This is a genomic window from Bradyrhizobium sp. BRP20 (assembly GCF_020194215.1).
GTDB lineage: Bacteria > Pseudomonadota > Alphaproteobacteria > Rhizobiales > Xanthobacteraceae > Bradyrhizobium > Bradyrhizobium yuanmingense.
Genome location: NZ_JADYVY010000003.1, coordinates 1 through 230,686, shown reverse-complemented (window position 1 = coordinate 230,686; position 230,686 = coordinate 1). Strand labels below are relative to the sequence as shown.

The 230,686-nt window shown below is 64.5% G+C and carries 203 protein-coding genes, 1 tRNA gene and 1 pseudogene (1 of these 205 cut by a window edge); 71 read left to right on the top strand and 134 right to left on the bottom strand.

Features of this window, described 5'->3' with window-relative positions; all coding sequences use genetic code 11:
- Positions 1–158, bottom strand: the start of a protein-coding gene (locus I6F33_RS10050; protein WP_036028535.1) for a hypothetical protein. The gene continues 199 nt to the left of window position 1, outside the view; 158 of the gene's 357 nt are visible here — the first part of the coding sequence; its start codon is at positions 156–158; the stop codon falls past the left edge of the window.
- A 183-nt stretch (positions 159–341) separates the two neighbouring features.
- On the opposite strand from I6F33_RS10050, the gene I6F33_RS10045 reads away from it, so the two are divergent.
- Positions 342–566: a hypothetical protein gene (locus I6F33_RS10045; protein ID WP_036028537.1), complete on the top strand. Its 225-nt coding sequence runs from the start codon at positions 342–344 to the stop codon at positions 564–566.
- A 280-nt stretch (positions 567–846) separates the two neighbouring features.
- Here the strand turns inward: I6F33_RS10045 and I6F33_RS10040 are convergent, their stop codons facing one another.
- On the bottom strand, positions 847–1,503 hold the full coding sequence (locus tag I6F33_RS10040; RefSeq protein WP_225142270.1) for a glutathione S-transferase family protein: 657 nt from the start codon (positions 1,501–1,503) through the stop codon (positions 847–849).
- Positions 1,504–1,667: 164 nt separating this feature from the next.
- Between I6F33_RS10040 and I6F33_RS10035 the strand changes: the two genes are divergently transcribed.
- The gene (locus tag I6F33_RS10035; RefSeq protein WP_081492994.1) at positions 1,668–2,891 is read left to right on the top strand and encodes a polyhydroxyalkanoate depolymerase; all 1,224 of its coding nucleotides are present in this window, start codon (positions 1,668–1,670) and stop codon (positions 2,889–2,891) included.
- Between the two features lie 31 nt (positions 2,892–2,922).
- Here I6F33_RS10035 and I6F33_RS10030 read toward each other — a convergent pair whose 3' ends face one another.
- From I6F33_RS10030 to I6F33_RS09980, 11 genes are all read right to left on the bottom strand, one after another.
- Complete coding sequence (locus tag I6F33_RS10030; protein WP_225142269.1) at positions 2,923–4,827, bottom strand: diguanylate cyclase; 1,905 nt, start codon at positions 4,825–4,827, stop codon at positions 2,923–2,925.
- Positions 4,828–4,999: 172 nt separating this feature from the next.
- Positions 5,000–7,192: a glycosyltransferase gene (locus tag I6F33_RS10025; RefSeq protein ID WP_225142259.1), complete on the bottom strand. Its 2,193-nt coding sequence runs from the start codon at positions 7,190–7,192 to the stop codon at positions 5,000–5,002.
- Between the two features lie 12 nt (positions 7,193–7,204).
- A complete protein-coding gene (locus I6F33_RS10020; RefSeq protein WP_225112145.1) occupies positions 7,205–8,485 on the bottom strand; it encodes an HlyD family efflux transporter periplasmic adaptor subunit in 1,281 nt (426 codons plus the stop codon).
- A 316-nt stretch (positions 8,486–8,801) separates the two neighbouring features.
- Positions 8,802–12,131 carry an adenylate/guanylate cyclase domain-containing protein gene (locus tag I6F33_RS10015; RefSeq protein WP_225142257.1) on the bottom strand — a complete coding sequence of 1,110 codons (3,330 nt, stop codon included), beginning with the start codon at positions 12,129–12,131 and terminating at the stop codon, positions 8,802–8,804.
- A 302-nt stretch (positions 12,132–12,433) separates the two neighbouring features.
- Entirely contained in the window at positions 12,434–12,949 is a 516-nt protein-coding gene (locus tag I6F33_RS10010) for a hypothetical protein (RefSeq protein ID WP_225142255.1), read from the bottom strand.
- A gap of 442 nt (positions 12,950–13,391) precedes the next feature.
- The gene (locus I6F33_RS10005) at positions 13,392–15,260 is read right to left on the bottom strand and encodes an ABC transporter ATP-binding protein (protein WP_225142253.1); all 1,869 of its coding nucleotides are present in this window, start codon (positions 15,258–15,260) and stop codon (positions 13,392–13,394) included.
- Between the two features lie 9 nt (positions 15,261–15,269).
- Positions 15,270–16,196, bottom strand: coding sequence for a glyoxylate/hydroxypyruvate reductase A (locus I6F33_RS10000; protein ID WP_225142251.1), 927 nt, complete (start codon positions 16,194–16,196; stop codon positions 15,270–15,272).
- A 7-nt stretch (positions 16,197–16,203) separates the two neighbouring features.
- A complete protein-coding gene (locus I6F33_RS09995) occupies positions 16,204–17,532 on the bottom strand; it encodes an FAD-binding oxidoreductase (RefSeq protein ID WP_225112140.1) in 1,329 nt (442 codons plus the stop codon).
- Positions 17,533–17,584: 52 nt separating this feature from the next.
- The gene (locus I6F33_RS09990) at positions 17,585–18,460 is read right to left on the bottom strand and encodes an ABC transporter permease (RefSeq protein WP_225142249.1); all 876 of its coding nucleotides are present in this window, start codon (positions 18,458–18,460) and stop codon (positions 17,585–17,587) included.
- Between the two features lie 4 nt (positions 18,461–18,464).
- Complete coding sequence (locus I6F33_RS09985) at positions 18,465–19,415, bottom strand: ABC transporter permease (protein WP_036028549.1); 951 nt, start codon at positions 19,413–19,415, stop codon at positions 18,465–18,467.
- A gap of 27 nt (positions 19,416–19,442) precedes the next feature.
- Positions 19,443–21,134: a peptide ABC transporter substrate-binding protein gene (locus tag I6F33_RS09980; protein ID WP_225142247.1), complete on the bottom strand. Its 1,692-nt coding sequence runs from the start codon at positions 21,132–21,134 to the stop codon at positions 19,443–19,445.
- Positions 21,135–21,352: 218 nt separating this feature from the next.
- On the opposite strand from I6F33_RS09980, the gene I6F33_RS09975 reads away from it, so the two are divergent.
- Positions 21,353–21,985 (top strand): cupin domain-containing protein, encoded by a 633-nt coding sequence (locus tag I6F33_RS09975; RefSeq protein ID WP_225142245.1) that lies wholly within the window; start codon positions 21,353–21,355, stop codon positions 21,983–21,985.
- Positions 21,986–22,014: 29 nt separating this feature from the next.
- Here I6F33_RS09975 and I6F33_RS09970 read toward each other — a convergent pair whose 3' ends face one another.
- Positions 22,015–23,040 (bottom strand): AraC family transcriptional regulator, encoded by a 1,026-nt coding sequence (locus I6F33_RS09970; protein WP_109144736.1) that lies wholly within the window; start codon positions 23,038–23,040, stop codon positions 22,015–22,017.
- A 188-nt stretch (positions 23,041–23,228) separates the two neighbouring features.
- Between I6F33_RS09970 and I6F33_RS09965 the strand changes: the two genes are divergently transcribed.
- The 6 genes from I6F33_RS09965 (at position 23,229) to I6F33_RS09940 (ending at position 32,001) form a co-directional block, all read left to right on the top strand.
- Positions 23,229–23,678, top strand: coding sequence for a cupin domain-containing protein (locus tag I6F33_RS09965; protein WP_036027225.1), 450 nt, complete (start codon positions 23,229–23,231; stop codon positions 23,676–23,678).
- A gap of 99 nt (positions 23,679–23,777) precedes the next feature.
- On the top strand, positions 23,778–25,268 hold the full coding sequence (locus I6F33_RS09960; RefSeq protein WP_225142244.1) for an NAD(P)/FAD-dependent oxidoreductase: 1,491 nt from the start codon (positions 23,778–23,780) through the stop codon (positions 25,266–25,268).
- Between the two features lie 82 nt (positions 25,269–25,350).
- Positions 25,351–26,424 (top strand): hypothetical protein, encoded by a 1,074-nt coding sequence (locus I6F33_RS09955; RefSeq protein ID WP_225142243.1) that lies wholly within the window; start codon positions 25,351–25,353, stop codon positions 26,422–26,424.
- 67 nt (positions 26,425–26,491) lie between these two features.
- Positions 26,492–27,472, top strand: coding sequence for an NAD-dependent epimerase/dehydratase family protein (locus I6F33_RS09950; RefSeq protein WP_109144739.1), 981 nt, complete (start codon positions 26,492–26,494; stop codon positions 27,470–27,472).
- A gap of 167 nt (positions 27,473–27,639) precedes the next feature.
- Positions 27,640–28,836: an efflux RND transporter periplasmic adaptor subunit gene (locus I6F33_RS09945; protein ID WP_225142240.1), complete on the top strand. Its 1,197-nt coding sequence runs from the start codon at positions 27,640–27,642 to the stop codon at positions 28,834–28,836.
- Positions 28,837–28,848: 12 nt separating this feature from the next.
- Positions 28,849–32,001, top strand: coding sequence for an efflux RND transporter permease subunit (locus tag I6F33_RS09940; protein WP_225142238.1), 3,153 nt, complete (start codon positions 28,849–28,851; stop codon positions 31,999–32,001).
- Here I6F33_RS09940 and I6F33_RS09935 read toward each other — a convergent pair.
- Both I6F33_RS09935 and I6F33_RS09930 read right to left on the bottom strand, forming a co-directional pair.
- Positions 31,998–34,265, bottom strand: coding sequence for a cation:proton antiporter (locus tag I6F33_RS09935; RefSeq protein ID WP_225142236.1), 2,268 nt, complete (start codon positions 34,263–34,265; stop codon positions 31,998–32,000). The two genes, I6F33_RS09940 and I6F33_RS09935, sit on opposite strands and share 4 nt — an antisense overlap.
- Positions 34,266–34,655: 390 nt before the next feature.
- Complete coding sequence (locus I6F33_RS09930; RefSeq protein ID WP_036027240.1) at positions 34,656–35,828, bottom strand: MFS transporter; 1,173 nt, start codon at positions 35,826–35,828, stop codon at positions 34,656–34,658.
- Between the two features lie 53 nt (positions 35,829–35,881).
- Here I6F33_RS09930 and I6F33_RS09925 point away from each other — a divergent pair, with 53 nt between their 5' ends.
- Complete coding sequence (locus tag I6F33_RS09925; protein ID WP_225142234.1) at positions 35,882–36,772, top strand: helix-turn-helix transcriptional regulator; 891 nt, start codon at positions 35,882–35,884, stop codon at positions 36,770–36,772.
- Between the two features lie 223 nt (positions 36,773–36,995).
- Positions 36,996–38,348 carry a malonyl-CoA decarboxylase gene (locus I6F33_RS09920; RefSeq protein ID WP_109144743.1) on the top strand — a complete coding sequence of 451 codons (1,353 nt, stop codon included), beginning with the start codon at positions 36,996–36,998 and terminating at the stop codon, positions 38,346–38,348.
- Positions 38,349–38,656: 308 nt separating this feature from the next.
- On the opposite strand, the pseudogene I6F33_RS09915 reads toward I6F33_RS09920, so the two are convergent.
- The 6 genes and pseudogenes from I6F33_RS09915 to I6F33_RS09890 form a co-directional block, all read right to left on the bottom strand.
- Positions 38,657–38,939: pseudogene (locus I6F33_RS09915) on the bottom strand (GIY-YIG nuclease family protein).
- Positions 38,940–39,299: 360 nt separating this feature from the next.
- Complete coding sequence (tarD, locus tag I6F33_RS09910) at positions 39,300–40,469, bottom strand: D(-)-tartrate dehydratase (RefSeq protein WP_225142232.1); 1,170 nt, start codon at positions 40,467–40,469, stop codon at positions 39,300–39,302.
- Positions 40,470–40,638: 169 nt separating this feature from the next.
- The gene (locus I6F33_RS09905; RefSeq protein ID WP_036007363.1) at positions 40,639–40,881 is read right to left on the bottom strand and encodes a DUF3297 family protein; all 243 of its coding nucleotides are present in this window, start codon (positions 40,879–40,881) and stop codon (positions 40,639–40,641) included.
- A gap of 11 nt (positions 40,882–40,892) precedes the next feature.
- Positions 40,893–41,369, bottom strand: coding sequence for a glutathione peroxidase (locus I6F33_RS09900; protein WP_036007360.1), 477 nt, complete (start codon positions 41,367–41,369; stop codon positions 40,893–40,895).
- A gap of 2 nt (positions 41,370–41,371) precedes the next feature.
- A complete protein-coding gene (locus tag I6F33_RS09895; protein ID WP_036027256.1) occupies positions 41,372–42,772 on the bottom strand; it encodes an amidase family protein in 1,401 nt (466 codons plus the stop codon).
- A 232-nt stretch (positions 42,773–43,004) separates the two neighbouring features.
- Complete coding sequence (locus I6F33_RS09890; RefSeq protein WP_036007354.1) at positions 43,005–43,262, bottom strand: hypothetical protein; 258 nt, start codon at positions 43,260–43,262, stop codon at positions 43,005–43,007.
- 262 nt (positions 43,263–43,524) lie between these two features.
- On the opposite strand from I6F33_RS09890, the gene pqqA reads away from it, so the two are divergent.
- The 10 genes from pqqA to I6F33_RS09840 all read left to right on the top strand — a co-directional run bounded on the left by pqqA (position 43,525) and on the right by I6F33_RS09840 (position 53,518).
- Entirely contained in the window at positions 43,525–43,605 is an 81-nt protein-coding gene (pqqA, locus tag I6F33_RS09885) for a pyrroloquinoline quinone precursor peptide PqqA (RefSeq protein WP_007595659.1), read from the top strand.
- Between the two features lie 130 nt (positions 43,606–43,735).
- Positions 43,736–44,665, top strand: coding sequence for a pyrroloquinoline quinone biosynthesis protein PqqB (pqqB, locus tag I6F33_RS09880; RefSeq protein WP_225142230.1), 930 nt, complete (start codon positions 43,736–43,738; stop codon positions 44,663–44,665).
- Positions 44,662–45,441: a pyrroloquinoline-quinone synthase PqqC gene (pqqC, locus tag I6F33_RS09875; protein WP_036007348.1), complete on the top strand. Its 780-nt coding sequence runs from the start codon at positions 44,662–44,664 to the stop codon at positions 45,439–45,441. Before pqqB ends, pqqC begins: the two co-directional genes overlap by 4 nt.
- Positions 45,442–45,452: 11 nt before the next feature.
- Entirely contained in the window at positions 45,453–45,764 is a 312-nt protein-coding gene (gene pqqD, locus I6F33_RS09870) for a pyrroloquinoline quinone biosynthesis peptide chaperone PqqD (RefSeq protein WP_036027261.1), read from the top strand.
- A complete protein-coding gene (gene pqqE / locus I6F33_RS09865) occupies positions 45,761–46,942 on the top strand; it encodes a pyrroloquinoline quinone biosynthesis protein PqqE (RefSeq protein ID WP_225112124.1) in 1,182 nt (393 codons plus the stop codon). Before pqqD ends, pqqE begins: the two co-directional genes overlap by 4 nt.
- Positions 46,932–47,918 (top strand): prolyl aminopeptidase, encoded by a 987-nt coding sequence (gene pip / locus I6F33_RS09860; protein WP_225142228.1) that lies wholly within the window; start codon positions 46,932–46,934, stop codon positions 47,916–47,918. Before pqqE ends, pip begins: the two co-directional genes overlap by 11 nt.
- A gap of 13 nt (positions 47,919–47,931) precedes the next feature.
- On the top strand, positions 47,932–48,609 hold the full coding sequence (locus I6F33_RS09855) for a DUF4286 family protein (RefSeq protein ID WP_225142226.1): 678 nt from the start codon (positions 47,932–47,934) through the stop codon (positions 48,607–48,609).
- A gap of 240 nt (positions 48,610–48,849) precedes the next feature.
- Positions 48,850–50,649: an FAD-dependent oxidoreductase gene (locus I6F33_RS09850; RefSeq protein ID WP_036027274.1), complete on the top strand. Its 1,800-nt coding sequence runs from the start codon at positions 48,850–48,852 to the stop codon at positions 50,647–50,649.
- Positions 50,619–52,466 (top strand): 2-oxoacid:acceptor oxidoreductase subunit alpha, encoded by a 1,848-nt coding sequence (locus I6F33_RS09845; protein ID WP_225112121.1) that lies wholly within the window; start codon positions 50,619–50,621, stop codon positions 52,464–52,466. Before I6F33_RS09850 ends, I6F33_RS09845 begins: the two co-directional genes overlap by 31 nt.
- Positions 52,463–53,518, top strand: a complete 1,056-nt coding sequence (locus tag I6F33_RS09840) for a 2-oxoacid:ferredoxin oxidoreductase subunit beta (RefSeq protein WP_036027279.1) — start codon at positions 52,463–52,465, stop codon at positions 53,516–53,518. The genes I6F33_RS09845 and I6F33_RS09840 overlap by 4 nt, the downstream gene beginning before the upstream one ends.
- Here I6F33_RS09840 and I6F33_RS09835 read toward each other — a convergent pair whose 3' ends face one another.
- Entirely contained in the window at positions 53,519–53,965 is a 447-nt protein-coding gene (locus tag I6F33_RS09835) for a DUF4399 domain-containing protein (RefSeq protein WP_036007306.1), read from the bottom strand.
- A gap of 17 nt (positions 53,966–53,982) precedes the next feature.
- Complete coding sequence (locus I6F33_RS09830; protein ID WP_225112118.1) at positions 53,983–55,548, bottom strand: SUMF1/EgtB/PvdO family nonheme iron enzyme; 1,566 nt, start codon at positions 55,546–55,548, stop codon at positions 53,983–53,985.
- A gap of 321 nt (positions 55,549–55,869) precedes the next feature.
- Here I6F33_RS09830 and I6F33_RS09825 point away from each other — a divergent pair, with 321 nt between their 5' ends.
- The 6 genes from I6F33_RS09825 (at position 55,870) to I6F33_RS09800 (ending at position 58,651) form a co-directional block, all read left to right on the top strand.
- Positions 55,870–56,490 carry a hypothetical protein gene (locus I6F33_RS09825; protein WP_225142224.1) on the top strand — a complete coding sequence of 207 codons (621 nt, stop codon included), beginning with the start codon at positions 55,870–55,872 and terminating at the stop codon, positions 56,488–56,490.
- A gap of 39 nt (positions 56,491–56,529) precedes the next feature.
- Positions 56,530–56,979: a DsrE family protein gene (locus I6F33_RS09820; protein ID WP_225142222.1), complete on the top strand. Its 450-nt coding sequence runs from the start codon at positions 56,530–56,532 to the stop codon at positions 56,977–56,979.
- A gap of 228 nt (positions 56,980–57,207) precedes the next feature.
- The gene (locus I6F33_RS09815; RefSeq protein WP_157281764.1) at positions 57,208–57,531 is read left to right on the top strand and encodes a helix-turn-helix transcriptional regulator; all 324 of its coding nucleotides are present in this window, start codon (positions 57,208–57,210) and stop codon (positions 57,529–57,531) included.
- The gene (locus tag I6F33_RS09810) at positions 57,528–57,956 is read left to right on the top strand and encodes an SRPBCC domain-containing protein (protein WP_225142220.1); all 429 of its coding nucleotides are present in this window, start codon (positions 57,528–57,530) and stop codon (positions 57,954–57,956) included. Before I6F33_RS09815 ends, I6F33_RS09810 begins: the two co-directional genes overlap by 4 nt.
- A 39-nt stretch (positions 57,957–57,995) precedes the next feature.
- Positions 57,996–58,199 (top strand): hypothetical protein, encoded by a 204-nt coding sequence (locus tag I6F33_RS09805; RefSeq protein WP_225142217.1) that lies wholly within the window; start codon positions 57,996–57,998, stop codon positions 58,197–58,199.
- Between the two features lie 11 nt (positions 58,200–58,210).
- The gene (locus tag I6F33_RS09800; protein WP_109145916.1) at positions 58,211–58,651 is read left to right on the top strand and encodes a DUF1801 domain-containing protein; all 441 of its coding nucleotides are present in this window, start codon (positions 58,211–58,213) and stop codon (positions 58,649–58,651) included.
- Between the two features lie 212 nt (positions 58,652–58,863).
- Here the strand turns inward: I6F33_RS09800 and I6F33_RS09795 are convergent, their stop codons facing one another.
- Genes I6F33_RS09795 through I6F33_RS09785 form a run of 3 tightly spaced genes read right to left on the bottom strand, consistent with a single transcriptional unit; the run spans position 58,864 to position 63,650 of the window.
- A complete protein-coding gene (locus I6F33_RS09795) occupies positions 58,864–60,402 on the bottom strand; it encodes a SpoVR family protein (protein WP_225112114.1) in 1,539 nt (512 codons plus the stop codon).
- Positions 60,399–61,676: a YeaH/YhbH family protein gene (locus I6F33_RS09790; RefSeq protein WP_193374965.1), complete on the bottom strand. Its 1,278-nt coding sequence runs from the start codon at positions 61,674–61,676 to the stop codon at positions 60,399–60,401. Before I6F33_RS09790 ends, I6F33_RS09795 begins: the two co-directional genes overlap by 4 nt.
- 30 nt (positions 61,677–61,706) lie before the next feature.
- Complete coding sequence (locus I6F33_RS09785; protein ID WP_036007284.1) at positions 61,707–63,650, bottom strand: PrkA family serine protein kinase; 1,944 nt, start codon at positions 63,648–63,650, stop codon at positions 61,707–61,709.
- Between the two features lie 851 nt (positions 63,651–64,501).
- Between I6F33_RS09785 and I6F33_RS09780 the strand changes: the two genes are divergently transcribed.
- The 6 genes from I6F33_RS09780 to I6F33_RS09755 are packed head-to-tail and all read left to right on the top strand — an operon-like array spanning position 64,502 to position 71,991.
- Positions 64,502–67,351 (top strand): bifunctional transaldolase/phosoglucose isomerase, encoded by a 2,850-nt coding sequence (locus tag I6F33_RS09780; RefSeq protein ID WP_225142215.1) that lies wholly within the window; start codon positions 64,502–64,504, stop codon positions 67,349–67,351.
- Positions 67,352–67,364: 13 nt separating this feature from the next.
- Positions 67,365–68,363 carry a phosphogluconate dehydrogenase (NAD(+)-dependent, decarboxylating) gene (gene gnd / locus I6F33_RS09775; RefSeq protein WP_109145917.1) on the top strand — a complete coding sequence of 333 codons (999 nt, stop codon included), beginning with the start codon at positions 67,365–67,367 and terminating at the stop codon, positions 68,361–68,363.
- Between the two features lie 29 nt (positions 68,364–68,392).
- Complete coding sequence (gene zwf, locus I6F33_RS09770) at positions 68,393–69,904, top strand: glucose-6-phosphate dehydrogenase (protein WP_225142213.1); 1,512 nt, start codon at positions 68,393–68,395, stop codon at positions 69,902–69,904.
- Positions 69,904–70,653: a 6-phosphogluconolactonase gene (gene pgl / locus I6F33_RS09765; RefSeq protein ID WP_225142207.1), complete on the top strand. Its 750-nt coding sequence runs from the start codon at positions 69,904–69,906 to the stop codon at positions 70,651–70,653. Before zwf ends, pgl begins: the two co-directional genes overlap by 1 nt.
- On the top strand, positions 70,640–71,182 hold the full coding sequence (locus I6F33_RS09760) for a gluconokinase (protein WP_036007277.1): 543 nt from the start codon (positions 70,640–70,642) through the stop codon (positions 71,180–71,182). The genes pgl and I6F33_RS09760 overlap by 14 nt, the downstream gene beginning before the upstream one ends.
- A complete protein-coding gene (locus tag I6F33_RS09755; protein WP_225142206.1) occupies positions 71,179–71,991 on the top strand; it encodes an HAD family hydrolase in 813 nt (270 codons plus the stop codon). Before I6F33_RS09760 ends, I6F33_RS09755 begins: the two co-directional genes overlap by 4 nt.
- A gap of 209 nt (positions 71,992–72,200) precedes the next feature.
- Here the strand turns inward: I6F33_RS09755 and I6F33_RS09750 are convergent, their stop codons facing one another.
- Together I6F33_RS09750 and malQ are read right to left on the bottom strand one after the other, a co-directional pair.
- Positions 72,201–74,003: a glycoside hydrolase family 15 protein gene (locus tag I6F33_RS09750; RefSeq protein ID WP_225142205.1), complete on the bottom strand. Its 1,803-nt coding sequence runs from the start codon at positions 74,001–74,003 to the stop codon at positions 72,201–72,203.
- A 30-nt stretch (positions 74,004–74,033) separates the two neighbouring features.
- Complete coding sequence (gene malQ, locus I6F33_RS09745; RefSeq protein ID WP_225142204.1) at positions 74,034–75,995, bottom strand: 4-alpha-glucanotransferase; 1,962 nt, start codon at positions 75,993–75,995, stop codon at positions 74,034–74,036.
- 204 nt (positions 75,996–76,199) lie between these two features.
- Here malQ and I6F33_RS09740 point away from each other — a divergent pair, with 204 nt between their 5' ends.
- Genes I6F33_RS09740 through treY form a run of 6 tightly spaced genes read left to right on the top strand, consistent with a single transcriptional unit; the run spans position 76,200 to position 90,200 of the window.
- Positions 76,200–78,146, top strand: coding sequence for a maltotransferase domain-containing protein (locus I6F33_RS09740; protein ID WP_225142203.1), 1,947 nt, complete (start codon positions 76,200–76,202; stop codon positions 78,144–78,146).
- An 11-nt stretch (positions 78,147–78,157) separates the two neighbouring features.
- On the top strand, positions 78,158–81,451 hold the full coding sequence (gene treS / locus I6F33_RS09735; protein WP_225142202.1) for a maltose alpha-D-glucosyltransferase: 3,294 nt from the start codon (positions 78,158–78,160) through the stop codon (positions 81,449–81,451).
- Positions 81,444–83,582: a 1,4-alpha-glucan branching protein GlgB gene (glgB, locus tag I6F33_RS09730; RefSeq protein ID WP_036027305.1), complete on the top strand. Its 2,139-nt coding sequence runs from the start codon at positions 81,444–81,446 to the stop codon at positions 83,580–83,582. Before treS ends, glgB begins: the two co-directional genes overlap by 8 nt.
- A gap of 3 nt (positions 83,583–83,585) precedes the next feature.
- Positions 83,586–85,664 carry a glycogen debranching protein GlgX gene (gene glgX, locus I6F33_RS09725; protein WP_225142195.1) on the top strand — a complete coding sequence of 693 codons (2,079 nt, stop codon included), beginning with the start codon at positions 83,586–83,588 and terminating at the stop codon, positions 85,662–85,664.
- Positions 85,661–87,412, top strand: coding sequence for a malto-oligosyltrehalose trehalohydrolase (gene treZ / locus I6F33_RS09720; protein WP_225142193.1), 1,752 nt, complete (start codon positions 85,661–85,663; stop codon positions 87,410–87,412). The genes glgX and treZ overlap by 4 nt, the downstream gene beginning before the upstream one ends.
- Position 87,413: 1 nt before the next feature.
- Complete coding sequence (gene treY, locus I6F33_RS09715) at positions 87,414–90,200, top strand: malto-oligosyltrehalose synthase (protein WP_225142190.1); 2,787 nt, start codon at positions 87,414–87,416, stop codon at positions 90,198–90,200.
- Positions 90,201–90,202: 2 nt separating this feature from the next.
- Here the strand turns inward: treY and I6F33_RS09710 are convergent, their stop codons facing one another.
- On the bottom strand, positions 90,203–90,520 hold the full coding sequence (locus I6F33_RS09710; protein ID WP_036007246.1) for a polyhydroxyalkanoic acid system family protein: 318 nt from the start codon (positions 90,518–90,520) through the stop codon (positions 90,203–90,205).
- A 180-nt stretch (positions 90,521–90,700) separates the two neighbouring features.
- Between I6F33_RS09710 and I6F33_RS09705 the strand changes: the two genes are divergently transcribed.
- Positions 90,701–90,865, top strand: a complete 165-nt coding sequence (locus I6F33_RS09705) for a DUF3309 family protein (RefSeq protein ID WP_009798696.1) — start codon at positions 90,701–90,703, stop codon at positions 90,863–90,865.
- Positions 90,866–90,995: 130 nt separating this feature from the next.
- Here the strand turns inward: I6F33_RS09705 and ligD are convergent, their stop codons facing one another.
- Complete coding sequence (gene ligD, locus I6F33_RS09700; RefSeq protein ID WP_225142188.1) at positions 90,996–93,671, bottom strand: DNA ligase D; 2,676 nt, start codon at positions 93,669–93,671, stop codon at positions 90,996–90,998.
- A 118-nt stretch (positions 93,672–93,789) separates the two neighbouring features.
- Here ligD and I6F33_RS09695 point away from each other — a divergent pair, with 118 nt between their 5' ends.
- A complete protein-coding gene (locus tag I6F33_RS09695; RefSeq protein WP_225142186.1) occupies positions 93,790–94,674 on the top strand; it encodes a Ku protein in 885 nt (294 codons plus the stop codon).
- Positions 94,675–94,794: 120 nt separating this feature from the next.
- On the opposite strand, the gene I6F33_RS09690 is transcribed toward I6F33_RS09695, so the two are convergent.
- From I6F33_RS09690 to I6F33_RS09655, 8 genes are all read right to left on the bottom strand, one after another.
- On the bottom strand, positions 94,795–95,484 hold the full coding sequence (locus I6F33_RS09690; protein WP_109144771.1) for a response regulator transcription factor: 690 nt from the start codon (positions 95,482–95,484) through the stop codon (positions 94,795–94,797).
- The gene (locus I6F33_RS09685; RefSeq protein ID WP_225142184.1) at positions 95,481–98,204 is read right to left on the bottom strand and encodes a sensor histidine kinase KdpD; all 2,724 of its coding nucleotides are present in this window, start codon (positions 98,202–98,204) and stop codon (positions 95,481–95,483) included. Before I6F33_RS09685 ends, I6F33_RS09690 begins: the two co-directional genes overlap by 4 nt.
- A gap of 40 nt (positions 98,205–98,244) precedes the next feature.
- Positions 98,245–98,850, bottom strand: a complete 606-nt coding sequence (locus I6F33_RS09680; protein ID WP_225142182.1) for a K(+)-transporting ATPase subunit C — start codon at positions 98,848–98,850, stop codon at positions 98,245–98,247.
- A gap of 109 nt (positions 98,851–98,959) precedes the next feature.
- Positions 98,960–101,077 (bottom strand): potassium-transporting ATPase subunit KdpB, encoded by a 2,118-nt coding sequence (gene kdpB / locus I6F33_RS09675; RefSeq protein ID WP_225142180.1) that lies wholly within the window; start codon positions 101,075–101,077, stop codon positions 98,960–98,962.
- A gap of 24 nt (positions 101,078–101,101) precedes the next feature.
- On the bottom strand, positions 101,102–102,790 hold the full coding sequence (gene kdpA, locus I6F33_RS09670) for a potassium-transporting ATPase subunit KdpA (protein ID WP_225142177.1): 1,689 nt from the start codon (positions 102,788–102,790) through the stop codon (positions 101,102–101,104).
- A gap of 111 nt (positions 102,791–102,901) precedes the next feature.
- On the bottom strand, positions 102,902–102,991 hold the full coding sequence (locus I6F33_RS09665; RefSeq protein WP_035698142.1) for a K(+)-transporting ATPase subunit F: 90 nt from the start codon (positions 102,989–102,991) through the stop codon (positions 102,902–102,904).
- 11 nt (positions 102,992–103,002) lie between these two features.
- A complete protein-coding gene (locus I6F33_RS09660; protein WP_156446730.1) occupies positions 103,003–103,158 on the bottom strand; it encodes a hypothetical protein in 156 nt (51 codons plus the stop codon).
- A gap of 164 nt (positions 103,159–103,322) precedes the next feature.
- Positions 103,323–103,904 (bottom strand): TetR/AcrR family transcriptional regulator, encoded by a 582-nt coding sequence (locus I6F33_RS09655; protein ID WP_036007209.1) that lies wholly within the window; start codon positions 103,902–103,904, stop codon positions 103,323–103,325.
- 85 nt (positions 103,905–103,989) lie between these two features.
- Between I6F33_RS09655 and I6F33_RS09650 the strand changes: the two genes are divergently transcribed.
- The 3 genes from I6F33_RS09650 (at position 103,990) to I6F33_RS09640 (ending at position 107,058) form a co-directional block, all read left to right on the top strand.
- Positions 103,990–104,730, top strand: coding sequence for a crotonase/enoyl-CoA hydratase family protein (locus I6F33_RS09650; RefSeq protein WP_225112095.1), 741 nt, complete (start codon positions 103,990–103,992; stop codon positions 104,728–104,730).
- 84 nt (positions 104,731–104,814) lie between these two features.
- Positions 104,815–105,450 carry a uracil phosphoribosyltransferase gene (gene upp, locus I6F33_RS09645; RefSeq protein WP_036007202.1) on the top strand — a complete coding sequence of 212 codons (636 nt, stop codon included), beginning with the start codon at positions 104,815–104,817 and terminating at the stop codon, positions 105,448–105,450.
- 33 nt (positions 105,451–105,483) lie between these two features.
- Positions 105,484–107,058 carry an AMP-binding protein gene (locus I6F33_RS09640; protein ID WP_225142486.1) on the top strand — a complete coding sequence of 525 codons (1,575 nt, stop codon included), beginning with the start codon at positions 105,484–105,486 and terminating at the stop codon, positions 107,056–107,058.
- A gap of 20 nt (positions 107,059–107,078) precedes the next feature.
- Here I6F33_RS09640 and I6F33_RS09635 read toward each other — a convergent pair whose 3' ends face one another.
- A complete protein-coding gene (locus I6F33_RS09635) occupies positions 107,079–108,245 on the bottom strand; it encodes an acyl-CoA dehydrogenase family protein (RefSeq protein WP_036007218.1) in 1,167 nt (388 codons plus the stop codon).
- A gap of 96 nt (positions 108,246–108,341) precedes the next feature.
- On the opposite strand from I6F33_RS09635, the gene I6F33_RS09630 reads away from it, so the two are divergent.
- Together I6F33_RS09630 and I6F33_RS09625 are read left to right on the top strand one after the other, a co-directional pair.
- The gene (locus tag I6F33_RS09630; protein ID WP_338076419.1) at positions 108,342–108,845 is read left to right on the top strand and encodes a MaoC family dehydratase; all 504 of its coding nucleotides are present in this window, start codon (positions 108,342–108,344) and stop codon (positions 108,843–108,845) included.
- Positions 108,845–109,696 carry a CoA ester lyase gene (locus I6F33_RS09625; protein WP_225126117.1) on the top strand — a complete coding sequence of 284 codons (852 nt, stop codon included), beginning with the start codon at positions 108,845–108,847 and terminating at the stop codon, positions 109,694–109,696. Before I6F33_RS09630 ends, I6F33_RS09625 begins: the two co-directional genes overlap by 1 nt.
- A 31-nt stretch (positions 109,697–109,727) precedes the next feature.
- Here I6F33_RS09625 and I6F33_RS09620 read toward each other — a convergent pair whose 3' ends face one another.
- Positions 109,728–110,129 (bottom strand): hypothetical protein, encoded by a 402-nt coding sequence (locus I6F33_RS09620; RefSeq protein WP_192893299.1) that lies wholly within the window; start codon positions 110,127–110,129, stop codon positions 109,728–109,730.
- 265 nt (positions 110,130–110,394) lie between these two features.
- Between I6F33_RS09620 and I6F33_RS09615 the strand changes: the two genes are divergently transcribed.
- Positions 110,395–110,613 carry a hypothetical protein gene (locus I6F33_RS09615; protein WP_036007194.1) on the top strand — a complete coding sequence of 73 codons (219 nt, stop codon included), beginning with the start codon at positions 110,395–110,397 and terminating at the stop codon, positions 110,611–110,613.
- The gene (locus I6F33_RS09610) at positions 110,610–110,786 is read left to right on the top strand and encodes a hypothetical protein (RefSeq protein WP_225142175.1); all 177 of its coding nucleotides are present in this window, start codon (positions 110,610–110,612) and stop codon (positions 110,784–110,786) included. The genes I6F33_RS09615 and I6F33_RS09610 overlap by 4 nt, the downstream gene beginning before the upstream one ends.
- Before the next feature lie 293 nt (positions 110,787–111,079).
- Here I6F33_RS09610 and I6F33_RS09605 read toward each other — a convergent pair whose 3' ends face one another.
- The 4 genes from I6F33_RS09605 to I6F33_RS09590 form a co-directional block, all read right to left on the bottom strand.
- On the bottom strand, positions 111,080–112,186 hold the full coding sequence (locus tag I6F33_RS09605; protein WP_225142485.1) for a trypsin-like peptidase domain-containing protein: 1,107 nt from the start codon (positions 112,184–112,186) through the stop codon (positions 111,080–111,082).
- A 164-nt stretch (positions 112,187–112,350) separates the two neighbouring features.
- A complete protein-coding gene (locus tag I6F33_RS09600; RefSeq protein ID WP_225134479.1) occupies positions 112,351–112,686 on the bottom strand; it encodes a hypothetical protein in 336 nt (111 codons plus the stop codon).
- An 87-nt stretch (positions 112,687–112,773) separates the two neighbouring features.
- On the bottom strand, positions 112,774–113,265 hold the full coding sequence (locus I6F33_RS09595) for an Hsp20/alpha crystallin family protein (protein ID WP_036007189.1): 492 nt from the start codon (positions 113,263–113,265) through the stop codon (positions 112,774–112,776).
- Between the two features lie 77 nt (positions 113,266–113,342).
- Entirely contained in the window at positions 113,343–113,804 is a 462-nt protein-coding gene (locus tag I6F33_RS09590; RefSeq protein WP_225112090.1) for an Hsp20 family protein, read from the bottom strand.
- A gap of 310 nt (positions 113,805–114,114) precedes the next feature.
- On the opposite strand from I6F33_RS09590, the gene I6F33_RS09585 reads away from it, so the two are divergent.
- A complete protein-coding gene (locus I6F33_RS09585; RefSeq protein ID WP_225142173.1) occupies positions 114,115–115,677 on the top strand; it encodes a hypothetical protein in 1,563 nt (520 codons plus the stop codon).
- Here the strand turns inward: I6F33_RS09585 and I6F33_RS09580 are convergent.
- On the bottom strand, positions 115,666–116,967 hold the full coding sequence (locus I6F33_RS09580; protein WP_225142171.1) for an MFS transporter: 1,302 nt from the start codon (positions 116,965–116,967) through the stop codon (positions 115,666–115,668). The genes I6F33_RS09585 and I6F33_RS09580 overlap by 12 nt on opposite strands.
- A 350-nt stretch (positions 116,968–117,317) precedes the next feature.
- Between I6F33_RS09580 and I6F33_RS09575 the strand changes: the two genes are divergently transcribed.
- From I6F33_RS09575 to I6F33_RS09565, 3 genes are all read left to right on the top strand, one after another.
- Positions 117,318–118,532, top strand: a complete 1,215-nt coding sequence (locus I6F33_RS09575) for an ABC transporter substrate-binding protein (protein ID WP_225126122.1) — start codon at positions 117,318–117,320, stop codon at positions 118,530–118,532.
- Positions 118,533–118,540: 8 nt separating this feature from the next.
- Positions 118,541–120,274: an FAD-dependent oxidoreductase gene (locus I6F33_RS09570; protein ID WP_225142170.1), complete on the top strand. Its 1,734-nt coding sequence runs from the start codon at positions 118,541–118,543 to the stop codon at positions 120,272–120,274.
- Positions 120,275–120,351: 77 nt separating this feature from the next.
- Positions 120,352–121,146, top strand: a complete 795-nt coding sequence (locus tag I6F33_RS09565) for an IclR family transcriptional regulator (RefSeq protein ID WP_225142168.1) — start codon at positions 120,352–120,354, stop codon at positions 121,144–121,146.
- A gap of 152 nt (positions 121,147–121,298) precedes the next feature.
- Here the strand turns inward: I6F33_RS09565 and I6F33_RS09560 are convergent, their stop codons facing one another.
- The 4 genes from I6F33_RS09560 to I6F33_RS09545 are packed head-to-tail and all read right to left on the bottom strand — an operon-like array spanning position 121,299 to position 125,803.
- Entirely contained in the window at positions 121,299–122,078 is a 780-nt protein-coding gene (locus tag I6F33_RS09560) for an SDR family NAD(P)-dependent oxidoreductase (protein ID WP_036007160.1), read from the bottom strand.
- A 40-nt stretch (positions 122,079–122,118) separates the two neighbouring features.
- On the bottom strand, positions 122,119–122,862 hold the full coding sequence (locus I6F33_RS09555; RefSeq protein WP_036007157.1) for an aspartate/glutamate racemase family protein: 744 nt from the start codon (positions 122,860–122,862) through the stop codon (positions 122,119–122,121).
- 9 nt (positions 122,863–122,871) lie between these two features.
- The gene (locus I6F33_RS09550) at positions 122,872–124,137 is read right to left on the bottom strand and encodes an FAD-binding oxidoreductase (protein WP_225142165.1); all 1,266 of its coding nucleotides are present in this window, start codon (positions 124,135–124,137) and stop codon (positions 122,872–122,874) included.
- Between the two features lie 4 nt (positions 124,138–124,141).
- The gene (locus I6F33_RS09545; RefSeq protein WP_225142163.1) at positions 124,142–125,803 is read right to left on the bottom strand and encodes a thiamine pyrophosphate-binding protein; all 1,662 of its coding nucleotides are present in this window, start codon (positions 125,801–125,803) and stop codon (positions 124,142–124,144) included.
- A gap of 213 nt (positions 125,804–126,016) precedes the next feature.
- Between I6F33_RS09545 and I6F33_RS09540 the strand changes: the two genes are divergently transcribed.
- Positions 126,017–126,706: an aspartate/glutamate racemase family protein gene (locus I6F33_RS09540; protein ID WP_225142162.1), complete on the top strand. Its 690-nt coding sequence runs from the start codon at positions 126,017–126,019 to the stop codon at positions 126,704–126,706.
- Positions 126,707–126,737: 31 nt separating this feature from the next.
- Here the strand turns inward: I6F33_RS09540 and I6F33_RS09535 are convergent, their stop codons facing one another.
- The 6 genes from I6F33_RS09535 to I6F33_RS09510 form a co-directional block, all read right to left on the bottom strand.
- Positions 126,738–127,523, bottom strand: a complete 786-nt coding sequence (locus I6F33_RS09535) for an ABC transporter permease (protein WP_225134468.1) — start codon at positions 127,521–127,523, stop codon at positions 126,738–126,740.
- Positions 127,520–128,332: an ABC transporter permease gene (locus tag I6F33_RS09530; protein ID WP_225142160.1), complete on the bottom strand. Its 813-nt coding sequence runs from the start codon at positions 128,330–128,332 to the stop codon at positions 127,520–127,522. The genes I6F33_RS09535 and I6F33_RS09530 overlap by 4 nt, the downstream gene beginning before the upstream one ends.
- 68 nt (positions 128,333–128,400) lie before the next feature.
- The gene (locus I6F33_RS09525; protein WP_036027380.1) at positions 128,401–129,447 is read right to left on the bottom strand and encodes an ABC transporter substrate-binding protein; all 1,047 of its coding nucleotides are present in this window, start codon (positions 129,445–129,447) and stop codon (positions 128,401–128,403) included.
- Between the two features lie 21 nt (positions 129,448–129,468).
- A complete protein-coding gene (locus I6F33_RS09520) occupies positions 129,469–130,776 on the bottom strand; it encodes an FAD-binding oxidoreductase (protein WP_225142158.1) in 1,308 nt (435 codons plus the stop codon).
- Between the two features lie 14 nt (positions 130,777–130,790).
- A complete protein-coding gene (locus I6F33_RS09515; protein ID WP_225142156.1) occupies positions 130,791–131,507 on the bottom strand; it encodes an HAD family hydrolase in 717 nt (238 codons plus the stop codon).
- Positions 131,508–131,540: 33 nt separating this feature from the next.
- Positions 131,541–132,620: an ABC transporter ATP-binding protein gene (locus I6F33_RS09510; protein ID WP_225142145.1), complete on the bottom strand. Its 1,080-nt coding sequence runs from the start codon at positions 132,618–132,620 to the stop codon at positions 131,541–131,543.
- 210 nt (positions 132,621–132,830) lie between these two features.
- On the opposite strand from I6F33_RS09510, the gene I6F33_RS09505 reads away from it, so the two are divergent.
- A complete protein-coding gene (locus tag I6F33_RS09505; protein WP_036007129.1) occupies positions 132,831–133,769 on the top strand; it encodes a LysR family transcriptional regulator in 939 nt (312 codons plus the stop codon).
- A 247-nt stretch (positions 133,770–134,016) separates the two neighbouring features.
- On the opposite strand, the gene uxuA is transcribed toward I6F33_RS09505, so the two are convergent.
- From uxuA to I6F33_RS09475, 6 genes are all read right to left on the bottom strand, one after another.
- Entirely contained in the window at positions 134,017–135,207 is a 1,191-nt protein-coding gene (uxuA, locus tag I6F33_RS09500; RefSeq protein ID WP_225142142.1) for a mannonate dehydratase, read from the bottom strand.
- A gap of 72 nt (positions 135,208–135,279) precedes the next feature.
- Positions 135,280–136,329 (bottom strand): L-idonate 5-dehydrogenase, encoded by a 1,050-nt coding sequence (locus tag I6F33_RS09495; protein WP_225142140.1) that lies wholly within the window; start codon positions 136,327–136,329, stop codon positions 135,280–135,282.
- Positions 136,326–137,732: a TRAP transporter large permease gene (locus tag I6F33_RS09490; protein WP_036027397.1), complete on the bottom strand. Its 1,407-nt coding sequence runs from the start codon at positions 137,730–137,732 to the stop codon at positions 136,326–136,328. The genes I6F33_RS09495 and I6F33_RS09490 overlap by 4 nt, the downstream gene beginning before the upstream one ends.
- A 4-nt stretch (positions 137,733–137,736) precedes the next feature.
- Positions 137,737–138,315, bottom strand: coding sequence for a TRAP transporter small permease (locus I6F33_RS09485; protein WP_225142138.1), 579 nt, complete (start codon positions 138,313–138,315; stop codon positions 137,737–137,739).
- A gap of 112 nt (positions 138,316–138,427) precedes the next feature.
- Positions 138,428–139,405, bottom strand: coding sequence for a sialic acid TRAP transporter substrate-binding protein SiaP (locus I6F33_RS09480; RefSeq protein WP_225139182.1), 978 nt, complete (start codon positions 139,403–139,405; stop codon positions 138,428–138,430).
- A 67-nt stretch (positions 139,406–139,472) separates the two neighbouring features.
- Positions 139,473–140,285, bottom strand: a complete 813-nt coding sequence (locus I6F33_RS09475; protein ID WP_036007117.1) for a FadR/GntR family transcriptional regulator — start codon at positions 140,283–140,285, stop codon at positions 139,473–139,475.
- A gap of 143 nt (positions 140,286–140,428) precedes the next feature.
- On the opposite strand from I6F33_RS09475, the gene I6F33_RS09470 reads away from it, so the two are divergent.
- Together I6F33_RS09470 and I6F33_RS09465 are read left to right on the top strand one after the other, a co-directional pair.
- Positions 140,429–141,913, top strand: coding sequence for a mannitol dehydrogenase family protein (locus I6F33_RS09470; protein WP_225142136.1), 1,485 nt, complete (start codon positions 140,429–140,431; stop codon positions 141,911–141,913).
- A gap of 95 nt (positions 141,914–142,008) precedes the next feature.
- The gene (locus I6F33_RS09465; protein ID WP_036007097.1) at positions 142,009–142,416 is read left to right on the top strand and encodes a nuclear transport factor 2 family protein; all 408 of its coding nucleotides are present in this window, start codon (positions 142,009–142,011) and stop codon (positions 142,414–142,416) included.
- Positions 142,417–142,440: 24 nt separating this feature from the next.
- Here the strand turns inward: I6F33_RS09465 and I6F33_RS09460 are convergent, their stop codons facing one another.
- Positions 142,441–143,196 carry an HAD family hydrolase gene (locus I6F33_RS09460; protein ID WP_225126149.1) on the bottom strand — a complete coding sequence of 252 codons (756 nt, stop codon included), beginning with the start codon at positions 143,194–143,196 and terminating at the stop codon, positions 142,441–142,443.
- Positions 143,197–143,351: 155 nt separating this feature from the next.
- Between I6F33_RS09460 and I6F33_RS09455 the strand changes: the two genes are divergently transcribed.
- Together I6F33_RS09455 and I6F33_RS09450 are read left to right on the top strand one after the other, a co-directional pair.
- Positions 143,352–144,200: an SDR family oxidoreductase gene (locus tag I6F33_RS09455; RefSeq protein WP_225126151.1), complete on the top strand. Its 849-nt coding sequence runs from the start codon at positions 143,352–143,354 to the stop codon at positions 144,198–144,200.
- A 122-nt stretch (positions 144,201–144,322) separates the two neighbouring features.
- Positions 144,323–145,591 (top strand): serine hydrolase, encoded by a 1,269-nt coding sequence (locus tag I6F33_RS09450; protein WP_225126153.1) that lies wholly within the window; start codon positions 144,323–144,325, stop codon positions 145,589–145,591.
- Between the two features lie 55 nt (positions 145,592–145,646).
- On the opposite strand, the gene I6F33_RS09445 is transcribed toward I6F33_RS09450, so the two are convergent.
- A complete protein-coding gene (locus tag I6F33_RS09445) occupies positions 145,647–146,534 on the bottom strand; it encodes a dienelactone hydrolase family protein (protein WP_225126155.1) in 888 nt (295 codons plus the stop codon).
- A gap of 616 nt (positions 146,535–147,150) precedes the next feature.
- Here I6F33_RS09445 and I6F33_RS09440 point away from each other — a divergent pair.
- Positions 147,151–147,729 carry a MarR family winged helix-turn-helix transcriptional regulator gene (locus tag I6F33_RS09440; protein ID WP_036007089.1) on the top strand — a complete coding sequence of 193 codons (579 nt, stop codon included), beginning with the start codon at positions 147,151–147,153 and terminating at the stop codon, positions 147,727–147,729.
- A gap of 12 nt (positions 147,730–147,741) precedes the next feature.
- Here the strand turns inward: I6F33_RS09440 and I6F33_RS09435 are convergent, their stop codons facing one another.
- A complete protein-coding gene (locus I6F33_RS09435) occupies positions 147,742–148,698 on the bottom strand; it encodes a hypothetical protein (RefSeq protein ID WP_036027405.1) in 957 nt (318 codons plus the stop codon).
- Between the two features lie 819 nt (positions 148,699–149,517).
- On the opposite strand from I6F33_RS09435, the gene I6F33_RS09430 reads away from it, so the two are divergent.
- On the top strand, positions 149,518–150,288 hold the full coding sequence (locus tag I6F33_RS09430) for a response regulator transcription factor (RefSeq protein ID WP_036027407.1): 771 nt from the start codon (positions 149,518–149,520) through the stop codon (positions 150,286–150,288).
- Positions 150,289–150,521: 233 nt separating this feature from the next.
- Here I6F33_RS09430 and I6F33_RS09425 read toward each other — a convergent pair whose 3' ends face one another.
- From I6F33_RS09425 to motA, 37 genes are all read right to left on the bottom strand, one after another.
- Positions 150,522–150,980 (bottom strand): hypothetical protein, encoded by a 459-nt coding sequence (locus I6F33_RS09425; protein WP_036007081.1) that lies wholly within the window; start codon positions 150,978–150,980, stop codon positions 150,522–150,524.
- A complete protein-coding gene (locus I6F33_RS09420) occupies positions 150,977–151,489 on the bottom strand; it encodes a flagellar biosynthesis protein FlgN (protein WP_225142134.1) in 513 nt (170 codons plus the stop codon). The genes I6F33_RS09425 and I6F33_RS09420 overlap by 4 nt, the downstream gene beginning before the upstream one ends.
- A gap of 39 nt (positions 151,490–151,528) precedes the next feature.
- Positions 151,529–152,008, bottom strand: a complete 480-nt coding sequence (locus tag I6F33_RS09415; RefSeq protein ID WP_036027409.1) for a rod-binding protein — start codon at positions 152,006–152,008, stop codon at positions 151,529–151,531.
- The gene (locus I6F33_RS09410; protein ID WP_036007058.1) at positions 152,005–152,424 is read right to left on the bottom strand and encodes a hypothetical protein; all 420 of its coding nucleotides are present in this window, start codon (positions 152,422–152,424) and stop codon (positions 152,005–152,007) included. The genes I6F33_RS09415 and I6F33_RS09410 overlap by 4 nt, the downstream gene beginning before the upstream one ends.
- A gap of 7 nt (positions 152,425–152,431) precedes the next feature.
- Entirely contained in the window at positions 152,432–153,184 is a 753-nt protein-coding gene (fliR, locus tag I6F33_RS09405; RefSeq protein ID WP_036007054.1) for a flagellar biosynthesis protein FliR, read from the bottom strand.
- Entirely contained in the window at positions 153,181–155,262 is a 2,082-nt protein-coding gene (gene flhA, locus I6F33_RS09400) for a flagellar biosynthesis protein FlhA (RefSeq protein WP_036027411.1), read from the bottom strand. Before flhA ends, fliR begins: the two co-directional genes overlap by 4 nt.
- A gap of 75 nt (positions 155,263–155,337) precedes the next feature.
- Positions 155,338–155,604, bottom strand: a complete 267-nt coding sequence (fliQ, locus tag I6F33_RS09395) for a flagellar biosynthesis protein FliQ (protein ID WP_025034323.1) — start codon at positions 155,602–155,604, stop codon at positions 155,338–155,340.
- Positions 155,601–156,020, bottom strand: a complete 420-nt coding sequence (gene flgD, locus I6F33_RS09390; RefSeq protein WP_036007048.1) for a flagellar hook assembly protein FlgD — start codon at positions 156,018–156,020, stop codon at positions 155,601–155,603. The genes fliQ and flgD overlap by 4 nt, the downstream gene beginning before the upstream one ends.
- Before the next feature lie 15 nt (positions 156,021–156,035).
- Complete coding sequence (gene flbT, locus I6F33_RS09385) at positions 156,036–156,446, bottom strand: flagellar biosynthesis repressor FlbT (protein WP_036027412.1); 411 nt, start codon at positions 156,444–156,446, stop codon at positions 156,036–156,038.
- Entirely contained in the window at positions 156,446–156,790 is a 345-nt protein-coding gene (gene flaF, locus I6F33_RS09380; RefSeq protein WP_193760441.1) for a flagellar biosynthesis regulator FlaF, read from the bottom strand. The genes flbT and flaF overlap by 1 nt, the downstream gene beginning before the upstream one ends.
- A gap of 68 nt (positions 156,791–156,858) precedes the next feature.
- Positions 156,859–157,905 carry a flagellar hook-associated family protein gene (locus I6F33_RS09375; RefSeq protein ID WP_225142132.1) on the bottom strand — a complete coding sequence of 349 codons (1,047 nt, stop codon included), beginning with the start codon at positions 157,903–157,905 and terminating at the stop codon, positions 156,859–156,861.
- A 3-nt stretch (positions 157,906–157,908) separates the two neighbouring features.
- A complete protein-coding gene (gene flgK, locus I6F33_RS09370; protein WP_036007035.1) occupies positions 157,909–159,384 on the bottom strand; it encodes a flagellar hook-associated protein FlgK in 1,476 nt (491 codons plus the stop codon).
- A gap of 34 nt (positions 159,385–159,418) precedes the next feature.
- On the bottom strand, positions 159,419–160,651 hold the full coding sequence (locus I6F33_RS09365; protein ID WP_109144812.1) for a flagellar hook protein FlgE: 1,233 nt from the start codon (positions 160,649–160,651) through the stop codon (positions 159,419–159,421).
- Between the two features lie 106 nt (positions 160,652–160,757).
- Positions 160,758–161,339, bottom strand: a complete 582-nt coding sequence (locus I6F33_RS09360; RefSeq protein ID WP_057030130.1) for a transglycosylase SLT domain-containing protein — start codon at positions 161,337–161,339, stop codon at positions 160,758–160,760.
- Positions 161,290–162,633 (bottom strand): flagellar hook-length control protein FliK, encoded by a 1,344-nt coding sequence (locus I6F33_RS09355; RefSeq protein ID WP_225142130.1) that lies wholly within the window; start codon positions 162,631–162,633, stop codon positions 161,290–161,292. Before I6F33_RS09355 ends, I6F33_RS09360 begins: the two co-directional genes overlap by 50 nt.
- Positions 162,630–163,805, bottom strand: coding sequence for a chemotaxis protein (locus tag I6F33_RS09350; RefSeq protein WP_036007028.1), 1,176 nt, complete (start codon positions 163,803–163,805; stop codon positions 162,630–162,632). The genes I6F33_RS09355 and I6F33_RS09350 overlap by 4 nt, the downstream gene beginning before the upstream one ends.
- Complete coding sequence (locus I6F33_RS09345; RefSeq protein WP_225142128.1) at positions 163,802–165,115, bottom strand: MotB family protein; 1,314 nt, start codon at positions 165,113–165,115, stop codon at positions 163,802–163,804. Before I6F33_RS09345 ends, I6F33_RS09350 begins: the two co-directional genes overlap by 4 nt.
- Positions 165,116–165,121: 6 nt before the next feature.
- Complete coding sequence (locus I6F33_RS09340; protein WP_036027422.1) at positions 165,122–165,817, bottom strand: hypothetical protein; 696 nt, start codon at positions 165,815–165,817, stop codon at positions 165,122–165,124.
- On the bottom strand, positions 165,814–167,439 hold the full coding sequence (gene fliF / locus I6F33_RS09335; protein WP_036046274.1) for a flagellar basal-body MS-ring/collar protein FliF: 1,626 nt from the start codon (positions 167,437–167,439) through the stop codon (positions 165,814–165,816). Before fliF ends, I6F33_RS09340 begins: the two co-directional genes overlap by 4 nt.
- 294 nt (positions 167,440–167,733) lie before the next feature.
- Complete coding sequence (locus I6F33_RS09330) at positions 167,734–168,648, bottom strand: flagellin (RefSeq protein WP_057030126.1); 915 nt, start codon at positions 168,646–168,648, stop codon at positions 167,734–167,736.
- Between the two features lie 269 nt (positions 168,649–168,917).
- On the bottom strand, positions 168,918–169,826 hold the full coding sequence (locus I6F33_RS09325) for a flagellin (RefSeq protein ID WP_057030125.1): 909 nt from the start codon (positions 169,824–169,826) through the stop codon (positions 168,918–168,920).
- A 264-nt stretch (positions 169,827–170,090) separates the two neighbouring features.
- Positions 170,091–170,831 carry a flagellar type III secretion system pore protein FliP gene (fliP, locus tag I6F33_RS09320; protein WP_036007014.1) on the bottom strand — a complete coding sequence of 247 codons (741 nt, stop codon included), beginning with the start codon at positions 170,829–170,831 and terminating at the stop codon, positions 170,091–170,093.
- Positions 170,828–171,271: a flagellar basal body-associated FliL family protein gene (locus tag I6F33_RS09315; RefSeq protein WP_036037699.1), complete on the bottom strand. Its 444-nt coding sequence runs from the start codon at positions 171,269–171,271 to the stop codon at positions 170,828–170,830. The genes fliP and I6F33_RS09315 overlap by 4 nt, the downstream gene beginning before the upstream one ends.
- Before the next feature lie 42 nt (positions 171,272–171,313).
- Positions 171,314–172,021, bottom strand: a complete 708-nt coding sequence (flgH, locus tag I6F33_RS09310; protein WP_057030122.1) for a flagellar basal body L-ring protein FlgH — start codon at positions 172,019–172,021, stop codon at positions 171,314–171,316.
- Positions 172,022–172,768: a MotE family protein gene (locus I6F33_RS09305; protein ID WP_225142124.1), complete on the bottom strand. Its 747-nt coding sequence runs from the start codon at positions 172,766–172,768 to the stop codon at positions 172,022–172,024. It lies immediately after the preceding gene.
- Positions 172,769–172,835: 67 nt separating this feature from the next.
- Complete coding sequence (flgI, locus tag I6F33_RS09300; protein WP_225142123.1) at positions 172,836–173,966, bottom strand: flagellar basal body P-ring protein FlgI; 1,131 nt, start codon at positions 173,964–173,966, stop codon at positions 172,836–172,838.
- Complete coding sequence (gene flgA, locus I6F33_RS09295; RefSeq protein WP_225142121.1) at positions 173,963–174,439, bottom strand: flagellar basal body P-ring formation chaperone FlgA; 477 nt, start codon at positions 174,437–174,439, stop codon at positions 173,963–173,965. The genes flgI and flgA overlap by 4 nt, the downstream gene beginning before the upstream one ends.
- Before the next feature lie 13 nt (positions 174,440–174,452).
- Entirely contained in the window at positions 174,453–175,241 is a 789-nt protein-coding gene (gene flgG, locus I6F33_RS09290) for a flagellar basal-body rod protein FlgG (RefSeq protein WP_225142119.1), read from the bottom strand.
- An 18-nt stretch (positions 175,242–175,259) separates the two neighbouring features.
- Entirely contained in the window at positions 175,260–175,589 is a 330-nt protein-coding gene (locus I6F33_RS09285) for a flagellar hook-basal body complex protein FliE (protein ID WP_036006990.1), read from the bottom strand.
- Between the two features lie 2 nt (positions 175,590–175,591).
- Positions 175,592–176,008, bottom strand: a complete 417-nt coding sequence (gene flgC, locus I6F33_RS09280; protein ID WP_036006988.1) for a flagellar basal body rod protein FlgC — start codon at positions 176,006–176,008, stop codon at positions 175,592–175,594.
- An 11-nt stretch (positions 176,009–176,019) separates the two neighbouring features.
- Positions 176,020–176,421, bottom strand: a complete 402-nt coding sequence (gene flgB, locus I6F33_RS09275; RefSeq protein WP_225142117.1) for a flagellar basal body rod protein FlgB — start codon at positions 176,419–176,421, stop codon at positions 176,020–176,022.
- Positions 176,422–176,485: 64 nt separating this feature from the next.
- On the bottom strand, positions 176,486–177,571 hold the full coding sequence (gene flhB / locus I6F33_RS09270) for a flagellar biosynthesis protein FlhB (RefSeq protein WP_036006984.1): 1,086 nt from the start codon (positions 177,569–177,571) through the stop codon (positions 176,486–176,488).
- Positions 177,572–177,584: 13 nt separating this feature from the next.
- A complete protein-coding gene (locus I6F33_RS09265) occupies positions 177,585–178,625 on the bottom strand; it encodes a flagellar motor switch protein FliG (protein ID WP_036027431.1) in 1,041 nt (346 codons plus the stop codon).
- 2 nt (positions 178,626–178,627) lie between these two features.
- Positions 178,628–179,002: a flagellar motor switch protein FliN gene (gene fliN, locus I6F33_RS09260; RefSeq protein WP_036006979.1), complete on the bottom strand. Its 375-nt coding sequence runs from the start codon at positions 179,000–179,002 to the stop codon at positions 178,628–178,630.
- Positions 179,003–179,078: 76 nt separating this feature from the next.
- On the bottom strand, positions 179,079–179,393 hold the full coding sequence (locus I6F33_RS09255; RefSeq protein WP_036006976.1) for a hypothetical protein: 315 nt from the start codon (positions 179,391–179,393) through the stop codon (positions 179,079–179,081).
- The gene (locus tag I6F33_RS09250) at positions 179,374–180,315 is read right to left on the bottom strand and encodes a flagellar motor switch protein FliM (protein WP_036006973.1); all 942 of its coding nucleotides are present in this window, start codon (positions 180,313–180,315) and stop codon (positions 179,374–179,376) included. Before I6F33_RS09250 ends, I6F33_RS09255 begins: the two co-directional genes overlap by 20 nt.
- Positions 180,312–181,208: a flagellar motor stator protein MotA gene (gene motA / locus I6F33_RS09245; RefSeq protein WP_036006971.1), complete on the bottom strand. Its 897-nt coding sequence runs from the start codon at positions 181,206–181,208 to the stop codon at positions 180,312–180,314. Before motA ends, I6F33_RS09250 begins: the two co-directional genes overlap by 4 nt.
- Before the next feature lie 143 nt (positions 181,209–181,351).
- Between motA and I6F33_RS09240 the strand changes: the two genes are divergently transcribed.
- The 5 genes from I6F33_RS09240 (at position 181,352) to I6F33_RS09220 (ending at position 187,777) form a co-directional block, all read left to right on the top strand.
- Positions 181,352–182,140 (top strand): DUF1217 domain-containing protein, encoded by a 789-nt coding sequence (locus I6F33_RS09240; protein WP_225142116.1) that lies wholly within the window; start codon positions 181,352–181,354, stop codon positions 182,138–182,140.
- Positions 182,141–182,143: 3 nt separating this feature from the next.
- Positions 182,144–182,872 carry a flagellar basal-body rod protein FlgF gene (gene flgF / locus I6F33_RS09235; RefSeq protein WP_225134438.1) on the top strand — a complete coding sequence of 243 codons (729 nt, stop codon included), beginning with the start codon at positions 182,144–182,146 and terminating at the stop codon, positions 182,870–182,872.
- Between the two features lie 40 nt (positions 182,873–182,912).
- Positions 182,913–184,238, top strand: coding sequence for a flagellar protein export ATPase FliI (gene fliI, locus I6F33_RS09230; protein WP_225142115.1), 1,326 nt, complete (start codon positions 182,913–182,915; stop codon positions 184,236–184,238).
- 815 nt (positions 184,239–185,053) lie between these two features.
- Positions 185,054–185,689 (top strand): MarR family winged helix-turn-helix transcriptional regulator, encoded by a 636-nt coding sequence (locus I6F33_RS09225; RefSeq protein WP_036006959.1) that lies wholly within the window; start codon positions 185,054–185,056, stop codon positions 185,687–185,689.
- 1,023 nt (positions 185,690–186,712) lie between these two features.
- The gene (locus I6F33_RS09220) at positions 186,713–187,777 is read left to right on the top strand and encodes a ketopantoate reductase family protein (RefSeq protein ID WP_036006955.1); all 1,065 of its coding nucleotides are present in this window, start codon (positions 186,713–186,715) and stop codon (positions 187,775–187,777) included.
- A 22-nt stretch (positions 187,778–187,799) separates the two neighbouring features.
- Here the strand turns inward: I6F33_RS09220 and I6F33_RS09215 are convergent, their stop codons facing one another.
- Positions 187,800–188,384 carry a LysE family translocator gene (locus I6F33_RS09215; RefSeq protein ID WP_036027459.1) on the bottom strand — a complete coding sequence of 195 codons (585 nt, stop codon included), beginning with the start codon at positions 188,382–188,384 and terminating at the stop codon, positions 187,800–187,802.
- Between the two features lie 239 nt (positions 188,385–188,623).
- Here I6F33_RS09215 and I6F33_RS09210 point away from each other — a divergent pair, with 239 nt between their 5' ends.
- Positions 188,624–190,138 (top strand): ATP-binding protein, encoded by a 1,515-nt coding sequence (locus I6F33_RS09210; RefSeq protein ID WP_225123905.1) that lies wholly within the window; start codon positions 188,624–188,626, stop codon positions 190,136–190,138.
- 3 nt (positions 190,139–190,141) lie between these two features.
- Here the strand turns inward: I6F33_RS09210 and I6F33_RS09205 are convergent, their stop codons facing one another.
- From I6F33_RS09205 to I6F33_RS09170, 8 genes are all read right to left on the bottom strand, one after another.
- Positions 190,142–190,879: an ABC transporter ATP-binding protein gene (locus I6F33_RS09205; RefSeq protein ID WP_225142114.1), complete on the bottom strand. Its 738-nt coding sequence runs from the start codon at positions 190,877–190,879 to the stop codon at positions 190,142–190,144.
- On the bottom strand, positions 190,876–191,724 hold the full coding sequence (locus I6F33_RS09200; RefSeq protein WP_225112053.1) for an ABC transporter ATP-binding protein: 849 nt from the start codon (positions 191,722–191,724) through the stop codon (positions 190,876–190,878). Before I6F33_RS09200 ends, I6F33_RS09205 begins: the two co-directional genes overlap by 4 nt.
- On the bottom strand, positions 191,724–193,547 hold the full coding sequence (locus I6F33_RS09195; protein ID WP_225142113.1) for an ABC transporter permease: 1,824 nt from the start codon (positions 193,545–193,547) through the stop codon (positions 191,724–191,726). Before I6F33_RS09195 ends, I6F33_RS09200 begins: the two co-directional genes overlap by 1 nt.
- 54 nt (positions 193,548–193,601) lie before the next feature.
- Entirely contained in the window at positions 193,602–194,759 is a 1,158-nt protein-coding gene (locus tag I6F33_RS09190; protein WP_225142112.1) for an ABC transporter substrate-binding protein, read from the bottom strand.
- Between the two features lie 58 nt (positions 194,760–194,817).
- The gene (locus I6F33_RS09185) at positions 194,818–195,393 is read right to left on the bottom strand and encodes an alkylhydroperoxidase domain protein (protein ID WP_036027469.1); all 576 of its coding nucleotides are present in this window, start codon (positions 195,391–195,393) and stop codon (positions 194,818–194,820) included.
- Positions 195,394–195,404: 11 nt separating this feature from the next.
- A complete protein-coding gene (locus I6F33_RS09180; protein WP_225142484.1) occupies positions 195,405–196,004 on the bottom strand; it encodes a CMD domain protein in 600 nt (199 codons plus the stop codon).
- Between the two features lie 38 nt (positions 196,005–196,042).
- Positions 196,043–197,080: a putative FMN-dependent luciferase-like monooxygenase gene (locus tag I6F33_RS09175; protein ID WP_225142111.1), complete on the bottom strand. Its 1,038-nt coding sequence runs from the start codon at positions 197,078–197,080 to the stop codon at positions 196,043–196,045.
- A 161-nt stretch (positions 197,081–197,241) separates the two neighbouring features.
- Complete coding sequence (locus tag I6F33_RS09170) at positions 197,242–198,024, bottom strand: MetQ/NlpA family ABC transporter substrate-binding protein (RefSeq protein ID WP_036027487.1); 783 nt, start codon at positions 198,022–198,024, stop codon at positions 197,242–197,244.
- A gap of 333 nt (positions 198,025–198,357) precedes the next feature.
- On the opposite strand from I6F33_RS09170, the gene I6F33_RS09165 reads away from it, so the two are divergent.
- The gene (locus I6F33_RS09165) at positions 198,358–200,145 is read left to right on the top strand and encodes a peptide ABC transporter substrate-binding protein (protein ID WP_225142110.1); all 1,788 of its coding nucleotides are present in this window, start codon (positions 198,358–198,360) and stop codon (positions 200,143–200,145) included.
- A 284-nt stretch (positions 200,146–200,429) separates the two neighbouring features.
- On the opposite strand, the gene I6F33_RS38460 is transcribed toward I6F33_RS09165, so the two are convergent.
- The 11 genes from I6F33_RS38460 to I6F33_RS09110 all read right to left on the bottom strand — a co-directional run bounded on the left by I6F33_RS38460 (position 200,430) and on the right by I6F33_RS09110 (position 212,358).
- Positions 200,430–200,708, bottom strand: a complete 279-nt coding sequence (locus tag I6F33_RS38460; protein ID WP_036006918.1) for a DUF2934 domain-containing protein — start codon at positions 200,706–200,708, stop codon at positions 200,430–200,432.
- Between the two features lie 129 nt (positions 200,709–200,837).
- The gene (locus I6F33_RS09155) at positions 200,838–201,023 is read right to left on the bottom strand and encodes a hypothetical protein (RefSeq protein ID WP_074447556.1); all 186 of its coding nucleotides are present in this window, start codon (positions 201,021–201,023) and stop codon (positions 200,838–200,840) included.
- On the bottom strand, positions 201,020–201,181 hold the full coding sequence (locus I6F33_RS09150; RefSeq protein WP_074447557.1) for a DUF2934 domain-containing protein: 162 nt from the start codon (positions 201,179–201,181) through the stop codon (positions 201,020–201,022). Before I6F33_RS09150 ends, I6F33_RS09155 begins: the two co-directional genes overlap by 4 nt.
- 292 nt (positions 201,182–201,473) lie before the next feature.
- Complete coding sequence (locus I6F33_RS09145) at positions 201,474–203,498, bottom strand: S8 family serine peptidase (protein WP_225142109.1); 2,025 nt, start codon at positions 203,496–203,498, stop codon at positions 201,474–201,476.
- A gap of 47 nt (positions 203,499–203,545) precedes the next feature.
- Positions 203,546–203,776 carry a hypothetical protein gene (locus tag I6F33_RS09140; protein WP_225142108.1) on the bottom strand — a complete coding sequence of 77 codons (231 nt, stop codon included), beginning with the start codon at positions 203,774–203,776 and terminating at the stop codon, positions 203,546–203,548.
- A gap of 61 nt (positions 203,777–203,837) precedes the next feature.
- A complete protein-coding gene (locus I6F33_RS09135; RefSeq protein WP_225142107.1) occupies positions 203,838–204,986 on the bottom strand; it encodes a hypothetical protein in 1,149 nt (382 codons plus the stop codon).
- 97 nt (positions 204,987–205,083) lie between these two features.
- Positions 205,084–205,908 (bottom strand): BTAD domain-containing putative transcriptional regulator, encoded by an 825-nt coding sequence (locus I6F33_RS09130; protein WP_050996197.1) that lies wholly within the window; start codon positions 205,906–205,908, stop codon positions 205,084–205,086.
- A gap of 449 nt (positions 205,909–206,357) precedes the next feature.
- The gene (locus I6F33_RS09125) at positions 206,358–207,533 is read right to left on the bottom strand and encodes a Gfo/Idh/MocA family protein (protein WP_225142105.1); all 1,176 of its coding nucleotides are present in this window, start codon (positions 207,531–207,533) and stop codon (positions 206,358–206,360) included.
- Positions 207,534–207,548: 15 nt separating this feature from the next.
- On the bottom strand, positions 207,549–208,604 hold the full coding sequence (locus I6F33_RS09120; protein WP_225142103.1) for a sugar phosphate isomerase/epimerase: 1,056 nt from the start codon (positions 208,602–208,604) through the stop codon (positions 207,549–207,551).
- Positions 208,605–208,744: 140 nt separating this feature from the next.
- Entirely contained in the window at positions 208,745–210,865 is a 2,121-nt protein-coding gene (mdoH, locus tag I6F33_RS09115; protein WP_225142482.1) for a glucans biosynthesis glucosyltransferase MdoH, read from the bottom strand.
- Positions 210,853–212,358 (bottom strand): glucan biosynthesis protein G, encoded by a 1,506-nt coding sequence (locus I6F33_RS09110; protein WP_225142101.1) that lies wholly within the window; start codon positions 212,356–212,358, stop codon positions 210,853–210,855. The genes mdoH and I6F33_RS09110 overlap by 13 nt, the downstream gene beginning before the upstream one ends.
- A 214-nt stretch (positions 212,359–212,572) precedes the next feature.
- On the opposite strand from I6F33_RS09110, the gene I6F33_RS09105 reads away from it, so the two are divergent.
- Positions 212,573–213,397, top strand: a complete 825-nt coding sequence (locus tag I6F33_RS09105) for an SDR family NAD(P)-dependent oxidoreductase (RefSeq protein WP_225142099.1) — start codon at positions 212,573–212,575, stop codon at positions 213,395–213,397.
- Between the two features lie 245 nt (positions 213,398–213,642).
- On the opposite strand, the gene I6F33_RS09100 is transcribed toward I6F33_RS09105, so the two are convergent.
- Positions 213,643–215,355 (bottom strand): tetratricopeptide repeat protein, encoded by a 1,713-nt coding sequence (locus I6F33_RS09100; RefSeq protein ID WP_225142098.1) that lies wholly within the window; start codon positions 215,353–215,355, stop codon positions 213,643–213,645.
- Between the two features lie 1,124 nt (positions 215,356–216,479).
- Between I6F33_RS09100 and I6F33_RS09095 the strand changes: the two genes are divergently transcribed.
- Positions 216,480–217,478, top strand: a complete 999-nt coding sequence (locus I6F33_RS09095) for a DUF2806 domain-containing protein (protein ID WP_225142094.1) — start codon at positions 216,480–216,482, stop codon at positions 217,476–217,478.
- A gap of 447 nt (positions 217,479–217,925) precedes the next feature.
- Entirely contained in the window at positions 217,926–218,756 is an 831-nt protein-coding gene (locus I6F33_RS09090) for a hypothetical protein (protein ID WP_225142093.1), read from the top strand.
- Between the two features lie 245 nt (positions 218,757–219,001).
- Here I6F33_RS09090 and I6F33_RS09085 read toward each other — a convergent pair whose 3' ends face one another.
- The 10 genes from I6F33_RS09085 to I6F33_RS09040 all read right to left on the bottom strand — a co-directional run bounded on the left by I6F33_RS09085 (position 219,002) and on the right by I6F33_RS09040 (position 228,039).
- Complete coding sequence (locus tag I6F33_RS09085; RefSeq protein WP_225142091.1) at positions 219,002–219,625, bottom strand: hypothetical protein; 624 nt, start codon at positions 219,623–219,625, stop codon at positions 219,002–219,004.
- Positions 219,622–220,668, bottom strand: coding sequence for a hypothetical protein (locus tag I6F33_RS09080; RefSeq protein ID WP_225142089.1), 1,047 nt, complete (start codon positions 220,666–220,668; stop codon positions 219,622–219,624). Before I6F33_RS09080 ends, I6F33_RS09085 begins: the two co-directional genes overlap by 4 nt.
- Positions 220,669–221,568: 900 nt before the next feature.
- Positions 221,569–221,784 carry a hypothetical protein gene (locus I6F33_RS09075; protein ID WP_225142079.1) on the bottom strand — a complete coding sequence of 72 codons (216 nt, stop codon included), beginning with the start codon at positions 221,782–221,784 and terminating at the stop codon, positions 221,569–221,571.
- Positions 221,785–222,649: 865 nt separating this feature from the next.
- Positions 222,650–222,862: a hypothetical protein gene (locus tag I6F33_RS09070; protein ID WP_225142077.1), complete on the bottom strand. Its 213-nt coding sequence runs from the start codon at positions 222,860–222,862 to the stop codon at positions 222,650–222,652.
- A complete protein-coding gene (locus tag I6F33_RS09065; protein ID WP_225142074.1) occupies positions 222,859–223,086 on the bottom strand; it encodes a hypothetical protein in 228 nt (75 codons plus the stop codon). The genes I6F33_RS09070 and I6F33_RS09065 overlap by 4 nt, the downstream gene beginning before the upstream one ends.
- Positions 223,083–223,304: a hypothetical protein gene (locus I6F33_RS09060; protein WP_225142072.1), complete on the bottom strand. Its 222-nt coding sequence runs from the start codon at positions 223,302–223,304 to the stop codon at positions 223,083–223,085. The genes I6F33_RS09065 and I6F33_RS09060 overlap by 4 nt, the downstream gene beginning before the upstream one ends.
- Positions 223,305–223,315: 11 nt before the next feature.
- Positions 223,316–224,320 carry a phage major capsid protein gene (locus tag I6F33_RS09055; protein ID WP_225142480.1) on the bottom strand — a complete coding sequence of 335 codons (1,005 nt, stop codon included), beginning with the start codon at positions 224,318–224,320 and terminating at the stop codon, positions 223,316–223,318.
- Between the two features lie 138 nt (positions 224,321–224,458).
- Positions 224,459–224,950 (bottom strand): hypothetical protein, encoded by a 492-nt coding sequence (locus tag I6F33_RS09050; RefSeq protein WP_225142070.1) that lies wholly within the window; start codon positions 224,948–224,950, stop codon positions 224,459–224,461.
- Positions 224,951–225,014: 64 nt separating this feature from the next.
- On the bottom strand, positions 225,015–227,753 hold the full coding sequence (locus tag I6F33_RS09045; protein WP_225142068.1) for a hypothetical protein: 2,739 nt from the start codon (positions 227,751–227,753) through the stop codon (positions 225,015–225,017).
- Positions 227,754–227,814: 61 nt separating this feature from the next.
- Positions 227,815–228,039 carry an AlpA family transcriptional regulator gene (locus I6F33_RS09040; protein WP_225142066.1) on the bottom strand — a complete coding sequence of 75 codons (225 nt, stop codon included), beginning with the start codon at positions 228,037–228,039 and terminating at the stop codon, positions 227,815–227,817.
- Between the two features lie 563 nt (positions 228,040–228,602).
- Here I6F33_RS09040 and I6F33_RS09035 point away from each other — a divergent pair.
- Positions 228,603–230,261, top strand: coding sequence for a recombinase family protein (locus tag I6F33_RS09035; protein ID WP_225142478.1), 1,659 nt, complete (start codon positions 228,603–228,605; stop codon positions 230,259–230,261).
- Here I6F33_RS09035 and I6F33_RS09030 read toward each other — a convergent pair.
- Positions 230,218–230,294, bottom strand: a tRNA-Met gene (locus I6F33_RS09030). The two genes, I6F33_RS09035 and I6F33_RS09030, sit on opposite strands and share 44 nt — an antisense overlap.
- Positions 230,295–230,686 lie beyond the last annotated feature (392 nt).

Sequence of the window (230,686 nt, the reverse complement as noted above, 5' to 3'; positions counted from 1 at the left end):
AAGTCGACATTGCTCTGGAGGCAGCTGGTGCGGCGCTCCATGGTTTTCTCGACCGTGCAGATCTCGATGCCGGGCACGTCCTGCGCGAGCACCGGCAGAGGCGCCAGCGTGGCGAGCAGCAACATTGCGAAACAAATTCCGGCGTTTCGAAGCAGCATGAAAGTTCCTCGGCCAGTCGATCACATCAATGTGCGCTGTTTGCGCGCTGCAGCGTGAGGCTACCACACTCGCACCGCATTCTCGCGTTGAGCTTGGGCCCGTTCCCCTGGGACGGGGAGCAGTGAACCGCATGCGGGAGAAGTGGGCGCTCTCCGCGGCTTTGTTTAGGGGAGATTTTTGGAATGGCAACGCGCGATAGACGTTTGGCGGAATTCGACGGCGCCGGAGAACCACCGCCGGGCCTGCCACTCGAAGTGCTGTGCGAGGATCACAGCGGGACATATCAACTGCCGTTCGCCTGCCGCTATGTCGAGGGACGCTGGCAAAACCACGAGGCCGGGATTGCGGTGGAAGCAACCGTGATCGGCTGGCGCCTGCCGCGCCTGAAGCAGCGCGGGGCCGCCTGAAGGCGGTGTCTGTTTCAAAATGCGACGGGGCCGCGCTGCGCTTTAACCTTCGGAACGCGGCCCGAACGAATCACGTCCGAATCAGCCGAAGCGCCTTGTACGCACCTGTTCACGGCTAGATCTCGCTGCGGTTCGGCAGGCGCGCACAATATCTGCGCAGCCGGCCGGATCGCAGGCGCCTGTCGCCGGGTCCAAAGGTTAATTGTTGCAAGGGCATAGCGCCGCGGTCCGCAGCGGAGGGCCGCCGCCCTCGAAACAGGCACAGCCGTGCAACGCCTGCCTAATATTCGACCTCGAGCTCCTCGATCTCGGCCGGCTCCTCCTTCGCCGCCGCGACCCATTCCTGCATCTCGGGCATGGCCATGATGGTGTCGGCATAGGCCTTGAGCGGCGGTGCGAGCTTGACGTCATAGGTCACGAAGCGCGTTACGACGGGAGCGTACATCGCGTCCGCCATGGTGCGCTTCTCGCCAAACAGGAAGGGACCGCCCGATTTCTCCAGGCAGTCGCGCCAGATGAACCAGACCCGGTCGATATCGGCCTGCGCCCGCGACCAGATCTTGAAGCCGGGAAAGTGCCCCTTCAGGTTGACCGGCAGCGAGGCGCGCAGCGTGGTGAAGCCGGAATGGATTTCGCCCGAGATCGAGCGGCAATGGGCGCGCTGGATGCGGTCGGCCGGCAACAGGTCGGCGTCCGGCATGACCTCGTTGAGATATTCGGCAATCGCCAGCGTGTCCCAGACCACGGCGCTCTCGTGCCGCAGGCACGGCACCAGGATCGAGGACGACAGCAGCAGGATCTCCGCACGCGCCGACGGATCGTCCGGCTCGGTGACGATCTCCTCGAAATCGAGCCCGGAGAATTTCGTCAGCAGCCAGCCACGCAGCGACCAGGACGAGTAGTTCTTGCTGCTGATGGTCAGTGTCGCCTTCGCCATAGAGCCCTTCCCTCACGCCTGGGCAACGCACCGCCGCGCGTGCGTGCCCGTGATCTGTGCCTACCCGACGGGGCGCAGCAAGCGACGTGCCAATTTTCCGGGCGGTCCGGCTCCCGTCTGGCTTCGATATTGCATCACGACAGGAGGCAAGTGGGCGCTTCAGTATGATGTCGATGTATTATCAGGCTTTTCAGAACCACATGGACCTGACGGCGCCATGGCGCGCGGGGGCTTCGTCCGCACTCAAATTCCTCAATCTGGTGCCTCAGGGCTCATCGGACCAAGTGGTCGGCCGGCTTTCGGCCGCGCTGGAGCTGATCTCGCGCTCCACCCTCACCTATGACCGTCCCGCCTACGGCATCGACAGCGTCATGGTGGGCAACCGCGACGTCGCGGTCAGCGAGGAGATCGCCTACGCGACGCCGTTCGGCTCGCTGCTGCACTTCAGGAAACACGGCGTGGCCGAGCAGCCGCGCATGCTGCTGGTTGCGCCGATGTCCGGACACTTTGCCACGCTCCTGCGCGGCACCGTGAAGACGCTGCTGCAGGACCACGACGTCTACATCACCGACTGGCACAATCCGCGCGACATCCCGCGCAGCGAGGGCCGCTTCGGGCTCGACGACTACACCGAGCACCTGATCGACTTCCTCGGGCAGCTCGGGCCGCGCCCGCACATGGTGGCGATCTGCCAACCGTCCGTCTCCGCGCTCGCGGCCGCCGCGATCATGTGCGAGGACAACCATCCCTCGCGCCCGGCGACGCTGACGCTGATGGCCGGCCCGATCGACACGCGGATCCAGCCGACCAGGGTCAACGAGTTCGCCAAGAGCAAGCCGATCGAATGGTTCGAGCGCAATCTGATCAACTACGTGCCGGTGCAATGCCGCGGCGCCCTGCGCAAGGTCTATCCCGGCTTCGTGCAGCTCACCGCCTTCGTCTCGATGAATCTCGAGCGCCACATCAAGCAGCATCTCGACCTCGCCAACCACATCGCCAAGGGCGAGAAGGAGAAGGCCGCGACCATCAAGACCTTCTACGACGAATATTTCGCCGTGATGGATCTGCCGGCCGAATTCTACATCGAGACCGTGCGCGACGTGTTCCAGGAGCATCTCCTGCCGCAAGGCAAGCTGATGCATCGCGGCCGTCCCGTGAACACCAGGGCGGTCAGCCGCATGGGGCTGATGACGGTCGAGGGCGAGAAGGACGACATCTGCTCGATCGGCCAGACGCTCGCCGCCCAGGACCTCTGCACCGGCGTGCGCGCCTATCGCCGCGTCCACCACATGCAGGCCGGCGTCGGCCATTACGGCGTGTTCTCCGGGAAGCGCTGGAACAACGAGATCTATCCGCTGCTGCGGGATTTCGTGCACGTGAATTCGTGAGGCGCACGCCGCGGCGCACGAGAGCTACTCTTCAAGCTCGTATCGCGCTGGGCCACGCGATGACTTGCCCTGACATCACAAGGCGGTTGCGCCCGCTCTCCTTGGCGGCGTAGAGCGCCCTATCCGCGGCCGCTATCAACGACGTGAAATCAGCATTATCGCCGAACGACATATGTGTGGCGCCACCAATACTGAGGGTGACCTGCTTGGATGGCGGGTTGAGCGCGTGCAGGATGCCGAGGTCTTGAATCGCTTGCCGGATTCGCTCGCCGACCTGCTCGCACCCTCCTGTGTCCGTATTTGGTAGCAGCAAGGCGAATTCCTCACCACCATACCGAGCGGCCAAGTCTGCTGGTCGCCGGGCCTGTTCTGCCAGGACCCCGGCGACCGAGCGGAGACATGCATCGCCCGCCTGATGCCCGTACTGATCATTGAAACTCTTGAAATGATCGACATCCATCAGCAACAGTGACAGAGGCCTTCCTTCGCGCCTGGCGCGGTCCCATTCCGCCTCTAGCCGCTCGTCGAAGTGTCTGCGGTTTGCCAAGTCCGTCAGGCCATCCGAACTGGCGAGAGCCGCCAGCTTATCCTCCAGGTCCTTACGTTCGGTCATGTCGCGCGAGATCGCCACCACGCCGTTGATGTCTCCACTCTGCGCACTCCTGGCGACGCGCAGCGCGGTTTCGATCCAGACCTCGCCTTTCTCGCGATGCCGAGTGCGATAAGTGATTCTCGCCTCCTCGGCTTCGCCGTTCATCAACGCGGAGATCGTCTCCTCAACCCGCGCCAGATCCGCCGGATTTATGCCGGCGAGGGCCGACGTATCCACCAATTCGTTCGGAGCCCAGCCGAGGACTCGCGCGCTGGACGGCGACGTATAGAGAATCCGTCCATCGACCGCTATACGCATGACCATGTCTCCCGACTGCTCCGCGAGGAGACGAAAATCCGCCTCCTTGGCGATCAGAGCAGCGGCCATCTTCTGCCGCATGTGCAACTGGCGCACCAGCCAAACCCCTGCAACAGCGAGCCCTCCTATCAGTCCCAGCACCGCAACCACGCGCGTCAGCGCCGCTTTGCGCCAGGGGGCCAAGACGTCGTCTTCCGATTCCGTCGCAACCACGACAACAGGGTAGCGACTGCTGAGTTGATAAAAGCTCAGACGCCGAACGCCGTCGAGAGGCGACGTGAAGTAGTAGACGTCCGCACTTGGCCGCTCGCGGAAATTCCTAAAAAGCGGTGCATTCGACAGATCGCGACCCGTATATCCGTTGTCCGGGCTACGCGCGAGGACAACGCCCTTCGCGGTCGCCAGTGCAATTGAGCCGTTCTGGCCAACGTCGAATCCGCGATAGAATTGCAAAAAATAGTCGACATCGATCGTGGTAAGAGCCACTCCGGCAAAACTGCCGTCAGGATGATCGAAGCGCCTTGACGCAGTGATGATCCATTGCCCCCCCGATCTGCTCCTCACTGGCCCCCCAATGAAGGTTCCTCGCTCAGCCACGGCGCGATGATGCTGGAAATACTCGCGGTCGCTGTTGTTGAGGCCGGCGAAATCCACGGGCTCGCTGGTTGCGAGCCAGCGGCCGGTCTCGTCATAGACGAACACAGCTCGAATCCGGTTCGCGGCTTTGCGCCGGGAAAGAAAGGTCTGAATCTTCGCGATCGCCGCCGGGCTGGTCCCCTCGAGTTCGAGTTGGCCGACCAACACATTGAGAACGGTGTCCGCGAGTTCGAACGTATCGTCCGCGTGTTGCGTCACCGACCGGGCCAGATTGGCCACGTCTGTTTCGGAGCCCTTCAGCAGCGTCTGTCGCTGGGACCACTCCCGCCAGCCGCTGAGCGCGACAATCGCCAAGCAAGCGACCGCCGCGAATGCGGAGGCCCAGAGCGTCAGACGCCCCTTCCGAAGATCGCTGCGGTGATCGATCAAGAGATGCTCCCTGCACCCTCAACCCCGTAAACGCCTTGGGCTAAAGGATGGTTGCTCGTTCCGCTTGTGATTTTTTGGGAGAACACCGGAAGGAGATTGACGGCATCGATGAGCGGCTTGACCGTCGATCGATAGCGCATGGACTGGTCCGGCGAGAAGGACAACACAGCAATCAACTCGGCGCGACGGCTTCGATTACTGTGCCGGCCACTCGGCCAAAGCCAGGTTCAGTAAAACTCGTCGGATGCAGGCTTCGAGCTCCGGCAAGAAGTGCAAAATCGTCTGTCCGCGGTTGAGGCCGAATGACCATGCTCTCTGCCGGCAGACGCTCGGTCGGCGAGATCGACGCGGGCTTCGCGCCGCCTGCAACAATGTGGGGCAACGGTGCGGCCATCAACCAGATGTTCTTAAGCATCGCCCTATTCACCGAGCACGCGACGACACCTTTCCGCTTCAGACGGGCGACGGTAAAGAGCTTGCGGATCAGCAGGTCTCGTTCAAGCGACTGCGGCAGTTTGAACTGCACCCCGATGAGCCGGCCCCTTTGTTGCGCAATCACCGCATCGACCCATCCGACCTGCATGATGTGCACGCGCAGCGGTTCTCCGGCGCGAGGAAAGTCAATACCGGAGCCAAGCAGAACGCCGGCGCCAGAGAGGGAGATGTTGCTCACGCGTCCAGAAAGCTGCTCGCCGGTCACGGTCTGGATCAAGATAGTTTCGTCGATGTCGAAACGCTCCTCGGTACGTCCCATCCGCGCCTGCAGCGAGGTCATGCAGACGAAGAAAAGCACGACGATGTTCACGACCGACCAGAAGGCGACCATCGGTAGAGCGGCCGGATGATTGATGATGCGCCATTCCGGGATCGTGTTCAGAACCACACCGACAACTGTCAACGCCATCAAGACCGCCGACGGCCAGAATATCTCCGCAGCGTAACTTGCGCGCCGCGCGGCAGCCCCCTTCGGCGTCACCCTGAACGCATGTCCCGCCGGCTTGACGAGAGTCCCCAGCACCGTCGGCAATATCTTGAAGCTCTGGATCGTCGCCGACACCTGAGCGGCGAGCGGAAAATGCACGTGCGGCGCGAACCAGGAGATGCCGCCGTTGAGCGCCAGGATCGCGGGGAACAAGTAGTAGAACACCGATTCGGGGGTGACATCGACGACAGGCGCCAAGCCGGTCCACATGAACACGATCGGAACCACCACGACCATGAGCGCCCGCAAGCCCAATGAGAGCCAATGCGTCGGAAAGAAGAGGAGCCGATGCATCAAGCCCAGTCCGGGGCCGAGCGGACCGGCGGCGAGGTACAGCGTCTGAATCGCGCCACGCGCCCAGCGTTGCCGCTGCACGAAAAAGGCATCAAGGCTTTCCGGCGCCAGTCCAATCGCCAGCGGTTCGCAGAGATAACGGGTGACGTATCCCTTGCGCAGCAGGACGAGCGTCAGCAGGATGTCTTCCGTAATGGACTGGGTCGGCAAGGCATCGCCTACCGCGCGGAGGGCTGCGCGACGCGTGACGGAGTTGGAACCACAACAAAAGGCACCATCCCAGCCGTCGCGCGCGGGCATGATGGAATCGAAGAAGAACCGTTGCTCGTCCGGCAGTCCCCTGTGCAGGCCGAGATTCGCCTGCATCGGGTCCTCATTGTAGAAGGCGTGCGGGATCTGAACGATTCCGACCTTTGGATCAGCGAAGAAGCCCATCGTGCGCATCAGGAAATTGCGCTGCGGCACGAAATCCGCATCAAAGATCGCGAAGAACTCGCCGCTCGTCTTGGTCAGGGCATGATTGATATTGCCGGCCTTGGCATTCAAATTGTCGGCGCGCGTGAGATAGCCGGCGCCCTTTTGCATGCAGAGTGCCCTGAGCCAAGGCCTGCGACCATCATCCAAGACCCACACCTGGACGTTCGGATAGTCCAGGCACAGCGCGCCGGTGATCGTCTTTTCCAGCACCTCGAATGGCTCGTCGTAGGTCGGAATAAAGACGTCGACCGAGGGCAGCTCATCATCCGGCAGGCTGCGAAGCCGACGCTCGTGCTGATCTGCTTCGCTTCGGCGATCGGTCCTGCGAAGGAACGTCAGATAGAGAATGAACTGATCTGTGAAAGTCAGAAGCTCGACGAACAGACAGAACCAAATCCAGCCGACCTGATACCAGGTCCCGCTTGCCGGGAGCACGGTGGTGAAAATACGCCATTCGAGATAGTGGGCCACCACAAGCCAAACCACAACAAAGACGGCAAGACGCGCCCAAGGGCGCGCGACCGGAAAGGTCGGCGCCAACAGATACATCGCAGCAAAGATGCCCAGCATCGGCGCGAACAGCTGAGAGAGAGGCAGAGTCATGGCTTGCATGGAACATCTCGCTCACAGGAGCGATTGGTCGAGTTCCAGGCGAGCGGTCAGCCATTTCAACTTCGAGCTGACCAATCGTAGCAGGCCGTCGGCTCTGCGCTCGAAGCGCACCTCAGCCAATCGTCCGATATCGCAGGAGCCGTTGCGGTCGGCCGACGTCTCATTGGGCGGAAGCGATATCTCAATGGTAATGTTGCCCGGATCAGGCCGCGGCACCCGAGCCGCAAGCAGCCGATCATCGCCGTACGCGGCCGATCCGCGGACCTGCCGGATCTGGCCGCTCTTCCATTCGCGACTCCCAATCAGACGGACGGTAGCCGCATCTCCGGCCTTGATCTTCTCGAAATCGCGCTCGGGTAGTTCAACGACGATAAACCGGCGTTTGCAATCTGCGAAATCGAAGACCGACTGCCCTTCCGTGACCATCGAGCCGGGGCTGGCCGCGACCGACCAGACCACATGGGCTGCGGGCAAGGACAGATCGTAGTGATCGAGACGATCAAGTCGAGTGCGTTCCTCTGCAATTTCCGCGGCCAACTGCGCGGCACGTGAGCTGTTCTGCAACAGGTCTGTCTCGAGCTCCTGGCGGCGGAGGACAAGCCGCTCGCGCTGCTGCTGAGAATAGGGCACGTCGTTGGCATCGCCACGAAGATAAATGCCCTTGTCGGCCGCCCCCAATTCCGTCTTGAGGCGCCGCAGGCGTTCATCGGCCATCTGGCACCGCGTTGCGGTTGCCTCCTGCGAGGCCTGGGCCTCACCGGAGCGGATCTGCGAACTGATGCCGAGCTTCACGAGCCTCTCCATCCGGCCCGCGACATCGTTCCGCTGCCGCGCCTCAGCGAGACAGCCGCCTTTTTCAACTTCCGTTTCACCTATCTCGTGGCGCAGGCGCGCTACCATCCCCGAACGATAGTCCTCGCTTCGCTCGCGGAGCTTGCGATCGAGCTCGGCGATTTCCTCGAGTTGCCGGCGTGCGAGCTCGGCGCGTTTGGTGGACATGGCCAGCTGCTGATCAAGGTCCATGAGGTGCCGGCGATCCGGCGAACGCGCCTCGACCAGCGGCACCATCCGGGTGTGCTCGAAATATTCGCCCTTGCGTGGAAGATCTGACGAGAGCTGACCCGCCATCGGCGCAGTCACCCGCATGAGCTCGGCATTGACATAGGCGGAGGGCGCGATTCGGTAGGTCACATACGGCAACAGGGCCCATCCGCTGAGAGCGATGATCCCGAGCGCCAGGGACCGCCGAGCGATCCGGCTGCGAATGAAACGTTCGACATGCAGGCGAACCACGACTGGATCTCCAAATGGGCTTTGGTCGCTCCGCCTGCCCTTGCGAAGGCAAGCCTATCACCGCATGGCCCAGGTGTTGGCATGAAGCCTGCGCCTTGAGACAATGAGCAATCCGACAACAGCTGCTTGCCGAAATCAGGATTCGCCGCCGCAGCAGACTCCCCCTCGCAACCACGAGAAGCATATCTAGCTTTCACCACAGCAGGTTAAGACGTGTCAAAACCGGAGAACTACGGCTCGGGAATCGAGAACAAGATGCCGACCTATTCTGGCTTGAAGTCGGCGCGGCACTTGTACTGATCGAATGGCGGCGCGGCTAACGCCCATTCCTAAGCAGCTCTTTCGCTTCCGCAAATTCGGGAAGTCCATGCTCCGCCTCGAATTGAGCGACCACGGGCGCAAGCACTTCGGATAGCGTACGCGCTCGGCCATTTGTCTTGTACAGGCGTGCAAGTTCAAGAGCGCTGCGCAGCTCAAAGGTCTTGGTCTGCTGATGTTGTGCGATGTCCAGCGCCCGCTTGATGGCGTCTTCGGCACTGGATTCGTCCGAAGGATTATGGCGCGATAAGAGTTTACCGCGGACACGATGCAGCTCGGCATCAAGCCAATGCTGGCCGGATTGTCCCGTCCCGGCGATCAATTCGTCCAGGATTTCCAGCCCGGTCTCGACTTCACCTACATCTGCAATCGCGAGGGCGACATGCATCCCCCAGAACGGTTCGCAGAGATAGCAATCGTTCTCGTGCAGGAAGGTCCAGCCGTGACGCATGTCCGCCAGTCCGGCCATTCGGTCTCCTGCACGCCACTTGGCGAGGCCGTTCAGGTAGGTGCCGGCGGCCACGTACAGCGGCATCGTGTGGTCGCGCGCGAGACCGAGCGCCAGGATCGTCTCTGTCTGCTGCAACATGCCCCCGCATACTCCGTCGAACACCGCGCGATGAACCAGCGCATTGGCCTGGGACAGCGCCCGTTTTTCTCCTGGAGCACCCACCGCTTCCGCGGCGAGCTTGCGCGCACGAGCGATGTCGCCGAGCGGCCAGAGCACCAAAGCGAGAAATCGCATGATCACGAACGGGAGATCCAGCGCCGAAGCCCTGAAGGTCGCGGGATCCGGTTCGGCCCGATAGATCGCCAGCGCCTGCTCAAGATGCGTACGCGCGTTCAAATACTCGCCGGCGAACCAGCAGGTCACGCCCTCGGTCCAATGGGCCACGACGGCGGCCACCGGCGAGTCCGGCCGCAGCTCAGCGGCGCTCCTGATGGCATCCGCCAGCTCCCGCATCGGAGCAAGTTCGCCATGGGTCAGGCAGGCATTGAAGAGGCCGGAATGGACCGGCGCAAGTTCAACGGGATCATCGATACCGGCTGCGAATTGTCGCGCGCGCGTCCATGCCGCGACCGTTTCCGGAGCACTGTGGCCGAGGCTGCCCCGCAAGGCACGGCCATATGCGATTTGAAGATGCAGCCTGCTCATCATCCGGTGGGGCTCGCCAGGCAATTGATCGGCGATCGCGATGGCCTTGCCCAGATGCGCGATCGCCTCGGAATAGGCCGAGCGTTTCAACGCCTGCTGGCCCGCCTTGCGCCACCATTCGAGGGCGATCTCGCTCAGCCCCGCCTCGGTGAAGTGGTGCGCGAGAACTTCCGGCTCGGTCTCGGCGACGATTGGAAACTTGTCGCGCAGGACATCGCCAATCCGTGTGTGAAGCACCTGCCGTTTGCTCTTGAGCAGGCTCTCGTAGGCCGCTTCTTGAACAAGGGCATGCTTGAAACTGTAATTTGCTTCGGGCGGTGTCCCACGACGCAGCAGCAGTTCGGCCTCTTCAAGTTGTCCCAGCGCCGCGCCCAGCGTCAGATCGTCGCGTCCCGCCACGGTTTTCAGCAGCGCGTACGAGAAGTCGCGGCCAATGGCGGCTCCTATCTGGGCCACCTCCTTGACCGGAGCGAGCCGATCAAGCCGCGCCATCAGCGAATCCTGCAGCGTCGCAGGGATAGCAAGCGGCGGCAGCGGATTATTCAGGCGGTAGCGCCCGGCATCCTCAACGAGCAGCCCGGACTCCAGCACCATCTTGGTCAATTCCTCCACGAATAGCGGAATGCCATCGGTCTTGTCGATGATCTGCTCCATCATCTCGCGTGGCAGCTGGCGACCGATGACAATCTGCTCGACGAGCGCGCGCGTGTCCTGCCGATCGAGCCGGTCGAGCCGCAACAGACTGACGTTGGCAAGGCCCGACCAGGAGGGCTCGAACTCCGGCCGGGACGTCAAGAGCACAAGTATCGGCAGTCCCCTGATCCGATCGACCGCGAGATCGAACAGTTCAAGTGTCGTGGCGTCGGCCCAATGCATATCCTCGCAGATGATCAGCAGCGGCTGGCCTCGCGCCAGTCCCTCAAGCTGATCGAGAAGGGCGGCAAAAGTCTGCCGCCGCTGCTGCGCCGGGCTCAAGGCGAGGGGCGGGCAATGGTCGCCGGTGGGAATCGAAAGCAGAGCCGCAATGAGCGGTGTTGCCCGGGCGACCTGCTGGGTTCCTATTGCGAGCATTGCCTCGAGCTTGTCGAGTTTTTGATCCGCCGTGTCGTGCGAGCGAATTCCGGCGGCGCGCTCGAGCTGCGCGACGAAGGGATGAAGCGCACTATTGGTGTGGTAAGGCGAACACTGATATCGCACGCGACGGTGCAACCCCAACGAGGGGCTTTCCGACAGCGTTGCCACAATACGGGACTTGCCGATGCCCGCTTCGCCGGAAATCAATACGAACTGGCCCCGCCCCTGCCATGCCTCCCGCTGGCGCGAGAGGATGAACTCGATCTCGTTCTTGCGGCCGACAAAACCGATCGAGCGCGCGGCACGAACTGCCTCGAAGCGACTCTCGGATGCAGTCGCGCCTTCCACCGCCCAGACCGCGATGGGGTCTGCCATTCCCTTGACCTCCCGACGGCCGAGATTGCGCAGGGAGAACAGATCGCCAAGCAGCCGGCGCGTCGATGAAGCAACGACGACGACCCCCGGCTCCGCCAGACTCTGGAGCCGGGCGGCGAGGTTTGGTGTGTCGCCGATGGTTGCGTGCTCCTCCGACGCATCTCCGCTGATGAGGTCGCCGACCACCACAAGTCCGGTCGCAATTGCGATCCGCAGTTCAGCTCGTTCGTCGGTCCCTGTCTTGAGCTGGCGTATCGCGGAGATCATGTCGAGGCCGGCGCGCACCGCGCGCTCGGCATCATCTTCGTGGGCGCGCGGATAGCCGAAATAGACGAGTATTCCGTCGCCGACGAATCTGGCTATCCTGCCATCATAAGCAGCAATCACGCTCGCGCAGGCAGCGCGATAGGCCCGGATCACCTCCCACATATCCTCGGGATCGAGACGCGCCGAGAGCGCAGTCGAGCCGACCAGATCGCAAAACATGACCGTGAGATGACGCCGCTCGGCGTCCTGAGGAGGAGCGGGAGATGCGATCAACGCGGCCGGATCGAGGTCAGCGATAGCACGCAGCATCTTGCGGCGATGGCCGAGCAGGACTCCGAGCTTATCGAAGTCCTCATCCATCAGTTCGGGAAGGACGCCTATGTCGATCCCATTTTGGGCAAAGCGCTCCGCGTATTGCGCAAGCCCCAGCTTCTCGAGCCACTCCGCAATCTGCATTGGCTCCACCGATCGTGTGGTTAGCGGTTAGCAGAAGTTTTGGACCACGGCGCACGGGAACAATATACCAACACCACCATGATGGCACGTCTTGTTTGTTGCGCGATAACCTGGGTTTCTCAATGCCGATATCGCTTTCAAGCGGTGACACTGCTCGATGCGAACGGCTTTGCTACCAAACATCGTTAGCGCGCAGCATTGGACGGCGGAGGTTGCGAAGAGTCGTCGCGCTCGTTTCGAACCGGAACCGAACCAACACTGCGGCTTGTGCCGAGCGGATGTTATCCGCGACCGGAGCTCCTTCATTGCTCGCTGACAGGCGCTTCGTAGTTGCGAGCCATCGTGCCCGCCGCAACCTGAAGCGAAGAACCGACCACCCAGCAGCCCGCAACAAAGCCGATCAGGCCGTTCGGCAGATTTTGATCAAGGACAAGGATGCTGACGGACAGAGTCGCAGCGATTGCCGCACCGAACGTGCCAGCCGCACTCATAATCTCGACCGGCTCGGAACCGTTCCATTCTTCCGAGATGCTCGATGTCGACCTCTGTGCGCCATGGCCAGCCATATCAATTCCGACGTAATAGCCGACAGCTCCGTAGAGTATTGTTATCAGGACGATCCAGCCGCTTTCGAATAGTCCGGCTTTCTGACGTAACAGGGCCGCCCCAACATAGAGGCCGCCAGATGCACCAACGGCGGCCAGCCCGATTCTTTCAAGAAGATGAGCCGATTTGATCAGACTTGAACGGGCGATCCGAAGATTGCCGACGCGCCTTGTTGCAGAAAAGGCGCTGAAAATTGCGCTGCTTATCTTCATAGGAGCTCCTTCTGAGTAAGTAGCAGCCTACCGGCCGACCCCGAACAGAAGCTGCGTGAGTTGCGCGATGCCCTTTCATTCCAATTTCTGAAGAATCTTTGCTGAGTGATGGGACTGGCTTTGCTCGTGAGCGAGACGGAACCAATCCAAAGCTGCGAGCATGTGGCTGCGCAGGCATTGCATCTCACCCGTGTTTCAAATGATCCGGGTGCGGCAATTTTCGTTGCGAGAGTGGTAATTCAGAAAGAGAGCGAGCGCGTATGAAGCGGTTCACACACGGTCCTCCCTGTCGCTCTATTCGGTCACAATTTCCGAAGGACGCATCTCATTTCGCGATAACGGACGGCGAACATGCTGGATCTGCAACGCGCGGTTGGTCAGCACGCTGCCCGCGTCTGGCCGAAATCAAAGATACGCGCTTGGTTTCGTGAAGCTCGCAGCCTCAGGCCGACCATTCCTCGCCCCACATCTGCACGACGTGACCGGGCGACACTTCGCGATAGCGCCGCACGGGGGGCTGATAATCCGGCGCGCGGACCGGGCTTCTGATCTCGTCGTTGGAGGTTGGACGCGGCGTGCCGCGGCGTGACGGATCGGGCACCGGCACGGCGGCCATCAGCTTTTTGGTGTAGGGGTGCTGGGGGTTGCCGAACACCGACGCGCGCGGGCCGATCTCGACGATCTCGCCGAGATACATCACGGCGACGCGGTGGCTCATGCGCTCGACCACGGCGATGTCGTGGGAAATGAAGAGATAGGCAAGGCCCATGCTGGCCTGGAGGTCGAGCATCAGGTTGACGACCTGCGCCTTGACCGAGACGTCGAGCGCGGAGACTGCTTCGTCCGCGACGATCAGTTTCGGGCCGAGTGCGAGCGCGCGCGCGATGCAGATGCGCTGGCGCTGGCCACCGGAGAATTCGTGCGGGAAACGCGCCGCCATGTCGGCGGAAAGACCAACACGGACGAGCAGGTCGGCGACCTTGTCGCGCGCCTGCGACGCCGTCGCGAGCCCGTTGGCGAGCAGTGGCGCAGCGATCGCCGTTCCCACCGACATGCGCGGATTGAGGCTCGCGAACGGATCCTGAAACACGATTTGCATGTGCTTGCGGACATCGCGCAAAGCCCGGCCGTTCATGGCCAGCACATCCTGGCCATCGATCAGGACCGTACCGCTGTCCGGCTGCGTCAGCTTCAGGATGGAGCGTCCGGTGGTCGACTTGCCGCAGCCGGATTCGCCGACCAGCGCCAGTGTCTCGCCGGCGCGCAAGGTGAAGGAGACGTTCTCGACCGCATGGACGCGGCCCGAGACCTTGCCGAACAGGCCCGAGCGGATCGGAAAGCGCGTCGTGAGGTTTGAGACTTCCAGCAGAGGCCGCTCGGCGGGCGAGACGGTATCGGGCGTCTCGGCCGGCTCGTCCGACGTGCCCGTCACCTTGTCGACGATCGGAAACCGCATCGGCCGCATCCGCCCGTCCATCGAGCCGAGCCGCGGCACGGCCGCGAGCAGCGCGCGCGTATAGGGATGCGCGGGCGCGGCAAAAATGCGCGCGGTGGCGTCCGTCTCCACCGCCTGCCCGCCATACATCACCACGGTGCGGTCCGCGATCTCGGCGACCACGCCCATGTCGTGGGTGATGAAGAGGATCGACATGCCCTCCTCCTGCTGAAGTTCTTTGAGCAGTTCCAGGATCTGGGCCTGGATGGTGACGTCGAGCGCGGTGGTCGGCTCGTCCGCGATCAGAAGCTTCGGCTTGCAGGCCAGCGCCATCGCGATCATCACGCGCTGGCGCATGCCGCCGGAGAAGCGATGCGGGTGCTCGTGGAAGCGCGACGCCGCCGCAGGGATGCGGACGCGATCGAGCAGGCGGACGGTCTCCGCCTCCGCCGCCGCGCGCGACAGGCCGCGATGCTGGATCAGCGCCTCCGCGATCTGGAAGCCGATGGTGAGCACCGGATTGAGGCTCGTCATCGGCTCCTGGAAGATCATGGCGACGTCATTGCCGCGGATATCCTTCATATCAGCCTCGGGCAGCGCGAGCAGATCGCGCCCCGCCAGCATGACGCGGCCCTCGACCCGGCCGATCTCGCTCGGAATGAGCCGCATGATCGACAGCGCGGTGACGCTCTTGCCCGAACCGGACTCGCCGACGATCGCGACGGTTTCGCGGGCTGCGATGTCGAACGAGACCTTGCGAACGACGGGAATCCATTGCCGCTCGAGCATGAAGGAGGTGGTGAGGCCGGAGACCAAAAGCACGGAGGACTGTGCTTCGGCAACGGCCTGATCAGATCTTCTTCTGTCGATGCTCATGCGATTGCCCTAATAGCCCCGCCTGCGATCGACCAGCCCCGGCAGCTCCTCGCCGCTGCGGTGACGCGCGATGACGTCGAGCACGAAATCGACGGCCGTATCGGGCATGGTCATGCTGGCGTTGTGCGGCGTCAGCAGGATACGCGGATGGCTCCAGAACGGGTGGCCTGCCGGCAGCGGCTCGGGATCGGTGACGTCGAGCACCGCACCTGATAGCGCGCCGCTGTCGAGGGCTGCGAGGAGATCGGCCTCGACGAGATGCGGGCCGCGTCCGACATTGACGAGCCCTGCCCCGCGCGGCAGGCGCGCGAACAGCTCGGCATTGAGAATGCCGCGCGTTTGATCCGTCAGCGGCAGCAGGCAGACGAGAATGTCGGCCTGCGCCAGAAATTCTGGCAAGGCATCGGCCCCCGCGTAACAGGTGACGCCTTCGATCTCGCGCGGCGAACGATTCCACCCAAGAAGCGGAAAGCCGAACGTCTTGAGCCGTTCCAGCACGGCCTGGCCGAGCTGGCCGAGCCCCATCACGCCGACGTGCCGGCGCCTGGCCGGCGTGATCCGGATCTCGCGCCAGACCTGCTGCCTCTGCTGACTGACGAAATCGAGGAGATCACGGTGCAGGGCAAGCACGGCCATGGTGACGTATTCGACCATGGTCTCGGCAATGCCGGGCTCCAGCATGCGGACCAGCGGGATGTGCGCCGGGACTGTCGTGGTGTCGAACTGATCGACGCCCGCGCCCACCGAGAAGACCAGCTCGAGATTGGGAAAGGTCGTCGTGATGTCATCCGGCGGCACCCAGGCCACGAGATAACGCACCGCGGCGGGATCGCCGATGTCGGGCCAGAGCCGGAACGGCACATCAGGCGCGCGCTCCGCGAAGAAGCGCGCCCACTCGGCGCCGCGCACCATATTGGCCTTGTAGAGAACCGTCATGCCGCCCTCAGAACGGGCTGACTGGCGCCAGCCGGCGGCCGTCGATCATGCGCTTGTGGCTGTAGGCGGCCGGATCGACAAGCGGCGTCGCGCCGGTCACGAGGTCGGCGGCGAGCTTGCCGGCGGCGGGGCCGATGCCGAAACCGTGGCCGGAGAAGCCGGTCGCGAGGAAGAAACCCGGCAGCGCATCGACCGGTGAGATCACCGGTATCGTATCGGGCGTGCAGTCGATGGTGCCGCCCCAGGCTTCGGCGATCTCGATGTCCTTCAATTCCGGATTCGACTTGATCAGCGCCGCCAGCGCCGAGTTGACCAGCGACATGTCGGGCGCCGGATCGCGCACGCGCTCGGCCTCGAACGGCGATAGCTTGTCGAAACTCCAGCTGGTGCCGCGCATGAGCTGATCGAAGAACGACTTGCCGAACGAGAGCTTCAATCCGTTCTTGCGATGCTGATAGGTCGGCCAGAACGTGCGCGCGTAACGGAACAGGTCCGGCGACAGCTCGACCGTGCCGCGGTTGCGCAGCGCCAGCGTGAAGCCGCCGTCGAGGCGGCGGCGGATGCAGTAGAAATCGGTGCCGAGCGCGCCGGAGGTGATCTCCGGTCCCGGCGTGGTCCGGCACGCGGTGGCGTTGACGAGTCCGATCGGCAGCTCGATGCCGTGGCGGCGGCAGAACAGCGACGACCACGCGCCGCCCGCCAGCAGCACGGATTGCGTGCGGATGGTGCCCTTCTCGGTGACGACGGCGCTGACCCTCCCGCCCATCGTCTCCAGCCCGCGCGCGGCGCAGCCCTGGTGGATGGTGACGCCGTGCTTGCGTGCGGCGGTGGCGAGCGCAGGGACGGCCATCGACGGCTCGGCGCGGCCATCGCTCGGCGTGTGCAGGCCGCCGACCCATGTGTCGGCGTTGCCGGGCATGCGCTCGGCGACCTCGGCCGGCGTCAGCACGGTGGAGTGAACCTGCATCTCGCGCGCGACCGCGGCCCAGCGCTCCCAGCTGGCGAGTTCGTCCTTGCTCTTGGTCAGGAACAACACCCCGGTTCGCCGGAAGCCGGCATCGACGCCGGCATCGTTCTGCATGTCCTCCCACAGAAGCAGCGCCTCGCGCGCGAGCGGGATCTCCTCGCGTGCGCGGCCTTGCTGGCGGCACCAGCCCCAATTGCGGCTCGACTGCTCGCCGCCGACATGGCCCTTCTCGACCAGCGCGACGGAGTGCCCCTTCTTCGCCAGATGATAGGCGGCCGAGACGCCGATGACGCCGCCGCCGATGACGACGACATCTACCTGCGCCGGCAGGCGTTCGTCGCTGTTGATGCGGTTGAGCGGCGGGGACATGGGGCACTCCTGGAGTTCAGTTCGAGCTCTTGCGCGTCAGAGGTCTTGCGCGTCACGGGATGTTCATTCGCGGATCGAGCGCATCGCGCAGGCCGTCACCGAGAAAGTTGAAGCTGGTCACCGCGAGCGTGATGGCGACGCCCGGCGCGATCGCGAGCCAGGGCGCGCTGGTGAGATAGATCTGCGCATTGTTGAGCATGTTGCCCCAGCTCGCCGCCGGCGGCTGGATGCCGTAGCCGAGATAGCTGACATAGGATTCGAGCAGGATCGCCTTGGCGACGTTGAGCGTCGCGGCAACCACGATCGGCGCGATCGCGTTGGGCACGAGCTCGCGGAACATGATGCGCAGGTTCGAGGAGCCGAACGCGAGCGCGGCCACCGCGAATTCCCGCTCGCGCAACGAGCACACCTGGGCTTCGACGACGCGCGCGACCGCCATCCAGGCCGTGGCGGCGATCAATATGGTGGTGGTGACGAGACCGGGCTCGGTCAGCGCTGCGAGGGCCAGCAGCAGGAAGATGGTCGGAAAGCACAGCACGGCGTCGACGAGCCGCATCAACACCGCGCCGACCGCGCCGCCATAGAACCCGGCAAAGGCGCCGACGACAATGCCGACCGCCATCGCGATCACCATCGCGACGATGCCGATCGAGAGCGAGACCCGCCCGCCCATCATCAACCGTGCCAGCACGTCGCGGCCGAGCTCGTCGGTGCCGAGAATATGCGCGCCGGAGAGCGGCGGCGCGAACCGCTTCATGATGTCGATGTAGGTGTCGTCGAACGGCAGCAGGTAGGGGCCGAACGCCGAACCGAGCACGAGCACGAGGATGATCAAGGCGCCCGCGAGCGCCAACCGATGCCGGCGAAAGCGCCGCCACGCGGCCTGGCCGGGCGCGAGCTGAACGGTGGAGAGGGCTGCGGTCGCCATCGCTTCAGCCCACCCGGATGCGCGGATCGACGACGGCATAGAGGATGTCTGCCAGCAGCGAGCCGATCAGCACCATCGTCGCCGAGAACATCAGGATGCCCATCACAACGGGATAGTCGCGGTAACCAATCGAATCCAGGAACAGGCGGCCCATGCCCGGCCAGGTGAACACGGTCTCCGCCACCAGCGCACCGCCCAGCAGCGTCGGAAACTGCAGGCCGGCGACCGTGATCATCGGCAGCAGCGCGTTGCGAAGCGCGTGCACCGTGAGAATGCGCCATTCCGGCATGCCCTTGGCGCGTGCAGTGCGGATGTAGTCCTGGTTGATGACCTCGAGCATCGAGGAGCGCATGAAACGGCCCCACATCGCGGTCTCGACCAGCGCCAGCACCATGGCCGGCGCGATCAGATGATGCAGCAGGTCGAGGAAGGAGCCGTCGCCAATGGTATGCCGGTTGCCCGCCGGCAGCCAGCCGAGCTTGACCGAGAAGACGTAGATGGTGACGAGGCCGAACCAGAAGGTCGGGATCGACAGCGCGATCATGGCACCGACGGTGGCGAGCGTATCGAACAGCGAGTAGCGGCGTAGCGCGCCAAGGATGCCGATCCAGCAGCCGAGCAGCACCGCGATGATGGTCGCCGTCGCCATCAGCTCCAGCGTGGCGCCGAGATGCGAGGAGATCACCGACAGCACCGCCTCGCCGTCGCGATACGACTTGCCCCAATCACCCCGCACCATGCGGCCGAACCAGTCGAGATATTGGACCGGCAGTGGACGATCGAGGCCGAGCTGCCTGGTGACGCGGTCGAGATCCTCCTGCGTCATCTGGCTTGAGACGGCAAACTGCGACAGCGGCCCGCCGGGCGCCAGATGCAGGATGGCGAAGCCGATCCCCGAGACGATCACGAGCAGCATGATCGCCTGCGCCAGGCGATTGACGACGTAGCGGGCCATCTCAGGCGATCCGACCAGCCCGAGACATCAGGCCCAATACCATTCGCGCATGTTCCAGCTGTTGATCGACATGTTGATGTTGGGACGGAAGCCTTGCAGCCCCTCCTTGATGCCCTCGGCGATGAAGCCCTGGAACAGCGGCAGGATGGCGAGGTCGTTGCGGATCAGCTTTTGCAGCTCGCCATAGGTGGCCTTGCGTTGCGCCAGGTCGAATTGCTTGGCGCCTTCAGACAACAGCCGGTCGGCCTGCGCGCTTTGATATTGATAAGTGTTGAAGCCGCGGCCGCCCTTGGCGGGAATGGCGCCGGAGCCGAAGCGCGGCGTCACGTCGGGGTCGCTGCCCAGCATGAAGTTCACGCCGACGATCACTGAATTGAACTTCGATTGCTGCCAGAAGTCGCCCCAGATCACGGCCGCCGGCATGTTGCTGACGCGCATCGCCGCGCCAATGGCCCGCCAGTCCTGGATCAGGAGCTGCTGGCACTGTTCGCGCACGGCACTGCCCGCCGTCGTCGAGTTGGTGAATTCGAGCTTGACGCCGCCCTTCTCGCGAATGCCGCCGGAGCCGCGAACCCAGCCCGCGGCGTCGAGCAGCGCGTTGGCCTTGGCAGGATCGTATTTGTGCTGCGGCAGACCCTGCTGGAACGACCAGGCCTGCTGCGGCACGAAGCTCTCGGTCTGCGTCGGCAGACCGTAATAGAGCGCGTCGATGATCGCCTGCTTGTTGATGCCGAGATAGAGCGCCTCGCGCACGGCACGATCAGTGAAAGGGCCAAAATCCAGGTTCGGCGCGATATGCTCTACCGAGGAGGTCGAAGAGACGAAGATCTTGCGGCCCTTCAGCGTCTTTGCCTCCTGCACGAAGTTCGGCAGGATGCCTTGCAGGCCGGTGTAGTCGACCTGACCGGTGCGGAACTGGGTGTAGAGCACGGTGAGATCAGGGATGTATTTGAAGACCACGCGTTCGAGGTACGGCCCCTTGCCATGATAGCCGGTGTGGGCGTTCAGCTGGATATGGTCGCCGGGCACGCGCTCGCCCCAGCGAAACGGGCCGGTCCCGACAGGCGCATTGTGGAACGGTGAGGCATTCGGATCGGACACCTTCTCCAGGATGTGCTTGGGCACGATGAAGGTGAACGACGCCAGGATCGACATATAGGGCGAATAGGGCGCTTCCATTCGCCAGTGGATCTCGTCGGACGCCACGACGGTGATGTCCTTGACGAGGCTATGGCCGACCCGGCTGCGCGCACGGAATGCGGGATTGTTGATCAGCTCGATGGAGAATTTGACATCCTCCGCCGTGAACGGCGTGCCGTCGTGCCACTTCACGTTATTGCGCAGCTTGATCTTCCAGGTCAGGCCATCGGCGGAGAGGCCGCCATTCTCGATGGTCGGGACTTCGCGGGCGAGGTCGGGGACGAACTTGCCGTCGGGCTCGATGTACCAGAGCGGCGAGAACACCTGCCACCAGATGCCCTGATCGACCTCGATGCCCGGCATCAAGGGATGAAAGACGGTCGGCTCCTGCGACAGCGCCGCGATCACCTGGCCGCGCGGCTTGTCCGGGGGATTGGTAGGACGTTCGGTCTGTGCGAAGGCGTTCCCTGAAAGCGTCCAGCCTGCGGCTGCGCCCGCGCCAAGCTGGAAGAATTGACGGCGATTCGGAATGCCGAGATGCCCTGCCGCAACGCCGAACTTGCCGGTGTTGTCTACCATGACCCACTCTCCGTTCCGCACGCGGCACCGTCTCCCGCGCCCCCGAGACCCCGGCAAAGGGACAAGGAGTGGGCTTTAGTGCTTCTAAATTTTTCTGGCAAAAGTTCATCAGGACTAAATACAGCTGTCAATCGCATTGCTAGAATGCGCCAGCTTTTCACTCTGACTGAAGGCACGGGCTCGATACCCGACGCTGAGATGATGCATGGGAGAGCGACATGGATGGTCGCGGCGACACGAACAGTCTGAAGGACGCTCCGACGACCGAGGCCGAAGATGCGGTCGACCAGCGCTTGGGTGAAACCGTGCGGCTGCTGCGGCAGCGCGCCGGCCTCTCGATCCAGGACGTCGCCAACAAGACCGGCCTGTCGACCGGCATGATCAGCCAGCTCGAACGTGCGCGCGCCATGCCGTCGATCCGCACGCTGCGCCTGCTCTCAATCGCGCTCGACGTTCCCATCTCCTATTTCTTCGAGAGCAGCGATCCTGCCGAAGCGCCGCGCTACACCGTGCGCAAGAACGCCAGGCGGCTGCTGCGGCTCACCGCCAGCGGCGTCGTCAAGGAAGCGCTGACGCCGGAAGGCAATGGCCAGCTCGAGCTCTACGAGCTCACGCTCAATCCCGGCGCCTCCTCCGGCACCGACTTCCTGCAGCACACCGGCGAGAAGGCGGGCTACATCCTCTCGGGCAGCCTGCGGCTGTGGCTCGACAACCAGGCCCATGTGCTGGAAGCCGGCGACAGCTTTCGCTTTCCGAGCATCGTGCCGCACATGTTCGACAACCCGACCCAGCAGGTGGCGCGCGTGATCTGGGTGACGACGCTGCGCCAGACCGACTCGCCGGCGGGTTGAGTCCGGCATCAAGGTCTGGCGAGACGGATCTAGCTCATCCTTCGCCGCAGCGTGGCTGACGGCGTCTCGCCGAATTTCTCGCGGTAGGCGCCGGCCATGCGGCCGAGATGGGTGAAGCCGAGATCGAAGGCCATCTCGGTGATGGAAACATCGGGTGCGGCTTGCGCAAGGCGCGCATTGAGGCCGGCGAGGCGCATGTCGAGCAGCATCTGCGAGATCGACACGCCGAAGTGACGGCGGAAGCCGAGCTGCAGCGCGCGGATGCCGATGCCGGAGGCGCAGGCGAGCTGCGCGAGGTCGAGCGGCTCGCCGGCATGGTCGGCAAGGTGGTCGCGCGCGGCGCGAAGGGCACGCGGCAAACGCTCGGCCTGCCCTGAGAAAGTTTCAATCGCATCCGACAGGCCATGCCGCTGCCGGTTGAGCAGATGATCGAGCAGCGCTTCGCGCCAATCGGCCATTGCGGCCGGCGACAGCCGGCCTGATGGTCCGAGACGCTCGGCGAGTGTCATCAGCTCGGCGAGCCTCGTCTGCAGGGCCCGCCCGGACGGCGCATCCAGCTCGATCACCGGATCGAACTCGACCACCCCGGTCGCCCTGCCCGACAAGGCCGCGGCGCGCTGCTCGACCATGCGGCGATCGAGCAGCAGGATCGCCTGCGCACAATCGCTCCACATCATCCGGGTCGGAATTGTCGGCGACAGCAGCGACGCGATCCGGTCCGGGGCCGCATCGAGCTCACGACGACCGGCACGAATGCGGGCGCTGCCAGCAAGCGGGACCTGCACCAGGAAGAAGCGCTCGAGGCAGCCCGGATCGATGCTGACCGCTCCGCCATAGGCGACGTAGTTGATGGAGAAACCCTCGAACGCCGCGCAATTGTGCCGGGCCGAGAAGCCGGCCGCGCGCGCCTGTGTCGGCTTGAGATCATGCGGGCAGAAGATGCGCCCGATCTGCTCGGCCGCCTCGTCGACGTCATCAGTGGTGACGCGGGCGAAGGCCGCAAGCCGTTCGGCTGCAGAGGCTGTTGCGCTCATTTCCAGCTCGGCTGCGGACATCGTCGACCATGCTTCGCGCCCGGAATTCCTTTAAGCCTATAATAGTTCCGCGGGGGCGAAAAGGGCCAGAGCTCGCAAATTCGTCGTGCTGCATGGCAATAGGTTCATCCGGATTCGTTTAGCGGATAGACAGGCGGTCCGTCCTCGGACGATGCTCCGTCCCCGCCGGAATCCATGAGGAGCAAGCCATGACTGCACTCGAAAAAGGCATCACCGCGAACGGGAAAGGCTACGGCGGCAAGAGCTGGAACATCCTTGGCCAGGTCTATTTCCCCAAGGCCGTCACCGACTCCACTTTCGCGTTCGAGACCAACAGCGATCCCGGCCAGTTCGTGCCGGTGCATATCCATCCGACCCAGGACGAGTTCATCCTGGTGCAGGAAGGCACGCTCGATCTCAAGCTCGACGGTCAATGGGTCAAGGCCAATGCCGGCGACCTCGTGCGCATGCCACGCGGCATCCCGCACGGCTATTTCAACAAGTCCGACAAGCCGTGCCGCGCGCTGTTCTGGGTCTCGCCGATGCAGAAGCTGGAGGCGCTGTTCAACCAGCTGCACAATCTGACCGACCCGGCCGAGGTCGTGCGCATCTCGGCGCTGCATGAGGTCGACTTCCTGCCGCCCGAGGCCAACGACTAGCGGTCGCCGCTCCCTCCACTTGCATCTGCTTGCAGCCTGGCCGGCCGCACCGTGCGGCCGAACGCGGTCGCTTGCGCGCCAAACACATCGAGCAAACCCATGGTCAGCCCAAAACATGTCTGCGTGATCGGCGCCGGCGTCTCCGGCCTTGCCGCCGCGAAAGCATTCTCCACCCGAGGCCACCGCGTCACGATCGTCGAGCGCAGCTCAGATCTCGGCGGCGTCTGGGAGCCGGCGCGCTCCTACCCCGAGGTGCAGACCCAGAGCCCGAAGGAGCTCTACCGCTACACCGACCGCGCCATGCCGGATGCCTATCCGGAATGGCCGACCGGGCCGCAGGTCCACGCCTACCTCGCCGATTATGCCAAGAGTTTTGGCCTCGAGCGCATGCTGCGGCTCAACACCGAAGTCGCCGGCATGGCGCGCCGTGCCGACGGCAGGCCGGGATGGACGCTCGCCTTGAAGGACAAGAACGGCACGACCACGAGCGAGGATTTCGATTTCGTCGCGGTCTGCACCGGGCAGTTCAACGAGCCGCGCGAGCTGCATTGCCCCGGCGAGGACGGCTTTCTGGCGCAGGGCGGCCAGATCCTGCACTCGTCGACATATGGCGATCCGACACTGGCGAAGGGACGCCGCGTCGTCGTGCTCGGCGGCTCGAAGTCCGCAACCGACATCGCCGTGAATGCGGTGAAGTCAGGTGCGCGCGAGGTCACCATCGTGATGCGTGAGCCGGTCTGGCGCATTCCCTATTTCATCGGCGGTCTCGTGAACTTCAAGCGCATCCTCTACATCCGCGCGCAGGAGGAGATGTTTCCGGGTTGGGGCATCAGCGCGATGGGGCGGCTCGCGCACCGCATCGCCGCGCCGCTGGTCTGGGCGAACTGGCGCGGGCTGGAGAGTCTGCTCAAGGCGCAGCTCAAGCTCGGCCGTTGCAACATGGTGCCGAAGGAGCGCATCGAGGACGGCGTCAACTGCTCGGTGCCCATCGCAACGCCGGGCTTCTACCCGATGGTCGCCGACGGCCGCATCAAGGCCGTGTTCGGCACGTTCGACCATTATGAGGGCGACAGCATCGTGATGAGTGGTGGCGAGCGCGTGGGCGCCGACGTCGCCGTGCTCGCGATCGGCTACAAGCTCGGCGTGCCGTTCCTGCCCGAGGCCTACCGGCAGAAACTGGTCGATGCCGACGGGCAGTACCGGCTCTATCGCCTGATCGCCAATCCTGATCTGCCCGAGCTCGGCTTCGTCGGCTTCAACTCCTCGTTCTGCACCGTGCTCTGCGCCGACCTCGCGGCGAACTGGCTGGTGCGTTATGCCGACGGCCAGCTCGCGAACCAGCCGACGGCACAGGCGATGCGCGACAACATCGAGATGATGCTGCACTTCAAGCGCGTCGAGCGGCCGGCCGCGGGCGTCTATGGCGGCCTCTGCGTCGCCCCTTATCACTACCGCCATTTCGACGAGCTGATGGCCGATATCGGCGCGAAGAACCAGAAGACCGGCGGGCTCAAAGGACGCTTCCAACCTCCGGATGCGGATGCTTACGGCAAATTCCTCGCGACGGCGCCGGACTATCGGGCGGCGTGAGAGGAGAATTGCGGCAGCTCGCCTCCGGAGTCTACGATCTCGCTGGCCATCGAATCGACGGGAACCAGCCACAGGATCGGTCATGGGATCGAGACGACTTGCCGCCGCGGCGCTTGCGGCTGTTGCCATCTTCGGCGCGGTGCCCACCGTTGCGCAAAAGGCGGCGCCGACGCCACAGCAATCGGAGGCGCTCGCGGCTTACGAGCGCGCGCTCGGCGACTTCAAATCCATCCTCACTGAGCGGCGGCGCCAGATCGAGGCGAAGGAGCCGCTGCCGAACCTGCCGGGACAGGCGCTCTATCTCGCGCGCGTCGCTGTGATCAGCAGCTACAAGGACCTCACCGACGTCATGCCGTCGCGGATCGGCCGGCCGAACAAGTTCGAGATTCCTCCGGCCTATTTCGATGCCGAGATCGAGCCGCTGGTCGAGGAATACGGCAGGCTGTTCGACCTCATGGAGGCGCCGCCTGCCAACGCGCAGAGCTCGCCGACGCCGTTCGAGGACGTCGTCGATCTTGCGGTCGCGATTGCGCGCGCCAAGGGCCTCGCTCCCGAACACGCCGAAGCTGCCGGGCGGATCAGCCTCGGGCTGTTCTTTGCGGAGACCAACGGCAAGCAGAATGTCCGCAATGCACGCTCGAACACCTATATGGGCAGCTTCCAGACAGGCCCCTCCGAAGACCGCAACGGCCGGCGGAAATGGGAGAAGATCAAGGGCGACGTAGCTGCGATCGACCCGGGCTTGAGCGCGCGAGACGACAAGGAGGAGGCGCGTGCCCGCGGCACCGATCAGCGCTTCAACCACTGGACCAACGTCCGCAACGGGTTGATGAACGCGCACTCCGATCTGTTCCGCGAGATTCCGGGTATCGTCAAGACGCTGCCTGATACGATCGACCAGATGAAGCTTTTCCAGCTGATCCAGATCGTTCCAACCCCGACGCGGTCCGCGCTCAAATCGGGCGATCTCCTGAATTACCGGGTGTCAAGCCCCAGAATCATGGGATACCTGCGCAACAACAGCATCTTTGCCTTCGGACGGGCCGACCGGGCGAAAACCTCGGCAAGCTATCGCGAAATCTTCGCCGCGATGTGGCTGTTCAACCGGAAGTTCGAGAAAGCGATGGCGAAATACGCCGAGATCAGGACACGCTGAGAAAGCGGGTTGCAACTGCCAGCGCAGGTTGTAGTCTCGCGGTGGCATCGACCCCACGGACCATTTCATGCGCATTCTCGTTCTCGGCGGCAGCCAGTTTCTCGGCCGGGCGATCGCAAGCCATGCCTCCGCTGGCGGGCATGACGTGACCTGCGCGGCCCGCGGCCTTGCGGGGCCGATTGCCGCCGGCGCCCGCTTCCTGCGGATCGACCGCGACGTGGCCGACGGACTTGCGCCGCTCGCGGGTGAGACATTCGACGCCGTGGTCGATGTCTCGCGTCATCCCGGCCAGGTCCGTCGCGCAGTCGCCGCGCTGAAGCGGCCGGGCGTGCATTGGACCTTCGTCTCGACGATCAGCGTTTATGCGGACAACCGCATCCCGGGGCAACGCGCCGACACGGCGCCGCTGCGCGAGCCTGTTGCGGGAGAGATCGAGCACAGCACCGAGGCGATCTACGGCGCAGCCAAGGTCGCCTGCGAACAGGCGGTCGGCGATGATGCCTTCATCTGCCGCGCCGGACTGATCGCAGGCCCCGAGGACCCGACCGGACGGTTCGCCTATTGGCCGGCGCGGCTTGCGCGCGGCGGCGAGGTGCTGGCGCCGGGATCGCCGGAGGATGCGGTCCAGTTCATCGACGTGCGCGATCTCGCGCAATGGATCGTGCATGCGGCAGAGAGCGGTCTCGTCGGCATCTATGACGGGATTGGGCCGATCCGCACGCGCGGCGGATTCCTGAGCGAATGCGCTTCCGCGCTGAACGCGTCCTGCACCTTCACCTGGATCGATCGCGCCTTTCTGGAAGCGCATGACGTCAGGCGTTGGGCGGGCCCGCGGTCCTTACCGATGTGGCTGCCATTGCCGGACTACGCCGGCTTCCTGACGCGCGATACCTCGCCGGCACGCGCGGCCGGATTGACCTCGCGACCGCCGGGAGACACCGCGCGCGATACGCTTGATTGGCTCAACGCCGTCAACGGGCCCGTCGTCGGTCTCACTGCCGAAGACGAGAAGGATGTGCTCGCGGCGTGGCATGCGCGCCAGCTCTAGGTGCGGACGGGCCAATCGTTCGCAAAGCGCCTTGTCGTGACAAATCTGTCAAAGGCCACACTGCCGTTTTCGGTGCAAGACCCGTGACCGCCATGGCTATGGTGTTCCACGACTGCCCGTTTGTTGGTAGCCTGCCGCACCGACAGACAGCAATCGGGGACCACCGAATGAGCCGCGCAAATCCCGCATCTCCCGCACGACGCAATGGAGCAGCGAGGAAACATATCGGTCGGGCACTCGCCGCAACCGCGGCATTGGCTGTGCTCGCCGGCTGCGAGGACAAGAACACGTTCGTGGCGCCGCCGCCGCCCAAGGTCGACGTCGCGACGCCGGTGCAGCGTCCGGTGACGCGCTACATCGAGGCGACCGGCAACACGGCGCCGATCAAGAGCGTCGATCTCGTCGCGCGCGTGCAGGGCTTTCTGCAAACGATCGACTATCAGGACGGCACGTTCGTCAAGCAGGGCACCCAGCTGTTCACGATCGAGCCTGAGACCTACAAGCTCAAGCTCGAGCAGGCGCAGGCGGCCGAAGTCGGCGCGCAGGCTTCGCTCCGGCAGGCGGAGGCCGACTACAAGCGACAGGCCGAGCTGGTGCAGCGCCAGGCCGTCTCGCAAGCCACGCTCGATAATTCCACCTCCGCGCGCGACAACGCCCAGGCCAATCTGCAGCAGGCCCAGGCCAACACCAAGCTCGCCGAAGTCAATTACGGCTACACCAAGGTCACGGCACCGTTCGACGGCATCGTCAGCGCGCACATGGTCTCGATCGGCGAGCTCGTCGGCGTCTCCTCGCCGACCCAGCTCGCCACCATCGTGGCGATGGACCCGATCTATGTGAACTTCACCGTCAACGAGCAGGACGTGCTGCGCATCCGCGCCGAGGCGACCCGTCGCGGACTGACGCCCGCGGACATGAAGCACTTCCCGATTCAAGTGGGGCTGCAGACCGATACCGGCTACCCTCATGAGGGCAAGCTCGACTACGTCTCGCCGACCCTCAACCAGTCGACCGGCACGCTGGCCGTGCGCGGCCTCGTTCCCAACGACAAGCGGGTGCTGCTGCCTGGCTATTTCGTCCGGGTCCGCGTGCCCTTCGACCAGGAGAAGAGCGCCCTGCTCGTTCCCGACACCGCGCTCGGCAGCGACCAGGGCGGCCGCTATCTCCTCGTCGTCAACAGCGACAACGTCGTCGAGCAGCGCAAGGTACAGATCGGCCCGGTCGACAACGGCCTGCGCGTGATCGAGAGCGGCCTGAAGCCAGAGGATCGCGTCGTGACCGCGGGGCTCTTGCGCGTCATCCCGGGCCAGAAGATCGACCCGCAGGTGACGAAGATCGAGCAGACGCAGGCCTCGAGCAAGTAGGGGCTGCCAGCCATGATCTCAAAGTTCTTCATCGAGCGGCCGGTCCTCTCGAACGTCATCGCGCTGTTGATGATCCTGATCGGCGGCGTCGCGCTGTTCAATCTCGCCATCGCGCAATACCCCGACGTGGTGCCGCCGACCGTGCAGGTCACCACGCGCTATCCCGGCGCCAGCGCCAAGACCGTGATCGATACCGTGGCGCTGCCGATCGAACAGCAGGTCAACGGCGTCGAGGACATGCTCTACATGCAGTCCTACAGCGGCTCCGACGGCACCTACACGCTGACCGTGACCTTCAAGATCGGCACCGACCTCAACTTCGCGCAGGTGCTGGTGCAGAACCGCGTCTCCAGCGCATTGTCGCAATTGCCGCAAGCCGTGCAGAACCAGGGCGTCACCGTGCAGAAGCGGTCGACCTCGATCCTGTTGTTCGTGACGCTCACCTCGCCGGATGCGAGGTACGACAGCCTCTACTTGAGCAACTACGCCACCATCAACATCCGCGACGAGCTCTCGCGCCTGCCCGGCGTCGGCAACGTCACCGTATTCGGCGCCGGGCAATACTCGATGCGGATCTGGCTCGATCCCAACAAGCTGCAGGTCCGTGGCCTGGTGCCGCAGGACGTGATCCAGGCGATCCAGCAGCAGAGCCAGCAGGTCGCCGCCGGCCAGGTCGGCGCGCCGCCGACGCCGCCGGGACAAGCGTTCCAGTACACGCTGAACGTCAACGGACGGCTCGACGATTCCGGCCAGTTCGAGAACATCATCGTCAAGACGGGCACGAGCGGCGACGTCACGCGGGTGCGCGACGTCGGCTGGGTCGAACTCGGCGCGCAGACCTACAGCCAGATCTTCTCGCTCAACAAGCAGCCCGCGGTCGGCATCGGCGTGTTCCAGTCGCCGGGCGCCAACGCGCTGCAGGTCGAGCAGGCCGTCGAGAAGAAGATGGCGGAGCTCGCCAAGCGCTTCCCCGAAGGCATCAAGTACGACACGCCGTTCGACACCACCAAGTTCGTCGAGGCCTCGGTGCACGAGGTCTATATGACCCTGATCGAGGCCGGCCTGCTGGTGCTGGTCGTGATCCTCATCTTCCTGCAGGACTGGCGCGCGATGCTGGTGCCGGCGACGACCGTGCCTGTCACCATCATCGGCGCCTTCGCCGCGATGGCGGCACTCGGCTTCACCATCAACATGTCGACGCTGTTTGCGATCGTGCTCGCGATCGGCATCGTGGTCGACGACGCCATCGTCGTGGTCGAGGGCGCCGCCCACAACATCGAACAGGGCATGAACGGCCATGACGCCGCGATCCGCGCGATGGACCAGCTGTTCGCGCCGATCGTCGGCATCACGCTGGTGCTGATCTCGGTGTTCCTGCCCGCTTCGTTCCTCGCCGGACTGACCGGGCGCATCTACTCGCAATTCGCGCTGGTGATCGCCGCGACCGCCCTGCTCTCCGCCATCAACGCCGCGACCTTGAAGCCGACGCAATGCGCGCTGTGGCTGCGGCCGGCCGTGCCGCCGGAGCAGCGCAATTTCTTCTATCGGGGCTTCAATGCGGTCTACAACCGCGTCGAGCGCGGCTACACAAGGCTGATCACGTTCCTCGTGAAGCACGCCACCATCTCGGTCGCGTTCGCACTGCTGATCATCGCCGCCAGCGGCTATGGCCTGTCGCGGGTGCCGACCGGCTTCCTGCCGATCGAGGACCAGGGCTATCTGATCGCCGCGGTGCAGCTGCCCGACGGCGCCGCGCTGGAGCGGACGCAGGCCGTGCTCGACAAAGCGAGCGGGCTGATCAAGGACACGCCCGGCGTGGCGCAGGTCATCACCATCGCCGGCATCTCCGCGCTCGACAACAGCGCCAGCCTCGCCAATGCCGGTGTCGCCTACATCATCCTGAAGGATTGGGACGCGCGTAAAGGGCCCGGTGAGGATCTGCGCTCGCTGGTCTTTGGCCTGAACGACAAGCTCGCTGATATCATGGAGGCGCGCACCATCGTGTTGCCGCCGCCGCCGATCCAGGGCATCGGCAACGCCGCCGGCTTCTCGATGCAGGTCGAGCTGCGCGACGGCAACAGCGATTTCGCCAAGCTGCAGGCCATCACCGGCGCGATGGTCACCAACGCTCAAAGCCAGAGCGCGCTGCAGCGCGTGCAGTCCTCGTTCCGCTCCTCGGTGCCGCAATTCAACGTCGAGATCGACCGCGTCAAGACTCAGACGCTTCATGTCACCACGGATCAGGTGTTCTCGGCGCTGTCGACCTATCTCGGCTCTTCCTATGTCAACCAGTTCAACAAGTTCGGCCGCGTGTTCCAGGTCTACACCCAAGCTGATCCCGCGTTCCGCGTCACCGAGCGCGACATCGCCAACATGCAGGTGCGCAACTCGAACGGCGACATGATCCCGCTCGGCACCGTCGCCAAGATCACGCCGGCCACCGGCCCGTCGCTGATCAGCCTCTACAATCTCTATCCGTCCTCGACCGTGATCGGCCTGCCGGCGCAGGGATACTCCTCCGGCCAATCGCTGAAGCTGATGGAGGAGATCGCGGACAAGACGTTGCCGCCGGGCACCGGCTATGAATGGACCGCGATGTCGTATCAGGAGAAGGCGGTCTCGAACCAGATCTACTGGGTGTTCGGGCTCGCCATGCTGCTGGTCTATCTCGTGCTCGCCGGCCAGTACGAGAGCTGGTACGCGCCGATCTCAGTGATTCTCGCCGTGCCGCTGTCGCTGCTCGGGCCGATGCTGATCCTCTCCGCCCTCAAGATCGACAACAACCTCTATTGCCAGATCGGCCTGATCCTCCTGATCGCGCTGTCGGCCAAGAACGCCATCCTGATCGTCGAGGTGGGGCTCGAGCTGCACGGCCGCGACGGCAAGCCGATCATCGAATCCGCGATCGAGGCCGCGCGCGCCCGCTTCCGGCCGATCCTGATGACCTCGTTCGCCTTCATCCTCGGCGTCGTCCCGCTGGTGCTCGCCACCGGCGCCGGCGCCAGCGCGCGCAAGTCGATCGGCATCACCGTGTTCTCGGGCATGCTGGCCTCGACCTGCCTTGCGGTGCTGTTCGTGCCGGCCTTCTTCGTCGTGGTGCAGCGTTTCGAGAACTGGCGGTCGTCGAAGAAGAAGCCGCAGGCGGTGGCGGAGGTGAAGCCCTAACCCTGCTCCGCCGGCGCCTGCCGCGCCTCGCCGCTCGAGACCAGGAGCACCGAGACCTTCGACTGTCGCAGCACTGCATCGGCGACGCCGCCGAAGGAGAGATGGTCGGCCTGGATCCGGTCAACGCCCATAACGACGAGGTCGACGTCGGTGGTGTCGATCTCGCGCAGAATCGCCGCCTCCGGCGCGCGGTTCACGCGCAGGGTCGTGGTGATGTCGACGTCGTAGCGGGCGGCGAGATCGCTGGTGTCCTTGAGGATGCCTGTCTCCTGGCTCAACCCGCGCGAGCTACCGCGCTGCGCACCCTTGTCGCGCGTCGTCGCTACATAGACCACCCGAAGCGAACCTGAGCCGGCCTGCGCCAGCGCCACGGCGACCTCGGCACCGCGCTTGGAGACGGCGCTGCCGGACACGGGAACGAGGATGTTGAGCGCCTCGCGCATCGGCTGTTTCAGGTGCTTGCCCTTGGCGGCCACGATCGCAAGCGGTCCTTCGAACTTCGCGGCAATATCCTCGACCTTGCGATCGAAACGGTCCTTGGTGGCGGCGACCTTGGCGATGCCGACGACCAGGAGATCGAAGCCCTTGCGCGCCTCGTCGGCAATGGTCTCGCCAAGCTCCGCGCGCCTGGTGCGGCTGATGACATCGACGCTGCCGGCATCGTTGTCGCTGTTGGCGGAGACGGTTTCGGCCGCCTTCTTCACCACGGCTTCGTGGCTCACTTCCTCGCCGCGCCCCTTCTCTTGTTCCTCGGCGCGCTTGCCGATATGCAGCACCGTGATCGGCAGGCCGCGCATGCCGGCGATCAGTCCGGCGACATGCGCGGCGAAGGTGGCGTTGACGCTATCGTCCACGGCGAGCAAGGGACGTTCGAGATTGGCGACGAAGCCGCGCCTCTCGAACTCCTCGCGCTCCAACCGCTCCTTCTCCTCCGCGCTCATCGGCAGCCTGGCCAGCGCCGCGCGCAGCATCGGCGGCATCGCCATGGTGGTCACGATCGCCATCGTCACGATCATCGTGAACAGGTTCTGGCTGAGCACGCCGATCGACAGGCCAATGGTCGCGATGATGACCTCGGTCGAGCCGCGCGCGTTCATGCCGCTGGCGAGGGCGAGCGACTCCCTCCCGTTCAACCCGCCCACGGTGCCGCCGACGAACGCGCCACCGAACTTGCCGACGCTGGCGATCACGACGAGCAGGCCGGTGAGCATCAGGAGGTTGGGATCGCGCAGCACCGTGAGATCGGCGCTGAGCCCGGCGAGACCGAAGAACACCGGCATGAAGAAGCTTGAGATCAGCCCGCGCAGGCGCTCGTCGATCCGCCGCGTCAGGATCGGCGATTCCCCGACCAGGATGCCGGCGACGAAGGCACCTAATACGGTGTGGACGCCGATCAGATGCGTGATCATCGCCATGACGCTCATCAGCAGCAGGATCACGGAGATGACCGCGGCCGCGCTGACGAGATTGTCGTTGGCCCAGCGGATCAGCTGGAACACCAGGCGGCGGCCGATGGTGAAGCTGACCGCGAGGAAGGCGAGCGTTCCCAGCACCGACTTGGTCACGGAAGCGATGTCGAGCGAGCCTTGCGAAGCGAGGCTGAAAATGACGGCGATGATGATCCAGCCGATGGTGTCGTCGATCACGGCGGTCGCGACGATGATCTGCCCAACGTTGCGGCGCATGAAGTTCATCTCGCGCACGACGACCGCGACGATCTTCACCGAGGAGATCGACAGCGCCGTGCCCATGAACAGCGACGCCACCAGGCGCTCCTGCGGATTGGGCAGCAGCGCATCCGGCAGGAACTCGCCGAGTGCGAAGCCGCAGGCGAACGGCACGACGATGCCAGCGATCGAGATCGCGATCGCGGCCCTGCCCACCTTCCGGACCAGCTTGAGGTCGGTTTCCATGCCGGTCAGCAGCAAAAGCAGCAGGATGCCGAACTGGGCGATGCCGGCGATCATCGCCTTCTGCTCGGGCGCGTTGGGAAAGATCGCGGCTTGCGCCTCGGGCCAAATCCAGCCGAGCAATGACGGCCCCAGGATGATGCCGGCGAGCAGCTCGCCGATCACTGAGGGTTGGCCGACGCGCATCATGATCTCGCCGAGGCCGCGACCCACCGCGATCAGCAGGACGATCTGCGCCACCAGCAGGAATTCGGACGGGCCGGCCGATTTGCCCGCTTCGGCGCCGGCCGCAATGGTGGTGAGGATGAGCGCCGCGGGGACGAGGCCGACCGGCCGGAGCAAGGTCCACAGCATGCAGGCGTCATTTCCCCTTTACCCGGCCCCGCTGTCGGGGCCACGGGGATAGAACCCGCGGGAGGCGGCGGGAGTTCCTGCCGCGCACGACGGGACGGAGGGGGCAAAAGCGCCAAACGCGAAAACAACCCCATGCACAGTAGGGATGCCGTTGAAAACTTTCAAAAAGTTCGGCTTTGCCGAAACGGCTTGCTCCGCCGGGCAAAACACTGGCAGAATGGCATCGTGGGTGGCATGGCGAGGGTGCCTCCTCATTCTCCGTCATTCCGAGCGCAGCGACTTGTCCGCCGAAGCCTTGCGAAGGCGGAAGCAATCCAGAATTTTTCCGCGGCGGCAATTTGGATTGCTTCGTCGCAAGGGCTCCTCGCAAGGCGGTGGAGAGAGTCTCCCTCACACCACCTGCGGCGTGCGGATCTCGCGCGGCAGGATCAGCGCGGCGGCGATGGCGAGCAGGCAGAGGGCGGCGAAGGCGTGCAGCATGGTGACGAAGCCGCCCCGCTCATAGAGCCAGGCGACCAGACCGACGGAGGCGCCGGCCGCGGTGAAACCGACGAAATAGCGCACGGCATAGGCGCGCGAACGCCACTCTTCCGTGGTGTATTTGCCGACCATGGCGTCGTTGACCGTCACCTGCCCGAACGCACCCATGACGATGCCGATCGAAACGACGATCAGCGGCAGGTTGGACAGGCTCGCGGCCAGATACAGGAATGGCGCCAGCATGAAGGAAAGTGGCAGCGCCACCGTCTTCAGGGAGTAGCGGTCGAGCAGCCGGCCAATCGTGTACTGCGTCATCGCGCCGAACACGTAGACGCCGGCGGCGATGACACCTAACAGAGCCGGGCTCTTGGTCAGGTCCGCAAGGCGCTCGGCGAACAGCTTTGGCAGCGCCACGGTGACGGCGTTGAAGGTCGTGGAGATCGCGATCACCACGATCAGCAGCGCCAGGATCACGCGCCACATGTCCTGCCTGGCCACCCGCGCCTGCGCCGCGGCCTGCTTGCTGCCCTTGCGATCCTCGTGCACGACGCTCAGCGCGAAGGCGATGCCGATCAGGACCGTAACCGCGCCGGGAACGATGAACGCAAAACGCCAGCCGAGATATTGGCCGATCACGCCGGTGACCAGGGCCGACGACGCCACGCCGAGATTGCCCCAGACGCCATTGATGCCCATCTCGCGGCCGAGCCGGTCGGCGTAGGACACGATCATGGCGGTGCCGACGGGATGATAGATCGACGCAAAGATGCCGATCGCAAGCAGCGCCGCGCCGAGCTGCACGGGGGTCTGCACGAAGCCGACCGCGATCATCGAAAGGCCGATGCCGACGAAGAAGATCAGCATCATGTGGCGGCGGCTCCAGCGATCGCCCAGCCAGCCGGTGAGCAGCGAGCCGGCGCCGAAGGCAACGAAGCCCGGCGTCGCGTAGGGCAAGAGTTCCGAATAGGCCATGCCGAGCGCCGGGCCCATGATGATGACAGCGGCGGCGAAGATCAGCATCGAATAATGGTCGATGAAATGACCTGCGTTGACGAAACCGATGACCCGACTGGGGCTGTTCATTTACCGAATCCTCTCCTGCTCCGAAATGAGTTATATGTCCTCCCCATGACGGGATGCCGCCAATGACTGTCTTGAAAACGCCAATCTTGGAAACACCAAGCCTGGAAACGCCAATCCTGCGGGAGGTCCGGAGCAACCACCGCTCGCCCGCGGGCGTGCACCTGGTCGCCCGCGACTATCCCAAGGGGATGCGGATCGATCTGCACATGCACCGCGAGGCGCAGCTGATCTATGCGGCAAAGGGCACGATGCAGGTGACGACGCCCGCCGGACGCTGGCTGGTGCCGCCGGACCGCGCGGTCTGGGTGCCGGCCGGGCTCGAGCATGCCATCGACCTGCTGGCCGACATCGAGATGCGCACGCTGTATTTCGACCTGTCCTGGCTGAAGCGCGAGCAGCGCTATGACGGCCTGACCAGGGAATTCGTGGTGCGGGTGTCGCCGCTGCTCAATCAGGCGATTCTCGCGCTGTTCGACGGGCGCAACACCGAAGAGCGCACCGAGCTCCTGGTGCGCCTGGTGATGCTGGAATTGCACCAGGCCGAGGATTCCGCGACCTTCGTGCCGCTGCCGCGCGAAGCGCGCTGCCGCCGCGCCGCGATGATCGTGCTCGACGATCCCACCGGCCTGCACGACATCGACACGCTGGCGCGCGCGGTCGGAACCTCCGCGCGTACGCTGTCGCGGCTGTTTTCGAGCGAGACGCAGCTGAGCTTCAAGAGCTGGTGCCAGCGCGCGAGGATTGCGGCGGCGATCGAGCGGATATCGACGGATGCGAACGTGTCGGTGAAGCAGCTCGCGACCCAGCTCGGCTATGCCAGCGTGCCGGCATTCTCGGCCGCATTCCGCCAGGTGACGGGTCGGACGCCGACGGAGTTTGCAACACACGCGGTGTCGTCGCCCGGCTTGACCGGGCGACCCAGTACGCCGAGACGGCTCGGCTAGAATCGAGAAGCTGCGGCGTACTGGATGCCCCGGTCAAGCCGGGGCATGACAGCGCGTTGGAATGAGCACTGCCCGGCATATCATCGACCCGTTCCGGCATGCCCTCATCTCCAAACGCACGGCGGAGCGAAAGATGCCGCATTCGCCTGCTTGATTGTGATCGGCTTGCACCCAAATCCCGTGTAAGCTTGCCGCATCGCACAGACCTGATACGAAAGCCCCGATGGCCAACGCCTTCTTCTCCGACCTGCTTGCCACCATCTCCGAGCGCGGCCGCACGTTGCTTCGCCGGGGGGACGCCGCCGATACCAAGCATGATGCCGACGGACTGCTCGAGCTCTGCGATGCGCTGCTGTCGGGCCGGGGCGAAGCCTCGGGCACGGCGATGGCGCGCGAGGTGCTCGACATCTACCGGGAGCTGGACGCTGCGGGACGCCGCGCCTTCTTCGAGGGATTGGTGCGCGATTTCGGTCCCGACCGGGAGCGCCTGTCCAAGGCGATCGAGACATGGCGGGCCGCGCCCAGCGACGAGGACGCAAGCTCGCTGCACTTCGCTTCCGAGCCGCGCCGGCAGGAGCTGATCCGGCGGCTCAACCGCGCGCCCGGCGGTACCGGCGATCTCGTCAACATGCGCGCCGATCTGCTCGGCATGATGAACGGGCACACCGATCTCGCCGCGCTCGACCGCGACGTCTCGCATCTTCTTTCTTCGTGGTTCAATAGGGGGTTTCTCGTGCTGCGCAGGATCGACTGGTCGACGCCGGCCAACATCCTCGAAAAGATCATCCGTTATGAGGCCGTGCACGAGATCTCGGACTGGGATGATCTGCGCCGCCGCATCGATCCGGTCGACCGGCGCTGCTACGCCTTCTTCCATCCTGCGATGGTGGACGAGCCCTTGATCTTCGTCGAGGTGGCGCTGACCGAGACGATCCCCGGCGCGATCCAGCCCCTGCTCGCAGTCGACCGCCAGCACCTGCCGATCGAGCGCGCGCGCACCGCCGTGTTCTATTCGATCTCCAACACCCAGCGCGGCCTGGGCGGCATCTCCTTCGGCAGCTTCCTGATCAAGCAGGTGGTGGAAGAGCTGCGCCGCGAGTTGCCGAAGCTCGACACCTTCGTCACGCTGTCGCCGGTGCCGGGCTTCATGGCCTGGGTTAAGCAGGACAAGGATCTGCCGCTGTCGGACGAGGACCGCGAGGTGCTGAGGCGCCTCGACGATCCAAGATGGTTCGAGAGCCCGGAGACGGCGGCGCTGCTCCGCGCCGTGCTGGAGCCGCTCGCGGCGCACTATTTCCTCAAGGCGCGCACGCCGAAAGGCAAGCTGATCGATTCCGTCGCCCGCTTCCATCTCGGCAACGGCGCGCGGCTGGAGCGCATCAACTGGCTGGGCGACCTCTCGCCCAAGGGAATGCGCGAGTCCGCCGGCGTCATGGTCAACTACCTCTACCGCCTCGACGACATCGAGAAGAACCACGAGGCCTATGCCAATGACGGCGAGGTCGTGGCGTCCAGTGCAGTGAAGAAGCTGCTGAAGGGCGAGGGGCGAAGGCTGCTGGATATGCGGCTGTCGTAGGGGGCGGACGCTTACCACATCGTCATTGCGAGCACAGCGAAGCAATGCCGCCGTGGAAAGATTCTGGATTGCTTCGCTGCGCTCGCAATGACGGAGTGTGGGGCGACAGCTGGCGAAACCCAACGACCGCCCACCGCAGGCTCGGACAACCACGGATGACTTCGGCTCTCTCCACCGTCATTGCGAGGAGCCCTTGCGACGAAGCAATCCAGGCTGCTGCCGCGGAAAGATCCTGGATTGCTTCGCTACGCTCGCAATGACGGAGGACCTGGCAGCGGCTCGCCGAGTAGCCGCAGATCTCCTGCCGGTCAGATCAGCGTCGCGTACAAATCGTCCCAATTCGGATTGAGGCTCTCAATGAGCGCAAGCTTCTTCGCCCGGCTGCCACCTTTGATCTGCTTCTCGCGCACAATCGCGTCGGACATGGTCGCGTGCAGCTCGTACCAGACGAGGAGCTTGCAGCCGTACTTCGATGAAAAACCCTTTACCAGTCCTTCGCGATGCTCGAACGCGCGGCGGATTGGAGGTGACGCCCGTGTAGATCGTTCCGTTGCGACGATTGGCGAACATGTACACGCAGGGTTGCTTCATAATCGTACTCGGCTGAGGACAGCTTCTACAATAGCACAACCAGGAGATGACTACGAGGCTTTCGCCAGCGTCATTGCGAGGAGCCGTTGCGACGAAAGCAATCCAGACTGCCGAAGCGGAAAGACCCTGGATTGCTTCGCTGCGCTCGCAATGACGGAGTGTGTGGCGACAGCTCGCGCAATTCGGCACATTGGGCTGCGGGCCAGACGCCCGCGAGCGGCCAGTGGCCCCTCCACCGTCATTGCGAGGAGCTCTTGCGACGAAGCAATCCAGACTGCCTCCGCGGAAAGATTCTGGATTGCCTCGCTGCGCTCGCAATGACGGAGTGTGTGGCGCGGACGTCGCGCTCCAACGATACTCCTACTCCGCCAGCGCCTGCATCTCCTTGTAGAGATCGGACTTGCCTTCGAAGCCGATGCCTGCAAGCTCGGGCATGGTGATGTGGCCGTTCTCGACGCGGACGCCGTCGGGGAAGCCGCCATAGGGCTGGAACAGGTCGGGATAGCTTTCGTTGCCGCCTAAGCCGAGGCCGGCGGCGATGTTGAGCGACATCTGGTGGCCGCCGTGCGGGATGCAGCGGCTCGGCGACCAGCCGTGGGTCTTCAGCACCTCCAGCGTGCGCTGGTATTCGCACAGGCCATAGGACAAGGCGCAATCGAATTGCAGCCAGTCGCGGTCGGGGCGCATGCCGCCGTAGCGGATCAGATTGCGGGCGTCCTGATGGCTGAACAGGTTCTCGCCCGTCGCCATCGGGCCCGGATAGAATTCGGCGAGCGCGGCCTGCAGCGCGTAGTCGAGAGGATCGCCGGCTTCCTCGTACCAGAACAAGGGATAGTCACGCAGCATCTTGGCGTAGGCGATGGCGGTCTCCAGGTTGAAGCGGCCGTTAGCATCGACGGCGAGCTGCGCGTCCTTGCCGATTTCCTTCAGCACTGCCTCGATGCGCCTGCGGTCCTCGTCGATATCAGCGCCGCCGATCTTCATCTTGACGACATTGTAGCCACGATCGAGATAGCCGCGCATCTCGGCCCGCAGCATCGAGAGATCCTTGCCGGGATAATAGTAGCCGCCCGCGGCGTAGACGAAGACGCGCGGATTGGCTTTGACGCCGTGACGCTCGGCGAGCAAGCGGAACAGCGGCTTGCCGGCGATCTTCGCCACCGCGTCCCACACCGCCATGTCGATGGTGCCGACCGCGACCGAGCGCTCGCCGTGGCCGCCCGGCTTCTCGTTGGTCATCATCGCGGCCCAGACCTTGTCGGGGTCGAGATTGTCGCCGGCTGCGTCGAGCAGCGACTTCGGATCAGCTTCCGTGATGCGCGCGGCGAAGCGCTCGCGGATCAGGCCGCCCTGCCCGTAACGGCCGTTGGAGTTGAAGCCGTAGCCGACGACGCGCTTGCCGTCGCGGACCACGTCGGTCACGACGGCGACGAGGCTGGTCGTCATCTTCGTAAAGTCGATATAGGCGTTGCGGATCGGCGAGGAGATCGGTTTCGTAATTTCGCGGACGTCGACGATGCGGACGGACATGGGGTGGGCTTTCGGTGGTTATTATTGTGATTGCGAGGAGCGAAGCGACGAAGCAATCCAGACTGCTTCCGCGGAAAGATTCTGGATTGCTTCGCTTCGCTCGCAATGACGGGGAGAGAGTGTGTGCTCCTCGCAATGACGAGGAGCGAGCGGCGCGCTCAGTTCGAACCTATTTCTTATCCCGGAAATACGGCTCCACCGGACCGTGCACCTTGATGGTCAGCGGGTTGCCGTGGCGATCCTTGGCGTTCCCTGCGGTGACGCGGACCCAGCCTTCGCTGATGCAGTACTCCTCGACATTGGTCTTCTCGATGCCCTTGAAGCGGATGCCGACGTCGCGCGACAGGATCTCCGCGTTGTAATAGGGGCTGTTCGGGTCGACCGACAGGCGGTCCGGAAATTCGTCGCTCATGATTGTCTCGCTCACAACAGTGTTTCGATTTGATTGCGCAATCCTTCGGGCCGGGCGGTCGGCGCGTAGCGCGCGACCACGCGGCCCTCACGGTTCACCAGGAATTTGGTGAAATTCCATTTGATGGCGGCGCCGAGAAGCCCGGATTGCTGGCGTTTCAGGTACTCGTACAGAGGATGCGCCTTCGGCCCGTTGACGTCGATCTTCTCGAACAGGGGAAAGGTGACGTCGTAATGGGTCGAGCAGAATTCCTGGATCTCGCTCGCCTGCCCCGGTTCCTGCGCGCCGAACTGGTTGCAGGGAAAGCCGAGCACCGAGAAGCCGCGCGGAGAGAGGTCGCGATGGAGATCCTCGAGGCCGCGATATTGCGGCGTGAAACCGCATTTGCTCGCGGTGTTGACGATCAAGAGCACCTGCCCCTCGAAACGCCGCAGGGCGACCTCCTCGCCGGCCAGCGAGTTGGCCTTGAAGTCGTAGATGGCGGTCATCGCTAGCCCACGGGATCGATCGGCGATGGCGGCACGCCGCCGGCCTCGATCGCTTCGCCCGCGAGCAGGCACAGATCCTCGCGATAGCGGCCAGAGACGATGTGCACGCCGACCGGCGCCCTGCCGACGAGACCTGTGGAGACCACGAGGCCCGGCAATCCCATGAAGGGAATCGCGATCTGCGGCAGCTGCGCTTCCCAGACCCGCTTGAAGGAATCCTCGTCCTTGCGATCGAGATGGTCGGGGAACGGCAATTCGCCGGAGACCGGCGTCAGCAGCACGGCGTATTTTTCGAAGAACAGCATCCAGTCGCGGGTCAGCGTGGCTCGCCGGGTCAGCGCCTTGGCGTAATTGGCCTGATCCATCGGCGTGACCCTGGCGCGGTTGCCGCGCAGGCAGGCCAGTGCGCCGGGATCGCCCTCGCGCTCGGCCATTTCCAGCTGCGCCTCATAGCCGTCACCGAGCCAGAGCTTGATCTGCCATTCCACCGCTTCGCGCATCGGCGGCGTGTCCTCGATCACATCGACGGTCCAGCCGGCGCGCTCCAGCCGCTTGCCGGCATCGCTCACCGCGGCCTTCACCTCCGGTGCGGTGGCAAGCCCACCCGGATTGAGGCACAGCGCAGCGCGCTTGTCCCGTGCGGGTCCTTGCAGCGGCACCGGCGCGAACCAGGGATCGCGGATGTCGCGGGCCGACATCGCTTCAAGCGAGATGCGCAAATCGTTGACCGTGCGCGCCAGCGGGCCCGACACCGCCATGATCTGCGGCCCGATCGGGCGCTCCGGCAGCGCCGGGTTGAAGGCGGGAATGCGTCCGAGCGTCGGGCGCAGACCGTGCACGCCGCAGGCATAGGCGGGATAGCGGATCGAGCCGGCAATGTCGGTGCCGTGCGCGATGTGGCCGATGCCGGCCGCGACCGCCGAGCCGGCGCCGCCGGACGAGCCGCCCGGCGTCAGCGAAGCGTCGCGGGGGTTCTTGGTGTCGCCGTGGATGAGATTGGTGGTGAACCAGCGGTAGGAGAAGGCCGGGCAATTGGTGCGGCCGAGCAGGATGGCGCCCGATTTCCGGAAATTGGCGACCACCGGATTGTCCTCGCGCGCGATCAGGTCGCGCTGCAGCTTGAGGCCGTTGGTGGTGGCAAAGCCTTCCTGGTCGACATTGGCCTTGATGGTGACGGGCACGCCCGCGAGGACGCCGGGGTCCTCGCCCCGGCTAATTGCGGCATCGACGGCATCGGCCTGCTTGAGCACGTCATCCGGCCGGTGGTCGATCACCGCGTTGAGCTGGGGATTGACGGCATCGAGCCGCGCGAGACCGGCCTTGGCGGCCTCCCTGGCGGAGACTTTTTTGGACCTGACGAGGGTGGCGAGGTCGGCGGCCGACAGGCGCCAGAGATCTTGCATGGCTTGCTCCGTATGACAGGCGTCTTTTAGCGCCGGGAACGCGGCAAAGCCATGCGGATTTCGCGGGGGTGAAAGGCGGGTTTTGCGCCGGGCGTTGCCTCATTCTCCGTCATTGCGAGGAGCCCTTGCGACGAAGCAATCCAGGCTGCCTCCGGGGAGGGATTCTGGATTGCTTCGCTACGCTCGCAATGACGTGGAGAGAGCGGTGAGCCCGTTACCCTACCGCGTCCGGCTAATGCCTCGTCGCGGACTGGTCCGGCATGTCGAGCAGCGCTTCGGTGAAGGGAAACTCCAGCACGATCTCGCCGTCGGCGTCGGTGACCTCGATGACGGCCTCCAGCAGCGCCGGCTGGGTTCCTTCCGACTTCACGACCTCGAGGATCATCTGGCGCGCGACCTCCCAGGCGCGATCGGGGTTGCGCAGGTCCTCGCCGTCAGGATCCACGATCAGTTCGTCTCCGATGCGGGTGTTGAAGAAATATCTGGGCATGCCTGATCCAATGGGGTCGTCTGTCGCCGATGAGAAGCCGGTCCATACTCACAACTGGTTTATCCCGACAGGGATCACGACCTATCGGCAATTTTGCGTATCTGATCCGCTCATCTTTGCGGCCGCAATACGCCATCTTTGCAGTGCAACAATTCCCGCAGCCTACTACCTAGGTCGGGAAAATTTCACTGGCGAACTTTGCCGTCCGCACTAATTTGTCCAATGGGCGGATACGTCCGAATTCGCGAAAATGGAGAGCCAAATGGCCTGGAAAGCCCCTAAGATCGTCGAAGTGCCCTGCGGCATGGAAATCAATATGTATGTGAGCGCCACCCGCAAGTAAGCGGCTGGTGGAAACGCGTTCTGCGCAGGTGGTTCTTTCGGTCACGATACGTTTCCGGCAGAGAGAAACCTTGTCCGAAACTGTCTCGGCCTGAGATCCACCTCGCCAATTCGCCTCCAGGAGACGGATCATGCTTCGCGTCGTCGTCCTGGGCGCCGGGGCCGGCGGCGGAGTTCCGCAGTGGAATTGCGGCTGCGAAGGCTGCCGCGCGGCTCGTGCGAAGGGACAAGAGCTGTTTCGAACCCAGGCTTCGGTCGCCTTCAGTGGCGACGGCGACCACTGGTTCCTGATCAACGCCTCCCCCGATCTTCGCCAGCAATTGAACGCCACGCCGCAGCTGCACCCAAAGGTGGGCGCGCTGCGCCACACGCCGATCGCGGGCGTGATCTTGACCAACAGCGAAGTCGATGCGGTGGCCGGCCTGCTGTCGATGCGCGAAGGCTCGCCCTTCACGATCTATGCGCACGAGAAGGTGCTGGCGATCCTCAGCTCCAACAGCATCTTCAACGTGCTGAACGAGAAGAACGTGCGGCGCCAGCCGATCGCGATCCGCGAGCCGTTCGAGCCGCGGCTGCCCGACGGCACGCGCTCGGGGCTCGAGGTGCTGCCCTTTGCCGTGCCGGGCAAGTCGGCGTGGTATCTCGAAGGCAAGGCGCATCCGGGCGGCGAGAGCGGCGACGGCGACACGCTGGGCCTGAAGATCACCGACAAGGCCACGGGCAAGTTCTTCTACTTCATCGCGGCCTGCGCCGAGGTGACCGACGCGCTCAAGGCCGAGATCGACGGCGCTTCACTGGTGTTCTTCGACGGCACCGTCTGGCGCGACGACGAGATGATCAGGGCTGGCCTCGGCCACAAGACCGGCAAGAGCATGGGCCATGTCGCCATGTCCGGCGAGGACGGCGCCATCGCCCGGCTGGCCGATCTCAATATCGACAGGAAGCTGTTTCTGCATATCAATAACTCGAATCCGGCGCTGCTGCCCGGCTCGCCCGAGCGCAAGCTCACTGAGGAGGCGGGCTGGCAGATACCCGCGGATGGAACGGAGATCGTGCTGTGAACGCCGCATCACTGACTGGAATGACCGCACTCTCGATCGGCAAGGACTTGAAGCTCAACTCCGCCGAGGAGCTGGAGGCAACGCTGCGCCACATCGGCGCCACGCGTTATCACAGCCTGCACCCGTTCCATAAGCTGCTGCATGGCGGCAAGCTGAACAAGGGCCAGGTGCAGGCGTGGGCGCTCAACCGCTACTATTACCAGAGCACCATTCCGATCAAGGACGCGGTGGTGATCTCCCGCTTCCGCGACCGCGCCACGCGGCTGGAATGGCGCCATCGCATCGAAGACCATGACGGCGATGTCGACAGCGAGGGCGGCATCGAGCGCTGGATCAAGCTGACCGAAGGGCTCGGGCTCGACACCGCTTACGTCGAATCCACCGAAGGCATTTTGCCGGCGACGCGCTTCGCGGTGGAAGCCTATGTGCACTTCTGCCGCGAAAAAAGCCCGCTGGAGGCGATCGCCTCCTCACTGACCGAGCTGTTCGCGCCCAACCTGCATGAGGAGCGCATCGCCGGCATGTTGGAGCACTACGACTTCGTCAACCCGGATATCATGAGCTACTTCAAGCGCCGCCTGACCCAGGCGCCGCGCGACGCCAATTTCGCGCTCGATTATGTCAAGAGGCACGCCACGACGCCGGAGCAGCGCGCGCAGGTCTGCAACGCGCTGATCTTCAAGACCAACGTGCTGTGGGTGCAGCTGGATGCGCTCCAGCATGCCTATGTCGAGGGCCACATTCCGCCGGGCGCGTTCGTGCCCAAAGCGAGCTGAGGATTAAAGCAATGGCCGGGCCGCGAAACATCAGCGTCAGCGAGGCAAGCCGCCCCGTGCTGCCGCGGCATGCCAAGCTGAAATATGATGAGACCCGCAAGGTCTGGGTGATCCTGGCGCCGGAGCGGGTGCTAGCGCCGGACGAGATCGCGGTCGAGGTCTTGCAACTCTGCAACGGCGAGCGCAATGTCGGCGACGTCGCCGATCAGCTCGTCGCAAAGTACGCAGCGCCGCGCGAGGCGATCCTGGCCGACGTCATCGCCATGCTACAGGATCTCGCCGACAAGGGCTTTCTCACCGAGATCAGGGAGAAGACGTCATGAGCGACGTGACCATCCCGCCCAGCGACAGCCTCGCGGTGCTGGAGAAGCAGCGCTCGACGGCGGAGACGTTCGGCATTCCGCTCGCGGTGCTGCTCGAGATCACCCATCGCTGCCCGCTGCAATGTCCCTATTGCTCCAACCCGGTCGAGCTCGACCGCTCCGGCAAGGAGCTGACGACGGACGAGTGGAAAAAAGTGCTGAGCGAGCTCGCCGAGATCGGCGTGCTCCAGGTGCATTTCTCCGGTGGCGAGCCGACGGCGCGGAAAGATCTCGTCGAGCTGGTCAAGCATGCCAGCGACGCCGGGCTCTACACCAATCTCATCACCTCGGCCGTGCTGCTGACGCGCGAGAGGCTCAGCGATCTCGCAGATGCCGGGCTCTGCCATGTGCAGATCTCGTTCCAGGGCATCGAAGACGGCCTCGCCGATCGCGTCGCCGGCTACAAGGGCGGCCACCGCAAGAAGCTCGAGGTCGCGAAATGGACGCGCGAGCTCGACCTGCCGCTCACCGTGAACGCGGTGATGCACCGGCAGAACCTGCACCAGTTGCCCGACATCATCCAGATGGCGCTCGATCTCGACGCCGACCGGCTCGAGGTCGCCAATGTGCAATATTACGGCTGGGCGCTGAAGAACCGCGCCGCGCTGATGCCAACCGTGGCGCAGCTCGATGAGTGTACCCGCCTCGTTGAGGAGGCGCGCGAGCGGCTGAAGGGCCGACTGACCATCGACTACGTGGTGCCGGATTATTACGCGCTGCGGCCGAAGAAATGCATGGGCGGCTGGGGCCGGCAGTTCTTCAACATCTCGCCCGCCGGCAAGGTGCTGCCCTGCCATGCCGCCGAGAGCATCACCGGGCTCGATTTCGAATCGGTGCGCTCCAACCATTCGATCGCCTGGATCTGGCAGAACTCGGAGGCCTTCAACCGCTATCGCGGCACCGGCTGGATGAAGGAGCCGTGCAAGAGTTGCGAGTTCCGCGAGATCGATTTCGGCGGCTGCCGCTGCCAGGCCTTCGCGCTGACCGGGGACGCCGCCAACACCGACCCGGCCTGCGCGCTGTCGCCGCTGCACGAGACCATCTTCAAGCAGGCGGAAGCCGAGGCCGCAGGCGACACCAGCCGCTTCCTCTATCGCAACTTCGCCGGCGGCACCCTGGAATCCGAGAATGACGCCTGACGCCGACGCGGGCACAGCGGCCAAACGCACTGATCCCTTTGCGCCGCTGACCTCCGATATGCTCGACGTCGGCGACGGCCATGAGCTCTGTGTCGAGAGCGTCGGCCGCAGCGACGGCATCCCCGCGGTCTATCTGCATGGCGGGCCCGGCAGCGGCTGCCAGCCCGACCATCGCCGGCTGTTCGATCCCGACCGCTTCTGCGCCGTGCTGTTCGACCAGCGCGGCTGCGGCCGCAGCCGGCCCAAGGGATCGCGCGAGCACAACACCATTGCGCACCTGATCGCGGACATGGAAAAGATCCGCGAAAAATTCGGCTTCGAACGGTGGATGGTGGTCGGCGGCTCCTGGGGCGCGACGCTGGCGCTGGCTTATGCAGAGGCGCATCCCGAGCACGTCTCGGGCATTGCGCTGCGCGCGACGTTTCTCGGCACGCGAGCAGAAGTCGAGACGGCCTTCACCTCGCGCCTGTCGCAATTCCATCCGGCGCTGTACGAGGATTTCCTCAGCGTGCTGCCGCCAGAGGAGCGCGACCGGCCGGTGGATGCCTATTGGCGCCGCATCCTCGATAGCGACCCTGCCGTGCATGGCCCGGCGGCGAAGGCCTGGCACGACACCGAGCGCGTCTTGTCCGAGCACAAGCCGGCACGGACGCGGCTCGACCTCGCCGGGCTGAACGTCTGGCGCACATTGCCGGCGACGCCGTTCATGGAAGCGCATTATTTCATCAACGACAGCTTCATGAACGAGGACCAGCTGCTGCAGAATGCGGGGCGACTCGACGGCATTCCCGGCATGATCGTGCAGGGTCGTTATGATTTGCTGTGTCCTCCCGCGACAGCGCAGGCCCTTGCGAAAGTATGGCCCGGTTCCGAGCTTCGCATCGTGGAAGAAGCCGGGCATTCGCTCTATGATGGCGGCGTGAGGGACGCGGTCATGAAGTCGATCGCGGACCTTGCGTCGAAGATCGGGCGATGAGAGGACAAGAAGAATGCCGCTCGCCGGAAAGGGCATGCTGCTGACGTCGATGAACATCGACGCTTCGGACGAGGCCGATTTCAACCGCTGGTACGATCGCGAGCATCTGAAAGAGCGCGTCGCGATCGACGGATTTCTCGAAGCGCGGCGCTATGTCGCGCATGCCGCCAACCCCAAATATCTCTCGCTGTACTCGACCGAAACGCTCGGCGTGCTCGACAGCCCCGCCTACCGGGCGCGCCTCGCCGACCAGACCGAATGGTCGCGGCGATCCATGGCGCGCTTCAGGGACATGCTGCGCGTGGTCGTGCGCATCACAATCAGCAAGGGTACTGGCCGCGGCGCGTCGCTCGGCCTGGTGCGGCTGCGGCCGACGCCCGACAACGCCGGTGCGTGGCGTGATGCGCTGCAAGAAAAGCTGGCGCCGCAGGACCGCGACGGCATCATCTCGATGCACCTGCTCGAAAGCGAGCCGGAATTGTCGGGCGCAACGGCGGGAATTCCGGCGGTGCGCAACGAGGGCGCGCGCGACTGGTTCGTGCTGATCGACGGCACGCATGTCAATGCGGTCTCCGCCGTCATCGCCGAGCGCTTCACCGGCCCGGCTGCGGCGCCCTTCCCGCTCCCCATCTCCGTCGGCACCTACTGCCTGATGTGGGACCTCGCCAAGAGCGATGTCGCGCGCGGCTGAACGGCATCCGCATCGCAGCATATTGCACCGCACGCATCTCGTGCGCCGCGCGTTAATGCCGTGCACGCGTAGCTCCCATGAAAGCGGTGACGCGCGCAAATTTGCCGTTGTACTTCGGAACGGTTCTAATAAGCTAACCCAATGACGTCATTCAGAAACCAGATCAAAGCGCGTTAAGCGCTCGCCAAGCTCAAACAAAAAAGGCCGCGGGGTCTTCGGACCTGCGCGGACAGGGTAGGAATGAAACCGACCGACATCGCGGCCCCCGACTACTTTCACAAAGTGGTCGATTGCCAATGGGCCTGTCCTGCGCACACCCCGGTTCCCGAATACATCCGACTGATCGCCCAAGGCCGCTACAGCGATGCCTACATGATCAATTGGAAATCGAACGTGTTTCCCGGCATTCTGGGACGCACCTGCGATCGTCCCTGCGAGCCGGCGTGCCGGCGCGGACGCGTCGAGGAAAATCCTGTCGCGATCTGCCGCCTCAAGCGCGTTGCCGCCGATTTCAAGGACGACATCAGGCAGCGGTTGCCGAAGCCCGGCCCGAAGAACGGCAAGCGCGTCGCGCTGGTCGGCGGCGGTCCCGCTTCGCTGACGGTGGCGCGCGATCTCGCGCCGCTCGGCTATCACTGCACCGTGTTCGACGCCGACCCGGAAGCCGGCGGCATGATGCGCACGCAGATCCCGAAATTCCGCCTGCCCAATTCGGTGATCGACGAGGAGACCGGCTACATCCTCAACCTCGGCGTCGAGTTCAAAGGCGGCCACCGCATCGACAGCATGAAGGCGCTGCTCGCGGAGAAATACGACGCGATCTTCGTCGGCTCCGGCGCGCCCCGCGGCCGCGAGCTCGAGCTTCCCGGCCGGAAAGAGGCCGCCGCCAACATCCATATCGGCATCGAATGGCTGGCCAACGTGTCGTTCGGCCATGTCGACAAGATAGGCAAGCGCGTCATCGTGCTCGGCGGCGGCAACACCGCGATGGATTGCTGCCGCACCGCGCGCCGGCTCGGCGGCGAGAAAGTCACGGTGGTCGTGCGTTCCGGCTTCGACGAGATGAAGGCCTCGCCCTGGGAGAAGGAAGACGCGATCCACGAGGATATCCCGATCCTCAACTACATGGTCCCGGTGGCCTTCAAGCATGTCGCCGGCAAGCTGATCGGCGTCACCTTCCAGCACGTCAAAGCCGAATACGACGCCAAAGGCCGCCGCAATCTGGTGCCTTCGGGCGATCCCGATCAGACCATTCCCTGCGACGACGTGCTGGTCGCGGTCGGTCAGGAGAACGCCTTCCCCTGGATCGAGCAGGATTGCGGCATCGAGTTCGACAAATGGCACATGCCGAAGGTCGATCCGAAGACCTTCGCCTCGACCAATCCGAAAGTGTTCTTCGGCGGCGATGCCGCGTTCGGCCCGAAGAACATCATCTGGGCGGTCGCGCACGGCCATGACGCCGCGCTGTCGATCCACAAGATGCTCTCGGGCGAAGCGGTCGACGAACGGCCGCTGCCGGAGGTGCAGATCTCCTCGCAGAAGATGGGCATCCACGAATGGAGCTATGACAACGACATCTCGCCCGACAAGCGCTATAAGGTACCGCATCGCGACAAGGTCGTTGCGCTGAAGGACATCCGCGCCGAGGTCGAGCTCGGCTATGATGTCAAGCTGGCGCTCGGCGAAGCGCATCGCTGCCTGAACTGCGACGTGCAGACCGTGTTCTCGACCTCGCTCTGCATCGAGTGCGACGCCTGCGCCGACATCTGCCCGATGGATTGCATCACCTTCACCGCCAACGGCGAGGAAAGCGATCTGCGCCAGCGCCTGAAGGCGCCCTCCGCGCATCCGGACCAGGACCTCTACGTCTCCTCGGACCTGAAGACCGGGCGGGTGATGGTGAAGGACGAGGATGTCTGCCTGCATTGCGGGCTGTGCGCCGAGCGCTGTCCCACCGGCGCCTGGGACATGCAGAAATATTTCATCGAGATGACCCACGCAGGTTCGACATGTCCGACAAAAAGCCGATCAGCAGCGTAAACGACTTCGTCGTCCGCTTCGCCAACGTCAACGGCTCGGGCTCGGCCAGCGCCAACGAGATGTTCGCGCGCGCGATCCTGCGCCACGGCGTGCCTGTCAGCCCACGCAACATCTTCCCCTCCAACATCCAGGGCCTGCCGACCTGGTACGAGGTGCGCGTGACGGAAGCCGGCCATCTCGGCGCACGCGGCGGCGTCGACATGATGGTGGCGATGAATCCGCAGACCTGGGACAAGGACGTCGCCGGCATCGAGCCCGGCGGCTACCTGTTCTACGATTCCACCAAGCCGATGCCGTCGACCAAATTCCGCGACGACATCACAGTGATCGGCGTGCCGCTGACTGCGATCACCAACTCGACCTATACCGATCCGCGTCAGCGACAGCTGTTCAAGAACATCATCTATTTGGGCGCGCTCAGCGCGTTGCTCGACATGGACCCCAAGCTGATCGAGCAGCTGATCGGCGAGCAGTACAAAGGCAAGGAGAAGCTGCTCTCCTCCAACGTCCATGCGCTGCATCTCGGCCGCGACTGGGCGCTGCAGAACCTGAAATGTCCGATTGGGCTGCGCGTGAAGAAGTCCGACAAGGTCGGCGACCGCATCTTCATCGAGGGCAACAGCGCCGCCGCGCTCGGCGCGGTCTATGGTGGCGCCACCGTGTGTGCCTGGTATCCGATCACGCCGTCCTCGTCGGTGGCCGAGGCTTTCACCGCCCATTGCAAGAAGTACCGGCACGATCCTGAAACGGGCAAGGCGAAATACGCGATCGTGCAGGGCGAGGACGAGCTCGCGTCGATCGGCATCGTGATCGGCGCGTCCTGGAACGGCGCCCGCGCCTTCACGGCGACCTCCGGCCCCGGCATCTCACTGATGACGGAGTTCATCGGCCTCTCGTACTTTGCCGAGATTCCGGCCGTGATCATGAACATCCAGCGCGCCGGCCCCTCCACGGGCATGCCGACCCGCACCCAGCAATGCGACATCATCGCCTGCGCCTATGCCTCGCATGGCGACACCAAGCATGTGCTGCTGTTCCCCGAGGACCCGGCCGAGGCCTTCGAGTTCGCGGCCGCCGCCTTCGATCTCGCCGAGCGGCTGCAGACGACGATCTTCCTGATGCTCGATCTCGACATCGGCATGAACCACCGGCTCTGCCGCCCGCTGAAGTGGGACGATGCCAGGCAATATGACCGCGGCAAGGTGATGACGGCGGCGATGCTGGAGGAAGGCCGCGACTTCGGCCGCTATCTCGACGTCGACGGCGACGGCATTCCCTACCGCACCTATCCCGGCACGCATCCGACCAAGGGCTCCTACTTCACCCGCGGCACGTCGCGGGACCGCTATGCGCGCTACTCCGAGGAAGGCACGGTCTACGCCGACAACATGCAGCGCCTGATGCGCAAGTTCGAGACCGCGCAGGACCTGGTGCCGCGTCCGCTGCAGGCCAATGCGGAACGGCCGACCAAATATGGCGTGATCTATTTCGGCTCGACCTCGCCGGCGATGGACGAGGCGATCGGCCTGCTGGAAGCGCGCGGGCATCAGCTCGACCGTCTGCGCATCCGCGCCTTCCCGTTCCATTCCAGCGTGGCCAGCTTCCTCGCCGAGCACGATTTCGTATACGTCGTCGAGCAGAACCGCGACAGCCAGCTGCGCCAGCTCATCGTCAACGAGAACGGCATCGATCCCGTCCGGCTGGTGCCGATCGTGCATTACGACGGCACGCCGATCACTGCTCGCTTCATCGCCAAGGCCATTGGCGACCACCAGGACCACCTCAAGGTGACCCCGCTCCGCAAGGCCGTTTCATGACTTACATCGCAAAACCGAAATTCCATCATCCGGGTCTGAAGAAGAACGCGCTCGGCTACACGCATCGCGATTACGAGGGCAAGATCTCGACGCTGTGTGCCGGCTGCGGCCACGATTCGATCACCGCCTCGATCATCGAAGCCTGCTACGAGCTCTCGATCGAGCCGCACCGGGTGGCGAAGATCTCCGGCATCGGCTGTTCGTCGAAGACGCCGGACTATTTCCTCGGCAATTCGCACGGCTTCAACTCCGTGCACGGCCGCATGCCATCCGTGCTGACAGGCGCCAATCTCGCCAACCGCGATCTGATCTATCTCGGCGTCTCCGGCGACGGCGATTCCGCCTCGATCGGCTTCGGGCAGTTCGCGCATTCGATCCGGCGCGGCGTCAACATGACCTATATCGTCGAGAACAACGGCGTTTACGGCCTGACCAAGGGTCAGTTCTCGGCCACCGCCGACCGCGGCTCGAAGAGCAAGAAGGGCGTCACCAACACGGACAACGCCATCGACCTCGTCGCCATCGCGCTACAATTAGGGGCCACCTTCGTGGCGCGCTCGTTCTCCGGCGACAAGAGCCAGCTGGTGCCGCTGATCGCCGCCGCGATCGGCCACAAGGGCGCGTCCTTCATCGACGTGATCAGCCCCTGCATCGCCTTCAACAACCATGCCGGCTCGACCAAGAGCTTCGACTATGTCCGCGAGCACAATGACGCCGTGAACCGGCTCGACGTGCTGGTCGGCCGCGACCCGATTGCGGTGGACTACGCGCCCGGCACGGTGCAGGTGGTCGAGCAGCACGACGGCAGCAAGATCGCGCTGCGCAAGATCGATGCGGATTACGATCCGCACGACCGCCTGGGCGCCCAGACCTTCCTAGCAAGGCACGCCGCCAAGGGCCAGATCGTCACCGGTCTTCTGTACGTCGACCCTGAGGCCGAAGACCTGCACGAGCATCTCAACACGGTCGAGACGCCGCTCAACGCGCTGGAGGCGGACACGCTCTGCCCGGGCTCGGCGGTGCTGGACAAGATCAACGCCAGCCTGCGGTGATCATCTTCGCGCTGATGCCGCCGGCCTGACGCGTATCGTGATCTTCTCCGACACGACGGGTGGTTCGAACGGATAGTGCTTGGCGTCGCCAAGCACCAGTTGCAGCGTGTGCGTGCCCGGCGGAAGCTCGAGAAACGTTTCGGTTTGTCCGGCTCCGAAATGCAGATGGGACTTGTCCTGCGGAATCGGCTCCTTGGCATCAATGGGGTCTTTCACATCGATCAACAGATGATGGTGGCCGGCATTGTGGTAGTCGTCACCGGCATGCGTCACGCCCATGTTGCGCAGGCCGAACCGGACCCAAAACCCACCACGGATCTTCTGGCCGTCATACGGCGAGATGAAATAAAGCTTGGCGTCCTTTGGCGCAGTTTTGCCTTGCGGATAGGCCGCGCCGGGGAGCAATGCGATGGCGGCCGCGAGCGCGATACAGGAAACGATCTTCATCAAATTGACTCCAGTACCTACGGACTGAGCGCGATCCGGAATCCATGCGTGGGGTAACGGACGCCGGTGTCGTATCCACCGCGGTTTGACGGCCGCACATATCTCGAATCGTTCTTCCAGGAGCCTGAGCGCAGGACATGAGAGCCGCAGTCAGGGCTAGTCCACGCCGAGCCGTCGCTGGGCGCGCCCTGATACGTCCGGTGCCAGCAGTCTGCGACCCACTGATCGATGCCGCCGCCCATGTCGTAAAGCCCGAATGGATTGGGCTTGAAACTGCCGACCTTGGCCGGCTGCTCGGCCGCAAGTTCACCGCAATCCTTGCAGCCCGCCATGCCCGGCTGGAGCTTGTCGCCCCACCAATATTTGGTCTGTGTCCCGCCGCGTGCCGCATATTCCCATTCGGCTTCGCTGGGAAGCCGGTAGGGCTTCTTCGTCGCTTGCGCGAGCCAGGCGACATATTGCTGCGCATCGGTCCAGCTCACATTGCTGACCGGGGCATCGTCCTTGCCAGTGGCCGTGAATCCGCACGCCTTGGCAGCAGCGCATTCGTTCCACTCCTGCACCGTTACCGGATATTTTCCGATCGAGAACGGCTTGATCGTGACCTGATGGACGGGTCGTTCGGTCGGATCGTCATTGCTTCCCATCGCGAAGCTGCCGCCACGAATGGCGATCATTTCGGGTTCCCGGACCGGCGTCACCGATGGACTGGATGCCGGAGACGGTGAAGGCGATGCTGCGGGCGGTGGCACCGTTGTGGGCAACGGAGAAGCCGCGGGTGCGGCTTGTGGCGCCGGTGCTGCCGGGCTCGGTAACGACGGAACGGACTGCGGCGCCGGCGAAGCCAACGGCGCCGCGATCGGGGGAGCGGCAGCCTGTTGCCCCACCTGGCTGCGGTGCTGCACCAGCACGTACCAAAGCACGTAGCCGGCAATCACCAGCAATGCCGTGATCAGAAGAAAGAGCAGGACGTTCTCACGCCGGCTTCTTGTCTTGCCGACCGCATCAGCGTCCGGCAGCACACGATACACGCGCACCGGATCGGTGATGTTCTTGACCTTGCGGTCGCCGAGCGACTCATAGCCGCATACGATCTTGTGTTTGATCTGCTCGTAGATCGCGCCGGATATGAAGACCTGCCCCGGCTCCGCGATGCCCTCGATACGCGTGGCGATGTTGACGCCGTCACCATAGATGTCGTCCGGCTCCACGATGACGTCACCGAGATTGACTCCGATCCGATATTCGAGCCGGGAATGCTTGGGAATGGAGGCGTTGCGGCCGACGAGATTCTGCTGGATGACGATGCTGCATCGAACGGCTTCCACGGGACTGTCGAATATGGCGATGAAGCCGTCGCCGGTCGTCTTCACCAGACTTCCATGGTGCTCGATGATGCTGGGCTGGATGATGTCGCGCTCGATCCGCTTGACGCGGGCATGCGTGCCTTCCTCGTCGGCCTGCATCAACCGGCTGTAGGAGACGATATCGCCGACGATGATCGCGGCGAGACGGCGAGGCATTCCGCTGTGCGGCGGCGGCTCGTCGGGATTTCCGGGTCTGAAGTTGCGAATTTCGCCCATGCGGGGGACTCCACAAACTTACAAGGCAGCCCCAGCCTACGACCGCCAAAGGCGATCGTCTGTGAAGGCTATCACATTGACGAACCGAGACAATGTCGCAGCGATTGCAGGCTTCAAGTTCCGAAGAGCCGCCCGCTTCACCGCTTGAACCTTCTCGAGCCCATCAGTGACTAAGGCGGAGCGTGAAGCGAGTTGCGCGAATCCGCACCGCGACCACCGCTCGAGCGGCTTGCGACGGTTGAACGCGGGTCACCAATTCTGCGTCTAACAGACAGCAGCTCTGTCCTGCTGCGACGAAATTGTCGTGTGCACGAGGCCCTTATGAAGCTCGTCATCCTTGCTGCCCTCACTTTTGCTGCGCTGACCAGCGTCGGCCGCGCCGAGGAAGTCGACGATATCCGCGAGGCCGGTAAGGCCGAGGCCGAGACCTTCAATACGCGGATGTATGCGAAGCCTCCCGGCGACAAGGCCTATGCCTGCTTCGTCCGCCGCTACGATGCCGACCATCTGGCGCGGCATCCGAAGCAGAAGGTCGCCGCGATGAAGCTGCTGATCTCCGCGGAATTCGACAAGGAGGACAAGGAGCTTCACCATTCCTTCCGCCTTGGCTTCAGGTACCGTCACCGCAGCGGCGATTTCGACTCCAGCGGCTCGTGCAACCACGCCGTATTCACCAGGAGCGGCGACGAGGTCCGCCTCGGCTGCGGCGTCGACTGCGATGGCGGCGGCATCGGCGTTGCGCTCTCCAAGGACGACAAGTCCGCGATCGCCCGGCTCGAACGTGTCAGGGTCTGGCAGAACAACAAGCCGGACGATGACGCCGAGCATTCGCTGACCGCCGGCGCCGACGACAAGATTTTCCGGCTCGACCGGGCCGACAATCGCGAGTGCGCCTCGCTGGTGACCGACCGCAAGGAACTCGCGGCGCTGCGCCACAAGTGATATGCCTGCGGCAATGTCAGGCAATCCAGGGAGAATGCCATGAACCGCCGCAGCATCTTGTGGAGCGCCGTCTCGGCTTTGGGCGCAGCACTCGGCGCCTCCGGCGCCAGAGCCGCGACGGAAGTGAGCGCGAGTAGCAAGCTGAAAGTCGCCTACCATCTCAGCGACGCCGAGAAGGTCCATTTCGTGCTCGGAAACATCCAGAACCACATCGACGGGGTCGGCGGCCCAGAGCATGTGACGATCGCGCTGGTGATCCACGGCCCGGCGCTGAAGGCGTTTCACTCGGCGCAGGCCAACCCCGACGTCAGCAAGCGCGTCGGTGACTTCTCCCAGGGCGGCATCGAGCTCGCCGCCTGCGGCAACACGATGAAAGCGCAGAACGTGACGCTGAGCGAGCTGCTGCCGGGTTTCATCAACGCCGAGAAGGGCGGCGTGGTCCGGCTGGCCGAGCTGCAGTCGCAGGGGTATCTGTATTTGCGGCCGTAGGCGGGCACGGCGATGGCTGGCGCAGCCCTTTCCGCGTCATTGCGAGGAGCCCTTGCGACGGAGCAATCCAGACTGTCTCCGAGGAGGGATTCTGGATTGCTTCGCTGCGCTCGCAATGACGGCGGAGGACGTTGCGCGAGCGACAGCCATTTCCCTCCAAGTCCACTTGACTCACCCATAACTCTACAGTTATGAGTCTACCCATAACCTCCCGGTTATGGATTTTTCATGCCTCCCACCCCCGACCTTCTGTTCAGGACGCTCGCCGATCCCACCCGGCGAGCGATCTTCGAGCGGCTGTGCCGTGAGGGGGAGCAGACGGTCGGGGCGCTGACGGCACGATCCGGCGTGTCGCAGCCGGCGGTGTCGAAACATCTTGGCGCCCTGAAGCAGGCGGGCCTGGTTCGCGACCGGCACGAAGGACGGCAGACCCATTACAGCGCGCAGCCCGGTGCGCTCAATCCGCTGATCGACTGGACCGGCCAGATGGCCGGGTTCTGGCAGAAAAGGTTAGATGCCCTCGACGATCTCCTGAAGAGGATGGACCAATGAACGCCCCCGCCGAGACGCGCTCCGTCGTGATCGAGCGCGAATTTGCCTATCCCGCCGAGCGGCTCTGGCGCGCGCTGACGCAGCCGCATCTGATCGAGGAATGGCTGATGAAGAACGACTTCAGGCCGGTCGTCGGCCATCGCTTCAATCTGCGCGGCGAATGGGGCGGCGTGCTGGACTGCGAGGTGCTCACCATCGAGCCGCAGAGGACGCTGGCCTACACCTGGAATTTCTCGCATGAGGACGCCGCCTTCGACCTCAAGAGCATCGTCACCTTCACGCTGACGCCGACGAGCGCGGGCACGCATCTGCGCGTCGAGCAGGTGGGCTTCCGCCCGACGCAGAAACAGGCGTTCGGCGGCGCGCATGCCGGCTGGAAGCAGTTTTTGGCCAAGCTGGACGATTTGCTGGCGCGGGCGAGCTAGCTCCACCACCCATTCCGATCATTCTCAAAGGAGGTCCCAATGAGCACGCCTATGTGGATTCGGCAGATCCATCGCTGGCTGTCGATGGCTTTCACGCTTGCCGTCATCGCCAACATCATGGCGATGACGATGCAAGTCGAGGCCGTGTGGATCGGCTTCCTGGCGCTGGTGCCGCTGATTCCGCTGCTCGCGACCGGGCTCTATCTGTTCGCGCTACCTTATCGCGGCCGCAGCAACGCGTGAACGAGGCCATGATGAAGAAGCCCGTGGCGGCGAAGACGAGCAGCGCGAAGCAAGCAGGTACCGCCTCGCCATCCAAGCTGATCGACGGCCGGATCAAGGAGCTCGGCGACTGGCGCGGCGAGATGCTGGGGCGGGTTCGCGCGCTGATCAAGGAGGCCGACCCTGATGTCGTCGAAGAGTGGAAATGGCGCGGTGTTCCCGTCTGGGAGCACGACGGCATCATCTGCACCGGCGAGACCTACAAGGAGGTCGTGAAGCTGACCTTCGCCAAGGGCGCCGCGCTGGCGGATCCCGCAGGTCTCTTCAATTCCAGCCTCGACGGCAATGTGCGCCGCGCGATCGATATTCGCGAGGGCGAAACGATCAACGAGAATGCGTTGAAGGCGCTGATCCGCGCGGCGGTCGAGCTGAATGCGAGCAAGAAGAAGCCGGGGAAGCGATCAGCCTCGTAGGCGCGATGGGCCGCCACAAGTGCCTTCCTTCTCCCCTTGCGGGAGAAGGTGGCGCGAAGCGCCGGATGAGGGGTCTCCATCGGCACGGGAGAGTGCGGAGAGATACCCTCACCCCAGTGAGCTTATGTCTGCCGGCGTCGCTGCCCTCTCCCGCAAGGGGCGAGGGCACATCAATGCGCACCTCGCGTGGTGCCCCATGTAGGCAGCCCCCGTCACGCCACCGCCGCCGCGATCGGGCGCGGGCTGACGACGTATTCGCGCAGGACCTTGTCGTTGGCGTCGACCTCGATCAGTGCGACGTCGTAGGTCCAGAGATCGGCCAGGTGCTGGAGCACGCGCTTGGCGTCGGTCTCGTTGAGCTGCGAGCCCTTGATGACGTGGTGATGCAGGATCAGGCGGCGGTCGCCGGAGAGATCGACGTCGACCACCTCGATATTGGCGTCGATGAAGCCGACATCGTGCTGCCGCGCCAGCTCGCGGCGGACGCGGCGAAAGCCGCGCTCGTCGTGGATGGCGTCGACCCGGATGCCGGCGCGCTCCTCGGGATCGTCGTGCAGATGGAACATGCGGAAGTGCCGCATCAGCTTCGGGCTCAGGAACTGCCCGATGAAGCTTTCGTCGCGGTAATTGGCCCAGACGTCGCGCAGCACGCCCATGACGTCGCCCTTGCCGGCGATGTCGGGGAACCACTCGCGGTCCTCGTCTTCCGGATTGGCGACGATGCGCTCGATGTCCTGCATCACCGCGAAGCCGAGCGCGTAAGGATTGAAGCCCGAGAAGCGCGGGTCGTCGAATTCGGGCTGGAACACCACATTGGTGTGCGACCCCAGAAATTCGAGGAAGTTGCCGTCGCTGATGCGACCCTGCTCGTGCAGCTTGGTCATGATGCGATAATGGACGTAGGTCGCCGTCCCCTCGTTCATGACCTTGGTCTGGCTCTGCGGATAGAAATATTGCGCGATGTGGCGAACGATGCGGAGCAGCTCGCGCTGCCAGGGCGCCAGCCGCGGCGCGCTCTTCTCCAGGAAATAGAGCAAATTCTCCTGCGGCAGGCCGAGCAGCTTGCGGCGGCGCTCGATGCTGAGCGTGGAGCGGCTCTTGGCGGCGCCCTTCGGCACGGTGCGCCAGAGATCGTTGAAGACCTCCTCCTCGTGCTGACGGCGACGCCCTGCCCGCTTCTCCTCGGCGCGCAGATCGAGCTTCTTCTTGCCGGGATAACGGTCGATGCCGTGCGACATCAGCGCGTGCGCGGCGTCGAGCGTGCGCTCGACCTCGATGCGGCCGTAGCGATCCTCGCACTGCATGACGTAGTTCTTGGCGAAGTCGAGATAGTCCAGGATGCCGTCGGCATCGGTCCATTGCTTGAACAGATAATTGTTCTTGAAGAAATGGTTGTGGCCGAAGGCGGCGTGCGCGATCACCAGCGTCTGCATCGTCGCGGTGTTCTCCTCCATCAGATAGGAGATGCAGGGCGAGGAGTTGATGACGATCTCGTAGGCCAGCCCCATCAGGCCCTTGCGGTAGGACGCCTCATGGAACGCGAAGTGCTTGCCGAACGACCAGTGCTTGTAGAACAAGGGCATGCCGACCGACGAATAGGCGTCCAGCATCTGCTCGGCGGTGATGACCTCGATCTGGTTCGGATAGACGTCGAGGCCGAGATCCTTCAACGCCACCTCCTCGCAGGCATCGGTGATGCGCTGCAAGGTGTGGAAATCCCAATCGGCGCCTTCGAACAAACGTTCCTTCATGGAGCGGCCTTCTCCTGGGCAGTGTCGCGCCGCTGGAATAGATCGTGGAACACCGGGAAGATCTCGCTGCGCTCCGAGACCTTGCGCATCGAGAGCGGGGCGCCGCTGTTGCGCAGGCGTTCGTAGAGGCTCCAGAGCGAGGAGTCGGAGAGATCGAAGGCGCTGCCGCCGGCCTCGCCGACCTCGAGATAGGCGAAGAACTGGCAGACCGGCAGGATCTTCTCGGTCAAGAGGAGCCCCGTGAGCTCGCCGTCGGAATAGGAATTGTCGCCGTCGGAAGCCTGCGCGGCGTAGATGTTCCAATCCGACGGGTTGAAGCGCTCGCGCACGATCTCGTGCATCGCCTGCAGCGCACTGGAGACCAGCGTGCCGCCCGAGGCCGGACCATAGAAGAAGGTCTGCTCATCGACCTCCTCGGCGCGGTCGGTGTGGCGGATGAAGACGATCTCGACGTGCTTGTAGCGCCGCTTCAGGAACACGTAGAGCAGCATGTAGAAGCGTTTCGCCAGGTCCTTCATGTGCTCGGACATCGAGCCGGAGACGTCCATCAGGCAGAACATCACGGCCTGCGCGACGGGCTTGGGCACCGTCTCGAAGCGCCGGTAGCGGATGTCGAGCGGATCGATGAAGGGGATGCGCTTCGACTTCGCCTTCAATGTTTCGAGCCGGGCCACGAGAGCCGCACGCTCGTCCTCGTCGGTGCATGCTTCGATCGCGGCTTCCAGCTCTTCGATCTCGTCCTTGCGCGGACGCTTGAGCGCGATGCGGCGGGCGAGCGCGAGCTTCACCGTCCGGCTCACCGAGATGTTGGCGGGCGAGCCGGTCATTGTGTAGCCGGCGCGCTGGATGCCTTCGCTCTCGGTCTGCGCGATCTTGCGCTTGGCGAGATCCGGAAGCTCGAGGTCGTCGAGGAACAGATCGACGAACTCGTCACGGCTCAACACGAAACGGAAGGCATCCTCGCTGTCGCCTTCGCCGGGACCGGAATCCTTGGCGCTGCCCTGGCCGGAGCGCTGGAGATAGTCGCCTTCAATGAACTTCTTGTTGCCGGGCAGGACCATGTCGCGCGTCCCGCCTTCACGGCGGAAACGCGGCTCGTGCATGCCGTCGAGTGGAATCGTGACCTCACCACCCTCCAGGACGTCCTTGATGTCGCGTTCCTGCGAGGTCTTCTTGACGGCGCCCTGCACCAGGGATTTGGCCCGACGCAAGAACCGCTGGCGGTTCTCAAGACTCTTGCCGCCTGGATTCAGGCGCCTGTCAATAATGTGAATGGGCACTTTACCATTCGCCTCCCATCCGCCTCAACCGGCCTGCTTCACGCGCATGTACCATTCGACGAGCCGGCGAACCTGACGTTCGGTATAGCCGCGCTCCACCATGCGTGCGACGAACTCGCCGTGCTTCTTCTCCGTCTCGCCGTCCTTCTTCGACCCGAAGGAGATGACCGGAAGCAGGTCCTCGACCTGGGAGAATATCCGCTTTTCGATCACATCGCGAATCTTCTCGTAGGAGGTCCAGGTCGGGTTTTTGCCGCCGTTCTGGGCCCGGGAGCGTAACGAGAATTTGACGACCTCGTTGCGGAAATCCTTGGGGTTGGCGATGCCCGCCGGCTTCTCGATTTTCGTCAGCTCCTGGTTCAAAAGCTCGCGATCGAGCAACTGGCCGGTATCGGGATCCTTGAAGTCCTGGTCCTCGATCCAGGCGTCGGCATAGTCGACGTAGCGATCGAACAGGTTCTGCCCATAATCCGAGTAGGATTCGAGATAGGCCTTCTGGATCTCGTTGCCGATGAACTCGGCATAGCGCGGTGCGAGCTCGGCCTTGATGAACTCGAGATAGCGTTTCTCGGTCTCCTCAGGCAGCTGCTCGCGGCGGATCGCCTGTTCCAGCGCGTACATCAGATGCACGGCGTCGGCGGCCACCTCCTGCGGATCGTGGTTGAACGTCGCGGCCAGGATCTTGAAGGCGAATCGGGTCGAGGCGCCATCCATGCCCTCGTCGACGCCGGCGGCGTCGCGATACTCCTGGACGCTGCGCGCCTTCGGATCGGATTCCTTCAGGCTCTCGCCGTCGTAGACCCGCATCTTGGCGAACAGGGTGGAGTTCTCGTGCTTGCGCAGGCGCGACATCACCGAGAACCGCGCCAGCGTCTCCAGCGTCGACGGCGCGCAAGGCGCCGAGGCGAGCTCGGAGCCCTGGATCAGCTTCTCGTAGATCTTCTGCTCCTCGGTGACCCTGAGGCAGTAGGGCACCTTGATGACGCAGATGCGGTCGATGAAGGCTTCGTTGTTCTTGTTGGCCTTGAAGCTCGCCCACTCGGCTTCGTTCGAGTGCGCCAGGATGATGCCGGTGAACGGGATCGCGCCGATATTCTCGGTGCCGATATAATTGCCTTCCTGGGTTGCGGTCAGCAACGGGTGCAGCATCTTGATCGGCGCCTTGAACATCTCGACGAACTCGAGCACGCCCTGATTGGCGCGGTTGAGGCCGCCGGAATAGCTGTAGGCGTCCGGATCGTTCTGGGCGTAGGTCTCGAGCTTGCGGATGTCGACCTTGCCGACCAGCGAGGAGATGTCCTGGTTGTTCTCGTCACCGGGCTCGGTCTTGGCGATCGCGATCTGGCGCAGCCGCGACGGCTGGATCTTGGCGACCCGGAATTGCGAGATGTCGCCGCCGAAGGCTTCGAGCCGCTTGTAGCACCACGGGCTCATCAGGCCGGTGAGGCGACGGCGCGGAATGCCGTACTTCTCCTCCAGCATCGGACCGAGCTGATCGGGATCGAACAGGCTGAGCGGGCTCTCGAACACGGGCGAGAGCTCGTCGCCGGCCTTGAGCACGTAGATCGGCTGCACTTCCATCAGCGACTTGAGCCGCTCGGCGAGCGAGGACTTGCCGCCGCCGACCGGGCCGAGCAGGTAGAGGATCTGCTTGCGCTCTTCGAGACCTTGCGCCGCATGGCGGAAGAAACCGACGATGCGCTCGATGGTTTCCTCCATGCCGTAGAAGCCGGCGAAGGCTGGATAGGTGCGGATGGTGCGGTTCAAAAAAATACGGCCAAGGCGTGGGTCCTTGGCCGTGTCAATCGTCTGAGGCTCACCGATCGCCGCTAGCAGTCGTTCGGCCGCGTTCGCGTATTTCATGGGATCGCTTCGACACGATTCCAGATATTCCGCCATCGACATGTCGTGCTGGCTTCTCGCCTCGAACGACCGAGCGAAAGCGTTGAATAGAGAATCGTTGTACATGATCCCTCTCCGCGTGAGTTCCGCTACAAGCTGAAACGAAAGCAGTTACCGGACCGTTCCTCAGGCCGTTTCGAATCAGCGTGAGCACATGACAATCATTGGACACCCTGGTGCCGACTCGACGCAACGCACAACGTAGGCACTCCATGAGTTACGAACAGGCACCTGCCTGTAATTTGTGCGAATCTCCGTCTATTCTGGCTCATTTCCAGAAAATGTCACTCGGTCGCCACATCCGGGCGTTCCCGGGGATGGCCCCATCCGGCGGTGCAGCATAGCGATCGGGGAGCGGCGATCTTATGACGCTTGTACGGCGAAGCCTTGCGGTCCCCGTTCATCTTCCTGCTGCAATGCGGTGTGCTGGCGGCCTGTACGTCGCGGCAACGCGCAGCACCGTGTCACAGTCGCTGCCAGGCCAGGCCCACCCCGACGGATGACAACGCGATCGTTCTGTGCGTAACGGCCAGCTTGGGATGCTGCGGAGCTCTTCGCATGTCCGGCGTCGGCCTCAGCACGATCATTTCGTGACCGCGGCAATCTTCGAGCAAGATCTCCGCCATCGAACCCCGTGGCAGAAATTCATTGTCGGTACGGAGAGCGTGGATGCGTAGGAGTGGATGACGACGACATGCCCGCTGGGCAGCGAAGCGCTCAGATCGGCCGGATGGTGAACGACCTTTACGCAACAGCAAGCTGCCCGTCTGGATCGCCATGATCGCGACGGAGTTACACTGGAGGGTATGACTCCCGCACCCTTGATTGGTTCCCTCCCGGGTGCATGTAGGCTAGAGGATAGCGCGTCAGACCTTCGCGAAAACCCCTCGTCCGCAGGCTTGGAGATAATAAGCATCATGAATCCCGTCAAAGAACTGGAAAAGCACGGACAGGCGGTCTGGCTCGACTTCCTGGCCCGCGGCTTCATCGCCAAGGGCGACCTGAAGCGGCTGATCGACACCGACGGCGTCAAGGGCGTCACCTCCAACCCGTCTATCTTCGAGAAGGCGATCGGCAGCTCGGACGAATATGACGCCCCGATCGGCAAGGCGCTGAAGCGCGGCGACCGCAATGTGGCCGACTTGTTCGAGGCCGTCGCGATCGAGGACATCCAGAACGCCGCCGACGTGCTGCGCCCGGTCTACGACCGCCTCAAGGGCGGTGACGGCTATGTCAGCCTGGAGGTCTCGCCCTATCTCGCCATGGACACATCGGGCACGATCGCGGAGGCGCGGCGGCTCTGGAAGGACGTCGGTCGCAAGAACCTGATGGTGAAGGTGCCGGCGACGCCGGAGGGCCTGCCGGCGATCGAGCAGCTGATCAGCGAGGGCATCAGCATCAATATCACGCTGCTGTTCTCCAAGGCCGTCTATCTCGAGGTGGCCGAGGCCTACATCGCCGGTCTGGAGACCTACGTCGCCGGCGGCGGCGATCCGTCGCATGTGGCCAGCGTCGCCAGCTTCTTCGTCAGCCGGATCGATTCGGTGGTCGACAAGCAGCTGGACGAGAAGATCGCCCGCGCCAACGATCCGTCCGAGAAGGAACGTCTCGCCGCGCTCAAGGGCAAGGTGGCGATCGCCAACGCCAAGCTCGCCTATCAGGACTACAAGCGCCTGTTCGCGGGCCCGCGCTGGGAGAAGCTCGCCGGCAAGGGCGCCAAGCCGCAGCGCATGCTGTGGGCCTCCACCGGCACCAAGAACAAGGACTACAGCGACGTCCTCTATGTCGAGGAGCTGATCGGCCCCGACACCATCAACACCGTGCCGCCGGCAACGCTGGATGCGTTCCGCGATCACGGCAAGCCGCGCGACAGCCTGGAGGAGAACGTCGAGGACGCGAAGCGCGTGCTGGAGGAGCTGGAGCGCTCCGGCATCTCGCTCGATGCGATTGCCGAGGAGCTGGTCAAGGACGGCGTCAAGCTGTTTGCGGATGCCGCCGACAAGCTCTACGGCGCCGTCGCCCACAAGCGCGCCGTCGTGCTCGGGCCCGCACTCGACCGCCAGCAGCTCTCGCTGGGCGACGGGCTCGGCAAGGCGCTGGCCAAGACCACGGAGGAATGGCGGGCGTCGGCCAAGATCCGCAGGCTGTGGCAGCGCGACAAGTCGGTCTGGACCGGCGCGGACGAGGACAAATGGCTGGGCTGGCTCGACAGCCCGGCGAAGGCCGACATTGCCGATTACGAGGACTATGCGGGCCGCGTGAAGAGCCAGAAATTCTCCGACGCCGTCGTGCTCGGCATGGGCGGCTCCAGCCTCGGACCCGAGGTGCTGGCGGAGACCTTCGGCAAGAAGCCCGGCTTCCCCAAGCTGCACGTGCTCGACTCCACCGACCCGGCGCAGGTGCGGGCGATGGAGGCGAAGATCGACATCGCTAACACCGTGTTCATCGTCTCCAGCAAGTCCGGCGGCACCACCGAGCCGAACGCGATGAAGGACTATTTCCACGAGCAGGTTGCCAAGGCGGTGGGTGCAAAGGTGAAGACCGGCCATCGCTTCATCGCGGTGACCGACCCCGGCTCGTCGCTGGAGAAGGCGGCGAAGCAGCTGAACTACGCCCGCATCTTCCATGGCGAGCCCTCGATCGGCGGACGCTATTCGGTGCTCTCGCCCTTCGGCTTGGTGCCGGCGGCAACCGCGGGCATCGACGTCAAGAGCTTCGTCAAGCATGCGCTGGCGATGGCCCGCTCCTGTGGCCCCGATGTGCCGCCGTCCGAAAACCCGGGCGTGCAGCTCGGCCTTGCCATGGGTCTCGCCGGGCTCGAAGGCCGCGACAAGGTGACGATCCTGGCGTCGAAGAAGATCGCCGATTTCGGCGCCTGGGCCGAGCAGCTGATCGCGGAATCGACCGGCAAGGAGGGCAAGGGCCTGATCCCGATCGAGGGCGAGCCGCTGGGCGATCCCTCCGTCTACGGCAACGACCGCTTCTTCATCGACATCCGCGTTGAAGGCGAGGCGGATGCCGCACACGATTCCCAGCTTGCCGCGATCGAGGCGGCGGGCCACCCCGTGGTGCGCATCGTCATGAAGTCGATCGAGCATCTCGGCCAGGAGTTCTTCCGCTTCGAGATGGCAACCGCCGTGGCCGGCAGCATTCTCGGCATCAACCCGTTCGACCAGCCGGACGTCGAAGCGGCCAAGATCAAGACCCGCGAGCTCACCGCCGCGTTCGAGAAGACCGGCAAGCTGCCGGCGGAAGAGCCGGTGGTCAGCACCAAGGACGCCGATCTCTACACCGATGAAGCCAATGCCACGGCGCTGCGCGCTGCCGGCGCCAATGGCGATCTCGGCTCCTGGCTGAAGGCGCATCTGTCGCGATCCAGCGACGGAGACTACGTCGCCCTGCTCGGCTACATCGCGCGCGACAAGGCCACGATCGACGCGCTCCAGGCCATGCGCTTAGAGGTGCGCGAGAAGCGGCATGTCGCGACCTGCGCCGAGTTCGGCCCGCGCTTCCTGCATTCGACGGGACAGGCCTACAAGGGCGGGCCCGACAGCGGCGTCTTCCTCCAGATCACCGCCGATGACGCCAAGGACCTGCCTGTGCCGGGCCAGAAGGCGAGCTTCGGCGTGATCAAGGCGGCGCAGGCCCGCGGCGATTTCGACGTGCTGACGGAACGCGGCCGGCGTGCGCTGCGGGTGCACCTGAAGGGCGGGCTCAAGAAAGGCCTTGCCGCGCTCAATGCAGCGCTCAACGACGCGCTGAACTAAAGGAATAATGCAGATGCAACTCGGCATGATCGGCCTCGGCCGAATGGGCGGCAACATCGTTCGCCGCCTGATGCGGCACGGGCATTCGACCGTGGTCTACGACAAGGACGCCAAGGCCGTCGCGGGCCTTGCCGCCGACGGCGCGGTCGGCTCGGCGACGCTGGAAGAGTTCGTCGCCAAGCTGGAGCGGCCGCGCACGGCCTGGGTGATGCTGCCGGCAGGACGCATCACCGAGACCACGATCGAGACGATCGCCGCCGTGATGCAGGAAGGCGACGTCATCATCGACGGCGGCAACACCTTCTGGCAGGACGACGTCCGCCGCGGCAAGGCGCTGAAGGCGCGCGGCATCCATTATGTCGATGTCGGCACCTCAGGCGGCGTTTGGGGGCTCGACCGCGGTTACTGCATGATGATCGGCGGCGAGAAGCAGGTGGTCGACCGGCTCGATCCGATCTTCGCGGCGCTCGCGCCGGGCGCCGGCGACATTCCGCGCACGCCGGGGCGCGAGGGCCGCGATCCCCGCGTCGAACAAGGCTACATCCACGCCGGGCCCGTCGGCGCAGGCCATTTCGTCAAGATGATCCACAACGGCATCGAGTACGGCCTGATGCAGGCCTATGCCGAAGGTTTCGACATCCTCAGGAATGCCAATATCGAGGCTTTGCCGGCGGATCATCGCTACGATTTCGATCTCGCCGACATCGCCGAAGTGTGGCGGCGTGGCAGCGTGATTCCGTCCTGGCTGCTCGACCTCACCTCGACCGCCCTCGCCGACAGTCCGCAACTGTCGGAATATTCCGGCTTCGTGGAGGATTCCGGCGAAGGCCGCTGGACCGTGAATGCGGCGGTCGACGAGGCCGTGCCGGCCGAGGTTTTGACCGCGGCGCTCTACACACGTTTCCGGTCCCGCAAAGAACACACCTTCGCCGAAAAAATTCTTTCGGCGATGCGTGCAGGGTTCGGCGGGCACAAGGAGCCGACGCAGCCGGGCGCGGCGAAGCCGAAGTAACGCGTAAACCAAGCGAAGGCCGACCATTCGTGACAAAAGACCCGCAGCCAAAGCGCAAGCCGGACAATTGCGCCTTCGTCATCTTCGGCGTCACCGGCGATCTCACCCATCGCCTGGTGATGCCCTCGCTCTACAACCTGGCGGCGGAGCACCTGTTGCCGGAGAAATTCTGCGTCGTCGGCGTCGCCCGCAGGGGCCAGTCGGATGAGGAGCTGCGCGACAGCCTGCTGAAGGGCTTGCGGCAATTCGCGACGCGCCCGGTGGACGACGACATCGCGACGAGGCTTTTGGAATGCGTGACCTTCGTCGAGGCCGACGCAAAGGATCCGCCCTCCTTCGACCGCCTGCGCCAGCATCTGGATTCGCTGGAATGCGCGCAGGACACCGGCGGCAACCGGCTGTTCTATCTGGCAACGCCGCCCGCCGCGTTCGCGCCGACCGCGCGGGAGCTCGGCCGCACCGGCATGATGAGGGAGAACGGCGCCTGGCGGCGGCTCGTGATCGAAAAGCCGTTCGGCACCGATCTGGCCTCGGCCCGCGCGCTGAATGCCGAACTCTTGAAGATCATGGACGAGCACCAGATCTACCGGATCGATCATTATCTCGGCAAGGAAACGGTGCAGAACATCCTGGTGCTGCGCTTTGCCAACGGCATGTTCGAGCCGATCTGGAATCGCAACCACATCGACCACATCCAGATCACCGTGGAAGAGAAGCTCGGGGTCGGCCACCGCGGCGGCTTCTATGATGCCACCGGCGCGCTGCGCGACATGGTGCCGAACCACCTGTTCCAGCTGATGTCGCTGGTCGCGATGGAGCCTCCCGCCCGCTTCGACGCACATTCCGTACGCTCCGAGAAGGCGGAAGTGCTGACATCGATCCAGCTGCCCAGCCGGGAGGACGCACTGAAGAATTCGGTGCGCGCGCAATATCTCGCGGGCCGCAGCGGCGACGACGAGATCACGGACTATCGCAAGACCGCGGACGTCAAGCCCGACAGCACCACCGAGACCTTTGTCGCGCTCAAGCTGATGATCGACAATTGGCGCTGGGCCGGCGTGCCGTTCTACTTGCGCACCGGCAAGGCGCTCGGCCACAAGCGCACCGAAGTCGCGATCAAGTTCAAGCAGGCGCCGCTGTCGATGTTCTCAGGGACGGACGTCGACCGGCTGTCGCAGAACTTCCTCACCATCGGCATCGCGCCGACTGAGACCATCGAGCTGCAGTTCAACGCCAAGATCCCGGGGCCGAGCATCACCATCGACGGCGTCGAGATGAAGTTCCGCTATGGCGACTATTTCCGCGCCGATCCCTCGACCGGCTATGAGACGCTGATCTACGACTGCATGATCGGCGACAACATCCTGTTCCAGCGCGCCGACGGCATCGAGGCCGGCTGGCAGGCCGTGCAGCCGTTCCTGGACGCCTGGAAGAGCGCGGGCAGCAACGGCATCGAAACCTATGAAGCCGGCAGCGACGGCCCTGCCTGCGCCGACGAGCTGCTCCGGCGCGACGGGCGAAGCTGGCGGAAGTTCTCGTGATGGCTCAGGCCGAGCAGCCGAAGCTGATCGTCGAGGCCGATGCCGAAGCTCTCGCCCGCGCCGCGGCCGAACGCGTGCTGGCGCGGATCGCGGCCAATGCCGGCCGCATCGCGATCTGCCTCACCGGCGGCTCCAGCCCGAGGACGCTGTATCAGTTGCTCGGCAGCGAGGCCTGGCGCGGCAGGATTCCGTGGGAGCGCGTGCACTGGTTCATCGGCGACGAGCGTTTCGTGCCCGACAGCGATCCCCTCAACAACATGGCGGTCGCCCGCGCGACCTTTCTCGACCGCGACGCGCCCGCCGGCCATATCCACCCGATCCCGACCACAGCCGAAAATCCCGATGCCGCTGCGGAAGCCTATGCGCGTGAGCTGCAGGCCTTCTATGGCGGAGACCAGCTCGATCCCGCACGTCCGCTGTTCGATCTCGTCCTGATGGGCGCAGGACCGGACGGCCACACCGCCTCGCTGTTTCCCGGTTACCCCGAGATCGAGGAGACCCGACGCTGGGTCGTCGGCGTTCCCAAGGCGAACGTTGCGCCGTTCGTGCCGCGGGTCTCGCTCACCCTGCCCGCTTTGGCCTCCTGCCGCGAGATGCTGTTCGAGATTGCCGGGCACGACAAGCGGCCGATCTTGACGCGCCTCTGCAATGGCGAGAATCTGCCGGCCTTGCGCGCGCGCTCGAACGGCGAGACCGTCTGGCTGGTCGACAAGGCCGCGCTTCCGGAGGACATTCGTGGGCCGCGCTGAAGCACCCTGTGCATTGATCGTGATGGGCGTGTCGGGCTCGGGCAAGAGCACGGTCGCGAAGGCGCTCGGCGAGCGCCTCGGCTGGCGGTTCGAGGACGGCGACAGCTTCCATCCCGCCAGCAATGTCGAGAAGATGCGGGCCGGACATCCCCTCACCGACGAAGACCGCTGGCCCTGGCTGAATGCCATCGCCGACGAAATCGCGCGGGTCTGCGGCCGCGGCGAGCACGTCATCATCGCCTGCTCGGCGCTGAAGCACGCCTATCGAGACGTGCTGCTGCGCGGACGCGATGACGTCCGCTTCGTGTTCCTGAAGGGCACCAAGGAGCTGATCGCCGAGCGGCTGGCGCAGCGCAAAGGGCACTTCATGCCGCCCGGACTGCTCGCCAGCCAGTTCGAGACGCTGGAGCCGCCGGAGCCGGGCGAGCACGTCATCACCGTCTCGATCGACGAGACCGTCGAGGCGATCGTAGACGGCATCGTGCGGCAGCTCAAACTGGGCGGCGCAACACCCAAGGTTCTGCCATGACCCAAATCTCACTCGTGGTCTCCGACGTCGACGGCACGCTGCTGACCAAGGACAAGACGCTGACGGAGCGCGCGAAGAACGCCGTGCAGCGGCTGCACCAGGCTGGCATCGGTTTCACCATCACCTCCAGCCGTCCGGCGATCGGCATGCGCTTCTTGATCGAGCCGCTGGCGCTGTGGCTGCCGGTTGGGCCGTTCAACGGCTCCTCGATCGTCGATCCCGAGATGCGGCCGGTCGAGCAGCACCTGATTCCAGCGCGCGCGGCCGAGCGCACCTTGCAGATCCTCCGCGACTACGGCGCCGACGTCTGGCTGTTCACCACCGACAAATGGCTGATCGACAATCCCAGCGGCAGCTACGTCGCGCACGAGCGGCACACGATCCGCTCCGATCCGACGATCGTGACTGACTTCTCGCCCTATCTTGCCAGCGCCTGCAAGATCGTCGGCGCCAGCGCCGACGCCGCCCGGCTCGAGGCGTGCGAGAAGGTGATGCAGGAAGCCCTCGGCAGCGCAGCGACCGCGGTGCGCTCGCAGACCTATTATCTCGACATCACCCCGCCGGGCTTCAACAAGGGCACGTTCGTGCAAGCGATGGCCAGGCGCCTCGGCATCTCGACCGACGCGGTCGCCACCATCGGCGACATGCAGAACGACCTCGCGATGTTCCGCGTCAGCGGCACCTCGATCGCCATGGGCAACGCCGCCGACAACGTCAAGGACGCGGCGACGCACGTCACCGCGACCAATGAGCAGGACGGCTTTGCCGAGGCGATGGAGATGATCTTGACGCGGAATGGGGTGGGCTAAAGCGGAATGGCTTAGATTGACTCGATTGCCACGGGCTCGGTGCAACCTCTCCCGCTTGCGGGAGAGGTCGCGCCGAAGGCGCGGGTGAGGGCTTTCTCCTCTAGGGGGCTATCCCATTGCGGAGACACCCTCTCCCCAACCCTCTCCCGCAAGCGGGAGAGGGAGTGCACCGTGCTCGTGGAGGCAAAAGCGCCTGACGGCGCTTCCTACTACTTCGACCGCTGCACTGCCGGCTTCTCGCTGCCCTGCCTTGCCGCCGATAAATTGTGCGCCGTGTTGATCAGCGCGATGTGGGTCAGCGCCTGCGGGAAATTGCCGGTCTGGCGGCGGGCCACGGAATCGTATTCTTCGGCCAGCAGCCCGACGTCGTTGGCGATGCCGACCACGCGGTCAAGCAGAACTTGCGCCTTGTCGAGATCGCCCGACAGCACATAGGCATCGGCGAGCCATAGGGTACAGGCCAGGAAGGCGCCTTCGAGCGGCGGCTGGTCCGGGGGCAGCTCGCGCGGGTCGTGCCGCAGCACGAAGCCGTCGCGCATCAGGCATTTTTCGGCCGCCGCGATGGTGCCGCGGATGCGCGGGTCGTCCGCCGGCAGGAAGCCGACGGCGGGCAGCAGCAGCACGCTGGCGTCTAGCATCTTCGAGCCGTAGGACTCGACGAACGCATTTTCCTCCGCATCGAATCCCCTGTTGCAGACATCTCGATGAATGGCTTCGCGTAGCGCACGCCAGTGCAGCAGCGGCGCCTTGAAGCCGAAGGTCTCGGCGCTCTTGATGCCGCGGTCGAAGGCGACCCAGGTCATCACCTTGGAGAAGACGTAGTGCTTGGGCTGGCCGCGCCGCTCCCAGATGCCGTGGTCGGGCCGGTCCCAGACTTCGGCCAGATGATTGAGCACGGCGCATTCCAGCGCCCAGGTCGTCTCGTCGTCGAGCTTGAGCCTCGCCATGCGCGACTGGTGGAAGGCGTCGATCAATTCGCCGTAGACATCGAGCTGGAGCTGCGCGTGGGCGGCATTGCCGACGCGCACCGGCTGCGCGCCCTCATAACCGTTGAGCCAGCCCGCCTCCCATTCCAGGAGGCGCCGCTGGCCCCAGATGCCGTACATGATCTGCATGTTCGCCGGGGAGCCGGCGGCCGCGCGCAGCAGCCAATTGTGCCAGGCCAGGGCTTCCTCGGTGTAACCCGAGTTCATCAGCGCCAGCAGCGTGAAGGTGGCATCGCGCAGCCAGCAGAAGCGATAGTCCCAGTTCCTGCTGCCTCCGAGCTTCTCCGGCAAGGAGGTGGTGGGTGCCGCGACGATGCCGCCGGTCGGCGCGAAGGTCAGCGCCTTCAGCGTGATCAGCGAGCGCAGGACCAGCTCCTGATAGTCGCCGTCACGGGTGCAATGGCCGCACCAGTCCTCCCAGAATTTTTCGGTCTCCTGGAGCGCCAGCTCCGCATCGATCGGCGCAGGCGGGGCGAGATGCGAGGGACCGTAAGTCAGCACGAATGGCACGGTCTCGCCTTCCTTCACCTCGAAGTCCGAGACGGTGGTCAGATCCTCGCCGCGGGTCTCGACCGGCGTGCGCAGCACCGTCATGTCCTGGCCGGCGATGGCCATCAAGGAATGGTCGATCCGCCGCACCCAGGGAATATCCGCGCCGAAGCCGAAGCGGATGACGAGCTCCATCCGCATCTTCACGGTGCCACGGATGCCGCGGACCAGCCGCACGATGTCGGACGCCTTGCCGCGCAGCGGCATGAAATCGATCAGCGCGACGGTGCCGTTCTTCGTCTCGAACCGCGTTTCGAGGATGAGGGTGTTGCCGAGATAGCGCCGCGAGATGGAGGTTGCGCCCTCGCTCGGCGCGATCAGCCAGCGGCCGTTTTTGTGCGTACCGAGGATGGCGGCAAAGCATGCGTCGGAATCGAAGGCCGGCCAGCACAGCCAGTCGATCGAGCCGTTGCGCCCGACCAGCGCCGCGGTCTCGCAATCGCCGATCAGCGCATAGTCCTCGATCCTTTGAGCCAATGTCGTGCGAGCCTGGCAAGTCCCGGCGGCTCAATTCCCGCCGGGCAATGAACGTTCCCGTGTCGCAGCCTTCAAAGCTGCGAGATCGATCTTGGACGCGATCTTGTCGAGCGCGACCGGCAGGCGCTGGCGCCAGTTCGGATGCTCGTCGATCGTGCCGGGAATGTTGGGCTGGTCGATCACGCCGAGCAGATCCTCCATCGACACCGCGAGCAGCCGCGACGGCGTGCGCGACAGGAATGCCAGCACAGAGTAGAGATCGTTGGCGCTGATGCCGTTCTGGCGCAGGATCTCGTCGAGCCTGCCGAGCGCATCCCAGCGCGCCTGGTCGTTCTCGCCGGGATCGAGCCCGAGCGAGCGCTTCATCTTGAGATCGCTGAAGGAGCGCCAGCCGGCATAGGTCGACAGGTCATGCGTGTTCAGCGTCACCAGCGCATTGGGCCGGTAATGGTCGACATTGCGGAAATGGCCGGCATCGTCGCGCTCGAACATCATGACGAGATAGGACCAGATGCCGAAATCCTGCATCATCTCGCGGAAACCTTCCGGCACGGTGCCGAGGTCCTCGCCGATCACGATGCATTTGTGGGCTGCGCTCTCGCGCGCTACGGCGGCCAATAGCGCCTCGAACGGCATCTGCACATAGGCGCCGTTGTCGGGCTTGAAGCCGCGCGGCACGAGATAGAGCCGTTTCAGGCCGAGCACGTGATCGAGCCTGATGGCGCCGGCATGGCGCATCGACGCCGCGAGCATGTCGGCGAACGGGACGAAGGATTGCGCTTCCAGCCCACCGGCATTGAAGCCGGCAAGGCCCCAATCCTGGCCGATCGTGTTGAGCACGTCGGGCGGCGCACCGACCGCGAGATGACGCGAGATCGCCGTCTGCTCGTTCCAGGCATCGAAGCCGTTGGACTGCACGCCGACGGCGACATCGAGATAGAGCCCGACCCGCATGCCGAGCTGGCTGGCCAGCTCCTTGGCCGCATGCAGCTGGCTGTCGGCGGTCCATTGCACGAATTCGACGAACTCGACCTCGCGCTTGTCGGGGCCGTTGCGCAGCTCGGCGAATTTCGCCTCGTCCGGCTGCTGCCATTCTTGCGGCCATTCCCACCAGGGTCCGGTGAAACGATGCCGCAGCACCTCGAAACAGGCAAAGCGGGACAACAGCGGCGCGCGCTCCGCACGGAAGGCGTCAAACGCCTTGCGACGCGCCTCGCTCGCGCTTGTCACGAAGCTGTTAAAGGCGGCGCGCAGGCCCAGCCATTTCAGCGCCGCCATGTCGGTATAAGGGACGCGGTCGCCCTCGCGCAGACGGGCGGCCGTTGCGGCCGCGTCGGGCACGAGGTCGGCCGAAAATTCAGGGATCGCCTCGACGTCGATATAGAGCGGGTTGAGGAAAAGCCGGCTGTTCGGCGAATAGGGGCTGCAATCGGCCGGGTGATCGTCGAACAGGACATGCAGCGGATTGAGCCCGACGCCGTCGGCCCCGAGCTGCTTGGCGAGCCGGACCAGGCCGGCGAGATCGGTGAAATCGCCGATGCCCCAATTGCGGTCGGAGCGGACGCTGTAGAGCTGCACGGCGAGCAGCCAGCCGCGGTCGAAATCGCCGCCGAAACAGCGCTCGGGCGCCACGATCATCGGCACGTCTTCGCTCGCACCTTCGGCATCGGTCAGCGTCAGGCGGTGATACCCGAGCGCCAGGCCCGCGGGCCAGGCGATCACGGGCTCCCGCGTCTCGCCTGCCGCGATCACATTGCCGTTGCCGGCGATTTTCCATCGCAGCGGCGGCGCGCCAACCGACGCCAATTCCGTGCGCGGGCGTCCGAGCGCACGGACCACGACCGGCCCGCTGACGAAGCGATAGACCCGCTTCTCCGGCAGGGCATCGAGGATGGATTTGAGGGCCTCGGGCGCGGTGACCCGCAGCTTGCCGAGGGCATCGATGAATTCGGATTGAACGCCCTTGATCCGGGCTTGAGCTAAAAGATCCATTCGGCACGCAGCTTGCAGGCCATTGTTTGGCCAGGGGCATCGAGAATAACGAGATCGCGGAAGAGGTTAGTCAGGGGTAACTCGCAAACTGCGCTTGCCGTTCCCAAGGGAACCAATGACACACAAGCGGCTTTCTATCATGGTACCAAGCGTGGGTTCCCGACAAGGGAAACGGGCTCCTGCTTTCTTGTCAATGGCATCACCGTGAACAAGACAATTCAAACTGTCGAGAGTGCCGCGGCCGGCAGCGCTTTCCTGATCGAGGACGTCTATCCCGCGATCGACGGCGGCCGTTTCGCCGTGAAGCGGATCGCGGGCGAGCCGGTCGAGGTCTGGGCCGACATCTACCGCGATGGCGAGGCCGTGATCTCAGCCGCGCTGATCTGGCGAGGAGAGCAGGAGCGCGAATGGCGGAGCGAGCCGATGACCCATCACGGCAATGACCGCTGGTCCGGCGCGTTCACGCCCCCCGAGCCCGGCCAATATGTCTACGCGATCGAAGCCTGGACCGACGAGTTCGCTACATGGTCGCACGCCGCCGCGCGAAAGCGGCGCACCGGGGCCGATGTCAGCCTCGATGCGATCGAGGGCGCCGGCCTTTTGACCAAGGCGCATGGCGCGCGGCAGGACGCCGCAGCTATCATCATCAGGCAGTGCGAAGATTACCTGAGGAACGGCGACATCACCTCGCTGCTCGCGACCGAGCTCGGCGAAGCCATGGCCGAGAGCCAGTCGCGGCCGGACCTGACGCGTTCGCCATTCTTCCCGCTGACCGCCGACCGCGACAAGGCGCGCTTCAGCACCTGGTATCAGATGATGCCGCGCAGCCAGAGCGCATTGCCGGGCCGGCATGGCACCCTGCGCGACTGCATCGCGCGCGTGCCTGACATCGCCGCGATGGGCTTTGACGTGCTCTACTTCACGCCGATCCACCCGATCGGCAAGACCAGCCGCAAGGGCCGCAACAATGCGCCGGTGGCCCGTGAAGGTGATCCCGGCTCGCCCTATGCGATCGGCTCGGCCGAGGGCGGCCACGATGCGCTGCATCCGGAGCTCGGCACGATCGAGGACTTCCGCGCGTTGGTCGCCACATGTCTTGAATATGGGCTCGAGCTTGCGCTGGACTTCGCGGTGCAGTGCTCGCCGGATCATCCCTGGCTGACGCAGCATCCGGAATGGTTCAAATGGCGGCCCGACCGCTCGGTGAAGACGGCGGGCGGCCCCTATTCCGACATCGTTATCCCCGACTTCAATTCGGTCGATCGCGTCGGGCTGTGGAATGCGTTTCGCGACGCCATGCTGTTCTGGATCGACAAGGGTGTAACCATCTTCGCCATCGACAATCACGACACCGCGCCGCTCGCGTTCTGGGAGTGGCTGATCCGCGATATAAGCCGCCGTCATACCGACGTGATCCTGTTCTCCAAGACCTATGCACGGCCAAAGCTGATGAAGGGCCTCGCCAAGCTCGGCTTCGCGCAGTCCTTCACCTATTTCCCCTGGCGCACGGAAAAATGGGAGCTGGAGCAATATCTCGGCGAGCTGACGCGCTATCCCGAACGCGACTTCTACCGCCCGAACATGTTCGTCAACACGCCTGACCTGTTGCCCTTTCACCTGCAGAGCGGAGAGGCCTGGGCCTTCAAGTCGCGGATCGCACTGGCGGCAACGCTCTCAGGCAATTACGGCATCTACAGCGGATTCGAGCTGCTGGAGCATGAGGCCATTCCCGGCCGCGAAGAATATCTGGATTCCGAGAAGTACCAGATCAGGCAGCGCGACTGGGACAGACCGGGCAACATCAAACCCTACATCGCAGGGCTCAACCGCATCCGCAACGAGAACGCGGCGCTCCAGCAGACCGCGAATTTGCGCTTCCTGGCCATCGAGGACGGTGAGACGATCGCCTTCGCCAAGGAGACGGCCGATCCGGCCAACATTGTCGTCGTCGTGATCGCGCTGTCGCGCCACGTGCGGGAATGCTGGCTGCCGCTCGGCGATCTCACAGTTGACGCCGGAGGACGGCGTCACCATGTGACGACACTCGAAAACCTCCTCACCGGCGAACAGTCTCGCATCGAATGGGGCGGCATCAAGTTGCGTATCGATCCCGACCGCGATCCGGCACTTCTGTTCCGCTGCCTGGCGTAAGGGGTCACGCCATGAATGTTCTGTCTTCCGTCGATACCAAGAAGGCTGAGGCTGCCGAGATCGTGGATGAGCTCTGGTACAAGGACGCCATCATCTACCAGCTCCACGTCAAGGCCTTCGCCGACAGCAACAATGACGGCATCGGCGACTTCGCCGGGCTGACCGAGCGGCTGCCCTACCTGCAGGAGCTCGGCGTCACTGCGCTGTGGCTGCTGCCGTTCTACCCGTCGCCCGGCCGCGACGACGGCTACGACATCGCCGATTACGGCGCGGTCAATCCCGATTTCGGGACGATGAAGGACTTCAAGCGGTTCATCCAGGAAGCGCAGAAGCGGGGCTTGCGCGTCATCACCGAGCTCGTCGTCAACCACACCTCGGACCAGCACAAATGGTTCAAGCGCGCGCGGCGCAGCCATCCGGGCTCGAGCGCGCGCAACTGGTATGTCTGGAGCGACACGGACCAGAAGTACCAGGGCACGCGGATCATCTTCACCGACACCGAGAAGTCGAACTGGACCTGGGATCCGGAGGCCGGCGCGTTCTACTGGCACCGCTTCTTCTCGCACCAGCCCGATCTCAATTTCGACAATCCGCGCGTTGTCAGCGCCATCATCCAAGTGATGAAGCGCTGGCTCGATGCCGGTGTCGACGGCTTCCGCCTCGATGCCATTCCCTATCTGTGCGAGCGCGAGGGCACCTCGAACGAGAACCTGCCCGAGACGCATGCGATCATCAAGCGCCTGCGCCAGGAGCTGGACGCGTATTCCAAGGGCAAGCTGCTGCTGGCCGAGGCCAATCAATGGCCGGAGGACGTGCAGGAATATTTCGGCCGTGGCGACGAGTGCCACATGGCCTATCACTTCCCGCTGATGCCGCGCATCTACATGGCGATCGCCCAGGAAGACCGCTTCCCGATCACCGACATCCTGCGCCAGACGCCGGATATCCCGGCGAGCTGCCAATGGGCGCTGTTCCTGCGCAATCACGACGAGCTCACGCTGGAGATGGTCACCGACGTCGAGCGCGACTATCTCTGGACCACCTACGCCAACGATCCCCGCGCGCGCATCAATGTCGGCATCCGCCGGCGCCTTGCGCCGCTGATGGACAACGACCGGCGCAAGATCGAGCTGATGAACTCGCTCCTGCTGTCGTTCCCGGGCACGCCGATCATCTATTACGGCGACGAGATCGGGATGGGCGACAACATCTATCTCGGCGACCGCAACGGCGTCCGCACGCCGATGCAATGGAGCCCGGACCGCAACGGCGGCTTCTCGCGCTGCGACCCCGCCCGCCTCTACGCGCCGCTGATCATGGATCCCGTCTACGGCTATGAATCCGTGAACGTCGAGGCGCAGTCGCGCAGCCTGTCCTCGCTGCTCAGCGCCACCAAACGGCTGATCTCGGTGCGCAAATCGACGCTCGCCTTCGGCCGCGGCAGCATGACCTTCATCCGCCCGGCCAATCGCGCCGTGCTCGCCTATGTCCGCCAATACCGCGACGAGGTGATCCTCTGCGTCGCCAATCTGTCGCGCGCCGCGCAGGCGACCGAGCTCGACCTGTCGCCGTGGAAGGACCGCATCCCGCAGGAGATGCTCGGCCGCACGCGCTTTCCCGCGATCGGCGAATTGCCCTACATGATCACGCTGGGGCCCTACGGCTTCTACTGGTTCCAGCTTCAGGAGCGCGACAAGTCCGAGCCGGTTGTGCCGCGCGCGGTGCCGGAATTCGAGACGCTGGTCGTGCCGGTGAACTCGAACTGGGTCTCGCTCGCCCGCGAGCGCGGCGTGTTCGAGCGCGACGTGCTGCCGGGCTTCCTGTCACGGACGCGCTGGTATCCCGAGAACAATCCCAAGCACATCCGGACCACGCTGACCTCCGCGGTACCGTTCAGCGACATCGGCGACAACAGACCCTGGATCGCGTTCTTCGAGACGACGCGGGACGAGGTGACGACGCGGTACGTGATGCCCATGCAGATCGAATGGGTGCGTTTCGACCGCGAGCGCTTCAACCCGAAGGCGCTCGCCGCCGTCCGCCAGGGCGCACGCGAAGGCACGCTCCTCGACGTCGCGACCGAGCAGATCTTCATCGGTCTGTTCTTACGAGGGCTGTCGCAAAACCTGGTCGTGGACGAGAACAATCTGCGGCTCGAGTTCAAGGCGACCAGCCGTTTCGCCGACTACACCATCAAGGAGCCCGAACGCATCCGCGCCATCGAACAGTCGAACAGTACCGCGCTGGTCGACAACAAGTACGTTGCCAAGATTTATCGGCGGCTGGAAAGCGGCATCAGCCCTGAGATCGAGATCGGCTACTATCTCACCGAGGTCGCCCGCTTTGCCAATACGCCGGCGCTGCTCGGCAGCGTCGAGCTGGTCGACGGCAACCAGCGCAGCGCGCTCGGCGTGCTGCATGCCTATGTCGAGAACCAGGGCGACGGCTGGACCGTGACGACCGGATATCTCGACCGCTATATCGACGAGCAGCGCGTGGCGCCGGCCGATGAGATGCCGCGCGAGACCCAGGAGCAGGCGCCCTATCTGCATTTCATCGCGCAGATCGGCCGGCGGCTCGCCGAGCTGCATGTCGCTCTCACCGCGGCAGAGCCCGCCGATCTCGCCCCGGAGCCGATCGACTCCGCCCAGATCAAGGCTGCGCTCTCCGACCTCAAGGCGCGTGCCGAGCGGATTCTCGAGCTGCTTGCCGACAGCCGCGACGGGCTGCGGGAGATGGACCGGCCCCTGATCGACCGGCTCATCGCTGCACGCGCGGACCTGTTCGACCGCCTCAATGCGCTCTTGCCATCCGAGATCGGCGGGTTGAACATCCGTCATCATGGCGACTTCCGGCTCGGGCAAACTCTGATCGTGAAGGACGATATCTTCATCATCGACTTCGACGGCGATCCGCGTGTGCCGCTGGCCAACAAGCGCCGCAAGGCGCCGGCCGCGCGCGACGTCGCCGGCCTGATCCATTCCATCGACCTTTCTGTGAACGTGGCGCTGAGCCGCGCGCTCACGGGTGCTTCCGACGAGCAGGACCGGCTCGCGGCCGCCCTCGACGAATGGCGCGAGCGCGCCACCGCGACCTTCCTGTCCGCCTACCGCGAAGCCATGACCGATCGGAGGCTGTGGCCGGACGATCGGTCCTGCGCGGAAGGCCTGTTGAGATTTTTCCTGCTGGATCGAGCGTTCCACGACGTAGAGTACGAGCTGTCCCGCCGGCCTGAGGGACTCCATGCGCCGCTGACCGGACTGCTTCGCATTCTGTCAAGTGCCGAGAGCGAAGCCCATGCCTAAACTGCCTGCAGAAGCCTACGCGATCATCGAAGGCCGCCACTCCGACCCCTTCCACTATCTCGGGCTGCATCCTGAGGGCGGAAAGAGCGTTGTCCGCGCGTTTCTGCCCGAGGCCACCAATGTCGAGGCGGTCGGCGACCACGGCGAGGTCGCGCCGCTCGACCGCGTCCACGATTCCGGCCTGTTCATCGGCGCCCTGCCCAACGGTTCGAAGCACTACCAGCTGCGCGCGAAGTTCGGCAACGACGTGGTCGAGTTCGAGGATGCCTACCGTTTTCCGCCGATCCTGACCGATTTCGACCTCTATTTGCTCGGCGAAGGCACCCATCAGCGCCTCTATGACAAGCTCGGCGCGCATCCGATGCGGCTCGAGGGCGTCGATGGCATCGGCTTCGTCGTGCTGGCGCCGAACGCGCGGCGCGTCTCCGTGGTCGGCGACTTCAACTACTGGGACGGGCGGCGCCATCCGATGCGGGTGCGCGGCAATGGTTATTGGGAATTGTTCATCCCGCATGCGAAGGCCGGCGATCATTACAAGTTCGAAATCGTCGGACCCCATGGTCATCTGCTGCCGCTGAAATCCGATCCGATGGCATTTGCCAGCGAGCTGCGGCCGAAGACGGCCTCGATCGTGTTCGACGAGGCGCGCCTGCCGCGGCCGCGCCCGGCGCCTGAAGGCATCAACGCATTGTCGGCGCCGATGTCGATCTACGAGGTGCATCTCGGCTCGTGGCGGCGCAAGGACAACAATGAATGGCTGACCTATCGCGAGCTGGCCGAGCAGCTGCCGGCCTATGCCCGCGACATGGGCTTCACTCATCTCGAATTCCTGCCCGTGAACGAGCATCCGTTCGATGGCTCCTGGGGCTATCAGCCGACCGGCCTCTATGCGCCGACCAGCCGTTTCGGCGGCCCCGAGGATTTTGCCGCCCTGATCGATGCCTGCCACCGCGAAGGCATCGGCGTGCTGCTCGACTGGGTGCCGGGTCACTTCCCCGACGATCCCCACGGGCTCGGCCATTTCGACGGCACCGCGCTCTATGAGCACGCCAACCCGCTCCAGGGCCGCCACCTCGACTGGGGCACGCTGATCTACAATTACGGCCGCACCGAAGTGACGAACTTCCTGGTGTCGAATGCGCTGTTCTGGATGGAGCGTTACGCCATCGACGGTCTGCGCGTCGATGCGGTCGCCTCCATGCTCTATCTCGACTACAGCCGGCCGCCCGACGCCTGGATCCCGAACCAATATGGCGGGCGGGAGAACATCGAGGCGATCAACTTCCTGCGCCGCTTCAACACGGAAGTGTTCGCCCGCTTCCCGCAGGCAACCACCGCCGCCGAGGAGTCCACCGCCTGGCCCCAAGTCTCGCGCCCGGTCGAGTTCGGCGGGCTCGGCTTCGGCTACAAGTGGAACATGGGCTGGATGCACGACACGCTGAACTACATCAGCAAGGATCCGATCCACCGCAAGCATCACCACGGCGAGATCCTGTTCGGCCTGCACTATGCGTTCTCGGAGAACTTCATCCTGCCGCTGTCGCATGATGAGGTCGTGCACGGCAAGCGCTCGATCCTCGGCCGCATGCCCGGCGACGAGTGGCAGCGCTTTGCCAATTTGCGCGCCTATTACAGCTTCATGTTCGGCCATCCCGGCAAGAAGCTCTTGTTCATGGGCGCCGAGATCGCGCAGAGCCGCGAATGGAATCACGACCAGTCGCTCGACTGGCACCTGCTCGAATACAAGGTCCATTCCGGCGTCCAGGCCTTGATCCGCGACCTCAACCGGCTCTATCGCGCGGTTCCGGCGCTGCACCAGATGGATTGCGAGCAGGCCGGCTTCGAATGGCTGATCACCGATGATGCCAACCGCAACGTCTTCGCCTGGCTGCGCAAGGGATTCGACGAGCACGCGCGGTGTGTCGTCATCATCAACTTCTCGCCTAACGTCTACCAGAACTATCGCGTTCGCGTGCCCTTCGGCGGCAAGTGGAAGGAAGTTCTCAACTCCGATTCCGCCCATTACGGCGGCAGCAATGTCGGCAATGTCGGCGAGGTCCATGCCGAGGGCGGCGAGCTGCGCCTCACCATTCCGCCGCTGGCTGCGATCTTTCTTGTTCCGGAAAGCTGATCGATGCGCCTGACTGCCGGATCGCCCGCACGGCTCGGCGCAAGCTGGGACGGACGCGGCACCAATTTCGCGCTGTTCTCCGCCAACGCGCAGAAGGTCGAGCTCTGCCTGTTCGACACCCAAGGCCGCCGCGAGCTCGAGCGCATCGAGCTGCCCGAGAAGACCGAGGATGTCTGGCACGGCTATCTCAACGACGTCGCGCCGGGCCAGCTTTACGGCTATCGCGTGCACGGCCCCTACGAGCCCGAGCACGGCCATCGCTTCAACGCCAACAAGCTGCTGCTCGACCCCTACGCCAAGCGGCTTGCCGGGCGCCTGGTCTGGAGCGATGCGCATTTCGCCTACCGCACCGGAAGCCCGCGCGAGGACCTGTCGTTCGACCGGCGCGACAATGCGCGCGGCATGCCCAAGGCCGTCGTGGTCGACGAGACCTTCAACTGGGGCCGCCGCGAGATCCGGCCGAATATTCCCTGGGAAGACACGATCATCTACGAGGCCCACGTCAAGGGCCTGACCCAGAAGCGCGAGGACGTGCCGCCGAATCTGCGCGGCACCTATGGCGGCTTGTCTTCACCGGCAATGATCGATCACCTCAAGAAGCTCGGCGTCACCACGGTCGAGCTGCTGCCGGTGCACAGCTTCGTCGACGACCGCATCCTGGTGGAAAAGAAGCTCGCCAATTACTGGGGCTACAACACGCTGTCGTTCTTTGCGCCCGAGCCACGCTACGCCCAGGACAACGCGCTCGATTCCTTCCGCACTACGGTGGCGCGGCTGCACGATGCCGGCATCGAAGTGATGCTCGACGTCGTCTACAACCACACCGCCGAGGGAAATCATCTCGGTCCGACACTGTGCTATCGCGGCATCGACAACGCCTCCTATTATTGGCTGAACCGCGAGAACCCGCGCTATTACGACGACTTCACCGGCTGCGGCTCGTCGGTGAACCTCACCCATCCGCGCGTGCTGCAAATGGTGATGGATTCCTTGCGCTACTGGGTCGAGGTCTGCCATGTCGACGGCTTCCGCTTCGACCTTGCCACCACGCTGGCGCGCGGGCCGAACGGTTTCGATCGCGGCAGCTCGTTCCTGACCGCGGTGCGGCAGGACCCGGTGCTGGCCACCGTCAAGCTCGTCGCCGAGCCGTGGGACCTCGGCCTCGGCGGCTACCAGGTCGGAGCCTTTCCCTCGCAATGGTCAGAATGGAACGACCGCTATCGCAGCGCCATGCGCCGCTACTGGAGCGGTGAAGGTAGCCTGATCGGCGACATCTCCAGCCGCATGACCGCGTCCTCCGACTTGTTCAATCACGACGGACGGCGGCCGCGCGCCAGCATCAACCACATCACCGTCCACGACGGCTTCACGCTCGCCGACCTCTTCAGCTACAACGAGAAGCACAACGAGGCCAACGGCGAGGACAATCGCGACGGCTCCAACGACAATCACAGCAACAATTGCGGCGTCGAGGGCCCGACCGATGATCCTGGCATCATCAACCTGCGCCGCCAGCTGCGCAAGAACGTGCTGGCCTGCCTGATGCTCGCGCAGGGCGTTCCGCTGATCCTCGCCGGCGACGAGGTCGGCAACTCGCAATCCGGCAACAACAACGCCTATTGCCAGGATAACGAGGTCGGCTGGGTCGGCTGGGACAATCTCGGCAAGGACGGCGACGACATGATCGACTTCGTCGCCCAGCTCGCCGACATCCGCCGCCGTTTCTCACAGCTGCGCAGCCATCGCTGGCTCGACGGCCGCCCCAAGGACGGCGTCTCCTACGGCGCATTGTGGCTGACGCCCGCCGGCAACGAGATGACGGAGAGTGACTGGACATTCCCGGATGGGCGGTTTCTCTCCTATGTGATGGGCCCGATGGAACCGGGTGGGGCTGCGATCTTTATCGTACTGAACGCCGCTCCCGAAGAGATCGCATTCAAATTGCCCAAAATGACCGAATACAAGAGCTGGCAGCAGCTGCTGAACACGACCGATGCCAAGCTGAATACGATCGACTTCCTGCCCGGGAGCGACAGCAAGGCGCCGCCACGCTCCGTGCTCGCCTTCGCAGGCGCGCTATGAGGCCATCCTTCGGGGCGAGGCCGACCAAGGACGGCGTGTCGTTCCGGCTGTGGGCGCCGGCCGCGCGCCGCGTCGATCTCCTGCTCGACCGCAGGCACGCGATGCAGCGCCGGCAGGATGGCTGGTTCGTCGCCGAGATCGCCGGCTTGTCATCTGGCAGCAAGTACAAGTTCAGGATCGACGACGACATCGACGTGCCGGATCCCGCTTCGGCCTTCCAGCCCGACGACGTGTTCGGCCCGAGCGAGGTGATCGATCACGATGCCTTCGTCTGGCGCGCGCGCGATTGGCGCGGCCGTCCCTGGGAAGAGACGGTGCTGATCGAAACCCATGTCGGCACCTTCACGTCCGAAGGCAGCTATCGCGCCATGATCGACAAGCTCGATCACCTCGCCGCGACCGGCATCAATGCGCTGGAATTGATGCCGCTCGCCGATTTCGCAGGCCGCCGCGGCTGGGGCTATGACGGCGTGCTGTGGTATGCGCCGGACAGCGCCTATGGCCGGCCCGAAGACCTGAAGACGCTGATCGACGAGGCGCATCTGCGCGGGCTGATGGTGTTCCTCGACGTCGTCTACAATCATTTCGGCCCGGAAGGAAACTATCTCGGCCGTTACGCGCCGACCTTCTTCACCGATGCGCACACGCCGTGGGGCAGCGCGATCGATTATCGCGTGCCGCAGGTGCGAGCCTTCGCCGTCGAGAATGCGCTGTCCTGGCTCGGCGACTACCGCTTCGATGGCCTCAGACTCGACGCCGCCAACCACATCATGGCTGTCCCGGGCGAGCAGTCCATGCTGCAGGACCTCAGCGTTGCCACCGGCGAGCTCGCCAAGGCCACGCGACGCCACATCCATCTCGTGCTGGAGAACGGCGACAACCGCGCCAGCCTGCTCGATGCCGCGCAGGAGCCGCCGAACGGCAAATATCGCGGGCAGTGGAACGACGATTATCATCACGTCTGGCACGTGATGCTGACCGGCGAGCATGCCGGCTACTATGGCGATTACCAGACGCCGCGCCTGGATCTGGCACGCGCTCTCGCCTCCGGCTTCGTCTATCAGGGCGAGATCTCGGAATTCTGGGGCAAGAAGCCGCGCGGCGAGCCGAGCGGCCAGCTGCCGCCGGCGACCTTCGTCAATTTCCTGCAGAACCACGACCAGATCGGCAATCGCCCGCTGGGCGAGCGGCTGGAAAGCCTGGCATCGCCACAGCAGATCGAGGCCGCGCTCGCGGTCACCCTGCTCGCGCCGATGGTGCCGATGCTGTTTCAGGGCGAGGAATGGGGCTCGACGGTCCCCTTCCCGTTCTTCTGCGATTTCCAGGGCGAACTCGCCGATGCCGTGCGCAAGGGCCGCAAGCGCGAATATGCCTGGGCTTACGAGAAATACGGCGACGAGGTGCCCGACCCGCTCGATCCGCCAACGCTGCAATCGGCCGTGCTCGACTGGACCGGCCGCACGCCGCAACAGGAAGCGCGGCTCACGCTGGTGCGAGAGCTGCTCGGCGTCCGTCGCAAGCAGATCGTGCCGCGGCTGAAGGGCGCAAGCTTCGGTGATGCCGAAGCGGCCGACAACGGCCTCGTCACCGCACATTGGCGCATGGGCGACGGCACCACGTTGCGTCTTGTCGCCAACCTGTCGGATCATGAGATCACCTCCAGCGTCAGCGCGGGCACGCCGATCTGGGGCGGCGGAGCCGGCGAGCGGCTCACGCCCTGGTCGGTGGTTTGGCGCCTCGGAGGTTAGAATGCCTCCCGCCATTCCGCTCGCGACCTACCGGCTCCAGCTCACCGCGGATTTCGATTTCGACAAGGCCGCCGCGGTCGTTCCCTATCTCAAGGCGCTGGGCATTACGCATCTCTACGCCTCGCCGGTGATGAAGGCCCGCAAAGGCTCGACCCATGGCTACGACACCGTCGATCACGGCCAGTTCAATCCCGAGCTCGGCGGCGAGGCCGGCTTTGCGCGGCTGAGCCAGGTGCTTCAGCAGCACGATCTCGGGCTCATCATCGATTTCGTTCCCAACCATGTCGGCGTGCATTTTGCCGACAATCCGTGGTGGCTCGACGTGCTGGAATGGGGCCAGGCCTCGCCGCACGCGGCGTCCTTCGACATCGACTGGGACCAGCTGGCCTACCGCGCCCGCGGCGGCGTGCTGCTGCCGATCCTCGGCGCGTCCTACGGCGAGGCGCTGGAGCGCGGCGATATCGAGCTGCGCTACGACCCGGACGAAGGGACTTTTTCCGCCTGGTATTTCGAGCACCGCTTACCGATCGCGCCGGAGCGCTATGGCGAGATGCTGCGGATTGTCGTCAAGGAGGCGGACGCGGCGGAAACGGAGCCCGGCAAGCGCCTGCTCTCGCTCGCGACCCGCTACACGGGGCTGCGGCGCCCCAATCGCAAGGAAGCTCCCGGCTTCAAGGCCGAGCTCAAGGAGATCGCAGGCGCCGCCGACATCATCAAGCGCGGCCTTGCCGCCTATCGCGCCGGCAAGGACCGCCCGGCACAGACACTGACGCTGCATCACCTCCTGGAGCGCCAGCACTACAAGCTCGGGCACTGGCGGCTTGCTTCCAGCGACATCAATTATCGCCGCTTCTTTGACGTCAACGGCCTCGCCGGCCTGCGCGTCGAGGACGCGAGCACGTTTGCCGCCACGCACCGGCTGGTGAAGCAGCTCATCGCCGACGGCAAAATGCAGGGAATCCGGCTCGATCACATCGACGGCCTGCGTGACCCGGCCCAATATTGCCAGCGATTGCGCCGCCTGGTGCGCGACGCGCAGGGCAACGCAAAGCCCTTCTATACCGTGATCGAAAAAATCCTATGCGAGCACGAGCGCCTGCCGCATTTCGCCGGCGTCCAGGGCACCACCGGCTACGAGTGGATGAATGTCATCACCCACGTGCTGGTCGATCCCAGGGGACTGGAGGCGCTGGACGAGACCTGGCGGCAGATCAGCAACCGGCCGCCACGGCTTGTGCCTTACGTCAAGGACGCCAAGCGGCGCGTGCTGGAGACGCTGCTCACCAGCGAATTCACCGTGCTGACGCGCCTGCTTGCACGCATCGCCAACGGCCATTATTCGACGCGCGACTTCTCGGCCGACAGCCTGCGGCAGGCGCTCGAGCTCTATGTGTTGCATTTCCCGGTCTATCGCACCTACCTGACCCATAGCGGCCCGACCGCAGCGGACCGCAAGCTGATCGACGACACCATCGCGCGCGCCCGCCGCGACTGGTTCGCCGCCGACGAAGGCATCTTCGACTTCCTGCGCGATGCCTTGACCATGGACCTGCTCAAGCCGGGCCGCCCGCCGCACAGCGCTCCGCGCGTGCGCCGCTTCGCGCTGAAGGTGCAGCAATTCACCGGCCCGATGATGGCAAAGTCGCTGGAGGACACCGCGTTCTATCAATTCCACCGGCTGCTGGCGCTGAACGAGGTCGGCGGCGACCCCGCCAGCACCGGCCTCAGCATTCCCGCCTTCCATCAGGCCATGCTGGCCCGCGCCAGGGAATGGCCGCAAGGCATGACCGCAACCGCCACCCACGACACCAAGCGTGGTGAGGATGCGCGCACGCGCATCGCATCGCTCAGCGAGATTCCCGGTGAATGGACCAGCGCAGTGGCGCGCTGGAAGGTGCTGAACGCGCCGCACCTCACGCTGCACGGCAATTTCCGCGCGCCGTCGGCGACGTTCGAATACATGCTCTACCAGACCCTGCTCGGTGTCTGGCCGGTTCAAGCGCCGGCCGATGCTGGCTTCATCGAGCGCATCCAGGCCTATGCCCTCAAGGCCGCGCGCGAAGGCAAGGAGGAGACGAGCTGGCTCAACCCTCATGAAGCGTATGAGAACGGGATCCGCGATTTCATCGCGAAGATCCTCGACCCCGACCAGTCCGCGGAATTCCTTCAGGCCTTGCAGACGCTGGCGCGCCGCGTCGCGCTGCTCGGCACGCTGAACTCGCTGAGCCAGCTCACGCTCAAGGCGACGCTGCCGGGCGTGCCGGACTTCTATCAAGGCACCGAATTCTGGGACCTGTCGCTGGTCGATCCCGACAACCGCCGCCCGGTCGACTTCGCCGCACGCCACGCGGCGCTGACATCACTGGAAGCGCCGGACTGGAGCGGCCTGATCAAGAGCTGGCCGGACGGCAAGCTCAAGCTGGCCTGGACGCGGCATCTGCTCAAGCTGCGCAACGAGCTGGCCGACGTCTTCGCGCAGGGCGACTACCAGCCGCTTGAGGTACGGGGCGCCCATGCCGACCATGTCATCGCCTTCGCGCGTCGTCATGGCCGCGCCGCCGCGATCGTCGTCGTCGGCCGTCATTTCACGCCGTTCACCCAAGCCGGCCGGGAATGGCCCGCACCCGAAGCTATCGACGCCACCATCGACATCACGGGCTATGCCGTGCCCGGCCTTGCCGGCAACGACTTGCCGCTCGCGCAGGCCTTCCGTGACTGTCCTGCCTTGGTCATCGCGGCCCGAACGGCGAACGCCGTCAGGGCGCCGCGGCAACGCGTGCGCGCCTGAAGTTACTTCTCCCCGTCCTTGGTCAGCAGCAATTGGCCGCGCTTCCTGATCGTGGCCTGCGCCATCTCGGCGAACCGCTGCAGCAGCCAGGGCAGCACCACCTCGACCCGGACCTGATCGTCGCCGACATCGACCTGCCCCGTCGCGACCTGGCCGAGCGCGCGGATGCGGAAGGCCATAGTGTCGCCGCTCCAGCGTTCCTCCTCGACCTGCATCACCGGAATGCTCGCCGCGGCGCGGCCGAGCCCCGTCTTGAGCCGGCGCACCGCCTCCTCACGGCCGAGACGATGCGGAATCGAGACGACGAGCGGTGCTGACATGGTCCTGCCTCTTCTGACTGACGTCACATAATCATGCCGGGTCGACCAGCAAAGGTTCCATGCAAGTTGATCCCCCGGCCGTGTTTCAAGGCCGGAACTTTACAACCTGCGGCAAGTTGCTCCCGCACAACGGGACAGGTTTGCAATGACCCTTCTTACGAAGGGCTGGAGGAGATTCGTATGTCAATCGGCACGATCATTCTGATCATCTTGATCATCGCCCTGCTCGGCGGCTTCAGCGGCATCGGCGGCGGGCCGTTCTACGGCACCGGTTATTACGGCGGCGGCGGCCTCGGGCTTGTCATCGTCATTCTGCTGATCCTGATCCTGATGGGAAGGATCTAGTACTGGCTCCGTAGGGTGGGCTAAGGCGCAACGCGCCGAGCCCACCACTTCGCTCGAACGAAACAAGGTGGTGGGCACGCTCCGCTTTGCCCACCCTACGACACCCGCCTTCCCCGCAACAGCGGCAGACCTACTTCACCTTCCCCGCCAGCTTCTTCATCGCGGCCTTGATCGACACGGCTGCATCCTCATACCCCTCCCATGCCTTCGATCGCGCCAGCAGGGCCGGCACGGTGCGCAGCGTATAGCGCTTGGGATCGAGGTCGCTCTTCACCTGCGCCCAGGTCACCGGCATCGAGACCGTGGCCCCGGCGCGCGCTCGGGGCGACAACGGGGCCACCGCCGTCGACATGCGGTCGTTGCGCAGATAATCGAGGAAGATCTTTCCCTTGCGCAGCTTCTTCGACATGTTGAGCAGATAGCGCTCGGGATCGTCGTCCGCCATCCACTGGCAGACGCCTTGGGCAAACGCCTTGGCCTCCTTCCAGCTCACCTTGTCGCGCGCGCCATGGAGCAGCGGCACCACGACGTGAAGGCCCTTGCCGCCGGTGGTCTTGCAGAAGCTCTCCATGCCGATATCAGCGAGCCGCTGCCGCATCTCCTTGGCGGCCTCGACAACGTCGGGAAAGTCCACGTCAGGGGCGGGATCGAGATCGAACACCAGGCGGCCCGGGGTGTCATAGGCATAGGGCGCGCAATTCCAGGGATGCAGCTCGACGCCGCCGATCTGCGCCACCGCGGCGAGCCCTTCGATCCGGTCGATCTGAAGATACGGCTTGCGGTCACCGGAGACCCGCGCGAGCTCAAGAAGGTTCGACGTTCCCTGCATCGCATGGCGCTGAAAGAAGCATTCGCCCTTGATGCCGTCGGGCGCGCGGATCAGCGAGCACGGCCGGCCCTTGAGATGCACGATCAACCATTCGCCGACAGCTTCGAGGTAGCGGGCAAGGTCCAGCTTGGTGACGGCGCCACCATCGCCGTCATCCGGCCAGAGCGGCTTGTCCGGCTTGGAGATGACGACGCCCATGACCTCGGCATTTTGAGCGGTCTGCTTCGCTCGCCCGCCCGCCTTCGCGCGCGCCGACTTCCTGGTTTTGGGCTCGGCGAGCTCGGTGTCGACGGGCGTCTCGGCCTCGACCTCCTCGGCCGCCTTGTCCTGCCGCAAGCCCTTGAAGGCCGCCTGGCGAATATTGCCGTCGGCCGTGAAGCCCGCGAACTCGATTTCGGCGACGAGCTCCGGCTTCAGCCAATGCACGTCCCGCGTCTTCTTCGGCGCGTTCTTGCCGCCGAACGGGCTTTCCTTGCTCTCAATCGCCTTCAGCGCCGGCATGATGCGCTTGACTTTATCAGCGCCAAAGCCGGTGCCGACCATGCCGACGAAGGCGAGATGATCGCCGCGCTGCACGCCTGCCATCAGCGAACGGAATTTGCCGTTGGTGGTCTTGTAGCCGCCGATCACCACCTCGTGTCCGGCGCGGCATTTCGACTTGACCCAGCTCTCGGTGCGCCCCGAACGATACGGCGCGTTCAGCTTCTTCGACACCACCCCTTCGAGCTCGAGCTTGCAGGCCGATTGCAGCACCGCATCGCCGCCGCTCTCGAAATGCTCGACATAGCGGATCTGAGTCGATTTCCGCTTGCGCGATTCCAGCAGCTTCTTGAGCTGCGCCTTGCGCTCCCCAAGCGGCAGCCGACGGTAGTCCTGCCCTTCCGCGAAAAGCAGATCGAAGGCGAAGAAGATCAGGTCATCGGTCTTGCCGTCGGACAGCGCAGCTTGCAGCGAGGAGAAGTTCGGCGCACCGTTATGGTCGAGCGCGACGATCTCGCCGTCGATCATCACCTCCGGCAGCGCGGCGGCTTCCTCGGCGATGGAGGCGAACTTGCTGGTCCAGTCGAGTCCCTTGCGCGTCTTCAGCGTCGCCTCGCCGTCCTCGACCCGGAGCTGGACGCGATAGCCGTCGAATTTGATCTCGTGGCACCAGCCCTCGTCTCCGGGCGGCCGCTCGACCAGCGTGCAGAGCTGCGGCGCAACGAAATCCGGCATCTCAGACACCGTCTTAGCCCTCGTCGCGGTCGCGGCAGTTTTCTTCGCCGCTTTGCCGCCCTTCAACGCGGTGCGCGGCGACGGCTTCACCGTCCGCCCTTTCGTCTCTTCCGCGCGGTTGGACTGCCAGACCGCGTCGGCCTTGCCCTTGGTCCCCTTCGCCAGCATGAACGGCTTCGGCGCGCGGCCCTTTCCCTCCGCGATCTGTTCCATCGCCCGGCCCGAGGCGACGGACTTGTCCTGCTCGAGAATATCGTTGTCCGCGCCTTCGCGGACATACTCGTCACGATGCTTGATCAAGAGCCAGTTGGTCCGCTTCTCGCCGCCGCGGTTGCGCATCCGCACCAAGACCCAGCTTCCCTGCAGCTTGTCGCCATGGAGCGTGAACTTCAGGTCGCCTTTCTTGAAGCCGGCTTCCGGATCGTCCGATTCCCAGGTGCCGCGGTCCCACAACATCACGGTGCCGCCGCCGTACTGGCCTTCCGGAATCGTGCCTTCGAAATCGCCGTAATCGAGCGGATGGTCCTCGACTTCGACCGCAAGCCGCTTGTCGTGGGGATCAAGCGAAGGCCCCTTCGTCACCGCCCAGGACTTGAACACGCCGTCGAATTCGAGCCGGAGGTCGTAGTGCAGCCGGGTCGCATCATGCTTCTGGATGACGAAGCGCCGCTGTTTCGATGGCGCCACGGCGGTCTTGCCCGAAGGCTCCGGCGTCTTCTCGAAGTCCCGCTTCTGTCGGTAGGTGGAGAGTTTCTGCAGCACGTCCGGTCCCGCTTCTCGTTCGGCACTTGAAGCCTATCACGGCGAAAGTCCCGCCCGGAACCAAAACCCGATGGGACGGTTGGGGTTCCAAAACGCCTTGAAAACGCTGGAGAATGGAATGGCCCCGCGCGCCTACTGGAAGGGAACGTTGAAGCTGTCGCTGGTCAGTTGCCCGGTCGTGCTCTATCCGGCGACCACCGCGGCCGAGAAGACGCGGTTTCACCTGATCAACCGCGAGACCGGGAACCGGCTCAAGCAGCAGATGATCGATTCCGAGACCGGCGACGTCGTCGAGAGCGACCAGAAGGGCCGCGGCTACGAAGTGCGCAAGGGCAAGTACGTCGAGATCGAGCCGGAGGAGCTCGAGGCGGTCCAGATCGAGAGCAATCACACCATCGATATCGAGAGCTTCGTGCCGCGCGAGGAGATCGACCAGCGCTATCTCAACCATCCCTACTACATCGCGCCCGACGGCAAGGCGGCGGTCGATGCGTTCGCGGTGATCCGCGACGCGATGAAGGACCAGGAACGCGTGGCGCTCGCCAAGATCGTTCTGACGAATCGCGAGCACGTCATGGCGATCGAGCCGCGCGGCAAGGGCCTGCTCGGCACCACGCTGCGCTTCCCTTACGAGCTGCGCGAGGAGGACCAGTTCTTCGACGACATCAAGAGCCCGAAGATCACCAAGGACATGGTCGAGCTCGCCGGCCACATCCTGCAGACCAAGGCGGCGCATTTCGATCCCAGCAAGTTCAAGGACGAATACGAGGATGCGCTGAAGGCCCTGGTGAAGCGCAAGGCCAGCGGCAAGAAGATCGAGCTGCCCGAGCCCGAGGAGCGGCCGAGCAACGTCGTCAGCCTGATGGACGCACTGAAGCAGAGCCTGAAGGGACGCGGCGGGAAGAAGACGGCGGCGAAGTCGCACGCGCGCCGCGCGACCGGACGGCACCGCAGTGCGAAGAAGGCGCACCGGTCGACGGCAAGGCACAGGAAGGCGGGTTAGTTCGTCATTCCGGGGCGATGCGAAGCATCGAGCCCGGAATCCATCGTGCCAAGCGCGACGGGCAGAGAAATGGATTCCGGGCCCGCGCCAACGGGCGCGTCCCGGAATGACAGCCGGGGTCTATTCCCCCGCCTTCAGCCGATACCCGATCCCCGTCTCCGTCAGCACGTATTGCGGCCGCTCCGGATCGGCTTCGATCTTTTGGCGAAGCTGGCGGACATAGACGCGCAGATATTGCGCGTCGGTCAATTCGTCCCACAGCTCCTTCAGCAGGAAGCGGTGGGTGAGCACCTTGCCGGCGTGCTGCACCAGCACGCGCAACAGGTCATATTCCTTCGGCGAGAGCTTCACCTCGCGCTCCCCGACCTTGACGATGCGACGAACGAGATCGACCGAGAGATCGCCGGTGCGGAACACCGGACGCTCGCCCTTGACCTGAAGCTGGTGGCGCAGCGCGGCGCGCAGGCGCGCCAGCAGCTCCTCCATGCCGAACGGCTTGGTGAGATAATCGTCGGCGCCGAGATCGAGCGCCTGCACCTTGCCGGCTTCGTCGCCGCGGCTCGACAGCACCACGATCGGCACGCCGTCGTTGCGGGCGCGGATGGTGCGGAGCAGCTCATGGCCTTGAACGTCGGGCAGGCCGAGATCGAGAATGATCAGCGCCGGCTCCTCGCCAAGTTTCTCCAGCGCCGTCTTGCCGTTCGGCGCTTCCAGGATTTCGTAGCCCTGGGTCGTCAGCCCCATTCGCAGCAATTTGCGGATCGGCGGCTCGTCGTCGATGACCAGGACCTTGATCGGAGCAGCGCTCATGCGGCGGTATCCAATGCGTGGCTCTCTGCCGGAACCGGCAGGCGAATGGTGAGGACCGCGCCGCTCCGCTCGCTGCGATTGGCGGCGGAGATCGTGCCGCGCATCGCCTCGACGAAGCCGCGCGAGATGGCAAGCCCGAGCCCGGTGCCGGGACGGACGTGATCGCCCTTCTGCACGCGATAGAACTTGTCGAATACGCTCTCGAGCTCGTCCGGTGGAATGCCGGCGCCCTCGTCGGCGACCTCGAGCACGACATGAGCGCTGTCGCGCCGGCCGCGGATCGAGATCGTGGTTTCGGGGGGCGCGTATTTCGCGGCATTGTCAAGCAGGTTGAACAGCACCTGCTCGAACAGCACGGCGTCGAGCTGGAGCATCGGCAGATCGGCGGCCAGCACCAGCTCGACCTTGTGGCGGCTGAGGATCTTACTGGCGCGCCGGAGCGCGCTGCCGACGATCTCGCTGAGATCGTGCAGCGCTGTGTTGGGCACGATGGCGCCGGATTCGAGCTTGGTCATGTCGAGCAGATTGGCGATGAAGCGGTTGAGCCGCTCGGATTCGTCGATCACGGTGGCGAGCAAATCGCGCTTCTCGGTGTCCGAGAGCGCGCCGGCGAGATCGCGCATGGTGGAGGCCGCGCCGAGCACCGAGGCGAGCGGCGTCTTCAGATCGTGCGAGATCGAGGTCAACAGCGCCGAGCGCAGCCGCTCGGATTCGACGGTGCGCTTGACGCGGTCCATGTCCTCGACCAGCAGCACACGCTCGATCGCGAGCGCGCCCTGGTCGACCAGCGCATCGAGCAGCCGCCGCTGGTCCGGCGTCAGCAGCGGGCCGGTACGATCGTTGTCGATGCCGATCACACCGATCGGGCCCCGCCCGGTGCGCATCGGCAGAAACAGCCGCTTGGCGCCCGGCAAGGTATCCGAGCCGCGGCCGGCGGGACGATCGTTGCTCCAGGCCCAGTTGGCGGCGGCAAGGTCGGCCTGGTCGAGCTCGTCCTCGGGCGGATAGCCTGATTTCACCGTGAGCAGGCCTTCATCCGGCAACAGCAGCACCACGCGGACCTTCAGCATCAATGCGGTCTGGTAGGCACTGGCCCACAAGACGTCGTCCAGCGTGGCGGTGCCGGCGAGCTTGCGGCTGAAGGCATAGAGCTGCTCGGTCATCCTGATCCGGCCGATCGCGGTGTCGGCCTGGATGCGCACGCGCGCCGCGACATTGGAGACGATCATCGCCACCACCATGAACAGCACGAAAGCGGCGACATTGGTCGGGTCGGTGATCGTGAAGGTGTAGATCGGCGGGATGAAGAAGAAATTGTAGCAGAGCGAAGCCGCCACCGTGGCCAACAGCGAGGGCCACAGGCCGTAGCGCACGGCAACTGCGACGACCGAGGTCAGCAGCACGAGATCGACGTTCTCGATGCCGAAATAGGGCTGGATCAGCTTGGCAGCGCCGAGACCCACAAGCACGATCCCAAGCGCCTTGAGAAAAGGCAAGGGATCGAACGGCTCGGATCGTGCGGCGGTCTGCACCGCCATCTTGGGCGCGGCCTCTCCGGAAAGCTCGTTGCCGGGAATGACGTGAACGCTGATATTGCCCGCGCGGCGCACCAGATCGTGCACGACCGAGCCGCGTGTCATCTCGAACCAGCGCGAGCGCGTCGACTTGCCGATCACGATCTGCGTGACGTTGTTGCCGTGCGCGAAACCGATGAGATCGTCAGCGATGCGGCGGCCGACGGCGGGAATGGTCAAGGCTTCGCCGCCGAGCGATTCCGCGAGCCGCAGCGTATCGGCCAGCCGATCGCGCTCCTCGTCGGACAATTGCAGCGATCGCCGCGTCTCGATCGAAATCGCGGTGAACGGCGCATGCAGCCGGTCGGCCAATCGCTTGGTGTAGCGCACGAGGCCGGCCGCGCGCGGGTCCTCGCTGACGCAGACCAGGATGCGCTCACCCGCGGCCCAGGGCCCCGGAATCGCATTCGCCTGCATGTGGTTGAGCAGCTGCTCGTCGACCCGCTCGGCGGTGCGCCGCAGTGCGAGCTCGCGCAGCGCCGTGAGATTGCCTGGCGAGAAATAATGCTCCAGCGCCCGCTGGGCCTGCTTGGGCACATAGACCTTGCCCTCCTTCAGGCGCTGGATCAGGTCGTCGGGCGTGAGGTCGATCAGCTCGATCGCGTCGGCGCGGTCGAACACCGAATCCGGCACGGTCTCGCGCACCCGGACATGGGTGATCTGGGCAACGACGTCGTTCAGGCTCTCGATGTGCTGGATGTTGACGGCGGTATAGACGTCGATGCCGTGCGAGAGCAGCTCCTCGACGTCGAGATAGCGCTTGGGATGGCGGCTTCCGGACGCATTGGTGTGGGCGAGCTCGTCGACCAGCGCAATCTGCGGCCGCCGCGCGATCACCGCGTCGAGGTCCATCTCCTCGACGATCTGGCCGCGGTAGTCCAGCCTCTTGCGCGGGACCACTTCGAGGCCGCGCACCAGCGCCTCGGTCTCGGCGCGGCCATGAGTCTCGACGAAGCCGACCACGACATCGATGCCGGCCTTGCGCTTGGCCTGGGCGCTTTGCAGCATCTCGTAGGTCTTGCCGACGCCGGGAGCGGCGCCGACGAAGATCTTCAGCCTGCCGCTCGCACCCTCCTCCCGGCGCGCCGCTTCCAGCAGGGCCTCCGGTGACGGACGTTGTTCGGGATCGCGACGCTCTCGGACCATCTTGCCAGTATAATCACCCGTCCACTGCGAGCCTAGACGGCTACTTCGCGGCGATCCGATCGAGCGCGAGGTTCAGCGCCAGAACGTTGACCCTGGGCTCGCCGAGGAAGCCGAGCAGACGGCCTTCGGTGTTGGCGGCCACGAGCTGCCTGACCTGACCGTCCGGCAGATTGCGCGCCTTCGCGACGCGCGGCACCTGGAATTGCGCGGCTTCCGGCGAAATGTCGGGGTCGAGGCCGCTGGCCGACGTCGTCACCAGGTCGACCGGCACCGAGGCGTTCGGATTCTCGGTCCTGAGCTTGTCCACATCTTCCTTCAGCCGGTCGGCCAGCGCCTTGCTGGTCGGACCGAGATTGGAGCCGCCCGAATTGGCGGCGTTGTAGGGCGCGGGCAACGTCTTGGTCGAATCATTCGGGTCCGGCGCCAGTGTCGCCGAGGGGCGGCCGTGGAAGTACTTGTCGTCCTTGAACTCCTGCCCGATCAGGGCGGAGCCAATCACCTTGCCGTCTTTCTCGATCAGGCTGCCTTGCGCCTGCACGGGAAACAGCGCGCCGGCAATGCCGGTCATTGCGAGCGGATAGGCAAGGCCCGTGATGACGGTGAGCGCCAGCAAGAGGACGATGGCGGGGCGGATTTCTCTGAGCATGTTGGGTCTCCTATGTCTTCCGTCATTGCGAGCGAAGCGAAGCAATCCAGGGTCTTTCCACGGAGGCAGTCTGGATTGCTTCGTCGCAAGAGCTCCTCGCAATGACCGGTTATGCCAAATGCAAGGCGGTCACCGCGAGATCGATCGCTTTGATGCCGATGAAGGGAATGACGATGCCGCCGAGCCCGTAGATCAGGAGGTTGCGGCGGAGCAGCGCGCCGGCACCGACGGCGCGATAGGCGACGCCCTTCAGCGCGAGCGGAATCAGCGCGATGATGACGAGCGCGTTGAAGATGATCGCCGACAGGATGGCGCTTTGCGGGCTCGACAGGTTCATGACGTTGAGGATGTTGAGCTGAGGGTAGAACGCCAGGAACATCGCCGGGATGATCGCAAAATATTTGGCGACGTCGTTGGCGATCGAGAACGTCGTCAGCGCACCGCGCGTCATCAAGAGCTGCTTGCCGATCTCGACCACCTCGATCAGCTTGGTCGGGTTGGAATCGAGATCGACCATGTTGCCGGCCTCCCGGGCGGCTTGCGTGCCGGTGTTCATGGCGACGCCGACGTCGGCCTGGGCGAGCGCCGGCGCGTCGTTGGTGCCGTCGCCGCACATCGCCACCAGCTTGCCCTTGGCCTGCTCGTCACGGATCAGCTTCAGCTTGTCCTCGGGCGTTGCCTGCGCCAGGAAATCGTCGACGCCGGCTTCCGCGGCGATGGCGGCCGCCGTCATCGGGTTATCGCCGGTGATCATGATGGTGCGGATGCCCATGCGGCGCAGCTCGGCAAAACGCTCGCGGATGCCGCCCTTGACCATGTCCTTGAGCTGGACGATGCCGAGCAGCCTGCCGTCCCTGGCGACAGCCAGCGGCGTGCCGCCCGATTTGGCGACCTCGTCGGCAATGGCGCTGATCTCGCGGCCCGCCTCGGACAGTGCCGCAGGCTGCATCCCCCGTGCCGTATTGCCGGAGGCGATCCTGGTCGGCGCCCCGCCGCCGATATAGTTGAGGATGGCATCGACCGCGCCCTTTCGAACCGACGAGCCGCCGGCGTCGACGCCGCTCATGCGGGTCTGCGCCGTGAACGGAACGAAGGTCGCGCCAAGCTCGGCCATATCGCGGCCGCGGATGCCGTACTTCTCCTTGGCCAGCACGACAATGGAGCGGCCTTCCGGCGTCTCGTCCGCCAGCGAGGCGAGCTGGGCGGCATCCGCCAGGTCCTGCTCGGCGACGCCGCGCACGGGACGGAAGGCGGTCGCCTGCCGATTGCCGAGCGTGATGGTGCCGGTCTTGTCGAGCAGCAGCGTGTCGACGTCGCCGGCGGCCTCGACCGCGCGGCCCGACATCGCCAGCACATTGAAGCGCACCAGGCGGTCCATGCCGGCGATGCCGATCGCCGACAACAGCGCACCGATCGTGGTCGGGATCAGCGTCACGAACAGAGCGACCAGCACGACCACCGAGATCGAGCCGCCGGCATAAGCGGCGTAGCTCGGGATCGTCACCGTGGCGAACACGAAGATGATGGTGAGGCCGGCGAGCAGGATGTTGAGCGCGATCTCGTTCGGCGTCTTCTGCCGCTCGGCGCCCTCGACCAGCTTGATCATGCGGTCGATGAAGGTCGAGCCCTGCGCGGCGGTGATGCGCACCCGGATCCAGTCCGACAGCACCTGCGTGCCGCCCGTCACCGCCGAACGGTCGCCGCCGGATTCGCGGATCACGGGCGCGGACTCGCCGGTGATGGCGGCCTCGTTGACGGAGGCGACGCCCTCGACCACCTCGCCGTCGGAAGGAATGGTGTCGCCCGCCTCGACCAGCACGAGATCGCCGACCTTCAGGCTCGTGCCCGGCACGAGCTTGTAGTCACGGCCCGCGCCGCTCAGGAGCTTGGCCTGGCTCTCGGTGCGAGTCTTGCGCAGCGTCTCGGCCTGCGCCTTGCCACGGCCCTCGGCCACGGCTTCGGCGAGATTGGCGAACAGCACGGTGAACCACAGCCAGAGGATGATCTGGAAGGTGAAGCCGAGATTCTCCCCGCCGGTGACGAGATCGCGCAGGAAGATCACGGTGGTGAGCGCGGCCACAATCTCGACCACGAACATCACGGGGTTCTTGATCATGGCGCGTGGATCGAGCTTGGTGAAGGCAGCGCCGATCGCCGGCACGACGATTTTGGGATCCAGCATCGCCGAGACCGGCATGCGCTTGTGGGATTTGTGGACAGGTTCCATGGAGGTCACTCCGAAAAGCGAAAATCAGAAGATTGCGAGATGCTCGACGATGGGGCCGAGTGCGAGCGCCGGGAAGAAGGTCAGGCCGCCCATGATCAGGATGACGCCGACGACGAGGCCGACGAACAGGCCTCCGGTGGTCGGGAAAGTGCCCATCGACGGCGGGATCGATTTCTTGGCCGCGAGCGAGCCTGCGATCGCCATCGCCGGCACGATCATGAAGAAGCGGCCGACGAACATCGCGGATGCGCCCGTCAGGTTGTAGAACGGGGTGTTGCCGGTCAGGCCGGCGAAGGCGGAGCCGTTGTTGGCGGTCTGCGACGTATAGGCGTAGAGCACTTCCGAGAAGCCGTGCGGGCCCGCATTCGCCATCGAGGCAACGCCGGTGGGCAGCACGACCGCGACGGCCGACCAGCCCAGGATCATCAGCGGCAGGATCAGGATCGCGAGCATCGCCATCTTGACCTCGCGGGCCTCGATCTTCTTGCCGACATATTCCGGCGTACGGCCGACCATCAGGCCTGCGACGAAGATCGCGAGAACGACGAACAGCAGCATGCCGTATAGGCCGGCGCCGACGCCGCCGACGATGATCTCCCCTAACTCCATGTTGATCAGCGGGACCATGCCGCCGAGCGCGGTGAAGCTGTCGTGCATGGCGTTCACGGCACCGCAGGACGCGGCGGTGGTGATCACCGCGAACAGCGAGGACGCGACGATGCCGAAGCGGACTTCCTTGCCCTCCATGTTGCCGCCGGTCAGGCCGAGTGCATGCAGGGTCGTGGTGCCGCTGGCTTCAGCCCAATAGCAAACGGCGACGCCTGCGACGAACAGCACGCCCATCACGGCGAGGATCGCCCAGCCCTGGCGCTGGTTGCCGACCATGCGGCCGAACACGTTGGTGAGCGCCGCGCCGAGCACGAAGATCGACAGCATCTGCACGAAATTCGACAGCGCGGTCGGGTTCTCGAAGGGGTGAGCGGCATTGGCATTGAAGAAGCCGCCGCCATTGGTCCCTAACATCTTGATCGCGACCTGCGAGGCCACTGGGCCGACCGCGATGGTCTGCTTGGCGCCCTCGAGCGTGGTCGCTTCGACGTAGTCGCCAAGCGTTTGCGGGATGCCCTGCCAGACCAGAAACAGCGTGAACACGACACAGATCGGCAGCAGGATGTAGAGCGTGCAGCGGGTCACATCGACCCAGAAGTTACCGATTGTGCGCATGGACGCGCGGGCAAAGCCGCGGATCAGGGCAACCGCGAGCACGATGCCGGTCGCCGCCGACAGGAAATTCTGGTGCGTCAGGCCGACCATCTGGGTCAGATAGGACAGCGTGCTCTCGCCGCCGTAGTTCTGCCAGTTGGTATTGGTGATGAAGGAGATCGCGGTGTTGAAGGACAGATCCTCGGCGACCGCGGATTGGCCGGCTGGATTGAACGGCAGCACGGCCTGCAGCCGCATCAGGCCGTAGATGATGAGGAAGCCAGCGACATGGAACAGCAGCATCGCGACCGTGTAGGTCAGCCAGTGCTGCTCGCGCTTCTCGTCGACGCCGGAGATCCAGTAGATGCCGGCCTCGATCGGCCGCAGGACAGGCGACAGGAAGGTGCGCTCGCCGTTGAACACGCGCGTCATGTACCAGCCCAGCGGCTTGGTCAGCGCGACGATAGTCGCACAATAGAGAATGATCTGGAACCAGCCGATCATAGTCATGGCATTAACCCTTCAGGCTTTTGGTCCGGCGCAAAAGCGGCAGGAGCAGCGCGAGCAGGCCCGCGACGAGCAGCGTCGGCCAGCAGCAATTTTGCGAGCAGCAGCACGGCGTCAGAACCGCTCGGGCCGCAACAGTGCATAAGTGAGATAGATCAGGAGGCCGAACGAGACGGCGCCGGCGAGCGCATAATCGAAGATCATGGTCCGCTCCCTCACAGCCGTTCGCAGGCGTAGGTGTAGCCGATCGCGAGGGCAAAGAAGAAGAAGCCCAGCGCCAGCATCAAAAGGTCCATCATGGCGATACTCCTTGGTACGACACGATCGCCGGCCGAGTTCAATGCAAGCGCATCGCCAGCCGGAAACTTCACCGCTGACGTGCCACTGCGCGCATAGCTTTTCGAGGTGAGGGCTATGGTAACGTTATAGGAATCTCATAAAGGCCGGCGGGAGCCAGCGGCTATGCGCACCCGCAATGCGTCCCCCGCGGTCGCTCCGGACGGGGCGGAGGCCTGGTGGTGCCCGGCCTCGGCGTCTAGCTCCTCACCTCCGCCTCGATCAGTCGCGCCAGCTCCGACGCGGTGACCTCGATCGGCCGGCCGCTGCGCTCGACGCGGGCCTGGATCAGCGCGCCCTGGAGCGCCGACGTGCAGAGCACCGCCAGCGCCTCCGCCCGCGGCCTGGCAAACCCGTCGGCGACGAGCTTGTCACGCAGGATCGATAGCCGTGCCGCATAGGCCTTGCGACCGGCCTCCGACACGGCGCGCTCGCGCGGCGCCAGCTCGAGCAGCACGGTCGTGATCGGGCAGCCATTGCGGAAGCCGGAGCCCTGCATCCAGCCTGCCAGCAGTCTGGCGTGCGCGCGCAAGAGCTCGCCGGTCGAGCCGCACTCTGCCGCGAGCTCGGCGACCGTCGCCGCGACGCGGCGGCCCGCCTCCTCCACCGCTGCCACCGCGATCGAGGATTTTCCGTCCGGAAAGTAATGATAGAGCGACCCCTTCGGCGCGCCGCTGACGTCGACGATGTCGTTGAGGCCGGTGCGGGCAAATCCCTGGCGGCGGAATAGCGTCACCGCGGCATTGATGATGGGCTGACGGTGCTTCGGCACGGCCGGCATGGCACTCTCCTCCGCTCGGAAATTATATTGATTGGTCTACATCAGCCTCCGACAGTCAAGGCATGACAATGACGGAGAGAGGCAGATGCCTGAGAGAGTGACCTATGAACTGAACGACGGCGTGGCGCGGATCGGGCTCGACGACGGCAAGGTCAACGTGATGTCGGCCGCGATGCTGGGCGAGATCGGCGCCGCCTTCGACCGCGCCGAGACGGAGGCGGAGATCGTGGTGCTGCGCTCGGGCCGGCCAGGCATCTTTTCCGCGGGCTTCGATCTGAAAGTGTTCGCCTCGGGCGATGCTGCCAAGAGCCTGGAGATGGTCCGGGCCGGCGCCGAGCTTGCGCTGCGGCTGATGTCGTTTCCACATCCGACCATCGGCGTGATGGAGGGCCATGCTTACCCGATGGGAACGTTCCTGCTGCTCGCCTGCGACGTCAGGCTGGGCGCGCGCGGACCGCACCGCATGGGGCTGAACGAGGTGGCGATCGGCATCGCGCCTCCCAGCTTTGCCATCGAGCTCGCGCGCAGCCGGCTGCATCCGGCCTGGCTCAGCCGTACCGTCACGCTTGGCGAGATGTACGAACCCGGGGAGGCGCAGACGGCCGGCTTTCTCGATCGCGTGGTTACACCTGAGATGGTCGACGCCACGATCGAGACGATCATCACCGGCCTGCGCGCCATCCACAAGCCGTCGCATGCCACGGCAAAGCGGCGCCTGCGCCGGGGAGCCATGGACGCCATGCGCGCGGCGATCGATCGCGAGCTGACCATGGCTGCCTATGAGGCAAGCAACCGCGCGCGCAGCGCAGTCGCGCTGCCCGGTTGAGGTCGGCTATCCCGCGGAAAAGGCGTTGCCTAAAACTACCTGGCCGATCTGGCGCAGTTTCACGGAACCGTGTAGAGCGGTTTCATGAGCACAGGCAATGTCAACGTCGTCGCCCACCCCCTGGTCCAGCACAAGCTCTCCCTGATGCGGGAGAAGGACCGCTCGACCAAGAGCTTTCGCGAGATCCTGAACGAGATCGGGATGCTGCTGGCCTACGAGGTGACGCGCGACCTGCCGCTGGAGCTGGTGGACATCGAGACGCCGATCGCGCCGATGCAGGCACCCAAGATCGCCGGCAAGAAGCTCACGCTGGCGCCGATCCTGCGCGCCGGCGTCGGCTTTCTCGACGGCATGCTGGCGCTGATGCCTTCGGCGCGCATCGCCCATATCGGGCTCTACCGCGACCCCGAGACGTTGCAGGCCGTGGAATATTACTTCAAGGCGCCGCAGGACCTGTCCGACCGCACCGTGATCCTGATGGACCCGATGCTGGCGACCGGCAACTCGGCCTGCGCCGGCGCGTCCCTGCTCAAGGCGCGCGGCGCCCGCGACATCCGCTTCGTCTGCCTCCTGGCCGCGCCTGAAGGCATCGCCAAGTTCCAGAGCGAGCATCCCGATGTGCCGATCTGGACCGCCGCGATCGACGAGCGGCTCAACGACCACGGCTATATCGTGCCGGGCCTGGGCGACGCCGGCGACCGGATGTTCGGCACCAAGTAGACAGGCTTGCGCGACCGGGTTAGTCCGATGGCCATGAGTGCCAACGATTTTTCGCTGCAATCGCTGCTCCGGATCAAGACCGCCGCCGACCCTGCCCTGGTATTCGACGGCAAGGCCGTCGCTCGCGCGGAATTCTCGGCGAAGATCGAGCAGACCGCCGCCTGGCTAGCCGCGCAAGGCATCGGCAAGGGCGACGTCGTTGCGGTCTGGCTGGTCAACCGGGTCGAATGGCTGACACTGCTGTTCGCCGCCGCACGGCTCGGTGCGGTCGCCGCCGCCGTCAACACGCGCTACCGCAGCGCGGAAGTCGCGCACCTGCTCAAGCTGTCAGGCGCGAAGCTCATGGTGGTCGAGGCGGCATTCCGCGCGATCGACTTTGCCGCCATCCTCGCCGATGTCGCCGAGGCCGAGGTGCCCGCGCTGGAACGGCTGGCGGTGGTCGGCGCGGATGCGATCCCCGCACGCTGGCCCTGCGTGCGGTTCGATGCGTTCGAGACGACTTACCCTTCCCCTCCGCCGATCCAGGATGATGTCGACCTGCCCGTGCTGCTCTACACCACGTCGGGCACGACCAAGGGGCCGAAGCTCGTCGCGCATTCGCAAGCGACGCTGGCGACGCACGCCGCCTCCGTCGCCCACGCGCTCCAGCTCGATCACCACCGTCATTCGCTCCTGGCGATGCTGCCGTTCTGCGGCACCTTCGGCATGACGAGCCTGCTCGGCTTCCTCGCGGCCGGCGCGACCATTCATGTGCTCGATGCCTTCGAAGCAGCGCCGGCGCTGGAGATCCTCAGCACGGAGCGCATCACGCATTCCTTCGGTTCGGACGAGATGTTCCGGCGCATCCTCGCCCTCACCGATGCGCCACACCCGTTTCCGCATCTCGAAGTCTGCGGCTTCGCCGCGTTCCAGCCCGGCTGGCGCGAGCTGGCTGTGGAAGCCGAAGCGCGCGGCATGAAGCTGTATGGCCTCTACGGATCGAGCGAGGTGCAGGCGCTGTTCTCGATCGGCGGCCCCAGTGATGCCTTTGCCGATCGGATCGAGGGCGGCGGCTGGCCGATGTCGCCGGAGGCGAAAGTCCGCGTGCGCGATGTCGAGACCGGCGAGCTCGCCGGAAGCCGCGTCTCCGGCGAGATCGAGATCAGCGCGCCCTCGCGCTTCCTCGGCTACTTCAACAACCCGGAGGCGACACGCGAGGCGATCACCGCCGACGGCTTCTTCCGGACCGGCGACATCGGCCGGCTGCGCGGCGACGGGTCGTTCGTCTACGAGACCCGCGCCGGCGATGCGATGCGGCTCGGCGGCTTCCTGGTCGCGCCCGGTGAGATCGAGGACGAGCTCAAATCCTGCACCGGCGTCGCCGACGCCCAGGTCGTCGCCATCGATCTCAAGGGCCAGGCGCGCTGCGTCGCCTTCGTGATCCCGACAACGGAGCCGCCCATCCAGGAGACGCTGATCGCGCGTCTGCGCGAGCGGCTCGCCGGCTACAAGGTGCCGGCGCGGATCTATGTCGTGGATGCCTTTCCCGTCACCGACAGTGCCAACGGCGTGAAGATCCAGCGCGCCCGGCTTCGCGCCATGGCGATGGAGCGGATCGCCGCCGAATAGACCCGCTCAGTACGACTTGTTCAGTACGATTTGGCGAGCCCCAGCACCTTTTCCGCGATGAAGCTGAGCGCGAGCTGCGGGCTGACCGGCGCGATGCGCGGGATCAGCACCTCGCGCAAATAGCGCTCGACGTGGAATTCCTTGGCGTAGCCGAAGCCGCCATGGGTCATCACCGCCTGCTCGCAGGCCGAGAAGCCCGCTTCGCCCGCGAGATATTTCGCCGCATTGGCCGCGGCGCCGCAGGGCATGCCCTTGTCGTATTGCCAGGCCGCCGACATCACCATCAGCCAGGCCGCTTCCAATTCGACCCAGTTCACCGCGAGCGGATGCTGGATGCCTTGATTCTTGCCGATCGGACGATTGAACACGATTCGCGTCTTGGCGTATTCGGTCGCGCGCGACAGGGCGAGCTTGCCGAGACCGACCGCCTCGGCCGCGATGAGAATGCGCTCCGGATTCATGCCTTCGAGGATGTACTCGAAGCCTTTGCCTTCCTCGCCGATGCGGTCCTCCATCGGGATCTCGAAATCCTCGAAGAACAGCTCGTTGGAATCGACGATCTTGCGGCCCATCTTCTCGATCTCGTGGACCTTGATCCTGTTGCGGTCGAAATCGGTGTAGAACAGGCTGAGGCCGTGGGTTGGCGAGCGCACCTCCTCCAGCGGCGTGGTGCGCGCCAGCAGCAAAATCTTGTGCGCGACCTGCGCGGTCGAGATCCACACCTTCTGGCCATTGACGATGTAGCGGTCGTTCTTGGCGACCGCGCGGGTCTTGAGCTGGGTGGTGTTGAGGCCGGTGTTCGGCTCGGTCACCGCAAAGCACGCCTTCTCGCGGCCCTCGACCATCGGCGGCAGCATGCGCCTGCGCTGCTCCTCGGTGCCGAACACGACGACGGGGTTGAGCCCGAACACGTTGATGTGCACCGCCGAGGCACCGGACATGCCGGCGCCCGACTCGGCGATGGTGCGCATCATGATCGCAGCTTCCGTGATGCCGAGCCCGGAGCCGCCATATTCCTCGGGCACGCAGATGCCGAGCCAGCCGGCATCTGCCAGCGCCTTGTGGAAGTCGTGCGGGAAGCCGCCGTCGTGGTCCTTCTTCAGCCAATAGGCGTCGGGAAAGCCTTCGCAGATCTTGGCGATGGCGTCGCGAATGGCTTCCTGCTGATCGGTGAGCGCGAAATCCATGGTCTTGACCTCCCTTCGCCAAGCATTGTTTAGCTCGAAAAACTACATGCAGATACGTGAATTTGCCCGCGAAGTGTGTCTACCATGCATGGGGTCATGCGGCGCGACGTGACGAATGCGCCGTTATTTCGCAGGGAGGAAACCGCGATGGCCGGACTTTATTTCGAGGACTTTTCCGTGGGCCAGGAGTTCAGGCATCCGCTGACCCGAACCGTCACGGAGATGGACAACACCATGTTCAGCCTGCTGACGCTCAATCCGCAGCCGCTGCACATCGACGCGCATTTCGCCGAGAAGACCGAGTTCGGCCAGCGCATTTTCAACAGCCTATACACCCTCGGCATCATGATCGGCATGACGGTCTATGATACGACCTTAGGGACTACCGTCGCCAATCTCGGCATGACCGACGTCACCTTTCCGAAGCCGGTCTTCCATGGCGACACGTTGCGGGCCACGACAAAGGTGCTCTCTGTGCGGGAATCCAGATCACGGCCCAAGGCCGGCATCGTCGAGTTCGAGCATCATGCCCTGAACCAGAACGACGAGATTGTCGGCAAATGCCGCCGCATGGCGATGATGCACAAGAGGCCGGTCTGATGCGTTCGATGCTGTTCGTGCCGGGCGATTCCCGGCGCAAATTCGAGAAGGCGAGCGAAGGCAAGGCCGACGCGCTGATCATCGATCTCGAGGATTCCGTCGTCACCGAGAAGAAGGCGGAGGCGCGTGAGCTCACGCTCTCGATGCTGAAGAGCCGCCCCGGCCCGCATCAGCTCTATGTCCGCGTCAACGCGCTCGACACCGGCATGACGCTGGCCGATCTCGCCGCGATCATGCCGGGCAGGCCTGATGGCATCGTGCTGCCGAAATCGCAAGGCGGCGACGACGTGCGTCAGGTCGCGACCTGGCTCGAAGCTTTGGAAGCCGCCTCCGGCATCGCGATCGGCGCGACCCGCATCGTCTGCGTCGCGACGGAGACCGCCGGCTCGATCTTCGGGCTCGGCAGCTACAAGGGCAGCTCCCCTCGCCTCGCCGGACTGATGTGGGGCGCGGAAGATCTCTCCGCCTCGCTCGGCGCTACCGAGAAGGCGAGCGGCGGCGTGTTCCACAGCCCCTATCGCCTGGCGCGGGATCTCTGCCTGATCGCGGCGGCAGCCGCCGAGGTCGCGCCGATCGACACTGTTTACACCGACATCGACAATCTCGCCGGCCTCGAGCAGGAGACGCGTGCCGCGCGGCGCGACGGTTTTTCGGCCAAGGCGCTGATCCACCCCAAGCATGTCGACATCGTCAACGCGGCCTTCGCGCCGACGGAGGCCGAGCGCGCCTGGGCGGAGAAGGTGATCGCGGCGTTCGCGAGCAATCCCAATTCCGGCACGTTGCGGCTCGACGGTCAGATGATCGACAAGCCGCACCTTCGCGCGGCGATGAAGATTCTCGGCCAGTCCTAGAGCGGGACGCAAGCCGGGCCGGCTGCCGGCCTCAGTCGAACCCCTGAACGGGCGGTGCCGAGGAATGCGCCGGCGCGGCAGGCGCGGCTTGAACCGGCGGAGCCTGGACCGGCGGGGCCGGATTGCCGGCAGCTCTCATCTGGCCGTTGGCGGCCATTGCCTCGCGCGTGCGCGACGGGCTACCGGTCGCGGCGGCGCGACGCGGCGGCGGCTGCCGGTGCCTGGCCGACTGCGAGCCTCTCAGGCCCCAGGACCGGGCGATCGAAGGTCCGGCCGTGTAGCCGATCAAGGCGCCGGCGACCGCACCCACCGGCCCAAGCACGACCGCACCCGAGACCGCGCCGAGCGCCGCATCGCCCGCGCGCTCCTGCGCGAGCGCGCCCGCGGGCACGCAGGCCAACATTGCGACAGCAGTGATCAGTGCCTTGTTCATCGGAGCGCCTCCCTCGCGACAGATCACTCCTGCTCAAATATGGCCACACGAGGTTCCCTTGCCGGCCAACAAAAGGCAATCGCGCCCGGAACCCGGGCGTCCGGACAGCTCGATCGGCCGACCATCGATCTCCAGGAGCCGGCAACGAGGACAGGCGCGCCAACATCTTGACACCGCTTAGCCGCTGAATATTTTTTCGCCGAGAAGAGATCTTCTCATCCTCGCAAAACCAAAGGATCTAACGCGACCGTCTGGAGAGACGACGATGCTCGATGAGAATTTGGCCCGCATTCGTGCGCACCGCAACAACATCCACCGCTACCGGCGCCTGCTGAAGACCAGGCTGTCGCAGCTCGAGCGCCAATTCATCGAGAGGCGACTTGCCGAAGAGCGATCGGCGCTCGATGGCCTGACCGCCAGCACCTTTCCCGTCGGCTTCCGCGCCGCCGAAGCGCCGGCGAACGCGTTGGGGATGGCCCAATGAACAGCCAACGCGATCTGCTGATCCGCGGCAGCGAGAAGGTCATCGGCCATTACGAGCTGCTTCTTGCCAGCGCCAAGAGCGAGCATGAGCGCGAGCTCTATCACCAGCGCATCGAACGCGAGCGGCGGCTGATCCGGGACCTGCAAGGCGAATGGGATCACCGCGCGGCCTGAGCTGGGAGATCACGCCTCCCCGGCACCGTCGCAGGGAGGGCTATCGCATTTGAGAGCTCTCCCCTGCGGCCATCCTTCGAGACGCCCGCTTGAGGCGGGCTCCTCAGGATGAGGACGGAGTGTGTGGCTGCAGTTTCAAGAGGCACTGACGCTGATGAGCCTCATCCTGAGGAGGCGCGTAAGCGCCGTCTCGAAGGACGAGGCGTGCGCAACGACCGCCATCACAAGTCATATGCCATAGCCCTGCCATCACAGGACGAACCGCTAGCGCGGTTCGTCCCTGTGCATTCGTTTCAGCGGACGAGGCGGTTGGGGCCTGCGAGCGCGCTGCTCGTGCCGGCTGCGGGCGCCACTCTCACCGTGGCGGTGAGCGGCGCACCGTTGCGCAGCAGCGAGAGCTTCACGTCCTCGCCGATCCGCGCCAGGCCGATCGTGTTGCGGAGCTGGGCGGCAGTGCGGATCGGGCGGTCGTCGGCGCCGGTCACGACATCGCCCTTGCGCAGGCCGGCCTTCTCTGCGGGCGAATCCGCCGCGATCTCGGCGATGACGGCGCCCTGATTCAATCCCTTGTTGACCGACGGATGCAGGTCCTTCAGCGAAATGCCGATGCGACCGCGCTCGACGCGGCCGCTCACGATGATCTGCTCCATCACCTTGCGCGCCATGTTGACCGGAATGGCAAAGCCGATGCCGACATTGCCGCCGGCGGGCGAGATGATCGCCGAGTTGATGCCGACGAGCTCGCCGCGCAGGCTGACCAGCGCGCCGCCGGAATTGCCGGGATTGATCGCCGCGTCAGTCTGGATGAAATCCTCATAGCCCTGCTTGCCGAGGCCGGTGCGGCCCAGCGCGCTGACGAGCCCTGAGGTCACGGTCTGGCCGAGGCCGAAGGGATTGCCGATCGCGAGGACGAAATCGCCGACATCGAGCCCGTCGCTGTCGCCGAAGGCAAGCGCCTTGAGCCCGACCGGGTTCTGAACCTGGAGCACCGCGACATCCGTGGGCGGATCACGGCCGATGACCTTGGCGGAAAACTGCCGGCCGTCCTTGGTCGTGATCTGAACGGCGGATGTGCCCTCGACCACGTGATTGTTGGTCAGCACATAGCCGCGCTGGGCGTCGACGATCACCCCGGAGCCGGTCGCATTGACCTCCTTCTCGATCTGCCGGGGAACGTCGAAGAACTCGCGAAACAGCGGATCGCGATAGAGCGGATTGTCCTCGCGCACGCGGCCGTGCACGGAGATGTTGACCACCGCGGGCGTCACCTGGCGCACCAGCGGCGCCAGGGTCGGCACCGGGCCGCCGGTCTTCACATCCGGGATCTGGCCGGCGGCAGGCTGCGACGCCGTGAGCGTCAGCATCAGCAAGGCCAGGAACAGCAGACGCACAGCATTCATCATCGTCACCCTGCCGCTTGTGTTGTGGGGAGTTTCGAAACCTTCGTGGCTTCAGCCTTCGTCGCCTGACGCGACGATCCAGCCTTGCAGGGCCAGAAGCGGGACAGTCCAGGCTGCCGCGGCCTGACCGAGCAGCACGAGAGCGAGGACGGTGGGCGTGACTATCATGCCGCCTGCCCTTCGGCGGCGGCCCATGGCCGCCGCAGCCGCATCGGCACGCCGCCGCCGCGCGGCGGGTCGTCATTGTCGTTGTCGCCGTCGAGCTTGCGCAAGGCGGCTAGAATGTCGACGAGCCGGACCGTGTGGCTCATGCCGGGAATCTCGCGCAAGGCGGGACAGGATTCGACCGCATACATGTCCGATGCCCAGGACGACAGGATGACGCGCTTCTCGGGCGACGAGAGATCCTCGGCATTCAGGACGTCGGCAGGCGAGTCGTAGTGGGCGGCGGGATGAAACAGCGGATTGAGAGTGCCGGAACTGGTATTCACGTTGGTCATCGATGGGTCTCCCACATGCTCCTTTCCAGGGGGACGGCTTGTTGACGATGAGACGGCGGCGCCACATCGCCGCCGTCTCACCTGACGTTAGTGCGTATTGATCGCGATGCGCTTGACGCCTTCGCGTGCCTTCTCCGATTTCGGCAGCGACACGGTCAGGACGCCATTCCTAAACGACGCCTCTGCCTTGTCCTCCTCGACACCCTCCAGCGGAATCTGCCGTTCGAAGGCGCCGTAATAGCACTCGGTGAAGAACCTGCCTTCGCCGTTGCGCTCCGCCTTCTTCTCGCCGCGGACGGTCAGCACGCCATTGGCGATCTCGACCTGAACGTCCTTCTCCGTCAGGCCGGGAAGCTCGGCCGAGACGGTCAGCGTCTTGTCGGTCTCGCTGAGCTCGACCTTCGGCCAGCCGAAACGGCCCTCCATCAGCGGCGACAGGCTGGTCGCCCCGAAGCCGCGGAAGACATCGTCGAACAGACGGTTCATCTCGCGGTGAAGCGTCAGGAACGGATCGAAATTGTCGCGCGCCGGCGCAAGCTCCTGGTTCTTCGACCAGGGAATGAGATCACGAAAAGCCATGGTACCCTCCTTCATGCATCGGAAAGCGCGGCCCGCGCACGCGCGCGCCGCGTTCCGCTACCTGTTCGATCGAGCGCTCAGGCTGCTTTCTTCTGCTCGATCTGCGTTGCCGCAGGAGCGCCGCCCGCGATCGGAATGCGGCGCGGCTTCATGGCTTCCGGAACCTCGCGGACGAGGTCGATGATCAGGAGCCCGTCCTGGAACGAGGCCTGCTTCACCTGGACATAGTCGGCGAGGTTGAACACGCGCCGGAACGGACGCGCGGCGATGCCCTGGTACAAATATTCCCGCGCGGCGGTCTCGGGCTTCCTGCCCTCGATGGTGAGCGCGTTCTGTTCGGCCGTCACGGTGATGTCGCTGACGCCGAAGCCTGCCACCGCAAGGCTGATCCGGTAGTGGTCTTCGCCGGATCGCTCGATGTTGTAGGGGGGATAATTGTCCTCGGTCGCCTGGCGGAGCGTGCTGTCGACGAGGTCGGCCAGGTGGTCGAAGCCGATGGTGGAGCGCCACAGCGGCGCAAAGTCAAAGCTGGTCCTCATAACCAAGTCCTCCAAAGAGCAAGATGGATACGAAGGAGCGCAAGGCGGGATTTCAGACGGGTCCGAAAGACCAACCCGGCGCCCGTGCCGGACCCGGTTGGCATCCGACACACCGCTCTCGCGGCGAAAAACGACTTAGAAAACCGCAAACCGGTTTCAAGAGGGGCCAACGGATTTTTTTTCGACCCCATCGATGGTCCGCCGAGCCCGGACGCACTCGGCGGCAACGGCAAGGTAAAAAAGGGGTAAAATGGGCGGGTCGAGGGTAAGGCCAGGTTGCCTCCGCGCGTCTGGCCCCGGGGCAACGCGCATGACGAACCAGGCGGCAGCACACCGCAGACCAGGGACCCGACCGCGTCCGGCCGGTCGCACGGCCGGCGCGATTGCCCTGCTGGCCGTCGCAACCGCCTTTGCGGCGCAGGCCGATGACATTGCCATCTCGCCTGCCGGGCTAAAGACGCTCGGAACGATCGATGCGCGCTTTCAATCCTACAACATCGAGATGGTGGAAGTGACCGGCGGACGGTTCTGGAAGCCTTATCCGCGAACCGCACGTGCCTTCGACGAACGGGATCGTTACAGCGCGCGGCCGCCGATCGATCTTGCCAATGCGCGACTGCGCCTGCTCGCCGCGGCGTTGTCGCCGGCCTATCTGCGCGTGAGCGGCACCTGGGCCAATGCGACGTTCTTTGCCGAGGCGCCGGGAGCCCCACCGCCGGGATTCAACACGGTGCTCAGCCGAGCGCAGTGGCGCGGCGTCGTGGAGTTCGCGCATGCGGTCGATGCGGAGATCGTCACCTCCTTTGCGATCAGTCCCGGCAGCCGCGATGACCACGGCATATGGAAGCCGGATCAGGCGCAGCAGCTGGTCGACACCACGCGCGCTCTGGGTGGGCGCATCGCCGCCGCCGAATTCATGAACGAGCCGACGCTCGCAGCGACGGGCGGTGCACCGGCGGGCTATGACGCGGCCGCGTATGGCCGCGACTTCAAGGTCTTTCGCGAGTGGATGCGGCGCGCCGCACCGGAGACGCTGATCCTCGGTCCCGGCTCGGTCGGCGATGCACCATCGCCGTCCGGAGCGGGGCTCACCACGCGGGACCTGCTTGCAGCATCCGGTCCCGGCGTCGATCGGTTCTCCTATCACCATTACAATACGATCTCGCCGCGCTGCGGCGGGCACGACGATCCGGCGCAGGCCCTCTCGGAGCAATGGCTGGCGCGCACGGATGCGACACTCCGGACCTACCAGGCGCTACGCGACGCATTCGAGCCGGGCAAGCCGATCTGGTTGACCGAGACGGCTGATGCCGCCTGCGGCGGCGGCTTATGGGACAGGACTTTTCTGGACACGTTCCGCTATCTCGACCAGCTCGGACGCCTGGCGAAGGCCGGCGTTCAAGTGGTGATGCACAACACGCTGGCTGCCAGCGATTACGGCCTGCTCGACGAAACAACGTTCCGGCCGCGGCCGAGCTATTGGGCCGCGCTGCTCTGGCGCCGGCTGATGGGAACGATCGTGCTCGACGCAGGCAAACCTGCTGCGCGCGATCTCCATCTTTACGCGCATTGCCACCCAGCCACGACAGGTGCGGTGTCGCTGCTCGCAATCAACACGTCGCGCGGCACATCGCGCACGTTATCGCTGCCGGATTCCGCCGAGCGGTACACGCTGCACGCAGCGCAGTTGCATGGTAAGATTGTGCAGTTGAACGGCAAGAGGCTCACGCTGACCCCTGAGGGCCAGCTGCCCCGGCTCGAGGCACGCGCAGCACCGCCGGGAACGGTCAGGCTTGCGCCGACGACCATCACCTTCCTGGTGTTTCAGAACGCTGCAAATCCGGCTTGCTTGTCCCGACGCTCAGGATCTTAGCGAGTCCCGCGCCGTCTCCGGCGCCAGCAGCGTCGCGACGATCGTGATGACCGACAGCGCGACGATGTAGACCGACACCGCCCAGTACGATCCGGCCCAGGCCAGCAGCGCCGCCGCGATCAGCGGCGAGAAGCCGCCGCTGAGCGCCGCCGCGACGTTGGCGCCGAGCGAGGCGCCGCTGTAGCGCACCTGGGTGCGGAACAGCTCCGGCATGAACGCGGCCTTCGGCCCGAACAGCAGCGCATGGGTGAGCGTCATCGTGACGACGAGCGCAAGCGTGATCAGCGCCGGCTCCCTGGTGTCGAGGAACCAGAACAGCGGAAACGCCAACGCCACCGAGAACACGCCGCCGGCCAGATACAGCGCCTTGCGTCCGAAGATGTCGGACAGCCAGCCGGCAAGCGGCAGCGTCGCGAACTCGACGATCGCAGCATAGACCACCGCATCCAGGACCACCTGCCGGGGCAGGCCGAGTTTGGTCATCGCGTAAACCACCGTGAACACGGTGAGGAGATAAGCGAGCCCGACCTCCGACACCGTGATGCCGATCGCGAGCAGAAAGCTGCGCCAGTCGCGGCGCAGCACTTCGAGGGCCGGCTGCGCCAGCACCTCCTTGCGCTCGACGATCTCCTTGAAGTGAGGCGTCTCCGCGAGCTTGAGCCGCACGATGAAGCTGACGCCGACCAGCAGAATGCTGATCAGGAACGGCACGCGCCAGCCCCAGCTGAGGAAGTCCGCCTCGGGCAGCTTCGTCATCAGGGCGAAGATGCCGGTGGAGGCGGCGACGCCGACGGGGAAGCCGACCTGCACCAGGCTGCCGTAGAAGCCGCGGCGATTGCCGGCGTGCTCGATCACCATAACGACCGCGCCGCTCCACTCGCCCCCGAGCCCGATGCCCTGAACGAAACGGAGGATCACGAGCAGGATCGGGGCCCAGACGCCGATCTGATCGTAGGTCGGCAGGCAGCCGATCAGGAAGGTGCCGAACCCCATCGCGATCATGGTCGCAACCAGCATGGTCTTGCGGCCGAGCCGGTCGCCGTAATGCCCGATGATGGCGCCGCCGATCGGCCGCGCGACGAAACCGACCGCATAGGTCGAGAATGCCGCGAGCGTGCCGACGAAGGGATCGAAGCTCGGGAAGAATAGCTTGTTGAAGACCAGCGCCGCCGCCGTGCCGTAGATCAGGAAATCGTACCACTCGATCGCGGTGCCGAGCGCACTCGCCCACACCACATGCGCCGTCGTCGATCTTTCCGCGGAAGCGGAGACCCCCGTTGCTGTCGTCATGCCCTGCCCCAAAGGATTCCGGACGGCATCATGGCCAAACCTTGTGACGGCTGCAATCTGTGGAGGTGTTGCCTCCTCACTGGATTTGCGGCGCGGGATTTTGTGCGCAGGTGGCGCAACACTCGTCATTGCGAGGAGCCCTTGCGACGAAGCAATCCAGACCGCCTCCGCGGAAAGACTCTGGATTGCTTCGCTTCGCTCGGCAGGAGCGCTCCTTAAGGGGCATCACCCGGCCATCGTGGAACCGGCCCGACAGCCGTTATTCGCCATTGACAAACTAATTCGCAATTATCTAATTTCCCTTACAACGACCCTGCCGCACCAAGCGGCCAAAAAGAGAGGAAACGATAATGAGAGGGCTTCTGGCCTGCGCCGTGCTCGCGGCCATGACTTCGGCTGCCATGACCACAGGTGCCAGCGCGCAAGTGTCCGACGACGCGGTGCGGATCGGCGTGCTGACGGACCTGTCGAGCTGGGGCCGCGACAACTCTGGGCCGGGCTCGGTCGAGGCCGCAAAGATGGCCGTGGAGGAATTCGGGCCGACCGTGCTCGGCAAGCCGATCGAGATCATCAGCGCCGATCACCAGATGAAGACGGACGTCGGCGTTCAGATCGTCCGCGGCTGGTTCGACAACGGCAAGGTCGACGCCGTCGTCGACATCCCCAATTCCGGCATCGCCATCGCCGTGCACAACATGGTGCGCGAGCGGGGCAAGGTCGCGCTGCTCTCCGGTCCCGGCGCGAGCTCGCTGACCGATGAGCTGTGCAGCCCGAACACCGTGCACTTCACCTACGACACCTATGCGCTCTCGAAGGTGACGGCTTCCGCCGTGATCAAGGAAGGCGGCAAGTCCTGGTACTTCATCACCGCGGATTATGCCTTCGGCCATCAACTCGAGAAGGACGCCACGCGCTTCATCAACGAGATGGGCGGCAAGGTGCTCGGCGGCGTCAAGCATCCGACCAACACCGCCGACTTCTCCTCCTTCGCGCTGCAGGCGCAGAGCTCGAAATCCGATGTGGTCGCCTTCGCCAATGCCGGCCAGGACACCGATAACGCCATCAAGCAGTCCGGCGAGTTCGGCCTGGTCCAGGGCGGTCAGAAGCTGGTCGGCCTCTTGATGTTCGACACCGACGTGCACGCCATCGGCCTGAAGGCCGCGCAGGGCACCTATATGACCACGGCGTCCTACTGGGCCATGGACGAGGCCACCCGCGCCTGGTCGAAAAAGTTCTACGAGCGCACCAAGGTGATGCCGACTATGATCCAGACCGGCGTCTACGGCTCGGTGCTGCACTATCTCAAGGCGATCAAGGCGGCCGGCACCGACGATTCCGCCAAGGCGATGGCGAAGATGCGCGAGCTGCCGATCGAGGATATCTTCGTCCATGGCGGCAAGTTGCGCGAGGACGGCCGCGTCATCCGCGACATGTATCTCGCCAAGGTGAAGACCCCCGCGCAGTCCAAGGAGCCGTGGGATTATCTGGACATCGTCAAGACCGTGAAGGGCGATGACGCCTTCCGTCCGGTCTCCGAGTCCAAATGTCCGCTCCTGAAGAAGTGAGGCCCGATATGGCTGGCAACGAGCATGGCACCATGGAGACGTACGAGTGCGACGTGCTCGTGGCCGGATCGGGTTGCTCCGGCATGTCGGCCGCGATCACCGCGCGTCATCGCGGACTCGACGTGCTGATCGTCGAGAAGGAGCAGCGCTTCGGCGGCACCACGGCCCGCTCCGGCGGTTGGCTCTGGATTCCCGGCACCTCGCTGGCGAAGGCGTATGGCATCGAGGAGACGCCCGAGCAGGCCCGCACGTATTTGCGGCACGAGGCCGGCAACAATTACGACGCAGCACGCGTCGATGCCTTTCTGAGCGCCGGCCCTGAAGCTGTCGATTTCTTCACCACCAAGACCGCGCTGCGCTTCGACATGCCGCTGGTGTTTCCCGATTATCACGCGGAAGCGCCCGGCGGCGCCCAGGGCGGCCGCTCCATGGTGACGCGCCCGTTCGACGGCCGCGAGCTCGGCGATCTCATCAAATCGCTCGGCAGGCCGCTGCCCGAGCTCACCGTGTTCGGCATGATGTTGGGAAGCGGCAAGGAGATCATCCACTTCATGCGCGTGACGAAGTCGCTGACCTCGGCGGTCTATGTCGCCAAGCGCCTGACGCGGCATCTCATGGACGTGGTGCGCTATGGCCGCGGCATGACGCTCACCAACGGCAATGCGCTCGCAGGCCGCCTGGCAAAGTCCGCGCTCGACCTCAAGATTCCGATGTGGCTGTCCTCGCCGGTGCGCGAGCTGGCGGTCGAGAACGGCACCGTGACCGGCGCCATCGTCTCGCGCCAGGGACGTGAGGTGCGCGTTCGTGCACGACAGGGCGTCGTGCTCGCCTGCGGCGGCTTTCCCCATGACGTCGAGCGGCGCAAGAAGATGTTCCCGCACGCGCCGACCGGCGTTGAGCATTATTCGCCTGGGCCTGCAGGCAACACCGGCGACGGCCTGCGCCTTGCGGAAGGCGCCGGCGGCCGCATCGAGAACCGCCTGCCGAACGCGGCGGCCTGGGTGCCGGTGTCGCTGACCACGCGCAAGGACGGCTCCAAGGGAGTGATGCCGCACTTTATCGACCGCGCCAAGCCCGGCGTGATCGCGGTGATGCGCGACGGCAGGCGTTTTGCCAATGAGGGCAATTCCTATCACGACTTCGTCCAGGCCATGATCAAGGCGGCCAAGCCCGGCGAGGAGATCGCCGCCTTCCTGGTCTGCGACCACAGGACCTTGCGGAAATACGGCCTCGGCTGCGTGCCGCCGTTTCCGATGCCGCTGGGTCATCATTTGAAGACCGGCTATCTCATGCGCGGCGACACGTTGGAAGCGCTGGCGGCGAAAGCCGGGATCGATGCCAAGGCGTTCGCCGAGACGGTCAGGCAGTTCAATAAGACGGCGCCGCTGGGACAGGACGCCGCCTTCGGCAAGGGCTCGAAGGCCTATAACCGCTACCAGGGCGATGCGCTGCACGGCCCCAACCCCTGCGTCGCACCGATCGAGAACGGACCGTTCTACGCCATCAAGATGGTGATCGGCGATCTCGGCACCTATGCCGGCATCGTCACCGACGCGAACGCACGGGCGCTCGATGCCGAAGGACGGGTGATTCCCGGTCTCTATGCCGCCGGCAACGACATGGCGAGCATCATGGGCGGCAATTATCCGGGCGCCGGCATCACGCTTGGGCCGGCGCTGACCTTCGGCTACATTGCCGGCAGACATCTTGCCGAGAGCGCCGCCAAGCGCGACGCGGCGTAGAGCATGATCCGGAAAAGTGTGCAGCGGTTTTCCGAAGAGACCATGCTCAAACAACGACTCAAGCGCATCGGAGGCGCATGAAGAGAGAGAGCCGCGGCATTCAGTCGATCGAGGTCGGCGGCGAATTGCTCCGCGCGCTCGCCCGCAGCGGCGAGCCGATGATGCTGCGCGATCTCGCCCGCGAGGCCGGCATGACACCGGCCAAGGCGCATCCCTATCTCGCCAGCTTCTCCCGCATCGGCCTGATCGAGCAGGACGAGACCACCGGCCGCTACGAGATCGGCGCGCTGGCGCTGGAGCTCGGCCTGATCAGCCTGCGCCGCCTCTCGGGCGTGCGCATCGCGCGGCCCAAGATCGCGGGCCTTGCGAGCCAGATCGGCCACGCCGTCTCGCTCGCGGTCTGGGGCACGCACGGCCCGACCGTGGTGCAGCTCGAAGAGCCGGCCCAGCCGGTGCACATCGTGATGCGCGTCGGCTCGGTGATGGCGCTGCTGGAGACCGCGACCGGCCGCGCGTTCGCAGCCTTCCTGCCGGAAAAGACGATCAGCGCCGCGCTCGATAGCGGCCTCGATCGCCATGGTGTCGGCTACAACCCGAAGCGCGCTGTGAAAGGCACGAAGGTCGCCGAGATGCTGACCGAGGTGCGCAAGCACGGCCTCGCCCGTGCGCTCGGCGATCCCCTGCCTGGCGTCAACGCGTTCTCCGCGCCGGTGTTCGATCATTCCGGCCACGTCGCGCTGGTCATCACCGCGATGGGCCCGGAAGGCACTTTTGATGCCCGCTGGGACAGCCCGATCGCGCACGCGCTGCGCGACTGCGCGGGGGGCATCTCGAAGCGGCTGGGTTACGGGTTGACGGTCGCGGCGGAGTGAGGGCAGACTGCCCGCCTCACGACGACTGTCATTCCCCGCGAAGGCGGGGAATCCAGTACGCCGCGGCCCATCGATTCAATCACGACCGCCTCGGAATACTGGATCGCCCGGTCAAGCCGGGCGATGACAGCGAGAGTGGGGCGACAACGCCCCTACTTCTCCTTCACCGGCACCGTGTAGTTCAGGACCAGTCGGCCGCCGTCCGGATAGATCGTCTGCCCCGTGATATAGGACGCATCGTCGCTGGCAAGGAAGGCCACGACGGAGGCCACCTCGCTCGGCTCGCCGCCGCGGCCCGCCGGCGTGCGCGACAGCACGGTCTTGCGCGCATCCTCGGACGTGTAGATCGCGGAAGCCACCATGTCGGTCAGGATCGTGCCCGGCCCGACCGCGACGACACGAATGTTGTGCGGGGCCAGCGCGACGGCGGCGACCGATGTCAGCTGCTTCATGCCGCCCTTGGACATGGCGTAGGTCGCCAGCGCCGGGATCGCCAGTAGCGCGTTCACCGAGGACATGTTGATGATGACCCCGCCGCCGCCTTGCGCGATCATTTGCCTCGCCGCCGCCTGCACGCCGAAGAACGCGCCCTTCAAATTGATGCCGATGATCTCGTCGAATTCCTGCTCGGTGATATCGAGGATATCCCGGTTGCGGGCGACCCCGGCATTGTTGACCATGATGTCGAGCCGGCCGAACTCCTTCACCGCGGTCGCGACCAGCTGATCGACATCGGCACGCCTGGCGACGTTGCCCACGACGGTACGCAACGCATCCGGCCGCCCGAGCTCGGCGGCCGTCGCAGCCAAGCCTTCGGCATCGACGTCGGAGATGACGACCTTGACGCCGTCGTCCAAAAATCTCTTCGCGCAGGCCTTGCCGATGCCGCGCGCCGCGCCGGTGATGGCCGCGACCTTGCCCGATAGTTTCATGGGTTCACTCCTGCAACTTGTAACGATCTCTCGGACGCATTCACGCAAAGACGCGCGGGCGCAGCCCGGCATGAAACCAGGTGATCATGGAATAGATGTCGTAGACGGGCAATCCGACCTCAGCCTGAAGCGCGGCGGCATAAGGCGGCATGTTGGTGCATTCGAGCACGATGGCGCCGACATCCGGATGCTTGGCAACGAGCTCCTTGCCGGCCTCGACCACGTCGCGCTCGGCTTGTGCGATGTCCATGTCGTCCTTCTCGGCCTTGATCAGGACACGGAAGAACTCCTTGCCGTTCTCGGTGCCGACCAGCGGCGTGTCGAGCGGAACGCCGGCACCCTCGAGATGGGCCGGCGTCAAGGTCGAGCCCGACACCGTGACGAGGCCGACGCGCTTGCCCGGCGGCAAGGTCGCCTGCACCCACGGCACCTGCATCAGCGAGGAGGTCGCGACGGGAACGCCGACGGCCGCCGCGATCTCCTTCTGGAACAGCGAGAGGAAGCCGCAATTGGTGGTGATGGCCTCCGCCCCGAGCCGCACCAAATCCTTGGCCGCATCGATGAAGTCGGGCAACAGGCCGGCCGCGCCCTTCAGCACCACCTTTTCCGGCGAGGCGCCGCTCACCACGCGATAGAGCACCGGGAATGGCCAGGTCGTGCCGTTGCCCATGTCGCCGGGAATGCGGGGAAAGCGCGCCTCCAGCATCAGGATGCCGAGCGGCGCGCCGTAGATGGCCTTGCCGCCACGGGCGATGCGGGAGGACGAGCTGGCTGAGGTGGTCATGGTGCGCTCTCAGAGGAAACGATCGGGCGCGAACGGCGCGAGTGGAATCTCCGGCGCCTTGCCGCTCACGAGCTGGGCGACCAGACGGCCGGTGCGGGCCGAGCCGACCAGGCCGACATGGCCGTGGCCGAACGCATAGACGATATCACGGGAGGCGCGCGCATAGCCGATGCAGGGACGTCCGTCCGGCATGCTCGGGCGATGGCCGAACCAGGTCTTGACGCGCGAGGCCGGAATGTCCTTCGGCAGTTTCGGGAACATGCTGACGAGGTGGTTGCGCAAGATCTCGGCGCGCTTCCAGTTCGGCGCGGCCTCGAGGCCGGCGATCTCGACCGTGCCGGCGGCACGCAGGCCCTTGTTGGTCCAGTTCACCACCAGCTTGGCGTCGGAGGCCATGATCGAGCTGCGCGGGCCGACTTCCGGATTCTCGATCACGACATGATAGCCGCGCTCGGTCTCGAGCGGGAGGGGATCGCCGACCGACGCCGTGAGCTGCTTCGAGCGGGCACCGGCCGCGACCACCGCGGCATCACAGGCGATCTCGCCGGTCTCGGTGACCACAGCGACGAGCTTGCCGCCCTTGAGCTTCAGCCCGGTCGCCTTGGCGCGTACGTGCTTCGCGCCGCTGGCAATCGCATGATTGGCAAGGGCTGCAACATAAGCGCCGGGATCGCGGCAGCGCCCGGCTTCCTCCACCACGACGCCAAAGGTGTAGCGCGGATGCAGATCCGGCTCACGCTGGCGCATTTCGTCGGCATTGAGCTCCAGCCATTCGACGCCAACCTTCCTGCGCAGGCGCCAGCCGAGATCATTGTCGAAATTGCCGCGCGATGTGAACACGTGCATCACGCCGTTGCGCTCGATCAGTTCGGGGACGCCGGCTTCTTCCGCGAGCTTCCTGTGCAGCAGCGGCGCGTCCTTCAGGAGATCGCGCAGCGCGAACGCCGTGGTCTCGACCCGCGCCGCGGTCCAGCCCGAGAGCAGATACTTGATCAGCCAGGGCAGCGCCTTCGGCAAGTAAGACCAGCGGATCGCGAGCGGGCCGAGCGGGTCCAGGAGATAGCCCGGCACCTTCTTCCAGACGCCGGGCTCGGCCGGCGGGATCACCGAATGCGACGACAGCCAGCCGGCATTGCCGTAGCTCGCCGCCTGCTCGCCGCCGGGCTCGCCCGGATCGATCAGCGTCACGCGATGTCCCTCGCGCAGCGCCTCGATAGCGCTGATCACGCCGATCGCGCCGGCTCCGATGATGGCGACGTGGCGGCGGTCAGGCATCCCTCTAGGCTTTCACCGCCGGCGTGAAATCCTTGCCGACCGAGATCGCCCTGGGATCGATGATGCAATGGAGGATCGACGGCTTGCCCGAGGCGAGCGCGCGCTCGAAAGCCGGTGCGAACTCTTCGGTGCGCTCGACGCGCTCGCCATGGCCGCCGAACGCCTTCGCATACATCGCGAAATCCGGGTTCTTGAGCTGGGTGCCGACGACGCGGCCGGGATAGTCGCGCTCCTGGTGCATGCGGATGGTGCCGTATTGCGCATTGTCGATGATGATGACGATCAGTGGCGCGTCGTACTGCACGGCGGTGGCGAATTCCTGGCCGTTCATCAGGAAGCAGCCGTCGCCCGCAAACGCGACCACGACACGATCCGGGTATTGCCGCTTGGCCAGCACACCCGCCGGCACGCCATAGCCCATCGAGCCCGAGGTCGGCGCGAGCTGGGCGGCAAAGCTGTGGAAGCGGTGATGGCGATGGATCCAGCCGGCGTAGTTGCCGGCGCCGTTGCAGACGATCGCGTCCTTCGGCAGGCGGTCGCGCAGCCAGGTCATCACCTCGCCGTACTGGAACCTGCCCGGCAGCTCGCGCGCCTTCCCGGTCCAGGCCAGATAATCCGCATGCGCCTTGGCGGCCTCGCCCTTCCACGCCACCGCAACTGACGGCTTCAGCGTCTCGACCGCGGCGGCGAAGGCGGACGGCGTCGCCTGGATCGCCAGTTCAGGCTGATAGATGCGGCCGAGCTCTTCGGAGCCCGGATGCACATGGATCAGCTTCTGCTTCGGATTGGGAATGTCGAGCAGCGTATAGGACGATGACGGCATCTCCGACATGCGGCCGCCGATGAGCAGGAGGACGTCGGCATTGTCGATGCGCGCCTTCAGGCCAGGGCTCGGCCCGATGCCGAGGTCGCCGGCATAATGCGAATGGTCGGCGTCGATCAGCGAAGCCCGGCGGAACGAGGTCGCGACCGGCAGGTCGAACCGCTCGGCGAAGCGCGCGATGCTCTTGGTCGCCTCGTCGGTCCAGCGCGAGCCGCCGAGAATGACGAGTGGTGCCCTGGCGCCGGCCAGCATGACGCCGAGCTTTTCGATATCGGCCGGCGCCGGCCAGCTCACGGCGGGTTCGATGCGCATGGCATCGGCAACGGCCGCGGTCTCGGTCAGCATGTTCTCCGGCAGCGCGATCACCACGGGACCGGGGCGGCCCTGCATGGCGACGCGGAAGGCACGCGCGACCAGCTCCGGAATGCGGTCGGGGCGATCGATCTCGACCGCCCATTTCGCCATCGAGCCGAACACCGCCTTGTAGTCGAGCTCCTGGAACGCCTCGCGCTCGCGCATGCCGGTGTCGACCTGGCCGACGAACAGGATCATCGGGGTCGAATCCTGCATCGCGATGTGGACGCCGTGGCTGGCATTGGTGGCACCGGGGCCGCGGGTGACGAAGCAGACGCCCGGCCGCCCCGTGAGCTTGCCATAGGCCTCCGCCATCATCGCCGCACCGCCTTCGGCGCGGCAGATCACGACGTCGATCGGGCTGTCATGCAACGCATCGAGCGCCGCCAGATAGCTCTCGCCCGGCACGCAGGTGACGCGCTCGACGCCCTGGGCGACGAGCTGATCGATGAGGATCTGGCCCCCGGTACGGGTGTTGCGAATGGTCATGTCGGCTCCCTCAAGACTTCGGCGATACGCACGTGTTCGGGAAGTGGCCTAAGACAGGCCGAGAGCGTGCGCAAGGTCGAAAGGCTTCTCGCAGCCTGCGCAGGCGTCATGCCCGTCCCTGCCGTTTGCACTACAGGCCCTGCCGCGGCCATGATGGCGAGCTTCGGCATCTTCGTCTACGATCCCTCTGAATCACTGTTCGGGAGCACCGGAATGCAAACCATTGGCCTGATCGGAGGCATGAGCTGGGAGAGCACCGCGCTTTACTACAAGCTCATCAACGAGCGGGTCCGCGACCGCATCGGCAAGCTGCATTCGGCCCCGCTTCTGATGTATTCCTACGATTTCGAGGAGATCAAGCAGATGCAATATGCCGGCCGCTGGCAGGAGGCGGCGGCGAGCCTGGCGGAGGCCGCGCGGCTGCTCGAAAGTGCCGGCGCGCGGGCGATCGTGCTGTGCACCAACACGATGCATAAATTGGCGCCGGAGATCATCTCCAGCGTCAACGTTCCGTTCATCCACATCGGCGATGCGACGGCCGAGCGGATTCGCGCCAAAGGATATCGGCGGGTCGGCTTGCTCGGCACCAAGTTCACGATGGAGGAAGACTTCTACATCGACCGATTGCGCGCGCACGGTCTCGACGTCATGGTCCCTCCCGCGGACGAGCGCGCCGAGGTGAACCGCATCATCTACGACGAGCTGTGCCTCGGCAACGTCGCCGCGCCCTCGCGCCGCCGCTACCAGGAGGTGATGGCGGCGCTCGTCGCCGGCGGCGCCGAGTGCATCATCCTCGGCTGCACCGAGATCACCATGCTGGTCGGCCCTAATGACACGTCGGTCGAGACATTCGACACCACGGCCATTCACGCCGAGACGGCCGCCGATTTCGCGATCGGGTGAATTGATCTCGTCAATTTCAGCCCCGCTATCCTCACCCGCTCCGCTTCTGTCGCGCGCTCGCCAGCAGCACCAGCATGAATGAGGCCGCCGTCATCAAGGTCGAGATCGCGGCGATGGTCGGATCGATCTCGTCGCGCAGCGCGGTGAACATGCGCTTGGTCAACGGCTGATACTGGCCGCCGGAAATGAACAGCGCGACGATGGTCTCGTCCATCGCCGAGATGAAGGCGAAGATTCCGCCCGCAACCACGCTGGACTTGATCTGCGGCAGCGTCACCGCGAAGAAGCTGCGCAGGCGGTTCATGCCGAGGCTGCGCGCCACCATCTCCTGCGCCGGATCGAAACTCTGCAGGCCCGCGAGCACCGAGATGACGACATAGGGCAGGCCCAGCATCACGTTCGCCAGCACGAGGCCGGGCATGGTCGCGACCAGACCGACTTTGGCATAGACGAAGAAGATGCCGACGGCGGTGATGATGATCGGCACCACCAGCGGCAACAGCAGCGCCAAGTGGATCAGCCTCATGATGCGCAGCTTCGACTGGCTGATGGCATAGGCAGCGGCCACCCCGAACGGGGTCGCGATCACGACGGTGAGGAGGGCGACCGTCAGCGTCACCCGCGTCGCCTGCATCCAGGCGGGATTTGAGAAATACTGCTGGTACCAGCGCAGCGAAAAGGACGGTGGCGGAAAGGTGAGAAAGCGCGCGCTGGAGAACGAGATCGGCGCGATAATCAGAACGGGGAGGATCAGATAGACCAGCACCAGCGCGCTGATCACGTAGAGGGCAATCCGTGCGGGCGAAGCGCGCATCATTTCTGCCCCAACACGCGATCGAGCGAGATGAAGCGGCTTACAATGAAGAAGATCACGAGCACACTGATGAGCAGCACGACGGCGACCGCGCTGGCCGCGCCGAACTGGTTGTAGAGCTCGACATTGCGGCTCACCAGCATCGACACCATCACGGTGCGGCCGCCGCCGAGCAGCTCCGGCGTGATGTAGAAGCCGAGGCAGAGCACGAACACCATGGTGCAGCCGGCGAGCACACCCGGCAGCGACAGCGGCAGGAATATGCGAACGAAGGTCAGCGTGGGGCTCGCGCCCAGGCTGGCGCCGGCCTGCATGAGATCGTTGGGAATCTTCTGCATGGTGGCGTAGAGCGGCAACACCATGAAGGGCAGCAGGATGTGCACGGTCGCAACCACCGTGCCAAAGGTGTTGTGGACCAGCGCGAGCGGCTCGGAGATCACATCGAGATAGCGCATGAACTGGTTGATCACGCCAGTGCGCTGCAGCAGCGCCAGCCAGGCATAGGCGCGGACCAGCACGCTGGTCCAGAACGGCAGCACGACCAGCGAGAGGATGACGATGCTCCACCCTTTCGGCACCGAATTGGCGAGGTAGGCCACGGGATAGCCGAGCAGCAGCGCGATTGCCGTGACCGCGAGGCTGATCTCGAAGGTCAGCGCAAAGCTGCGCCAGTAGACGTCTTCGGTGAAGACGCGGCGATAATTCTCCAGCGTGAAGCCGTCATGGTAGATCGACTGCCAGGCCAGCCAGCCCACCGGCAGCACGATCAGAGCCAGGATCACCAGCAGCGCCGGCGAGACCAGTGCCAGCATCAGGCCGTGCTCACGGCGCTGATGTTTTTGGGAGGGATCTGGCACGGATGTCGTCAACGCTGCCTCGCTCACTTCTGCATGAAGGACGCCCAGCGCTTCTCGGCGGCTTCGCCCGCCGGCGAGGACCACCAGGCGTAGGACATCAGCGCCTGCTTGGCGGCGTTGGCCGGCTCGCTCGGCAATTGCGCGGCGCGCTCGGGCTTGATCACGCTGGTCTCGAATGCCTTGGGATTGCCCGGACCATAGTCGATGTGCAATGGCAAATTGGCCTGGTGCACGGGATCAACGGCCTCGTTGAGGAATTTTATCGCGGTGGCGAGATTCGGCGCGCCCTTGAGGATGCAGAGCGAGGTACTCTGCAGGATGCCCTGGTTGTAGGTAAAGGCGACCTTCGCGCCTTCCTTGGCGACCGCGCTGACGCGACCGTTCCAGGCCATCTCCATGTCGACCTCGCCGTCATTGAGCAACTGCGCCGACTGCGCGCCCGAGGTCCACCACACCGTGATGTGCGGCTTGATCTCTTCCAGCTTCTTGAAGGCGCGGTCGACGTCGAGCGGATAAAGCTTGTCCGGTGCGACGCCGTCGGCCATCAGCGCCGCCTCCAACGTTGCAAACGGATGGTTGCGCAGCGCGCGGCGGCCGGGGAATTTCTTCACGTCCCAGAAATCGGCCCAGCTGTTCGGCGCGTCCTTCGGGAATTTCTTCTGGCTGTAGGCAAGTACGCTCGAATAGAACTCGTAGGACACTGAATAGGGGCTGCGATAGGCCTCCGGCATCGCCGCGCCGTTTGGAATCTTCGAGAAGTCGAGCTTCTCCATCAGCCCCTGTTCGCCGCCGCGCAGGCAGTTACCGGTCGGGGTGTCGACGACGTCCCAGATCGGCTTGCCGCTGCCGACCTGCGTCTTGATCGCGGGCCAGGCATCGGGAATGGAGTCCTGGTTGATGGTGATGCCGAGCTTCTTGGCGGAGGGATCGAGGATCGCCACCGTCTGCGCCTGCTGATAGGCGCCGCCCTGCGAGACGAAGGTGATCTGCTCGGCGGCATCAGCCGCGCTGGTCAGTCCGATTGCGCCCAGCAGCGCGCAGCCCAATCCAAATTTCTGCTTCATCGTCATCCTCACCTCCTCCAAATGATCTCACCGACCGATCGCATCGAGAAACTGGTACCAGCCGGCGACCACGCGCACGGCGGGCTCCCGCAGCGGATAGAACGGAATCGCCTTCATGCGCCGGGCGTCGAGCAGGCCGACGTCGGGCGCCTCGCCGCGCACGAAGGCGGCGAGATAGCGGCCCATCAGGCTCGACATCGCAACGCCGGCGCCGTTGTAACCCACCGAGAACAGCGTGCGCTCGTCGAGCCGGCCGATATGCGGCACCGAGTCCAGCGTCATCGCAACGAGCCCCGACCATTTATATGCGAGCGAGACATCGGCGAGATCGGGGAAGATGCCGACCATCGCCTTGCGCAAGGCATCGAATGCGGCCTGCGAATCCTGCTTGCCGAAGGCGCCGCGGCCGCCAAAGATGACGCGGTTGTCGACCATGCGGAACCAGCGCATCATGCGCTTGGTCTCGGTGTAAGTGCGCCCCGTCGGCATCAGTTTTCCCGCGAGATTGCCGGGAAGCCGCTCGGTTGCGACCATGGCGCTGCGGAACGGGATCAGCGTGCGCTGCAGATGCGCGGTGGCGCCGGTCAAATCCGAATAGCTGTTGGTGGCAATGATCGCCTGCCTGGCGCGCACCGCGCCTTGCGGTGTCTCGGCAACGATGCCGTCCTTCTCGCGCCGGAGCTTGACGACCGGCGACTCCTGGAAAATCGGAACGCCGCGGCTTGCAACGCCATTTGCGAGGCCGCGCAGATAGTTCAGCGGATGGATCCCGCCCGAGCCGGGATTGAGCACACCGCCGACAAAGATGTCGGAGCCGGTCTCCTCACGCACCTGTCCCTTGTCGAGAATGCGGACCGCGGCGGAGCCCATCTCGCGCGTCATCCAGTTGGCTTCGTCGATCGCGGCCTTGAGCGTCGTCTCATTGTGCGCGGCCTTGACCTGGCCGGTGCGCACAAGGTTCGCGCTGGTGATGCCGAATTCGGAGACGAGCTCCTCGACCATGTCGGTCGATTCATGCGCGATCTCGTACATGCGCCGCGCCATGGCGCGGCCGTGTGCGGCATCGATCTCACGGAACGAGAGGCGGAATTTTGCGGTGATCACGCCGCCATTGCGCCCGCTCGCGCCCCAGCCGGGACGGTTGGCCTCGAGCACGACGGGGCTGAGCCCGCTCCTGGCAATGTGGTGCGCGGCGGAGAGGCCAGTGTAGCCGGCGCCGATGATCACCACATCGGCTTGGCTCTCGCCCGACAACACGGGAAACGCGCGCGCCGGCTCCGCCGTGGCTTCCCACAGTGAATTGACCGATGGCAGCGCGCGCCAGTCCCGTGTCATGCCACAGCTCTCCGTTACGCCGCCGGCCCGATCGCCGCGTCGGCAAGCGCCTTCAACGTCGGATAATGGAAGTCCGGCTTGGTTAGCGTCTCCACCGCCGGCGTACCGCCGAAGCCGGCAATGCCCTGGCGGCGCTCGATCCAGCACACCTTGTAGCCGAGCTTCCGCGCGATCCCGATGTCGTGATACTGGCTCTGCGCGACGTGCAGGATGTCGGCCTGCTTGTAGCCGAAGGCGGACTGGCGGCCCTTGTTGTAGGCGAAGAATTCCGGGTTCGGTTTTGCAACGCCGGTGTCGTCGGCGCAGACGGTGTCATCGAAGGGATTACCGAGCGCATGCGCGTAGCACGAGAGTGCGACTCGGTCGGCATTGGTCATCGCGACCAGGCGGAACTTCGTGCGCAGGCGCTTCAGCGCCTCGACCGAGTCCGAGAACGGCCCCCAGCGCAGCACGGCGAGCTGGAACACGTCACAGGAGGCATCGTCCGCCGGCAGCCCGAGTTCCTTGGCGAGATAGCGGTAGACGTAGAACATCACCTCGCTGGAGCGCTCATAATGCTTGTCGCGGCCTCGCTTGTAGGATTCGAAGATCTGCTCGTCGCTGAGCTCGGCCGCCTTCTTGCCTCCGATCTTGCGCACCGCTTCAAGTACGCCGGTCTCGAAATCGATCAGGGTGCCGACGACGTCGAAGGTGAGAACCTTGAAATTGCTGAACGCGGCTTGGGTCGACATATCGCTTCTTCTCTCGGTTGAACAAGGCTGGATTCAGTCCACCCTGGGTACGACAATGGTGTCCTCGGGGTGGAGCGTAACGGTGAGGCTGCCGCCGAGCGGCGGGATGCGGTGATAGGCCTGGTGATAGCTCGGTTGGCGCAGGCTGAGCGCGATGCCGCCTTCGAGCGCGAGGAAAATGCGCAGGCTCTCGCCCTGATAGACGATGTCGGTGACGGTCCCGGTCAGCCGGTTACAGGCGGCATCCTGCGCGCCGTCATCAATCAGCAGCTTCTCGCTGTGCACGGCCAGCATCAGGGCATCGCCATCGGGAATGGCGCGTGCGCTGCGCAGCAAGGCATTGCCGAGCGCAACGCTGGAAGCATCGACGCGGCGGACCGGCAGCATCGTGGCTTCGCCGATGAAGCTGGCAACGAAGGAATCGACGGGATGGTCATGCAGCCGCGCCGGCTCGTCGATCTGGACCAGCCGGCCGTCCTTCATGACGGCGACGCGGTCGCTCATGGTCAGCGCCTCGCGCTGGTCATGGGTGACGTAGATGATGGTCGCGCCGATCCGCTTGTGCAACGCGCGCAGCTCGATCTGCATGGATTCGCGCAGCTGCTTGTCGAGCGCGGAAAGCGGCTCGTCCATCAGGATCAGGCGCGGCTCGAAGATCATGGCGCGCGCCAACGCCACGCGCTGGCGCTGACCGCCGGAGAGCTGCGCGATGCCGCGCTCTTCATAGCCGGCAAGCCCGACCATGCTGAGCGCTGCGCGCACCTTGTCCGGCCAGATGGATTTCGGCAGGCGTCGCGCGCGCAAGGGAAAGGCGACGTTCTCGCCGACGCTCATGTGCGGAAACAGCGCGTAATTCTGGAACACCACGCCGATGTCGCGCTTGTGCGGCGGCATGTAGGTGACGTCACGGCCTCCGAATAGAATCGTGCCTGAGGTCGGCAGGATGAAGCCGCCCAAAATGCCGAGCAGCGTGGTCTTGCCGGAGCCGGACGGGCCAAGCAGTGAGACGAATTCACCGGCGCTGACATTGAGCGAAACGTCGTCGAGGGCGCGAACGGCGCCATAGGCCTTGCTGGCGGACCTGATCTCGACGCTCTCCGCGCGCTTGTCCAACGATCGACCTCGCGATGTCCCTCAGCCGGCGTGCCTCACTGCGCGCCATAAGCCTGCTTTATAGACAGGGATTTGGAGCACTCACGGCAAAGCGTGCGCTGCACCAAATCCTCTCTCGAAGGGCCTGTCTTTAAGCTGTCATGCTGATGACACCAGACTTGGCAAAATCCGGCAATTGCCAAATTCTCACCGCGCCCATAACATGACGTTATGCCAGAGCTCCGTCGCATGCTGCCGTCCAGCAACGCCCTGTTCGTCTTCGACGCGGCGGCGCGCAATGGCAGCTTCACCGCGGCGGCCGCCGAGCTGAACGTCACGCAGCCGGCGGTGAGCCGCATGCTCGGACAGTTCGAGGAGCATCTCGGCGTTCGCCTGTTCGATCGCAAGGCGGGCCGCGCGGTGCTCACCGAAGAAGGCGAGCTGCTCTATCGCCGCGTGCTCGAAGGCTTTCGCAGCATCGAGAGCGGGCTCGTCGAGATCGAGCGGCGGCGCAAGGGCACCGAGACGGTGACGCTGTCGGTCTCCTCCGCCTTCACCACGCACTGGCTGATGCCGCGCATCGACAAGCTGCAGAAGCAGTTTCCGCAAGTCGATCTGCGCTTCCAGTTGATTTCCGGCGCGCTGCGCGGGCCGGTGGAGAATGTCGATCTCGGCATGCGCTTCCGCGATCGCGACGAGCCGCCCTCCGGCGGCACGCTGGTGATGAAGGAAGTGATGCTGCCGATGTGCAGCCCCACCTATCTCGGCGAGACCGATCCCGCCGAGGGCAACACCATCATTCGCCTCGCCGAGACACCGGGCGACTGGGCTGCGGATTACACTTCGCTCCTCACCGGCCGCCGCGGCGCGGCCAAGGCGCTGAGCTTCACGGATTATGCCGTGGTGGTGCAGGCCGCGCTGCTCGGCCAGGGCATCGCGCTCGGCTGGCTGACGGTCGCCTCGCACTGGCTGCTCACCGGCGCGCTGGTGCCGGCCTCCGACCGGCTCACCACCACGCGCCGCATCTGCGAATTCCTGCCGCCGCGCAACCGCCCGATGCGCCCGATCGCCGCCGAGATCCGCGACTGGATCATCGCGCAGATGAAAAGCGAGATCGCCGCGATCGACCGGCTCTATCCGAAGCTCGGCGCCATGGCGGCGTGCTATTGAGCCTGGAGCGAGCTTCACAAGAAGCCGTCATGCCCGGGCTTGTCCCGGGCATCCACGTTCGCCGTGCCACGTGGTAAGGCGTGGATGGCCGGGACAAGCCCGGCCATGACGCTGTGGAGGCGTCGCCCCCCTCCCTCCACGTCATTGCGAGCGCAGCGAAGCAATCCAGAGTCTTTCCGCGGAGGGATTCTGGATTGCTTCGTCGCAAGAGCTCCTCGCAATGACAGTGTGGAGAGAGGTTTGCCCGCTACCGATGCTCGATCGCCCTGATCGCACCGCGCAACTCTGCGAGGCCGCGCAGGCGGCCGATGGCGGTGTAGCCGGGATTGGTGCGCTTGGTGGCGGCGAGATCGTCGAGCATGCGGTGGCCGTGATCGGGACGGAACACGATTCTCTTGTCCGGTGCGCGCCGCGCGTTCTCCTTCAACAGCGCCTTGAGCACCGCGATCATGTCGACGTCACCGTCGAGATGGTCGGACTCGTAGAACGACAGGACGTCCGCCTCGCGCTTCGTCGCGCGCAGATGGGCGAACGCGATGCGCGGGCCGAACCGCTCGGCCATATCAGGGAGATTGTTCTCCGCGCGCACGCCGAGCGAGCCGGTGCAGAAGCAGATGCCGTTGGCCTTGGACGGCACGGCATCGAACAGCGCCTGATAATCGTCGGCGCTGGAAGCAATGCGCGGCAGGCCGAACAGCGGCCGCGGCGGATCGTCCGGATGCAGCGTCAAGGAGACATCGAGCTGCTCGGCCACCGGCGTTACGCGCGCGAGGAATTCCGCGAGATGCTGCCGCAATATCTTTGGCGTGATGTCGCGATAGGTGTCCAGCCGATCGCGGAATTGCGGGATCGTCATCGGCTCGGTGGTCGAGCCCGGCAGCGCGCTGGCAATGACCATGACGAGATAGTCGATATCCGCCTGGCTCATCTGCTCGAACAGCTTTTTAGCGCGCGCCTGCTGCTCGGGGGTATACTCCTGAGCAGCCGCCGGGCGCTTCAGGATGTGCAGCTCGAATGCCGCAAAGCGGTCCTGGTCGAAGCGCATGGCACGGGCGCCGTTCGGCAGCTCCCATTCCAGATCGGTGCGGCACCAGTCCACCACGGGCATGAAGTTATAGCAGATGATCTTGATGCCGGACGCGGCGACCGCCTCCAGGCTCGCGATCCACGCCTCGATCGACTTGGTCGCTTTTCCGCCGAGGCGCTTGACGTCGTCAGGGATCGGAATCGATTCCACCACCGACCAGGTCAGCTGCGAGCGGCCGGGCTGGCCGTTCTCGATGAAGTTCTTGCGCTCCTCGACCGCCTTGCGCGTCCAGGCCTGTCCGATCGGCACCTGATGCAGCGCCGAGACGATCTGGCTCGCCCCGGCCTGCCTGACGTCATCGAGCGAGACCGGATCATCCGGCCCGTACCAGCGCCATCCCTCCAGCATCATGTGCTGCCTCCCATAGCGTTTTCGAGCGAAGTGGGTACCGGTTCGCGTGAAGAAAACGCGTCAAAACAAAAGTCAATTCGCGGTCAACACGACCTTGACGCTCTGCGAACGGTCGAGCGCCAGCCGCAGCGCGTCGGGCGCGGTCGAGAGCGGCCGCTCGGCGGTGACCAGCGACAGCACATCGACGCTGCCGTTGCCGATCAGTTCCACCGCATTCATGAACTCGAAGCCGAAGCGGAACGAGCCGCGCAGATCGATCTCCTTCGCCATCACCGCATTCGACGGCGTCGGGATCTGGCCGCCCGGCAGATTGCCGATCTGCACCACGACGCCGCCGCGCCTGACGATGCCGATCGCGCTGGCAAGGCCGGCAGCCGTGCCCGAGACCTCGAACGCGACGTCATAGGGGCGCGACGCAGCCTGCGCCTTCAACCCTTCCTCGCCGGCAGAGACGTTCTCGACGTGGGAGGCGCCGAGCTTGGTCGCAAAGGCCAGCGGCGCCGGCGCGATGTCGGCGACGGTGATGTCAGCCATGCCGGCGCGGTGCGCCGCGAGCATGGTCAGAAGCCCGATCGGGCCGGCACCGAAGATGATGCCGCGCTTGCCCTCGATCTTGCCGGCGCGCGCCACCGCGTGCAGGCACACCGCGAGCGGTTCGGCCAGCGCGGCCGCCTGGTAGGACACGTGATCGGGAATCTTCACGCACTGCGCAGGGATCGCATCGAAGTAGTTGGCGAAGCCGCCCTGCATGTGCGGCGTCTTCGAAGCCGAGCCCATGAAATAGATGTTCTCGCACAGGTTCGGCCGGCCCTCGCGGCAGGCGACGCAATGGCCGCACCAGCGCGACGGGTTGACGGCGACGCGGTCGCCGACCTTCAGGTTCGCAGCGGCACCGGAGATCTCCACGACCTCGCCCGAGATCTCGTGTCCCAGCACCAGCGGCGACTTCACCACGAAGTCTCCGGTGCGGGCATGACGAAAATAGTGCATGTCCGAGCCGCAGATGCCGCCGGCGCCGAAGCGGATGCGCACCATGCCGTCAGCGAGCCTGTCGAGCGGATGCTCGATCATGCGCAGGTCTTCGGGGCCGAACAGGGTCGCGGCGAGAGCGGTCGAGGTCATTTGGAGAGTCCCATGTATTTTGGCAGCCAGAGGGTCAGTTCGGGAATGAAGGTGATCGCGATCAGCGCCAGCATCAGCGGCACCAGCCAGGGCAGGATCGCCACCGTCGTACGCTCGACCGAGAGCTTGGCGACGCGGGCGAGCACGAACAGCACCATGCCGAGCGGCGGATGCAGCAGGCCGATCATCAGGTTCAGCGTCATGATCAGGCCGAAATGAATGGGGTCGATGCCGAGCTTGAGCACGATCGGCAGCAGGATCGGCACCAGGATGGTGATCGCCGCCGTGGTGTCGATGAAGCATCCCACGAACAGGATCAGCACGTTGGCGAGCGCCAGGAACACCCATTTGTTCTGGGTGATGCTGAGCATCCAGTCCGAGAGCATCTGCGCCGCCTGCGACACCGTCAGCAGCCAGGCGAAGATCGACGCCGCCGTGACGATGAACAGCACCGAGGCCGTGGTCTCGATGGTATCGAAGGTCGCCTTGGCGACGGTCTGGAACGTCATGGTGCGGTAGCGGACGAGGCCGAGGAACAGCGACCAGATCACCGCGGCGACGGCGGCTTCCGTCGGCGTGAACCAGCCCAGCGTCATGCCGCCGATCAGGATCACTGGCGCCATCAACGCCATCACCGCCGAGAAGTCGAAATACCAGTCGATCAGGAGCAGCGTGCCGAGGCCGATGACGACGGCCATGTTGACCGAGAGGCCGGCGAGGACCATCAGCCAGATCGCCATCGGGAACGACAGCACGATCAATATCTCGAGCCCGGCCGAGCCGAGCTGCGGCCAGGAGAATGGAGTGTCGCTGCCCCATTTGTTCTTGTGCGCGAAATAGGTGACCGTCACCATCATGAACAGCGTCAGCACGACGCCGGGAATGACGCCGCCCAGGAACAGCGCGCCGATCGAGACGTTCGCCATCATGCCGTAGATCACGAACGGCAGCGACGGCGGAATGATCGGCCCGAGCGTTGCCGAGGCCGCGGTGACGCCGACCGAGAACTCGGTGGAGTAACCGTGGTCCTTCATCGCCTTGATCTCGATGGTGCCGAGACCGGCGGCATCCGCAATCGCGGTGCCGGACATGCCGGAGAAGATCACCGAGCCGATGATGTTGACGTGGCCGAGGCCGCCGCGCATCCACCCCACCAGCGCAACCGCGAATTTGTAGATGCGCCCGGTGACGCCGGCGATGTTCATGAGATTGCCGGCCAGGATGAAGAACGGCACGGCGAGCAGCGGGAAGCTCTCGACGCCGGCGATCATGCGCTGCGCCAGCGTGACGTCGGGCGTCACGCCGCTGACCAGGATATAGAGCAGCGACGACACCGCCATGGCGATCGCCACGGGAACGCCGAGCAGCATGAGAACGAGAAAGCCTCCGAGCAACAGCAGCATGGTTTTATCCTTCCGATCCGTCGTAGGCACCGGGACGTTCGAGGACCGAGTAACCCTGCCGCCAGTTCTGGATCGCCACCTGCACGGAGCGTGCGAACATCAGCACGAACCCGAGCAGCACGGCGTAATAGACATAGTCCTTGGGAAGATTGATGGTGGTCATCTGCTCGTCGCCGATGATCCTGATGTAGACCCAGACCAGCTTGATGGCGTAGCCGAAGAAGGCGATCCGGATCAGGTCGATCGCGGTCGACAGCACGCGCCCTACGGCATGCGGCAGGTAGCGATAGACGAGGTCGACCTGGATATGCCGCGACAGCCGTACGCACATCGACGAGCCGATGAAGACCACCCCGATCAGGCAATAGGTCGCGATCTCTTCGGTCCAGGCGTAGCTGTCGTTGAGCACGTAACGGGTGAAGAACTGCAGGAAGACGGCGAGCGCCATCACCCAGAAGATCGCGAGCGCCACCCAGTCCTCGAAGGCGTAGACGCCGAGATCGACCTTCGGCGTCGCCTCCTCCTCGAAGGTGTGCGCGATCTCGTCCGCGGTGATCTGCCGGTGAATTTCGGCGTTGGACATAGGGGCTCCTCAAACTCGCTACGTCGTTCCGGGATGGTGCGTTAGCACCAGACCCGGAACCTCGAGATCCCGGGCTCGGTCTGCGGACCGCCCCGGGATGACGGCTACGTCGTCACTTCACCGCCTGGATCTTCTCCCAATCGGCCTTGCGGTAGCCGAACGTCTCGAACGCGACGTTCTTCAGCACGGTGTCGCGGAACTCGTTCTTGTCGACCTCGGTCACGGTCAGGCCCTTGTCCTTGAAGAAGGCGACCAGCTTGGCCTCGTTCTGCTTGATCTCTCCGGTGGCCTTGGCAGCCGCCTCCTGCGCCACGTCGGTGAAGATCTTCTTGTCCTCGTCGCTGAGCTTCTTCCACAGCGCGCCGGCAATCACCGTGTTGAGATGGTCGACGATGTGGCCGGTCAGCACGATGTGCTTCTGCACCTCGTAGAACTTCTTGGCCTCGATCGTTGTCAGCGGATTTTCCTGCGCCTCCACGGTGCCGTTCTGGAGCGCGAGATAGACCTCGGCGAACGCGATCGGCGCGGTGTTGGCGCCGCAGGCGCGCGGCATTGCGAGGTAGGCCGGAACGTCGGGCACGCGGATCTTCAGGCCCTTCATGTCCGCGCAGGTCTTGATCGGCTTGTTGGACGAGGTCTGGCGCACGCCGTAATAGGTCACCGCGACGATGTGGTGGCCGCTCTTGTCCTCATAGCCCTTGGCGAGCTCCTTGAAGATGTCGCTCTTGGTGTAGGCGAGCAGATGATCGGCATCGCGGAAGGTGTAGGGATAATAGGTCACGCCGATCGGCGCGAAGCTCTTGGCCGCGAAGCTCGATCCGGAGATGATGATGTCGACCGAACCGAGCGAGAGGCCCTGGTTGATGTCGGTCTCCTTGCCGAGCTGCGAGGCCGGATAGACCTCGATCTGGTAGCGCCCGTTGGTGCGCTTATTGATCTCCTGCGCGGCCCAGACCGAGGCTGTGTGGAACGGCTCCGAGGGCTCGTAGACATGGGCCCATTTGAGCTTGGTCTGCGCCATGCTGGCGCTGGTCGCTGCCAACAGCGTGGCGGCGGAAATCACTGCTGCAATCGTCATCTTCTTTAACATCGACTTTTCCTCCATCGTTCAAGTCTGCTTGTTCGCCCGCCCCGGCATGGATGCGGGCCGCCCAATCTCATCGCCGCCGCGAGCTGCCGCTCTTGGCCTGTTTCTTCGATGGTCGTTTTGATTTCGCCGGCTGAACCCCGGACGGCGCCGCCCGCCTCCGTGCAGCCGGCGCCCCTGCTGATGTCTCGGCACCAAAATTCTGTGCAAAGCGCTCCTGCGAATGCGCGAGGTGATCGCGCATGGCGTCATGGGCCGTCAGCGGCCGGCGCGCAGCGATGGCGTCGCGCACGGCCCGGTGCTCATCGAGCGCGGTTCGCCACGTGGTGGGATTCTCGAAATAATGCGCTAGCTGCGCGAAATAGGGATTGAGGCGCTGGTCGAACAACTCGCCGACAACCCGCACCAGCACGGCATTGCCGAGACATCCTGCCACGGCGATATGGAAGGCGCGGTCATGAACCATCGAGGCTTCGCCAGGATGGTCGACATTCTCCATCGCGACGAGCGCGGCGTCGATGCGGTCGATGTCATCTTTGGTCGCCACGCGCGCGGCCTGTTCGGCGATGGCGCTCTCCAGGAATTCGCGGGCGCGCAAGAGTTCGAACGGGCCTTCGATGACGGCAGTAGCTGTCGGCGCGGCCACGGCGGCGGGCTCGATCACATAGATGCCGGATCCGACGCGGATGCGCAGGCGCCCTTCGACCTCGAGCGCAATCAAGGCTTCGCGCACCGTGGGCCTCGACACCTTGAGCTGTTCCGCGAGGTCGCGCTCGGTCGGCAAGCGGCTGCCGACCGCGTACTCGCCGCTGTCGATCAGGCTTCGCAATTGATCGGCGACCTGGCGATAGAGCCGTCTCGCCTCCACAGCTTCCAGCGGCACGCTGGTCCTCCCGAAAAGGTCTCGCGCGGCGCCTCCGGCGCCCGCGGCCAGCCAATTTTGGAAAATTGGTCTTACCAATTGACCGGAGCATTGACCTGATACGGACGCCATGTCAAGCAGCGGCAAAGCAAGGGGAGACGTCCATGCGCCAGAGCTCGATGCGCCTTGGTCGCGCCAATCTCGACCGCCTGGCACCTGCCATCCGGCGGCCGGCCTATGACCGATCGCGCGTCACGCCCGGCATCGTGCATCTCGGGCTCGGGGCGTTTCATCGTGCCCATCAGGCCGTCGTCATCGACGATTGCCTTGCTAGGGGCAGCATGTCCTGGGGCATCATCGGCGCGAGCCTGCGCAGCCCGGATACGCGCGACGCCCTCGCCCCGCAGGACCATCTCTACACCGTCGCTGTCCGCGCCGCCGAAGGTACCGAGCACCGCGTGATCGGCGCCCTGCTCGACAGCGTCGTCGCGCGCGAGAAGCCGGCAACCCTGGTCGAGCGGATGGCCGATCCCGCCATCCGCATCGTCTCGCTCACGGTGACCGAGAAGGGCTATTGCCATACGCCGCAGACCGGCGATCTCGACGAGCGGCATCCTGATGTCGTGCACGACCTCAATAATTTCGACGCGCCGCGCTCGGCGCCGGGCTTCATCGTCGCCGCGCTGGCACGCCGGCGGGCGCAGGGTCTTTCGCCCTTCACCGTGCTGTGCTGCGACAACCTCGCCGCCAACGGCCACACCGTGCAGCGGATCGTCACGCAGTTCGCCGCGCTGCGTTCTAGGGAACTCGGCAAGTGGATCGCCGACACGGTTGCGTTCCCCTCGACTATGGTCGACCGCATCGTGCCGGAGACGACGGATGCCGACCGCGATGCGGTCGCATCCGCGCTGGGCATGCGCGACGCCTGGCCTGTCATGACCGAGCCGTTCACGCAATGGGTGGTCGAGGACCGCTTCACCGCGGGCCGGCCGGACCTTGCCGCAGCGGGTGTCGAGCTCGTCGGCGACGTCAAGCCGTTCGAGCTGATGAAGCTGCGGCTGCTCAACGCCAGCCATTCCGCGCTGGCCTATCTCGGCTATCTCTCCGGCTACGAGACCATCGCCGACACGATGCAGGATCCGCATTTTGCGCGCCTCGCCGCGCAGGTGATGGAAGAGGCCGCGGTGACGCTGACCATGCCATCAGGCACGGATCTCGCCGCCTATCGCGCCTCGCTGCTCAAGCGCTTCGCCAATCCGGCGCTGCACCATCGCACTTGGCAGATTGCCATGGACGGCTCGCAAAAGCTGCCGCAGCGGCTGCTCGGCGCGATGCAGGATCGCCTTGCCAGAGGCCTGCCCATCGCAACGCATGCGCTGGCGGTGGCCGGCTGGATCCGCTACGTCAGCGGCGTCGACGAGCAGGGACGGCCGATCGACGTGCGCGATCCATTCGCCGCCGAGTTCGCCGCGCTGGCGCGCGAGGCAGGACCCGTTGCCGAGCGCCTCGCGCCGGCACTGCTCGGGGTGGCGAAGGTGTTCGGGCCGCTCGGCGCCGAGCCGCGCCTGCGCGAGGCTGTCACCGCGGCGCTCGGCCGCCTCTATGCCGACGGCGCGCGGCGGGCCGTGGCAACGCACGTTTCAGCGTGACCACGACGCGGGCAGCATCCTGAATGCTGCACTGCGGCCAAAGTCGACGGAAAGTCGCGCTTGATTTTTGCCTGTCCTTGCCCCACCCGAGAGCGATGGGAAACGACACCAAGGTCATTGCCGCCAACGCGGCCTTTTACGCGGCATTCTCGACCGGCGACTTCGCCGGCATGGAACGGATGTGGGCGGATGACGACGGCATCTCCTGCATCCATCCCGGCTGGCCGGCCATCATCGGCCGCGCCACCGTGATCGGAAGCTGGCGCGACATCCTGCAAAACCCGCAGCGGCCGCAGATCGTCTGCGCCGAGCCGCAGGCCATCGTCGACGGCGACAGCGCCCGCGTGCTCTGCATCGAGATCGTCGACGGCACCGCGCTGGCTGCGGCGAACCATTTTCGCCGCGTCGGCGACGACTGGCGCCTGGTGCATCATCAGTCCAGTCCGATCGCACAGATTGTCGAGCAGGCCGAGGACGATAGAGCAAGTCACCGCGTCCACTGAGCACGGCGATCACGGCGCCGTGATCTACTGTGCATGGGGTTGTTTTTCAGCTTTTGTTTGGCGGGCCGAAAGTTCCGACAGATCGTCGAGCACGACATGCGCGCCGGTGAAGTCGTCGTCCCCGAAGAACGTGCTGCGGGTGATCAGAACCGGGACGCCGGCGCGCGAGGCCGCGATCAGACCGTTGGCGGAATCCTCAATCGCAACGCAATCGGATGCCTCGAGCTTCAGCCGCGCCAGAATCTCGAGATAGACGTCGGGCGCCGGCTTCTTGTGCCTGACGTCGTCGCCGGCGACGATCGCATCGAAATCCGCGGCCCAGCGTTTGCCCAGCGCCTGCGACAGCAGCGCATCGATATTGCCGTGCGATGTGGTGGTCGCAATCGCAAGCCGCTGGCCGCGCTCCTTCGCGGCCCTGAGCAAATCCGTCACGCCTGGCCGCAAGGGACAGCGGCCGGCCTCGACAAATTCGGCATAATGCGCGGTCTTGATGCGGTGAAGTTCTGCGATGTCCCCGTCCGACAAGGGCGGAGCGGTCACTAGCCTCTCGTGGTAGGCGCGCATGCGCTCCTTGCCGCCCGTCACCCGCAACAGGTCCTTGTAGACGGCGCGGTCCCACTGCCAGTCGAGACCGAGGCGGGCGAAGGCGAGATTGAAGGCCTGCCGATGCAGCTCCTCGGTTTCGGCCAGGGTGCCGTCGACGTCGAAGATCAGCGCGGCCGCGCGCCGGATCAGATCGGCGGCGTCCGCTGGCGACTGAACCAACGCTTCGGCCTGCATGATCGATGCCTCCCTTCCGGCGCTGCGTAAAGCGATCATCGGCCGAGCCGGAGGGCGAGACAAATCGCAATATCTTTTGCCGGACCCAAAAATCTCTTATGAGCGAACGGTGCGCGACGGCGCGAACGGGAACTTTCGATCTGCACAGGAGACGCATGCGGCTCTTCATCCTCGGCCTCGGCTACAGCGCGCGGCATTTCGTTCGCAAGCACGGCGGCAGCTTCTCGCATGTCGCCGGCACCGTGCGCGATCCCGCGCAGCGGAATGACCTCGCCGGGATCGAGGTGCATCCGTTTTCCGGCAGCCTTCCGTCGCCCGAGACGGTTGAACGGGTTCGCGACGCCGACGTCCTCCTGGTGTCGATCCCGCCCGGCAGCACCGGCGATCCCGCGATCGCGGCGTTTGGCGGCGTGCTGCAGGGAAGCCGCCGCAAGGTCGTCTATCTCTCCACCATCGGGGTGTACGGTGATCACGGCGGAGCGTGGGTCGACGAGAGCACGCCGCCGCAGGCCATCCTCGACCGCACGCGGATGCGGATCGCGGCGGAGCAAGCCTGGACGGATGCGGCGGGCGGCGATGCCGCGATCCTGCGGCTTGCGGGCATCTACGGTCCCGGCCGCAACGCGCTGGCGACACTGCGCGCGGGAACGGCGAGGCGCATCATCAAGCCGGGACAGGTGTTCAACCGCATCCACGTCGATGACATCGCGAGCGCGATCATCGCCGCTATTCATCACCAGGGCGGCGGCGTTTGGAACGTCTGCGACGACGAGCCGGCGCCGCCGCAGGACGTGATCGGCTATGCCGCGCAGCTGATGGGCGTGGCGCCGCCGCCGGAAGAAGCGTTCGCCACCGCCGAAATGTCGGCGATGGCGCGCAGCTTCTATGCCAGCAGCGCCCGCGTCTCCAACGAGAAACTGAAGCGCGAGCTCGGCGTCACGCTGGCCTGCCCCACCTATCGGCACGGCCTCGACGCTCTCTGGCGCGCAGGCGAAGGACGTTAGGGTTCCTGCGCTTCGATGCGTCCCAGACATGCCGCGCCCGCGCTTGACTTCCTGCCGGCGCGGTCGTGATCTAACCTTCGAGCGAGCCACCGCACAACGAGCTCGCCTCTTGGGAGAATGCAATGAACAAGACGATCGCCATGATCGCGGCAACGATTGCTGTCGTCACGCTCGGCGCCGCGCGCGCTGCGCCGCTGCCCGAAGCCAATCCCGACGATGTCGGATTTTCGAAGCAAGGCCTTGCACGCCTCGATAATTTCTTCGCGCGCGAGATCGCGGCCAAGCGCGTTCCCGGCGCAGTGGTCGCCATCGCGCGCGACGGCAAGCTCGTCCACTACAAGGCCTATGGCCTGCTCGATCCGGCCAAGGGCACGCCGATGCCGCTCGATGCGATCTTCGCGCTGGCCTCGATGACCAAGCCGATGGCCGCGGTCGCCGGCCTGACGCTGATGGAACAGGGTCGGCTGCCGCTCCAGGCCAAGCTGTCCGAATACTATCCGGGCTTCGCCGACATGAAGGTCGGCGTGCCTCAGGCGGACGGATCACTCAAGCTCGAACCGCAGGCCTCGCCGATCTTCATCCACGATCTCTACCGGCATACGTCGGGGTTGATGTATGGCGGCCGCCCGGACTCATCGAGCCCCGTGGCGCGGCAATATCCTGATGGCATTGCGCCGGCGATCGACGGCGACACCCAGGCTTTTATCGATCGCATCACCAAGCTGCCGCTGGCGCAGCAGCCCTCGACCGCGTTCGAATACGGCTTTTCGATCGACGTGCTCGGCGCTGTCGTCGAGAAGGTGAGCGAGCAGAAGCTTGGCGACTATCTCGCTGCCAATGTCTGGCATCCGCTCGGCATGAAGGATGCGACCTTTCATCCGACCGAGGCGCAGCGCCCGCGCCTCGCCCGCCCCTTCCCGAACGATCCGCTGACGGGCAAGCCGCAGGCCATCAAGCTCCTGGACACCACAACCAAGTTCGATTGCGGCGGCGCCTGCTCGTTCGCGACGGTCGGCGACTACATCCGCTTCGGACAGATGTTGCTCAACGGCGGCGAGCTCGACGGGCAGCGCATTCTCGGTCCGAAGACCGTCCGTCACATGACGGCGAACCATCTCGGCCCCGAGATCAAGAACAACGTCGCCAATGTCGAGCCGCATCGCGGCGGCTTCGGCTTCGGCCTTTCGGTGGCGGTCCGGACCAGCGAAGGATTGTCGTCGGTCCCCGGCAATCCGGGCGAGTTCACCTGGAACGGAGCCTACGGGACGCAGTTCTTCTGCGATCCCAAGGACCGTCTCGTCGTCGTGGTGGGAACGGCGGCACCGGGTGAGCTCAGGAAGTATTATCGCGAGCAGGTCCAGGACATCGTCTACGGCGCGATGACGAAGTGAGACCGTCACATGAAAGAGAAAGGGCGGCCACTTGGGCCGCCCTCTTGATTGACCGTCAGCTCAACACGCCGTATTTCCTGAACCAGGCCTCTGCCTGCTTCCAGGCATCTTCCGCGGCGTCCTTGCGGTAGCTGCCGCGATAGTCGGCATGGAAGCCGTGCGGCGCTTCGGGGTAGATCTTGAAGTCGGCCGTCTTCTTGCTCTGCTCGAGCGCGGCCTTCATCTGCTCGACCTGCGCGGCGGGAATGCCGGTATCGGCGCCACCATAGAGGCCGAGCACCGGCGCCTTCATCTCGGGCGCGAGCTGCAGCGGGCTCTTCGGCCATAACGGGTTGGCTGGATCGACCAAGGTCCCGTAGAAGGCAACGCCCGCCTTGAGCGCACCGCTGTGGGCGGCATACTCCCAGACCGTGCGGCCACCCCGGCAGAAGCCGATGATGCCGAGCTTCGTCGTGTCGCCGCCTTTCGATCCTGCCCAGGCGACCGTCGCGTCCAGATCCGACAACAGCTCTGCGTCCGGCTTCGCATTCACCACCGGCAGCAGCTCCTTGATATCCGTGACCTTGGTCAGGTCGATGCCCTTGCGGAAATAATAGTCGGGCGCCACTGCGAACGCGCCGAGCTTGGCAAGGCGGCGCGTCACGTCCCGGATGTATTCGTGCAGCCCAAAGATTTCCATCGCCACGATGACCACCGGCGCCTTGGCGTTGCCGGCCGGGCGGGCGAAATAGGCGGGCATTTCCTCAGAGCCGACCTTGATCTTGGCATCGCCGGCCTGGAGGCCGCTGGTATCCGTCGTGATGATGTCGGCCCGGACCGGACCGGCCGCGAGCGTGTAGCCAGCGGCGACGGCAGCGGTGGCGCTCATGAATCCGCGGCGCGAGAGCGGGGCAACTTTCGTCAGTCCAACGACGTCGGATGTCATGGTGGTTTCAAAGCTCATCGATCTTCCCATTCCTGATTCCCATGCTGATGCCCCTCGGGCGCCGCATTCGCCAGTAATTGCCGGATAAACGCAAGTCACCAGCCTGCGAGCACGCGGCTCACCACTTCATCCCTTCGTTAGCGAGCGCCGGTGTCCGCTGCCCGCCGGAGCGTGGGCCGTGTACCGGACTTAACCGCCTGGCTGCACTGCACCGCAACATCCATTAACCGAAAGGAATGGTTCTTTGCCTGCCGGCCAGGCCGCTTGGCGCTGCGCAGAATGCGCCTGAGCGCAGACCCGACAGGCTCTGCCGCAACAAATAGCAATCGCAGCGACGATGGTGACACATCATGTTGCTTACGCATCGCTCATCATCACCAAATCACGTGCGAACCGCCGTCATTTGATTGAAATTTTCGGAGGATCTTGGCCGCGCGATTTACCCGGTCTTTCTTTGTGACACCCTAGTTCCACGGCCGGAAGTTCCATCTTCGGAAACGTAGAGGCTTCTTCCCGCGACGCGCGATGCTCGCCCGCAACGGACGGCGGAGCGCGAGCGGGTCTCATTCTCGTCCGCCCCGATTGCGCTACCCGAGGCCCAATTGAATAAACGTTTATGCGACCTGGAACTGAAATGAATTTGGCTCGTGAATCGATTGAACTGTTGGAGCAGGCCGCACGCATCCTGTGGTTCGAAGGCACCAAGCACGGTTTGCGCGACCGCGAATGGATGGCGCTGCGCTTCCTCTCCCGCGCCAACCGATTTTCCCGAACCCCCTCGGCGCTGGCGAGCTACGTCGGCACCACGCGCGGCACCGCCTCGTTCATCATCGGCGAGCTCGAGCGGCTCGGTTATCTCGAGCGGAAGCGCTCGGCCACGGACAAGCGTTCGGTGACGTTGAGCGTGACCCAGCAGGGCAAGAAGTTCCTGGTGCGCGATCCCGTCAACGTCCTCATCGAAGCGATTGGCGTTCTGGACGACGAGGTCAAGATCCGCTTCCGCGACACGTTCCGGCACGTGCTGGACCACTCCGATGCCGCCGAGCAGCGGCACCACACCGACGTCTGCAAGCGGTGCATCTTCCTGCGGGAGGATCGCGCCAATACCGACAGCAAGACGACGGCCGAGTTCAGCTGCCGCCTGTTTCGCGCACCGATCGCCGAAGCGGAGGTCGATCTGCTGTGCACCAGCTTCGAGCATCACCGCCAATAAAAGGCGGCTCGTTCAGGGCGTTGCCTTGCGCGACGAATAGATGACGCCGCCGCTTGATTCCACCACCAGGCGCCCGTTCTCGTTCCTGATCTCTTCGATGCGGCCAAGACCGGGCACCTGTTGTCCCAGCACGGCTTCGATGACACCGTTCGGGCCCTGCAGGATCGCAATTCCCTCATAGGCCTGACGGACCGACCAGCCCTTGATCGCCTTGCGCGGCGCCAATGCACGCTCGGGTGCAGGCACCGATCCCGTGAATTCGGGCGCGGCGACCGCGGCCATCATCGGCCCTTGCGCTGACACCGGCTGCGTCTGCACCGTCGCCGGCGCGGGAGCTTGGGCTTGGGCTTGCACCTGAGCGAGCTTGTCGAGCTTCACCGTAGAGGACGAGCTCACCCGCTCGATCCGGTCGAGATTCTCGGCAAACCGGCCGAAGCGATCGTTCGTGACCTTGCTGGATTGATCGACCGCGGTCCGCAAGCCATCGAGGTTTTCAGACACGCCCGACACTTGCTTGCGCAGTTGCGCGACGGTCTCGCGCAGAATCCTGATCTCCGCATTGGCCGCAACGTTGTTTGGCGCGGGCTGGGTGGTGAGATAGGCGATCACGCCGGTGCAGGCGCAGACCACCAGCATGGCAGCGACCGCCAGAGTTGCGAGCGGCGCGACCCAGGTCGGACGGGGTGGCGGCGGCTTCGCCACGATCACGGCCGGCTTGATCACGACCGGCGCCGGCTTCGGGATCGCCATCTTGTCGAGGCGGGCCTTGGCACGAATCCGCTTCAAGCCGTCGAGTGCCTCCTTTGCGAGAGCCTCGTCGCTCGCCGTCGCCGATACGCGCTTTGCACTCGCGGCAGGCTTGGTCGTCCGCGCCGCGTTGTCCATTGAATCGCTCGCCTCCGGCGCTGGCTTCGCCGCCGCGGAAGCGTCCGCGGTCGCGTTGGGACGAGCTTGTCCATCGGACAACATATGAAAATGCTCCGTTCGGTTCGGTCTGTCGAGCGACGACGTTATCTGTCGAAGCTTGCCTGAAACGTGCGGGTCGAAAGCCGTTCATCGCGCGTGATGCGACGTCGCATGAGTCGATTGCGCCATACACGTGGCGATAGTGCGACTCGAAAGACACACACTCGCCAAGATTTCATCAAGCTGGAGGCGCGGCGCAGACGTGAGTCGAACTTCCGCATGCGGAAAAGCGAGTTCCAGAGTCAATCCGGGGTTGAAAACCCATCAATGTGCGTGCCTCGGAGCACCACCCGAAATAGCTGTAATTGTACGGGGATGCGGAACTATACAACCATCACAATGCAAAACTAGTTCAGTATCAAAATCAACTGATACGTTTCGATGCATCAAGAAACAACCAGAAACAAATCAACAGCATCAAGTGCGTGTAGCAATCGCTTTCTTTCGCACGCTTGATCGGGAATCGGCAATCGCTACGGTTCTACTCAAGTGATTCTCGCCAGTTGGCGAGGAGATCGACATGGTTCAGCAGTGTTCGGACGCGATGAGCAACTTGGCGCAACTGTTCTAGGTCGTTTCTCAATCTGCTCCGCGAGGTGATCAGTAAGACACCCGCCGAGCCTCACGCAGTAAGCGTTTCAGTATCGAGTTGAAGTAACAGGCCTGCGAGACGCAGGCACTGAACGCGTAGGGCTGCCCGCGAATATCGAAACCACAACAACGGTTCGCGGGATGGAATGTCGTCAAACAGCATCGTTGCCGAGCCGGCGCATCACAACAACCAACCGGCCGCAACAAGTGCGAAACAGGGGCGAAAGACTGATGTATATTATCGTTGATGATCGTGAGAGCGTCGCGAACAGCTATGTCGGAGGGCTCGTTCGCGAAGGCGTATCGTCGATCGGCTTCTCCTCCGGAGAATTCTGGGACTGGCTGCAATCTGCGAGCGAGTCCGATCTGGCGGCGGTGGACGCTTTTCTCCTCGGCGATTGCGATGCCCGCGGAAGCCTGCCGCGGGCGATGCGCAAGCGCTCCTCGGCTCCCATCATTGCCATGAGCGGCCAGAAGATGCTCAAGAACACGCTGGAGCTGTTCGAATCGGGCGTGGACGACGTCGTGCACGTGCCGATCCACCTGCGCGAGATCCTGGCACGAACGGCCGCGATCGCGCGCCGCCGGGTGGGCGAGCTGCCGAGGCCCTGCGAGAGCAGGATCCAGGTCTTCTTCAACGGCCGTGATCCCGAAATCGCGGGCCACGCCCTCACCCTGCCCCGCCGCGAACTGCGCATTCTCGAATATATGGTGGCCAACCACGGCAAGTGGATCACCAAGACGCAGATCTTCAATGCGGTCTACGGCATCTTCGAGTCCACCTTCGACGAGAGCGTGATCGAGAGCCACGTCAGCAAGCTGCGCAAGAAGCTCCGCGACCGCCTCGGCTTCGACGCGATCGTGGCAAGGCGTTACGTCGGCTACCGCCTCAACATCCCGGCGGGCGAAACTCTCGACGAGCCGGTGCAGGAGCTCGAGGACGTCGGCATCCTACTGAACAGGACGCAGGCCGCCCCCGCGGCATACCCGGCCGGCAACTGACACGGCAGGACAGCGCCACGAACCGGCAACGGCCTCTGCGAAGCAGCTTCGCGGAGGCCGTTACACTTTTGGCGGCGAGCTGAGCGCACGCCTCGTCCTTCGAGACGGCGCTGACGCGCCTCCTCAGGATGAGGCTAATCGGCCGCGGTGCGCGCTGAGACTGGCGCCGCGCATTCCGTCCTCATCCTGAGGAGCCGCGTAGCGGCCTCTCGAAGGATGGCCGCAGAAAAGAGCTACGGCTTCTGCTGGAATTCTTCCTTGGAGACGTAGTTGAAGTCCTCGACCAGGACGTCCTGGACAATGTCACCCTGCATCCGTTCGTTGACGCGCTGCTTGATGGCCGTCGTCAGGATGGCGAGGTCGTAACGGGCGAGCTTCCTGAAGTCGAGACGATCGTCGGCATAGATCCTGCGGAAGGCCTCGTCGACGACGAACGGCTCCGGCGGGACGTTCAGCTGGTGCATGGTCCGCGCCTCCATGGTGTAGACGAAGCGCGCGACGATGTAGCCCTGGACATTGCCGTTCTCGACCATCGGCACGCTCAGCGCCCGCGTCTTGTGATATTGCAACCCTTCGAGATATTCGTCCTTCGCCGGCAGCAGGCTGCCCTTCTCCTTCCAATAGGCGACGGCATAGCTCGTGCCCGCCGTGAGGATGCATACCCAGAGCCCGGCCAGCACCAGCCTGATCATTTTCCGTCCTGCGCCGTGCGACCGGTATAGGTGCCGTCGGACTCGGCGTCCTTGACCGCCTTGACGATGATGCTCGCGACTTCGCGGACCGCGTCGTAGTGCATCTCCAGAATGGACCGATTCCGCTCGAGCTTCTCGCGCAGCCGCTGAATCTCCTCGGTGATCTCGACCTCGCCGCCGAGGTGCATCCGCGCCCGCATCAGGCGGACGAACTCGAGCATGCTCCGGCTCTTCCGCGCGCTGAAATCGTCGAAATCGATCTTTTGGCCGGTCGCGAGCGCTGTCGTCTCCTCCTCGACGATACCTGCGAGCCGGCGGATTGCGGCCAGCAGGCCACGCATCTCGTCCGATCTCACCCTGTCCGCGGCGTCGACCCTTGCCTCGTCACCCCCGATCGGCAGCAGCACGGGCAGCAGCGCATCGCTCGCTGCGGCTTCCGTCGTCACCATGTCGGTGTCCGCGACCGCCTGGTCCATCGCCACGGCCACCGCGCCTTCTTGTGCCTGCATTGGAAATTCACCTCTCAACTTCTGTCACCCGTTCGCGGATCATGATTTGGCCTTCGCTGCGTCCGGTCCAGCCGGATGCGCGGCGGCGAGCTGCCGGGCGATGCCGACACCGTTGCCCTTTGCCAGCTGACTGCCGAGCTGCTCTGCAAGCATCGACTTCCAGACGCCGCCAGCCGTGCCCTTGCCAAAGACCTCCTCCGACTCCTTCGGCAACATCGTCTCGACGAAGGTCTGGAGGATGAAGGCCTCGAACTTCCGGTAAATCTCGCCGGATGCCGGCGCCTTGATCACCTGCACCGGCGCGCCATTCACGGCACCCGACTGCGCTTCCGCGTCTTTCGCCGCGGCTTGATCGGCGGTCGCCGCTTTGGCCTTGCCGACTTCCGCCTCCATCGTGGCGGCGAAATCGGCGTCCGACGATTTCAGCGCGTCGAGCTTCGCGGTCGCGGCGCGCTGCGTCGCGGGGTCCGCGGCTTCGAGGACGTCGAGGACGAGGTCGGGCGTCGCTGTCACGATCATGTCTTGTTCCGGTTGGCTGGCTGTGGCGTCCAGGCGTGCACGGTAAGGCTCGTTCCCGTCATGTCCTCGAGCGAGCGCTTCTCGGCATCGCGGAGCTTGTCTGCGAGTGCGGCCTTGGCGACCTCCTCCAGCTGTTTCACGCGGCGGGTCTCCCGGCGAACCTGGTCGAGCTGCTGCGCGGCCTGCGCCTGCACCGCACGGGCGCCGACGCTCGCCCTGTTGAGACGCCGCGCGATCGATTCGTTCGACGATCCCGCCGGCGGCTTTCCATCGTTCAAGGCTCCGACCAGCCATTCCTGCTCGTCCTGCAGGCTGCGCTCCTGCTGCCGCAATTGCGCGAGCTGCCATTCGGAGAGCCGGAGCTGCAGCTTCACCAGCGAGACCATCCGGCCGAGCTTGTCCGCGCGCGATGTCATGACCCGGTCACTCCGCCAGCCACGACGACACGCCCAGCATGAACTGCGTCAGCAGCTCGTCGCTGGTGAGGTAGAGCAGCAGGAAGCCGCCGAACAGCACGAAGGGCACCGAGATGAAATAGACCGGAATGGCCGGCGTCAGCTTGTTGATCAGGCCGACCGCCAGGTTGACGATGACCGAATAGACGATGAAAGGGCTCGAGATCCGCAGCGTCAGCACGAACGCTTCCGAAAGGCGGCCGACGAGCAGCTCGAGCGCGACGCTGCCGCCCAGCCTGCTGCCGGGCTTCCAGACGTCGTAGGAGTTCATCAGCCCGCGCAGCACCTGCCAGTGCTGGTCGGTCATGAAGAACAGCGTGGTGACGGCCGCCATGATCAGCGGCACCAGGGCCGGCGCCGGATCGGTGTCGGCGATCGGTGTGCCCGGGATGTTGCTCAGCCCGATCGCGCTCGCCATCATGGTCGCCATGGTCTGGAGGGCGAGGAAGAACACGCGCCCGCCGAGCCCGATGACACTGCCGACCACGAGCTCGGAGCAGATCAGGAGCGCGAGCGTCAGGGGAGCCGCGTTGTCCGTGAGCGGCTTCAGGACGGCAATCAGGATCGGCGTCAGTGCAAACGTCGTGACCAGTGCGACGAACAGGCGCACCTGGGGCGGAACGTTGACGCTGGAATAGCCGGGCACCAGCATCAGGCAGGCGCCGATGCGGCAAAACACGATGAACGTCACCAGCACGCTGTCGGCGAGCCCTGAGATCACGATATGGCTCCGAGCGCCCTGATCTCGGCGCTGCGCGCGACTTCGACATGCGACAGGATCGGCAAAGTCGGGAACACCCGCTCCAGGATCATCCGGACATAGGGGCGCGCTTCCGGCGTCACTGCCAGCACCACGCTGGTGCCGCTCTCGGTGAATTTCCGGATCGCGGCGCTGGCTTCGGTCGCGAACTGCTCGATCAGGCGCGGGTCTGCGTCGAACTCGACGACGTCCCCCTTGGCATCGCGCTTCAGGCTCTGGTGGAAAGCGAGGTCCCAGCGGTTACCGAGACGAACCACGTTGAGCACGCCATTGTCGGAGAGATCGCCGCAGATCTGCTGGGCGAGCCGGGTCCGAACGTGCTCCGCCACCTGCTCGGAGCGCCGCACATGGGGCGCGATCTCGGCGATCGCCTCGAGGATCAGGTGAAGATTGCGAATGGAGACTCGCTCGGCAAGCAGGATCTTCAGGATCGCCAGCAGGCCCGAATAGGAGATCTGCGACGGGCAGAGATCCTCGACCAGGCGCTTGTATTCGGGATCGAGCCGGTCGAGCAGGGCACGCATGTCCTTGTAGGACAGCAGCTGGGCAAGGTTCGCCCTGATCACTTCGCTCAAATGCGTGAGCAGCACCGACAGATTGTCGACCGGCTTGCAGCCCTGCCGCTTGACTTCGTCGGTGAAGGCTTCCGTCACCCACAGCGCCTTCATGCCGAACGCAGGCTCGATCACCTCGTCGCCCGGCACGTCGGGCTTGCCGTCCTTATCGACCAGCACCAGCACCTCGCCGAGCCTGAGCTCGCCATGGGCAACGCGCGTGTCGTGAATCCTTATCTGGTAGCTCTTAGGATCGATCGACAGATTGTCCGTGAGCTTGATCTCGGGAATGACGAAGCCGTACTGCTTGGCGAATTTCTTGCGGATCTTGGCCACGCGGTGGGCAAGCTCGGTGCGCGAGCCCAACAGATGGATTGAAAGGTGGCCGCCGAGCGCCAGCTCGATCTCGGCGGTCTTGAGCTGCTCCTTGACGGACTCCTTGGCCTCAGCCTGCGCGCGCTCGTCGGCCTTGCGGGCCTCCTCCTTCTGCTTCAGCGCAGCCTGCCGCTTCGGCAACGAATAGCCGACGAAGGCCATGACACCCCCAAGCAGCACAAACGGCGCCATCGGCAGTCCCGGCATCAAAGCGAGCACGAACATCATCAGCGCGGCGGCCGACACCGCGCGCGGATAGCCGCCGAGCTGCCGCAGCACCGCCTGCTCCGCCGAGCCCGTGGTGCCGCCCTTGGAGACCAGGAGGCCCGCCGACAGCGACACGATCAGCGCCGGCATCTGCGACACCAGACCATCGCCGACGGAGAGCTTGGTGTAGACGTCGGCCGCGCGGGACAGAGTCAATCCGTGATGGGTGACGCCGATGACGATGCCGCCGAAGATGTTGATCGCGGTGATGATGAGACCGGCAATGGCGTCGCCACGGACGAATTTCGAGGCGCCGTCCATGGCGCCGAAGAACGCGCTCTCCTCTTCGAGCTCGCGGCGCCGTCGCTGCGCTTCCTTGTCGTCGATCAAGCCGGCGGACAGGTCCGCATCGATCGCCATCTGCTTGCCCGGGATGGCGTCCAGGGTGAAACGGGCGCCGACTTCGGCGATACGCGTCGCGCCCTTGGTGATCACGACGAAATTCACCGTCACCAGGATCGCGAAGATGATGAGACCGATCACGAAGTCGCCGCCCATGACGAACTTCGAGAAGCCTGCAACGACATGGCCCGCCGCATGTTCACCCTCCCCGCCCCGTGACAGGATCAGGCGCGTCGTCGCGATGTTCAGCGCCAGGCGCAGGATCGTCGCGATCAGCAGAACGGTCGGGAAAGCAGAGAAGTCGAGCGGGCGCTGAATCCACAGCGCCACCATCAGGATCAGGGCCGAAAGCGCGATCGAGAACGCGAGGCCGAGGTCGATCAGGATCGGAGGAATCGGCAGGAACAGGATCGTGAGCATGGTCACGATGCCGGCGGCGAAAAAGGCATCCGTTCCGAGGCGGCGCTGATTGGGCGGGCTAGCAGCTAACGTATCGGCCATTGGGTCACCGGCAGAGGGGTCCGCCCGCAATCTGCCGCGCAAAGCTTACGCGGGGATGGTGCCGGGCCGTCCGGATCAGAAGCCGCGCTCGATCCTGGAATAGACCATCTCAGTGAAGGTCGACAGATGCGCGCCGATGAAGGAGCCGGAGACGGCAACGACCAGGAGAATGACGATGATCTTCGGAACAAAGGTCAGCGTCACCTCCTGGATCTGGGTCAGCGCCTGGATCAGCGCGATGACGGTGCCGACCAGCATGGCTGCGCCGACCGCAGGCCCGGAGGCGACGATGATGGTCCAGATCGCCGCCTGGACGATATCGAGGGCGTCCCGCTCGTTCATGACTGGCTGATCGTGAGGCCCGGTCCGACCGCGACCTTGGTGCCGTCCTGAAGCGTCGCGATGGAGCCGTCGCTGTTGATGGAGACCGAGACGACCTTGCCGCTGAAGGTCGCGCCGGTCGAGTCGGTGAAGCTGACCGTCTTCCCGATCAGCCCGTTGGCCTGCGACAAGGACTGCGAGGACAGCAGCGCGTCCAGCTTCGCATTCGTCTGCATCGCCTGCTCGACCGTCGAGAGCTGGGCGAACTGGCTCATATACTGCGCGGTGTCCATGGGATTGGTCGGATCCTGGTTCTTCATCTGGGCGATGAGGAGCTGGAGAAACGTGTTGTAGTCCACGCTGTTGCTCGACGTCGTCGAGTTGGTGTCGGTCGAACTGGATCTGCTGGTGCTGTCGGTCGCGCTGGTGACGTTCATCTTGTCTCTCCGCTGTCAGGCAGCTTCGACTGGGGAAACGGCGGCGGCGCCGGCCAGGATGGCCTGCTCCACCGGAAACAACGCGCGAATCCGCTTGAGCGCCTCGAAATAGCGGGTCGCCCCAACCAGTTCGTGGATCGCGCCGAGCCCACCGAGCATCTCGCGGTTCTCGCAAACGGCACACAGGGCCGCGTGATGCTGGGCGTAGAGCGCCGCAGCGTCGCGAACGTCCGTCGGGTTCATCAGCATGAGCTGGACGATGAAATAGAGCTGCCGCAGGGCCGTGGTGGCGTCGGACGCCTGCATGACCTGCCCTTCGAGCAGGAACATCACGTCGTTGACGAGCTCGACGGAGACCTTGCGGTCGACGCGGAGCACCGCGCCGTTGATGTAGACCCGTTCGCCCGCGCGCAAGGAGATCTTCATTAAAGCGCGTCTCGGATCAGGCGGTTGATTTCGATGAGCTGCACCACGTCGCTGGACCGCTGCTCGCGGAGACGATCGGCTTCCTTGACCACCCACAGGCCGATCGAGATGATGTCGGCACGCAGCTTGTCCGGCAGGCCGTTGTCCGGGTGCGCGAGATCCTCGATGAAGATCGTCCACAGCCGCCGCACATAGAGCAGGCTCTCGACCTGATCCTCGGGGCTGAAACGCCCCTTCTGGATCCGCTCGAGCCGGTCGATGCCGAGGCTGAGCGCCTGCCGCTCCCGGCTGCGCGCCTCATAGCCACTTTCGTCAACGACCGCTTCATAGGCTTCAAACGTCATCAGGACCACTCTTCGCAGAAAACCGAACAACTGGACAAAGGTTACGAGCCTGACAGCGCAGCCTTGGCTCAGAGATAATTGATGAGGCTGATCTTCTGGAGCTGCGAGGTGAGCGCCAGTGCAGTCTGGATCTGCGTCTGCAGCGTATTGACCCGGACCGAGGCTTCGGTCGGATCGACCGCTTCCATTCCGACGATCTGATTGTTCAGAATGTCCTGCTGCGTCTTGAGCTTGGCGGTTGCGGTGGTGACCCGCTGCTGGACCGTGCCGACGCTGCCGCCGAGCGCAGCGAGATCGTTGATGGCGTTGCCGACGAGGCCGATGGCCTTGTCCACGATGACCTGGAACGTCTCCTGGCTCAGCTTCACATTCCCGAGATCGGCCATCATGGTGTAGGCCTCGGCGAGCCTGCGGAAGCCGATCTCGTTGGCGCTCACTGACGTGTCCGCGATCTCGGTGGTGGAGATTCGGCTTTGCATGGTCTGGTCCGTCGCCGAGGACCAGTTGGTGTTCCAGGCCGGGCTCGCGAACCCGGCATCGAAGGTGGTGTCCAGGAAGGTCTGCATCTGGGCCGGCGTAATGGTGGCCACGGCGGGCGAGGATTGCGGGAAGCCGAAGGCCGCGAGAAAATCGGCATCGACCTGGTTCTTGCTGGCCGAGCCCGCGGCGTACGGCGTGATGGGCGCGTTCTGCGTGTTGATGCCCGAGAACAGCGACGAGCCGTTATAGGAGACATTCAACGCGCCGATCAGGTCCTGGAGATTGGAGGATGCAGGCGGCAGGATGACCCGCCCGCCGCCGTCGGTGCTGCGGGCCGCGATCAGATCCTTGAGGAAGTCGGTCGCGGTCTTGTTGAGCTGGGTGATCCTGTTCTGCGTCACGTCCAGGCGTCCCGAGACGAGACCGTTGGTGTCGACGAGCTGGTCGGCAAAGCTCCAGTCCGCCCGCAGCGTGAGGTCGCTTCCCGTCGTCGCACCGAGTTCCAGACCAACGTCGTAGAAGCGGCCGGTGGTCGCTTCGGTCGAGGCCTTGCTCAGCGCCGCCTGGTTGTTCGTGATCGAATACCTCAACGACGAGGACAGCATCAGGGTGGAAACGTAATTCGCGCTCATCATGGCTCAGTTCCCCACGGCGGCCAGCAGGCTCTGCAGCATTTCATCGACGGTCGAGATGATCTTCGACGAGGCCGAATAGGTTCGCTCGACCTGGAGCATCAAGGCCATTTCGTCGTCCATGTTGACGCCGTTGACGTTTGACAACGCCGTGATGCTGCGGTTGAGCAATGTGCTCTGGTACTCGGAATTGGCGTCGGCGGTCTTGCGCTGGTTTTCGATCCAGCTCGCCGATGATGATGCGAAGTCGATCAGGCTGCCGCTCGGCTTGCCTTGCGTCGTTGCATCGAACGGCTGCGCGGCATCCATGCCGCCGATGAGCTGCTGCAGTCGGGCCGAATAGCCGCCGTTGCCGGCGGTGTTGTATTGGTAGGCGGGGTTGCCGCTGATCGCGCCGTCGCGTAGCAAATTCGGGTTGCCGCCCAGGCTCGGATCGACCGAGGCCGCGACCGAGATCGTGCCGGCGAGGCCCACCGAGACGGTCGCGCTCGCCGGCATCGCCGGCGCGCCCGGATAGGTGAAGAGACCGGGAACGTCGGGCAGCGCCGCGGCGGTCTGATCGCTTTCCCTGAACGTATTGATCAGGCCGCGCGCGATTTCGTCGAGCTGGCCCTGATAGGTGACGGTGTCCTGGTCGCGCAGCTGGGCGAGGCCTGCGAGCTTGCCCGACTTCAGCGGCATCACCGAATTGGCGCCGGTCACCGGGACCCCGTCGATGTAGACGGCGTTGCCCGTGGTGCCGGCGGTGTAGGCATTCGTCGGCGCAAAGCTCACCGTCCGCGCCGTCTTGTCGAACAGCACCACGCCGCTGTCAGCGTAGAGCGCCGCGTCGCCGTTGGGGCGGATCGACATGTTGACGCCGACCTCCTGCGACAGTTGCGAGACGATGCTGTCGCGCTGATCGAGATAGTCGGTGATGTCGTCGCCGGAGATCGTGCCTTTCACGATCGCGGTGTTCACGGTCTCGAACCGGGAGAGCAACTGGTTGATATTCTGAACCGACGTCTTCATGTCGGCATCGGCGCTTTCGCGGACCGACTGCACGGTCCGGGTCGCCTGGTTGAGCGCGGTCGCCATGTCCTTGGCGGACGCGACGGCCGCCTGCGCCAGGGTGGCGTTGTCAGGGGCGTTGGCATATTTCTGCAACGCCTGCTTCAGCGCGTTGAGCTGCGCCGTCGGCGACTGGTCGAGCTCCGGATCGTCCACCGTCGCGGTGGCGATCTTCTGCAGGCCGTCATAGATCGCGGTCTGCTTGGCGGACGACGAGGTCGCGATCAGGACGTTGTTGTAGAGGCCCGAGCTGGCGGCGCGCTGGATCGCCGCGACATAGACGCCGGCGCCGGGCAGATTGTCCAGCATGGTGAGCTTGCGCGAATAGCCGGTGGCGCTGGCACCGGCGATGTTGCGCGAGATGACCGACGACTGAACGCTCGACGCCATGAGCGAGGAGCGAGCCGAGTTGAGAGCGGCGGTAAGCGACATGGCGTGCTCTTGCCCGAAACGAGCGCCGAGGAATTCAGCGCTTCAAGTTGACGACGACATCCAGCAGATCCGAGCCGGTCTGGAACGATTTCGAGTTCGCCGTGAAGCCGCGCTGGGCCTCGATCATGCCGGTGAGTTCGTCCGCAAGGTCGACGTTGGAGTCCTCCAGGGCACTGGACTGGATCGTGCCGAGCCCACCCGTGCCGGCATTTCCGACCTGCGCGTTGCCGGAATTCATGTTGGTCGAATAGACGTTGCCGGGCTCGGGCGTCAGATTGTCGGGGCTCGCGACGTCGGCGAGCATGATGGTGTAGAGCGTCAGCTGCTGCCCGTTCTTGAGGATCGCCGTCACATGGCCGGCATCGTCGATATCGACCTTGTCGATCGCCGAGGGAACGCTGCCATTGACAGTGGCCTTGAAGCTGAAGTCGGTGCCGACCTGGGTCAAGTTCGACAGGTCAAAGGTCATCGCCGCACCTCCGGGAACGGTGAAGGCGAGACCGGTCGGGCTCGCCGCGGCGAGCGCGCCCCTGCCGGCCGCCGTGGTGTCGAAGGTGAAAGTGGTGGCGGCGCCGAGCGAGGTGCCTGTCGCGGAGTCGTAGACCCCGATCTGCCAGGTATCCGAGCCGGCAGCCGTCGCCGTGTGGGACATATAGACGTCGAGCGTAACGGCCTGGCCGATATTGTTGTAGGCCACGATCGAGCTCTTCGATGAATATGACGCCGGGCCGGGCGGACCAGCAATGACAGCCGCTTTCGGATCCAAATTGCCGGTGGTGAGCGTTCCCGCCGTTGACGGCACCGGCACCTGCGAGACCTGGGCGATGTTGACGATCTGCATGCCGGACAGGCTGTTCTGCGAGAAATTGCTCACGTTGCCCGGCTGGCCGAGAAGATAGAAGCCGGCCGCGTTGACCAGATTGCCCTGGCTGTCGGGCACGAACGAGCCGGCCCGCGTCAGATATTGCTGCGTGTTGTTGGCGTTCGACACCACGAAGAAGCCATTGCCCTGGACGCGGAGGTCCGTGGTCGACGTGGTATACTGCGTATTGCCGCCGTCGCTGATGGCATAGCGGACCTTGGTTTCGACCGCGCCGGAATCGTAATTGCCGGAGCCGCTCTTCAGGATCAGCGAGGAGAATTCCGTGGAAGCCCGCTTGTAGCCCGTCGTGTTGACGTTGGCGATGTTGTCCGAGACCGTCGACAGCTTGTTGGACTGCGCGTTCATCCCGGAAACGCCGGTGCGCATAACACCATACAGGCTCATGAATTGGGCTCCTTTGGTAGGTTGCAGCTACAATGGGGGTTCTTGCTTGCGCGGGGCTGATGATTGGGCGCGATGCACAACTTGTCGTGGTCCGGTCAGCTCTGCTTCAGCTCGTCTTGGGCTGGCAGAACGAGCGCGCCTTGTCCGTCCACGCGCCGAAACCGCTCGAGACGAGATGCGCAACGATGTGACAGACATAGCGCTTCTGCGCCGGCTGATTGTTGGGACCCGCGTTGTAGCGCGCGACAGCCATGGTCCAGCTGCCCTCGCGCTGCTTCAACTCCTTCAGGAACCGCGCGGCGTATTCGACGTTCCCCGCGGGATCGAACATCGCCCGGACCGAAGCGAACTTGTCGCCGTGATAATAATGGTTGATCTGCATGCAGCCGAGATCGATCAGCTTGATGCCTTTGCTGCGCATCGCCTCGAAATTCGCGATTGCATCGTTGATGTCCTTGGCGAACACGGTCTGGCCGTCGGCCCCGAGCGCGTAAGGATGGAGCGCGCCGCGCCGGCCGGTCTCGGTGAGGCCCACCGCATAGAGAATGCCGAGCGGAATCCCATGCTGCCGGGCCGCGCGCGTCATCTCGCGCTCGCAGGGGCGCGCAGTCTCGGCGGCGGCTTCCGAAGCGCTCGCGTTACAGATAAACAGGGCCGCGACGGTGATGCGGCGCCACGTCCTGCTCATGACGCGTCTCCTGGTTGAACTGGCGCTCCTGGCGAGCCTGTTTCGCGCCGCCGTCGGATTGCCCCGACGACGTGCCGGCACCGCCGAACGCGCCTTGCGACTGCGGCGAGGATTGTTGCTGGCCCGAGAGCTGGGGCTGGGACTGGCCGGAGCCGCTCTGGAATCCGTCCAGCGAGCCGTGCTGGACCGGCGCGACGTCGGCGACGTAGCCGGCCGACTGCATGAGCTCGCGGATCTGGTCGCGCTGCTGGTCGAGCATCTGGCTCGTGTCCTTGCGCTCGGCCGCGAGCTGGACGGACACTTCGGTGCCGACGAGACGCAGGCGCACCGTGACGTTGCCGAGGGCGGGCGGTTCGAGATTGACCGTCAGGATCCTGAGCGGCTGATCCGGTGCGTTGGTCTGGGATGCGGCGAGATCGGGTGCCGCGGACGCAGCCGGTGCCGAGGACTCCTTCAGCTCGGCGACGACTGCATTGGCAACCTGCTGCGGGGCGTTGAACTGCGCCGGTGGCAGATGGGTTTCCTGCTGGACCACGGTGACCTTGGTTGTCTCGGGTAGCGCGGCGCGCGCCGAAGCCTTGGCAGCGCGCTCGACATCGGCCGTAACCGCCTCGAAGCCGGGTGATGCCGGCCTTGCGCTCGAGGCTTCCGCACCTTGCGTCAGCGCAGATTGCGACGCCGCCATCGCTTGCGAAGCCGCCGCCTGCGAGCGCGCGCCGGCCGGGGCAGGACTGGATGGACCGGCATCGCCGGTCGCCGCCTTCACCGCGCCCGGTGCCTCGTGCTTCGCCGAGGGCGACCGCTCGTCACGCGCGGGCGCGTCCTTGTCTGCGGAGGGCACTTGCATCTGCGGTTTCACGGCAGACACAGCAGCGATCTCCTGCCCGACCATCACAGCGATGCCGGATTGATCCTGGCGATCTGTCCCGGTGAGATGATCGACCGGACGTGGTTGCTCCGCCAGCTTGTCGGACTTGGTGTCGGAGGTCTCGTCCATGGACTTTGGATCAGCAATGGTCGCGACGCGTTCGCGCAGCGCCGCCTCCTTCGGCTGCTCCTGCTCGGCCGGATGGATCGAACGCGTGCGCAGCGTTCCGGTCTTCGCGGCCGCCTCGCTGCCGTCTTCGCTCAGCGCCTGCTTGGCGAGATTCGAGACGGTGTGGAGCAGATCGTTGAAGGACGAGTTCGTCTGTGGTTTGGTCGCGGCACCCTTTGCCGCGCGCGACCCGCGCATGTTGAGACTCTCGGCGAGACCGTTGAAGAGCTGTCCGGAGGTTCCGCTGAGCTTGGTCATGGCCGGCGATCCTTGGTCAGGAGTTCGAGCTCCCCGAGCTGCTTCTGCGCGCGTGCGAGCGTCGCGGTCGATGACGCCAGATCGAGTCGCGCCGGCGTTGCCGGGGGCTTATCCGCCGCCGCGGCGGATCCGCCCGCGAACGGCTTGCGGACGTCGAGCGCGAGCTGCACCGTGGCATTGAGAAGGGGGACGTCGCGTTCGGGCAGCTTCGACCGGTCGAGCGCCTTCAGTTCGGCGAGACCGCCGTCATATTCGTCGGTGAGCACGCGCGAGGCGCCGCGGAGGAAATGGGCGCGCTCGCGTTCCGCCGATGTATCCGCGCTGAGGGTCAATGCCCGCTCGCCGGCCAGCCGGGTCACGGTCAGCCGTCCGCGCACCATCGCGGCGCGCGCCATCATGAGATAGAGCTTGAGGCGGCTGGCGCGATCGATCTGCTCGAGCAAGGCTGAGATCCGCGCAAAGCGGCGCTCGTCGAGTGCCAGGCTCGATTGCGTCAGCCCCGCGGAGAAGCGCTGCCAGAAATCGCCCGCATAGATCGAGTTGCGGTAATGGCGGATATAGGCCAGCGTCAGGAACTCGAACTTCTCGAAATCCTCCGCCTGCCCCACCAGCAGGATCTCGCGCCGCAGGGCCGCCTCCTCGACCAGCGTGCCGGGCAACAGCAGGCGCGCATCGTCCAGGCGCTCGATCGCGAGCGAGGCCTCGGCGCGCGCGAACAGCGCGCCCTGAACCAGCGCGACCTGTCCGCCCAGTCCCGAAGGAATCGTCCGCGGCTTGATCTCCTTGAGCAGCTCCCGTGCTTCCTCTTGGCGACCCTCGACATAGGCGAGCGCACCGTTGAACAGCCGCTCGTCGACGTTCAACTTGTCGCGCGGCAGTTTGCGGACGATTTGCGGCGCACCGCCGCTGAGCAGGTAGATAACGACCGCCTGGCCGTTCCGCGGATTGCTCCACACCGCGGGATCGGCCGCGAGAAACTTCTCGCCGATTTGCCGGATCAGCGCGATATGACTGCCATGTGCGGCGGTGTCGCCATTGGCGATGCCGTCCTGCACCGCTTGCAGCGCGCGGACGAGCTCATAGGGTTCGCTGCCCTGGGGTGCAGGCTGGGCAAGCGCATTTGCCGCGATGAACGGCAGCAGCAAGACGGCGCGGCGCAGCAGCCTGATCAAGGTCGCTTCTCCCGGATCAGGATTTCGATCCGGCGGTTCTGGGCGGCCGCCGGATCGTTCGGGAGCTTCGGCCGCCGATCGGCGTAACCTTCGATATGCTCGATCCGCCGCGCATCGACGCCGGAACGGACCAACATGTAATAGGCCATCTGCGCACGCGCGGTCGACAGCCTCCAATTGTCGTAGGTTTCCGATCGATACGGCCGATTGTCGGTATGCCCGCGGACGATGATCATGCCCTGGCGCTTCATCAGCAGCGGCCCGATCTTGTCGATCACGTGGATCAGCTCGGGCCGCGGCTCCGCCGAGCCGACCGCGAACATGCCGAAGCTCGCATCGTCGGTGAGGCTGACCAGGAGCCCTTCCTCGACCTGACGCACCTCGGCCGCCGGCCCCGCCCCTGCTTTGATGTCCGACAGCGCCTCCGCGACCGCGGACTGAAGCTGCTTGAGGGTGGGCTGCTGTGTTTGCGCCGCGTCGCGCGCCTCCGGCTCCTTCGCCGCATCGTTGGGACGAGCCTGCGGGGCGGTGCTCACCTGGACGCCAGCTTGGGCGCTGCCCTCGCGCGGCGACTGCGTCGGTGCGGCGCCCGGCGGCATCAGCGGCGACAGGCTTGCGGACGAGCTCTCCGGGCCCGGAGCCACGTTGCCGCCGGCATCATCCGTCCTGCTCCGGCGCGCCTGCACCTCGCCCGGATTTGCTCCGGCTGCGCCGTCTCGCGCGGAGGCATTCGGCTTCGGCTCGCTCTCGATGAAGCGATCGGCGTCCTTGGACGCCTGTGGCGCCAGCTTCCAATAGCCCGGATCGAATGGATCGCGATAGGCATCGCCTCCCTTGAGGCCGTCCTCTTCAGCGGAGGTCAGAGCGCCGGCGCGCCGCTGGCCCGTCGACTGGTTCGCGCTGTTGGCGATCTCGGCGAGCGTCGCATAGGGGTCACGGAACAGGACCTTCTCCTCGAAAGAGGCCGGCTTCTCAGCCGTCGGAGAATCGCCGCGCCTTTCCTCGTTCGTACCGGCCGGCTGACGCTTGCCGTCCTGGCCTTCGAACGACGACGGCTCCTTGTTGGAGAGATCCTTGAGGCCCTTTGGGGCAGGTGAGTTCTCAGCGAGCTTGATCGGATTGAAATAGCTCGCGACGACCTGCTTCTGGTCCTGGTTGAGCGCGTTGAGCAGCCACATGACCAGGAAGAACGCCATCATCGCGGTCATGAAGTCCGCATAGGCGATCTTCCAGACGCCGCCGTGATGCGCCTCCTCGGCGAAGGCGCTGCGGCGGCGGACGATCACGATCTCATGCTTGACCTCCTCCATGGCGGACTACCGGCGCGCTTCCTTGAGGCGTTCACTCCAGGCGGAGATCTGCGTCTCGATCACGGTCTGGTCGGCCACGACGCGCACCTCGAGCGTCTCGGCGGCCACGTATGCAATGCCCGTTCGCCTGGACGCCTCGAGCTGCGTCTTCACGAGGTCCAGCAGCTCGCTCGGGCCGGTGACCTTGAAGGCCGGCGCCGACGAGCTGCCGGTCAGCGCCGCGATCTGCTCGACCAGCGATCCGATCGCCTTGTCGCGCACCGCATCGGCGAGGAACGGCAGCAGGATCCGCGCCACGGAGCTTGCGATATTGGTCTCGATCTCGCGGCAGGCCGCCTCGAAGCCGCTGACGATCGCGACCGCCTGCTGGTCGGACCATTTCGCCCGCTCTTCGCCGAGCCGGATCGCGCTGCGGACGCGCTCCTCGGCCAATTTGGCGTCGCCTTCCGCGACGCCCGCGGCATGGCCGCGCCGATAGGCATCGTCCAGGAGATTGACCGGCGGCGCTTCCGTCGCGGGGGCCGGGGACTGAGCCTGAAGCTGCGTGTGGGCCTGCGGCTGCGATTGAGGCTGCGGATCGCGCCTCGCCTCCTTTGGCCTGGTCAGCACGTCCTGGATTTTTGGAGGCGGGGGCGGCGGCGACGACTTGACCCGGCCATTCGCATCGAACTGCGTCAGGAGTTTTCCGATTGCCGCGTTCATGCCGCCTCCTCGCGTCGCATCCAGTCTTTAAGGATCGCCGCCGCCTGCATCTGGTCGAGCCGGACGATCTGCTCGAGCCGCTTCTGCGGCGTTCGCTGCATCTTGCCTTCGAGGTCTTCGACGAGGTTGAGCTCGGCCTCCTCGCCGTCGGGCAGCGCAAGGGCCGCCGAGGCCTCGAGCTGGGCGGCCTCGGCCGCCTCGGCCTGCTCCTGCTCCGCGCGATGGGTCAGGATGCCGTTGACCGCCGGCCGCAGCCCGAACCAGACCAGCATCGAAGCCACGGCCAGGATCGTGATCGCGTTGATGACGCTGCCGAGCTGCTTGTTGATCATCTCGACGAAGCTGATCGGCGGCACCGGCGCCAGCTCACGCGAGCCCTCGATGAAATCGACGGCCGTCACCTGGATCTGATCGCCGCGCGCCTTGTCCAATCCGCCCGCGGTCGCCGCGAGCTGGCTGATCTCGGCGAGCTTGCTGTCGATGATGGCCTGGTTGCTCTTGTCGCCGAGATCGGCAACCAGCCGAGCGCGATTCACCAGGACGGCGATGAACAGCTTCTTGACCGAATAGCCGTCGCTGACCGTCGTTGTGGTCTTGGAGGAGACCTCGAAATTGGTGACGTCCTCGCGGCGGGTCTTGTCCTCGCTGGAGTTCTTGCCGCCGCCCGCATTCACCTGCTGGTCGGGGAGATTCTGCTGCACCGTGGTCGGCGACGAGCGGTCGGCGTTCTGCGAGGATTCCTTCTCGCGTACGGCCCGCACCGAGCGCTCGGCGCGGTTCTCGGGATCGTAGACCGTCTCGTTGATCTGCCGCTTGTCGGTGGACAGCTGCGGAGCGACGCTCACCTCGAAATTGTCGAGGCCCAGATACGGCGTCAGCGCCTTGCGAATGCTCTCCTGCACCATGCCGCTGACCGTCTTCTGCAGGCTCGCCATCTTGGTTGGCGCGGCGCTGGCCTCGTCCTCTTCGGCGAGCAGCATCGAGCCGTCGGCATCGAGCACCGTCACCTTGTCGCGGCTCATGCCGGGAATGGCGGCGGCGACGAGATGCCGGATCGACTGTGCCGTGCGCGCCTCGATCGCGCCGTCGGTGCGCAGCACGACCGATGCCGAAGGCGGCTGCTGCGTGGCGCGGAACGAGCCGCGCACCGGCAGCACGATATGCACGCGCGCCGCCTTCACGCCCTTCATCAGCTGGACGGTGCGGGCGATCTCGCCTTCGAGCGCGCGCAGCTTGGTGACCTCCTGCATGAACGAGGTCAGCCCGAGCGAGCCGATCTTGTCGAACAGCTCGTAACCGGAATTGGCGCTGGTCGGCAGCCCCTTCTCGGCGAGCAGCATCCGCGCCTGCATGGTCTGGCTTGGACGCACCGAGACCGCATCGCCGGCGGAATTGACGTCGAAGGTGATGTTCTGCTCGCGCAGTGCCGCGCCGATGCGCGTCACGTCTTCGCGGGTGAGGCCGGTGTAGAGCGTTTCGAACTCGGGGCGGCTGAGATAATAGGCGCCGCCGACGACGGTGACGAGAACCGCAAAACCGATCAGTCCCAAGGCCATCAGGCGTCGCGGCCCAAGCTCCAGCAGATTGTTGAGCAGTTGCTGTACCTGCGCACGACTGAGCATATGACCTCGTACCAATGCGAATGGTGACGACACTCAGCTGCCAACCTTGTCTGAAGGTTGCGCGAGGCGCGAATGCGTGGGTTCGCTGGCGAGGCGTTGCAATTATGCAAGACGGGGCGACGCAATCGGTTTGGCAGCCGCGAGCGAGCGCCGGGCGCATTGCGGCCCGACCGGCTGCGGCAGGTCGCAAGACGATGACGAAGGTACGATTGCCGGCACGTCGCGAGTCGGCGCCCACCATCACGGCGGAGACCGTGCTCCCTGAGGGAGCACGGTCGTTTTCGAGAGCGCCGCTTAGCCGCGGAACAGCGACAGGATGCTCTGGCTGTTCTGGTTGGCGATCGACAGCGCCTGAACGCCGAGCTGCTGCTGCGTCTGCAGGGCCTGAAGGCGGGTCGATTCCGCGTTCATGTCGGCGTCGACGAGCTGGCCGACGCCGCGATCCACGGAGTCCATCAGGGTCTTGACGAATTCCGTGTTGGTCGAGATGCGGTTCTTGACCGCGCCGAGATCGGCAGCGGCCGAGGCCACCGAGTTGATGGCGGCGGTGACCTGCGCGATGTAGGCATCGAGCGTGGTCTGGTCGGCGGCCGAGTCGGTCAGCGCGGAGATGTTGATCGTGTCGACCGAGGCGCTGCCGGCCACGGTGTCCAGGATACCGGTCTGCGTCGTCGAGTAGAGCGTGTAGTTGGCGGTCGTCACCGTGATCGAGCCGATGGTGGGCGTACCGCCGACGCGGGAGTAGGACGAGACGAGGTTGAAGCTCGTCGGGGTGGTACCCGTCGTCGTGCTCAGCCAGTTGATGCCGTTGAAGGTCGCCGAATTGGCCTTCAGCTTCATGTCCTGCTGGATCTGGGTGATGTCCGCCTGGATCTTGGTGCGGTCGATACCCGCGGTCTTGGCTTCGACCAGCAGCGCCTGGAGCTTGGTCAGGCCGGATTCCTTGTCGCCGATCACCGAGGTCAGAGCGGTGTATTCGGTGTCCACGGTCGCAGCCGACAGGCCGAGCGAGTCGGAGACAGCGGACAGCGCGGCGTTGTCGGAGCGCATCGACGTTGCGATCGACCAATAGGCGGCGTTGTCCGAAGCGGTGGACACGCGCTGACCGGTGGAAATCCGGTTCTGCGTGGTGGCGAGTTGCGTGCTGACAGACCGCAGGGTCTGCAGCGCGGTCATGGCGGAGGAGTTGGTGAGAAGACTAGAACCCATTTTGATGTCCCTTTGAAGATTGACTTGAGTTGGGGACATACCGGGCTTGCACCGGTACGACAGGGCGGCGTCATGCCTTTGGGCGTGCCGCAAACGCGGGTTCAAGGCCCAATCTGTCGTAGCGGCGAGGTTAGCGAGCGAAGCTTGTGCGGGGCTTGTGGCCCTGTGTTCCGGCCGCAACAGTCGGCCGGACTTGGGCGCGCGTGGCCATGCCCAAACGAAAGGGCCGCGCTTCGCGAGAAGCGCGGCCCTCCTCCGATGACTTCCGCTTAGCGGAACAGCGACAGGATGCTCTGGCTGCTGTTGTTGGCGATCGAGAGCGCCTGCACGCCGAGCTGCTGCTGGACCTGAAGGGCGGCCAGGCGGGTGGATTCCGCGTTCATGTCGGCGTCGACGAGCTGACCGACACCGCGGTCAACCGAGTCCATCAGCGACTTCACGAAGTTCGTGTTGGTCGAGATACGGTTCTTGACGGCACCGAGATTGGCGGCGGCCGAGGCCACCGAGTTGATCGCAGTCGTGACCTGCGCGATGTAGCCATCGAGCGTGGTCTGGTCGGCCGCCGAGTCGGTCAGCGCGGCGATGTTGATCGTGTCGACCGACGCACTGCCAGCCACAGTATCCAGAATGCCGGTCTGCGTGGTCGAGTAGAGCGTGTAGTTGGCCGTCGTCACCGTGATCGAGCCGATGGTGGGCGTGCCGCCGACGCGCGAGTAGGATGACACGAGGCTGAAGCTCGTCGGGGTGGTACCCGTCGTGGTGCTCAGCCAGTTGATGCCGTTGAAGGTCGCCGAGTTGGCCTTCAGCTTCATGTCCTGCTGGATCTGGGTGATGTCCGCCTGGATCTTGGTGCGGTCGATACCTGCAGTCTTGGACTGGACCAGCAGCGCCTGGAGCTTGGTCAGACCCGAGTCCTTGTCGCCGATCACCGAGGTCAGAGCGGTGTATTCGGTGTCGACGGTCGCGGCAGACAGGCCGAGCGAGTCGGACACCGCCGAGAGCGCGGCGTTGTCGGAGCGCATCGACGTTGCGATCGACCAATAGGCGGCGTTGTCCGACGCGGTGGCGACGCGCTGGCCGGTCGAGATCCGGTTCTGCGTGGTGGAGAGTTGCGAACCCACAGACCGCAGGGTCTGGAGTGCGGTCATGGCAGTCGAGTTCGTAAGCAGGCTTGACATTGCGAATGTCCCTTTATGTACGCGTTTACATTTTCACGAGGGGACATACCGGGCTTTCACCGGTACGGAAGGGCGGCATCATGCCTTTGGACCGATCTGTGTGGGTCCAACCCGCCGTACCGTGTTGCTAGCACGCCGAATCTTGCTTCCGCATTAAGACGAGCTTGAATTCCGCAGCAAAATCATATGGTTAAAATTACGCGCCGCTAACCATATCCAGCGCGTTTCGTTTAACCATAATCGGCCGGCGGGCGCTCGCGGCGCTCACGAGAACGAGCGGACCAGCCCGGAGGCCAGCAGATTCCAGCCGTCGATCAGCACGAAGAACAGCATCTTGAACGGCAGCGCGAGGATCGTCGGCGGCATCATCATCATGCCCATCGACATGGTCAGCGTCGCCACGATCATGTCAATCACCAGGAACGGCAGGATGATGAGGAATCCGATCTCGAACGAGCGCCTGAGCTCGGAGATCATGAAGGCCGGAATGATGACGCGCAGATCGACCCGCTTGTCGTCGAACTTCCTGCGGAAGCTTTCGGCGGCGAGCGCTTCGAAGGTCTGGAGATCCTTGTCGCGGACATGGGCCAGCATGAACTCGCGGAACGGGTCCGTGATCTTCAGATAGGCTTCCTCTTCCGATATCTCGTTCTTCATCAGCGGCTGGACGCCGCTCTCCCAGGCCCGGTCGAAGGTCGGCGCCATGACATAGAAGGTCATGAACAGCGCGAGGCTGATCAGCACCAGGTTGGCGGGCGTGGTCTGGAGGCCGAGACCGGCGCGCAGGAACGACAACGCCACCGCAAATCGCGTGAAGCTCGTCACCATGATGAGCAGCCCCGGCGCCACCGACAGCACCGTGATCAGCGCCATCAGCTGGATGATCCGGCCGCTGGTCGAGCCGTTTCCGGGCGGCAGTAGCGAATTCAGGTCCGGAATCTGGGCCAGCGCCGCTTCGGGCAGCACGACCAGAACCAGCGCGAGCAGCAGGACTTTCACTCTCACTGGATCACCAGCGTCTCGATGATCAATTCGCGGACCTTGCCTGACGAGCGGATATTGGCGCGCTCGGTCAGGTCGTCGCGCAGATGCTGGAGCCCGCGCGATCCTTCGAACTGCGCGACCGTCGCCGACCGCAGATAGGTCACGATGTCCTCGCTGATGTGGGCGGCCAGAATGCCGGCATCCTCGTCGCTCATGCTGTCGGTCACCATCGAGGCTTCTATGCGCGCCCAATTGTTCGCCGGCGCGGCGAGATTGGTCACGATCGGAGACAATTTCCTGAGCCGCGCGCTGCCGGCGTAACTCGACGCGATCGGCGGCGATGTGGCGTTCTTCTTGGCGTCGGCAACGCGTTCGGCGGTCGCGATCAGATGCAGACCGGCAATCGCGCCCGCGCCGATCGCGATCAGGGTCAGCACGACGATCGCGGCGATCAGGCGCATGGCGTCGCCCGCCATCGCGGCGCGATCCGGCCGGCTCGGGCCTCAGAATGGTGCCACGGCGTCATAGATCCGGTGTCCCCATCCAGGCTGCTGCACGTCCGACAGATTTCCGCGCCCGCCATAGGACACGCGCGCCTCGGCGATCTTGTCGTAGGAGATGGTGTTGGCTCGCGAGATATCGCGCGGACGCACGATGCCGCCGACCTTGAGCACGCGCATCTCCGTGTTGACGCGAAATTCCTGCGAGCCGCTGATCATCATATTGCCGTTCGGCAGCACGTCGGTGACGACGGCCGCGATCGAGAGCCTGATGTCCTCGGTGCGGTCGATCTGGCCGTTGCCCTTGATCTGGGTATTGGTGCTGAGATTGGCGTTGGCCGAACCCGTGTCGTTCCATCCAGCGATGTCCATCAGCCAGTCGAGCCCGAACTTGACCTGCGAATCGCGCGAACGGCCGGTCTTGTTGTCGAGCTTGGCCTTGTCCTGCATCGAGATGATCACCGTCACGACGTCGCCGGTGCGGCGGGCGCGCGGATCGCGGTAGAGATCGGTGCCGTCGTCCCAGGTCGAGCGATAGCTGACGGGCGTGCGCATGCGCGGCGTCACCGGGATCGGATCGGCCTGCATCCGCAGGCCGCTGCCGACGGGCGACATCTGCGGACCGGTCAGGACCTCGGCCGGATCATGGAAGCAACCGGCCAGAAGTACGGACGCCGCGAGCAGCGAGAGGATGAGGATCGGCTTGGTCATCTATTTGCTCTTTCCGTCGTCCACGCGACGCATGCCGCCGAGCAGGTCTGCGAGGTGCGCCGCGCGTGCCGTGTCCATCTCGTTGAAGATCGCGCTCGAGCTGCGCGGGCTGAGCTTGGCGAGCACGGCGGCGGCGGTCTCGTCGGCCATGCCGGCGATCTGCGTCGCCGCAGCTTCGGGCTTCATGCGCGAATAGATCTCGACGACGCTCGCTTCGGCCTTCTTCAGGAAGTCGTCGCGCAGCGCCATCCACTTCTCGTATTCGGCGCGCTTGGCCTCGACCTCGGCGATGCGCTCGCGCAGCAGGCTCTCGGCCTTCTCGAGCTCCTTGAGCTGCCAGGCCAGCCTGGCGTCGACGGCGGGATCGGCGACGTTGCTGCAGAACAGCGCGATTTCGTTGTCGGGGGCCGGCGCAGCCTGCGGCGGCGCAGGCTTCGGCGGCGCCGTGACGCTGCCGGGCCTGGCCGGACGGACCGGCGCCGGTGTCTCCGGCACCGCACCGGTAACCGCGGGGCCCGAATCTTCGGCCGCCCATGCCGTGGCCCGGACCGACGCATTGTCGATAGGTGTCGCGGTGGCCGACGGCTGCGGCTTCTGCGGTCCGCCCGCGCGGGCGCGGGCGAAGGAGAGCAGGTTGAGCGGTTTCGACGGCTTGGCCTCGTCCAAGGCGAGCGCGGGCGAGGCGCTCGCGAGCATTGCTGCCGCGGCCAGCAGGAGGAGTTTGCCTTTGTGATCCAGCTTCAGCATCGGGCCGCGTGCGATTCTCGCTTCAGACCTGAGCATTGAGCGACCAAGCTTGCACGACGCTTGCGGATCATTGCACGATGACGTCAGCCTGGAGCGCGCCTGCCGTCTTGATCGCCTGCAGGATCGCGATGATCCCCGATGGCTTCAGGCCAATCTGGTTCAGCCCGCGCACCAAGCGCTGGAGATCGACCCCGCTCAGGATCGCCACCTGCGATCCGGCCTCGTTGGCTTCGACCACGGTCTGCGGGACGACCACCGTCTGTCCCCGCGAGAACGGCGCCGGCTGCGACACAACCGGCATCTCCGTGACGCGAACCGTCAGATTGCCGTGGGTCACGGCGACGGTGGATATCCGCACGTCGCGCCCGATCACGACCGTGCCGGTGCGCTCGTTGATCACGACCCGCGCCGGCGTATCCGGCTCGACCACCAATTCGCCGATCTCGGCGAGGAAGCGGACAGGGCCGACATGACGCGGCTTCGACAGCACGATGGTGCGGTAGTCGCGCTCGAAGGCGATCTGCGCGCGGTAGCGACCGCCGGCGTAGCGGTTGACAGCGTCGAGGATGCGCGTTGCGGTGACGAAGTCCGGGTTCTTCAGCTGTAGCACCAGGAACTCCATCTCGTGGAGACTTCCCTGCACCTCGCGTTCGACCAGCGCACCGTTCGGGATGCGCCCGGCCGTCGGCGTGCCCTGGCTGACGTTCTGCGCCTGGCCTCCGACGCTGTAGCCGGCAACCGTGATCGCGCCCTGTGCCACCGCATAGACGGCGCCGTCCGCCGCACGCAGCGACGTCATCACCAATGTGCCGCCGAGCAGCGACGTCGCATCGCCGAGCGAGGACACGGTGACGTCCATGCGCTCGCCGGGCCCGATCGAAGGCGGAAGGTCCGCCGTCACCATCACCGCTGCGACGTTGCGCGTGCGCAGCGTGGTCGGACGCGGGGGATTGTTGGTGCTCGTGGTCTCGTTCCTGACGTTGATGCCCATGTTCTCGAGCATCGACTGCAGGGACTGTTCGGTGAAGGGAGCGTTGCGCAGCGTGTCGCCGGTACCGTTGAGGCCGATGACGAGGCCGTAACCGACGATCTGGTTCTCGCGCAAACCCTTGATGTCCGCGATGTCCTTGATGCGGACGGCCGCCTGGGCGCTGGCGGCCGACACCAGCAGCATGAGCGCAAGCAGGAGCCTGGTCATGACCCGTCCATGACCTTGACGCTGCCGTCCGGCTGGACGACGCCCCTGATGATCACGCCGGTGTCCGTGTTGCGCACGGGGATCAGCGCGCCGGCCGCACCCGACTGCATGGCCGAGCCGTAAGTGACGATGGACAGGCCGCTGTCCTCGACCACGACCTTGACCATGGCGCCGCGCGCGACGGTCCAGGGGTCCTCCACCGCGTTCGTCGGAATGGGCTGGCCCGGGAACAGCGCACGCCGCGCCATGCGGCCGACCAGGATCTGGCGTCCCTCGATGAACATGGCGACGCCGAGCAGGCTCGGCGCGAAGGCGCGCTCGGTGATCATCTCCTCGCGGATCAGCTCGCCGGCGCGGATCGAGACGGCCGGCACGGGAAGCCGCTTCTCCTCGGCCGCGGCGACCCGCGCCGCGACGAGAACCAGCAGCACGGCGGCCAACCCGCGCACGATCAGGCCCACCCTGTTCAACATCGAGACACCGGAACTAACGCATGCCCTTCGAGACCGTCTGGGCCATTTCATCCGAGGCCTGGATGACCTTGGCATTCATTTCGTAGGCACGCTGTGCCGAGATCAACTCGGTGATTTCCTTGACCGGGTCGACGTTCGAGGCCTCGAGCCATTTCTGGTTGATCTTGCCATAGCCGGCATCGCCCGGCAGACCGACGACCGGCGTGCCGGACGCCGTGGTCTCCTTGTAGAGATTGCTGCCCAGCGGCTCGAGACCCGCTTCGTTAGCGAAGTTGGCGAGGTTGAGCTGGCCGATCTGCCGCGGATTCACTTCCGTGTCGAGCTTGGCAAACACCTGGCCGGTCTGGTTGACCGTGACCTCGACCGCCCCCTGCGGGATGGTGATCGCGGGATCCAGCAGGTAACCGTCGATCGTGACCAGCTGAGCGTTGGCGTTGACGTTGAACGAGCCCGCACGGGTGTATTGCACCTCGTTGTTGGGGCCGAGCACCTGAAACCAGCCACGTCCGTTGATCGCGAGATCATAGGGATTGCCGGTCTGCGTCAGCGCGCCCTGGATGTGCAGCTTGCGGATCGCCGCGGACTTGACGCCGAGGCCGAGATTGGCACCTTCCGGAATCGGCGAGGAGCCGTTGGTATTCGCGACGCCCTGCATGCGGTCCATCTGGTAGAACAGATCGGTGAACTCCGCGCGCGCCCGTTTGTAGGAGGTCGAGTTGATGTTGGCGATGTTGTTCGCGATGACTTCGATGTTGGTCTGCTGGGCGTTCATGCCCGTGGCCGCAATGGCGAGCGATTTCACTGGTCCCACTCCTTCAGATCAAATCGACATCCGAACGACTTCCTGGTAGGCCTGGACGACCTTGTCGCGAACCGCGACCGCCGTCTGCAGGGCCTGCTCGGCCGACATCAGCGCCTCCACGACGCGGCGCGTCGATTCCTTGCCCTGCATTGCCGAGATCGATGCCGCCTCGCCCGCCTTCAGCGTCCCGATCGCATCCGACGTCACCTGCTTCATCACCGATTCGAAGCCAACGTCGTCACTGGTCTGGATCGCGGTGGTCGCCGCCGGCGAGACGGCCTGCGTCTCGGTCGCACGGCTCGCGGCTTGCCCTGCGGAAATCGCGGTGGATGAAATCGCCTCAAGCATGGTCAGCTCCTCAAGAGATCGATGGTCATGCCGAGCATGGACCTCACCTGCTTCACGACCTGGAGATTGGCCTCATAGGAGCGGTTGACCTCCCGCATGTCGGCCATCTCAATCATCATGTTCACGTTCGGCAGCTTGACGTAGCCGGCCTTGTCGGCGGCGGGATGCCCCGGATCGTACTCCACCCGGTAGGGCGTGGTGTCGACCCCGATCTCCTTGACTTTCGCGAGCTGCGCGCCGGAGGCGCGATCCATCGCCGCATCGAAGGTGATGGTCTTACGCTGATACGGATCGGCGCCGGCGGCGCGCCCCGTCGAGGTGGCGTTCGCGAGGTTCTCCGAGACGATGCGCATGCGCGTCGACTGCGCTTCGAGCCCGGAGCTTGCGACCGTCAGGGAGGCGCTCAGTGAATCCAGCATGTCAATTCACCTCAGGCCTTTGCACTCGACAGCACCATGCGGTGAAACGACCGCACGATCGCCGCGTTCGTCGAATAGTCGCGATTGACGTCGCTGCCCTTGATCATTTCCTGCTCGAGGCTGACGGAATTGCCGGAGTGAACCACTTCCCAGCTGTCCCTCTTCGCGGTCGCCCGCGTGTCGGTCTCGGCTGCGGCCAATTGCATGTGCGAGGGCGACGTCGTCGCAAGCCTCACCGGCATGCCATCGAGCACCTTGTTGAACGGCTCGACGTCGCGCGCCCGAAAGCCCGGCGTGTTGGCGTTGGCGACGTTGGTGGCGATGGTCGACTGACGCAGCTCGAGATAGCGCGCCTGCGACGATGCGAGTTCGAAGAGAAAAAGCGGTCCCACGACGGCCCCATTCTGATCCATTCGGGACGAGCCTAGGGCGTTAAGCTTTCGTCAAGCTGTTGCGCGAAGCACCATCCTCGGAAATCTATCGAACGTTCTCGGGCCGCGGCGCCTGCTTGGATTGGAGGAAGTAGATGATCTCGGCAACGGGCCGGAAGAATTCCGCCGGAATCACCTGATCGACCTGGACTGCCTCGTAGAGCGCGCGCGCCAGCGCCTTGTTTTCGATGACGGGGATTCGGTTCTGCTCGGCAATCTCGCGGATCTTCAGCGCGATCACGTCCATGCCCTTGGCCACGACCAGCGGCGCGGCGTTTTCCTCGCGCTTGTAGCGCAGCGCGATCGCGAAGTGCGTCGGATTGGCAATCACCAGCGTCGCGCGCGAGGCCGAGGCGATCATGCGCTGGCGCGAACGGTCGCGCGCCAGCGAGCGCAGGCGCGCCTTGATCAGGGGATCGCCTTCCGCCTGCTTGTGCTCGTCCTTGATCTCCTGCTTGGTCATGCGCAGCTCGCGCCGCCAGTGGAAGCGCGCCCAAGCGAGATCGATCGCCACCAGCACGATGGTGGCGATGCAGATCGCCGAGACGATGCGCATCGCGATGTTGAGGATCATCTCCGGCAGCGCGACCGGGTCGGTGTACATGGCCTCGAAGGCCCTTGCTTCGGATGAGCGCAGCACGAAGGCGACCACGGCGGTCACCGCGGCGAGCTTGAACAGCGACTTGGCGAACTCGATCAGGCCCTGCGTCCCGAACAACCGCTTCCAGCCGCTGACGGGAGAGATTCGCGACAAGTCAGGCTTGATCCGCTCGAGCACCAGGCGCGGCGCGTTTTGCAGCAGCGAGGCCGCGAGCCCGAACACCACCAGGATGACCACCAAGGGCACCAGGAACCGCAGCGCCTGCAGGCCGACCACGGTGAGCAGGTTCTGCGCGTCCGCACCGGTCGAGAGCGGGAAGCCCTCGGGATCGTCGAGCAGGCTCTTCAGCGTCGGCGTCAATTGCTGCACGCCCTGGCCGATCAGGAATGCCTGGATCACCATCAGCGCGGCCATGGAGGCGAAAATGGAGGCCTCCCGAGAGACCGGAATCTTGCCCTGTTCGAGCGCATCGCGGACTTTCTTCTCGGTCGGCTCTTCTGTCTTGCTCTCCTGATCGGATGTTTCTGCCATGCCCGTTCAGCGGTCAGCGGAAGACCAGCCCATCCTCCTGCTCGGGGTTGAGCTCGATTTCGCCCTTCTCCGCGAGGTCGAGTGCAAGGTCGGTGATCACACGGCGCGCCTCGAGCACGTCGCGCTGGTTCGACGGCTCGCCGATCGCGAGCTCGGCCTCGACGACGCGGCGGACGCGCGAGGCGACCGCGGACAGGATCACCTCGCGGAAATGCTTGTCGGTGCCCTTCAGTGCGACCACGATGCGGTCGGTCGGAACCTGGTCGAAGATCATGGTGCGCGCCTTCGGCGCCAGGTTGATGACGTCGTCGAAGGTGAACAACAGCTCCTTTAGCACCTCGGCCGACTTCGGACGCTTCTCCGACAGGCTCTTCAGGATGTCCTCGATGTGGCCGCGCTCCATCTTGTTGATGATGTCGGCGACGCGGGCGTAGGTGTCGGCGCCGAGGTTGCGGGCGAAATTCAGCGTCAGATCTTCGTGCAGCGTCTTCTCGAGGACCTTCATCGCGTCATCAACGATCGGCTTGAGGCTGAGCACGCGCCGCATCAACTCGTTGCGCAGACTCGACGGCAGCTGGCTCATGACCTTGGCGGCGCAGGACGGCTTGACTTTGGACAGGATCAGCGCCGCGGTCTGCGGATGCTCCTTGGACAGGTAGGTGGCCAGCGAATTTTCCGACACCGACGAGACGCGGTCCCACACAGAGCGGCTCGAATTGCCGAGTAGGTCCGTCATGATCGCCGAAACCTGATCGGCCGGAAGCACGTCGCCGAGCACCGCTTCCAGGCCACCGAGGGTGCCGAGAATGTTCGCGCCCATCGAGAACTGCTGGGCGAACTCCTCGACGATCCCCTCGAGCTCCTGCGCGGTGATCGGCCGCAGCTCCGCCGCCGCCTTGGTGACGATGCGGATCTCCTGCGGCTCGAACTGCTGAAGCACGCTCGCCGCCGCCTGCCGGCCCATGGCCAGCAGGAGCGCGGCGACCTTTTCCGTGCCGCCCAGCGTGGTAACGCCTCGCTGCTTGACGGGAGCGATGCCGACCGGTGCCGCCATGTTCAGGTATCACCCTGCCCCAGCGGTCCGACGATCTCCGTGAGTGAGACGCCGAAGCGGGAATTGTCCTCTTCGACGACGACCACCTCGCCGCGGGCGACGATGCGGCCGTTGACGACGACGTCGACGGGCTCCCCGACCCGGTGATCGAGCGGAACCACCGCGCCGCGTCCGAGCTTCATCAGGTTCGCCACCGGAATGGTTGCCGATCCCAGCACCACCTGCATCGTGACGGGAATGCGCAAGATGGCGTCGACATTGGCGAACTTGCCGGTCTCCTCGGCCGTGCGCTGGGCGATCTCGGCCAGGCGTTCCAGCGGTGACGTCTCGGTCTCAGCCGATGCAGGTGCAGACTCGTAGTCGAATGATTGCGCCATATGGTATCGCCTCTTGGTACTTCCGCTGCCGGAGCGCCGTGGCGTTCCGGCCGTATTGCTCTGCCGGTGCCGGCATTCAGTGCTTGTTCAGCTCGGCGGTCGCGGCCGTCGCCGCGGGTGCGAGCCCGCTGCGGGCATCGAGCGCTGCGATCGCCTCGTGAGCCTGGTCGATCTTCGTGCTCAGCACGTTGGCGAGGCGTCCGAGATTCGCCGTGGAATCGTGCGCCGCGGTGATGACCGTGTCGAAGGCACCCGCGGTCTCGTGCATGATGGTTGAGAATTCGCCCTGATAGCTGCGCAGCCGCGCCAGCTCGCGATGCATCCTGGTCACCCGCAGGCTGGTGAAGGCGAGCGCAACCAGCAGCACGATATCAACGAGATAGGATATCATCGACGAACTCCCGCTTCTGATCGACGGGATCTGCCACCTGCATGGCGTAATAGCCGTCGAGCTGGCCGATCTGACACCAGAACAACACCTGATTGTTGCTTTCGAGACGGGCCAGCGTGCGCGGCGTGGCCTCGAGCTCGAGCACCTGCCCGACCTCGAACTTCACGACGTCGCCGAGCGTCACCATCTTCTCGTCGAGGACGGCGCTGAGGGTCACCTCGGTCCGCTGCACCTCGCTTTCCATCTGTTCGCGCCAGCGTGGGTCGGCGGCGCGACCGTCGCTGACGACCACGTGAGCGAGCTTCTGACGCAGCGGGTTGAGCGCGGAGTGCGGAATGATCAGGAACATCTGACCGCCGCGGTAGAGTGCCTGCACCATCATGTTCGCGCAGATCGACATGTTGCTGGCGCGTCCGATCGCCAGCGACGCCATCGCGGTCTCGACACGCTCGACGCGGAAGGTGACGTTGGACGTTCCGGCGAAGGCGCCTTGCAGCGCCTTGGCGAACCGCTCGAACAGCGCCTGGACCAGCCGTATCTCAATGTTCGAGAACGTCCGTTCGACGTCAAGCGGCGGTTCCGCTCCGTCAGAGCCGAACATCGCCTCGACCATCGTGAATACGAAGTCGCGGTCGAGCATGATAATGACGCGCGAATCCCACTGCTCGGCATAGAGCACGGCCGCGACCGCGTTGCCCTCGTAGTCCTTGATGATGTCGCCGAGCGGATCGTTGGTGATGCCGTTGACCGAGAAATAGCAGGGCGTTCCGGCCATCGGCTGCAGGCTGTCGGTGCACGATGCCGCCATGCGATCGAAGATCACATTGAGCATCGGCATACGCTCGATCGATATGCCGGCAGCGTCCAGCAGGTAGTTCGGCAGCTGCTTGCGCTGGTCGACTTCTGCGTCTTCCATCATCATGCGCGCGCCGCCTTGGGTTCAGCGTCGGCAGCGACGGGCTTGGGACCTGCGATCGTCTCGTTTTCGACGACGTCGATCGAGGGACGCTCGCTGCTGGAGATCATCTTGCGGCCGTGCTCGACGGCGATCTGCGGCATGGCACCGTTCATGAATGCCAGCAGCGTCTGCTTGACGATGATGTAGGGCCGACACTTCTTCTCGCGCGTCATCTTGATCTTGATCGCGAAGGGCGAAAGCACGCCATAGGACAGGAAGATGCCTGCGAAGGTGCCTACCAGGGCTGCACCGATAAAGCCGCCCAATAGCTTCGGCGACTGGTCGAGCGCGCCCATCGCCTTGATGACGCCAAGCACGGCGGCGACGATGCCGAGCGCCGGCAGCGCCTCGGACACCGTCACCAGCGCATGATAGGGCGCCAGCTTGCCTTTCACGATGGTATGGATCTCCTCGTCCATCAGCGCCTCGATCTCGTGCGTGCGCGCATTGCCCATGATGATCAGGCGGACATAGTCGCAGATGAACTGGAGCAGCGAGGGATCTCCGAGCACGCTGGGGAACGCCTTGAAAATTTCGGAGGAGGCGGGATCGTCGATATGCGCCTCGACTTCGTTGCGCCCCTTGCCCCGCAGCTCGCGCATCAGAGCGTGGAGCGCGCCGAGCAAGTCAAGGTAGTAGCGCTGGCCGGGCACCGCGCCGGTGATGGCCTGCATGCAGGCGACGCCCGTGTCCACCACCGTCTTCCATGGATTGGCCACGATGAAGGTGCCGACCGCGGTTCCCATGATGATCACGAACTCCCACGGCTGCATGAGCACGGCCAGGTGCCCGCCCATGGCGGCAAAGCCGCCGAGCAGCGCCGCTACCGTGATGAAAATCCCCACGAAACTGCCCAACGCGCCGCTCCATCGCCGATCCCACCTGGAATACCTAGTCGGCGACGCTTGCGCGAAGCTGGCTTCGAGGTCGCCAGCCCCGCGCAAGCAATTGGCGGCAGCTTGAAGCGGGGTCGCGACCTGCGGCCAGAGGGGCGCGTGTCATGCTATCCACCATCGCGGACTACACCAGGCTGACCAGGGACATGGGCAAGTCGCTGACGCAGGTCGCGAAGCAGCCGGACGTCAGCCGCGACACCGACTATTTCCTCGGCCATATCGGCAAAGTGAAGACCATCGACGATTTCCTGAAGGACTATCGTCTCTATTCCTATGCGATGAAGGCCTATGGCCTCAGCGACATGACCTACGCCAAGGCGTTCATGCGCAAGGTGCTGACCGAGGGTGTCGCGAGCAAGGACGCCTTCGCCAACAAGCTGACCGACACCCGCTACCGGCAATTCGCGACCGCCTTCAATTTCGCCGCACTCGGCGACAAGGCGACCCAGACCGCCGCGGCCACGACCAGCACCGCGACCCAGTACGTCACGCAGACGATGGAGGAGAAGGCCGGCGATCAGAACGAAGGCCTGCGTTTGGCGCTGTATTTCACCCGCAAGGCTTCCACGATCACGACCGCCTACCAGATCCTGGCCGACAAGGCGCTGACGCAGGTGGTGCAGACCGCGCTCGGCCTGCCGTCGACGATCAGCGCAGCCAACATCGACGCCCAGGCCAAGATGATCGCGGACAAGATCAAGCTCACCGACTTCCAGGATCCGGCCAAGGTGACCAAGTTCGTGCAGCGCTTTGCGGCGATGTGGGATGCGACCCAGGCCCGGAACGACAGCTCGACCAATCCCGCGCTGGTCCTGATCGCCGGCGCCGCGACGTCGGTCAGCATGGATACCAACGTGCTCACGACGCTTCAGAACATCAAGTTCAACAGGTAAGTCATGCAATCGGCTCTCTATGTGGGATTGTCGGCGCAGGTCGCCCTCGAAAAGCGCCTCCAGACGATCGCCAACAACGTCGCCAACGTCAACACGGCCGCGTTCCGCACCGACGTGGTGAAGTTCGAGACCGTGCTGTCCAAGGCCGGTCCGACGCCGGTGGCGTTCTCCTCGCCCGGCGACAACGTCATCTCGCGCGAGATGGGCAACATTACCGAGAGCGGCAACCCGCTGGACGTCGCCGTGGTCGGCCAGGGCTGGATCGCCTTCGCCGGTCCGAACGGCACGGTCTACACGCGCGACGGCCGGCTCCAGATCGCCCCCAACGGCGATCTTCAGACCGTGAGCGGCTTTCCGATCGTCGATTCCGGCGGCGCGCAGATCACGCTCGACCCGAACGGCGGACCGATCTCGATCGCGCGCAGCGGCGCGATCATCCAGGACAACAACGAGATCGGCACCATCGGCCTGTTCAGCATTCCGGCCGACGCCAATCTCGAACGCTATGGCAATTCCGGCGTGACGCCCGACCGGCCAGCGACCGCCATCGCGGACTTCTCCCGGGACGGCTTCAAGCAGGGCTATGTCGAAGGCTCCGGCGCCAATCCGATGCTCGAGCTGACGCGGCTGATCTCGGCTTCGCGCGCCTTCGACGGCACCAACTCGATGATCGAGGGCACCGAGAGCTCGCTGCAGAACGCGATCCGGACCCTCGGCGAACCCGGCAAGTAGATTACGCGCCAAGCGCGCAGGATGAGGTTGGACGGTTTCCTTGAACGCTCTTCGGCAACTCGAGTGGGCGCTGCTGGAGCTTCAGCAGAGCACTCCCCTGGCAAGCGTCAGCGGCGCGATCTCCGAGATCGCGCCAACGCATTTCCGCGTCTCCGGTCTGTCGCGCTTCGTCAGGCTCGGCGAGCTCATCGGCGTCGATTGCGGCGGCAAGCGCCAGATCGGCGAGGTGGTGCGGATCGACAGCGACGGCATCATCGCCAAGCCGTTCGACCGGCAGTTCGCAGGCGGGCTTGGTTCGGTCGCCTCCCGCATGCCGCCGCTGTCCTTTGCGCCCGATCCGAGCTGGAAGGGCCGCGTCATCAACGCCCTCGGCGCGCCGCTGGACGGACAGGGGCCGCTCACGCAAGGGTCGCAGGCGGTCTCGGCGGAGGCGGAGGCGCCGTCGGCCATGAAGCGTGCGCGCGTGCACAAGCCGCTGCGCACCGGCGTACGCGTCATCGACCTGTTCGCGCCGGTCTGCGCCGGCCAGCGCGTCGGCATCTTTGCCGGATCGGGCGTCGGCAAATCGACGCTGCTCGCGATGCTCGCCCGCAGCCAGGGCTTCGACACCGTCGTGCTGGCCCTGGTCGGCGAGCGCGGCCGCGAGGTGCGCGAGTTCATCGAGGACGTGCTGGGCAACGACCGTCATCGCGCTGTCACAATCGTGTCGACGGGCGACGAAAGCCCGATGATGCGGCGACTGGCGCCGAAGACGGCGATGGCCGTCGCCGAATATTTCCGCGACCGCGGCGAATCGGTCCTGCTGATGGTGGATTCGATCACCCGTTTTGCCCACGCCGCCCGCGAGGTCGCGCTCGCCGCCGGCGAGCCCGCTGTGGCGCGCGGCTACGCGCCGACGGTCTTCACCGATCTGCCGCGCCTGCTCGAGCGCGCCGGCCCGGGCGAGGAGGGTTCCGGCACCATCACCGGGATCTTCTCCGTGCTGGTCGACGGCGACGATCACAACGAGCCGATCGCCGACACCATCCGCGGCACGCTCGATGGGCACATCGTGCTCTCAAGGCACATCGCCGACCAGGCGCGCTACCCGGCCGTCGACGTTCTGGCCTCGGTCTCCCGCCTCTCCCACAACGTCTGGGACCCCGAGGAGCGCGAATTGGTGAGCAAGCTGCGCGCCATGATCGCGAAATACGAGGACACGCGCGACCTTCGCCTGATGGGCGGTTATCAGCCGGGACGTGATTCGGGCCTCGACCAGGCGGTCGAGATGGTTCCGCGAATCTACAACGCGATGCGACAGGGCGCGTCGGCCCCGCCGAGCGCCGATCCGTTCCGCGAGCTTCGGGACATGCTCAAGGGCGACTGACGGGTGGAGAGGGGTGAGGCGCCTGCCGTCCGCCCTGCCCGTGGTTTTCGACAAGAGATTGCGCATGTCGCTACGCTTCCAGCGCATGCGCGTGCACACCGGCTCACCCATTTTGGTCGTGAGCGAATTCGCCGTTCGGATGTGCACGAGCTGGCAAGCGCTGTGCAAGCGATCGAAGAGTCTATTCTGCAAGCACGACGGGAACAACCGCCGCGTGCAATTCCAATGAGTTCCCTCGACGATTCCGCGGCAGAACGCACAAGTTGTGGATGACGTGCCGCCAAACGTCATCGTGATGCACAAGCTTCGATCAGTTTGCATCAACGCAAGACAACAACGCGCGTGCAATCAAACTCTCACAATATCGAGTGCATATTACTCGCCGTGCCATGTATTGCGTTCACCATCATGTGTCCCGAACAACGAGATTGCCCTTGAACGTTACATTCGCCTGCGACGACATCCAGCCTGTGAGAGGGTCTCTACTTGATTTTGTTGAGAAGCTCATCCATCGTTTTGGTTGAGTATAAGAAACGTCTGCTTGTGACTTGAACTTTGGGGGCTTCGGTTGAGCCACTTCGATCCACCGTTTGCCGGCGACGGCAACCCGAGCTCCCGCGCGACGACCACGCCGTTGGCATGCCATCAGCGATACGGCTTCTCGCTGCGGACGATGCGACGCTCCTCGGCCGAGGTCGGGCGCGGTGCGATCCGCGCCATTGTGCGAGAGTTCGACAGGGCATGCTCGTCTGACACTCAGGGCGCAAAGCGGCTTCGGGACGCCGCAGACGAAGTTCCGGGGACGAGGTAGATTCATGCCATTGGCGCGGGAAGCCGTCGAGCTGCTGGTTCAGGCGGCGCGGGCTTGGTATTTCGAAGGCAATCAGCATGGATTGCGTGATCGGGAATGGATGGCGCTGCGCTTTCTCGGGCGCGCCAACAGGTTTTCGCGCACGCCGTCCGCACTGGCCGGCTTCATCGGCGCCACACGCGCGACGGCGTCGCAGATCGTGAAGACTCTGGAGAGCAAGTCGTTCCTGGTGCGAAAGCCGTCGCATGAGGACAAGCGTTCCGTCGTCCTGCACGTCACGCCGCAGGGCGAGAAATGCCTGAGCCAGCACGACCCGATCAATCACGTGGTCAACGCGGTGACGTCGCTCGGGACCGAGGAGTGCATCAGGCTGCGCGACTCTCTCCGCGAGATCCTCAATCACCTCGATGCTGCCCATCAGCGGCTCGAAGCGAGCATCTGCCGGGACTGCATGTTTCTCGCTGAGCGCGGGCCGGGCACCGGCAAGGGGCGTGGAAACGCCGAATTCATGTGCCGGCTCTATCGTGCTCCGATCTCGCTCGAGGAGACCGAACTGCTCTGCACCAGCTTCGAGCGCACGCGTGACCGCCCCAAGATCGAGCAGCATCTCGACCGCGAGCGCATGGCGAGCCAGGGCTGAGGCCGCCAAGAAGCGGCGCTCCATCAACGTCATTGCGAGCGAAGCGAAGCAATGACGGAGTATGAGGCGATAGCTCGCTCTCCGAGTGACGGCTGTCATTCCCCGCGAAGGCGGGGAATCCAGTACGCCGCGGCCTCTGCATTGAACAACTGTCGTCTCGGAGTACTGGATCGCCCGGTCAAGCCGGGCGATGACAGCGAGTGTGTGGTCGCAGACGTGCATATTCATTCTCGCGACTGATTTCGCCCGAGCTTTGCTTCGTCTCGCCGCCCTCATCGGCAAGAGGGCGCAGGGAAGACCGGGTGCTGACATCGCACCCGCGGTCCGCTGCGCAAAACGCACACGCAGAAAACCGCACAGCAGCATACAGGTGGTGCCAATCACTCGGCCTTCCCTGCGCGATGGTCGGACGGCTTATGCCGTGCTCTCCCGGGAGCCGAGTTCCTTCTGGCCTCCCTCACCCTCGCAAAAGTCACCGGCACCGCGCCGGTTGACGCCAATGCCGCATTCGCGAGAGCTTGACCGTAGCAACGACGGCCAGGACCACACGGTTTTGCCGTACGCACGGCCCGCCATTTCGCCCGCAGTATTCCCTGACACCGTCGACAGCGCCGGAAACTTACAGACGAGACGAAACCTAGCAGCGCCGTTCGTCCGCGCGCGGCCGCGAGCTCACCGGGGACTACCCTCCCTGCCCGCACCTTTCGCGCCCGACGCTGCCGCGTCCACCGCAAGCCCGGCTCGCGACAATGACGACCTCATGATCGCCCCTCGAGATTGAGCCGGGATGACCGACACATACGACAAATCCGAATTTCGGTAAAGAAGAATATCTTTGCTTCACTGGGTTGACACGAGACCGAAACAGGCCGCCAGGCTGGCCCTCGAACCCGCGGGGACCAGACGCACCCTTGTATGCATTATCCCAGTTGCCATTCCCCTGCGCTTCGCTTTACATGCCCTCAACTGCCCCGCGGAACGGCCGGGGCCGGAAAAATCACACAGATTTCCAGGGGACGGAGCATGGCGCGCAACATATTGATTCTTGGGGCTTCTTACGGCTCCCTGCTGGGCACGAAGCTGCTGATGGCCGGGCACAACGTGACCCTGGTCTGCCGCGCAAAGACTGCGGAGCTGATCAACCGCGACGGTACCGAGGTGCGCATTAAGCTACGCGACGAGGCGGTGCACCGGGCGATCTTCTCCCGCAACCTCCCTGGCAAGCTCGACGCGGTGACGCCGGCCAATGTCGACCTCTCCCGCTACGATCTGGTCGGCCTCGCGATGCAGGAGCCGCAATACACCAACCACACGGTGCGCGTCCTCATGGTCAAGATTGCCGCGGCGAAGCTGCCGTGCCTGTCGATCATGAACATGCCGCCCCTGCCCTACCTGAAGCGGATTCCGGCACTCGCCGACATGGATCTCGAGGAGGCCTACACCAATGCGCAGGTGTGGGAGCGGTTTGAGCCCGGGCTGGTGACGCTGTGCTCGCCCGACCCGCAGGCCTTCCGGCCGCCGGAAGAGGCCGCCAACGTGCTGCATGTCGGCCTGCCCACCAACTTCAAGGCGTCGGTCTTCGCCGACGAGAAGCACAACAAGCTGCTGCGCGAGCTGGAGGCCGACATCGACGCGGTGACGCTCGACGGCCACGACGTGCCGGTGAAGCTGAAAGTGTTCGATTCCCTGTTCGTGCCGCTGGCGAAATGGTCGATGCTGCTGACCGGCAATTACCGCTGCATCACGCCGAACGAGCCGCAGTCGATCCGCGACGCCGTGCACGGCGATCTCAATCGTTCGCAGACGATCTACGACCATGTCGATGCGATCGCCCGCCGCCTCGGCGCCGATCCGCAGGACCAGGTGCCGTTCGCGAAGTACGCCAAGGCCGCGGAGAGCCTGCTCAAGCCGTCATCGGCGGCGCGCGCGGTCGCGAGCGGTGCGCCCTTCATCGAACGCGTCGACCTGCTGGTGAAGCTGATCTCGCATCAGCTCGGCGTGCCCAACGCCGAGATCGACCGCACCGTCGACACCGTGGACCAGAAGCTGAACGAGAAGATCGTGCAGGGCGGCTCCGGCGCGCAGTAGCGCCGCTCCCACCGAGGTCCGCTCAGGCAACCAGGAAGGATTGCAGCCAGATCAGGCCGGTCACGGCGACCAGCGTAACCGCGCCGGTGCGCGTGACGAGGTCAGGGCGCCCGAGGCGACGGGCGCCGCGGCCGAGCGTTGCGCCGAGAATGATCCACGCGGCGCCGGCGGTGAGAATCTGCAGCACGATCACGCCGAGCCACGGCAGCAGTTCGAGCGGCCCGGCCCCAAGCGGCAGCAGCAGGAACGCGAAGACCAGTGCTTTCGGGTTGAGCAGCGTCGTCAGCAGCACCTGGCCGAACGTCACCGCAGCGCCGTCGCGCAGCTCGCGCGTATTGACGCGCCAGAGCATGACCGCGAGGCACAGGATGTAGATGGTCACGGCGACGCGGAGCAGCAGCGCCGCAATCGGGATGTCGCTGATGACCGGACCGAGCGCCAGCCGCAGCACCGCGATCGCCAGCAGATAGCCGCACAGCTCCGCCGCAAGCAGATGAAGGGAGCGCGAGATGCCCGCTCCGGCCCCCGATGTCGCCAGCAGGGTGTTGGTCGGCCCCGGCACCGCCAGCAGGAAATAGGTCGCCGTGAAGAAGGTCAGAAAGGTCATACGGCCGGATAGCAGCTCTCGAACCCGTCGATCTTGATCTGCGTCATTTGGCCGAGCGATGGCGGTCTGCATCATCTTCCCCGAGCTGAGGCCTTTCGGCACCGGGTTCCTGCCGCTCACGGCGGAGCTTGCCGGTTTTGGCGTGGGCAACACCATCTGATTCGTGCTGGAGCGCTCGACGCGCCGCGGCTGGATTGATAAGCCGCTGTCCGCGAATGACGGGACTTTGAGTCGGGGACATGACGGTTGCGATCGAGATGGGGCAGACCACGGCAGGCGCCGCGGCCGCCATGGACCTCGAGGAACTGCTCGCGACCCGTCTCCTAGTGCAGGGCAATTCGGGCTCCGGCAAGTCGCATCTCTTGCGGCGGCTGCTGGAACAGAGCGCCCCCTGGGTGCAGCAGGCCATCATCGACCCCGAGGGCGACTTCGTCACGCTGGCCGAGCGCTTCGGCCATCTGGTGATCGAGGCCGAGGATCACACCGAGCGCGGCCTCCAGGTCGCGGGCGAGCGCGCACGGCTGCATCGCGTCTCCACCGTGCTCAATCTCGAAGGTCTCGACGCCGAGAACCAGATGCGGCGCGCGGCTGCGTTCCTTGGCGGGATGTTCGACGTCGACCGCGATCATTGGTACCCGATGCTCGTCGTCGTCGACGAAGCGCAGCTGTTTGCGCCCGCGGTGGCGGGCGAAGTCTCGGACGAAGCACGCAAGCTCTCGCTCGGCGCCATGACCAATCTGATGTGCCGCGGCCGCAAGCGCGGGCTTGCCGGCATCATCGCAACCCAGCGCCTGGCCAAGCTCGCCAAGAACGTCGCGGCCGAAGCCTCGAACTTCCTGATGGGGCGGACCTTCCTCGACATCGACATGGCCCGCGCCGCCGACCTGCTCGGCATGGAGCGGCGGCAGGCGGAAGCCTTCCGCGATCTCGAGCGCGGTCAGTTCATGGCGCTGGGACCTGCGTTGTCGCGCCGACCGCTGCGCCTCAACATCGGCCCGACCGAGACCAGCCCGCGCAATTCGACACCGCGGCTGATGCCGCTGCCGGAAGCCACGCTTGAAGATGCCCGCGCGGTCATCCTCGCCGCACCGCCGCCCGATGCCAGCCGGCCGCAGCGACGGCCGGCGCCGGATCTGCTCGAGCAGCTTCGCGCGGCGAAGGCCGCCGCGGTGCCGGAGATTCGGGCCGAAGTGGTCGAGGCTCCCGTCAGTGCCGAAGAGCTCGCCGAGCGGCGCGAGCGCGTGGATCGCACGCTGCGTGCCGTGATGGCCGAGCCCGATGCCGGCTTCCGCGCCATCGGCGTGCTCTATCAGGAGTTCGTGGTCCGCTGCCGCATCGAGGGCCTAGGGGCGGCGGTGCCCGATCTCAACGAATTCCGGCGCATGCTGACGCATGCGCGCGCCGGGCTCGGGACGGATCTCACCGAAGACGACGCCTGGCAGGACGTGGCGCTGCGCGCCTCGATCCTGCCCGACGACATGCAGGGCGTGTTCATGATGATCGCGCGCGCGGCGAAGGAAGGCTGGCCCTGCCCCGGCGATGCCGCGATCGCCCGCGCCTACGGCTCGCACTCGCTGCGCCGCGCGCAGCGCCTGCTCGGCTACATGGAGGAGCAGGGCCTGATCGTCGTCCAGCTCGACGGCGGCGGCCGCCGGATCGTGACGCTGGTGGAGCTCGCCTGGGCGACCGCGCCGGGCGATCCCAACGGCGATGATCAGCCGGCGGAGCAGGTCGCAAGCGCGGCGTCGGCTTGAGCGTCAGGCCGCCTCGGAGCCGCCGAGATAGGCGTCGCGGATGCGGGGGTCGTCCTTCAGTGCGCGCGCGGGGCCAGACAGCACGATCTTGCCGGTCTGCAGCACATAGGCCTCGTGCGCGATCTCGAGCGCGAGGCTGGCGTTCTGCTCAACCATGAAAACCGAGACGCCCGCCTGGTTGATGCTGCGGATCAGCTCCAGCACGCGATCGACATAAAGCGGCGACAGGCCCATGGTCGGCTCGTCCATCACGATCATGCGCGGGCGGCTCATCAGCGCGCGCGCCATCGCCACCATCTGCTGCTCGCCGCCGGACAGCGAGCCGGCGCGCTGCGACAGCCGCTGGCCGAGCTTCGGGAACAGCGTCAACATCCTGTCGAGATCCTGCGCAATGGCGTCGCGGTCGTTGCGCACGAACGCGCCCATCAGGATGTTCTCGCGCACGCTCATGTCGGCGAACAGCCGCCGCGCCTCCGGCACCGAGGCGATGCCGCGGCGGACGGTCTGCGGCGTGGTGAGCCCGATCAGCGAAGCGCCGTCGAACGTCACCTCGCCCGAGCGTGGCTTCACTAGGCCTAAGATGATCTTCATCGTCGTCGACTTGCCGCTCGCGTTGCCACCGAGCAGGCAGACGATGTGGCCGCGCGCCACCGTGATCGACAGGTCGAAATGCACCTGGGCCTGGCCGTAGAAGGTGTTGACATCAGACAAAGCCAGCAGCGCTTCGGGTGCGCTCGTCATGCCGCGCTCTCCTGTTCCGCCGTCCCTGACAGGCCGTGACCGAGATAGGCCTCGATCACCTTGGGATCGGTCCGCACCTGCTCGCCCGGCCCTTCCGCGATCTTCTTGCCCTCGTCCATGACGATGACGCGGTCGGACAGGCGCATCACCATCTCCAGCTTGTGCTCGATCAGCAGGATGGTCAGCCCTTCGGCTTTCAATTCGGCGACGAGCCCCTGCATCTCCGCGGTCTCGGTCGGATTCATGCCGGCGGTGGGCTCGTCGAGCAGCAGCAGCCGCGGCTTCAGCGCGAGCGCACGCGCGATCTCGACGCGGCGGCGGTTGGCGTAGGAGAGGCTATAGGCGGGCTGGTCGATGCGCGGCAGCAGCCGTTCGCCGAAACGCGCGAGGATCGCTTTGACCTCCTCACGCAGCCGCTCCTCCTCGGCCCTGACGCGCGAGGGACGCAGCAGGGCCAGACCCAATTCCAGCAGCGGGCCGATCACCGGCACGGCCGGCTTCACCGCGCGCAGCCGCGTGTGCGCGCCGATCAGGACATTGTCCATGACGCTGAGATTGCCGAACACGCGGCCGAGCTGGAAGGTGCGCGCGATGCCTTCGGCCGCGAGCCGCTCCGGGGACAGGCCGGTGATGTCCTGCCCTTCGAAGCTGACGGTGCCGGCATCCGGCCGGTCAAGCCCGGTGACGAGATTGAACAGCGTCGTCTTGCCGGCACCATTCGGGCCGATGATGCTGATCAGTTCGCCCTTGGCGAGATCGAGGTCGATCGTATCGACCGCGGTGAGGCCGCCGAAACGGCGCGTCAGGCCGCGCAGGGACAGCATGGCGTGAAGCTGCTTCTCCATCAGACCGTTCCCAACAGGCCCTGCGGCCTGAACCGCACCAGCAGTAAGAGAACGATGCCGTAGATCAGGATGCGGTACTCGGCCGCGATCCGGAACACCTCGGGCAGGCCGACCAGCGCGACCGACCCGACGATCGCGCCGACGACGTTGCCGAGGCCGCCGAGGATCACGACGGTCAGCGCCAGGATGGATTGCTGCGTGTTGAAGGTCTCGTGGTTGATGTAGGAATAAAGATGCGCGGCGATGCCGCCGCTGACGCCGGCGGCGAAGCCGCCGAAGATGAAGGCGAGCGACTTGTAGCGGTTCAGGCTGAGGCCATAGGCGCGCGCGGCGATGTCGTCGTCGCGGATGGCACGAAAGCTGCGGCCGAGATGCGAGGTGAGCAGCCGCCCCTGCAACAGCGCGAGCACGACCATGACCGCAAGGCTGAACCAATAGACCGAGGTCGGGCTGATCAGGTCATAGCCGAACAGAGCCAGCGGCGGAATGCCGGAGATGCCGATCGGGCCGCGCGTCACGCTCTCCCAGTTCAGGATCACCAGCGCCACGATCTCGCCGATCGCGAGCGTCGCGATCGACACGTAATGCCCGCGCAGGCGGAAGGACGGCGAGATCAGGAGCGTGCCGAGCGCGGCGCTCATCAGGCCACCGCCGATGACGGCAAGTCCGGCCGGAACGGCCAGCGTCAGCGACAGCAATGCGGAGGTGTAGGCGCCGATCGCAAGCAGCGCAGCATGCCCGAGAGAGACCTGCCCCATCGTGCCCGCAACCAGCGTCAGGCTGAGCGCGAGCATACCGAGCAGCCAGGCGTTGATCAGGGTCTGGAGCACGTAGAAGGACACCGGAAACAGCGGCAGGATCGCAAAGCCGGCAACGGCGGCCAACAGCGCCCAGCGCGGAATATTGACCGGGCGGCTCGGCGCGATGAACGTGCCGGTGAGCGGCTCGGGCGGCGCCTGCCGTGCGCTGACGAACAGGCCGTTCGGCCGCAGCACGAGCACGACGACGAGCAGCAGGAACGCGAACAGATTGCGGTAGCTGGTGCCGAGCACGGCGACGCCGTAGCTCTCGACCAGCCCGAGCAGCAGGCTACCGATCACCGCGCCCGGCACGTTGCCGGCGCCGCCGACGACTTCCGCGACGACGCCCTTGAGCGTCGCCTGAAGGCTCATCGCCGTGTCGATCTGGTTGTAGTACATGCCGACCAGCATGCCGGAGACGCCGCCGAGCGCCGCCGCGATACCGAACACCGCTTGATTGACCCGGTTGACGTCGACGCCCATCTGCATGGCGGCGTCGCGGTCCTGTGCCGTGGCACGCACGGCCCAGCCGAGCTTGGTGTAACGCAGGAACACGAACAGCAGCAGCGCGCTGGTGAGGCCGACGCCGGCAATGAGCAGATCAAGCGGCCCGATCGTCCCGCCACCGACCTGGAAGCGGACATCGGGCAACTGGCTCGGCAACGCGCGCGGATTGGGCGAGAAGATCAGCATCACCAGTTGGTCGAGCACGAAGCTGATGCCGATGGTCGCGAGCAGCGGCGCGATGCGCACCGAGTTTTGCAGCGGCCGTAGACCGAACCGCTCGATGATCAGACCGACGATCGCCGCCGCCACGGCGACCACGATGATGGTGAGAGGCAGCGGCGTGTGCAGCTGCACCACCGCGATCCAGCCGATATAGGCGCCGACCAGATAGATCGACCCTTGCGCGAAGTTGATCAGCCGGCTGACGCCGAAGATCAGCGCAAGCCCGACTGCAACGAGCGCGTAGACATTGCCGACGATCAGCCCGTTGATGGTGTGGTCGAGCCAGGAGGACACGCAGCATTCCTAATCAGGGAGAAAGCGGCCGGAGCGATCGCTTCGGCCATCACATCAGGTCGGCTTGCCGTCCCAGAGCGCGAACTGGCCCTTGCGCACGACGAGCTCGGCATTCATCGCGCCCTTGACGCGGCGGCTCTCGACGTCGAACGTCGCCTGACCGAAGATGACGCTGGAGACGTCCTTCACCTTGGCGAAGGCATCGCGGATGGCGCGGCGGTCGGTGCCGCCGATCTTCACCACGGCAGCGGCCATGTTCATCGCGTCATAGGAATAGGCGTTGAAGGCGTCGGGCTCCTGCCCGTTGTACTTGGCCTTGAAGCCGTCGATGAACTTCCTCACCTCGGGCCGCGGATCTTGCGGGAAATAGCGCGTGCCGAGATGGACGTCCTCGACCGCCTCGCCCCCGAGCTCGATGAATTTCGGCGAGTACACCGAGCTGGCCGCGCAGATCGTCTGCTTCAGGCCGACCTGGCGGGCCTGGCGCGCGATCAGCGCGCCGTCGGAATAATAGGAGATCAGGATCAGGCCGTCCGGGCTGGCGTCGCGCACGCGCACCAGAGTGGAGCGGAAGTCGCGTTCCTCCGCGATGTAGCCCTCGGTGATCGCGACCTCGGCGCCGTATTCCTTGGCCGCCTTGACGAAATGATCGCGGCTGGTGCGGCCCCAATCGGTGTTGAGGTGCAGCACCGCAAGCTTCTTCAGACCGAGCCGCCTGACGGCGTAGGACGCCAGCAGCGGCTGCTCGTCGGCCTGGCTCACGGACGTGCTCCACATGAAGTCACCGCCCTTGGTGAAGTCGGGGTGCGAATTGGTGAAGCCGAACTGCACCAGGCCGCCGCGCTGATAGATCGGGGAGGCCGCCATCGAGGCGGGACTGGAGAAATCGCCGAGCTCCATGACGATGCGGGGATCGGAGACGAATTTCTGGGCGATCGCGACCGACTGGCGCGGATCGCTCTGGCTGTCCTCGAACTGGTAGGCGAGCTTGCGGCCGTTGATGCCGCCGGCGGCGTGAATCTCGTCGAGCGCGAGATCAAAGCCCTGCTTCCACTGCGCGCCATATTGCGCGTTCGGTCCCGTGAGGGGGCCGCTGACGCCGAGCAGGATCGGTTCGGCGGATTGCGCCCATGCGGCGCGCGAGAAGGCCGTGCCCGCCATCATGGCGGCGAGCGAACCTTTGACCAGGGTACGGCGATCGATGTTGCTCATTCACGGCTCCATCCATTCAATGTTGATACAGCAGCAATTCTCGTGCCGGTGAGATTGCCTATTTCGAGGGCTCGCCGAGCGACAGCATCAGCCGGTTCGCCCAGTTGAAGAACGCGGCGCCGTTGATGACGTCGACGATCTCGGCGTCGTCGAGACCGGCGCGGCGCAGCTCGGCGATATTGTCAGGCCCGAATGCGATCGGCGTTGCGGCCAACGCCACCGAGGCCTTGACCACCGCATTCCAGCGCTCACCGAGATCGGCCCCAACGCCCTCGTCAAGCAGACGCTGCACGTCGTCGCGGCGCTTGGAATAGGTGCTGGCGAAGCGCGCATGCACGGAGGCGCAATAGATGCAGCCGTTGTAGCGCGAGGTCGCCGCAGCGGCGAGCTCGCGCTCGGCGCGCGGCAGGCCGTCGGCGACGTTGTAGAAGATGTCCTTGTCGGTCTTGGTGCGGGCTTCCAGCACTTCGGGATCGCGCACCAAGAGACGAAAATATTCCGACTTGGCGCGGGCGCGGTCGACGAGGCCGGCGTAGTGCCGCTCGGTCAGCTCGGCCTCGGGCAGCGGGTCGATCCACGAGACCCAGCCGAGCTCGTCCTGGGTGAAGGCGACGGGCGGATTGACGGTGCTCATGATTGGACCTCCTACGCGTTCGCTGCGGCGAGCGTGCGCAGGCCGCTGACGACGCGCACCTGGAACGACAGGAACGCAACGAGCTGGGACAACGTGACGATGCCGGTGGATGACCAGCCGGCAGCCAGTAGCGCCTTCATGTCGGCGGACGCGGCATCGCGCGGGTGGAAGAGAAGCAGATGCGCGTGCTCCAATGCTGCGACCAGCCTGGCGCCGAGGACAGGCTTGCGCTCCGCGCTGACGCGATAGATCAAGCCGGCCTTGTTCTCGATCGACAACGGACCGGCCGGATAGGCGCCGTATGGGCCGGAGGTCTTGCCGCGCTCGATCTCGGCGTTGATCGCATCGAGCAGAGGCGCGCCATCCGCAGTCGCGGCAAGCTTGTCGCGATAGAAGGCGGCGACGGGGGACTCGCCATGGAGCCCGGTCGCGAAGGCCGCGACCACCGCGCGCTCGGCAAGCGAAAAATCGCCGGCGTCCACCGGCTCGAACAAAGCGAGATAGCTCTTCTGCGCATTCTCGCGCGCCTGCAGGCGGCGCGCGCGGATGGCGTCGAGTGTGGAGCCGGGCTCGATCCCGGCGAGCGTGTCGATGATGTCTTGCGTTCCCATCATTCAGCCTCGTGCAACGCGTTTTTCGTTCATTCCGGCTAACCTGCGAGGGCAATGTCTTTGGCGGCCGTCCGGGTCCAGCCCAGCACTGGGGCGACCTTGTCGGCGACGAGCTCGATGGAGCGCAGGACGTCAGCATGCGGCGCATCGACCGAATGCACCTGGAAGACGAGATCGGTCACCCGTTCCAGCGTGGCGTCGGCGCGGAGCGAGGCAATGACGTGGTCGGCATCGCCGACATGGGTGTCGAACGCGGTGATCATCTCCTCCAGCGTCTCGCCCGGAGGGGGATGTCCGCCCTTCATGAATTGCGGCAGCGCGCGGCGCAGTCCGATATCGGCGAGGCGCAGCGCCTCGCGATGGTCGTCGGCAACGAAGATGCTGCGCGAGGCCATGATGCGCGGCTCGCAGCCCGGCGGCAGCGCGGCGAGATAGGCATCGATGATCGGGTTCTGGATCTCGGCGAGCGTCGCGTTCGGCGCGTCCTTGGCCCGTGGCTGCGTGCGCGAGAGCAGGAGGCCGTCGCCGGCCTTGCCGGCGCGGGCGCCGCCGGCAACGGAGAACGTCGCCTGCCAGATGCGCTTATCCAGTTGCGGCCGCTGCGGATAGAGCGTGTCGCCGCCATTGAGCGGCTCGCCGGTCAGGGCCTTGCGGACGATGTTCAAATTGCGGGCAAAGATCTCGTTGCGCTGGGCGCTGTCGAGGCCGAAAGCGGCGAAGGCCGACGGATTGCCGCCGGTGCCGACGCCGAGCTCGAAGCGGCCGTTGCAGAGAAGATCGAGCACCGCGGCGTCCTCCGCCACCCGCACCGCGTTCTCCAGCGGCAGCGTGACGATGCCGGTGCCGAGGCGGATGCGCGAGGTCTGCGCGGCGACATAACCCAGGAACGTGAAGGGCGACGGCAGGCCGCCCTCGCGCTCATGGAAATGATGCTGAGCGATCCACGCGGAATCGAGCCCGGCCTTCTCGGCGCGCACGATCTGCTCGGCGGCGAAGCGATAGCGGTCCGCCGCCGGCGCCTCGTCGAGCAGCCGCGTGAAGAAGCCCAGGCGTTTCAGGTTGGTAAAGCGTTTCATACGATCCCTGTCGGGCGAGGATGGGCCCCGATGATGTCGGTTGCCGCAGTTCCCGACAAGCGGGCATTACGCAGGGCACATACGCAAGGCACATACGCAAGCCCCATACGCAGGGCTGCCCGCCGGATCGCCCTAATGTGGACTCTGGGCGGGCAGATTGCCTACCAGCTCGGCAGCACCGCGCCCTTGAACTTGGTCAGGACGAACTCCTTGACCTCAGGCGTGTGGTAGCTGTCCACGAGGATCTTGACCCAAGGCTTGTCCTTGTCGGCGCTGCGCACCGCGATCAGGTTGACATAGGGCCCCTTCGGGTCCTCGCGCAGGATCGGATCCTTGACCGGATCGAGGCCCGCCTGGGTTGCATAGTTGGTGTTGATCGCGGCGGCATCGACGTCGTCGAGCGCGCGCGGGGCCTGCGCCGCGTCGACCTCGATGAACTTCAGCTTCTTGGGATTGTCGGTGATGTCGAGCACGGTCGGCTTGAAGCCGGTGCCGTCCTTCAGCTTGATCACGCCCTTGTCGCGCAGCAGCAGCAGCACGCGGCCGCCATTGGTCGGGTCGTTCGGGATCGAGACCTTGCCGCCCGCGGGGATGTCGCCGAAGGCCTTGTGCTTCTTCGAGTAGACGCCGATCGGGAAGTTCACGGTCAGACCGACGGATTCGATCTTGTAGCCGCGGTCGGCCTTCTGGTTGTCCAGGTAAGGCTGGTTCTGAAACGAATTGGCCTGGATCTCGCCGGCATCGAGCGCGGCGTTCGGCACCACGTAATCGGAGAATTCTAGCAGCTGGATGTCGAGGCCCTGCTTGGCGGCGATCGGCTTCACCGCTTCGAGGATCTGCGCATGCGGCCCGGGCGTCACGCCGATCTTGATGGTCTCGGCCGCGGCTGCGGCGGACCATGCGGCCAGCACGGCAGAGAGAATCAGGGGAAGGCGAAACGGCATCTTGGTCTCCTTAGGTCTTGCGGCAACGGACCCGTATTCCCTTTTCTGCGGTGCGAAATCAATGAAATGGAAATCCATATTGTCCGCGGCTCGGGGCCAGCCTTTCTCCATTCGGCCGCAAACGGAAAACGAATGCAGAGTGCGACAAAGTGCGCGCGCGTAACCCGGATGAAGCGCCGCGCAAGCAGGGCTGCTGCCGCTCGTGGCAAGAATCCCGGATTGCACTTTCGTTCCATCCGCAGCCGGGCCGGCGTCCTTCTCTTTGACTCCACCACGCCCGACGTGCTGAGTTAGCGCGCACTGAGCCGGTGGCGACGAAGTGGGGATCATCCAATGAACGAGAACGAAATCCGCAATCTGGTCGCAGAGGTGAAGCAAGGCACGCTGTCTCGGCGCTCATTCATCAGGACAATGGCCGCGGTCGGAATCGCAGCGCCGATCGCGAGCCAAATCCTGGTCTGGCACGACGTCGCGATGGCTGACGCCACGCTGCCGTACAAGCCGGCCAAGGCCGGCGGCGGCGGCACGCTCAAGATGCTGCTCTGGCAGGCGCCCACCCTGCTCAATCCGCATTTCGCGCTCGGCACCAAGGACCAGATCGCCTCGCGCATCTTCTTCGAGCCGCTCGCCGGCTGGGACAAGGAGGGCAACCTCATCCCCTGCCTCGCCGCCGAGGCGCCGACCAAGGCGAACGGCGGCCTTGCGGCCGACGGCATGAGCGTGATCTGGAAGCTGAAGCGGGGCGTGACCTGGCATGACGGCAAGCCCTTCACCGCCGACGATGTCGTCTTCACCTGGCAATATGCCGCAGATCTCGCCACCGCGGCCTACACCACGGGCTCCTACAAGGACATCAAGGTCGAGAAGATCGACGACCACACCGTCAAGGTGATCTTCCGGGCGCCGACGCCGTTCTGGGCCGATCCGTTCGTCGGCTCGGTCGGGATGATCCTGCCGAAGCATCATTTCGGCGAGTATGTCGGCGCCAAGTCGCGCGAAGCGCCGGGCAATCTGAGGCCGGTCGGCACCGGCCCGTACAAATTCGTCGAGTTCAAGCCCGGCGATATGATCCGCGCCGAGCGCAATCCCGACTATCACATCAAGAACCAGCCGCATTTCGACATGGTCGAGATCAAGGGTGGCGGCGACGCGGTGTCCGCGGCGCGCGCCGTGCTGCAGACCGGCGAGTACGACTTCGCCTGGAACATGCAGGTGGAGGAGGAGGTCCTCAAGCGCATGGAGGCCGGCGGCAAGGGCAAGCTCGAGATCACGCCTTCAGGCAATGTCGAGTTCATCATCCTCAACACGACAGACCCCTGGACCGAGGTCGACGGCGAGCGCTCGAGCGTCAAGACCAAGCATCCGACGCTGTCCGATCCCGCCGTTCGCCGCGCGATCAACTTCCTGATCGACCGCGATTCGATCCAGAAGTTCATCTACGGCCGCGGCGCCATCGCCACCGCGAGCTTCGTCAACGCGCCCAAGCAGTTCAAGTCGCCCAAGCTGAAATACGAATTCGACATCGACAAGGCCAACAAGATCCTCGACGAGGCCGGCTGGACCAAGGGCGCGGACGGCATCCGGGAGAAGGACGGCAAGAAGCTCAAATACGTATTCCAGACCTCGACCAACGCGCCGCGGCAGAAGACGCAGGCCATCATCAAGCAGGCGTGCCAGAAGGCCGGCATCGACATCGAGATCAAGGCGGTCACCGCCTCCGTGTTCTTCTCATCCGACGTCGGCAATCCCGACACCTACTCGAAATTCTATGCCGACATGGAGATGTACAACACCACGCAGCCGCAGCCCGATCCGGAGCGCCTCTTGAACCAGTGCGTGTCCTGGGAGATCGCCACCAAAGACAACAAATGGCTCGGCCGCAACAATTCGCGCTATTCCGACCCCGAAGCCGACAAAGCCTACAAGGCCGCGCAGAACGAGCTCGATCCGGTCAAGCGCGCCGCGCTGCTGATGAAGGTCGACGAGATCTTCTGCGAGGCAAACGTGTTCCTGCCCCTGCTCTCGCGCCACGTCGTCAACGCCGGCGCCAACAATTTGATGATCGACATCTCCGGCTGGGACACCATCACGTGGAACCTGGCGGCGTGGTACCGGACCTGAGGGGCTCGTGAGCGCGCTGATGGTTGCAGCGCAGCGCGGCCGCAGAACGTGACAGCGAATCCTCTCCACTGTGTGCTCCAGATCACAGCGGAATCGCGCACCATCGCCTACAAGGATCGGGCATGGCCGCAAACAAGGTAACGGCGGTACGCACGAGGCTGGGAAGACGATCAACAGCTACGGACTTTGCGACGCCGCCAGGGTGAAGAACCCGGCGGCTTTTTTCTTGCTCGCGCGACCGGCACCTGCGGTCCGCGCGCAGAGGACGGAGATACCGCCCGGCGCTATGAAGCGCCCGAGCTCTTTCGCTCCTCGCGTTCATCTTCGATCTGACGTTCGGCTTCCAGCCAGAACTCCAGCTCGCGATTGCTCGGCCGTCCCGCCTGCTCCCAGAGCTCATAGGCGCGTGTGCGCACCTTGCCACGGCGCATTATGCGAAGCAGCTTTCGTTTCAGTTCCTCCGCGAAGCTCCTGAAGCGTTGTCCGGTGGTTTCATCCCTGACGAGCGAGGCCGCTCGCGTTGCGAGTTCGATCTGGTGCTCTAGCTTCTTCTGCTCGTCCACCACCGAAACTGCCGCGGAAAGAATTGTTGTCGGAGCCGTGCGGACACTAAATTCCTTTCCGGGATGGTCCGTTCCCTGAGGTGCAGCGTTTCGGAAGTGACCAGCCGAGCAGGCATCGGTTGCGCGCCGCTAGTGCCACGTCGTGTCGGCTTCGACGATCACCACCCTGATTTCAGGGTCCTCAGTCGTGTTGCAGGAGCAGGGCATGCCCTCGCCACAGCGGCAGCCGCCGAGCTTCTCGCTCCAGACCCGGAGCGGATGGTTTTCGCAGACCCATCCAAGACCCTGGCAGAATGGGCAGGTCTTGTCGGTCACAGCGTATCCGGCGTCCGCAGCGTGCTCGACCTGTCCTCGTTGCGCAGCTCCTGCTCCGCCGCGTGCCAAAATTCCTCCTCGCGCCCTTCGGGCTTGCCCGCCTGCTCCCACAATTGGTGCGCGCGTTCTCTGATCTCTTGCTCGGTCGGCTCGGACAATTGCACCTCCTGCTTGGAAGCACGGCCCCACCCTGGGGGGTATGGGGGGCTTGGAGGCGGGGCCGTGCAGGCCAGCGATCGGCGGCGATGCTGACCCGCGGAGTCAAGTTTCGATCGGGCGCGAGAGTTCCAAGCTGCGCCTGTGCGGCACGACGCCGCGAAGGAAAATCCAGGACGCGGCAGACAATCCACCATGTTCCCAAGGCGAGCGTCCGCAGCAATTGCCTCAAGGCAGTCGGCACTCGGGGCACAGCTGCTGCTGTGCCCCTTTCTAAGATGCCAAGGACGCGCGTTAGAGCAATCCCACCCTGTGCATGATTTCCCGGATCTGCGCCGGATTCGGATCCACCATCATGGGCGCGACTGCCGCGCCTGCGGTCTGTGCGGGACCGTGAGCGACGGAGCTCGATCCGTTCTTGATCGGATCGACGGACTGCAGATTCATTGCGGCCGCCGTTTGTGCCGGACCGCGCGCCACGTGGATCGCACTGCCGTGCACGGGATCGGCGGACGGCGGCGGCGACCCCACGGGAACCATGCTCGGCGCTTCGACCGACTGCAATCCAAGCAGACGCCGCAACGTTGCCAGCGCAGGGTCGGTTGCGGTAGCGGCGGCGATCACCGGGGCGACGCCGGTTTCCAGGCCGAGTGCCCGCATCACGTTCGGCAATCCCGCGCCGGTCCGATTTGGGTCGCCAAACTGCAGCGGCGTCGCGGTTTCCTTCAGAATTTGGAACAGCCGCTCGACACGGCGTGCGTCGCGATTCTGAAAGTTGCCTTTGGTGAAGTCCGGATGATGCGCCAGCACCAGCGCGGCCAGGCCCGTGACATGGGGAGTCGCCATCGAGGTGCCGTCCCATGCTCCGAAGCCATCGGCGGGAAGCGACGAGACGATCGCCACACCAGGCGCGCAGACGTCGACCTCCGGACCGAAGCAGGAGAACTTTGCCGGAAAATATCCGTCGCGGCTCTGGAAGCCGTCGAGGGCCTGCTGCGAATGATAGCTGTCGTTGGGGAATTCGCCCCACTTGCCGATCGCGGCAACCGCCAGGCAATGCGGCGTCGACGCGGGAAACTGCACCGGCCCCGAGGAATTGCCCGCGGCGATGATGCAGGCCATACCCATTTGCTTGGCCCGGATGATGCGTTCCTCGATAATGCGCGAAGGCTCGCCGCCGCCCAGGCTCATATTGGCAACATCGATGCCATGCTCCATGCAGTAATCGAGCGCGGAGACGAGATCGCTGAACCGGCCGCCGGGGAAGATGCGGCAGACGTGGATTTCCGCCGCGGGAGCGAAGCCGCGGATGCCGCCACCGGCGCCGACGGGTCCGCCAGCGATGATTCCAGCGCAATGCGATCCGTGGCCGATCGTATCGACGGTCCAGGCCGCCTTGTCGGTCCCGACGATACTGGTGCCTGCCGTGATGCCGTGCAGATTGCGATGGGTCGGCGCCAGGCCGGAATCGATGACTGCGATCTTCATGCCGGCGCCATCGAAGGACGGAGGCAGACGATCAAGGCCCATCGCGCGCTCACCCCATCCCATCAATTGCTGGCCGGGGAAATTCCGCAACACCGCGCCGAGCGCCCTGGCAACGATCCGGTTGACGCTGTTAGGAACGAGCTGCGGACGATCGAGCCAGAAGGTCCAGTAGTCGATTTTCGGTTTGACCAGGATCGAGCGGATGGTCTCGGGTCTTTCGCCTTGCAGGGTCACTGTGGCGCGGCCGGTGGCGTCGGTGATGCCTTGGGCCGGCCACATGCTGCCGAACACATAAACCTCGGCTTCAGGCAGCGGACCATCCTGGCCCAGCACTTCGATCGTGGTCGTGAAGCCGTCGGCCAGCGGTGTCAGCACCCCCGGATTGGGCAGCTGCGGCGTGGTCGGATCGAGCATGTAGCTCAGCCGCTCGTCGCGCTCCACCGCGCAACGCTGTCCCGCCTGGGTCTGCAGCAACTTGGCCTTGTCAGGAGTCATCTTGGCGAGGACCAGCGGGCTGAGCGGCACTTGTCCGAGCTCTGCGCTCTGAAATCCGAACAGGCGCGGCGGAGAGACCGTTTTCACCACTTCGATGTCGGGACTGTTGCTGAGCTGCTGAGTCAGGAAATCGACGCTGAAGGTCGCAAGCCCGGGCTGCTGCTGCGGCGCGATCATGAATTGCGCCGGGCGCGGTGCGATCGTTGCGGGCTCCTGCCCCCGTGACGATGATGGAGCGGTGCCCTGGTCCGGAACGGACCCGTTGCCGTTCATCGCGGCTTCGGTCGCGTCGTGCTCGCCCTGCGTGGAAGTTCCTGATTTGCCTTTCGTGGCCATCTGCGGCCTCCTTGATGTTTTGCGTGTCCAATGTTTGCCCACCGACGTCAGTCGGCATCGAATGGCTTCAGCGCTGAATCCGGTTCGACCACCAGCGTGGCAAACGTCGATTTCAGGCGATCGGCCTGTGTCGTCGTCATCGACAGGATGACGACATCGGGTGCGACTTGCGCGACTCGCTTCACGCCGGGTTCACGCTGCAAGTGTTCGTTGAGCTCACCGGATTGGACCGGCTCTCCCTGCACGATGAATTGCTGCGACGCGGTTGAATCGGCCATCTGGTTTCCATTCACGTCTAAGCGCAGAGGGCGGGCTTGCGCCCGCCCCCACGCGTTGGGTCTAGTGCATCGTGCCAGCGGGCTGGCCGGCGTTGAAGACTCCGAGCTGACGGCCGATATCGAGGCCGGTCTGGGCGCCCTGGCCGATCTTCTTCAGCACGCTCCAGAAGCCCTGCAGCTCGATGTCGGAGACCTGCGCCGCCGCGGGCTGCAGGCCGGGCTGGGCGCTGAACACGCCGAGCTGCTTGCCCACATCCAAGCCGGTCTGCACGCCCTGGCCGATCTTCTTCAGCACGCTCCAGAAGCTCTGCAGCTCCATGTCGGAGACTTGCGCCGCCGCGGGTTGCAGGCCGGGCTGGGCGCTGAACACGCCGAGCTGCTTGCCCACATCCAAGCCGGTCTGCACGCCCTGCCCGATCTTCTTCAGCACGCTCCAGAAGCCCTGCAGCTCCATGTCGGAGACCTCCGCCGCCGCGGGCTGCAGGCCGGGCTGGGCGCTGAACACGCCGAGCTGCTTGCCGACGTCCAAGCCGGTCTGCACGCCCTGGCCGATCTTCTTCAGCACGCTCCAGAAGCTCTGCAGCTCCATGTCGGAGACTTGCGCCGCGGCAGGCTGACCGCCGGGGCCGGCACTGAACACGCCGAGCTGGCGACCGATATCGAGGCCGGTCTGGGCACCCTGGCCGATCTTCTTCAGCACGCTCCAGAAGCTCTGCAGCTCGATGTCGGAAACCTGCGCCGCGGCGGGCTCCAAGCCGGGCTGGGCGCTGAACACGCCAAGCTGCTTGCCGACATTCACGCCGGTCTGCACGCCCTGACCGATCTTCTTCAGCACGCTCCAGAAGCTCTGCAGCTCCATGTCGGAAACCTGCGCCGCCGCGGGCTCCAGGCCAGGCTGGGCGCTGAACACGCCGAGCTGCTTGCCGACATTCACGCCGGTCTGCACGCCCTGGCCGATCTTCTTCAGCACGCTCCAGAAGCCCTGCAACTCCATGTCGGAGACCTGCACGGTATCTTGCATGTCCGGACCGGCCGAGAACGGCAGGAAGCCACCACCGATGTTGCCGATCGCGCCGCCGATCTGCTTCCCCTTCTTGCCGCCGAGCAGGTTGCCGATAACGCGTCCGGCCGCGCCGCCGAGGATCGAGCCGAAGATCCCCTGCGGGTCCAATTGGCCGTAGTCCTCAGTCTGTTGCTGAAATCCAGTCATGTTCAAAATCTCCTGATGAAGTGCTTGAGCCGTGAGCGACACGCGCTCCCCACAGGGAGGCGGGATCACTGCGCACGATTGTGCGAGCGGCTGAAGGCTACGACAGGGATCGTGATGCAGGCGTCACGTCGAGCGTGAAAGTTGCGTCAGAATTCTTATCACGAGGCAATTTGAGTGAAGTAGATCTCACAGCGGCTCGGAACGTGTGCCGGATTTCGAGCTGCAGCCGTTCCGTCTCTCGCTCCGGCGCTGCGCGAACCTCGCGCCACAGTACGGAGCGGCAGAGATCGTACTGACGGAGCGCATCGGTCCGGCGGCCTTGCTGCGCGTAACAGCGCATCAAGATGCGATGAATCTCTTCCTGCAACGGGTCGATTGCGAGGATCCGTAGCGCGAGTGCGATCGCGATATCCATGTGTTCGCGCCCGCCGGAGTCGAGCAGGCCCGCAAGCGCCCGCATCGCCTGGGTCCGCAGTCGCTGGCGCTCGGCAGACAGCCAGGCCTCGAATTGGCATGAAGTCGAGCCGATGCCCTCGAGAAGGTCGCCGCGATAAAGCACCGCCGCGCGGGCCAGACGTTCGGGATCCCCTCCCGTCAAAAGCCGCTCGAATTCCCCGACATCGGTGCTGATGCTGTTCGGACAGATGCGTATATCATCGCGATCGGCCAGGATCACATCCGAATATCGCGGCAGCTCACGCCGCAACGTGAGCAGGGCTTGTCGAAGACTGGCGCGCGCGCGATCGCCGAAATGACCGTCCCACAACAGCGTCGCGAGCTTGCCGCGCGAAATGGCGCGAGGAGAACTGAGCGCCACGTAGCCCAGGAGAGTTGCAGCCTTGCGACTGGGGATCAACACCGACTCGCCGGTCGCACACACGACCTCGACACCGCCGAAGAGATTGATCTGGAGCAGCGACATTGTCCTTTTCCTTCGGTCATTGTCTTCTGTCCCTCATTCTTATCCAGGGGCGAACATTCTTCTTATGATCATGATCACTAGGACACGGACAGCGCCGATTGGCCGCACATCGTCGATCAGACCGAATGCTCTTACGGGCACCATACAATCTAGGTTAGACAAAGCAATGGAACTCGCCTTGGCTCCGCGTCAGCAATTTGTGAGAGCGGAAATTTCAGATGTGTGAGGTAGCCCATAGTCAGCATGCAAATTGCAGGCGCCACAATTGCTCGCATTTGATGCATCTTTCGTGCGGACGCCGGACGCCGCAAGCTGTCGCATGACGTGACGCACCGAATGCCGTGCAAGTTGTCCCACTCGACGGTACTCGACAAAGCGAAGTCATCGGTCACGATTGCATCCATATAGAGCAGATCCGTCGACAACGGGTTCGCGGCTTCGCGACCGCCTTACGTCATCCGAACCCAGACGCCATTACCCGCCGACGACTTCACCGCAGCATCGATCAACTTCACGCCGGCGAGGCCATCCTCGACCGTCGGGAAGACGACATCGGGATGCGGCTTTTCACCGGCCGCTGCCGCGCGGATGGCGCGCGCCGCCTCGGCATAGATCGTTGCGAAGCCTTCAAGGTAGCCCTCAGGGTGGCCTGATGGGATGCGGCTAACGCGGGCGGCCTCGCCCATTGCGCCGGCTCCGCCGCGGGTCAGGAGCTGCCTGGGCTTGCCGTAGGGTGTGAACCAGAGATGGTTCGGATTCTCCTGCGCCCATTCGAGGCCGCCTTTGCTGCCGTAGACGCGCAGCGTGAGCCCGTTCTCGTTGCCGACGGCAACCTGACTCGCCCACAGCATGCCCTTGGCGCCGCCCTTCCACTTCAGGAGGATCTGGACATCATCGTCGAGCCGCCGCCCCTCGACGAAGATCGACAATTGGGCGAGCAATTCGTCGAGCTCGAGCCCGCTGACGAAGCAGGCAAGATTGTAAGCATGGGTGCCGATGTCGCCGATGCACCCGCCGGCGCCGGACCGGGACGGGTCGGTGCGCCACGCCGCCTGCTTCTGGCCGGTGGTTTCCAATGGCTCAGTCAGCCAATCCTGCAGATACTCGGCCTTGACGAGACGGATCTCGCCGAGATCGCCATTCGCGACCATGGCGCGCGCTTGCCGGATCATGGGATAGCCGGTGTAATTGTGCGTGACGACGAAGATCCTGCCGGTCTTCCTGACCAGCGCCACCAGTTCCTCGGCCTCGGCCACGGTCGTCGTCAGCGGCTTGTCGCAGATGACGTGGATGCCGGCTTCGAGGAAGGCTTTCGCGACCGGGCGGTGCATGTGGTTGGGCGTCACGATCGCGACCGCCTCGATGCCATCCGCCCTCGCCGCTTCAGCCCGCGCCATCTCCTCGAAGGAGCCATAGGCCCGGTCGTCGGCGATACCGAGCTCCTTTGCGGACGTCTTGGCGCGAACCGGATCCGACGCGAGCGCGCCGGCGACCAGCTCGAACTGGTCGTCGATGCGCGCGGCAATGCGGTGGACGGCACCAATGAAGGCGCCCTGGCCACCGCCGACCATGCCGAGCCGGATACGACGATGGCCGCCGGTTTCGTTGCTTGCTTCGATCGCCATGTTGCACCCTCTTTTTTAGGAGATGCCGAGCATCTTGCGGTTGGCAGCCGCGTCAGCGCCGCTGCCTGCGAAATCGTCGAAGGCTTTCTCCGTCACCCGGATGATATGGTTTCGGATGAACTCGGCGCCCTCGGCCGCGCCTTGCTCGGGATGTTTCAGGGCACACTCCCACTCGAGCACCGCCCAGCTGTCGTAATCGTATTGCGTGAGCTTGGAGAAAATGGCGCCGAAATCGACCTGACCGTCGCCGAGTGAGCGGAAGCGGCCGGCACGGTCGACCCAGCTCTGGAAACCGCCATAGACGCCCTGGCGACCGGTCGGATTGAATTCGGCGTCCTTGACGTGAAACGCCTTAATGCGCTGGTGGTAGATGTCGATGTAGTCGAGATAGTCGAGCTGTTGCAGCACGAAGTGCGAGGGATCGTAGAGCAGGTTCGCGCGCGGATGATTGTTCACCCGCTCGAGAAACATTTCGTAGGAGACACCGTCGTGGAGGTCCTCGCCAGGATGGATCTCATAGGCGAGATCGACACCGTGCTCATCGGCATAGTCGAGGATCGGCCGCCAGCGCTTGGCGAGTTCGTCGAAGGCGGTCTCGATCAGGCCGGCGGGGCGCTGCGGCCAGGGATAGACATAGGGCCAGGCAAGCGCGCCGGAAAACGTTGCCTGGGCCGTCAGCCCGAGCCGCCGGGACGCCAGGATGGCGCGCTTGACCTGATCGACGGCCCATTCCGTGCGGGCCTTGGAATTGCCACGCACGTCCGGCGCGGCGAAGCCGTCGAACGCCGCATCATAGGCCGGGTGAACGGCGACGAGCTGGCCTTGCAGATGGGTCGAAAGCTCGGTGATGGAAAGCCCGTGCCGAGCCGCAACACCCTTCACCTCGTCGGCATAGGTCTGAGACTCCGAGGCTTTGTTCAGGTCGAAGAGCCGCCCATCCCAACTCGGAATCTGAATTCCCTTGTAGCCAAGGGAGGCGGCCCATCCGCATATGGCATCGAGCGAATTGAACGGCGCCGCATCGCCAGCGAACTGAGCGAGGAATATCGCAGGCCCTTTGATCATCTTCATCGCGTGCTTCCTTCCTTAAACGTTTGGGCGCTTTTCCGCGCACTCGGTTCGAGGATGCCGGCCATCAAGGGAGAGAGCAATACCGGACTATGCAACGAGAAAAGCTTCAAACGGCCGCAGGACAGATCCAGGCCGCAGCTTCATCGCTTCTGCAACACGCTGGAAAGCGCCGAACCATCGTTCAAGATCGAGAAGATTTCTCGCGAGGATAGATGCTCTGCGGCCTCCTCGAAAGTTTCGCTTGCATCGACCTTGGCACGGCCGACCGCCAGGTTGGCGTCGACCGTATCGGGCCTGGTGGCGCGAGGAGGCAGCAGCTGCGCGAGGTGGAAGGCCAGGAGCGCGGGGTCTTGGCGCAGCTCCACCAAGGCGGGGCTGCCCCCTACGTCTGCCGACGCGCTGAGTTCGTTCGCTCGCCGCAGCACGGAAGGCGGCTCTCGTTCTTCGGGAGTAACAAACAATCTTCCGGAGGCGGGCATGGCGGTCAGCGCGCCTATGGGAACGGCGAACAGCAGCCCAACGATGACCGGCGACATCCAAAGCAGAAGGGGCACCGAAACCGCGTACGCGCTTGCGGCCATCGCAACGCCGCACAGGGTTGGAATGCCGTACTTCCGATAGAGTTCGCGGCGCTCCACCGTGCCGTCGTCGCGCCTCTGGGTCTGCCAGCCGGCATCGCGGCCGGCCAGAATCTCGACGACGGCGATCGACTGAAAGATCATCATCACCGGCGCCATCAGCGCGGACACGACGATCTCTGCGAGAACTCCGGCCGAAGCACGCAACGCGCCGCCGAACTGGCGTCTCACCGAGCCCCGCATCCAAACGAGGACCAGGCTGAGCAGCTTCGGCAACAGCAGCAACCCCATGGTGGCGACGAACACCCAGATGGCGAGCACGGGATCCTGGGCCGGCCAGGTCGGAAACAACGAGAACCCCTTCGGAAAATACTCCGGCCGCACGAACCGAGCCTGCAGCGAGATCAGCATTCCCAGCAGCAGGAACAGCAGCCACAGCGGCGCCGTCAGATACGCTCCTATGCCCACCATGAAATGGACACGCGATACCCAGTGGAGGCCCCGCGCTGGCACGACAGCCAGATGCTGAAGATTGCCCTGACACCAGCGTCGGTCGCGCGCCGCAAAATCGAGCAGCGAAGGCGGCACCTCTTCGTAGCTCCCGCCGAGCGTCGGCAGCATGTAGATGCCCCACCCGGCCCGCCGCATCAAGGCAGCCTCGACGAAATCGTGGCTCAGGATGTGCCCGCCGAATGGCTTGCGCCCGCGCAACTGCGGCAGCGCGGCCGATTCCGCGAACGCCTTCACCCGGATGATCGCGTTGTGGCCCCAGTAATTACCTTCCGAGCCGTGCCACCAGGCGACGCCGGCGGCGATCATCGGTCCGTAGAGGCGGCCCGCGAATTGCTGGACCCGGCTGAACAGGCTTCGCGCATTCACGACCATGGGGAGCGTCTGGACGAGGCCGGCGCTCGGATTGCTCTCCATGGCATGGACCAGTCGGACGATGGTCTGCCCGCTCATGAGACTGTCGGCGTCGAGCACGATCATGAAGTCGTAGGCGCCGCCGAACCGCGTGATCCACTCGGAGATGTTGCCGGCTTTCCGAGCCGTGTTGTCGGCTCGATGGCGATAGTACAGCCTTGGCGTTCCGACGGCTTGTCGCAGCACGAGGAGCGCTTTTTCCTCGGCGACCCAGATGTCGGGATCGGTGCTGTCGCTCAGAACGTACCAGTCGAACAGCCTTCCTTGGGAGGTCGTCTCCAAGGATTCGATGATCGCGCGAAGCCGCGCCGTCAATCGGTGCGGATCTTCATTGTAGGTGGGAAGCAGCATGGCGGTGCGGCTTGCGATCGCAGGCAACTCCGCCTCTGGCGCGAGGGCGCCTGGACGATGGGCCAGCAGCACGAAGAAGCCGGCCAGCGCGGAGGCGAACGAGAAGGCGACCCAGGCGAGCAAGACCAGGAAGAGCGCCAGCACCATGGCTTCAAGGACGGTGACGCCGCCGACCTGCAGCACGCGATACATCTCATATCCGCCGGCCCCCGTGAGCGCCGCCGTCGAGAGCAGGATGAGGCCGCGCCGCCAGGCCATTGCGGGGGCAACCGGCGCAGGAATACGGTCGGGTACCAGGCTTTTTCCGAGGTCGCCAGGAGCCATCGGAAGGGGGGCCTCCGTCGGCAGCAGGCGCTGGGTCGCGATATCGCCGGCAATCGGCCGCGGTGCCGTGCTCAGGGTGCCCATCGGTAGACCCAGACTTCCGACAAGGGCTTGTCGCCTTCTGCCAGAAATGCCCGCAGCTCGATCGGCTCGCTTTTCACCTGGCACTGGAAGCTGAGCCGCCACCCACCGGTGTAGGGATTAGGCTGCGTGACGATGTTCTTCACCTCAGACTTCCCCGCCGACACCACGCCTTTGACAGCGGCAGGATCGACGCCCTTGAGGTTGTCGCCATGCAGATCGAGCACGAACAGGCGCGCATCTCCGCCCCTCGCCCCTATCCCGCTTCGCGTAAATCTGGCCAGCGAATGCGGCTTCGGGCTATCTGGCCCCCAATGCAGCCGATAGGTGTAGTTGTGTTCGCCCTTGGCCTGGAGCGGGCTTTTCGGGCGCCAGAATGCGGCAATGTTGTCGTGGATCTCCTCCTTGGTCGGGATCTCGAACAGCACGACGCCGCCCTCGCCCCAATCGCCGATCGGCTCCATCCAGAGACTTGGACGTTTTTCGAAACTGGATTCGATGTCCTGGTAGGCGAAGAAGTTTCTCTCCCGCTGCATCAGCCCGAAGCCACGCGGATTGAGATCCTGGAAGGTGCTGATCTGGAGATCGCGGGGATTGCTGAGCGGCCGCCAGAGGCTTTCGCCCTTCCCGTTGAAGATCGCAAGGCCATCGGAATCGTGGACGGAGGGGCGGAAATCGTCGATGTCGTTGCGGTCGTTCGGACCGTAGTAGAACATGCTGGTCATGGGCGCGAGCCCGGCCCGCGGCATCTCGACGCGCGGGTAGACCGACATCTCGACGTCGAAGACCGTCGTCTCCCCGGGGCGCACGGTGAACCGGTAGCTCGCGGTGCAGCTCCTGCTGTCGAGCAGAGCATGAATCACCAACGAGGTCGCACCCGGCGCCGGCCGTTCGAGCCAGAACGTCTTGAAGAGCGGAAATTCCTCGCCCTTGGCTTCGCCCGTATCGATCGACAGCCCCCTCGCGGAAAGCCCGTAGGTCTGCCCCTTGGCCACGGCGCGGAAATAGCTCGCACCTAGGAAGACGCAGACCTCGTCGTAATAGTCGGGACGGTTCATCGGCGCATGGATGCGGAAGCCCGCGAACCCGAGATCGCTGTCCTCGAACGGCGGGACCTTCTCGCCGAAGGAGAAGTCCGCCTTGCGGTACTTGAGCTCGGATGCCTTTCCGTCCGCGACCTCGAAGATGTTTACTCTGTTCTTGTAGAAGAAGCCGCGGTGGAAAAACTGCGCCTCGAACGGAAGATTCTTGCCGCGCCAGAGCGCCCGCTCGGGCAAAAAGCGGATCGAACGATACTGATCGTAGTCCAGGTCCTTCAATCCGCCCGGGAGCTTCTCGTCCGGCGCCTCGTACGGCTTGCCCGCCAGCCTCCGCGCCAGGTCCCTCACGGTGGACGGCCCGAACATGTCATCCGAAGGGGCGGCCAGACTGCATCGGGAAGCAAGCAGCAACGCCGGCAGCACTGCCGACCCTTGAACAAGCTGGCGTCGGTTCACGTGCTCTCCCCGATCGTTACTGCTGCCCCGGCCAAGCAAACGACCATCACGCCCACGAGTTCCAGCCCGTCCGGCGCCCAACTCGAGGAGCGGCCAAATAGAGGTAAGCTAAATGCCCAAACCGGATGAAATTCGCCGTCCGGCAGTGTGCCTGGTGCAAGCGCTGGCGATCGGCTTCAATGTCGCAGCGGAGTGACATAGCAGGAAGAGGATCATGGCATCGCCTGACAGGACGAGGATTTTGGCTGGGCAGGTGGCCCTGGTGACCGGCGCAGGGCGAGGGCTCGGCCGCGCCTTTGCGGAAAAGCTCGCCGCGCTCGGTGCCAGCGTCGCGATACACGGCATGCGCGAGAACGGACCGGCCGAATATGGCGAGGGCACGACGCTCACTGCCGTTGCCGCGGAGATCAGCCGGGAATTCGGCGTGAGCACCGTGCGCGTGCTTGGCGATCTCACCAGGACCAACGATATCTCGCGGGTGATTGCCGAAACCGAGGCGGCTCTCGGTCCGATCGACATCCTCGTGCACAATGCGGGCGGCGATATCGCGGCTGCGGGTGGCAAGCCCGATCCGAACGATGCCGTGAACATCAAGGAAGCCGACATACGGGCCGTGCTGGAGCGGAACCTGCTCTCGACCATCCTGACCTGCCAGGCGGTCGCGAAGGGCATGATGGAGCGGCGGCGCGGCCGCATCGTCACGCTCGGCTCGGTCGCCGCCTTCACGGGCCGCACCAACGGCTCGATCTATGCGGTGGCGAAGGCCGGCGTGACGCATTACACGCGTTGTCTTGCCGACCAGCTCCGTGCCTACGACATCGCCGTCAATTGCATCGCGCCCGGCGACACCCGCACCGGCCGATTTCTTGGCACCCGAGCGGTCGACCCCAACCGGATGGTCGAGACCGGGACGCTCGACCGCATCGCCACCGTCGATGAGGTCGCGCGCGTGGTCGAGTTTTTTGCAGGACCCATGGGTGCCTTCGTCTCGGGCCAGGTGTTGCGGATCGACGGCGGTGGACAGGCGTGGCCGGCGTGAGCGGCCGAAAATGTCACCCATGTCGCAAGTCCGATTGCCGGGCACGATGCGTGACCCGCGGACAGGGCGCTTGCGCCGATGGACCAGGGGGCAACATGCCTCCGACAGGCGCCACTCATTGCAGGCGACCTAGCAGCGCCGTTCGTCCGCGCAAGGATGAGCCCGGATGGGCGGGGTGTACGATATTCCGAAATTCGGCTCAATACCGTGAATTTTGGCCGGCGCGACAGCCAAAGCCTTGCGTCTCATTTCCCGGCAACGAAGTAAAAATCCTGCCGGCCCGAGACCGATCCGTAGCTGAACGGTTTTTGTGCACGATTGGTCGCCTCCATGACGTCGTCACGCACGACGTCGAACAGCCGACGCACCTCGAGACCGGGCTTGCGCATGTTGTTGACGAACGCCGTGGCGAACGGGCTGTTCCTGCCCGCTCCGTCGAGCGCCATCTCTCCGTCCTTGGCGGCATACACCACCAGCGTGCCCGCCTCGGGCTCGATCGCCGCAAGGCCGCGCGACACCGAACGCGACGCCAGCGTCATGGTGCGCTTCATCCGGTTGGCGAAGGGATTGTCGCGGCAGGCATCGAGGACGATGAGGCGCAGCCGCTTGGCGCGTTCCGCCGCGTTCAACACCTGATCCAGCGCCACGGCTTCGAAGCTGACGTCGCGGTCGGATACGATCTTCGCGTCGATCGGAATCAGGTAGTTGACGCCGCCGACCTCCATGCCGTGACCGGCGTAATACACCATCGCCCAGTCGGCGATTTCCGCCCGCCTTGCAAAGTCGCGCAGCGCCGCGGTCAACGCATCCTTGCGCAGATCGGTCAGCAGCGTGACGGAATCGAATCCGGTGAGCTTGAGCGTTTCGGCGACGAGCGTCGCATCGCGCGCCGGATTGGCGAGCGCTGCGACATTCTCATAAGCGGAGTTTCCGACCACGAGCGCGATGCGCCTGTCATTTCGACTTGAAGGTCCCGGCAGCGCGATGACCGACGTGGTGGTGGCGGGAACGGTCTTGATGGACGTATCGTCCAGCGCGGCGAGGCGTTCGCGCGCCTTGTCCATCGCCCATTTCGCGCTGTCGTACTTTTGCGGCGCAGCCAGAGCTGCGTTGAAGTCGGCGCGGGCCTTTGCGACCTCGCCCAGCTTCTCGAACACCATTCCGCGGTTTACCAGCGCGCTCTGATGTTGCGGATCATTGCGCAGCGACTCATTGAAATCGGCGAGGGCTTGATCGTACCTGCCCTGAAGGAGATAGATGTCGCCGCGGTTGTTGTAGGCCAGCGTCGTCCTCGGCAAAAGCCGGATCGCCTCGCTGAAATCGGCCACGGCACGCTCGGACTGGCCGGTGTCCCGATAGGACAGTCCGCGATTGTTGAACGCATAACCGTAGGTCGGGTCAATGCGAATGACCTCGGAGTATTCGGCGATCGCCCGGGTGTGGTCGCCCTTGCCGGCATAGAGCCGCCCTCGATTGAAGTAGGCGAACTTGAACCTCGGATTGATGCGGATCGCTGCGTTGTAATCCGAAAGCGCGCGCTCGGAATCACCTGCAGCGGCATAGGCCATGCCGCGGTCGTTCAAGGCGTTCAGATTGTTTGCATCGAGCCGGATCGACTGGGTCAGGTCGGCGATAGCCCGATCCACCTCGTTCCGGCGAAGCAGGACGGCGCCACGATGCTGCCAGGCAAGCGCGTATTTCGGATCGATGCGGATGGCCTCGCTGAAATCGGAGATGGCGCGATCGTAGTCGCCCTTGTCGCCATATTCGGCACCGCGATTGTCGAACGCCACGGCGTCGCGCCCGCCGCTCTTTGCGATCAGCCGCGAGCACGCGGCGATGCGGTCGTCATGGCCGCGCTGCGCGCAGATTGTCCGATCGTCTGCGGCCGCACGATCAGCGGCTGCCAGAGACGTGAAGAAAAAGAAACTGAAAACCAGTGCAATCCGATTCCGCATGGTCGCCACCCTGCCTCCGAGCCGCAGTATAGACAGGAAAGGCGGCCGTGCCTGTGATGGTGATCACAGAACCGTCGGTTGCCAAAGCTCGGAGCGGGGCATCAACATCACGCAGATGCGGCGCCGCGCCGCGGTCACCCCAGCCACACGTGCCATTCGCCACTCAGCCTCGATTCCAAATGCGGGACGCAGCTCCGCATTCTCGCGGCGCATGTCGCCCGAGCTTTGCCTGGTCACTCCACCCTCTCAAAGCCAAGAGGGCACAGGGAAGGCCGGGTGCTGACATCGCACCCGCGGTCTGCTGCGCAAAATGCACACGCAGAAAACCGCACAGCAGCATACAGGTGGTGCCGATCACTCGGCCTTCCCTGCGCGATGGTCGGACGGCTTATGCCGTGCTCTCCCGGGAGCCGAGTTCCTTCTGGCCTCCCTCGCGCTCACGGAATTCACCGGCACCCGCGCCGGTTGACGCGAATGCCGCCTCCGCAAGAACTTGACCGTAGCAACGACGGCCAGGACCACACGGTTTTGCCGTACGCACGGCCCGCCATTTCGCCCGCAGTATTCCCGATGCCGTCGACAGCGCCGGAAACTTGCAAGACGAGACGAAACCTAGCAGCGCCGTTCGTCCGCGCGCGGCCGCGAGCTCACCGGGGACTACCCTCCCTGCCCGCACCATCTCGCGCCCGAGGCTGCCGCGTCCACCGCAAGCCCGGCTCGCGATCAAGACGACGACGCGATCGCCCCTCAGGATGAGCCGGGATGGGCGGGGTGTACGAGGTTTCCGAAATTCGGTAAAGAGGAATCTTTTTGTGGGGAGGGGGTTGACGGGCTGGCGGCGGCGTTTTTTGCCCGACGAGACAAGATACCCCCCCGAACCGACGCAGTAAGCACGTCAGCCAAGGTCTTGCCTTTCATTGGAGTAGGACTCCGCTGCTGCCAATCAACCGCTGGTCGATTATAGCTGGCTCGTTACTCCTTTCTTTTCAGCCTCGAGCTTCAGCCGCTTACTAATGGATGGATAAACACGGACCTTGACTGTTGCTAACTCACGCTTTGTCATACAACCCATTGCACCACACGTAGCACTTGCGCAATCTTCGTTATCCACAAAGGTTCACGCCATGGCGAACGAATTGGAGTCTGTTGATCCGGCAGGCGGCTCCGGGGTCCTGGATAAGATCAAGGAAGTTATCGGCGCCGTAAACCTTCCGAAGGTTATAGCCGGTCCAGCAGGTGAAGCCATATCGCGGCTCATCGCAGGTGGGGCCGATATTCCCGCTGCATGGCTCGAACAAAAAGCAAAAGCGATTCGCAACAAGACTGAAGGGCAAGCGCTCGTCTCCAAGACACTTGCTGGAGCCGCGGCCGAGTTGGTCAAGAACGATCCCGCCCTAGTGCAGCGAGCAGCCGATGCCTTCATTGCAAAAGAAATCCGACATCAACACAACCGAGAAACAATCGCCCTAAAAGCAATTGAGCATCTAAAGGAAACACCGGAAGCACAAACTTCAACACTCGACGACGACTGGCTCAACATGTACGCCCGTCACGCTCAGGAAGCCTCCTCAGACCGGATGCAAGATCTGTGGGCCAAGGTTCTCGCGGGCCAATTGCGGACTGCAAACTCCTTCTCACTCCAAACACTTCGATTCATTTCGGAACTGGACGAACCGACCGCCTCCTTGTTTGAGAAGTGGTCAGCAAGAGTAATGAATGGCCAACTGATTCCGTTTCCACCAAGGGAAGGACTTGAGTTTGGTGAACTACTGCGATTGGAGGAGGCGGGGCTTGTCAGCGGCACTGCCGGCAATTTGTCGAACAGAATTGCAGACGAACACCTTGTCACAATCAAAGAGGACAACTTGGCCTTCCTACAGTTTCGGCCGGTTCACTTGGTGCTGTATGCTCGGAAGCCATTCTCCGCCAATATACCGTGTCTCGTTCTGACTAGGGTCGGTCGAGAACTATATCCCATCACCAAAGGCCAGACTGACGTTGAGGTACTGAAATTCTTAGTACAGCAGCTTCCTAAGCATAATGTCCTCAAGTTACTCGCACTAGCTATTCCGGGCCAAGCGCAAAGCATGGAGCTTTGGAAAGAAACGTCGGCGCAACAGTAAGCAGGAAACACGGCCCTGCTTTCCGTCATGTGGACATTCGGGATCAACTGAAGGCGGCGGGACTTACACAGGCAGAGCTCGCAAAGCGGCTGGGCCGTTACCAAATCATATGTCGCGTTGATCGAAGGCGGAGAAGTGAGGATCGGGTTCTTGAATTCCTCGACCTAGCGAAGGCTGGCTGTGACCCGACCTTGGCCATCAGGAAATTATCAAGGATCGATAGCAACTCTTCAGGATGCCCGCAAAGCACTCTCAACCAAAAAGTCTGGTTTATCACCGGCACTTAGCAGGGGTTGCATAGGGAACCAACCGCCGCTAAGGTGCTTGGACGTCAACAAAAAAGCGCCCTTCCGAAGAAGGGCGCTTCTATTTGGGAAGTCGAGGATTCGTCCACCCCGAAGGATAACTGCCAATCTGATCTCGACTTTTCGGAACAGAACATAACCATTGCAGCACACAAAGTCAATGTCATTTTCCGCTGAAGAGATTGCAGCCCTTGCGGTTCATTTGTCGCCGGAACGGCTCGCCGCGTTGAATAACCTCACTGGCTCAACCGACCTCGCCGTTGAATTGCATCAAGAAACGCTCAGGCTTGGAGCCTCCTTGATGTGCGTCACGGCCACCATCGAAATTGCATTACGAAACACCGTTTGCGACAATCTCGCGCGCCATTTTGGAAGCCCTGCATGGCTTGTGGCTCCTCCAGCTCCTTTCACTTGGCGTGATACCGAGGAAAAAAGTGTGTCCCGCGCATTAGATAGTGCCCGCCGTGCTGAATATTCCAAACTATCCCAAGCGGATAAAGCTGCGCTAGATGCCGCTGCATTCCCAAGAGGTCGGCCTGCAAATCTTTCCCATCTTGGTCGCGCCAAGGCCCGACGGCAACAAATGCATGTAACCACCGGTAAGGTAGTTGCTGAGCTTACTTTACACTTTTGGAAGCGCCTTTTTGGGCCTGAATATGAGCATTCTCTTTGGCGGCCTACCTTGAAAGCAACTTTTCCGAATAAGCGAATCTCCAGAGCATCAGTCGCTACGCACCTTGAAAACGTCTATCAATCACGAAACAGACTTGCTCACCACGAACCGGTGCTTCACAAACGCTTCGATGACACACTAGAGGCCGTAGAGTTCATTATCGAAAACCTCAACGCGTCATCGCGGAGCGCCGAAACTCCCTTAGCGAAACTTCTGGCAACCGAGATTGCGGGGGTTAAAGCCAAGTCGAAGGAGCTACATGATCGGCTAGCGGCGTTTCGCTTGCCTGCTACGCCCTAAAGAAAAATCGGCCGGCTCTCAACGCGACTCGCTAGCAATAAATGCTTAAGCGTACTTGGTAGCGGGGGAGCGCTACCTACGTCCCCCCCGACAGTTTTCTGCTGAGTTTATGGTGTCTGTGGCCTAGCTCCGCTCCAAGCAACCTTCTCCCCTTGTGGGAGAATGAGGTTCGATCTACCGCGTTGAGGTAAGCAGGAACGTGCGCTTGCGTCCGTCCCGCGCCTCTTGCAGCCGGTTCCACGCCCTCACGCCGAAGACGCTGCGCGCTGGCGTTGCGCCGCTCTCTGTTTGGCTGCCGTACGCAAAAGTGATCTTTGCACGCGAACGCATTCCTCGAAGGAAATTCCGCGCTCTGTGTACCAGTTGATTTCCATTGCGAAGGCGAGCTGGTGGGCCACGTTCTGCAGCGCCTTCAGCATATCCTGTTTCAGCTTTCTCGCTTCGGCGATTTTCACCGGGGTTATCTCTAGCGTCGTGAGAACCGGCGGTTGGAACGCCTGAGCCTTGGCGATCTTGGTGGACTTTTTGTGCCGCACCAGCTTCCCCTTTGGGACAAACCACGGCGCGTGAACGAACGCATTCCTACGACCGCGAAGGTCGTTGTCGATCACGTTGAGATTGGCAATGACGGCTTCGTACCAGCCATCGGATTTGCCCCTGCGGATGAAAGCAAGCGCCTTCAGCATCTGCACCTTCTGCCGAATATCGGTGCTGCCCATGATCGCGTTGGCTGCATGGCCTTCTTCCAGCGGTGCCAACTGGGTGATCAGCGAATCGATGGCATCTTCCAGCCAAGCCCAATAGATGCTGATGTAGCCCAGCTCTAGGGCGACGCGCTGGAGTGGCTTGCCGTGAGGGTCTCTACTCACTGTTCGTCAGATCGGTCGGTAGTGTCGGCAAGCGCGGGCGGCTTAGTCGTTTGCAACAGTTGAACCGATTTAACTTCGCCATCGATCTCACGAAACGCAAGCTCCATCCAAATCGAATCGCGGCTATCGAGTGCCTCAAAGATCGCTTTTCTCGACGGGTCTGAGAACAGAGTATCTCCGAACTTGATCCGATACTGCTGCTTCTTATCAGGGCTGCTGATGAGCACGCTTAACTCGTGCGGGTCGCTGGTGTTGATGTCGAGGACGCGCATCCTTTGCTTCGCAATGCGCAACTCCGGTTTCTTTCGAGGCGTGGTCCGCAGCAATTCGGCTTCCTGCCGCGTCAGATGGGTATCGTTTATCGAACTTTCCGAAGTCTTGGATGCTGCCTTGAGCAAAGCATCGTTTGTTGCTGCGATGGCCTCCAGCGCACGGCTGCCAATCTCACCTTGCTTCTCCAATACGCTGGTAATCTTCTTCAGAGCTTCTAATTGACCAGACGAGCCGAGACTGAGCGCCTTCAATGCTTCGATATGGTCTTTGCTCTTCAGCTCCTCAATCTTGATCGCTTTCTGCTCTTCAAGCCATGCCGTGAAAGCCCAGTTGCCGCCCACAAGGGCCGCAACAGATACGAGAACGATGGCTGCCTGCTTGCCGTTCAGCTTTCCGATCATTTGCTTTAATAGTCCCGGGAGGATTCTTTCCAATTTAGCCGTGAGATTAGAGCTGCCATCGGTGACGAGCACGCTGATTTGAAGGTCAGCTTTCGTCGCTTCAGACAGCTGCCCGGCATCAGCTAGTCCGGCGGACGCTTGAGCAGCCAATCTGTAGATTTGCTTCTGTAGCTCAAGAAACGCCTCCATGAACGGCGGCGTGATGCTCGATGAGACCTCGGGATGAGGTATGTAGACATGAACCTGCGGCCAGTCGCCTAAGTCCAGCTGTTCGAATTCAGAACTAAAAGGATCGTCAATCTTCTCTAGCTCATCGAGCAGCTGCAATACTGCTTGCGGCGAGCTATCCCGCAACGCCAATAATGTCACCGGCCAACGCTCCCTGCCCGCGTCGGAATCAATCGGGATATGTTATCAGTTCTGACCGGCTCTGTGCGATAGGAAAGTTGGGGGCTTCTACTTTAGGTTAATTCGCGCGTACAGCTCTCCGCTCCAGCTCCCGCCAGAGCCGCTGCCCTTCGCGGTGCCATGTCGCGCCGCCGCTCTCCGGCGGATAGTCTGACGGCTCATCCGGGCTGAGAATAGCGGGCCACTTGTGCGGCTTGAGCTGCAGCTCATCATGCAAGTCGCTATGCAGTCGCCACCATTCGTCGCACACCGGGCAGCGCCTGGTCATCACCTCGCAGACGCAGCCCACTGTCAGATTGATTGTCACCGCGCGCCAGCTTCGCGACAGCCCGAAAGATTTGCTAAAGGCGCGAACGTGAGCGCTCTTCGAGCCGCTGAATCTCGCCTGGTGTAAGCCTGCGTCGGAAGCGGTTTCTTAACTTCTTCAGCGGCGTTAGCGACGGACGATCACGCAGGAGCCCGTCTAGCGGCTTGGCCCTCTTCCACCGGTCCGATCTCCGCCTGCAAAACTCGTAAATGATAGCCAGTAACGTCGCGAGACCTGTTAGCAGACAAAGGAAAAAATACAGGTTGGGATTGTGCCAACTCATGTTCAGCGCCCCAGTATCGATCAAGTATCTCAAAAAATGAGACATCTGACAAACCTGCCGATGCCTTCATCGTTAAGCCAGCCTCCGCGGCATCCCTCCGGTAGGCGATCAGAGGTCCGCGAGCCGTGGGCGAACGCGCCCTCGGCCCCTCTGATCGATGTCGCTATGCCCTCAATAGCGGCGTGAAAGCGGACATCACACGAGGTCGCAGATAGGCCACGAGCGGAAGTCAGCGTTGGCGAAACAATAGAGGCCGTCAAAAGAGGCGGCCTTACTTTTCTAGCTCTTTCAAGATGCGCTCGCGGTGCTCAATGTGCTGCAACTGAGCGGCGAAGAAATTGTTTAAGAGCTTCTGAGCTTCAGTCGTGTCGGCTCCTCGGTGAGCAAGACGCACGATCCGCTGCTCCTGCTCCGCAATGCGGCGCTCTCCTTCGGAGATATGACGCTGGGCCTGTTCCAGATGCCGAAGCTCCATTGCACGGTCCATGGCTACTCCGCTGCATCTTGGACTGTGCGAATTAGTTCAGCGCGTCGGGCCAAGTCATCGTAAGTCTTAGCGACTTTACGCAAACTTTCTCTTGTCTCAGCATACTCGCAATTGTCCGCCTTGGCTCGAAACTCCTCCGCTCTCATCTGCCAGTAGCGAGGCGGGTGCATACGCTCGATACCCATGACGCCATCCCCGGATGGTTGCATGTTTATCAACTTGCGTTGGTTTTTGGAGTTCCATCAAACTAGGCGCTGCTTTTCAAAGTAGGCCACAGAGGTTGGAACAGGCCAGTGCCCGCGTCTAAACGGACGTGAAGCCAGCAAAATCGAGACCGGCAAGTCCGCTAGGGGTCACTATCAGGCATGCCGGACCTGCCCGAGCATGGTCCGTTATGGCCCAAAAGCGGGCTCTCGGATGCGGCCCTAGTCGGGTGTTGTTGGCGAGGTGCCGGGGCGATGCGCGCTCCGAGCCGGGCGGCCCCTTTCAAAGCCGCCCAGCTCTGCGCACCTCCCGTACATCCGAGGAGGCGCAAACTTGTCAGTTTGCTTCTTTCGCGCGCCGGAGCGCGCGAAGCTCGTCAATGATGCGGCCGTAATCGACCTCCGGCACGGTCTTGAGCCACTCGTCTGAGCGCTGCTTTCGTTCGCGCCATTCAGCTTGAGCGGCCGCTAACCGCGCGGCACGGAGCCGAACGCTGAACCGACCGTGCTTCAAGGCGTTCTGGTTGCCGGGCTGGGCGCCTCGTCTCTTGGGCATTCGTTCCCGACCCTTTCTCAGAATCTGCGCCGTCTAACCTTGAACCTACCCACCGATCTAGCGCCCCCCAAGGCGTTGGATTCCGCCATGCCCCCCCCGTCGCCGGTCAATGGATCGTGAGCACGCCCAGCAAAGCCGCCGCCTCGCGCGCTCGCGCTAAGGCCCGCCCTGGTTCATCTTCACTCATCAGCTCGGCGGCATCGCGGAGGAGCGCAACGGCTTGTTCTATCTCCAGGGCAGCTTCACCGAACCGTCTTATGCCGGCGCGCAGCTCAGCCGCGCTCGCCCGGCACTGCCGAGCTGATTCAACCAACGTCATTCAGCACGCCCCGCGATCAAGATCGCGGTCCTCTCCGGCGCCAGAGAACGCTCAGAAGGTGCCGCAACACTCGCCTCCAGATCGGCGATGCGGTTCGCCTGAATCTGCAGAGCGCGGCGCATCAGCTCGAACTGACGCTCGATGTGCTCGCGCTCGGCTTTCTGCACGCGGGCAACTTCCTCGCCGATCATCGCCGCGAAATGCTCCAGGTCGACCGCCATCATGCACCACCATTCCGCCGCCGAGTTTCGTTGATGTATTCCTGAGCCGACTCCGCACGCTCGCGCCGAGCCGGGTCATTGAGCCAACGCCGATGCTCCGCAGCCTGTTGCTCCAGCCGCTCAAGTGTGTCGGCAGCCGTCGCGAGCACTCGCTCGCGGCGAGCTGCCGGATCATCCGCTTCGGTTTTGGCTTGCCCGCCGTTGAAGGAATAATCCGGCATCCCTCCCACCATCACCAAGTCACAGCGTCGGTATAGGCGACGCAAGTCGCGCGACGCTTGGCGAATGCGAGGTCGTGCAACAAGCGGAACGCCGTTGAAGCGGTTTGCCACAGACTGCGAACGGGATCGGCCGTGGTCGGACCGGTGTCGCTCACGATTTCGAGCGGCACGTCAGACATGTGCAACGTGGCGGCATTGGCGGCCTCGATCTCCGGCGCCGGGCCTGTCGACACCAACAAGGCGGCAGCGTCTGCTGCAATGACGCGATCGGCCGGGACCGCCGCGCTGGCCGCCACGTCCAGAGAGGCGGCCAGGACAGGATCGAGGATGCGCAGCTTGGCGAGACGCTTCGGAGCCATGACGAAGGTGACGTTGCCGCTGCCGCCATCTGCGACAGTGGCGGCGAGGTCAATCAAGTCCTGCTTCATCGCCGCGCTGTCAGCACCAGGGACTCCGGTGCCGGCGGTCACGCCGTAGAGCAGCCCGGCAGGTGCGGCGCTCGTGGCAGCACTTGTCGAGAACAGCGCGCTGTCGAGGCCCGCGGCCAGGTCTTCGCGGAGCATCTGTGCGAAGATGCGTTCGGCATCCGACCGCTTCGCCAATTCGCGCGTGAAGGGGATGATCACGCCCATCTTTTTCGCCGGGCCAATCTGGACGGCATCGAAGGCGTAGTTGCTGAGCGCCATGGGCGAATTCTCGGCGACGAAGCCCGGCGCAGTGGCGCCGACCCGCGTCGGATATTTCGTGGTGTCCTCCGGATTGGTCGTAACTGCCGGCGTCGCCAAGGCGATCAACCGCGCGGCGCCCGAATACGGCGCGAGATCGTGGAGGTATGCCCCGAACGACTGCTGAGCCAACTCAGCAGCCCAACCAGAGCCGGCCGTCGATCCAGGTGCCGCCACAGCGCGGGCCACGATCTCCTTTGCAACCGGATCATCGCAAGGAACAAATGGATCGATGTCCTCATGCTCGCGCTGGAGGGCATGGCGCTGCGCGAGCGCGAAACACGCGCGCATGAAGGGTACGCCGGAAGCCTTGGGATAGTCGGCGCGAACAGGGATCGGTCGCGGGCCTTTGGTCATAGGCAATTCTCGTGGTGCATCGTGAGCCTGACCGATAAGACCACGTTTGCACTGATTTGGACGTAGACGCGTCTACGATGAGCGCTTCTTTTTTGCGGATGCCAAATACTCAGAGACGATTTCAGTGATGGCGGTAGCGATCTCTCTTTTGTCTTCGCTTTCGGACGCCAGTAGGCGCTGCGCATCGATAAAGTCATCGATCCATTTGTTCGAGACGGGTACAAGCACCATACTTACCTGCTCGCGAACATTGGCGCGGTAACGCCTCATTCTTTCGCGGCGCTGCTGCTGCTTTCGCACGCGCTGGGCGCGCTTGCGAGCCGATCCAACGTCATCGGTCATGGTGCGGACTGCCTCCACTGTTCGGCGTAACGCGGCCCCCGACAGAACCGCGACGCCGCCGCATGACCGATGACCTGACTTGACACGAAAAACTTCATCCTTCTCTAAACCTCCTTTCTCTCTGCCTTTTGCCTTCCTTTTCTTCGTGTTTTCATTTCTCCAACCAATAGGATCAAAACTGGTCACTACGGTCACAACACCCCAAAAGGCGAATGCACCCAAAGCCTTGTCTCGATGACCGCGATGATGACACTTGGCAACGCATCGAGCTTCGATGGGTCACTGGTCAGTGCCCCGACACCTCACCAGCATCATCATTCTGGTCATTCGTGACCCGATCCGCGTGGTGCTCGCGCATCTCGGTCACGCTCTCCTTGTTGTCCCAGGACGGCGGGATCAGCCCATTGACCTCGCTCACGGGATCGGTCGCGTTGCCGACCTTGCCCTCAAACAGCCGGCTCTGGTAACCGATCTTGTGATAGTCGAGACCTGCATCGTTGAGCGCGACACCACAATAGTACCGGCTCTTGCCGTCGCGCATGTCCTTCCTGTCCATACCGATGCGACCATCGCCGATTGCTTGCAGTGCCTTGCTGATCGCCTCGTTGCTCGGTAGGCGCCGATCTTCGCCTTTCATCTCCACGAACCACGCCGAATGCGCCAGACAAAAGTCGGCAATCTTCACGCGTGCCATCGGGTCGTACTCGATACACTCGTCCAGGAAGCCCGCCACGAGGTTGCTGTCGTTGTGGATCGTCCTGGCGGTCTCGGCGATGCTTTCCGTGCTCGCGATCGAACCGCGCTCCAGCGCCCTCCTGAGCCCGGCAATCGCCCAATTGAGCACGCCCGCCAGCTCAGTGGCGACGATGAACTCGCCGGGCTTGTTGAAGCCGCGCCGGATCGCCTCGGCGGCGGCGCCGATCGGCTTGGCGGTGTCGAACTTGCGCGTCACCTCGATCACGATCATGCGGTCGACGATGGCGCGCGTCGCCTCCTTGAACTGCGGCTGGAAATTGGTCGCCCAGAAGATCGGCGCGCGCACGATCTGCTGCATCATGGGGCCGTTCTTGATGTTGATCTGCACCGGATCGCCGGTCACGACGGCCTTGACCGTTTGCGAGATGTGCCACTTGCCGGTGAACGCCTCGTGCAGCACCCAGGGCGCGCGACGCTGGAACGGCATCAAGCCATGCGTGCTGTCGATGGTGCCGATGCCGGCGCTGATCGGATTGCCGCCGAACAGCCCGCTCGTGACATCGAGCACGCCACTCTTGGCGCGGTTCTCGTTGCCCCAGAACACGCACGCCTTCGACAGCGCGCGCGGCTTGCGATCGATCAGCGCGGCGCCCATCAGCTCCTGCACCACGCCGACCAGGGCGCGTTGGTCGGCTTCCTTCCGATCGCCGAACATGTCGGCAATCATGGTCTCCCACCACGGGCATTCCGCGGCCGGATCATAATCGACCTCGACGCGCCACGTGCAGAAGTGCTCCGGGCGCGCCGGCTCCAGCTCGCCCGTCTTGGGATCGACGAGCCCGGAGCGGGTCGGAATTTTGCCATGCTGATCCCAGGGCAATTCACCCTCGCGCCACAACTCAGGCCGACGCAGAATCCAATTGCGCGTCTCGTTCACCAGCTTGGTCCCGGTCTTGTAGCCGAGCCGCTCGAAAATATGCTCGATCCGCACGTCGAGCCATTTGGTCTCGTTGCGCAGCTCCCAGATGCCCTTGCTGTAGAACCAATTGCCGTCCTTGGTGTTGATCAGCTCCTCGCCCTCGCTGGCGAAATGCGCGATGACGGCCTTACCGACTGCGATATGCAGCTCCTGCGGCTTCGGCGGGGCCGGCGTGGTCTTCGGCATCTTCACGATGTTGTCGGCCGCGCCCGCGGTGCCGGTCGCCTGCTGCTCGGTCTCGACCTTGCCGACGACTTGCACGCCGCCATCGACGATCTTGAGGCGCGGCTCGGCCTTCTTCTTTTCCTCGATCGGGTGTTTCTTGATCCAGTCGTCGCACATCTTGACGAGGTTGCGCTCCTCAATCCGCCAATTCCAGCGCGTGCCGTAAGTGCCGGCGGCGCGCTGGGTATAGGCGAGCACGGTGGCAACAACCTCATTCTTCGGCACGCCGGCATTGAGCAGCGACGCGGTGCATTGGAGCTGGGTCTGATGTACCGAGCTATCGCCGCCACCCATGAACATCATGCCTTCGAGGCGCTGCTGCACATCGATCGGCGGCTTGAGGTTGAAGCGCTTGGCGTATTGCGCAAAGAAGTCGTCGGGGTCCTCGGGCGCGCCGGCCGGCTCGGCGGATTCGCGGACCTTGCGCAGCATGACCGGCGACTGCTCGCTCAGCCACTCCTCCAGGTCTTCGATGTTATAACGGCGCTCGGGATGCAGCTCGATGATCTCGACCTCGGTGAAGGCACCGTCCTTGGTGTTGTGGGTGCCGGGCAGACGCAGCACGCGCGCCACCTCGCACACCGGCAGATCGCCGGCCGACACGTCGGCGAGCTGACGCAACACCGCTTCGATGCGATCCATCTCGTCCTGGGTCTGCAGCGGCTCCTTCAGGAGCCAATAGCAGTGCACGCCGCCGCCCGAAAACACGATGATGCTCGGCTGGTACTTCAGCCGTGCGATGTGCTTCAGGACAAAGCCGCGCGCCTCGACGGGATCGGTCGGGCAGTCGTAAATCTTGCCGAAGTCCTGGTCGGTCCACAGCGCGGGCGTCTCGACGCAATTCTCCTTGTTGCGCTTGGCGCCGGCCTTGATGGTCGACATCGCGACGAACATGCCGCGGCCGGGCTTGTCCCACTTCTGCATGAACGAGGCGACGTGGCCGAAGTTGCGCGTGGCGACGTGACGCTCGCCGCCTTCGCCGCGCTCATTGGTGAACGAGCAGAAGTACGCCGGCTCCGTGGTATGATCGAAGAGCGTCTTGATGAAGTCGACAGCTCCAAGCGGCGGCTGCTTGGCACTACTGCCTTGCGCGCACGTTGGTGCGCTGGTATCAGCGAGAGACATTCAAGCAATTCCTTGAGAAGATGATGGAAGGGCGGCCTGTGGCGGGCCGCTTTTTCTGCGCCTACGCCGCGCGCTCGGTCACGGTCGCGTTCTCATGCGAGCGCCGCGCAATGGCCGCATCGACCCAATCTTCAATCTCCCTGGCGACCCAAGCCACGCGGTTGGCGGCGATCGGGACACGTTTCGGGAACTTGCCCTCAGCTTCGAGACGATCGATCTGTCGCCGACCAAGCAGAACGCCGCGGTCGCGGAGGTCGGTGAACGGCAACAGTTTCGGATTGCGCATGTCAGCTCCTGTTCTGGTCTAGGCGCGTCTGCAATGGACTGCGCGCGTCGATGGAGCTGACGTAAATAAACTGATTTGCCTGCCTATGGACAAGTCGATCGCTGTTCCTGGTTGATAACCAGCGTTTTGGTGGTGGATAGCGCCACGCAATTTTACGCGGACGCGCCGCCATCAACGCGACACTAAACGTCCTTGCGCGACGTGGCACGACATCGCTGGACATCTGAGTGATCTTGTGCGGACCGGAAGTCCGCCCCTATGGAGTGTAGGCATCGTCGCGCGTGCGTCGCTCTCATCAATCGGCCAACGCGCAAAGTGTGGTTGGCTTGGGACTTCCAGGTGAACAAACACCGTCACTACGAGCCGTTGACGCCGGAGCGCCCATTGCGGGCGTCGGCCGCGGTTGCGTCTGATGAGGCCAAGAATCCTATAATACCATCGCGTCAGCCCGACGAGGCCGTTCTCCGCTACGTGAGAGAGCTTGCCAAGCGGCTCGCTCGCGAGGATCATGAGGCCGAGATCGCGGCCCGCCAAGCAACCCACCCTGCGACGAGCGAGAACCAATGATCCGCGCTGCAATCTACGCCCGCTTCTCGTCCGACCGTCAGAAGGATCGTTCGATTGACGATCAGATCGCCCTTTGTCGCGATCTCTGCGCGCGCGAGGGCATGGCGGTGATCTCGACCTTTGAGGACCGCGCGATGTCCGGCTCTGCCGCCATCAACCGTCCTGGCTTCCAGGCGCTGATGCAGGCGGCAGAGACCAGATTGGTTGATGTCATTGTTGCCGAGGATATGGATCGCATCTTCCGCGATCAGGCTGACTATCATAACGCCCGCAAGCGGCTCGACTTCCTTGGCATCACCATGCACACCGCGACCGGCAAGATAGGCACGATCGATGGTGCGTTGCGCGCGCTCATGAGCGAGCAGTTTATCGAGAACCTGCGAGTGCATACCCGGCGCGGGCTTGAGGGCGTCTTGCGCGATGGTCGGCACGCTGGCGGACGCGCGTATGGCTACCGAGCGGTCAAGGACAAGCCGGGTGAGTTAGAGATCGTTGAGGAAGAGGCCGAGATCGTTCGCCAAATTTTCGCGGATTACATCGCCGGCAAGACGCCGCGCCAAATCGCGCACGACCTCAACAAGCGTGGGGTGCGCCCTCCTCGCGGCCGGCTGTGGAATGGCTCGACCATCAACGGTCACGTTGCGCGCGGCGGCGGCATGATCCTGAACGATCTGTATGCCGGTTGCATTGTTTGGAACAAGGTCAGAATGGTGAAGGACCCGACGACGGGCAAGCGCCTGTCGCGTCCCAATCCGAAAGAGCAATACAGGATCGTCGAGGCGCCGCACTTGCGCATCATCGACGACGCTACCTTCAAGGCGGCACAGGTCATTAAGGTCGAGCGCCGCCGCGATGCGACGCCAGCAACGGCCCAAAAGGCGCGCGCACCGAAGCGAGTGTTCTCCGGATTGATCAGATGCGGTTCGTGCGGCGGTGGCATGTCCTCGGTCGGCAGCGACCGGAAGGGCTTGCGCTTACAGTGCTCAGCTCACCGCGAAAGCGGATCGTGCAATAACAGCCGACGTATTTATCTCGACGACGTTGAAGCGCTCGCCATCAAGGGATTGCGTCAGCACCTCGCGCATCCCGAGGTGATTGCTGAGTTTGTCGACGCCTATAACGTCGAGCGCAAGCGTCTCAAGAAAGAGGCGACCACCGAACGCGCGCGGCTGGAACGGCGGCTCGGCGAGATCGCGCGCGAGATGAAGCGAATCGTTGACTCGATCGTCATCACGGGCATGCCGCCGGAACAGTTCGTCACCCGGATGCAGGAGCTTGAGACCGAGAAGGCCAAGGTCACGGCTGGCCTGGAAAGTGCGAAGGAAGCCGACAACGTGATCGCCCTGCACCCCAAGGCGCTCGACCGCTATAAGCGTGCCGTGATGGAATTAGCGGATCATTTGAGGCGCGGCGCACCGACCGAGTTTGCGACCATCCGCGAGTTGGTGACGGCAATCGTCGTGCATGCCAGCCCGAGCCGACCGGGCGGGGCCGGAACCAAGGCCAGCGCCGAGGATGACCGGAGTGTGCGGATCGACATCAAGGGACGCCTCGACGCACTGTGCGGCAATCCGGGCCTGTTTCCGAGCATGGCTATGTCGGGGGGATCGTTGGTAGCGGGGGAGGGACTCGAACCCCCGACCCCAGGATTATGATTCCCGTGCTCTAACCAGCTGAGCTACCCCGCCACAGGGATCGCGGCGGCGATTTGAGGCCGATCTCGCGAACGCGCGGCATATAAGGAAGGGGGCGGGGGTAAGTCAAGCAAAGTGGTCCGCCTTTTTCCGCCTTCGCCAAGGCTGCGGCGGGACAATGAATGCGGCCTCTTTTCAATCAGTTCGTCATGGCCGGGCTTGTCCCGCCTGCGCGGCCGAAGCCGCTTCGGCGAGGCGAAGGCCCGGCCATCCACGCCTTTCCTTGCACCTCAAAGAACGTGGATTTCAGGGACAAGCCCGGGCACGACGGAAATTGAGGGCGTAACAAGCCGCTATTTCGGCCTCACATTGGGGTCGCCGCCGGGGCTGCCGGGGGGCGGGATCACCGGGGTGTTGCTGTCGGTGCTGGGCGCGGGGGCGTGCAT

What these genes read in the sequence shown, in the direction of transcription:
- I6F33_RS09465 (WP_036007097.1), top strand. Translation starts at nt 142,009, where the DNA reads ATGGGAAACGACACCAAGGTCATTGCCGCCAACGCGGCCTTTTACGCG.
- I6F33_RS09165 (WP_225142110.1), top strand. Translation starts at nt 198,358, where the DNA reads ATGAACGAGAACGAAATCCGCAATCTGGTCGCAGAGGTGAAGCAAGGC.
- I6F33_RS09600 (WP_225134479.1), bottom strand. Translation starts at nt 112,686, where the DNA reads ATGACCAACGTGAATACCAGTTCCGGCACTCTCAATCCGCTGTTTCAT.
- I6F33_RS09755 (WP_225142206.1), top strand. Translation starts at nt 71,179, where the DNA reads ATGACCCAAATCTCACTCGTGGTCTCCGACGTCGACGGCACGCTGCTG.
- I6F33_RS09435 (WP_036027405.1), bottom strand. Translation starts at nt 148,698, where the DNA reads ATGTTGTCCGATGGACAAGCTCGTCCCAACGCGACCGCGGACGCTTCC.
- I6F33_RS09630 (WP_338076419.1), top strand. Translation starts at nt 108,342, where the DNA reads ATGCGGCGCGACGTGACGAATGCGCCGTTATTTCGCAGGGAGGAAACC.
- I6F33_RS09460 (WP_225126149.1), bottom strand. Translation starts at nt 143,196, where the DNA reads ATGCAGGCCGAAGCGTTGGTTCAGTCGCCAGCGGACGCCGCCGATCTG.
- I6F33_RS09830 (WP_225112118.1), bottom strand. Translation starts at nt 55,548, where the DNA reads ATGGGCGAAATTCGCAACTTCAGACCCGGAAATCCCGACGAGCCGCCG.
- I6F33_RS09470 (WP_225142136.1), top strand. Translation starts at nt 140,429, where the DNA reads ATGCGCCAGAGCTCGATGCGCCTTGGTCGCGCCAATCTCGACCGCCTG.
- I6F33_RS09305 (WP_225142124.1), bottom strand. Translation starts at nt 172,768, where the DNA reads ATGCTGAAGCTGGATCACAAAGGCAAACTCCTCCTGCTGGCCGCGGCA.
- I6F33_RS09215 (WP_036027459.1), bottom strand. Translation starts at nt 188,384, where the DNA reads ATGACCTTTCTGACCTTCTTCACGGCGACCTATTTCCTGCTGGCGGTG.
- I6F33_RS09345 (WP_225142128.1), bottom strand. Translation starts at nt 165,115, where the DNA reads ATGGAGGAGGTCAAGCATGAGATCGTGATCGTCCGCCGCCGCAGCGCC.
- I6F33_RS09945 (WP_225142240.1), top strand. Translation starts at nt 27,640, where the DNA reads ATGAGCCGCGCAAATCCCGCATCTCCCGCACGACGCAATGGAGCAGCG.
- malQ (WP_225142204.1), bottom strand. Translation starts at nt 75,995, where the DNA reads ATGGATCTTTTAGCTCAAGCCCGGATCAAGGGCGTTCAATCCGAATTC.
- I6F33_RS09620 (WP_192893299.1), bottom strand. Translation starts at nt 110,129, where the DNA reads ATGAACAAGGCACTGATCACTGCTGTCGCAATGTTGGCCTGCGTGCCC.
- I6F33_RS09900 (WP_036007360.1), bottom strand. Translation starts at nt 41,369, where the DNA reads ATGACCGCCATCTACGACTTCAAGGCCAACTCGCTGGCCGGCGAGGAG.
- tarD (WP_225142232.1), bottom strand. Translation starts at nt 40,469, where the DNA reads ATGTCCGTCCGCATCGTCGACGTCCGCGAAATTACGAAACCGATCTCC.
- fliQ (WP_025034323.1), bottom strand. Translation starts at nt 155,604, where the DNA reads ATGAACGAGCGGGACGCCCTCGATATCGTCCAGGCGGCGATCTGGACC.
- I6F33_RS09130 (WP_050996197.1), bottom strand. Translation starts at nt 205,908, where the DNA reads ATGTCGCTGCTCCAGATCAATCTCTTCGGCGGTGTCGAGGTCGTGTGT.
- I6F33_RS09590 (WP_225112090.1), bottom strand. Translation starts at nt 113,804, where the DNA reads ATGAGGACCAGCTTTGACTTTGCGCCGCTGTGGCGCTCCACCATCGGC.
- uxuA (WP_225142142.1), bottom strand. Translation starts at nt 135,207, where the DNA reads ATGATGCTGGAGGGATGGCGCTGGTACGGGCCGGATGATCCGGTCTCG.
- I6F33_RS09665 (WP_035698142.1), bottom strand. Translation starts at nt 102,991, where the DNA reads ATGATCTTCGATTATGCGCTCGCCGGCGCCGTCTCGTTCGGCCTCCTG.
- I6F33_RS09890 (WP_036007354.1), bottom strand. Translation starts at nt 43,262, where the DNA reads ATGCCCAGATATTTCTTCAACACCCGCATCGGAGACGAACTGATCGTG.
- I6F33_RS10005 (WP_225142253.1), bottom strand. Translation starts at nt 15,260, where the DNA reads ATGAGCATCGACAGAAGAAGATCTGATCAGGCCGTTGCCGAAGCACAG.
- I6F33_RS09985 (WP_036028549.1), bottom strand. Translation starts at nt 19,415, where the DNA reads ATGGCCCGCTACGTCGTCAATCGCCTGGCGCAGGCGATCATGCTGCTC.
- I6F33_RS09855 (WP_225142226.1), top strand. Translation starts at nt 47,932, where the DNA reads ATGCCGCTCGCCGGAAAGGGCATGCTGCTGACGTCGATGAACATCGAC.
- flgB (WP_225142117.1), bottom strand. Translation starts at nt 176,421, where the DNA reads ATGGATCAGAATGGGGCCGTCGTGGGACCGCTTTTTCTCTTCGAACTC.
- I6F33_RS09940 (WP_225142238.1), top strand. Translation starts at nt 28,849, where the DNA reads ATGATCTCAAAGTTCTTCATCGAGCGGCCGGTCCTCTCGAACGTCATC.
- I6F33_RS09340 (WP_036027422.1), bottom strand. Translation starts at nt 165,817, where the DNA reads ATGAACGCGGCAATCGGAAAACTCCTGACGCAGTTCGATGCGAATGGC.
- treZ (WP_225142193.1), top strand. Translation starts at nt 85,661, where the DNA reads ATGAGGCCATCCTTCGGGGCGAGGCCGACCAAGGACGGCGTGTCGTTC.
- I6F33_RS09410 (WP_036007058.1), bottom strand. Translation starts at nt 152,424, where the DNA reads ATGACATCGCGCGCGGACAAGCTCGGCCGGATGGTCTCGCTGGTGAAG.
- I6F33_RS09845 (WP_225112121.1), top strand. Translation starts at nt 50,619, where the DNA reads ATGTCCGACAAAAAGCCGATCAGCAGCGTAAACGACTTCGTCGTCCGC.
- flhA (WP_036027411.1), bottom strand. Translation starts at nt 155,262, where the DNA reads ATGGCCGATACGTTAGCTGCTAGCCCGCCCAATCAGCGCCGCCTCGGA.
- I6F33_RS09045 (WP_225142068.1), bottom strand. Translation starts at nt 227,753, where the DNA reads ATGTCTCTCGCTGATACCAGCGCACCAACGTGCGCGCAAGGCAGTAGT.
- I6F33_RS09685 (WP_225142184.1), bottom strand. Translation starts at nt 98,204, where the DNA reads ATGGTCCGAGAGCGTCGCGATCCCGAACAACGTCCGTCACCGGAGGCC.
- I6F33_RS09105 (WP_225142099.1), top strand. Translation starts at nt 212,573, where the DNA reads ATGGCATCGCCTGACAGGACGAGGATTTTGGCTGGGCAGGTGGCCCTG.
- I6F33_RS09530 (WP_225142160.1), bottom strand. Translation starts at nt 128,332, where the DNA reads ATGCTGGCACTGGTCTCGCCGGCGCTGCTGGTGATCCTGGCTCTGATC.
- I6F33_RS09315 (WP_036037699.1), bottom strand. Translation starts at nt 171,271, where the DNA reads ATGCGCCTGATCGCCGCGATCGTCGTGCTGACCCTGATCGCGATCGGC.
- I6F33_RS09060 (WP_225142072.1), bottom strand. Translation starts at nt 223,304, where the DNA reads ATGCCGGATTATTCCTTCAACGGCGGGCAAGCCAAAACCGAAGCGGAT.
- I6F33_RS09520 (WP_225142158.1), bottom strand. Translation starts at nt 130,776, where the DNA reads ATGACACGGGACTGGCGCGCGCTGCCATCGGTCAATTCACTGTGGGAA.
- I6F33_RS09265 (WP_036027431.1), bottom strand. Translation starts at nt 178,625, where the DNA reads ATGGCGGCACCGGTCGGCATCGCTCCCGTCAAGCAGCGAGGCGTTACC.
- I6F33_RS09220 (WP_036006955.1), top strand. Translation starts at nt 186,713, where the DNA reads ATGGCGCGCAACATATTGATTCTTGGGGCTTCTTACGGCTCCCTGCTG.
- I6F33_RS09950 (WP_109144739.1), top strand. Translation starts at nt 26,492, where the DNA reads ATGCGCATTCTCGTTCTCGGCGGCAGCCAGTTTCTCGGCCGGGCGATC.
- I6F33_RS09805 (WP_225142217.1), top strand. Translation starts at nt 57,996, where the DNA reads ATGAGCACGCCTATGTGGATTCGGCAGATCCATCGCTGGCTGTCGATG.
- treY (WP_225142190.1), top strand. Translation starts at nt 87,414, where the DNA reads ATGCCTCCCGCCATTCCGCTCGCGACCTACCGGCTCCAGCTCACCGCG.
- I6F33_RS09535 (WP_225134468.1), bottom strand. Translation starts at nt 127,523, where the DNA reads ATGATGCGCGCTTCGCCCGCACGGATTGCCCTCTACGTGATCAGCGCG.
- I6F33_RS09040 (WP_225142066.1), bottom strand. Translation starts at nt 228,039, where the DNA reads ATGCGCAATCCGAAACTGTTGCCGTTCACCGACCTCCGCGACCGCGGC.
- I6F33_RS09450 (WP_225126153.1), top strand. Translation starts at nt 144,323, where the DNA reads ATGAACAAGACGATCGCCATGATCGCGGCAACGATTGCTGTCGTCACG.
- I6F33_RS09925 (WP_225142234.1), top strand. Translation starts at nt 35,882, where the DNA reads ATGCCGCCAATGACTGTCTTGAAAACGCCAATCTTGGAAACACCAAGC.
- I6F33_RS09935 (WP_225142236.1), bottom strand. Translation starts at nt 34,265, where the DNA reads ATGCTGTGGACCTTGCTCCGGCCGGTCGGCCTCGTCCCCGCGGCGCTC.
- I6F33_RS09580 (WP_225142171.1), bottom strand. Translation starts at nt 116,967, where the DNA reads ATGACGACAGCAACGGGGGTCTCCGCTTCCGCGGAAAGATCGACGACG.
- I6F33_RS10045 (WP_036028537.1), top strand. Translation starts at nt 342, where the DNA reads ATGGCAACGCGCGATAGACGTTTGGCGGAATTCGACGGCGCCGGAGAA.
- I6F33_RS09200 (WP_225112053.1), bottom strand. Translation starts at nt 191,724, where the DNA reads ATGGAGAAGCAGCTTCACGCCATGCTGTCCCTGCGCGGCCTGACGCGC.
- I6F33_RS09905 (WP_036007363.1), bottom strand. Translation starts at nt 40,881, where the DNA reads ATGAGCGACGAATTTCCGGACCGCCTGTCGGTCGACCCGAACAGCCCC.
- I6F33_RS09565 (WP_225142168.1), top strand. Translation starts at nt 120,352, where the DNA reads ATGAAGAGAGAGAGCCGCGGCATTCAGTCGATCGAGGTCGGCGGCGAA.
- I6F33_RS09850 (WP_036027274.1), top strand. Translation starts at nt 48,850, where the DNA reads ATGAAACCGACCGACATCGCGGCCCCCGACTACTTTCACAAAGTGGTC.
- I6F33_RS09490 (WP_036027397.1), bottom strand. Translation starts at nt 137,732, where the DNA reads ATGCTGCTGTTGCTCGGAGGCTTTCTCGTTCTCATGCTGCTCGGCGTT.
- I6F33_RS09525 (WP_036027380.1), bottom strand. Translation starts at nt 129,447, where the DNA reads ATGACGATGAAGCAGAAATTTGGATTGGGCTGCGCGCTGCTGGGCGCA.
- I6F33_RS09560 (WP_036007160.1), bottom strand. Translation starts at nt 122,078, where the DNA reads ATGAAACTATCGGGCAAGGTCGCGGCCATCACCGGCGCGGCGCGCGGC.
- I6F33_RS09795 (WP_225112114.1), bottom strand. Translation starts at nt 60,402, where the DNA reads ATGAAGGAACGTTTGTTCGAAGGCGCCGATTGGGATTTCCACACCTTG.
- I6F33_RS09185 (WP_036027469.1), bottom strand. Translation starts at nt 195,393, where the DNA reads ATGAGCACCGTCAATCCGCCCGTCGCCTTCACCCAGGACGAGCTCGGC.
- I6F33_RS10035 (WP_081492994.1), top strand. Translation starts at nt 1,668, where the DNA reads ATGATGTCGATGTATTATCAGGCTTTTCAGAACCACATGGACCTGACG.
- flgI (WP_225142123.1), bottom strand. Translation starts at nt 173,966, where the DNA reads ATGACCAGGCTCCTGCTTGCGCTCATGCTGCTGGTGTCGGCCGCCAGC.
- I6F33_RS09440 (WP_036007089.1), top strand. Translation starts at nt 147,151, where the DNA reads ATGAATTTGGCTCGTGAATCGATTGAACTGTTGGAGCAGGCCGCACGC.
- fliN (WP_036006979.1), bottom strand. Translation starts at nt 179,002, where the DNA reads ATGGCGCAATCATTCGACTACGAGTCTGCACCTGCATCGGCTGAGACC.
- pgl (WP_225142207.1), top strand. Translation starts at nt 69,904, where the DNA reads ATGGCTCAGGCCGAGCAGCCGAAGCTGATCGTCGAGGCCGATGCCGAA.
- I6F33_RS09690 (WP_109144771.1), bottom strand. Translation starts at nt 95,484, where the DNA reads ATGAGCGCTGCTCCGATCAAGGTCCTGGTCATCGACGACGAGCCGCCG.
- I6F33_RS10025 (WP_225142259.1), bottom strand. Translation starts at nt 7,192, where the DNA reads ATGCAAGCCATGACTCTGCCTCTCTCTCAGCTGTTCGCGCCGATGCTG.
- I6F33_RS09570 (WP_225142170.1), top strand. Translation starts at nt 118,541, where the DNA reads ATGGCTGGCAACGAGCATGGCACCATGGAGACGTACGAGTGCGACGTG.
- I6F33_RS09175 (WP_225142111.1), bottom strand. Translation starts at nt 197,080, where the DNA reads ATGAAACGCTTTACCAACCTGAAACGCCTGGGCTTCTTCACGCGGCTG.
- I6F33_RS09970 (WP_109144736.1), bottom strand. Translation starts at nt 23,040, where the DNA reads ATGTCCGCAGCCGAGCTGGAAATGAGCGCAACAGCCTCTGCAGCCGAA.
- I6F33_RS09250 (WP_036006973.1), bottom strand. Translation starts at nt 180,315, where the DNA reads ATGATGATGGAAGACGCAGAAGTCGACCAGCGCAAGCAGCTGCCGAAC.
- I6F33_RS09595 (WP_036007189.1), bottom strand. Translation starts at nt 113,265, where the DNA reads ATGGCTTTTCGTGATCTCATTCCCTGGTCGAAGAACCAGGAGCTTGCG.
- I6F33_RS10010 (WP_225142255.1), bottom strand. Translation starts at nt 12,949, where the DNA reads ATGAAGATAAGCAGCGCAATTTTCAGCGCCTTTTCTGCAACAAGGCGC.
- I6F33_RS09610 (WP_225142175.1), top strand. Translation starts at nt 110,610, where the DNA reads ATGAACAGCCAACGCGATCTGCTGATCCGCGGCAGCGAGAAGGTCATC.
- I6F33_RS09210 (WP_225123905.1), top strand. Translation starts at nt 188,624, where the DNA reads ATGACGGTTGCGATCGAGATGGGGCAGACCACGGCAGGCGCCGCGGCC.
- I6F33_RS09515 (WP_225142156.1), bottom strand. Translation starts at nt 131,507, where the DNA reads ATGTCGACCCAAGCCGCGTTCAGCAATTTCAAGGTTCTCACCTTCGAC.
- I6F33_RS09170 (WP_036027487.1), bottom strand. Translation starts at nt 198,024, where the DNA reads ATGCCGTTTCGCCTTCCCCTGATTCTCTCTGCCGTGCTGGCCGCATGG.
- I6F33_RS09655 (WP_036007209.1), bottom strand. Translation starts at nt 103,904, where the DNA reads ATGCCGGCCGTGCCGAAGCACCGTCAGCCCATCATCAATGCCGCGGTG.
- I6F33_RS09445 (WP_225126155.1), bottom strand. Translation starts at nt 146,534, where the DNA reads ATGAGCTTTGAAACCACCATGACATCCGACGTCGTTGGACTGACGAAA.
- I6F33_RS09555 (WP_036007157.1), bottom strand. Translation starts at nt 122,862, where the DNA reads ATGACCACCTCAGCCAGCTCGTCCTCCCGCATCGCCCGTGGCGGCAAG.
- I6F33_RS09355 (WP_225142130.1), bottom strand. Translation starts at nt 162,633, where the DNA reads ATGACCAAGCTCAGCGGAACCTCCGGACAGCTCTTCAACGGTCTCGCC.
- I6F33_RS09975 (WP_225142245.1), top strand. Translation starts at nt 21,353, where the DNA reads ATGGATGGTCGCGGCGACACGAACAGTCTGAAGGACGCTCCGACGACC.
- glgB (WP_036027305.1), top strand. Translation starts at nt 81,444, where the DNA reads ATGCCTAAACTGCCTGCAGAAGCCTACGCGATCATCGAAGGCCGCCAC.
- gnd (WP_109145917.1), top strand. Translation starts at nt 67,365, where the DNA reads ATGCAACTCGGCATGATCGGCCTCGGCCGAATGGGCGGCAACATCGTT.
- I6F33_RS09780 (WP_225142215.1), top strand. Translation starts at nt 64,502, where the DNA reads ATGAATCCCGTCAAAGAACTGGAAAAGCACGGACAGGCGGTCTGGCTC.
- I6F33_RS09990 (WP_225142249.1), bottom strand. Translation starts at nt 18,460, where the DNA reads ATGGCGACCGCAGCCCTCTCCACCGTTCAGCTCGCGCCCGGCCAGGCC.
- I6F33_RS09495 (WP_225142140.1), bottom strand. Translation starts at nt 136,329, where the DNA reads ATGACCTCGACCGCTCTCGCCGCGACCCTGTTCGGCCCCGAAGACCTG.
- pip (WP_225142228.1), top strand. Translation starts at nt 46,932, where the DNA reads ATGACGCCTGACGCCGACGCGGGCACAGCGGCCAAACGCACTGATCCC.
- treS (WP_225142202.1), top strand. Translation starts at nt 78,158, where the DNA reads ATGAATGTTCTGTCTTCCGTCGATACCAAGAAGGCTGAGGCTGCCGAG.
- I6F33_RS09615 (WP_036007194.1), top strand. Translation starts at nt 110,395, where the DNA reads ATGCTCGATGAGAATTTGGCCCGCATTCGTGCGCACCGCAACAACATC.
- I6F33_RS09815 (WP_157281764.1), top strand. Translation starts at nt 57,208, where the DNA reads ATGCCTCCCACCCCCGACCTTCTGTTCAGGACGCTCGCCGATCCCACC.
- I6F33_RS09240 (WP_225142116.1), top strand. Translation starts at nt 181,352, where the DNA reads ATGCTATCCACCATCGCGGACTACACCAGGCTGACCAGGGACATGGGC.
- I6F33_RS09360 (WP_057030130.1), bottom strand. Translation starts at nt 161,339, where the DNA reads ATGAGCAGGACGTGGCGCCGCATCACCGTCGCGGCCCTGTTTATCTGT.
- I6F33_RS09455 (WP_225126151.1), top strand. Translation starts at nt 143,352, where the DNA reads ATGCGGCTCTTCATCCTCGGCCTCGGCTACAGCGCGCGGCATTTCGTT.
- I6F33_RS09065 (WP_225142074.1), bottom strand. Translation starts at nt 223,086, where the DNA reads ATGATGGCGGTCGACCTGGAGCATTTCGCGGCGATGATCGGCGAGGAA.
- I6F33_RS09635 (WP_036007218.1), bottom strand. Translation starts at nt 108,245, where the DNA reads ATGGATTTCGCGCTCACCGATCAGCAGGAAGCCATTCGCGACGCCATC.
- I6F33_RS09785 (WP_036007284.1), bottom strand. Translation starts at nt 63,650, where the DNA reads ATGTACAACGATTCTCTATTCAACGCTTTCGCTCGGTCGTTCGAGGCG.
- I6F33_RS09955 (WP_225142243.1), top strand. Translation starts at nt 25,351, where the DNA reads ATGGGATCGAGACGACTTGCCGCCGCGGCGCTTGCGGCTGTTGCCATC.
- flgA (WP_225142121.1), bottom strand. Translation starts at nt 174,439, where the DNA reads ATGTTGAACAGGGTGGGCCTGATCGTGCGCGGGTTGGCCGCCGTGCTG.
- I6F33_RS09415 (WP_036027409.1), bottom strand. Translation starts at nt 152,008, where the DNA reads ATGATCGTGACAGCGACGCCCGACCTCGTCCTCGACGTCCTCGAAGCC.
- I6F33_RS09420 (WP_225142134.1), bottom strand. Translation starts at nt 151,489, where the DNA reads ATGCAGGCACAAGAAGGCGCGGTGGCCGTGGCGATGGACCAGGCGGTC.
- I6F33_RS09895 (WP_036027256.1), bottom strand. Translation starts at nt 42,772, where the DNA reads ATGCAAGATCTCTGGCGCCTGTCGGCCGCCGACCTCGCCACCCTCGTC.
- I6F33_RS09585 (WP_225142173.1), top strand. Translation starts at nt 114,115, where the DNA reads ATGACGAACCAGGCGGCAGCACACCGCAGACCAGGGACCCGACCGCGT.
- I6F33_RS09800 (WP_109145916.1), top strand. Translation starts at nt 58,211, where the DNA reads ATGAAGAAGCCCGTGGCGGCGAAGACGAGCAGCGCGAAGCAAGCAGGT.
- I6F33_RS09140 (WP_225142108.1), bottom strand. Translation starts at nt 203,776, where the DNA reads ATGGCCGATTCAACCGCGTCGCAGCAATTCATCGTGCAGGGAGAGCCG.
- I6F33_RS09705 (WP_009798696.1), top strand. Translation starts at nt 90,701, where the DNA reads ATGTCAATCGGCACGATCATTCTGATCATCTTGATCATCGCCCTGCTC.
- I6F33_RS09650 (WP_225112095.1), top strand. Translation starts at nt 103,990, where the DNA reads ATGCCTGAGAGAGTGACCTATGAACTGAACGACGGCGTGGCGCGGATC.
- I6F33_RS09480 (WP_225139182.1), bottom strand. Translation starts at nt 139,405, where the DNA reads ATGTTAAAGAAGATGACGATTGCAGCAGTGATTTCCGCCGCCACGCTG.
- I6F33_RS09095 (WP_225142094.1), top strand. Translation starts at nt 216,480, where the DNA reads ATGGCGAACGAATTGGAGTCTGTTGATCCGGCAGGCGGCTCCGGGGTC.
- I6F33_RS09145 (WP_225142109.1), bottom strand. Translation starts at nt 203,498, where the DNA reads ATGGCCACGAAAGGCAAATCAGGAACTTCCACGCAGGGCGAGCACGAC.
- I6F33_RS09035 (WP_225142478.1), top strand. Translation starts at nt 228,603, where the DNA reads ATGATCCGCGCTGCAATCTACGCCCGCTTCTCGTCCGACCGTCAGAAG.
- I6F33_RS09365 (WP_109144812.1), bottom strand. Translation starts at nt 160,651, where the DNA reads ATGAGCCTGTATGGTGTTATGCGCACCGGCGTTTCCGGGATGAACGCG.
- I6F33_RS09840 (WP_036027279.1), top strand. Translation starts at nt 52,463, where the DNA reads ATGACTTACATCGCAAAACCGAAATTCCATCATCCGGGTCTGAAGAAG.
- I6F33_RS09930 (WP_036027240.1), bottom strand. Translation starts at nt 35,828, where the DNA reads ATGAACAGCCCCAGTCGGGTCATCGGTTTCGTCAACGCAGGTCATTTC.
- flaF (WP_193760441.1), bottom strand. Translation starts at nt 156,790, where the DNA reads ATGACGTTTGAAGCCTATGAAGCGGTCGTTGACGAAAGTGGCTATGAG.
- I6F33_RS10000 (WP_225142251.1), bottom strand. Translation starts at nt 16,196, where the DNA reads ATGACGGTTCTCTACAAGGCCAATATGGTGCGCGGCGCCGAGTGGGCG.
- pqqD (WP_036027261.1), top strand. Translation starts at nt 45,453, where the DNA reads ATGGCCGGGCCGCGAAACATCAGCGTCAGCGAGGCAAGCCGCCCCGTG.
- I6F33_RS09190 (WP_225142112.1), bottom strand. Translation starts at nt 194,759, where the DNA reads ATGAGCAACATCGATCGCCGTACCCTGGTCAAAGGTTCGCTCGCCGCC.
- I6F33_RS09425 (WP_036007081.1), bottom strand. Translation starts at nt 150,980, where the DNA reads ATGATCAGGCTGGTGCTGGCCGGGCTCTGGGTATGCATCCTCACGGCG.
- I6F33_RS09605 (WP_225142485.1), bottom strand. Translation starts at nt 112,186, where the DNA reads ATGAATGCTGTGCGTCTGCTGTTCCTGGCCTTGCTGATGCTGACGCTC.
- I6F33_RS09375 (WP_225142132.1), bottom strand. Translation starts at nt 157,905, where the DNA reads ATGATGAGCGCGAATTACGTTTCCACCCTGATGCTGTCCTCGTCGTTG.
- flgD (WP_036007048.1), bottom strand. Translation starts at nt 156,020, where the DNA reads ATGAACGTCACCAGCGCGACCGACAGCACCAGCAGATCCAGTTCGACC.
- I6F33_RS09960 (WP_225142244.1), top strand. Translation starts at nt 23,778, where the DNA reads ATGGTCAGCCCAAAACATGTCTGCGTGATCGGCGCCGGCGTCTCCGGC.
- mdoH (WP_225142482.1), bottom strand. Translation starts at nt 210,865, where the DNA reads ATGGGCACCCTGAGCACGGCACCGCGGCCGATTGCCGGCGATATCGCG.
- I6F33_RS09285 (WP_036006990.1), bottom strand. Translation starts at nt 175,589, where the DNA reads ATGCTTGAGGCGATTTCATCCACCGCGATTTCCGCAGGGCAAGCCGCG.
- I6F33_RS09100 (WP_225142098.1), bottom strand. Translation starts at nt 215,355, where the DNA reads ATGCGGAATCGGATTGCACTGGTTTTCAGTTTCTTTTTCTTCACGTCT.
- kdpB (WP_225142180.1), bottom strand. Translation starts at nt 101,077, where the DNA reads ATGGAACCTGTCCACAAATCCCACAAGCGCATGCCGGTCTCGGCGATG.
- I6F33_RS09710 (WP_036007246.1), bottom strand. Translation starts at nt 90,520, where the DNA reads ATGTCAGCACCGCTCGTCGTCTCGATTCCGCATCGTCTCGGCCGTGAG.
- I6F33_RS09330 (WP_057030126.1), bottom strand. Translation starts at nt 168,648, where the DNA reads ATGGGTTCTAGTCTTCTCACCAACTCCTCCGCCATGACCGCGCTGCAG.
- flbT (WP_036027412.1), bottom strand. Translation starts at nt 156,446, where the DNA reads ATGAAGATCTCCTTGCGCGCGGGCGAACGGGTCTACATCAACGGCGCG.
- upp (WP_036007202.1), top strand. Translation starts at nt 104,815, where the DNA reads ATGAGCACAGGCAATGTCAACGTCGTCGCCCACCCCCTGGTCCAGCAC.
- I6F33_RS09125 (WP_225142105.1), bottom strand. Translation starts at nt 207,533, where the DNA reads ATGGCGATCGAAGCAAGCAACGAAACCGGCGGCCATCGTCGTATCCGG.
- I6F33_RS09325 (WP_057030125.1), bottom strand. Translation starts at nt 169,826, where the DNA reads ATGTCAAGCCTGCTTACGAACTCGACTGCCATGACCGCACTCCAGACC.
- I6F33_RS09810 (WP_225142220.1), top strand. Translation starts at nt 57,528, where the DNA reads ATGAACGCCCCCGCCGAGACGCGCTCCGTCGTGATCGAGCGCGAATTT.
- I6F33_RS09835 (WP_036007306.1), bottom strand. Translation starts at nt 53,965, where the DNA reads ATGAAGATCGTTTCCTGTATCGCGCTCGCGGCCGCCATCGCATTGCTC.
- I6F33_RS09430 (WP_036027407.1), top strand. Translation starts at nt 149,518, where the DNA reads ATGTATATTATCGTTGATGATCGTGAGAGCGTCGCGAACAGCTATGTC.
- I6F33_RS09225 (WP_036006959.1), top strand. Translation starts at nt 185,054, where the DNA reads ATGCCATTGGCGCGGGAAGCCGTCGAGCTGCTGGTTCAGGCGGCGCGG.
- kdpA (WP_225142177.1), bottom strand. Translation starts at nt 102,790, where the DNA reads ATGACTATGATCGGCTGGTTCCAGATCATTCTCTATTGTGCGACTATC.
- flgF (WP_225134438.1), top strand. Translation starts at nt 182,144, where the DNA reads ATGCAATCGGCTCTCTATGTGGGATTGTCGGCGCAGGTCGCCCTCGAA.
- I6F33_RS09075 (WP_225142079.1), bottom strand. Translation starts at nt 221,784, where the DNA reads ATGGACCGTGCAATGGAGCTTCGGCATCTGGAACAGGCCCAGCGTCAT.
- I6F33_RS09120 (WP_225142103.1), bottom strand. Translation starts at nt 208,604, where the DNA reads ATGAAGATGATCAAAGGGCCTGCGATATTCCTCGCTCAGTTCGCTGGC.
- I6F33_RS09825 (WP_225142224.1), top strand. Translation starts at nt 55,870, where the DNA reads ATGAAGCTCGTCATCCTTGCTGCCCTCACTTTTGCTGCGCTGACCAGC.
- flgC (WP_036006988.1), bottom strand. Translation starts at nt 176,008, where the DNA reads ATGCTGGATTCACTGAGCGCCTCCCTGACGGTCGCAAGCTCCGGGCTC.
- pqqB (WP_225142230.1), top strand. Translation starts at nt 43,736, where the DNA reads ATGCTTCGCGTCGTCGTCCTGGGCGCCGGGGCCGGCGGCGGAGTTCCG.
- I6F33_RS09205 (WP_225142114.1), bottom strand. Translation starts at nt 190,879, where the DNA reads ATGACGAGCGCACCCGAAGCGCTGCTGGCTTTGTCTGATGTCAACACC.
- I6F33_RS09980 (WP_225142247.1), bottom strand. Translation starts at nt 21,134, where the DNA reads ATGGTAGACAACACCGGCAAGTTCGGCGTTGCGGCAGGGCATCTCGGC.
- I6F33_RS10015 (WP_225142257.1), bottom strand. Translation starts at nt 12,131, where the DNA reads ATGCAGATTGCGGAGTGGCTCGAGAAGCTGGGGCTTGCGCAATACGCG.
- I6F33_RS09255 (WP_036006976.1), bottom strand. Translation starts at nt 179,393, where the DNA reads ATGATATCCTATCTCGTTGATATCGTGCTGCTGGTTGCGCTCGCCTTC.
- glgX (WP_225142195.1), top strand. Translation starts at nt 83,586, where the DNA reads ATGCGCCTGACTGCCGGATCGCCCGCACGGCTCGGCGCAAGCTGGGAC.
- I6F33_RS09545 (WP_225142163.1), bottom strand. Translation starts at nt 125,803, where the DNA reads ATGACCATTCGCAACACCCGTACCGGGGGCCAGATCCTCATCGATCAG.
- I6F33_RS09550 (WP_225142165.1), bottom strand. Translation starts at nt 124,137, where the DNA reads ATGCCTGACCGCCGCCACGTCGCCATCATCGGAGCCGGCGCGATCGGC.
- pqqA (WP_007595659.1), top strand. Translation starts at nt 43,525, where the DNA reads ATGGCCTGGAAAGCCCCTAAGATCGTCGAAGTGCCCTGCGGCATGGAA.
- I6F33_RS09920 (WP_109144743.1), top strand. Translation starts at nt 36,996, where the DNA reads ATGGCCAACGCCTTCTTCTCCGACCTGCTTGCCACCATCTCCGAGCGC.
- fliF (WP_036046274.1), bottom strand. Translation starts at nt 167,439, where the DNA reads ATGCTCAGTCGTGCGCAGGTACAGCAACTGCTCAACAATCTGCTGGAG.
- I6F33_RS09135 (WP_225142107.1), bottom strand. Translation starts at nt 204,986, where the DNA reads ATGACTGGATTTCAGCAACAGACTGAGGACTACGGCCAATTGGACCCG.
- I6F33_RS10040 (WP_225142270.1), bottom strand. Translation starts at nt 1,503, where the DNA reads ATGGCGAAGGCGACACTGACCATCAGCAGCAAGAACTACTCGTCCTGG.
- I6F33_RS09540 (WP_225142162.1), top strand. Translation starts at nt 126,017, where the DNA reads ATGCAAACCATTGGCCTGATCGGAGGCATGAGCTGGGAGAGCACCGCG.
- I6F33_RS09965 (WP_036027225.1), top strand. Translation starts at nt 23,229, where the DNA reads ATGACTGCACTCGAAAAAGGCATCACCGCGAACGGGAAAGGCTACGGC.
- I6F33_RS09180 (WP_225142484.1), bottom strand. Translation starts at nt 196,004, where the DNA reads ATGGGAACGCAAGACATCATCGACACGCTCGCCGGGATCGAGCCCGGC.
- I6F33_RS09070 (WP_225142077.1), bottom strand. Translation starts at nt 222,862, where the DNA reads ATGACGTTGGTTGAATCAGCTCGGCAGTGCCGGGCGAGCGCGGCTGAG.
- I6F33_RS09640 (WP_225142486.1), top strand. Translation starts at nt 105,484, where the DNA reads ATGAGTGCCAACGATTTTTCGCTGCAATCGCTGCTCCGGATCAAGACC.
- I6F33_RS09995 (WP_225112140.1), bottom strand. Translation starts at nt 17,532, where the DNA reads ATGTCCCCGCCGCTCAACCGCATCAACAGCGACGAACGCCTGCCGGCG.
- I6F33_RS09625 (WP_225126117.1), top strand. Translation starts at nt 108,845, where the DNA reads ATGCGTTCGATGCTGTTCGTGCCGGGCGATTCCCGGCGCAAATTCGAG.
- flhB (WP_036006984.1), bottom strand. Translation starts at nt 177,571, where the DNA reads ATGGCAGAAACATCCGATCAGGAGAGCAAGACAGAAGAGCCGACCGAG.
- I6F33_RS09820 (WP_225142222.1), top strand. Translation starts at nt 56,530, where the DNA reads ATGAACCGCCGCAGCATCTTGTGGAGCGCCGTCTCGGCTTTGGGCGCA.
- flgH (WP_057030122.1), bottom strand. Translation starts at nt 172,021, where the DNA reads ATGACCAAGCCGATCCTCATCCTCTCGCTGCTCGCGGCGTCCGTACTT.
- I6F33_RS09695 (WP_225142186.1), top strand. Translation starts at nt 93,790, where the DNA reads ATGGCCCCGCGCGCCTACTGGAAGGGAACGTTGAAGCTGTCGCTGGTC.
- pqqE (WP_225112124.1), top strand. Translation starts at nt 45,761, where the DNA reads ATGAGCGACGTGACCATCCCGCCCAGCGACAGCCTCGCGGTGCTGGAG.
- I6F33_RS09485 (WP_225142138.1), bottom strand. Translation starts at nt 138,315, where the DNA reads ATGTCCAACGCCGAAATTCACCGGCAGATCACCGCGGACGAGATCGCG.
- I6F33_RS09575 (WP_225126122.1), top strand. Translation starts at nt 117,318, where the DNA reads ATGAGAGGGCTTCTGGCCTGCGCCGTGCTCGCGGCCATGACTTCGGCT.
- I6F33_RS09505 (WP_036007129.1), top strand. Translation starts at nt 132,831, where the DNA reads ATGCCAGAGCTCCGTCGCATGCTGCCGTCCAGCAACGCCCTGTTCGTC.
- flgK (WP_036007035.1), bottom strand. Translation starts at nt 159,384, where the DNA reads ATGTCGCTTACCGCCGCTCTCAACTCGGCTCGCTCCTCGCTCATGGCG.
- I6F33_RS09055 (WP_225142480.1), bottom strand. Translation starts at nt 224,320, where the DNA reads ATGCGCGCGTGTTTCGCGCTCGCGCAGCGCCATGCCCTCCAGCGCGAG.
- I6F33_RS09680 (WP_225142182.1), bottom strand. Translation starts at nt 98,850, where the DNA reads ATGCTCAGAGAAATCCGCCCCGCCATCGTCCTCTTGCTGGCGCTCACC.